This window comes from Streptomyces sp. SGAir0957, from assembly GCF_043523415.1.
This window is the reverse complement of the sequence record NZ_CP027293.1, coordinates 8,012,327-8,239,799: the sequence shown is the minus strand read 5'-3', so window position 1 is coordinate 8,239,799 and position 227,473 is coordinate 8,012,327. Positions and strand designations below refer to the sequence as shown.

The 227,473-nt window shown below is 72.2% G+C and carries 200 protein-coding genes and 8 pseudogenes (2 of these 208 cut by a window edge); 100 read left to right on the top strand and 108 right to left on the bottom strand.

The window, feature by feature from the left end:
* Positions 1-17 carry the beginning of a serine hydrolase gene (locus tag C1N81_RS42745; protein ID WP_394437075.1) on the bottom strand. It extends 862 nt beyond the left edge of the window, so only the first 17 of its 879 coding nucleotides appear in the window; the start codon lies at positions 15-17; its stop codon lies beyond the left edge, outside the window.
* Positions 14-943, bottom strand: coding sequence for a LysR family transcriptional regulator (locus tag C1N81_RS42740; RefSeq protein WP_394437073.1), 930 nt, complete (start codon positions 941-943; stop codon positions 14-16). Before C1N81_RS42740 ends, C1N81_RS42745 begins: the two co-directional genes overlap by 4 nt.
* Before the next feature lie 115 nt (positions 944-1,058).
* Here C1N81_RS42740 and C1N81_RS42735 point away from each other — a divergent pair, with 115 nt between their 5' ends.
* Entirely contained in the window at positions 1,059-2,693 is a 1,635-nt protein-coding gene (locus C1N81_RS42735; protein WP_394437071.1) for a penicillin-binding transpeptidase domain-containing protein, read from the top strand.
* A gap of 25 nt (positions 2,694-2,718) precedes the next feature.
* Here C1N81_RS42735 and C1N81_RS42730 read toward each other — a convergent pair whose 3' ends face one another.
* Complete coding sequence (locus C1N81_RS42730) at positions 2,719-3,315, bottom strand: NADPH-dependent F420 reductase (protein ID WP_394437069.1); 597 nt, start codon at positions 3,313-3,315, stop codon at positions 2,719-2,721.
* Positions 3,316-3,357: 42 nt separating this feature from the next.
* On the bottom strand, positions 3,358-4,128 hold the full coding sequence (locus C1N81_RS42725; protein WP_394437067.1) for an inositol monophosphatase family protein: 771 nt from the start codon (positions 4,126-4,128) through the stop codon (positions 3,358-3,360).
* Between the two features lie 244 nt (positions 4,129-4,372).
* Between C1N81_RS42725 and C1N81_RS42720 the strand changes: the two genes are divergently transcribed.
* On the top strand, positions 4,373-5,272 hold the full coding sequence (locus C1N81_RS42720) for a LysR family transcriptional regulator (RefSeq protein WP_394437066.1): 900 nt from the start codon (positions 4,373-4,375) through the stop codon (positions 5,270-5,272).
* A gap of 19 nt (positions 5,273-5,291) precedes the next feature.
* Here the strand turns inward: C1N81_RS42720 and C1N81_RS42715 are convergent, their stop codons facing one another.
* The 19 genes from C1N81_RS42715 to C1N81_RS42625 all read right to left on the bottom strand — a co-directional run bounded on the left by C1N81_RS42715 (position 5,292) and on the right by C1N81_RS42625 (position 34,189).
* Entirely contained in the window at positions 5,292-6,722 is a 1,431-nt protein-coding gene (locus C1N81_RS42715; RefSeq protein WP_394437064.1) for a DUF6519 domain-containing protein, read from the bottom strand.
* A 64-nt stretch (positions 6,723-6,786) separates the two neighbouring features.
* Positions 6,787-8,967 carry a hypothetical protein gene (locus tag C1N81_RS42710; RefSeq protein WP_394437062.1) on the bottom strand — a complete coding sequence of 727 codons (2,181 nt, stop codon included), beginning with the start codon at positions 8,965-8,967 and terminating at the stop codon, positions 6,787-6,789.
* A complete protein-coding gene (locus C1N81_RS42705) occupies positions 8,964-12,674 on the bottom strand; it encodes a putative baseplate assembly protein (RefSeq protein WP_394437060.1) in 3,711 nt (1,236 codons plus the stop codon). The genes C1N81_RS42710 and C1N81_RS42705 overlap by 4 nt, the downstream gene beginning before the upstream one ends.
* A complete protein-coding gene (locus tag C1N81_RS42700) occupies positions 12,671-15,871 on the bottom strand; it encodes a putative baseplate assembly protein (RefSeq protein ID WP_394437058.1) in 3,201 nt (1,066 codons plus the stop codon). The genes C1N81_RS42705 and C1N81_RS42700 overlap by 4 nt, the downstream gene beginning before the upstream one ends.
* Complete coding sequence (locus tag C1N81_RS42695) at positions 15,868-16,263, bottom strand: GPW/gp25 family protein (RefSeq protein ID WP_394437056.1); 396 nt, start codon at positions 16,261-16,263, stop codon at positions 15,868-15,870. The genes C1N81_RS42700 and C1N81_RS42695 overlap by 4 nt, the downstream gene beginning before the upstream one ends.
* Positions 16,260-16,592, bottom strand: a complete 333-nt coding sequence (locus C1N81_RS42690; protein ID WP_394437054.1) for a hypothetical protein — start codon at positions 16,590-16,592, stop codon at positions 16,260-16,262. Before C1N81_RS42690 ends, C1N81_RS42695 begins: the two co-directional genes overlap by 4 nt.
* A 14-nt stretch (positions 16,593-16,606) precedes the next feature.
* Positions 16,607-17,122 carry a phage baseplate assembly protein V gene (locus C1N81_RS42685; protein WP_394437052.1) on the bottom strand — a complete coding sequence of 172 codons (516 nt, stop codon included), beginning with the start codon at positions 17,120-17,122 and terminating at the stop codon, positions 16,607-16,609.
* Between the two features lie 109 nt (positions 17,123-17,231).
* Positions 17,232-18,368: a hypothetical protein gene (locus tag C1N81_RS42680; protein ID WP_394437050.1), complete on the bottom strand. Its 1,137-nt coding sequence runs from the start codon at positions 18,366-18,368 to the stop codon at positions 17,232-17,234.
* Positions 18,361-18,780 carry a hypothetical protein gene (locus C1N81_RS42675; RefSeq protein ID WP_394437048.1) on the bottom strand — a complete coding sequence of 140 codons (420 nt, stop codon included), beginning with the start codon at positions 18,778-18,780 and terminating at the stop codon, positions 18,361-18,363. Before C1N81_RS42675 ends, C1N81_RS42680 begins: the two co-directional genes overlap by 8 nt.
* A gap of 5 nt (positions 18,781-18,785) precedes the next feature.
* Positions 18,786-19,436, bottom strand: coding sequence for a hypothetical protein (locus tag C1N81_RS42670; RefSeq protein ID WP_394437046.1), 651 nt, complete (start codon positions 19,434-19,436; stop codon positions 18,786-18,788).
* Positions 19,433-19,966, bottom strand: coding sequence for a HEAT repeat domain-containing protein (locus C1N81_RS42665; protein ID WP_394437044.1), 534 nt, complete (start codon positions 19,964-19,966; stop codon positions 19,433-19,435). Before C1N81_RS42665 ends, C1N81_RS42670 begins: the two co-directional genes overlap by 4 nt.
* Before the next feature lie 108 nt (positions 19,967-20,074).
* Positions 20,075-26,269, bottom strand: coding sequence for an eCIS core domain-containing protein (locus C1N81_RS42660; protein ID WP_394437042.1), 6,195 nt, complete (start codon positions 26,267-26,269; stop codon positions 20,075-20,077).
* Positions 26,266-26,601, bottom strand: a complete 336-nt coding sequence (locus C1N81_RS42655) for a hypothetical protein (RefSeq protein ID WP_394437041.1) — start codon at positions 26,599-26,601, stop codon at positions 26,266-26,268. The genes C1N81_RS42660 and C1N81_RS42655 overlap by 4 nt, the downstream gene beginning before the upstream one ends.
* 224 nt (positions 26,602-26,825) lie before the next feature.
* Positions 26,826-28,784: an AAA family ATPase gene (locus C1N81_RS42650; RefSeq protein WP_394437039.1), complete on the bottom strand. Its 1,959-nt coding sequence runs from the start codon at positions 28,782-28,784 to the stop codon at positions 26,826-26,828.
* A 20-nt stretch (positions 28,785-28,804) separates the two neighbouring features.
* Positions 28,805-30,082 (bottom strand): DUF4255 domain-containing protein, encoded by a 1,278-nt coding sequence (locus C1N81_RS42645; protein ID WP_394437037.1) that lies wholly within the window; start codon positions 30,080-30,082, stop codon positions 28,805-28,807.
* On the bottom strand, positions 30,079-30,870 hold the full coding sequence (locus C1N81_RS42640) for a hypothetical protein (RefSeq protein WP_394437035.1): 792 nt from the start codon (positions 30,868-30,870) through the stop codon (positions 30,079-30,081). Before C1N81_RS42640 ends, C1N81_RS42645 begins: the two co-directional genes overlap by 4 nt.
* Positions 30,863-31,720, bottom strand: a complete 858-nt coding sequence (locus tag C1N81_RS42635) for a hypothetical protein (protein ID WP_394437033.1) — start codon at positions 31,718-31,720, stop codon at positions 30,863-30,865. Before C1N81_RS42635 ends, C1N81_RS42640 begins: the two co-directional genes overlap by 8 nt.
* Positions 31,721-31,739: 19 nt before the next feature.
* Positions 31,740-32,264: a phage tail protein gene (locus tag C1N81_RS42630; protein WP_394437031.1), complete on the bottom strand. Its 525-nt coding sequence runs from the start codon at positions 32,262-32,264 to the stop codon at positions 31,740-31,742.
* A 68-nt stretch (positions 32,265-32,332) separates the two neighbouring features.
* Positions 32,333-34,189, bottom strand: a complete 1,857-nt coding sequence (locus C1N81_RS42625) for a phage tail sheath family protein (RefSeq protein WP_394437029.1) — start codon at positions 34,187-34,189, stop codon at positions 32,333-32,335.
* 693 nt (positions 34,190-34,882) lie between these two features.
* Between C1N81_RS42625 and C1N81_RS42620 the strand changes: the two genes are divergently transcribed.
* Positions 34,883-35,818, top strand: coding sequence for a trypsin-like serine peptidase (locus C1N81_RS42620; protein WP_394437027.1), 936 nt, complete (start codon positions 34,883-34,885; stop codon positions 35,816-35,818).
* 10 nt (positions 35,819-35,828) lie between these two features.
* Positions 35,829-36,131 (top strand): carboxypeptidase-like regulatory domain-containing protein, encoded by a 303-nt coding sequence (locus C1N81_RS42615; RefSeq protein ID WP_394437026.1) that lies wholly within the window; start codon positions 35,829-35,831, stop codon positions 36,129-36,131.
* Positions 36,132-36,216: 85 nt separating this feature from the next.
* On the opposite strand, the gene C1N81_RS42610 is transcribed toward C1N81_RS42615, so the two are convergent.
* Genes C1N81_RS42610 through C1N81_RS42600 form a run of 3 tightly spaced genes read right to left on the bottom strand, consistent with a single transcriptional unit; the run spans position 36,217 to position 42,513 of the window.
* Positions 36,217-38,907, bottom strand: coding sequence for a bifunctional acetate--CoA ligase family protein/GNAT family N-acetyltransferase (locus tag C1N81_RS42610; protein WP_394437024.1), 2,691 nt, complete (start codon positions 38,905-38,907; stop codon positions 36,217-36,219).
* Complete coding sequence (gene ppdK, locus C1N81_RS42605) at positions 38,904-41,591, bottom strand: pyruvate, phosphate dikinase (protein WP_394437022.1); 2,688 nt, start codon at positions 41,589-41,591, stop codon at positions 38,904-38,906. The genes C1N81_RS42610 and ppdK overlap by 4 nt, the downstream gene beginning before the upstream one ends.
* A 55-nt stretch (positions 41,592-41,646) precedes the next feature.
* On the bottom strand, positions 41,647-42,513 hold the full coding sequence (locus C1N81_RS42600; protein ID WP_394437020.1) for a universal stress protein: 867 nt from the start codon (positions 42,511-42,513) through the stop codon (positions 41,647-41,649).
* Positions 42,514-42,697: 184 nt separating this feature from the next.
* On the opposite strand from C1N81_RS42600, the gene C1N81_RS42595 reads away from it, so the two are divergent.
* The 16 genes and pseudogenes from C1N81_RS42595 to C1N81_RS42520 all read left to right on the top strand — a co-directional run bounded on the left by C1N81_RS42595 (position 42,698) and on the right by C1N81_RS42520 (position 57,198).
* Positions 42,698-43,201: a hydrogenase maturation protease gene (locus C1N81_RS42595; protein ID WP_394437018.1), complete on the top strand. Its 504-nt coding sequence runs from the start codon at positions 42,698-42,700 to the stop codon at positions 43,199-43,201.
* The gene (gene hypF, locus C1N81_RS42590) at positions 43,182-45,500 is read left to right on the top strand and encodes a carbamoyltransferase HypF (protein WP_394437016.1); all 2,319 of its coding nucleotides are present in this window, start codon (positions 43,182-43,184) and stop codon (positions 45,498-45,500) included. The genes C1N81_RS42595 and hypF overlap by 20 nt, the downstream gene beginning before the upstream one ends.
* Before the next feature lie 5 nt (positions 45,501-45,505).
* Positions 45,506-45,790, top strand: coding sequence for a HypC/HybG/HupF family hydrogenase formation chaperone (locus C1N81_RS42585; RefSeq protein ID WP_394437014.1), 285 nt, complete (start codon positions 45,506-45,508; stop codon positions 45,788-45,790).
* Between the two features lie 56 nt (positions 45,791-45,846).
* Positions 45,847-46,377, top strand: a complete 531-nt coding sequence (locus C1N81_RS42580; protein ID WP_394437012.1) for a flavodoxin domain-containing protein — start codon at positions 45,847-45,849, stop codon at positions 46,375-46,377.
* A gap of 105 nt (positions 46,378-46,482) precedes the next feature.
* Positions 46,483-47,610, top strand: coding sequence for a 4Fe-4S dicluster domain-containing protein (locus tag C1N81_RS42575; protein ID WP_394437010.1), 1,128 nt, complete (start codon positions 46,483-46,485; stop codon positions 47,608-47,610).
* Positions 47,607-48,068 carry a Crp/Fnr family transcriptional regulator gene (locus C1N81_RS42570; protein ID WP_394437008.1) on the top strand — a complete coding sequence of 154 codons (462 nt, stop codon included), beginning with the start codon at positions 47,607-47,609 and terminating at the stop codon, positions 48,066-48,068. Before C1N81_RS42575 ends, C1N81_RS42570 begins: the two co-directional genes overlap by 4 nt.
* Positions 48,065-48,874: an FAD/NAD(P)-binding protein gene (locus tag C1N81_RS42565; RefSeq protein ID WP_394437006.1), complete on the top strand. Its 810-nt coding sequence runs from the start codon at positions 48,065-48,067 to the stop codon at positions 48,872-48,874. The genes C1N81_RS42570 and C1N81_RS42565 overlap by 4 nt, the downstream gene beginning before the upstream one ends.
* 4 nt (positions 48,875-48,878) lie before the next feature.
* Entirely contained in the window at positions 48,879-49,652 is a 774-nt protein-coding gene (locus tag C1N81_RS42560) for an NADH-quinone oxidoreductase subunit B family protein (RefSeq protein ID WP_394437004.1), read from the top strand.
* A complete protein-coding gene (locus tag C1N81_RS42555) occupies positions 49,649-50,992 on the top strand; it encodes a Ni/Fe hydrogenase subunit alpha (RefSeq protein WP_394437002.1) in 1,344 nt (447 codons plus the stop codon). The genes C1N81_RS42560 and C1N81_RS42555 overlap by 4 nt, the downstream gene beginning before the upstream one ends.
* A complete protein-coding gene (locus C1N81_RS42550) occupies positions 50,989-51,636 on the top strand; it encodes a CBS domain-containing protein (protein ID WP_394437000.1) in 648 nt (215 codons plus the stop codon). Before C1N81_RS42555 ends, C1N81_RS42550 begins: the two co-directional genes overlap by 4 nt.
* Positions 51,633-52,760: a hydrogenase formation protein HypD gene (gene hypD, locus C1N81_RS42545; protein ID WP_394436998.1), complete on the top strand. Its 1,128-nt coding sequence runs from the start codon at positions 51,633-51,635 to the stop codon at positions 52,758-52,760. Before C1N81_RS42550 ends, hypD begins: the two co-directional genes overlap by 4 nt.
* The gene (hypE, locus tag C1N81_RS42540) at positions 52,757-53,791 is read left to right on the top strand and encodes a hydrogenase expression/formation protein HypE (protein WP_394436996.1); all 1,035 of its coding nucleotides are present in this window, start codon (positions 52,757-52,759) and stop codon (positions 53,789-53,791) included. The genes hypD and hypE overlap by 4 nt, the downstream gene beginning before the upstream one ends.
* 138 nt (positions 53,792-53,929) lie before the next feature.
* Entirely contained in the window at positions 53,930-54,508 is a 579-nt protein-coding gene (locus C1N81_RS42535; protein WP_394436994.1) for a dienelactone hydrolase family protein, read from the top strand.
* A gap of 132 nt (positions 54,509-54,640) precedes the next feature.
* A complete protein-coding gene (locus tag C1N81_RS42530; protein WP_394436992.1) occupies positions 54,641-55,555 on the top strand; it encodes an NADP-dependent oxidoreductase in 915 nt (304 codons plus the stop codon).
* Between the two features lie 70 nt (positions 55,556-55,625).
* Positions 55,626-56,722: pseudogene (locus C1N81_RS42525) on the top strand (alkene reductase).
* Complete coding sequence (locus C1N81_RS42520; protein ID WP_394436991.1) at positions 56,719-57,198, top strand: MarR family winged helix-turn-helix transcriptional regulator; 480 nt, start codon at positions 56,719-56,721, stop codon at positions 57,196-57,198. Before C1N81_RS42525 ends, C1N81_RS42520 begins: the two are co-directional and overlap by 4 nt.
* A gap of 23 nt (positions 57,199-57,221) precedes the next feature.
* On the opposite strand, the gene C1N81_RS42515 is transcribed toward C1N81_RS42520, so the two are convergent.
* From C1N81_RS42515 to C1N81_RS42495, 5 genes are all read right to left on the bottom strand, one after another.
* A complete protein-coding gene (locus tag C1N81_RS42515) occupies positions 57,222-60,434 on the bottom strand; it encodes a glycoside hydrolase family 38 N-terminal domain-containing protein (protein ID WP_394436989.1) in 3,213 nt (1,070 codons plus the stop codon).
* 81 nt (positions 60,435-60,515) lie between these two features.
* Complete coding sequence (locus C1N81_RS42510) at positions 60,516-61,763, bottom strand: glycoside hydrolase family 76 protein (RefSeq protein WP_394436987.1); 1,248 nt, start codon at positions 61,761-61,763, stop codon at positions 60,516-60,518.
* A gap of 48 nt (positions 61,764-61,811) precedes the next feature.
* Positions 61,812-62,633 (bottom strand): carbohydrate ABC transporter permease, encoded by an 822-nt coding sequence (locus C1N81_RS42505; RefSeq protein WP_394436985.1) that lies wholly within the window; start codon positions 62,631-62,633, stop codon positions 61,812-61,814.
* On the bottom strand, positions 62,630-63,589 hold the full coding sequence (locus C1N81_RS42500) for a carbohydrate ABC transporter permease (RefSeq protein WP_394436983.1): 960 nt from the start codon (positions 63,587-63,589) through the stop codon (positions 62,630-62,632). The genes C1N81_RS42505 and C1N81_RS42500 overlap by 4 nt, the downstream gene beginning before the upstream one ends.
* Positions 63,586-64,899, bottom strand: coding sequence for an ABC transporter substrate-binding protein (locus tag C1N81_RS42495; RefSeq protein WP_394436981.1), 1,314 nt, complete (start codon positions 64,897-64,899; stop codon positions 63,586-63,588). Before C1N81_RS42495 ends, C1N81_RS42500 begins: the two co-directional genes overlap by 4 nt.
* A 296-nt stretch (positions 64,900-65,195) precedes the next feature.
* Between C1N81_RS42495 and C1N81_RS42490 the strand changes: the two genes are divergently transcribed.
* From C1N81_RS42490 to C1N81_RS42475, 4 genes are all read left to right on the top strand, one after another.
* On the top strand, positions 65,196-66,914 hold the full coding sequence (locus C1N81_RS42490) for a class I mannose-6-phosphate isomerase (protein ID WP_394436979.1): 1,719 nt from the start codon (positions 65,196-65,198) through the stop codon (positions 66,912-66,914).
* The gene (locus C1N81_RS42485) at positions 66,911-67,837 is read left to right on the top strand and encodes an ROK family protein (protein ID WP_394436977.1); all 927 of its coding nucleotides are present in this window, start codon (positions 66,911-66,913) and stop codon (positions 67,835-67,837) included. Before C1N81_RS42490 ends, C1N81_RS42485 begins: the two co-directional genes overlap by 4 nt.
* Before the next feature lie 44 nt (positions 67,838-67,881).
* Complete coding sequence (locus C1N81_RS42480) at positions 67,882-68,922, top strand: LacI family DNA-binding transcriptional regulator (RefSeq protein ID WP_394436975.1); 1,041 nt, start codon at positions 67,882-67,884, stop codon at positions 68,920-68,922.
* A 267-nt stretch (positions 68,923-69,189) separates the two neighbouring features.
* Positions 69,190-70,491: a glycoside hydrolase family 125 protein gene (locus tag C1N81_RS42475; protein WP_394436973.1), complete on the top strand. Its 1,302-nt coding sequence runs from the start codon at positions 69,190-69,192 to the stop codon at positions 70,489-70,491.
* A 15-nt stretch (positions 70,492-70,506) separates the two neighbouring features.
* Here the strand turns inward: C1N81_RS42475 and C1N81_RS42470 are convergent, their stop codons facing one another.
* A complete protein-coding gene (locus C1N81_RS42470; protein WP_394436971.1) occupies positions 70,507-70,908 on the bottom strand; it encodes a VOC family protein in 402 nt (133 codons plus the stop codon).
* A gap of 167 nt (positions 70,909-71,075) precedes the next feature.
* On the opposite strand from C1N81_RS42470, the gene C1N81_RS42465 reads away from it, so the two are divergent.
* Together C1N81_RS42465 and C1N81_RS42460 are read left to right on the top strand one after the other, a co-directional pair.
* Positions 71,076-72,074: a helix-turn-helix transcriptional regulator gene (locus tag C1N81_RS42465; protein WP_394436970.1), complete on the top strand. Its 999-nt coding sequence runs from the start codon at positions 71,076-71,078 to the stop codon at positions 72,072-72,074.
* Positions 72,075-72,196: 122 nt separating this feature from the next.
* Positions 72,197-72,781 (top strand): hypothetical protein, encoded by a 585-nt coding sequence (locus C1N81_RS42460; RefSeq protein ID WP_394436968.1) that lies wholly within the window; start codon positions 72,197-72,199, stop codon positions 72,779-72,781.
* An 82-nt stretch (positions 72,782-72,863) separates the two neighbouring features.
* Here C1N81_RS42460 and C1N81_RS42455 read toward each other — a convergent pair whose 3' ends face one another.
* From C1N81_RS42455 to C1N81_RS42430, 6 genes are all read right to left on the bottom strand, one after another.
* Positions 72,864-73,781, bottom strand: a complete 918-nt coding sequence (locus tag C1N81_RS42455) for a hypothetical protein (RefSeq protein WP_394436966.1) — start codon at positions 73,779-73,781, stop codon at positions 72,864-72,866.
* A 250-nt stretch (positions 73,782-74,031) separates the two neighbouring features.
* Entirely contained in the window at positions 74,032-75,231 is a 1,200-nt protein-coding gene (locus C1N81_RS42450) for a S1 family peptidase (protein WP_394436964.1), read from the bottom strand.
* A gap of 253 nt (positions 75,232-75,484) precedes the next feature.
* Positions 75,485-75,838: a cyclic-phosphate processing receiver domain-containing protein gene (locus C1N81_RS42445; protein ID WP_394436962.1), complete on the bottom strand. Its 354-nt coding sequence runs from the start codon at positions 75,836-75,838 to the stop codon at positions 75,485-75,487.
* A gap of 113 nt (positions 75,839-75,951) precedes the next feature.
* Entirely contained in the window at positions 75,952-76,503 is a 552-nt protein-coding gene (locus C1N81_RS42440) for an HAD domain-containing protein (RefSeq protein WP_394436961.1), read from the bottom strand.
* Positions 76,504-76,559: 56 nt separating this feature from the next.
* Positions 76,560-77,795 (bottom strand): hypothetical protein, encoded by a 1,236-nt coding sequence (locus tag C1N81_RS42435; RefSeq protein WP_394436959.1) that lies wholly within the window; start codon positions 77,793-77,795, stop codon positions 76,560-76,562.
* 106 nt (positions 77,796-77,901) lie between these two features.
* Complete coding sequence (locus C1N81_RS42430; protein ID WP_394436957.1) at positions 77,902-78,402, bottom strand: hypothetical protein; 501 nt, start codon at positions 78,400-78,402, stop codon at positions 77,902-77,904.
* 81 nt (positions 78,403-78,483) lie between these two features.
* Here C1N81_RS42430 and C1N81_RS42425 point away from each other — a divergent pair, with 81 nt between their 5' ends.
* Positions 78,484-78,885, top strand: a complete 402-nt coding sequence (locus C1N81_RS42425) for a squamosa promoter-binding protein 15 (protein WP_394436955.1) — start codon at positions 78,484-78,486, stop codon at positions 78,883-78,885.
* A 58-nt stretch (positions 78,886-78,943) separates the two neighbouring features.
* Here C1N81_RS42425 and C1N81_RS42420 read toward each other — a convergent pair whose 3' ends face one another.
* Complete coding sequence (locus C1N81_RS42420) at positions 78,944-79,411, bottom strand: MarR family winged helix-turn-helix transcriptional regulator (protein ID WP_394436953.1); 468 nt, start codon at positions 79,409-79,411, stop codon at positions 78,944-78,946.
* A 98-nt stretch (positions 79,412-79,509) separates the two neighbouring features.
* On the opposite strand from C1N81_RS42420, the gene C1N81_RS42415 reads away from it, so the two are divergent.
* Positions 79,510-79,878 carry a VOC family protein gene (locus C1N81_RS42415; RefSeq protein ID WP_394436951.1) on the top strand — a complete coding sequence of 123 codons (369 nt, stop codon included), beginning with the start codon at positions 79,510-79,512 and terminating at the stop codon, positions 79,876-79,878.
* 147 nt (positions 79,879-80,025) lie between these two features.
* Here the strand turns inward: C1N81_RS42415 and C1N81_RS42410 are convergent, their stop codons facing one another.
* The 3 genes and pseudogenes from C1N81_RS42410 to C1N81_RS42400 all read right to left on the bottom strand — a co-directional run bounded on the left by C1N81_RS42410 (position 80,026) and on the right by C1N81_RS42400 (position 82,109).
* A complete protein-coding gene (locus tag C1N81_RS42410; protein ID WP_394436949.1) occupies positions 80,026-80,631 on the bottom strand; it encodes a hypothetical protein in 606 nt (201 codons plus the stop codon).
* A gap of 127 nt (positions 80,632-80,758) precedes the next feature.
* Positions 80,759-81,085: a hypothetical protein gene (locus tag C1N81_RS42405; RefSeq protein WP_394436947.1), complete on the bottom strand. Its 327-nt coding sequence runs from the start codon at positions 81,083-81,085 to the stop codon at positions 80,759-80,761.
* Positions 81,086-81,207: 122 nt separating this feature from the next.
* Positions 81,208-82,109 (bottom strand): annotated as a pseudogene (locus tag C1N81_RS42400) (NADP-dependent oxidoreductase).
* A 214-nt stretch (positions 82,110-82,323) separates the two neighbouring features.
* Here C1N81_RS42400 and C1N81_RS42395 point away from each other — a divergent pair.
* Positions 82,324-82,494, top strand: a complete 171-nt coding sequence (locus C1N81_RS42395) for a hypothetical protein (RefSeq protein ID WP_394436945.1) — start codon at positions 82,324-82,326, stop codon at positions 82,492-82,494.
* Between the two features lie 6 nt (positions 82,495-82,500).
* On the opposite strand, the gene C1N81_RS42390 is transcribed toward C1N81_RS42395, so the two are convergent.
* The gene (locus tag C1N81_RS42390) at positions 82,501-84,030 is read right to left on the bottom strand and encodes a class I adenylate-forming enzyme family protein (protein ID WP_394436943.1); all 1,530 of its coding nucleotides are present in this window, start codon (positions 84,028-84,030) and stop codon (positions 82,501-82,503) included.
* Positions 84,031-84,279: 249 nt separating this feature from the next.
* On the opposite strand from C1N81_RS42390, the gene C1N81_RS42385 reads away from it, so the two are divergent.
* The 7 genes and pseudogenes from C1N81_RS42385 (at position 84,280) to C1N81_RS42355 (ending at position 93,432) form a co-directional block, all read left to right on the top strand.
* Positions 84,280-85,905, top strand: coding sequence for an NAD(P)-binding domain-containing protein (locus C1N81_RS42385; RefSeq protein ID WP_394436942.1), 1,626 nt, complete (start codon positions 84,280-84,282; stop codon positions 85,903-85,905).
* Entirely contained in the window at positions 85,902-87,014 is a 1,113-nt protein-coding gene (locus C1N81_RS42380; protein WP_394436940.1) for an alpha-hydroxy acid oxidase, read from the top strand. Before C1N81_RS42385 ends, C1N81_RS42380 begins: the two co-directional genes overlap by 4 nt.
* Positions 87,008-88,443, top strand: a pseudogene (locus C1N81_RS42375) (cytochrome P450). Before C1N81_RS42380 ends, C1N81_RS42375 begins: the two are co-directional and overlap by 7 nt.
* Positions 88,444-88,457: 14 nt before the next feature.
* Complete coding sequence (locus C1N81_RS42370; protein WP_394436938.1) at positions 88,458-89,753, top strand: cation:proton antiporter; 1,296 nt, start codon at positions 88,458-88,460, stop codon at positions 89,751-89,753.
* Between the two features lie 38 nt (positions 89,754-89,791).
* Positions 89,792-90,538: an SAM-dependent methyltransferase gene (locus C1N81_RS42365; RefSeq protein ID WP_394436936.1), complete on the top strand. Its 747-nt coding sequence runs from the start codon at positions 89,792-89,794 to the stop codon at positions 90,536-90,538.
* Positions 90,539-90,716: 178 nt separating this feature from the next.
* Positions 90,717-91,784 carry a LysR family transcriptional regulator gene (locus tag C1N81_RS42360; RefSeq protein ID WP_394436935.1) on the top strand — a complete coding sequence of 356 codons (1,068 nt, stop codon included), beginning with the start codon at positions 90,717-90,719 and terminating at the stop codon, positions 91,782-91,784.
* A 10-nt stretch (positions 91,785-91,794) separates the two neighbouring features.
* Entirely contained in the window at positions 91,795-93,432 is a 1,638-nt protein-coding gene (locus tag C1N81_RS42355) for an NAD-dependent malic enzyme (RefSeq protein WP_394436933.1), read from the top strand.
* Between the two features lie 108 nt (positions 93,433-93,540).
* On the opposite strand, the gene C1N81_RS42350 is transcribed toward C1N81_RS42355, so the two are convergent.
* From C1N81_RS42350 to C1N81_RS42340, 3 genes are read right to left on the bottom strand one after another with little or no spacing between them, the layout of a single operon-like run.
* On the bottom strand, positions 93,541-94,089 hold the full coding sequence (locus C1N81_RS42350) for a TetR/AcrR family transcriptional regulator (RefSeq protein ID WP_394436931.1): 549 nt from the start codon (positions 94,087-94,089) through the stop codon (positions 93,541-93,543).
* A 15-nt stretch (positions 94,090-94,104) separates the two neighbouring features.
* On the bottom strand, positions 94,105-94,686 hold the full coding sequence (locus C1N81_RS42345; RefSeq protein ID WP_394436929.1) for a sugar O-acetyltransferase: 582 nt from the start codon (positions 94,684-94,686) through the stop codon (positions 94,105-94,107).
* Positions 94,687-94,724: 38 nt separating this feature from the next.
* Positions 94,725-95,306, bottom strand: coding sequence for a TetR/AcrR family transcriptional regulator (locus C1N81_RS42340; protein WP_394436927.1), 582 nt, complete (start codon positions 95,304-95,306; stop codon positions 94,725-94,727).
* 139 nt (positions 95,307-95,445) lie between these two features.
* On the opposite strand from C1N81_RS42340, the gene C1N81_RS42335 reads away from it, so the two are divergent.
* A complete protein-coding gene (locus C1N81_RS42335; protein ID WP_394436925.1) occupies positions 95,446-96,459 on the top strand; it encodes a zinc-binding dehydrogenase in 1,014 nt (337 codons plus the stop codon).
* 42 nt (positions 96,460-96,501) lie between these two features.
* Here the strand turns inward: C1N81_RS42335 and C1N81_RS42330 are convergent, their stop codons facing one another.
* Together C1N81_RS42330 and C1N81_RS42325 are read right to left on the bottom strand one after the other, a co-directional pair.
* Positions 96,502-97,461 carry an alpha/beta hydrolase family esterase gene (locus C1N81_RS42330; protein WP_394436923.1) on the bottom strand — a complete coding sequence of 320 codons (960 nt, stop codon included), beginning with the start codon at positions 97,459-97,461 and terminating at the stop codon, positions 96,502-96,504.
* A 308-nt stretch (positions 97,462-97,769) separates the two neighbouring features.
* Positions 97,770-98,750 carry a polyprenyl synthetase family protein gene (locus C1N81_RS42325; RefSeq protein ID WP_394436921.1) on the bottom strand — a complete coding sequence of 327 codons (981 nt, stop codon included), beginning with the start codon at positions 98,748-98,750 and terminating at the stop codon, positions 97,770-97,772.
* Positions 98,751-98,973: 223 nt separating this feature from the next.
* On the opposite strand from C1N81_RS42325, the gene C1N81_RS42320 reads away from it, so the two are divergent.
* From C1N81_RS42320 to C1N81_RS42310, 3 genes are all read left to right on the top strand, one after another.
* A complete protein-coding gene (locus tag C1N81_RS42320; RefSeq protein ID WP_394436919.1) occupies positions 98,974-99,885 on the top strand; it encodes an SMP-30/gluconolactonase/LRE family protein in 912 nt (303 codons plus the stop codon).
* 83 nt (positions 99,886-99,968) lie between these two features.
* The gene (locus C1N81_RS42315) at positions 99,969-101,723 is read left to right on the top strand and encodes a CotH kinase family protein (RefSeq protein ID WP_394436917.1); all 1,755 of its coding nucleotides are present in this window, start codon (positions 99,969-99,971) and stop codon (positions 101,721-101,723) included.
* The gene (locus C1N81_RS42310) at positions 101,720-102,649 is read left to right on the top strand and encodes a hypothetical protein (protein ID WP_394436915.1); all 930 of its coding nucleotides are present in this window, start codon (positions 101,720-101,722) and stop codon (positions 102,647-102,649) included. The genes C1N81_RS42315 and C1N81_RS42310 overlap by 4 nt, the downstream gene beginning before the upstream one ends.
* A 36-nt stretch (positions 102,650-102,685) precedes the next feature.
* Here C1N81_RS42310 and C1N81_RS42305 read toward each other — a convergent pair whose 3' ends face one another.
* Complete coding sequence (locus C1N81_RS42305) at positions 102,686-103,447, bottom strand: hypothetical protein (protein WP_394436913.1); 762 nt, start codon at positions 103,445-103,447, stop codon at positions 102,686-102,688.
* A 334-nt stretch (positions 103,448-103,781) separates the two neighbouring features.
* On the opposite strand from C1N81_RS42305, the gene C1N81_RS42300 reads away from it, so the two are divergent.
* From C1N81_RS42300 to C1N81_RS42285, 4 genes are all read left to right on the top strand, one after another.
* Positions 103,782-104,720 (top strand): LAETG motif-containing sortase-dependent surface protein, encoded by a 939-nt coding sequence (locus tag C1N81_RS42300; protein ID WP_394436911.1) that lies wholly within the window; start codon positions 103,782-103,784, stop codon positions 104,718-104,720.
* Positions 104,721-104,817: 97 nt separating this feature from the next.
* Positions 104,818-105,333 carry a hypothetical protein gene (locus C1N81_RS42295; RefSeq protein WP_394436909.1) on the top strand — a complete coding sequence of 172 codons (516 nt, stop codon included), beginning with the start codon at positions 104,818-104,820 and terminating at the stop codon, positions 105,331-105,333.
* 88 nt (positions 105,334-105,421) lie between these two features.
* On the top strand, positions 105,422-106,009 hold the full coding sequence (locus tag C1N81_RS42290; RefSeq protein ID WP_394436907.1) for an exonuclease domain-containing protein: 588 nt from the start codon (positions 105,422-105,424) through the stop codon (positions 106,007-106,009).
* A 99-nt stretch (positions 106,010-106,108) separates the two neighbouring features.
* Positions 106,109-106,468 (top strand): hypothetical protein, encoded by a 360-nt coding sequence (locus C1N81_RS42285; protein ID WP_394436906.1) that lies wholly within the window; start codon positions 106,109-106,111, stop codon positions 106,466-106,468.
* Positions 106,469-106,560: 92 nt separating this feature from the next.
* On the opposite strand, the gene C1N81_RS42280 is transcribed toward C1N81_RS42285, so the two are convergent.
* The 5 genes from C1N81_RS42280 to C1N81_RS42260 all read right to left on the bottom strand — a co-directional run bounded on the left by C1N81_RS42280 (position 106,561) and on the right by C1N81_RS42260 (position 109,427).
* Positions 106,561-106,815 (bottom strand): hypothetical protein, encoded by a 255-nt coding sequence (locus C1N81_RS42280; protein ID WP_394436904.1) that lies wholly within the window; start codon positions 106,813-106,815, stop codon positions 106,561-106,563.
* A 218-nt stretch (positions 106,816-107,033) separates the two neighbouring features.
* Positions 107,034-107,654 (bottom strand): Rv1733c family protein, encoded by a 621-nt coding sequence (locus C1N81_RS42275; protein WP_394436903.1) that lies wholly within the window; start codon positions 107,652-107,654, stop codon positions 107,034-107,036.
* A gap of 82 nt (positions 107,655-107,736) precedes the next feature.
* Complete coding sequence (locus tag C1N81_RS42270) at positions 107,737-108,459, bottom strand: rod shape-determining protein (protein WP_394436901.1); 723 nt, start codon at positions 108,457-108,459, stop codon at positions 107,737-107,739.
* A gap of 185 nt (positions 108,460-108,644) precedes the next feature.
* Positions 108,645-109,037 carry a TraR/DksA family transcriptional regulator gene (locus tag C1N81_RS42265; RefSeq protein WP_394438571.1) on the bottom strand — a complete coding sequence of 131 codons (393 nt, stop codon included), beginning with the start codon at positions 109,035-109,037 and terminating at the stop codon, positions 108,645-108,647.
* A 60-nt stretch (positions 109,038-109,097) separates the two neighbouring features.
* Complete coding sequence (locus C1N81_RS42260) at positions 109,098-109,427, bottom strand: TraR/DksA family transcriptional regulator (RefSeq protein WP_394436899.1); 330 nt, start codon at positions 109,425-109,427, stop codon at positions 109,098-109,100.
* Between the two features lie 344 nt (positions 109,428-109,771).
* Here C1N81_RS42260 and C1N81_RS42255 point away from each other — a divergent pair, with 344 nt between their 5' ends.
* The 3 genes from C1N81_RS42255 to secD all read left to right on the top strand — a co-directional run bounded on the left by C1N81_RS42255 (position 109,772) and on the right by secD (position 114,219).
* Positions 109,772-110,794, top strand: coding sequence for a HAMP domain-containing sensor histidine kinase (locus C1N81_RS42255; protein ID WP_394436897.1), 1,023 nt, complete (start codon positions 109,772-109,774; stop codon positions 110,792-110,794).
* On the top strand, positions 110,791-111,456 hold the full coding sequence (locus C1N81_RS42250; protein ID WP_394436895.1) for a response regulator: 666 nt from the start codon (positions 110,791-110,793) through the stop codon (positions 111,454-111,456). Before C1N81_RS42255 ends, C1N81_RS42250 begins: the two co-directional genes overlap by 4 nt.
* Positions 111,457-111,879: 423 nt before the next feature.
* The gene (gene secD, locus C1N81_RS42245; protein ID WP_394436893.1) at positions 111,880-114,219 is read left to right on the top strand and encodes a protein translocase subunit SecD; all 2,340 of its coding nucleotides are present in this window, start codon (positions 111,880-111,882) and stop codon (positions 114,217-114,219) included.
* Positions 114,220-114,301: 82 nt separating this feature from the next.
* Here secD and C1N81_RS42240 read toward each other — a convergent pair whose 3' ends face one another.
* Positions 114,302-115,231 (bottom strand): aldo/keto reductase, encoded by a 930-nt coding sequence (locus C1N81_RS42240; protein ID WP_394436891.1) that lies wholly within the window; start codon positions 115,229-115,231, stop codon positions 114,302-114,304.
* Positions 115,232-115,590: 359 nt separating this feature from the next.
* On the opposite strand from C1N81_RS42240, the gene C1N81_RS42235 reads away from it, so the two are divergent.
* The 5 genes and pseudogenes from C1N81_RS42235 to C1N81_RS42215 all read left to right on the top strand — a co-directional run bounded on the left by C1N81_RS42235 (position 115,591) and on the right by C1N81_RS42215 (position 119,497).
* Positions 115,591-115,956 carry an STAS domain-containing protein gene (locus C1N81_RS42235; RefSeq protein WP_394436889.1) on the top strand — a complete coding sequence of 122 codons (366 nt, stop codon included), beginning with the start codon at positions 115,591-115,593 and terminating at the stop codon, positions 115,954-115,956.
* Positions 115,957-116,027: 71 nt separating this feature from the next.
* A complete protein-coding gene (locus C1N81_RS42230) occupies positions 116,028-116,411 on the top strand; it encodes an SRPBCC family protein (RefSeq protein ID WP_394436887.1) in 384 nt (127 codons plus the stop codon).
* A 123-nt stretch (positions 116,412-116,534) separates the two neighbouring features.
* Positions 116,535-117,761, top strand: coding sequence for a metallophosphoesterase (locus C1N81_RS42225; RefSeq protein ID WP_394436885.1), 1,227 nt, complete (start codon positions 116,535-116,537; stop codon positions 117,759-117,761).
* A 108-nt stretch (positions 117,762-117,869) separates the two neighbouring features.
* Positions 117,870-118,703, top strand: a pseudogene (locus C1N81_RS42220) (metalloregulator ArsR/SmtB family transcription factor); the annotation flags it as partial.
* Between the two features lie 188 nt (positions 118,704-118,891).
* Positions 118,892-119,497 (top strand): dihydrofolate reductase family protein, encoded by a 606-nt coding sequence (locus C1N81_RS42215; protein WP_394436884.1) that lies wholly within the window; start codon positions 118,892-118,894, stop codon positions 119,495-119,497.
* A gap of 33 nt (positions 119,498-119,530) precedes the next feature.
* On the opposite strand, the gene C1N81_RS42210 is transcribed toward C1N81_RS42215, so the two are convergent.
* Positions 119,531-120,097: a TetR/AcrR family transcriptional regulator gene (locus tag C1N81_RS42210; RefSeq protein WP_394436882.1), complete on the bottom strand. Its 567-nt coding sequence runs from the start codon at positions 120,095-120,097 to the stop codon at positions 119,531-119,533.
* 302 nt (positions 120,098-120,399) lie between these two features.
* On the opposite strand from C1N81_RS42210, the gene C1N81_RS42205 reads away from it, so the two are divergent.
* On the top strand, positions 120,400-121,602 hold the full coding sequence (locus C1N81_RS42205) for an oxygenase MpaB family protein (protein WP_394436880.1): 1,203 nt from the start codon (positions 120,400-120,402) through the stop codon (positions 121,600-121,602).
* Between the two features lie 400 nt (positions 121,603-122,002).
* On the opposite strand, the gene C1N81_RS42200 is transcribed toward C1N81_RS42205, so the two are convergent.
* Together C1N81_RS42200 and C1N81_RS42195 are read right to left on the bottom strand one after the other, a co-directional pair.
* A complete protein-coding gene (locus C1N81_RS42200; protein WP_394436878.1) occupies positions 122,003-122,131 on the bottom strand; it encodes a hypothetical protein in 129 nt (42 codons plus the stop codon).
* A 73-nt stretch (positions 122,132-122,204) separates the two neighbouring features.
* A complete protein-coding gene (locus C1N81_RS42195; protein ID WP_394436877.1) occupies positions 122,205-122,783 on the bottom strand; it encodes a dihydrofolate reductase family protein in 579 nt (192 codons plus the stop codon).
* Positions 122,784-122,991: 208 nt separating this feature from the next.
* Here C1N81_RS42195 and C1N81_RS42190 point away from each other — a divergent pair, with 208 nt between their 5' ends.
* Together C1N81_RS42190 and C1N81_RS42185 are read left to right on the top strand one after the other, a co-directional pair.
* Complete coding sequence (locus C1N81_RS42190) at positions 122,992-123,951, top strand: DUF1152 domain-containing protein (RefSeq protein ID WP_394436875.1); 960 nt, start codon at positions 122,992-122,994, stop codon at positions 123,949-123,951.
* Positions 123,952-124,078: 127 nt separating this feature from the next.
* Entirely contained in the window at positions 124,079-124,534 is a 456-nt protein-coding gene (locus C1N81_RS42185; RefSeq protein WP_394438569.1) for a VOC family protein, read from the top strand.
* A 63-nt stretch (positions 124,535-124,597) separates the two neighbouring features.
* Here the strand turns inward: C1N81_RS42185 and C1N81_RS42180 are convergent, their stop codons facing one another.
* Positions 124,598-125,104, bottom strand: a complete 507-nt coding sequence (locus C1N81_RS42180) for a metallophosphoesterase family protein (RefSeq protein WP_394436873.1) — start codon at positions 125,102-125,104, stop codon at positions 124,598-124,600.
* A gap of 95 nt (positions 125,105-125,199) precedes the next feature.
* Here C1N81_RS42180 and C1N81_RS42175 point away from each other — a divergent pair, with 95 nt between their 5' ends.
* Together C1N81_RS42175 and C1N81_RS42170 are read left to right on the top strand one after the other, a co-directional pair.
* On the top strand, positions 125,200-126,423 hold the full coding sequence (locus tag C1N81_RS42175; RefSeq protein ID WP_394436871.1) for an FUSC family protein: 1,224 nt from the start codon (positions 125,200-125,202) through the stop codon (positions 126,421-126,423).
* 124 nt (positions 126,424-126,547) lie between these two features.
* Positions 126,548-126,643, top strand: a pseudogene (locus tag C1N81_RS42170) (VOC family protein); the annotation flags it as partial.
* A 29-nt stretch (positions 126,644-126,672) separates the two neighbouring features.
* On the opposite strand, the gene C1N81_RS42165 reads toward C1N81_RS42170, so the two are convergent.
* Together C1N81_RS42165 and C1N81_RS42160 are read right to left on the bottom strand one after the other, a co-directional pair.
* Positions 126,673-127,083 carry a YbaK/EbsC family protein gene (locus C1N81_RS42165; protein ID WP_394438567.1) on the bottom strand — a complete coding sequence of 137 codons (411 nt, stop codon included), beginning with the start codon at positions 127,081-127,083 and terminating at the stop codon, positions 126,673-126,675.
* 90 nt (positions 127,084-127,173) lie between these two features.
* Positions 127,174-127,710: pseudogene (locus C1N81_RS42160) on the bottom strand (GNAT family N-acetyltransferase); the annotation flags it as partial.
* Positions 127,711-127,766: 56 nt separating this feature from the next.
* Here C1N81_RS42160 and C1N81_RS42155 point away from each other — a divergent pair.
* On the top strand, positions 127,767-128,390 hold the full coding sequence (locus C1N81_RS42155; RefSeq protein ID WP_394436869.1) for a TetR/AcrR family transcriptional regulator: 624 nt from the start codon (positions 127,767-127,769) through the stop codon (positions 128,388-128,390).
* Here C1N81_RS42155 and C1N81_RS42150 read toward each other — a convergent pair.
* Positions 128,365-128,598 carry a hypothetical protein gene (locus tag C1N81_RS42150; RefSeq protein WP_394436867.1) on the bottom strand — a complete coding sequence of 78 codons (234 nt, stop codon included), beginning with the start codon at positions 128,596-128,598 and terminating at the stop codon, positions 128,365-128,367. The two genes, C1N81_RS42155 and C1N81_RS42150, sit on opposite strands and share 26 nt — an antisense overlap.
* A 167-nt stretch (positions 128,599-128,765) precedes the next feature.
* Here C1N81_RS42150 and C1N81_RS42145 point away from each other — a divergent pair, with 167 nt between their 5' ends.
* Positions 128,766-128,984 carry a pentapeptide repeat-containing protein gene (locus C1N81_RS42145; RefSeq protein ID WP_394436865.1) on the top strand — a complete coding sequence of 73 codons (219 nt, stop codon included), beginning with the start codon at positions 128,766-128,768 and terminating at the stop codon, positions 128,982-128,984.
* Positions 128,985-128,995: 11 nt separating this feature from the next.
* A complete protein-coding gene (locus C1N81_RS42140; RefSeq protein ID WP_394436863.1) occupies positions 128,996-129,202 on the top strand; it encodes a hypothetical protein in 207 nt (68 codons plus the stop codon).
* Positions 129,203-129,232: 30 nt separating this feature from the next.
* On the opposite strand, the gene C1N81_RS42135 is transcribed toward C1N81_RS42140, so the two are convergent.
* Positions 129,233-130,858, bottom strand: a complete 1,626-nt coding sequence (locus tag C1N81_RS42135; protein ID WP_394436861.1) for a DHA2 family efflux MFS transporter permease subunit — start codon at positions 130,856-130,858, stop codon at positions 129,233-129,235.
* A 204-nt stretch (positions 130,859-131,062) separates the two neighbouring features.
* On the opposite strand from C1N81_RS42135, the gene C1N81_RS42130 reads away from it, so the two are divergent.
* Positions 131,063-131,923, top strand: a complete 861-nt coding sequence (locus tag C1N81_RS42130; RefSeq protein ID WP_394436859.1) for a DUF72 domain-containing protein — start codon at positions 131,063-131,065, stop codon at positions 131,921-131,923.
* 15 nt (positions 131,924-131,938) lie between these two features.
* On the opposite strand, the gene C1N81_RS42125 is transcribed toward C1N81_RS42130, so the two are convergent.
* From C1N81_RS42125 to C1N81_RS42095, 7 genes and pseudogenes are all read right to left on the bottom strand, one after another.
* On the bottom strand, positions 131,939-132,970 hold the full coding sequence (locus C1N81_RS42125) for a C40 family peptidase (protein ID WP_394436857.1): 1,032 nt from the start codon (positions 132,968-132,970) through the stop codon (positions 131,939-131,941).
* A 250-nt stretch (positions 132,971-133,220) separates the two neighbouring features.
* Positions 133,221-134,493, bottom strand: a pseudogene (locus C1N81_RS42120) (PP2C family protein-serine/threonine phosphatase).
* Between the two features lie 342 nt (positions 134,494-134,835).
* A complete protein-coding gene (locus tag C1N81_RS42115; protein WP_394436855.1) occupies positions 134,836-136,392 on the bottom strand; it encodes an MDR family MFS transporter in 1,557 nt (518 codons plus the stop codon).
* A 203-nt stretch (positions 136,393-136,595) separates the two neighbouring features.
* Positions 136,596-137,330 carry a TetR family transcriptional regulator gene (locus tag C1N81_RS42110; RefSeq protein ID WP_394436853.1) on the bottom strand — a complete coding sequence of 245 codons (735 nt, stop codon included), beginning with the start codon at positions 137,328-137,330 and terminating at the stop codon, positions 136,596-136,598.
* A gap of 173 nt (positions 137,331-137,503) precedes the next feature.
* Positions 137,504-138,397, bottom strand: coding sequence for a class I SAM-dependent methyltransferase (locus tag C1N81_RS42105; protein ID WP_394436851.1), 894 nt, complete (start codon positions 138,395-138,397; stop codon positions 137,504-137,506).
* Positions 138,398-138,506: 109 nt separating this feature from the next.
* Entirely contained in the window at positions 138,507-139,616 is a 1,110-nt protein-coding gene (locus C1N81_RS42100) for an NAD(P)-dependent alcohol dehydrogenase (protein ID WP_394436849.1), read from the bottom strand.
* 8 nt (positions 139,617-139,624) lie between these two features.
* Entirely contained in the window at positions 139,625-140,380 is a 756-nt protein-coding gene (locus tag C1N81_RS42095; RefSeq protein ID WP_394436847.1) for a (5-formylfuran-3-yl)methyl phosphate synthase, read from the bottom strand.
* A 355-nt stretch (positions 140,381-140,735) separates the two neighbouring features.
* Here C1N81_RS42095 and C1N81_RS42090 point away from each other — a divergent pair, with 355 nt between their 5' ends.
* Together C1N81_RS42090 and C1N81_RS42085 are read left to right on the top strand one after the other, a co-directional pair.
* A complete protein-coding gene (locus tag C1N81_RS42090; protein WP_394436845.1) occupies positions 140,736-141,269 on the top strand; it encodes an EF-hand domain-containing protein in 534 nt (177 codons plus the stop codon).
* Positions 141,270-141,372: 103 nt separating this feature from the next.
* The gene (locus C1N81_RS42085) at positions 141,373-142,320 is read left to right on the top strand and encodes a threonine/serine dehydratase (protein WP_394436843.1); all 948 of its coding nucleotides are present in this window, start codon (positions 141,373-141,375) and stop codon (positions 142,318-142,320) included.
* A gap of 65 nt (positions 142,321-142,385) precedes the next feature.
* Here the strand turns inward: C1N81_RS42085 and C1N81_RS42080 are convergent, their stop codons facing one another.
* The 5 genes from C1N81_RS42080 to C1N81_RS42060 form a co-directional block, all read right to left on the bottom strand.
* Positions 142,386-142,595, bottom strand: coding sequence for a hypothetical protein (locus C1N81_RS42080; RefSeq protein WP_394436841.1), 210 nt, complete (start codon positions 142,593-142,595; stop codon positions 142,386-142,388).
* Between the two features lie 171 nt (positions 142,596-142,766).
* Positions 142,767-144,209 carry a YVTN family beta-propeller repeat protein gene (locus C1N81_RS42075; protein ID WP_394436839.1) on the bottom strand — a complete coding sequence of 481 codons (1,443 nt, stop codon included), beginning with the start codon at positions 144,207-144,209 and terminating at the stop codon, positions 142,767-142,769.
* 207 nt (positions 144,210-144,416) lie between these two features.
* Positions 144,417-145,256, bottom strand: a complete 840-nt coding sequence (locus tag C1N81_RS42070) for a TauD/TfdA dioxygenase family protein (protein WP_394436837.1) — start codon at positions 145,254-145,256, stop codon at positions 144,417-144,419.
* Positions 145,257-145,467: 211 nt separating this feature from the next.
* Positions 145,468-147,915, bottom strand: a complete 2,448-nt coding sequence (locus C1N81_RS42065; protein ID WP_394436835.1) for an ATP-binding protein — start codon at positions 147,913-147,915, stop codon at positions 145,468-145,470.
* Entirely contained in the window at positions 147,873-148,718 is an 846-nt protein-coding gene (locus C1N81_RS42060; protein ID WP_394436833.1) for an AfsR/SARP family transcriptional regulator, read from the bottom strand. Before C1N81_RS42060 ends, C1N81_RS42065 begins: the two co-directional genes overlap by 43 nt.
* Positions 148,719-148,883: 165 nt before the next feature.
* Between C1N81_RS42060 and C1N81_RS42055 the strand changes: the two genes are divergently transcribed.
* From C1N81_RS42055 to C1N81_RS42040, 4 genes are all read left to right on the top strand, one after another.
* Positions 148,884-149,537: an SDR family oxidoreductase gene (locus C1N81_RS42055; RefSeq protein ID WP_394436831.1), complete on the top strand. Its 654-nt coding sequence runs from the start codon at positions 148,884-148,886 to the stop codon at positions 149,535-149,537.
* On the top strand, positions 149,534-150,766 hold the full coding sequence (locus C1N81_RS42050; RefSeq protein ID WP_394436829.1) for an MFS transporter: 1,233 nt from the start codon (positions 149,534-149,536) through the stop codon (positions 150,764-150,766). The genes C1N81_RS42055 and C1N81_RS42050 overlap by 4 nt, the downstream gene beginning before the upstream one ends.
* 438 nt (positions 150,767-151,204) lie before the next feature.
* Positions 151,205-152,317, top strand: coding sequence for an IS701 family transposase (locus C1N81_RS42045; protein WP_394436827.1), 1,113 nt, complete (start codon positions 151,205-151,207; stop codon positions 152,315-152,317).
* A 58-nt stretch (positions 152,318-152,375) separates the two neighbouring features.
* The gene (locus tag C1N81_RS42040) at positions 152,376-153,050 is read left to right on the top strand and encodes a response regulator transcription factor (RefSeq protein WP_394436825.1); all 675 of its coding nucleotides are present in this window, start codon (positions 152,376-152,378) and stop codon (positions 153,048-153,050) included.
* Here the strand turns inward: C1N81_RS42040 and C1N81_RS42035 are convergent.
* On the bottom strand, positions 152,998-153,774 hold the full coding sequence (locus C1N81_RS42035) for a maleate cis-trans isomerase family protein (RefSeq protein WP_394436823.1): 777 nt from the start codon (positions 153,772-153,774) through the stop codon (positions 152,998-153,000). The genes C1N81_RS42040 and C1N81_RS42035 overlap by 53 nt on opposite strands.
* A gap of 282 nt (positions 153,775-154,056) precedes the next feature.
* Between C1N81_RS42035 and C1N81_RS42030 the strand changes: the two genes are divergently transcribed.
* From C1N81_RS42030 to C1N81_RS41975, 12 genes are all read left to right on the top strand, one after another.
* Positions 154,057-155,208: an isopropylmalate synthase gene (locus tag C1N81_RS42030; RefSeq protein ID WP_394436821.1), complete on the top strand. Its 1,152-nt coding sequence runs from the start codon at positions 154,057-154,059 to the stop codon at positions 155,206-155,208.
* Between the two features lie 79 nt (positions 155,209-155,287).
* Positions 155,288-155,473, top strand: a complete 186-nt coding sequence (locus tag C1N81_RS42025; RefSeq protein ID WP_394436819.1) for a lysine biosynthesis protein LysW — start codon at positions 155,288-155,290, stop codon at positions 155,471-155,473.
* Between the two features lies 1 nt (position 155,474).
* A complete protein-coding gene (locus C1N81_RS42020; protein ID WP_394436818.1) occupies positions 155,475-156,335 on the top strand; it encodes an ATP-grasp domain-containing protein in 861 nt (286 codons plus the stop codon).
* On the top strand, positions 156,332-157,438 hold the full coding sequence (gene argC, locus C1N81_RS42015; protein ID WP_394436816.1) for an N-acetyl-gamma-glutamyl-phosphate reductase: 1,107 nt from the start codon (positions 156,332-156,334) through the stop codon (positions 157,436-157,438). Before C1N81_RS42020 ends, argC begins: the two co-directional genes overlap by 4 nt.
* Positions 157,435-158,241, top strand: a complete 807-nt coding sequence (locus C1N81_RS42010) for an amino acid kinase family protein (protein WP_394436814.1) — start codon at positions 157,435-157,437, stop codon at positions 158,239-158,241. The genes argC and C1N81_RS42010 overlap by 4 nt, the downstream gene beginning before the upstream one ends.
* A gap of 52 nt (positions 158,242-158,293) precedes the next feature.
* Entirely contained in the window at positions 158,294-158,863 is a 570-nt protein-coding gene (locus tag C1N81_RS42005) for a type 1 glutamine amidotransferase (RefSeq protein WP_394436812.1), read from the top strand.
* Between the two features lie 95 nt (positions 158,864-158,958).
* Positions 158,959-160,158, top strand: a complete 1,200-nt coding sequence (locus tag C1N81_RS42000; RefSeq protein ID WP_394436810.1) for a Glu/Leu/Phe/Val dehydrogenase dimerization domain-containing protein — start codon at positions 158,959-158,961, stop codon at positions 160,156-160,158.
* Positions 160,155-161,801: an AMP-binding protein gene (locus C1N81_RS41995; RefSeq protein ID WP_394436808.1), complete on the top strand. Its 1,647-nt coding sequence runs from the start codon at positions 160,155-160,157 to the stop codon at positions 161,799-161,801. The genes C1N81_RS42000 and C1N81_RS41995 overlap by 4 nt, the downstream gene beginning before the upstream one ends.
* Before the next feature lie 137 nt (positions 161,802-161,938).
* Positions 161,939-163,204, top strand: coding sequence for a pyridoxal phosphate-dependent aminotransferase (locus tag C1N81_RS41990; RefSeq protein WP_394436806.1), 1,266 nt, complete (start codon positions 161,939-161,941; stop codon positions 163,202-163,204).
* Positions 163,205-163,350: 146 nt separating this feature from the next.
* Complete coding sequence (locus C1N81_RS41985) at positions 163,351-164,283, top strand: fumarylacetoacetate (FAA) hydrolase (protein WP_394436804.1); 933 nt, start codon at positions 163,351-163,353, stop codon at positions 164,281-164,283.
* 165 nt (positions 164,284-164,448) lie between these two features.
* The gene (locus tag C1N81_RS41980; RefSeq protein WP_394436803.1) at positions 164,449-165,837 is read left to right on the top strand and encodes an NtaA/DmoA family FMN-dependent monooxygenase; all 1,389 of its coding nucleotides are present in this window, start codon (positions 164,449-164,451) and stop codon (positions 165,835-165,837) included.
* Positions 165,834-167,045 carry an LLM class flavin-dependent oxidoreductase gene (locus C1N81_RS41975; RefSeq protein ID WP_394436801.1) on the top strand — a complete coding sequence of 404 codons (1,212 nt, stop codon included), beginning with the start codon at positions 165,834-165,836 and terminating at the stop codon, positions 167,043-167,045. The genes C1N81_RS41980 and C1N81_RS41975 overlap by 4 nt, the downstream gene beginning before the upstream one ends.
* Before the next feature lie 2 nt (positions 167,046-167,047).
* Here C1N81_RS41975 and C1N81_RS41970 read toward each other — a convergent pair whose 3' ends face one another.
* Complete coding sequence (locus tag C1N81_RS41970) at positions 167,048-168,625, bottom strand: sodium/solute symporter (RefSeq protein ID WP_394436799.1); 1,578 nt, start codon at positions 168,623-168,625, stop codon at positions 167,048-167,050.
* Positions 168,626-168,970: 345 nt separating this feature from the next.
* Between C1N81_RS41970 and C1N81_RS41965 the strand changes: the two genes are divergently transcribed.
* A complete protein-coding gene (locus tag C1N81_RS41965) occupies positions 168,971-170,227 on the top strand; it encodes a cytochrome P450 family protein (RefSeq protein ID WP_394436797.1) in 1,257 nt (418 codons plus the stop codon).
* 142 nt (positions 170,228-170,369) lie between these two features.
* Here C1N81_RS41965 and C1N81_RS41960 read toward each other — a convergent pair whose 3' ends face one another.
* On the bottom strand, positions 170,370-175,283 hold the full coding sequence (locus tag C1N81_RS41960) for a DUF5979 domain-containing protein (protein WP_394436795.1): 4,914 nt from the start codon (positions 175,281-175,283) through the stop codon (positions 170,370-170,372).
* Between the two features lie 194 nt (positions 175,284-175,477).
* The gene (locus tag C1N81_RS41955; RefSeq protein WP_394436793.1) at positions 175,478-175,984 is read right to left on the bottom strand and encodes a DinB family protein; all 507 of its coding nucleotides are present in this window, start codon (positions 175,982-175,984) and stop codon (positions 175,478-175,480) included.
* 209 nt (positions 175,985-176,193) lie between these two features.
* On the opposite strand from C1N81_RS41955, the gene C1N81_RS41950 reads away from it, so the two are divergent.
* Positions 176,194-178,665, top strand: coding sequence for an ATP-binding protein (locus C1N81_RS41950; RefSeq protein WP_394436791.1), 2,472 nt, complete (start codon positions 176,194-176,196; stop codon positions 178,663-178,665).
* A gap of 19 nt (positions 178,666-178,684) precedes the next feature.
* Here C1N81_RS41950 and C1N81_RS41945 read toward each other — a convergent pair whose 3' ends face one another.
* Entirely contained in the window at positions 178,685-179,407 is a 723-nt protein-coding gene (locus C1N81_RS41945) for an alpha/beta fold hydrolase (RefSeq protein WP_394436789.1), read from the bottom strand.
* Positions 179,408-179,470: 63 nt separating this feature from the next.
* On the bottom strand, positions 179,471-180,451 hold the full coding sequence (locus C1N81_RS41940; protein WP_394436787.1) for an alpha/beta hydrolase: 981 nt from the start codon (positions 180,449-180,451) through the stop codon (positions 179,471-179,473).
* Positions 180,452-180,744: 293 nt separating this feature from the next.
* On the opposite strand from C1N81_RS41940, the gene C1N81_RS41935 reads away from it, so the two are divergent.
* The 4 genes from C1N81_RS41935 (at position 180,745) to C1N81_RS41920 (ending at position 183,396) form a co-directional block, all read left to right on the top strand.
* Complete coding sequence (locus tag C1N81_RS41935) at positions 180,745-181,323, top strand: Dps family protein (RefSeq protein ID WP_394436785.1); 579 nt, start codon at positions 180,745-180,747, stop codon at positions 181,321-181,323.
* Between the two features lie 257 nt (positions 181,324-181,580).
* Positions 181,581-182,048, top strand: coding sequence for a DUF6461 domain-containing protein (locus tag C1N81_RS41930; protein WP_394436783.1), 468 nt, complete (start codon positions 181,581-181,583; stop codon positions 182,046-182,048).
* 206 nt (positions 182,049-182,254) lie between these two features.
* Positions 182,255-182,977, top strand: a complete 723-nt coding sequence (locus C1N81_RS41925) for a heparin lyase I family protein (RefSeq protein WP_394436781.1) — start codon at positions 182,255-182,257, stop codon at positions 182,975-182,977.
* A gap of 86 nt (positions 182,978-183,063) precedes the next feature.
* Positions 183,064-183,396, top strand: coding sequence for a lysine transporter LysE (locus tag C1N81_RS41920; RefSeq protein WP_394436780.1), 333 nt, complete (start codon positions 183,064-183,066; stop codon positions 183,394-183,396).
* A 225-nt stretch (positions 183,397-183,621) separates the two neighbouring features.
* Here the strand turns inward: C1N81_RS41920 and C1N81_RS41915 are convergent, their stop codons facing one another.
* Entirely contained in the window at positions 183,622-184,842 is a 1,221-nt protein-coding gene (locus C1N81_RS41915; protein ID WP_394436778.1) for a S8 family peptidase, read from the bottom strand.
* Between the two features lie 307 nt (positions 184,843-185,149).
* Between C1N81_RS41915 and C1N81_RS41910 the strand changes: the two genes are divergently transcribed.
* From C1N81_RS41910 to C1N81_RS41900, 3 genes are read left to right on the top strand one after another with little or no spacing between them, the layout of a single operon-like run.
* A complete protein-coding gene (locus C1N81_RS41910) occupies positions 185,150-186,031 on the top strand; it encodes an ABC transporter substrate-binding protein (protein ID WP_394436776.1) in 882 nt (293 codons plus the stop codon).
* Positions 186,028-186,918 carry an amino acid ABC transporter permease gene (locus tag C1N81_RS41905; RefSeq protein WP_394436774.1) on the top strand — a complete coding sequence of 297 codons (891 nt, stop codon included), beginning with the start codon at positions 186,028-186,030 and terminating at the stop codon, positions 186,916-186,918. Before C1N81_RS41910 ends, C1N81_RS41905 begins: the two co-directional genes overlap by 4 nt.
* Complete coding sequence (locus tag C1N81_RS41900; protein WP_394436772.1) at positions 186,915-187,664, top strand: amino acid ABC transporter ATP-binding protein; 750 nt, start codon at positions 186,915-186,917, stop codon at positions 187,662-187,664. The genes C1N81_RS41905 and C1N81_RS41900 overlap by 4 nt, the downstream gene beginning before the upstream one ends.
* 98 nt (positions 187,665-187,762) lie before the next feature.
* Here the strand turns inward: C1N81_RS41900 and C1N81_RS41895 are convergent, their stop codons facing one another.
* Positions 187,763-188,551, bottom strand: coding sequence for an SDR family oxidoreductase (locus tag C1N81_RS41895; RefSeq protein ID WP_394436770.1), 789 nt, complete (start codon positions 188,549-188,551; stop codon positions 187,763-187,765).
* A 321-nt stretch (positions 188,552-188,872) separates the two neighbouring features.
* Between C1N81_RS41895 and C1N81_RS41890 the strand changes: the two genes are divergently transcribed.
* Together C1N81_RS41890 and C1N81_RS41885 are read left to right on the top strand one after the other, a co-directional pair.
* On the top strand, positions 188,873-189,571 hold the full coding sequence (locus tag C1N81_RS41890; RefSeq protein WP_394436768.1) for a DUF7507 domain-containing protein: 699 nt from the start codon (positions 188,873-188,875) through the stop codon (positions 189,569-189,571).
* A gap of 26 nt (positions 189,572-189,597) precedes the next feature.
* Positions 189,598-190,065 carry a hypothetical protein gene (locus tag C1N81_RS41885; RefSeq protein WP_394436766.1) on the top strand — a complete coding sequence of 156 codons (468 nt, stop codon included), beginning with the start codon at positions 189,598-189,600 and terminating at the stop codon, positions 190,063-190,065.
* 41 nt (positions 190,066-190,106) lie between these two features.
* On the opposite strand, the gene C1N81_RS41880 is transcribed toward C1N81_RS41885, so the two are convergent.
* From C1N81_RS41880 to C1N81_RS41835, 10 genes are all read right to left on the bottom strand, one after another.
* Entirely contained in the window at positions 190,107-190,853 is a 747-nt protein-coding gene (locus tag C1N81_RS41880) for a gamma-glutamyl-gamma-aminobutyrate hydrolase family protein (protein ID WP_394436764.1), read from the bottom strand.
* Positions 190,850-192,343, bottom strand: coding sequence for an aldehyde dehydrogenase (locus C1N81_RS41875; RefSeq protein ID WP_394436762.1), 1,494 nt, complete (start codon positions 192,341-192,343; stop codon positions 190,850-190,852). The genes C1N81_RS41880 and C1N81_RS41875 overlap by 4 nt, the downstream gene beginning before the upstream one ends.
* Positions 192,344-192,451: 108 nt before the next feature.
* A complete protein-coding gene (locus tag C1N81_RS41870) occupies positions 192,452-193,297 on the bottom strand; it encodes a fumarylacetoacetate hydrolase family protein (protein ID WP_394436760.1) in 846 nt (281 codons plus the stop codon).
* A 12-nt stretch (positions 193,298-193,309) separates the two neighbouring features.
* Positions 193,310-194,239 carry a 3,4-dihydroxyphenylacetate 2,3-dioxygenase gene (locus C1N81_RS41865; RefSeq protein ID WP_394436758.1) on the bottom strand — a complete coding sequence of 310 codons (930 nt, stop codon included), beginning with the start codon at positions 194,237-194,239 and terminating at the stop codon, positions 193,310-193,312.
* Positions 194,232-195,713, bottom strand: coding sequence for an aldehyde dehydrogenase (locus tag C1N81_RS41860; protein WP_394436756.1), 1,482 nt, complete (start codon positions 195,711-195,713; stop codon positions 194,232-194,234). The genes C1N81_RS41865 and C1N81_RS41860 overlap by 8 nt, the downstream gene beginning before the upstream one ends.
* 35 nt (positions 195,714-195,748) lie before the next feature.
* Positions 195,749-196,597 carry an acetoacetate decarboxylase family protein gene (locus tag C1N81_RS41855; protein ID WP_394436754.1) on the bottom strand — a complete coding sequence of 283 codons (849 nt, stop codon included), beginning with the start codon at positions 196,595-196,597 and terminating at the stop codon, positions 195,749-195,751.
* A 10-nt stretch (positions 196,598-196,607) separates the two neighbouring features.
* Entirely contained in the window at positions 196,608-197,816 is a 1,209-nt protein-coding gene (locus tag C1N81_RS41850; protein WP_394436752.1) for an NAD(P)/FAD-dependent oxidoreductase, read from the bottom strand.
* A gap of 3 nt (positions 197,817-197,819) precedes the next feature.
* A complete protein-coding gene (locus C1N81_RS41845; RefSeq protein ID WP_394436751.1) occupies positions 197,820-198,008 on the bottom strand; it encodes a ferredoxin in 189 nt (62 codons plus the stop codon).
* 127 nt (positions 198,009-198,135) lie between these two features.
* The gene (locus C1N81_RS41840) at positions 198,136-199,419 is read right to left on the bottom strand and encodes an FAD-dependent monooxygenase (RefSeq protein ID WP_394436749.1); all 1,284 of its coding nucleotides are present in this window, start codon (positions 199,417-199,419) and stop codon (positions 198,136-198,138) included.
* Positions 199,416-200,849, bottom strand: coding sequence for an MFS transporter (locus tag C1N81_RS41835; protein WP_394436747.1), 1,434 nt, complete (start codon positions 200,847-200,849; stop codon positions 199,416-199,418). The genes C1N81_RS41840 and C1N81_RS41835 overlap by 4 nt, the downstream gene beginning before the upstream one ends.
* A gap of 353 nt (positions 200,850-201,202) precedes the next feature.
* Here C1N81_RS41835 and C1N81_RS41830 point away from each other — a divergent pair, with 353 nt between their 5' ends.
* On the top strand, positions 201,203-202,117 hold the full coding sequence (locus C1N81_RS41830; RefSeq protein ID WP_394436745.1) for an MBL fold metallo-hydrolase: 915 nt from the start codon (positions 201,203-201,205) through the stop codon (positions 202,115-202,117).
* Positions 202,118-202,355: 238 nt separating this feature from the next.
* Entirely contained in the window at positions 202,356-202,724 is a 369-nt protein-coding gene (locus C1N81_RS41825) for a hypothetical protein (RefSeq protein WP_394436743.1), read from the top strand.
* Positions 202,725-202,838: 114 nt separating this feature from the next.
* Here the strand turns inward: C1N81_RS41825 and C1N81_RS41820 are convergent, their stop codons facing one another.
* The gene (locus C1N81_RS41820; RefSeq protein ID WP_394436741.1) at positions 202,839-203,300 is read right to left on the bottom strand and encodes a nuclear transport factor 2 family protein; all 462 of its coding nucleotides are present in this window, start codon (positions 203,298-203,300) and stop codon (positions 202,839-202,841) included.
* Between the two features lie 95 nt (positions 203,301-203,395).
* Between C1N81_RS41820 and C1N81_RS41815 the strand changes: the two genes are divergently transcribed.
* On the top strand, positions 203,396-203,962 hold the full coding sequence (locus C1N81_RS41815; RefSeq protein ID WP_394436739.1) for a TetR/AcrR family transcriptional regulator: 567 nt from the start codon (positions 203,396-203,398) through the stop codon (positions 203,960-203,962).
* A gap of 225 nt (positions 203,963-204,187) precedes the next feature.
* Here C1N81_RS41815 and C1N81_RS41810 read toward each other — a convergent pair whose 3' ends face one another.
* Complete coding sequence (locus C1N81_RS41810; protein ID WP_394436737.1) at positions 204,188-204,538, bottom strand: hypothetical protein; 351 nt, start codon at positions 204,536-204,538, stop codon at positions 204,188-204,190.
* 327 nt (positions 204,539-204,865) lie between these two features.
* Here C1N81_RS41810 and C1N81_RS41805 point away from each other — a divergent pair, with 327 nt between their 5' ends.
* Positions 204,866-206,110 carry a carbohydrate-binding protein gene (locus C1N81_RS41805; RefSeq protein ID WP_394436735.1) on the top strand — a complete coding sequence of 415 codons (1,245 nt, stop codon included), beginning with the start codon at positions 204,866-204,868 and terminating at the stop codon, positions 206,108-206,110.
* A gap of 191 nt (positions 206,111-206,301) precedes the next feature.
* On the top strand, positions 206,302-207,840 hold the full coding sequence (locus tag C1N81_RS41800; protein ID WP_394438565.1) for an APC family permease: 1,539 nt from the start codon (positions 206,302-206,304) through the stop codon (positions 207,838-207,840).
* A gap of 1 nt (position 207,841) precedes the next feature.
* On the opposite strand, the gene C1N81_RS41795 is transcribed toward C1N81_RS41800, so the two are convergent.
* From C1N81_RS41795 to C1N81_RS41780, 4 genes are all read right to left on the bottom strand, one after another.
* On the bottom strand, positions 207,842-208,348 hold the full coding sequence (locus tag C1N81_RS41795; RefSeq protein WP_394436733.1) for a GNAT family N-acetyltransferase: 507 nt from the start codon (positions 208,346-208,348) through the stop codon (positions 207,842-207,844).
* Positions 208,349-208,440: 92 nt separating this feature from the next.
* Positions 208,441-210,264 carry a cellulase family glycosylhydrolase gene (locus C1N81_RS41790; RefSeq protein WP_394436731.1) on the bottom strand — a complete coding sequence of 608 codons (1,824 nt, stop codon included), beginning with the start codon at positions 210,262-210,264 and terminating at the stop codon, positions 208,441-208,443.
* Between the two features lie 333 nt (positions 210,265-210,597).
* Positions 210,598-211,761 carry an MFS transporter gene (locus tag C1N81_RS41785; RefSeq protein ID WP_394438563.1) on the bottom strand — a complete coding sequence of 388 codons (1,164 nt, stop codon included), beginning with the start codon at positions 211,759-211,761 and terminating at the stop codon, positions 210,598-210,600.
* 189 nt (positions 211,762-211,950) lie between these two features.
* A complete protein-coding gene (locus C1N81_RS41780) occupies positions 211,951-213,408 on the bottom strand; it encodes an MFS transporter (RefSeq protein WP_394436729.1) in 1,458 nt (485 codons plus the stop codon).
* 174 nt (positions 213,409-213,582) lie between these two features.
* Here C1N81_RS41780 and C1N81_RS41775 point away from each other — a divergent pair, with 174 nt between their 5' ends.
* Together C1N81_RS41775 and C1N81_RS41770 are read left to right on the top strand one after the other, a co-directional pair.
* Entirely contained in the window at positions 213,583-214,035 is a 453-nt protein-coding gene (locus tag C1N81_RS41775; RefSeq protein ID WP_394436727.1) for a MarR family winged helix-turn-helix transcriptional regulator, read from the top strand.
* A 30-nt stretch (positions 214,036-214,065) separates the two neighbouring features.
* A complete protein-coding gene (locus C1N81_RS41770) occupies positions 214,066-214,668 on the top strand; it encodes a hypothetical protein (protein WP_394436725.1) in 603 nt (200 codons plus the stop codon).
* Here C1N81_RS41770 and C1N81_RS41765 read toward each other — a convergent pair.
* From C1N81_RS41765 to C1N81_RS41755, 3 genes are all read right to left on the bottom strand, one after another.
* The gene (locus C1N81_RS41765) at positions 214,665-216,932 is read right to left on the bottom strand and encodes an ATP-binding SpoIIE family protein phosphatase (RefSeq protein WP_394436723.1); all 2,268 of its coding nucleotides are present in this window, start codon (positions 216,930-216,932) and stop codon (positions 214,665-214,667) included. The two genes, C1N81_RS41770 and C1N81_RS41765, sit on opposite strands and share 4 nt — an antisense overlap.
* A 173-nt stretch (positions 216,933-217,105) precedes the next feature.
* Positions 217,106-217,861, bottom strand: coding sequence for an ANTAR domain-containing protein (locus C1N81_RS41760; protein WP_394436721.1), 756 nt, complete (start codon positions 217,859-217,861; stop codon positions 217,106-217,108).
* A gap of 53 nt (positions 217,862-217,914) precedes the next feature.
* Positions 217,915-218,598 carry an ANTAR domain-containing protein gene (locus tag C1N81_RS41755; RefSeq protein ID WP_394436719.1) on the bottom strand — a complete coding sequence of 228 codons (684 nt, stop codon included), beginning with the start codon at positions 218,596-218,598 and terminating at the stop codon, positions 217,915-217,917.
* A gap of 205 nt (positions 218,599-218,803) precedes the next feature.
* Between C1N81_RS41755 and C1N81_RS41750 the strand changes: the two genes are divergently transcribed.
* Entirely contained in the window at positions 218,804-219,232 is a 429-nt protein-coding gene (locus C1N81_RS41750) for a VOC family protein (protein ID WP_394436717.1), read from the top strand.
* Between the two features lie 121 nt (positions 219,233-219,353).
* Here the strand turns inward: C1N81_RS41750 and C1N81_RS41745 are convergent.
* Positions 219,354-219,905: pseudogene (locus tag C1N81_RS41745) on the bottom strand (GAF domain-containing protein); the annotation flags it as partial.
* Positions 219,906-220,155: 250 nt separating this feature from the next.
* On the bottom strand, positions 220,156-221,109 hold the full coding sequence (gene cynR, locus C1N81_RS41740; RefSeq protein ID WP_394436715.1) for a transcriptional regulator CynR: 954 nt from the start codon (positions 221,107-221,109) through the stop codon (positions 220,156-220,158).
* A 201-nt stretch (positions 221,110-221,310) separates the two neighbouring features.
* Here cynR and C1N81_RS41735 point away from each other — a divergent pair, with 201 nt between their 5' ends.
* Positions 221,311-221,820: a nucleoside deaminase gene (locus tag C1N81_RS41735; RefSeq protein ID WP_394436713.1), complete on the top strand. Its 510-nt coding sequence runs from the start codon at positions 221,311-221,313 to the stop codon at positions 221,818-221,820.
* Here the strand turns inward: C1N81_RS41735 and C1N81_RS41730 are convergent.
* The 3 genes from C1N81_RS41730 to C1N81_RS41720 form a co-directional block, all read right to left on the bottom strand.
* Positions 221,745-223,034, bottom strand: coding sequence for a Cmx/CmrA family chloramphenicol efflux MFS transporter (locus C1N81_RS41730; RefSeq protein ID WP_394436711.1), 1,290 nt, complete (start codon positions 223,032-223,034; stop codon positions 221,745-221,747). The genes C1N81_RS41735 and C1N81_RS41730 overlap by 76 nt on opposite strands.
* Positions 223,035-223,269: 235 nt before the next feature.
* Positions 223,270-224,400 (bottom strand): GH12 family glycosyl hydrolase domain-containing protein, encoded by a 1,131-nt coding sequence (locus C1N81_RS41725; RefSeq protein WP_394436710.1) that lies wholly within the window; start codon positions 224,398-224,400, stop codon positions 223,270-223,272.
* Between the two features lie 218 nt (positions 224,401-224,618).
* Positions 224,619-225,641, bottom strand: coding sequence for a LacI family DNA-binding transcriptional regulator (locus C1N81_RS41720; protein WP_394436707.1), 1,023 nt, complete (start codon positions 225,639-225,641; stop codon positions 224,619-224,621).
* A 247-nt stretch (positions 225,642-225,888) separates the two neighbouring features.
* Between C1N81_RS41720 and C1N81_RS41715 the strand changes: the two genes are divergently transcribed.
* Positions 225,889-227,418, top strand: coding sequence for a carotenoid oxygenase family protein (locus C1N81_RS41715; protein ID WP_394436704.1), 1,530 nt, complete (start codon positions 225,889-225,891; stop codon positions 227,416-227,418).
* A 36-nt stretch (positions 227,419-227,454) separates the two neighbouring features.
* On the opposite strand, the gene C1N81_RS41710 is transcribed toward C1N81_RS41715, so the two are convergent.
* A protein-coding gene (locus C1N81_RS41710; protein WP_394436701.1) for an MBL fold metallo-hydrolase crosses the window boundary here: on the bottom strand, positions 227,455-227,473 show its end. 911 nt of this gene lie beyond the right edge of the window; only the last 19 of its 930 coding nucleotides appear in the window; its start codon lies beyond the right edge, outside the window — the gene reads right to left on this strand; its stop codon occupies positions 227,455-227,457.

The following is a 227,473-nucleotide window of genomic DNA, read 5'->3' as shown; positions in this document are numbered from 1 at the left end:
GTGGTCGTGTCGGTCATAGCCAGTACTCCGCTGCGGGGCGCAGATGCATGGGGCGTGTGGGGGTGTCGGGGCGGGCGCCGGCCGTGGTGCGCAGGGCGTGCTCGGCGGCCTCGGTGAAGGCGCGGACGGTGGCGTCGCCGTGGCCGCGGGGCCAGGCGACGGAGTGCCGCCAGGCCAGCGGCGCCCCGGCGAGCGGGCGCCACACGAGTTCGGGTCCCGTGCTGTCGCCCTGGGTGTCGCATGGAGCGAACGCGACGGCAGCGGCGGACAGGACGAGGCCGCGGACGAAGCTGGCTCCCCGGCCGTGCCGGATCGCGGGCGGCGTGTAGCCGCCGCGGGCGCAGGTGGTCAGCAGGTCGTCGTAGAGCGCGGGGGAGCCGGCGCGGGGAAAGAGGACCAGGTCGTGGCCGGTGAGCGCGGCGAGGGGTACTTCGCTGTGCTCGGCGGCGGGCGCGCCGGGCGGCAGGAGGACGCCGAGGTCGCGGCGGAGCACCGGCCCGAGTTCGAGGCCGGTGACGTCGCAGGGGTGGTGCACGAGGCCGACGTCGAGCTCATGCGCTCCGAGCCGGTCGAGCTGCTCGGCGGTCGACAGCTCGTGCAGTTCCAGTTCGGCCTCGGAGCACCGGCGGCCGAACTCCGTGAGCAGGGCGGCGACGGTGGCGCCCGCGATGTCGGGCGGCAGCGCCGCGCGGAGCAGTCCGCTCTCCCCGTCGCGGATGCGGCGTGCGGCGGCGCGCAGGGTCGCGGCGCGGGCGAGCAGTTCGCGGGCCTCGGGCAGCAGCAGTGTGCCGGCTTTGGTGAGGGTGACCTGGCGGCTGGTGCGGTCGAAGAGCCGTACCTCCAGCTCCCGTTCCAGGCGCTGGATGCGCTGGGACAGGGGTGGCTGGGCCATGCCCAGGGCGGCTGCGGCACGGCCGAAGTGTGACTCTTCTGCAACAGCCACGAAGCATTCCAGATGTCGGATCAGGTCCACGACCAGCGATCATATCCATTTTTGATTGATTGCTGATCGATATCGGACTTGGACATGGGTCGGTTTCCTTTGTTGTCCTCCGGACATGACACACCTTTCCACCACCACCCGCGGGAGAGCCGCCCGCCCCGCGCTCAGAGCCGTCACCGCTGTCGTCGTGGTCTGCGGCGTCGCCGCGGGCGGCGCGTACGCCACCGGGTTCGGTCCGTTCGACCGGGGCTCAGATGCTCCCGATCCGGCCGCCGCCGCGCAGGCGCGCGCCTTCCTCGCCGACTGGTCCGGCGGGCGCTACGACGGGGCCGCCGCCCGCACCACCAACCCGGCACGGGCCGAGGAGGTACTGCAGAGCTTCACCTCGGGTCTCGACATCGAGAAGCCGCGGCTGACCGCGTCGGGTGCCGAGCGGGCCGACGACGACACCGTGCGCGTGGCGTTCACCGCGAAGATGCCGGTCACGGGGCTCGGCACCTGGACGTACTCCTCCCATGTCCCGCTGCGGGAGCAGGACGGCGCCTGGAAGGTCGACTGGTCGCTCGGGCTCGTCCATCCGCACCTGAGTGATCAGGCGAAGTTCCGCCTGGAGCGCGAGGACACCACCGTGCCGGAGGTCGAGGACCGGCACGGCGCGTCCCTCGCGGGTGACGCCTATCCCTCGCTGCAACCGCTCCTCGCCCAGTTCGCGGGCGGCGACGGCGGGCCGCGCGGCGCGATCCGGCTCATCGACCGCGTCACCGGGGAGGTCGAGGGCACCGAGACCACGTTCGGGCAGCGGAAGGAGAAGGGCGAGGACGCGGAGCCGGGTGACGGCCCGGTGACGACCACACTGGACGCCGCCTGGCAGTCGGCCGCCGACCGGGCGCTCACCGGCGAGGCCGACGGCAAGAACGCGTCGCTGGTCGCCCTCCGCGTCGACAACGGCGAGATCCTCGCGATGGCGAACTCCCCCGCCACGGGCTTCAACCGGGCCGTCTCCGGCACGTACGCGCCCGGCTCCACCTGGAAGATCGTCACCAGTGGCGCGCTGCTGCTGAAGAACGCCGTCACCCCGGACACCGTCGTGGACTGCCCCAAGTACCTCACGGTGGGCAAGGAGTTCCACAACGTGGAGACCTCCGAGCACCCCGGCGCCACCTTCCAGAAGGACTTCATGGAGTCCTGCAACACGGCGTTCATCAGCCTGCGCGGCAAGCTCGGTGACGCCGAGACGGGCGACGTCGCCGCCAAGTACTTCGGCGTCGGCCAGGAGTGGCATGTCGGCATCCCCTCCTACGACGGCTCGGTGCCGGTGCCGAAGGACGCGACGGAGAAGGCCGCGGCGATGATCGGGCAGGGCCGCATCCAGGCCAACCCGCTGATCATGGCCTCGGTCACCGCGACCGCCGCGTCCGGCCGCTTCCACCAGCCGACGATCGTGCCGGGCACCGAGGACACCACCTCCACCACGCCCCTCCCCGACCCGGTCGTCGCTCAGCTCCGGACGATGATGCGGGCCACCGTCACCGACGGGACCGCGCACGTCCTCGCCGATCTGCCCGGCGAGATCGGGGCGAAGACCGGCACCGCGGAGGTCGCCGAGGGCGAGCCGAACAACGGCTGGCTGGTGGCGCGGCGCGGAAACGTCGCCGTGGCCTGCGTGGTCGAACAGGGTGTCACCGGCGGCGGTTCGGCGGGCCCGATCCTGCACCGGCTCCTGTCCGCCGTGCCCGACGACCCGTCCTGAGGCCCTCGGAGCACCGCCCCGGCGGTCAGCGCGCGAGCGAGATCGCGAAGGGCGCGAATCCACTCGCCCGGATCACGTGGGGCACGAACAGGACGGCGGCCTCGGTGGCCCGCGCGGTCTCGGTCCCGCCGAGGTCCGTGATCCACTCCTGGTGCCAGCCGAGGTCGGCGAGCAGCCCGCGCACCGTCTCCTTGGCCTCCGCGTCCGCGCCGGAGAGGAAGGCGGTCGGCGGCTGGGCGAGCGCGGCGGGATCGGTCATCACCGTGTAGAGCATGGTGTTGAGCGTCTTGACGACACGGGTGTCGGGGAGCGCCTCCTGCACCTGCTCGGCCAGGCTCGATCCGGGGTGGAGCAATGCCGCCGGGAGTCCGTCGGGACCGTCGACGGTGGCATTGGAGACGTCCACGAGGATCTTGCCGCGCAGCTCTTCGCGCAGCGCGCTGAGCCGCTCCAGCGAACCGGCGCCCGGGGTGGCGTTGATGACGATGCGCGCGGCACGAGCGGCGTCGGAGGCGGAGCCCGGTGAGCGGTCCGCCACGGTCACCTCGTGCCCGGCCCGGGTCAGGGCGCGGGCGAGGCCGCCGCCGACGCGGCCGCTTCCGAGAACAGCGATCTGGGTCATGGTGCGTAGTCCTTTGCTGCGTGTTCGCGAGGGGTGAGGGGGTCAGCGGGAGAGTGTGGTGACGGCTTGGGCGTGCACGCCGGGCGCCGAGGCCAGGAAGCTGTCGCTCTCCGGCGTCCAGGGGCGGCCCTCGGCGTCGGAGATCCGCCCGCCGGCCTCGGTGACGAGCAGCGCCCCGGGGAGCAGGTCCGCGCGGGCCCCGGCGAACTGCCAGAAGGCGTCGACGCGGCCGGCGGCCACGTTGAGGAGGTGCAGGGTGGCGGGCACGGAGGTGCGGACCACGAGCGCGTCGAGCAGCATCGCGGTGATCGAGGCGCCGACGCGCCGCACGACCTTCTCGTCCTCGTCCGGCCGCGCCTGGCTGGTGGCCACGAGGCTCAGGCCGAGGTCCGTGGTCCCGGACACGTGCAGCGGGCGGCCGTCGAGCCGGGCGCCGGCACCGGCGAGGGCGGTGTAGGTCTCACCGGTCAGCGGCAGGTGGACGGCGGTCAGCACCGGCTGGTTGTCGCGTACGAGCGTCGCGGTCACCGCCCACTCGGGCAGTGCGTGCAGGTGGTTGACGTTGCCCTCGGCCGGGTCGAGGACCCACCATTCGCCCGGCGGCAGGGCCCCGCCGGCGAGTTCGTCCTCCACGAAGCGGGCGTCCGGACGCAGGAGGGCGAGGCGGGGGCGCAGGACGTCCAGGGCCGCGTCGTCGTTGGCGGCGAGCGCGGCCATCAGCTCCTCGCGGGTCTCGTAGCGGACCACGTCGCCGAACCGCTCCAGCAGCACCGCGGCCGCCGCGCGGACGGCGCTTGTGGTGTGCGTCAGCAACTCCTCGTCGGAGGCGGTCCCGGTGACGGCCTGCGGCGATTCAGGCGATCCAAGCGATCCAAGCGATCCAGGCGATCCAGGCGATTCAGGCATGGCGGAACTCCCGTGCGAGGAAGGGGTGATGGGGCGGGCCGGGCGGCGGAGACCGTGTCGCTTGCCGTGGCTCTTCCGTGCCCGCATCTCGAAGGTAGGAGAGCTCTGCATTAACTACAAGTGCATGTAAAGCACGCCTAACATGACTCCCATGCAACTGGATCTGAACCTGCTCGCCGCGCTCGACGCGCTCCTGGAGGAAGGCAGCGTGGCCGGGGCAGCCGCGCGCCTGCACGTCACCGCGCCCGCGATGAGCCGCAGCCTCGGCCGGATCCGGCGCACGACCGGGGATCAGATCCTGGTGCGCACCGGCCGCACGATGACCCCGACCCCGTACGCGATCGCCGTCCGCGAGCAGGTGCACGAACTGCTGCAACAGGTCCAGGGTGTCCTTGCCCCGAGCCGCGCGCTCGATCTCACGACGCTGGAGCGCACCTTCACGCTGCGCTGGCACGACGCGCTCGTCGCCCTCGGCGGGCCCCCGCTCCTCGCGGCCGTCCGCGCGCACGCGCCGGGCGTGCGGCTGCGTTTCGTCGCGGAGTCGAGCGTCGACACACCCGGTCTGCGGCGCGGCGAGGTCGACCTGGAGGCGAACGCGAACCGCCCGACCGCGCCCGACCTCCGCGCCGAGCGGGTCGCGCAGACGCGGCACGTCGTCGTCGTACGGCAGGGGCACCCGCTCACCCGGGTCAAGGCCGTCACCGCCGCGCGGTACGCCGCGGCCGAGCACCTCACCGTCTCGCGGCGCGGACGGCTCACCAGCGCCCTCGACGACGCGCTCGCGCGGCTCGGCCTCACCCGGCAGGTGGTGGCGACGGCGCCCACCGAGGCGAGCGCGTTCGCGTTCGTGCGCGGCTCCGACCTCGTGGTCACAGCGCCGGAGTCGACGACGCGTGCGACGGCCGGGGCGCTCGGACTCGCCCTCCTCCCCCTGCCCTTCGAACTGCCCATGGCCGCGGTGTATCTGTCATGGCATCAGCGCTACGACACCGATCCCGCGCACGCCTGGCTCCGCGATCTGGCGCGGACCGCGCTGGCGCCGCCGACGTGACATGCGTTCCCCGGGCGCGCTACCTGGTCGACTCGACCGGCACGGCCAGCGGGCCGAAGACGTGGCGCAGGTCGGTCACCCCGTCCTGTGCCTTGCCGCGGACCCAGGCGAGCGGGGCGTAGTGCACCTCGATGCCGGCGGGCGGTTGCAGCAGGGGCCGCCGGGCGGTGTCGCGCGGCCATTCCACGGTTCCGGTGGCCGTGCGCGCGGGGACGATCCAGTGGTCGCCGGGCCGGTAGGTGCCCTCGGCGGCGAAGGAGACCTGGACGCCGTCCTCCAGGTCGAGCCAGGTGCCCTCGCGGCCCTTCAGGGCGAGGGCGCCGTCGACGAGGCGCGGGGCGCCGCGGCCGGTGCCGCCCCGGTGGTCCCAGCGGCGCAGGAACGGACGGCGGGCGGCCACCCGGCCGGTGCCCGGGGCGGGCTCCCCCGACAGGCGCACGCGGCGGCCCGGCAGGTCGACCTCCTCCACCCGCAGCAGCGGTGTCCGCTCGTCGCGGCTCTCGTGGGCGGCGTCGGACACCTCGACCCAGTCGCCCGCGCCGAGGTCGAGTTTGTCGTCGGCGCCCAGGGTCGCGAGGGTGACCCAGGCGCCGTCCAGGGACGCGACCGGCACCGTGACCGAGCCGTTCTCCCGGGACCATTTGAAGGTGGCCCGCTCGGCGGTGCCGCCCTGGTGGATCTCGACGCGGTACAGCTGGTTCTCGGGGCCCCGGTAGCGGGCCTCGGGGTGGGTGACGCAGGGGTCCTCGTCGGCGCGGGAGGGGCGTTCGGCGCGGGCGGCAAGCCAGGCGCCCGACGTAGCGCGCTGCTGCGCCCACTTGTCGAACGCCTCGCGGATCTCGGGCGCCGCCCCCTTGCGTACGGGGACGTCGAGTTCCGCCGCGGGCAGGGCGAGGACCTGCCACACCACTTTGCGGCGGGCCGCGGTGTCGGGCATGGCCGCGCCGAGGGCGACCTCGCGGATCTCGGGGTCCTCCACCGCCGTGACGGACCGTTCCCAGACCTTGAGGTAGACCAGGTAGGGGAACTTGTCCGGCAGCCGGTCCGACTCGCGTTCCGGGTCGCGGTAGCCGTCGGGCTGGGTCCAGTACCGCCAGAGCGTGTCGTCGTCCGCGCCCGGCGCCTGGTCTCCCTCCCCGCTCTCGGCGGGAACGCCGGGCCGCGGCCGGGTGGCGTCGAGGGGGATGCCGTCGACGTAGTAGCGTCCGGCGCCGATGGTCAGGTCGTCCGGCACCCGGTTGCCCGCCTTGTAGGTGATGGCGAAGCCCGGAGCGCCCGCCGGGCCGCCGTACCGCCCGACGAGGTCGGCGACGGCGGTGCGTTCGCGGTGCAGGGCGATCGCCGTCTGTTCGTTGGCGTCGGCGTCGAGCTGGACGCGGCCCTGCTGCGCAAGCACCGCCGCGTAGTGCTTGTCCGGCCGGAAGGTCACGCGGGAGAGGTCTGCGTGCATGGGTCTGGTCCCCCTGGGAGGTCGCGCGGGAAGAGGCGGAAGATGGCGTGCGGGAGCGGGGCGCTCAGGTGACGTGGATGATCCCGGCGTCGGTGCCCGCCGGTACGAACTCGTCGAGCCGTGCGCGCAGACCGTCCTCGCGCTGCGGCTGGAACAGGTCGTGGAAGACGCCGAGTTCGCTGCCGTCCTCGGCGCCACGGGTGATCTCGGGTGCGCAGCGCCCGGCGAGCCGGGCGTAGTCGGGTGTGCCGTACCGCTCACTGAGGAACAGCGGTCGTACGCGCTGGGCCTCGGCGCCCTGGCGGGCGGGGAGGTCCGCGGGGTCGGTGCCGTCGCGCCGCGCCCGCTCGCGTGCGGCGGCGCGGACCTCGTCGGGCTGGCAGTGGTAGCGGCGCGGGGTGCGGGAGCCGGGCGGGACGTAGCAGAACCGCATGCAGCCGACGGAGCGGCGGGCCACGTGCAGGCGGCCGGTGAAGATGCTGTCCTCGGCGCGCTCGACGGCGTGGACGTGGACCTCGCCGAGGACGGTCGACCGGTGCGCGTGCAGCACCGCGTGGGCGTGCCGGCACTCGGGCGCGGACAGCGCCTCGCGGTCCGGGCCCGTGGCGTCCAGGATGCTGTCGGTGAGGTGGAGGTGGACCGGGTCCGTGCCCACCTCGTCCCCGGCGACCAGGATCGTGCCGAGGATCGACCGCTCGATCTGGACGCAGGCCGTGGTGCACTCCAGGACGAGGCTGGGTTCCTGCGGGGAGTGCGGCTCGCAGTGGGGCTCCAGGGACCAGCCGGGCACCAGGGTGCAGTGCCGGATGACGACGGCGCCGACGGGCCCGGTGACGTTGACGCCCCGGCCGGTGATCAGCAGGCCGTCGAGGACCATGCGCGGCGGGGGTCCGTCACCGGGGTTGCCGCGGATGTTGAGCGCGTCGGGGCGGTTGCTGTACCAGTCCAGGAGGCGGATGACGGGCCTGGTGCCCTCGGCGGCGCGCAGTTCCAGGCGGTCGCCGGGTTCCAGGTCGAAGTCGAGCTGTTCCTGGTAGGTGCCGCTGTGGGTGATCTCGATGACCGCTTCGGCGCCGCCGTCCGCCCGCCATCGTTCGAAGGCGTCGGTGATCCGGTCGTCGGGCTGGCCCGGACCGACCCGGTAGACGGGTGCGCCGCGCGGGGTGACCCGCTCGCGCGGGTACTCCCCTCCCCCGGTGTCGTCGGCGAACGCGTAGTGGTAGGTGACCCAGACACCGCGGCGCGGGGCGGAGCGGCTGCCGAAGGCGATCCGGCCGAGCACCGGGTCCACCGCGACCTGGCCGCGCCGGGGCCGGTACGTCCAGTCGGTCAGGTCCGCCACGACGATGTCGGCGGGGGCGACGGGCTCCTCGTGTCCGTCGCGCCAGATGGTGAAGCTCTTGCCGGGCCCGTAGTGGTCGGTGAGTCCGTCGGCGAGGGCACGGCGCCGCAGGTAGGCGGGCACGTGGTCGGCGCCCGCGAGGTGGGACGGCGACGGTTCGGGCTCCGGGCGGGCCACCAGCGGGGTGTCGTTGCCGAGGAGGGAGAAGGTGTAGAGGTTCCTTGCGCGGTCGACGCAGTAGGCCGGTGCGCGGGTGACCGAGTACGGCTTGAGGCGCCAGACGAACAGACCGACGCCCGCGGGGTTGTATCCGCCCTGGCGTCGCGCGGACCCGGCCCGGCGCACATCGGCGGTGTGCGCGGACGGGTCGAACGGGCCGCCGAGCAGGTCGAGTCCGGCGCCGTCGCGCACGTCGGCGAGGCGGCCCCGGGTCAGCCGGCGCGCGCCGGCCGCCTCCTCGCCCGCCCCGTAGAGGCGGACCGGCTGGGCGGCCGAGAGGAGCCGGGAGAACTCCACGGCGCGCGCGGGCCATTCGGCGACCGACGCGGACAGCTCCTCAAGGAGCGCGAGGGTGCCCTTGCGGCGGCGGTTGGCGACGGTCGCGGCCACGTCCCGGCGCGGGGCGAGCCGCTGGGCCAGCGGGCCGCCGGGCCGCAGCGCGAGCGCTTCCTCGTAGCCGGGCGGGAGCTTGTGGCCGACGAGGTCGCCGAGGTAGGGCACGGCCCAGTCGGCGCAGGTCTCGATGAACCAGTCGTCGTAGGCGGCCTCGATGCCGGTGCGGACGAGATCGGCCTGTTCGGCGATGACGGCGAGCAGGGCCCGCAGTGTCTCCCCGGTCTCGGCGTCGCGCAGCCGGTGCCACTGCGGCAGCAGCCCGTACAGCCCGTCGGGCTCCCTGGTCATGCGCGGACCTCCTTGAGGATCAGCGTGTCCGGCACGTCCGGGGACAGCAGCGCGAACTGTGCCGGGCGGACACCGCGGAACACGCACACCGAACGGCCCTTGTCGAGCGGTGCGGTGTCGGTGATGTCGGGGTTGAGCCGCAGGAGTTCGGCCACGGTGATGCCGTGCCGGGCGGCCACATAGGTCAGGGTCTCCCCGTCCCGCACCACCCGGTGGAACTCCTCGTCGTAGCGGGCGAGGTGGGCCTCCACCACCGCCTGCGGCGCGGACAGCCGCTCGCCCAGTGCTTCCAGACCGGCCGGGGTGATGCCGCCCGGCACGCCGGTGAACGCGTCCACGTCCACGAAATCGACGCCCGGCACGGCCTGCGCGGCGGCCAGCACCTCCGACAGGTGGGCGCTCTGGCCGAGTTCACGTCCGGCGTAGCCGAGCCGGGCCAGGAGCGCGCGCCGTACCTGCGGCTCCACAAGGTCCCACCGGTGGTCGGGGTGGACCTTGATCCCGGCGACGACCACCAGCAGGACCGGCTCCCGGACGGCGACGACGACCGGCAGCCCCGGGTCGCCCTGCGCCGTGAGCGCGGAGTGCAGGGTGCGGACGACGTCGGAGTCGCCGGTGAGCGGGGTGTCGTCGGCGCCCGCCACCGTGACGTGCACGATCTGCCCTGCCCCGTCGGAGAGTTGGCGCGCGCTCGCCCTGCCGATCCCGGCGCGGGAGCGGGCGAAGTCCTCGAAGTCGGGCACCGAGACGAGCCGGTCGAGGGCGGTGACGGCGAGCGGGATGGTGCGGCGCGCGGCTCCCGGTCCGTCCGGGTCGGCGCCGCCGGTCGCGGGCAGCGGGTTGACGACCGAGCTGACGCCGAGCGGGCGGGTGGTGAGCTGGGTGACGCGACCCGCCTTCACGTTGGCGGCGCGGCCGACGCCGACCCGGTAGCGGGCCCGGACGTTCTCGTGCCCGGTGGGCAGCCGCGCCCCGTGCACACCGTCGCCGAAGGTGACCGTGGTCCGGCCGTCCTCGGTGACACCGGTGACGTACACCCGCGCGTCGGGGGCGCGGCCGGCGAGGCTGTCCGTCTCGTGCCAGAGCACCCCGTCGACCCGCACCTCCAGGGTGCTGCTCGCGCCGAGCGGGGTGTCGGCCGCGAGCCAGGTGAGCGGGGCCTGCCACAGGGCGAACGTCTGGCCCGTGCGCGAGGCGTCGCCGCTGCCGATCGGTTCGTCGCGGGTGGCGCCGTGGGTGGCGTGCACGACGTTGCCGAGGATCTTGACGGTGTCGCGCCGGTAGCTGTGGGCCAGGGCGCCGCTCAGGGTGATGGTGGTGTGCACGGCGTCGCCGGGGAGCTGCGGGTCCACGGACTGCTCCACACCGGCGATCATCGTCAGCTCCGTGCCCTTCACGCCCGGAGTGTCGGGGATGTCGGTGCGCTCGCCGGTGACGACGATACAGCGGCCGAGGTCGAGGCCGTCGTACAGCTCTGCCAGCTCGATCCGGTTGCCGCGCACGTCGTCGGTGACGTCCTCGTCGGCGACCGTGAGGGGCTCCCCGCGCGCGTACACGGTGGTGTCCCTGATGTGCGAGAGCAGGACGTCGTGCTCGTCCAGCCAGCGGTCCTCCAGGGTGAGTTCGGTGACCTTGCCGGTGATGCCGAAGTCCGCGCGGGACAGCACCCGGATCCCGGTGACGCGGGTGATGACGAGCGACAGCTTCGGGTCCCCGGGGATCTGCCCGGCGGCGCCCTTGCGGGGGCGGTGGACGGCCACCCAGCTGCCGGGGGCGATGCCCTCGTACACGGCGTCGAGCGCGATGACCTTGCGGGAGGTCTGTGCCAGCTGGGAGGTCAGGGTGATCTCCACGCTCGGGTCGGGCCCGGCCGCGGACCGGCCCATGGTCACCCGGAGGCCGCCGTGGTCCGCGGGCGGCGCCTGCTCCCCGGGGGCGAGGCGGTGCTCCAGGGTGGTGCCGTTGGCGACGGTGACGTGGACGAAGTCGTCCTCCATGCCTCCGCGCTGGGAGACGAAGAGGGTGCGTACGGGCAACTCGGCCTGCAGCTCCGCCTTGACGCCGGGTTCGGGAGGCTCTGCGGCTCCGGGGCCCGGCTCGGGCTCCGGCCGGATCGTCGTCAGCCTGATCCGGCCGGGGCCGAAGTCGACCGTGCCGGTGAACGGCAGCGCGTACCCCGCCTGCACCGATCCGCCGCCCTCGACATAGGTGAAGTCGACCCGGTCGGGCACGCCCGTGTCGTCGTAGCCGACCTTCATGCCGATGAACTTGGACCCCGTCAGCGGCCAGTCCTCGTAGCGGACGACCTGATTGCCCTGGTAGACGGGTTTCAGGGGCGCGGTCGCGCCGAACGGGGTGGCGGTCACCCGCATCGCCCGCAGCTCGCGCAGCGCGGACGGCGCCGTCGCGTCGGTCCGCCGCCATGCCTCGAAGAGGCCCTCGCGCAGCCGCGGGTCGAGCCCGGCCAGGAGGTGCGGGGCGAGGTCGGCGCCGGGCGCGAAGATCTGCGCGGGGTCGCGGGCCAGGTGGCGGGCGGTGAGCGGCGGCCGTACGGGGGCCATGCGCAGGGCCGGCAGCAGGGCGCCGAGGGCCGCGAGCGCGGGGTGGGACGGGGCGGGACCGCCCGGGTCCTCGTCGGGCTGCGGCGGTTCGAGGGCGCGTGCCTGCTCGCTCAGCCGGTCGAGCCCCTCCGCGAGCCGCGCGAACCAGTCCGCCACCTCGTCGTGGTCCCGCGCCAACTCCTGCGCCTCATGGGCGCGTTCGACGGTGGCGTCCAGGCGTGCGGCGAACGCGGTCGGCGTCGTCAGCTCGTCCAGGTCCGCGCGGAGCGGGGTGAGCACCTGGTCGTCGAAGTCCACGACGAGCCGGCTCCCGGCGGGCCAGGGGCTGTTGGGCCCGCTCTCCGCGTCGGTCACCCACTGCCGGGCCTCCGCGACCAGATCCTCCAGGGACGGCAGGGCGGGCCCCGGCAGTCCGACGACCGTCACGGCGTCCTCGCGCTCGACGCGCACGTCCGACACCGTGAGCAGCGTGCGCAGGGAACGGTCCGCGGTCTTCTCCGCGCTGAAGACCAGCAGCAACTGGTCACCGGCCTTCAGGTTGTTGGCGGTGCCCGCGACGACGAGCCGCTGCCGCTCCTGGAGCGAGCGCGCCGTGATCCGGTACGGGCGGCGGCGCAGGACCCGCAGCTCGTTCCACGACCAGCGGGCGGCGAGCTCCTCCGACGTCTCGAAGGGCTGCGGCTCCTCGCCCGGCCCCGGGACGCTCTGGCTGCGCGCGCCGCGCGGAATGGTCACCGTGGGGTCCTCGCCCGCGCGCGGATCACGGTCGAGGCCGTACGCGAGATATGTGTCGGCCGCGACGCCGGGCCTGGCCTTGTGGCCGACGAGCCTGCCGAGCAGGGCGAGGGAGTGCTCCTCGGTGGCGGTGCGCAGGTATCCCTCGTTGGCGATCCGCTCCGAGTAGAACGTCAGCAGGTCGCCGAGGACCGCCCAGGCGTCGAGGAGCGCGACGGCCGGGTCGTCGGGCGTCCGGGCGGTCAGCGCGCGCAGCGCCGGATAGGCCGGGCTCGACAGGCGGGCGAGCATGGCGGACAGGAAGTCGGCGTGGGTGCCGGTCCGCAGCGCCAGGGTGTCGGCGCCGGGCGGCGGGACCGCTCCGGCGCCGTCCCGGGCGTCCGCGCAGCCGCAGGAGCAGATGCCGGTCATCGGCCGCCTCCGATCACAAGGGCGAGCCGGCCGTTCTCCGGCCGGTCGGGGTCGTTGTCGCACTGGGCGATCTCCAGGGGGCCCAGGGGCAGTACCCCGGCCTCCAGTTCTCCGTCGTCGTCGCGGAACAGCCGGCGAAGCCGGGTCACTTGGGCGCTGAGCACGCCGGGCACCGCCGCGGCGGCGGCCACCAGACGGCTGACGCGCACCGGGTCGCCGAACGTCAGGGCATCCGGGTGGAAGAGGCCGGTCCTGCCGCCGGTGAGGCGTGCGGTGCCGAGGACCCGGCGCAGTTCGGCGAGGACGTGCCCGCGCAGGCGGCCCGGGGCGAGGCACACCGTCAGCTCGATGTCGAGCGGGACCGTGCGGGCCGGGTGGACCACCACGTCGTGCCCGATGCGCCGGTAGCGCTCCAGGGTGTCGGCCACGGCGTCGAGGAGCACCGGGCCGGCGCTCGCCGCCGCGTCGCCGAGCGGGTCGACGGCGACGTGGACCTCCACGCCGCTGCCGGTCCAGCGCAGGTCGGCGGCGGCGCGCTGCACCCCGGGCACCGCCGTGGCCAGCTCCGCGTAGTCCGCGGCGGTCACCGCGCGCAGCCGGGTGCGGCGCAGGGCGAGCGGCGCGAACTGCCGGACGTCCGCGAGCGACTCGGGGGCCGTGCCGCCGACGGCGGGCAGCGGATTGCGCACCCGTACGAGGCCGTCGGGGCGCTCGCAGTGCTCCGCGCAGAGGACGAGGTGGTTGACGGACTCCGCGCCGACGTTGCCGTCGGGGCCGTTGCCGACCCGGTAGGACACGTCGAGGTCCGCGCCGGGCGGGGGCGGCGCCCCGTGGCGGCCGTCGCCGAAGCGCAGGGCGAGGCGGCCGTCGTCCTCCAGCTCGCCCACGAAGTGCCGCTCACGGCGCCCGTCGGACAGCAGGTCGCGGCGGGGCGTCCACACGGCGTCGCCGACGGCCGCGGTCACGGCCGGGAGCGCCGTACGGGGGTCGGGCGCGGTCAGCGCAGCGGCGGGGCCGGTCAGCGCGGGCTCGGCCGGGTCGAGGCCGCGGGCGTAGGCGCGGCCCCAGCTGTGGCGGACCTCCCAGACCGTCCTGGCGCCGAGGACGGTGCCGGCCCTGGCCCGCGCGACGAGCACCGCGAGCCGCCGCAGCTTGCCCGCGAGCAGCCGTTCGCGGCGGGAGAGCAGGTCCCGCAGCGCGCGGACGGGATGCTCCGTCAGCCGGACCTCGTCGAGGACGCGGGCGCCGAACAGGAGGGTCAGTTCGGCGATCTCGGCGCGGGACGGCTCGTGGTGCTCGCGCGCCCGGCGCCACAGCTCCTCCAGGCGCACGCGGACCCGCTCGGGCACGGCGGCGAGCAGCCGCGCCTGCGCCGCCGCGATCTGCCGGGGATCCGGGTAGGGCACAGCCTGGGTGACCGGCGTCAGCCGCAGCACGGGACGGAAGCGCACCGGCACACCCGGATACGTCACCTGGGCGAGCAGCGTCCGCAGGGCGTCGGCCTGGGCGTCCGCGGTGGGCGGTGCGACGCGCTCCTCGGGCTCGGAACCGGCGGCGAGGTGCAGGTGCGTCTCGATCCCGGCGCGGGTGACCGCCTCCTCGCCGACCAGGGCGTGCAACTCCCTGACCCGGTCAGGCGTCAGCTGGTGCCCCGCCTCGGCCAGGGCCAGCAGCCGGTGCAGGTCCTGGGCGGTGGCGCTGCCCCCGTCCCGCTCGCCGCAGCCGGACTCCGGCGGCCCGCACGGCGGGAGGACCACCGGCTCGGGTGGCACCCGGAAGCGTTCGGGGGCGCTGCCGCAGAACGTCAGGGAGCGCCCGTGGTCGGCCGGCACCACGTTCCCCCGTACGAGACTGATGTCGTCGATCAGGCGGCAGTCGGGGCCGCCGCGCGCGGACAGGCACACCGGGAAGGTCAGGGCGTCGGCGGCGTCCCAGGCGACCTCGACGACCGGCCGGTCGTACAGCTCGTCCACGAGCGGGATGACGGAGGTGAGCCGGACGGCCTGCCGGTGCGCGGGGTCGGCGTCGGCGGGCGCGCCGGTACGGGGGCCGAGCACTTCCTCGATGAGAAGCAGGTCGCCGGGTGCGAGCGCGAGCAGCCGCGCACGCCTCTCCCCCTTCCCGAGGTCCTCAGCCTCCTCGTCCGCCCACGCGTCGCGCAGGGTCGCCGAGGTCGCGCCGACGGGCAGGGAGCACTCCTCGTCGCCCCAGGTCCAGAACCGGATCGCGTTGTGCTGCGGCCGTACGGTGAGGTCGCGGGTGCCCAGCGGCTCGAAGACCTCGCACACGGCGGCGCGGGCCGCGAGCGCGTCCAGGTCCTCGTCGGCGACGACCGTCCCCAGCTCCGGGCGTTCCCTGGGGTCGAGGCCGCTGACGTCGATGGCCGCGAACCGGTAGGTGCCCGCGCGCAGTGCGACCTCGCGCTCGGCCTCCAGGGCCACGAACGCGCGGGCGTTGCACCCGTCGTGCATCGCGTAGTCGACGAGCCGGACGTGGCGGCGTACCGACACCCGGCGTCTGGCCGTGTCGAGGTAGGCCTCCGTGGCCACCGCGTCCTGCTCGTAGCCGAGCCGGTCGGCGGTGTGGGCGAGCAGTTCGACGAGGGTGACGCCCAGGTCGGGGACGTGGCGTTCGGTCCAGCCGGGCGTGGTCAGGCTCATCCGGTCGAGCAGCAGGCGGCGCAGGCTGTCGTAGTCGCGGGCCGTGTAGTCGATCACCGGGCGGTCGGCACTCACGGGCTCGCACACGCGGGGCGCCGGTACACAGTCGAGGGCGGTGGGGCAGGACGGGCCGAACGTGAAGTCGGCGCCGTCGTAGCGGGGATCGAAGCCGTGGTACGGCAGCGTGCCGGGCCGCCCGTAGGCGTCGCTCTCGATCACGCTCAGCCGGTACGTGGACGTGTCGCCCGCCCGGTCGAGCCCGACGTGCATCAGGTCGTCGTACTCCGGGTCCTCCGCCCGCTCCACGCCGACGTCGACGGCGCGGATGCCGGTGACGCGGCGTCCGCCGTCGACGCGGATGTTCTCCGGGCCGAGGTGGCGCGGCGCCCTGCCGAGGAAGGTGACGGTGAGGGTGCGGCCGTCGTCGCTCACCTCGACGCCGTCGACACCGTTGAGCCGGGCCGCGCGGACATCCGCCCTGCGACGCTCCGTCCCCCGGCACTCGGTGGCACCGCCGGGGCCGTTGTCCCTGTTCACGCGGCTCCCCTCCCCTCGGGCCCCTCGAAGGTGTCGTCGCGGCGGGTGCCGGTCCGCAGGACCTCGTAGACGAGGCGCACCCGCACCGCGTTGTCCTCGCTCTCCACGTCGAGCGCCTCGACGGTGATCACGTCGCCGAGCCAGCGCTGGAGGGCGGCCTGCACGGAGAGGTGGAGGGTGGCGGCGAGTTCGGGGCTGTTGGGCGCGAAGACCAGGTCGAGCAGGCCGCAGCCGAAGTCGGGGCGCATCACCCGCTCTCCCGGGCTGGTGAAGAGGAGCTGCTCGATCATGTCGCGGACGTGGTCGTCGTAGCCGGCCTCGGCAGTACGTCCCCTGCGGTCGATCCGTAAGGGGAAGGCGATGTCGGTGCGCCGCGCGCGGGAGAGGTTCACCGGCCCACCGCCCGCTGCTGGACCAGGGAGACCGTCGCGTCGCCCTGCGGCACCTGCTCCGCGCTGTGCCCGGTCCCGGTGGAGGACTGGAGCAGGACCGGCGAGCCACCCGCCCGGATCCGGGAGGACGGGCCCTGCCACCGGATCGTGGTGCACGGCTGGGGCTTGTTGCCGACGGTGAACGGGCATCCCGTGACCGTGTACAGGTCGGCGGTGACAGAGGCGAACCGCCCGTCCACCACGACGCGGGACTGCGCCGACTGGGCGGTGGCGGGAGCGCCGTGCGGACAGGTGACGGTCGCGTTCGCGTGCAGCACGTTTCCGGGCATGGGCGTCTCCCCCGTCAGGTGACGCTGAACGCGTCGTCGTTGATGGTCACTTTGTTGCCGGACAGCGAGACCTTCGCCCCGTTGCCGTTGTCGATGTGGATGCCGGAGTCGTTGACGACGATCGAGGCGCCGTTCGGGGCCTTGAGCGTCAGCCCGGTCTCGGGGTCGTCGGAGAGGACGATCCGGCACTGGAGGCCGGTCTGCAGGACGGCGTTCCTGCGGCCGGTCGCGCCCGCGTCAGCGGCCTGCGGGACCTCGGCGGCCGTACCGAACCAACACCCGGTCCAGATCGGGTAGTTGATGTCTCCCTGCTCGAACTCGATCCAGACCCCGGCGCCGGACGGCGGCACCGCGTAGTGGCCCATGCCGGGCCCCGCGACCGGGAAGCTGGGCATGGCCCAGGTCGACGGTTCGTCGCCGAGGATGTCGGGCACCTTCGCCGTGATACGGCCGATGCCCTGCGGATCGGCGGTGCTCTCGACAGTGCCCCGGTACTTGCCGAGGTAGCGGCGGGACGGATCAGCGGCCATACGGGGGCTCCTGGACGGTCGTACGGGTCGGTCGGGTCGGTCGGATCGGTCGGGTCTTGTCGGGGGCTAGGTCGGCTGGCGGGGTCGGGGCGGGTTAGGTCAGGTCAGGTCAGGGGACGACGGCCGGGGTGAGCGGGATGAGTCCCTCGCGGGCGAGGGTGAAGTTCTGGGTGTAGGCGCCGCGTTGCAGGTTGTGGGTGACGCTCTTGACGAAGTACAGGCCGTCGTACGTGATCCCCGCCCCGCGGACGCCGACGAGCTCCCGCGGCCTGAGCACATGCCCGTAGCGGACGACGTCGAGCTGGCCCGAGCCGGTGACGGCGTCCGCCGACTCCGCCGCCTTGGCGAGGGTCTCCGCGAGCGCCTGCCCCGCGTCCTTCTTGGCGGTGTCGGCGATGACCTTCTTCTTCAGCGCGGGCGCCGGTTTGAGGGCCAACGGCGGCCGCAGCACGCTCACTTCCGGGACCGGCAGGATGGCGGAGACCCGGGTCGCCGGGATCTGGACGCGGGCCTGCGGTTCCTCGCGGGCCGTGCCGTCGAAGGCGAAGGTGAGCTGGTCGACGTTGGAGAGCGCGTCCATGTTGACGTTGAGCGCGTGCTGCGGGACGCCGAGCCGCACCTCAGGACCCCAGTAGGCGCGGCTCATCCCGGGCAGGGGGCCGGGGTCGAGATAGAAGACGTAGCCGTTCGCCTTGGCGAGGTCGGTGACGTACGCCAGGTCGGTGCCCTTCTGGAACTCGATGCGCTGGGTCGGCATGGGGGTCTGCGGCACCAGTTCGGGGACGACGAGCGGGGTGATCCCGTACTGCGCGTACTGGGAGATGATCGCGGCGACACGGGCGGCGGGCCCCATCGCGGGGTACGGCACCGCGGCCCGCTCCTCCAGGTCCATCAGGACGGTCAGATCCTCGCCGGTGACGGTGAGCGTGGACTGGCCGGGCTGGTTGCTGACGCCGACCTCCTGGCGGATCAGCACCCCGTCCATCAGGACGGTCACCGCGCCCTGGACGGTCGCCGCGAGAACCACCCTGATCTTGGGGTCGAAGAACCCGGCGGGCAGCAGGGTGGTGTTGATCAGCCCGTTCTTCGACAGGTCGAAGGAGAGCTGGAAGCCGCTGCGCTGCCCCGAGGCGACGGTGACCTGCGCGGAGAGCAGCGCGTCCGTGACCGGCGCGGGGACCGGGACCGGGATCTGCGGCCCCATGAGGAGGGTGAGGCGGACGGGCCCGCCGCCGACATCAACCATGGAGACCCCCGTCCCCCGTCGCCCCGGGCACGCCGGCGGGCAGGGCGATCCGGATCACCCGGCCCGGGGTACGGGTCAGCTCCGCGGGGTCGAGGGCCGGGTTGGCGTCGGCTATCTGCCACCACTGGTCGGCGCTGCCCAGGTAGCGGTGTGCGAGGAGGTCGAGGCGGTCGCCGGTGCTGACGGTGTGCTCGGCGACGACACCGAGTGTGCCCGGGTCGGGCAGTAACCGACGCCGTAAGTACGGGACTTCGCGCCCGTCGGGCTCGGTGTGCACGGCGACGGGGTTGTTGTAGTAGCGGCTGGTGCGGGGGTAGGTGGTGACGGTGGGGACGGTGCCGACACCGCCTGTACCGGTGGTCGAGGTCGCGGTCGTAGTCATGGTGGTGGTCATGGCGGTGGTCATGGTCATGATCGTCAGAACGCTCCTCTGTTCCCGAGACCGAGGGCGCTGGTGCGCCCCGGCGCCACACGCCCGGCCAGTCGCTCCTTCTGCGCGAGGTGCGCGAGATACAGCTCGGCTCCCCGATGCCCGGTCGGCAGGTCATTGACGTTGAGCACCCGCAGCCCGATGCCGACCGTCGCCCGTAAGGGGTTCAGCTCCACGTCGAACGCCTCCTCGGTGACGGTCAGTTCGGTCAGGCGAACGGGCAGGACGCGTTTGCTCCCCCACGTGAACAGCGTCAACGGGGACTCGACCGGGGTGATCTCCAGCGTGCCGAGGGCGGCCAGGGCCTGGTTCTGCCGCACCTGCGCGGAGGGCGGATGCACCAGCATCTCCAGCGCGGCCAGCTCCGGCTGGATCCCGTCGGGCGCGGCGACCTCCATCTGGTCGGTCGCGTCGATCTCCGCGGTGAACTTCCAGGACTCGACCGCGGGCCCCTTGATCCGCAACGCCTCGGTCCGATCCCCGGCCCCCTCGGCCCCGGCCCCCTGCGGAGCGAGCGACCGCTCCAGGGAGTCGGGGTTGAACTGCAGGACGATGACGCGCTGCGGCGTGCCGCGCAGGGGGTCGATGAGGACGAGGCCGGAACGGATGGGTTTGGGGAGGTCGGCGTAGCGGGTCATGCCTCCTCGCTCTCCGACGTGAAAGCGGTCACGATGGTCGCAGCCCTGGACCGTACATACTCCTCCGGATCGTTCTGCGCGATCTCCCTCAGCACATCGACGAACTGCTGGTATCCGGTGTACGTGGCGGCCCAGAGTCCCGCGTAACGCACCCTGGGGTCGGTTTCCGAGTAGGTCTCACAAATCCGCAGGAAAGCGCCGGCATGGAATTCCTCAGGCGCGGCAAGTCCCATGCGCACGACTCCCCGCGCACGGTCACGGTCATCGTCGGCGGCATCGAAGTCACGGATCACGGCGTCCAGTGTCAGCGGGCGCAGATGGGCGATGAACCTCTCCTCCACCGGCCGCACTTCCTCCTCTTCAGCGCCGGTCAGAACCACGTACGGAACCCCGGAAGTGGCGTCGACGATGAAGTGAAGAGCGACATCGAGTTGCCCCTGCCAGATCAGCTGCCCGTCGACACCCCCTTCCCTGTCCCGCTCGATCTCGGTGACAAGCTCCCAGCCCAGGCCGGTGGCGAAGTTGTCCACCTCGTCAGCTGTTGTCTCCGGACGCAGCACATGCCGTCTTGACCGATGACCTTCACTAACCACGGTATGCACCTCGGACTTCCCGTCAGCCAACGATTTGCACTGCTCTTAATGCGAGGAGGTGTACATCTCGATCACCGCCGCCCTGATCTGCGCGAACACCAGATCCTTCGCCCTTTCGACGCTTTGCTGGTCAGTAAGGGTCTCCCCCTTCTCGATCGCGGCCTTCACCTTGTCCTCCACGTTGAAGTCCTTGATCCAGGCCGCTACCGACTGGACATGCCGGTCCCCGAGCTTCTCGGCATTGCGAATGGGACGCATCTTCCGCTCGTACGACTTCTGGGATCTCTTCCGCGAATCCTCGATCTCCTCCCGGTTTATCCCCGGCTTGGCCGCCACTTCTTTGATCCGTTCCAGTTCACGCGTTCGTTGCGTCTGCACCTCGCTCCGCCGCTCGTCTATGGAACGGCCACCGGCGAGGTCTTCCGTCAACATCTCACCCGCCACCTCGGACCCTGCGAAGGCCGCGGGCATCGACTTGAATATGGTCTCCAGCTCACCACTGCCCCGCTTCTGCTCATTGGCCCTGACGAGACGTTGCACCGTGAGGGCGTTCGTCACCATCGCCTGGGGGTCTCGCTCCACTTCCTGCCCACCCATAAGCCAGGCCGCCTTCAACATGTCGGTCCGCTCCTTCTTCGGCATGTCCTTTGGCTGTGGCTTACCTCGGAAGAAATTGTCCGCGTAGGTGACGAACCCCTCCCATTGGTTTTTTCGCGTCAACTCGTCGGCCATTCCGATCTTCTCTTGCCCCTTCACGACCTTGGTGAGGTAGGTGTGGCTCAGTTGCTCGTCCGAGAGCACGCCTTCGCCCACCACTACCTTCTTCGGTGTCGCGGCGCCCTTCTGCGTACGCCGCAGGGACGTGACCCCGCCCGCCTCCACGAAGTCGAGGGCGTCCTGCTCACGCCGTTTGAGCGGATCGAGCGCCCGCGTCTTGCGGGTCACAGCGGGAGGCGGCACAGGCTGACGCACGGTGTGCCTCGGAACGGTGCCCGGAACCTTCTTCACGACGTCCACGTGCTCGCTCGCCCTGACTATGGCGGGATGGTTCTCGATCTCCGTCGCCAGAGTCCGGAGGAACTGCAGCACTTCGCGCTGCGGAATGCGGAGTTTCAGTCCCTCCAGCACCAGATCCTCAGGGTTGAGGAGCGCCCTGATGCCGAACCGGTCGTCGCCACGCAGGAAGAGGCCGGACAGCCGATACCACACGCGCATGCCCGCCAGGACAGAACGCAGCACGACCCTCGGTACGCCCCGGCCCAGCAATCTCTTGATCTTGGGCCGAATGCGGGCGAGGATCAGCGCGAGACGCCTCTCCTTCGCCTCTGGGGAGTTCTCGCGCTGTCTGCGCTCCTCCCGCCGTTGTTTCCGCTGCGCCTTGCGCCTGTTCCACCGCTCGCGCAACCGGTCCCGCTGCCTCTTGACCGCGTCCCGGACCTTGCGCGCGCTGTTCGTCAGGGCGCGGCCGACCTTGCTGTTCTTGAGCTTCTGGCCCAAGCGGCGCGTTGCGTCGCCGACCCTCTTCAGGGCGTTCTTCGCCGCGTTCCGGGTGGAGTCGAGGGCGCGGCCCGCCGCTGAGGTGGGGCGCTTGGCGGCCGTGCGGCGGGAGGGCCGGGTGCGGCTCGTTGCCGGACGTGGGGTGCGCCGGCGTGGGGACGTGAAGGACTGGCGGGCTCGGCGGAGGGCGTCGCGGGCCCGGTTCACCGCCGCGCCCGCCGCCGCCCGCGGCCCCTTCGTCGCCTTCTTCAGGCCCGCCATGATCTTCTGGGCCATCGCCTTGAGCCGGCCGCCGACCCCTTTCGCCGCCATCTTCAGGCGGGAGAGGAGGAAGTTGGTGATGAATTCGAGGAGGGCGACGACCCCCGCCGCCACGGCCTCGGCGAACAGGCACGCCGCCGGGCCCGCCTTGACCGCCTTCAGATAGGTGAAGAACTTTCCGAACGCCGCGATGATCCGGCTGATCGTCCCCCAGGCCGCCATCAGGCCCTGCACGATCGTCAGGATCGCCCCGGCCGCGGGGACGATCATCGAGATGACCTTCTCGACGACGATCGAGATGATGATCATCGGCAGGGACTGCACCAGCGCCTGCCACGCCATCCGCCCGATCTGGGCCATCGACACGCAGCCCTTGACCAGCACGTCGATGACCATCCGGCCGAGGCCGAGCACGGACTCGACCTTCTCGTTGAACCACTGCTTGACCGCTGTCTTGACGGCGCTCCAGAGGTGGTTCTGAACGCCTTCCTTCGCCGAACTGCCGAGCTTCGCGAGCCAGCCGCCCGGGTCGGGCGCGATGTCGGCCACGAGCGCCGCGAACTGTCCGAGCGCCGCGATCGCCTTCTGCGCGAACTCGATCGCCGCGACGACCGCGTCCCGCACGATGTTGACGGCGGCCTTAAGACCCGCCTCAAGGAGGTTCAGCAGCTTGTTCAGCCCTGCCGCGAGCAGGTCGAGGAGTTTGTTGACCGCAGCCTTGAGCTTGTCCGCCCACTCGTTGACCTTGGCGATCGCCTGGTCGCGCCATTGCTGGATCTTCTTGCGGAACTTGTCCCGCAACTCCGGGAACGCCGCGAGGAGTACGTCACCGATCGCGATCAGCGCGTCCGCCAGCTTGTTGATCAGCTCGACGGCGAACTTCCTGGCCTGGTCGATGGCCCAGTTCGCGAACTCACGGAACTTGTCGATGATCCCGTTGATGATCCCGCGGAAGAAGTCGAAGATCCCGGTGATCACGCTGAGCAGCGCGTCGAACGCCGCCTTCACCTTCGACTTGACCCAGCCCCACCAGCTGTCGGACTCCTTCTCCTTGTCCTCCTTCTCCTTGCGGGCCTTCTCCTCGGCCTCCGCCCTCTTGTCCTGGATCTTCTGGTTGTCCTCGTCCTGGCGCTTGCCGACCTCCTTGTCGGTGTCGGTGCGCTTGGTGTCGATCTCCTTGTTTCTGTCCGTGTGTTCGCGGGCGGCGTCGGTGTCCGCCTGGTCCGTCCGCTGGTCCTGCTCGGTCCGCCACTGGGCGCGTTCCGCCTTGACCTGCCGGGCGGCCTCCCCGCGTTCGCCGCTCTGCGCCTCGGCGTTCTCGGCGACGGCCTTGTCCTGCTCCTCCTGGCTGCGCCTGCGCTCCTCGGTCTCCGCCTGCTGCTGGTTCGTCTGCTCGGTGGTCATCCGGCCCTGCGCCTGGCCGACCGAGGCCTGGATCTGCGGACCGCGCTCCTGCTGCGCGACGATCGCGGCACCGGACTCGGCCCCGCCTCCGGCCGCTCCCGTCGGGCCCCGGCGACGGCCGCCCGCACCGCCCCTGCCGGGCACGTTCCCGGTCAGGGTCTCCGCGGGGACGTCCGGGTAGATCTGGTCCTCGCCCATCGGCTTGGCGGTGTCCTCGCGGCCGACGGCGAGGATGCGGCCCGAGGTCTTCCTCAGGTTGTCGGCCTGCTGGTCGGTCCGCTGGGGGTCGCTCTCACCGGTGAGCTGTACTTTGGGCGCCTCGACCCTGGCGTTGAGGGCGGGGTCGGTCGTCGGCACCTCGCCGACCGCGTTCTGCATGTTCCGTACGTCGTCGGCGGTGACCTTGTTGGCGGCGTCGTCCGCCACGTTCGGGCGGCTGACGTCGGCGGCCGGGTTCTGGCCCCGGGCCTTCTCGCCCTCCGCCTTCTGCTGCTCCTTGCCGCCCTCGGCACCTTCGCGCTCCACCCGCTCCCGGACCTGTTCGGCGGGCGCCGCCTCCTGCGGCGTACCGGACAGGGTGCGCGGGGCGCCTGAGGGCCGCTGCGCCGACGGCGCGTCCGCCTCGAGCGCGGCGTGCTGCTCGCCCACGGAACGGTCGACGGCGCCGTCCACCCCGTCGAGCGTCGACCGCATCTGGTCGGGCGGCAGCGTCCCTGCCGTGGCGAGCGCGCTCTGCGGATCCTGGCCGGTTACGTCCGGCGGCTCGGGCTTCTCCTTCTGCTCGGCCTCCCCGCCGCCCTGGCCCGCCCCGCAGCCGCCCCCGCCGCCCTCGGCCTTCTCGCCCTCGGTGGTCGGCTGCTGCTGCCCGGCGCAGCCACCGCCTCCCGGCTCCAACGAGGCATCGGGGGACGGGGGTTGGGACCCGGGAGCGTCCAGGGCGGCGGGCGAGCCACCCGCCCGTTCCCCGGCAGCACCGGGCTCCTTCGGTTCCGGCCCGCCCGGCCCTGCGCCAGTCCTCGTCCCCGTCGCCGTCCCTGCCCCGAAGGTCGGGGCTCCGGCCGACGGCCGCCCCGTAGCCGCCCCGGACTCGGCGCCCGCTTCATCGGCCTGGTCCGCCGTACCGGGCGCGCGGCCGTCGGCGGCGACGGGCTCCGCCGCTCCCGGGTCGGGGCCGACCTCGTGCTCGACGGGCCCCGCAGGTTGCAGATCCCTGGCGGTCCGGTTGTCCGCTTCCGCCTCGGTCGTCCGTACGGATGCCGGGTTCGGCGCCCGTTCCGGGGCGGCGGGCGTGGGGGGCCCGCCCTCGGCCTCAGGCCGCCCGGCGGGCGGTTCGGGGCGCGGCGCCGTTGATTGCGGGGCCGCGTCCTCCGGCTCGCCCTCCGCCTCGTCCTCCGTCTCGTCCTGCGGCGCGTTCCTTCGTTCCTCCTCGACCTGCTCGGCCTTGGTCGGCGGCGGTTCGGGGAAGTTCGGCGCCTCCTCGGGAGCGGGCGGCGATCCGCTGGACGGCAGCCGTAAACGGTCGGCGGTGGGGACCGCGGAGATGTCCGGGTCGCCGCCGGGCAGGAAGTCCTCGGGCTTGAGCTCCGGTTGCGCGGGGGGCGCCGGAGCGGCTTCCTCGTCATCCTTGACCGGCTCGACCTCGTCGCCCGCCCCGGGTTCGAGGTCGAGCGGCTGTTCCTCTTCGCGCGGGTCGGCCTTGTCGTCGTCGAGGAGGCCGTGCCGTTTGAGGGGGCTGTCCTCGGCCTCCGCGAGCCGGTCCACCTGCTCGGGGCGCGCGGGGCCCGGTTCCGCGTCGCGGCGCCGGTCGGGTTCCGTCGGTCTGGCGCCCTGCGCGGGCTGGTGCTGCGGGGCGGCCAGGAGCGATTCCCCGGCGGGTGCGGCGGCGGGCGCCCCGGCCGGTTCCGCTCCCACGACACCGGTGGCGGCCCGCGCATCTGCGGCTGCTGTGCCTTGACGCGCCTCCCGGGCGGCCTGCCGAGACTTCTCCCGCGCGTCGGCACGCTTCTCGTCGACACGCTTCTCGTCGACGCCCTTTTCGTCGGCGGCCTCCTCGTCGGCGTCCTTCCCCTCCGAGCCCTTCCCCTCCGAGCCCCTCCCCTCCGCCCGCTTCTCCTCGCCCGGCCGCTCCTGATCCCCCTTCTTGCCGTCCTCCGCCTTGCCCGGCCCCTCTTGCTCCCCGGCCCGCGTCCGACCGCCCTTCGCCTCCGCCTCCCCCCGTTCCGGCTCGGCGGCCTTGTCCCCCGTCTCAGCCGCGGGGCCCGTACGTCCGGCCGGGTCCGGGACCGGCTCCGGGGCGCGCCCTGTGTCCGTCGCGGCCGGCCCGTACGCGCTCTCCTCGACGAGCCCGAGCACCCGGTGATAGTCGGCGGACGGCAACCGGCGCTCAAGACGGTCCACGACCGCCCCGCGCAACTCGTCGGCGAAGCTGGACAGTTGCAGCCGTACCCGGCCCGTCGCGTCTGCCGGGTCGCCGCGCAGCGAGCGCAGAATGCCGGCCGTCAGGCGGTCGACGAGCGTGGCGGGGTCCAGCTGCTCGGTGCGGAACCGGTCGGCCCTGACCGTCGCGTAGCGCAGCCAGCCGGGAGTGTGGTCGTGGCCCACCTCGGGGTGCGGCTCGTCCGAGCGGGCGCCGCGCTCCGCCTCCCGTTCGGCGGCGTCGCGGGGCGAGCTGACCGCCCCCAGGTCCCGTCCGGCCCGCAGGGCGCCCGGCTGGTGCGGGGACTGCACGGTGTGGAGGAGTTCGTGGGCGAGGAGGCGGCGGCCGTCCTCCGAGCCGGGACGGAACATGCCGGGGGCGAAGAAGATGTCCTGGCCGACGGTCACCGCGTCCGCGCCCACCAGTTCGGCGAGTGCGGCGGAGTCGCGGTCGGTGTGGACGCGGACCTGGCTGAAGTCGTGGCCGAGGCGGGCTTCGAGCTCCCGGCGCACCCCCGGGTCCAGCGGATGGCCCGCAGCGGTGATGATCTCTTTCGGCTCCGGGACGCGGCTACGAGGCTTGCGCGTACGGGACTTGGCCTGACGGCGCTGCCCCGCTTCGTGCGCGGCGGAGCCCGGGGCGTAGGTGGGGGTGCCGCTCATGGGCGCCCCGGTTCCGGACGCGGGCCGCGCCCTGTCGTGAGTCCGGCGTGCACGGAGCGGGCGAGTGCGACGCCCAGCCGCGACGAGGAGACCGTGTGCGGCAGCAGGGGCAGCCCGGACACCTCGTCGAGGGCGAGTGCGGTGTCCGGGCCCCGCCCCTCGTCCTGGTCGGCGGTGTCGGCGAGCGGCACGCCGTGTTCCCGCACCAGCCTGGCCAGCTCGCGCCGGAACGCCTCCGCCATCCGGTCGCGGTCGATGTGCGCGAATCCGTCGAGGACCAGTTCGCCGATCTCCACGTCGATGCGTCCCGCGCGCGCGTTCGTCAGGTCCATCCGCTGACCTCCGACGGGGTCAGGGAGCGCTCCAGTTTCAGGTACTCGGTGCGGGTGGCGGCCAGCATGTGGCGCATCTGCAGCGGGCAGCCCTCGTCGGCGGCGAGGAAGGCCCCGGCGAGCGCGATGTTGCGGATGGAGCCGCCGGTGACCGTGAGCTGGGCGAGCCGGTCGACGTCGATCCCCTTGCGCGGGGTGCGTTCGGGGATGACGCGGCGCCAGATCTAGGCGCGTTCGGGGACGGCGGGGAACGGGAAGTCGATGACGAAGCGGATGCGCCGCAGGAAGGCCGTGTCCAGCGCCTTCTTCATGTTCGTCGTGAGCACGGCGAGACCCCGGTAGGCCTCCATCCGCATCAGCAGGTAGCTGACCTCGAGGTTGGCGTAGCGGTCGTGGCTGTCCTTGATCTCACTGCGTTTGCCGAACAGCGCGTCGGCCTCGTCGAAGAGCAGCAGCGCGCCGCCCCGTTCGGCCGCGTCGAAGACCCGGCGGAGGTTCTTCTCGGTCTCGCCGATGTACTTGCTGACGACCTGGGAGAGGTCGATGACGAACAGGTCGACGCCGAGTTCGTTGGCGATGACCTCGGCGGCGAGCGTCTTGCCCGTACCGGAGCCGCCCGCGAACAGGGCGGTCACCCCGAGGCCGCGCCGCAGCAGCGACTCGAAGCCCCACTCCTGGTAGACGGTGGCGCGCTGCCGTACGTGGGCGACGACCTCCCGTAACGTCTCGCGCTGCCGTTCGGCCAGGACCAGGTCCTCCCAGCCGGCCCGCGGTTCGATGCGGCGGCCCAACTCGTCGAGGGCGATCCGGGCCTCGGTGAGCCCGGCCAGCCAGGCCAGCCGGGCGGCGCCGCCCGCACCGGAGTCCGCGTCGGCCTTGGCGGCCTCGTCCGCCTCGTCCGCCTCGTCCGCCTCGTCCGCCTCGTCCGCCTCGTCTGCCTCGGCGGCGGAACGTCCGGCATCCTCGACGGCGCGCCGTACGGAGACCCCCGCGCCCCGGATCACATGGGCGGGCAGCGAGAACTGGGCGACCAGATCGCGCAGGTCGCGTTCGCCCAGGTCCGCCACTCCGTCGAGTGCGTCGGCCCACAGCCGCAACTGCTCCTCGGGGCCGAGGGGTTCGACGGTGACGCGGTCGCGGCCGGTGACCGCGGAGTGCGCGGGCTGCGGCTCGGTGCTGGAGACGGCGAGCGGTACGGCCAGTTCCGCGAAGAACGCCTCGGCGGCGGCGGTCGTGCGTTCCGCGCCGCCCGCGCGTTCGCCACCCATCTCCACGAGGAGTCCGGCCGGCAGGAGGATGGCCTCGCGCTGCCAGAGGCGGGCGAGCCGGTCCCGGTCGGCGGGTTCGGTGGGGAGGTCGTCGGCGGCGGCCGCGTAGAGGTCGAGCCCGCAGTCGTGGGCGGCCCGCGCGGCGACCTCACGCCGTGTCACCCGGTCGGCGCCGACCAGTTCCACGTGCGGAAGTCCGTCGAACGCGGCCCGTGACCAGGTCAGGGCCACCGACTCGGCGGCCCGCAGGTGCGCCGCGGGCAGCCGGCCCGGCCCGTGCGCGTCGGGTGCGGGGACGCGGCGGCCGAGCAGCCCGTGCAGCCGGGTGTCCAGGTAGGGGACGCCGACGAGGAAGTGCAGGATGCGTTCGTCGATCCGTAGGCGCGCGGTGGTGAGCGGGGCGTCGTCTGCCGGTTCGACCAGCTGCCAGCGGCGCAGGGGGCTGACCGGGGCGAGCGCGCTCCAGTGCGGGGCGTCGAGCGCGGCGAGCGCCAGGGAGAACGTCGGGTAGGGGCGGGCCGGGTCGCCGCAGGCCGCCGCGCAGCGGGCGGCGGTGCTCGTGTCGACCTCGGCGGCCGCGGTGAGCACGAGGATGTCGCGTTCGAAGGGGGTGAGCGCGAAGCAGGAGCACAGGGTGTCGAGGGCGCTCGGGGTGCCGGTGTCCGCCGGGGCGGGCGCGTCGCCAGCAGCGGGCGCGTCGGCCGGGGCGGGCGCGTCGGCCCGGGCGGGCGCGTCGGCCGGGGCGGTCGCCTCACCCGGGACGGGCGCGTCACCCGGGACGGTCGCGTCGGCCGGGCGCGCGGGAACGTTCGGGAGGCCGTCCGAAGCATGGGCGTCGAGGCGTGCCAGTACAGCCGTCACCGCGGCGGACAATGCCCGGTGGTCCGCGTCGTGCACCTCGCCCCGTTCCCCCATGACCGCCCCTCCCCGCCCTGTCAGCCCGCTGCCGTGAGGTCGACCACGGGGCCGGTGAAGGTCCCTTGCGCGGACTGCTCCAGCGCGCTCGGCACGCCGTCGACCTGCACGCGGACCAGGTACGCGGCCGGGCGCACCCCCGTGATCCGTACCTGGACCGTGCGGGGGTCGGGCCGGTCGCCGGGCGGGAACGGCGCCCGGAACTGGTAGCTGTGACCGGTCCGGCCCGTGGGCGGCGCCAGCTCGTCGAGGAGGAGCAGGACCCGCTGGTCGTCGCGGACCGGCATGTCGAGGCCCAGCACGAGCCGGGCGGCGACCCGTCCGTCGTCGTCGGTCCGTTCCGTCACGTCGACGGGGGCGGCGAGGCCCGGCCGGCGGGCGAAGGTCCGCACGTTGGACTCGATGCCGTGATGCGGGGTCGCGGGGTCGCCGAGGTCGAGGCCGTGCAGGAGCTGGAGGGGGTGGACGCCGGGCTCCAGGTCGCCGGGGACGGTCAGGACCACCCGGTCCGCGCGCACCCGGTCGGCGGGGACGGCCACGTCGCGGCTGCCGAGGCGGGCCGTCACATGGTCGGCGCGCAACCCCGTCCCGGTGACGACCAGTTCGTGGTCGCCGGGTACCGGGCCCTCCGCGGGCGGGGCCTGTTCGTCCGAGCCCGCCGGGCGGGACAGCACCCGGTCGATGAGGGGGCCCCGGGCCGGGACGGCGCGCACCGTGCGGCGCAGCACCGGCTTTCCGGCGGCGGGGTCCCGGCTGCTCTCGACGAGGACGGCGGCGGCCTGGTAGACGACGGAGAGCGCGTACGGCGTCTGGAACATCGTCGACCACAGTTTGGACATGTCGTCGACGTCCATCTGCGTCGGGGTGAACCGGACCCGCTGGGGCGACGCGGCCAGGTCCGTGCCCACCAGATGCGGCAATGTGGCGGCCTGCGCGATCAGCTCCCGGGGCAGGACCGGGGTCTCGTGCAGCCGGCGTACGACGCAGCCGAGCAGCCGTTGGGCGACGAGTTCCTGGTCCTCCCCGTAGAAGCTGATCAGGTAGTGCAGGTCGAGCGCGGCGGCGGGTTTCGTGAGCAGGGTGCCGTCCGGGCCGCGGGTGGGCGCGTCGAGGTTGCGCAGCGCCGGGTCGGGGGTGACCTGGTAGAGGAAGACGGTGATGGTGGGGATGGCCGGGGGCTCGGTCAGCGGCTTGCGGGGTTCGATCTGGACGGCGAACTCGATGTCGGGCGTCAGGGACTCGCCGACGAGCAGGCACAGGGCCCTGGTCACCGTCGCCACGGCCAGGAAGTTGCTCAACGCCCCTCCCCCGCGCGCCCGTTGGGTGAACCGCCGGACCGGGACAGATAGGTGTCCAGGCTCATGGCGGGTGTGGGCCGCGCGGACGGGCCGCGGCCTGCCGTGCGGTCGCGGCCGGGGTCGCGCGCGGGCCGCCCCGCGGCCTTGACCTCCAGGCGGCCGATGGTGACGTGGACGGTCCGCTGCGGGGGCGGACCGCCGCGGCTCTCCCGCGCGGCCCGTCGCGCGGTACGGCCACCGCCCGCGCCGGTCGGCGTGGCGGGGCGGGTCTGCGCGGAGGCGGGCCGGGCCTGCGCCGCGGCCGGGCGGGGAGCCGGGGCGCCGCCCTCGCCGCGCTCGCGGGACACCTCCCGCCCGGTGGCGCCGGGACGGCTCGCGACCGGTCCGCGCAGGCGAACGGGTTCCGGCCCGGCGGCACGTGCAGGTGCGGCGGGCGACAGGGGCGGCGGAACGAGCAGCGGCGCCGGTGCGGCGGGCGGGCCGGGACGGACGGCCGCCGCACGCGCGCCGGTCGGCGTCTCGGCTGCCGGACGGGCCGACGGCCGTACGGGCGTCGGGTCCTGCGGCCGGATGCGTTCCGGCACGGCGGGGCCCGCGGACACCGGCGGACGGCGGTCGTCGGCACCCTCGTCGCCGGGCGGGAAGGGCCTACGGGAGCCCAGTGCCTCGATGCGTTCGAAGGGTCCGGGCAGGCGTGGGCGCACGCTCACCACGTCCGGGGCGCCGTCACCGGACGTGGGCGGCCTGGGGGCGCCACGGGCCAGGAGCCGGTCGAAGTAGTCAGCCATCAGCGCACAGCTCCAGGTAGTAGCGGCGCCGCAGCGGGCTGAGCGCCAGGATCTCCGGCTCGCTCCAGCCGTACGCGGTGGCGAGCAGATGGACGTCGAGGAGGGTGTCGCGGGCCCAGGCGTCCAGTTCGGTCCACAGGTAGGAGGCGATGTCCAGCTCGGCCCTGGTGTGGTGGCCGCAGTCGGGACAGGCGACGTTGAGCAGCACGTCGGCGCCGGGGTCGGCCTGCGCGGCGGCCTCGGCCACGCGGTGCCGCACCCGTTCGGGCAGCAGTGCGGGCAGTTCGCCGACGGCGACCGGCGAACCGTCCCGTTCGGCGGCGACGGCGCACCGCGTGATCAGCAGGGACCGGGCGCGTGCCGGGTCGTCCGGCTCGGCGGCCTCGACCGCGGCCAGGTCACCGGCGGTGGGCAGGCGGAAGGTGACGCTCCAGCCGTCCTCGTCCACCCGCAGCTGCCCTCCCCTGTCCGCCCGAAGCGGGCCTCCTCCGTCCTCCCGAAGTGGTCCTCCCCCGGACGCCTGAGGCTGTCCTCCCCCGTCCGCCCGAGGCTGTCCAGCCCCGTCCGTCCGGTCCTGGGCCGGTCCGGTGAGGGTGGCGGGGTCGAAGTCGAACTCCATCTCCTCCGCGCACTCCCCGCATTCGACGCGTACCGCGAGGCGGTCGCCGAAGAGGGTCCTGCGCAGGGCGAACAGGTCGGCGTCGCGCTGTCCCACCGGCACCGAGAGCAGCTCCCCGGTGTCCGACGCGGGCCGTGCCACGGCGTGCAGCAGCAGGGCCCGGCCGCCGTGCCCGGCCGTGAGGCCCTCCTCCCATGCGGCGAGAAGGGCCGCTGGTCCCGTGCGCTCCATGCCGGCCGCCTCGTGTTCCTCACGCCGGCTGGGTGAAGACCGGCTCTTCCGGCTCCGGGACCTCGTAGTCCCGTTCCCAGCCCTCGCACTCCAGCTTCAGGCTCTGGATGGCGACCGCGTTGGCGTTCGCGTCCAGTTCGCCGAGCACCTGGTACTCGCTCGGCCAGGCCCGGTACAGCTTGTGCGCGACGGCGACCTGGCCGGCCTCGTTCAGGACCTGCACGACGATGTCCTTGCGGAAGTCGCGCAGGGACACCTCGGCCCCGAGACCCGCGCCGACCTGCCACACCTTGTTGGCCCAGCGGTCGAACTCCGGGTCGTGGGTGACCCCGCGCTCCAGCGTCACCGCCTCGAACTCGGTGCGCCCGGGGGACTTGCGCGGCGAGCTGGGGTCGCCGCCGTGCCGGTGCTTGACGACCTCGGTGGTCCGCTTGAGGGGACTGATCTTGCTGACGCCCGCGACGACGCGCCCGTCCCACAGGACGAGGAACTTGAAGTTCTTGTACGGGTCGAACCGCTGCGCGTTGACCGTGAACTCGGCCATGGAGCTCCTATGCCTCTCGTGCCTGTGCGCCGGGGCGCCGGGGAACCGCTGCGGGTGCCGGTCTCGGGCTACGTCTGGATCTGTCCGGCCATCTGCTCGATCTTCACGATCACGAACTCGGCGGGCTTGAGCGGCGCGAAGCCGACCACGATGTTGACCATGCCCCGGTTGATGTCGTCCTGGGTCGTGGTGTCCTTGTCCGCCTTGACGAAGTACGCCTCCCGGGCGGAGGTGCCCTGGAAGGCGCCCTGCCGGAACAGCGTGTGCAGGAACGCCCCGACGTTGAGCCGGATCTGCGCCCACAGCCGCTCGTCGTTGGGCTCGAAGACCACCCACTGGGTGCCCCGGTACAGGCTCTCCTCCAGCATCAGCGCGAGCCGCCGTACGGGGACGTACTTCCACTGGGATCCCAGGGCATCGGCACCGTCCAGGGTGCGGGCGCCCCAGACGACCGGACCGACCACGGGGAAGGACCGCAGGCAGTTGACGGCCACGGGGTTGAGCAGGCCGTTCTCCCGGTCGGTCATCGGGACGGTGAGGGCACGGACCCCGTTGAGGAGGGCCTCGGTACCGGCCGGTGCCTTCCACACGCCGCGCTCGCTGTCCGTGCGCGCCATGATCCCGGCGACCGCGCCGGAGGGCGGGAAGCCGCGCAGCCGTCCGGTGAGCGGGTCGACCGCCTCCAACTGGGGGAAGTAGAGGGCCGCATGGTCGCTGCGGACCACGTCGAAGGCGGCGCGGCCGACGCGGGCGGAGTCGATGTCCGTCCAGGCGGCAGGGGCGTCGACGAGCAGGAACATCCTCTTCTCGCGGCACAGCGCCTCGGCGGCCGAGATCACGGCGAGCGTGTCGTCGAGGTTGTCGTGCGCGGCGAGTTCGGGCAGGGAGAGGAGGTTGACGTCCTGGACGGCGCGCAGCGCGTGGATGCCCGTCTTGCCCGCCTCGCTGCCGATGAGATCGGAGAGGCCGGGGGCGCCGCCGTCGACGCCGCCCGCGAGCAGGAAGACGGGCGGGTTCACCGACCCTTCGAGGCCGAGGTCGTTGGCGTTCTCCCCGGTGAAGCGGACGGTGTCGGCGGGGTCCTCGGAGCCCGCGACCACTTGCAGCCGCTGGTCGAAGGAGGTGACCCTGGCGCCCGCGAAGACCCGCTTGCCGGGCAGGTCGGGAAGGGACCGCAGCTTGCGTTCCAGGAGCAGCGCGAGCGCGGTCATGGTGGTCGGCGGGGTTTCCCCGTCCTTGTCCGCGTCGTAGATCTTGAATGTGTGCGCCTTTTCGCCGATCTTCACATCGACGGCTTTGGAAAGGGCTTCCGCGGAGGGCACATGGTCGAACTTCTTGGAGACCGTACCCACCGGATCGGGCCGCCCGTCACCGTTCAGCACTTTCACGCTGATCACCGCGGAACCGGAATTGACCTTGGAATCCGCGGAGTCGGGCCGGCCCTGGCCCGTACCGAGTCCGGTGAATGTCTCCCGGACGCCGCCCGTGGCGTCGAATACTTGCAGGTTGTACGTCTCTCCCGGCGCGGGTGTGTCGTGGTCGACGGAGATCCGCAGGCCCGATGCCCAGGCGCCGGGCTCCTTCGCACTGATCCGCAGCACTTCAGTGGCCGGGGTGATCTCGGCGGAGGACAGGGTCGTCGAGGCCGCCTTCCCACTGCCCGAGTCGACCCGTACGACGACGGCGACGGACCCTCCGTTGAGGAAGAACTGCTGCACAGCGTGGCCGACCGCGCTCTCGGGGTCGAGCCCGCCGAAGCGCCGCTCGTAGTCGGCGAAGCTGGTGATCGTGACGGCGCTGTTCAGCGGGCCGCGCCGGGTCCGGCCGACGAAGGCGCACACCGAGGTCGTGACGGCGGTGATGGTGCGGACACTGCTGGGAAGCTCTTCGACGTACACGCCCGGATAAGTCGGAAGCGTCGGCATTCCCCCTCCATTCCCGGTCAACGGCAGGAGACATGCCTGGGCCGCAGGGCAGCACAGCACCCTGCGGCTTATTGATCTCCTGGAAAATCAGGCGCACAAAGCCAGGGACATATTCTCCGGAATAAGTGAATCAAGCTCCCACGAAACACAACATGGCTGGATCGAGCCGTAACCACCTGCGCCTCAACCGACACTTGACTGAAACCACAGGCCTCACACAAAGGAGCGGAATTGATCCTTCAGCAAGGAATGCGGGACACGGAATACGGAACGCGGAACTCGCTCATGTGAATTAATGGGGAAGATCCGCAGCGGGAGAAGTTCGCCGAGATGGCCAGCAAGATCTCCGCCGCCACCCATGGTCAGGTCCGCGCTTGAGCCACGTCCGTCGTGCGGAGTACGGGGCGCGGGGGCCGTGGCGGGGCTGCTGGGGCCCGGACCGTGCGTGCCCGGTGAGGCGGTGCGGGTGGCCGTTGGCGGGAGCGTCGGCTGAGCCCGCGGAGTGCGCGGCCGGGCAGGCGACGCGCCCGTGCGAGGGGGCGGCCCCGGCCCGGACCCGTCGGCGCAAAAGGTTCATTGCGGGGTCTGTCCGACGGCAGTAGAAGGGGCATTACGTCCACACGTTGCGGCCGCGGCGTCCAGCAAGGCATCACATCGCAGCTCTCAGAGACCAGAGAAGCAAGGTGATCACGCATGCCGCAGGACCCGCACAGCGCAGTGAGCAACGAACCCGAGGACGGCGCCACCTCCATCGCCGCCGAGCAGGAAGCGGTGCTCCAGCCCGCCTCCCAGGGAACGGCGGGCACCCCCCAGCACGCGACGGACGAGGGCCTGGAGCACATCGAGGGCTATCGCCGCCCGGAGCACTTCGCACCGGAGGCGTGGTCGGCCCCGACCGCGACGCTGCCCGACATCGGGGAGGCGTCGTTCGGTCCTCCGCCCCCGGCCGCGGAGACCGTGCACGGCCCCGACGACCGCGTCCAGATCTCCAACACCAGCGTGTACCCGTGGCGGGTGCACTGCTATCTGCTGATCACGGCCCGCGACAACACCCTCTACCAGGGCACCGGCTGGCTGCTCGGTCCGCACACGCTCGCCACCGCGGGCCACTGCGTCTACATCAAGGGCAGCGGCGTGGCGGGCAGGGACGGCTGGGTCAAGAGCATCCAGGTCATGCCCGGACGCAGCGGCGGCTCGCTGCCGTACGGCAGCATCACCTGCACCAGCTTCCGTTCCGTGGTCGGCTGGACGGACAACGGCGACGAGAACTTCGACTACGGGGCCATCGTCACGCCGAACAACATCGGCGACACCGTGGGCTGGTTCGGCTTCGGCGTGTACTCGGACTCCGATCTGCTGAAGACGACCGGCAACATCGCCGGCTACCCGGGCGACAAGCCCTCGGGCACCCTCTGGTACGCGGCGCGCGGGGTCGACTCCGTCGCCGCGCGCAAGGTGTACTACGACATCGACACCGCCGGTGGACAGAGCGGCAGCTCCGTCTACCGCATCGACAGCAACAACAACCGCTACGGCTTCGCCATCCACGCCTACGGCGGTTCCCGGGTGAACTCCGGCACACGGTTCACCACCCCGGTCTTCAACAACTACGTGTCCTGGAAGGCGTGAGCCGGACCCGATGAGCGGCAGCAGCTCCGCGGTGGAGATCACCGGTGTCGTCCGCGACGCCTCGGGCGCACCGGTGGCCGGCGCGCGCGTCCTGTTCACCGACGGCCCGGGGCCGCTGCCGGACATCGCTGCCCTGACGGACGCCGGGGGACGCTTCTCCCTCGGCGCTCCGTCCCCGGGCACGTACACCCTCATGTGCCGGGCGGACCCGGTCCTCGGCGCGTCCGGCACGGCCGAGGCCACCGTCTCCGTACGCCCGGGCGACCGGGCCGCGCCGGCGGGCCCGGTCCGGGTGGACCTGACGTTGGGTTAGCGCGGTCCCGCCGCACCGTTCAGGACAGCGAGGCCGGCCGGCACGCGGCCACCGCGGTGACGGCGGCCGCGTCGGGAAGCAGCCGTCAGCGCAGGCGACGCAGGTACGGGTCCTCCGCGCGGACCGGTGCCAGTTTGATCCGGGCGTCGAGCGCGGTGATCTCGCCGGCGCGGGCGAGTACCGGGTTCAGGTCCGCCTCGACGAGTTGCGGCACGTCGCTCGCGAGCCGTGAGAGGCGCAGTAGGAGCTGTTCCAGGCCTTCGAGGTCGACGGGGCCCTCGCCGCCGTGTCCGAAGAGCAGCGGGGCGCAGCGCGGCGCGGTGATCAGGTCGTGCACGTCGTGGTCGGTGAGCGGGGCGAGGCGGGCCGCGTGGTCGGCGAGGACCTCGGTGGCGGTTCCGCCGAGCCCGAAGAGGACCAGCGGGCCGAACACCTCGTCCTGGACGACGCCCGCGACGAGTTCGATGCCGCGCCGGGCGAGCGGCTGGACGACCACGCCGGTCATGAGTCCGGCGAACCGCGTCTCCAGGTCGCGGTAGGCGGCGCGGACCTGGGAGTCGCCGCGCAGGTCGAGGTGGAGGGCGTGCTGGCGGCTCTTGTGCAGGAGGCCCGGCCAGTACGCCTTGAGGACGACGAGGCCGTCGGGGCCGCGCAGCCGGTCGGCGGCGAGGACCGCGTCGTCCTCGGTCTCGGCCCAGGCCCAGGGGAGTTGGGGGATGCGGTAGCAGTCGAGGAGCGCGGCGCAGGTCCGTGGGTCGAGCCAGCCTCCCTCGGCGTGTGCGGCGAGGTAGGCGTCGACGACGTCTCCGGCCCGGCCGGGGTCGGTGCCGGTCGGTTCGGGGAGCGTGCCGGGCGGGCGGGCCAGCCACCGGCCGCGGGCGACGGCGTGGGCGAGGGAGCGCGCGGCCGCCTGGGGGTCGGCGTAGGCGGGGACGCGCCCGTCGTCGGCGGGCAGCAGGCGGACGGGGGCCGCCTGGTCGAGCAGGACGGCGGTGAGCGTCCTGGGGCGGCGGCGGCCGTAGGCGCGGGTGAGGGACCGGACGAGGTCGTCGCCGGTCGCCGTGGAGACGGCGGTCGGCACCAGGGCGACGAGGATCGCGTCGACGGTGTCGGCCGCGGCGAGGGTATCAAGGCAGGCCCGCAGTGCGTCCTCGGAGACGGCGGCGGTGGCGTCGACCGGGTTGGTGGCGGTGGCGCCCGGGGGCAGGACGGCGAGGAGCCGGTCGACGAGGGCGCCGCTCAGCGCGGGGACGGTGAGCCCGGCCTCGGCGCAGGCGTCGGCGGCGAGGACTCCGGCGCCGCCCGCGTTGGTGACGACGGCGACCCGGCCGCCGGACGGCAGGGGCTGGGCGTGCAGCAGGGCGGCGGTGGAGAGGAGTTCGGGGATCGTGCGGGTGGCGGTGATACCGGCCTGCGCGAAGAGCGCCTGACGGGTCATGGTGCGGGTGGCCGCGGCGGCGGTGTGCGAGGCGGCCGCCCGGCGGCCGGCCTCGGTGCGGCCCGCGTCGACGGTGAGGACGGGCATGCGCCGGGTGACGCGGCGGGCGGTGCGCGAGAACGCGCGCGGGTTACCGAAGGACTCCAGGTGCAGCAGCGCCAGATCGGTGCGCTTGTCGCTCTCCCACCATTGGAGCAGGTCGTTGCCGCTGACGTCGTACTTGTCACCGAGCGAGACGAAGGTGGAGACGCCGATGCCGAGGCGTGCCAGGCCGCCGAGGAGGGCGATGCCGACGCCGCCGGACTGCGCGGCGACCCCGGCCGTTCCGGGCTGTGGGTGGGTGGCCGCGAACGTGGCGTCGAGGCGCAGGTCCTTCTCCGTGTTGGCCAGGCCGAGGCAGTTGGGCCCCACCAGGCGCATTCCATGGGTGCGGCAGGTGTCGAGGAGCGTCGCCGCCTGTGCCGCGTCGAGCCCTGCGGTGATGACGACCAGGGCGCGCACGCCCGCCTTGCCGCAGTCCGCGGCGACGGCGCCGACCTCGGCGGCGGGCACCGCGACGACCACGAGGTCGGGGACGCGCGGCAGGGCGCTCACGGTCGGGGCGGCGCGCACGCCGAGGATGGCCGCCGCCTGCGGGTGGACGGCGTACAGGCTGCCCGTGTAGGTGCCGGTGCGCAGGTTGTGCAGGAGGGCGCGGCCCACGGAGCCGGGTGTGCGGCCCGCGCCCGCCACGGCCACCGAGCGCGGCCGGAGCAGCGGGAGGAGGCTCGCGACGTCGGCCGCGCGACCGCGCTCCTCCACGACCGCCAAGTAGTCCTTGTCGGCGGCGAGTTGTACGGTGCAGTGCACTTCCGGTCCGTCGAACCGGCGGGCCGTGCGCAGCCCGAGGTCGGCGAAGACCTTGAGCATCTCGTGGTTCTCCGCCAGGGCGTCGGCGGTGAACGCGCTGATGTCGTCCTGGCGTGCGGCGGACACGAGGTGTTCGAGGAGCAGGGTGCCGACGCCGCGGTGGTGCCAGGCGTCCGACACGGCGAGGGCGATCTCCGCGAGGTCCTTGTCCGCCGTCCGTTCGTACTCGGCGACACCGATCAGCCGCTCCTCGGCCTCCGCGAGCAGCCCGTGGTAACCGGAGCGGGTGGCCCCGCACATGCGGTCCGCGGCCATCCTTGCGGAGGACCGGCTCAGGCCGAAGAAGCGCAGTCGCAGGTTCTCGGCGGACATCTCCTCGTAGAAGGACCGCACCGCGTCGTGGTCGGTGCCGGTCGCCGGTCGGATGCGTACGGTCGTGCCGTCCGTGAGCAACGCGTGCCGTACCCTGCTCGCTGCCTTGTCACTCATGTCCTCGCCCTCCGAGATGTCGCCGGGCCGAGCGCCGCCCGCCCCGCTTCGAGTCGTGCCGCCGGGATCCCGAACGGGGAACAGGAGACGTGGTCGAGACCGGCCCGGTGGAAGAAGCGCACCGAGGCGGGGTCACCGCCGTGTTCACCGCACACACCGGCCGGCAGGCCGGGCCTGGCACGGCGTCCGGCCTCGACCGCCCGCTGCACGAGTTCGCCCACGCCTTCCTCGTCGATGCTCTCGAAGGGCGAGACGGTGAAGATGCCGCGGTCCAGGTAGAGCGGGAAGAACGCCGCTTCGGCGTCGTCGCGCGACATGCCCCAGACCGTCTGCGTGAGGTCGTTGGTGCCGAAGGAGAAGAAGTCGGCGCAGGCGGCAAGGCGGCCTGCCGTCAGGGCCGCGCGTGGCAGCTCGATCATCGTGCCGATCGGGCAGTCGAGGCGGCGGCCCGTCTCGCGGCCGACCTCCGCGAGCACCCGCTCCACCTCGTGGCGGGCCGTCCGCAGTTCGTTCTCCGTCGCCACCAGCGGGATCATGATCTCGGCCCGCGGGTCTCCGCCGTCGCGCAGCCGCCGGTCCACGGCCTCCGCGACGGCCCGGGTCTGCAGGGCCATCAGGCCGGGTACGGCCAGGCCCAGGCGTACGCCGCGCAGGCCGAGCATGGGGTTCCGCTCGTGCAGCCTGCGTACGGCGGTGAGGAGTCGGCGCGCCCGGGGGTCCGGGTCCGGCTCCGTCGCCACCCGGACGGACAGCTCCGTGAGGTCCGGCAGGAACTCGTGCAGCGGCGGGTCGAGGAGCCGGATGGTCACCGGCAGGCCGTCCATCGCCCGCAGGATGCCGGTGAAGTCGTCGCGTTGCAGGGGCAGCAGCGCCGCCATGGCCTTCGTCCGCGCCTCGTCGTCGGCCGCGAGGATCATGTCCTCCACCAGGACGCGGCGCTCCCCCAGGAACATGTGCTCCGTGCGGCACAGCCCGATGCCCCGGGCGCCGAGGCGCCGTGCGAGCGCGGCGTCCGCGGGGGTGTCCGCGTTGGCCCGGACCTCCAGGCGCGCGACCTGGTCCGCGTGGCGCAGTGCGCGCCGCACCGCCCCGCTCAGCGCGCCGGTGCCCTCTCCGCTCTCCAGTGCCTCGCGGACCTCGGAGTCGGCGAGGGGCAGCGCCCCGATGTGCACCGTTCCCGCCGTGCCGTCGACGGACAGGGTGTCGCCCTCCCGCACCACCGCGCCGGAGGGCGTGGTGAGCCGGCGGGCCGCCGTGTCGACCGTGAGCGTGTCGGCACCGCAGACGCACACCTTGCCCATGCCCCGCGCCACGACGGCCGCGTGGCTGGTCTTCCCGCCCCGGCTGGTGACGACCGCCTCGGCGACGACCATGCCGGGCAGGTCGTCGGGGGTGGTCTCCGGGCGTACGAGGACGACGCGACGGCCCTCCCGGTGCCCGCGCACGGCACTGGCGGAGTCGAAGGCCACCGCGCCCACGGCCGCGCCGGGTGACGCGGGCACGCCGTGCGAGAGGGGCAGGTCGTGGGGCCGGTGGGCGAAGCGCGGGAACATCAGCCGGTTCAGGGACGCGCCGTCGACGCGGGTCAGCGCCTCGTCCTCGCTGATGCGGCGCTCGTCGACGAGGTCGTGGGCGATGCGGAAGGCGGCCTCCGCCGTGCGCTTGCCGATCCGCGTCTGCAGGATCCAGAGGGTGCCCCGCTCGACGGTGAACTCGACGTCGCACAGGTCGCGGTAGTGCCGCTCCAGGGCGCGCAGATGACCGGCGAGTTCGGCGTACACGCCCGGCCCTGCCGTCTTCAGTGCTTCGAGGGGCATCGTGTCCCGTGCCCCCGAGACGATGTCCTCGCCCTGCGCGTCGGCCAGGTAGTCGCCGTACAGCCCGTGCGCGCCGGTCGCGGGGTCCCGGGTGAAGGCCACACCGGTCCCGGAGCCCTCGCCGAGGTTGCCGAACACCATGGCCTGGACGTTGACCGCCGTGCCGAGGTCGTCCGGGATGTGTTCGCGCGAGCGGTAGAGCCGGGCCCGTTCGCTGTTCCACGACGTGAAGACGGAGCGGATGGCGAGGTGCAGTTGCACCACCGGGTCCTGCGGGAAGTCGGCGCCGCTCTCCTTGCGGATCAGGGTCTTGAAGTCGGCGACGAGGGACCGTAGTTGTGCGCTGTCCAGTGCGCGGTCGTCCTTGATGCCGTGCGCCGCCTTGCGGTCCTCGATGAGGCCCTCGAACAGCTCGGCCCCGACGCCCAGGACGGTGTGCCCGAACATCTGCACAAGGCGGCGGTAGGAGTCCCAGGCGAACCTCTCGTCCCCGGTGGCCCGCGCAAGGCCCGCCACGCTCGCGTCGCCCAGACCGATGTCGAGGATCGTCTCCATCATCCCGGGCATCGAGAACCTGCCCCCGGAGCGGACCGACACCAGCAACGGGTCGTCCGCGGCGCCCAGGGTGCGGCCGACCGCCCCTTCGAGGGCCGCGAGATGCTGTGCGACCTCGAAGCCGAGCTCCGGCGGCTCCTCACCGGTGGCCAGGAACGTGCGGCACGCGGCGGTGGTGACGGTGAAGCCCGGCGGCACGGGCAGCCCGAGACGGCTCATCTCGGCGAGCCCCGCGCCCTTGCCGCCGAGCAGGTCGGCCATGTCCCGGTTGCCGTCGGCGAACGCGTACACGTACTGCGCGGGCGTGCTCATCGCGGACCTTCCTTCCCTCACGCGGGGGCGGCGGCGCGGGCCCTCGCCCGTGCTCTCAGTCGTGCGGCACCACGGCGACCGGGCACGCGGAGTGGTGCAGCACCGCGTGACCGACGGGGCCGAGCTGCAGCCCCACCCCGCTGCGACGGCGTCGCGCGCCCACGACCAGCAGGTCGCCGAGCGCGGAGGCCTCCACGAGGAGATCGCGCGCGTTCCCTTCCCTGGGCGCCTCCCGCAGGGGGACGCCCGCGTGCGCCGCGTGCGCCTTGTGCAGCGCGGCGGTCAGTTCGTTCTCGGCCCGGACCCGATGCGCCCCGATGTCGTCCGTCGGATAGTCCGGGACCTCGTGCGCGGGACAGCGCCAGGCCCGGAGCGCGAGGAGCCCGGCCCCGCGCTGCTCCGCCTCCCGCAGGGCGAACTCGACCGGTGCCGAGGCCCGTTCGGGGTCGCCGAGTCCGAGAACGATCTCGTCGAAGCCGCCTTGTACGTTCTTGTCGTGGCCGCGCACGACGACGGTGGGCGCCTCCGCGCGGGCCGCGACCGGCAGGCTCACCGAGCCGAGCAGCAGACCGGCGAACGTGCCGTGACCCCGGCTTCCGACGACGATCAGGGCTGCGTCGCGGCTCGCCTCGACCAGCGCGCCGACCGGGTCGGACGGCGTCACCTGCGCGCTCGTCCCGACCCCGGGCGCACGCTTGCGGGCACGTTCGGCGGCCTGCGCGACGATGTGCTCGGCGAGCTGCCTGCCTCCCTCGCGTCCGAGCCCCAGAGACGGCGCGTGTCCTTCGTAGCGCTCCCAGCGCGAGGCGTGCAGGATCCGCAGCCGCGCTCCCCTGCGCGCGGCCTCGTCGGCCGCCCAGTCCAGGGCCTGCATGCCGGGCTCCGAGCCGTCGACCCCCACGATCAGCGGGCGTTCCTCCATGGTGCTCGCCTCCTCTCGGGTGTGTTTCCACGCTGGCAGCCGCACCGGCGGTACTGCAGAGGCGAACCGGCCCCGCCGCAGGGACGTTCGGCCCCCTGCCGGAAACCGCGTACGGGTGCACGGTCGTGGCGGAGGCCCGAGACGGGCCGCGAAGGAGCCACGCAGGCATGGAGGGGAGACGGCCATGGCCGCACGGACCCGCGTCGCGGTCATCGGCGTGGGCAACGCGTTCCGCCGTGACGACGGTGTGGGCTGTGCCGTCGTGGCGCTGCTGCGCGAGCGCGCCCGCGCCCGTCCGCTGCCACCGGGTACGGCGCTGCGCACCTGCGACGGCGACCCCGGCCGGCTGATCGGCCTGTGGGAGGGCGCCGACGTGGCGATCGTCGTGGACGCCGCTCACGCGCACCCCCCGTGCCCGGGGCGGGTGCACCGCATCGATCTCGGCGCGGACGCCCTGGGCGGCGCGGAGCGTCACGCCAGCTCGCACGGTCTCGGTCTCGGTGAGGCCGTGGAACTGGCGCGGGTGCTCGGCCGGTTGCCGGGGCGCCTGATCGTCTACGCGGTGGAGGGCGCCGACCATTCGCTGGGTGTCGGGATGTCGGACGCGGTCCGCCGGGCGGTGACGCCGCTCGCCGTGTCGGTGGAGGACGAGATGGCGGTGCAGCGCGATGCCGCGGCACACGAGTGAGCAACAGGGCGTCTGTGTGCGGGACTTCACCGTGTCGGGCATCGTGCAGGGTGTCGGGTTCCGGCCGTTCGTCCATCGCACCGCCACCGCGCTGCACCTCACCGGGTGGGTGGCGAACGTCGACGGTCACGTGGAGGGCAGTGTGCGCGGGGCACCGGACGCGCTCGCCCGCTTCGTCCACCGGCTGCGCACCGGCGCCCCGCCGCTCGCCCGGGTCGACGCCGTCCGCTTCCGCGATCACGACGCGCTCCCCGTGTCCCCCCGCGCGTTCGTCATACGGGGCAGCGACGCCTCCCCCGCGGACGCGAGCCCGGTCCGTGAGGTCCCGCCGGACGCCGCCCTGTGCGACGCCTGCCTCGCCGAACTGTCCGACCCGCGCGACCGCCGCTACCGCCACCCCTTCATCAGCTGCACCGACTGCGGGCCCCGCGCCTCCCTCATCGAGGCGCTGCCCTACGACCGCGCCCGTACCACCATGCGCCGCTTCGCCATGTGCCCCGCCTGCGCTGCCGAGTACGCCGACCCGCGCGACCGGCGCTTCCACGCCGAACCGATCGCCTGCCCCGCCTGTGGGCCGCGCCTGTCCTGGAACGGGCTGCGGGGCGAGGACGCCTTGCGGGCGGCGGTGCGGACCGTCGGGGACGGCGGCATCATCGCCGTCAAAGGGCTCGGCGGCTATCAGCTGGTGTGCGACGCGACGGACGCGGGCGCCGTCGCCGAGCTGCGCCGCCGCAAGCACCGGCCGGGCAAGCCGTTCGCGGTGATGGTGCGGGACGTCGAGGCGGCCCGCCGCCTGGCCCGCGTCGGCGGCACGGCCCGCGCCCAACTCGTCGGCGCCGTACGGCCCGTGGTGCTTCTGCCCCTCGGCCCCGACCTGCTGCCCGCCGCGGTCCACCCGGGCACGCACCGCGTCGGCCTGTTCCTGCCCACCACCGGCCTGCACCACCTCCTGCTGGGCGACCTCGCCCGGCCGCTCGTCGTCACCAGCGGCAACCGCGCCGACCAGCCCCTCGCCATCGACGACACCGACGCCGCCCGCACGCTCGCCCCGATCACGGACGGCATCCTCGGCCACGACCGGCCCGTCCACGCCCGCTACGACGACTCGGTCACCGCGGTCACCGGCCGCACCGTCCTCACCATCCGGCGGGCCCGCGGACTCGCCCCGGCCACACTGCCCCTGCCGCACCCCTCGCCCGTGCCGCTGGTCGGCGCGGGCGCCCAGCTGAAGCACACGTTCTGCCTCGCCGAGGGCGACCGGGCGCATCTCGCGGCCCACATCGGCGACTTGGGCGACGCCGCCGGCCATGAGGCGTTCCTGACCTCGTACGCCACTCTGCGGCGGCTCACCACCATCCGGCCCCGCGCCGTGGCGCACGACCTGCACCCCGGCTACCTCTCCACCCAGTGGGCGCGGGCCGGTGCGCTGCCCCGGATCGCCGTGCAGCACCATCACGCGCACCTGGCCGCCTGCGCCGCGGAGCACGGGTGGACCCGGCCCTTCACCGGCGTCGCCTACGACGGGCTCGGGCTCGGCGACGACGGCACCCTGTGGGGCGGCGAGGTGCTGGTGGCCGACCTGGCCGCGTACCGCCGTGTCGGCCGTCTCGCCACGGCCCCGCTGCCCGGCGGGGAGGCGGCGGTCCGCAACCCGTGGCGCACCGCCCTCGGCCACCTGTACGGAGCCGAACACTTCGAGCGGCCGGGTCCCGTACCGCGGCCGCCGCGCGACTTCACCGACCGCCTCGACCCGCGCGCCGTCACGACCGTGCGCACCATGATCGAGCGTGGCCTCAACTCCCCTGTCGCGTCGAGCGCGGGGCGGCTCTTCGACGCCGTGGCGAGCCTGCTCGGACTGGTCGACACCGTGTCCTACGAGGGTGAGGCGGCCGTCGCCCTGGAGAGCGCTGCGGGCCGTCTGCGGGCCGTGCCGCTCGCCCACCGCCTGGTCCGCGCCGACGGGCTGTGGGTCTACGACACCACGACCACCCTCGCCGATCTCCTCGGCCGGCGCGCCGACGGCGAGAGCGTGCCGCTGCTCGCCGCCGCCTTCCACCGCGCGCTCGCCGGGGCCACCGCCGCACTCGTCGGGCGCGCCGTGGAGGCCGGCGCCCCGCGCACGGTCTGTCTGGCCGGCGGCTGCTTCGTCAATCAGCGGCTGCTCACCGAGGTGCGGCGGCTGTTGCGGGCGCAAGGACTGCGCGTGCTGGTCGGCCGTGCCGTGCCGGTCGGTGACGGCGGCATCTCCTACGGGCAGGCCGCGGTCGCCGCCGCCCGCCTCTCGCGGGCGAAGGGGTGACACGTATGTGCCTGGGCATTCCCGGACGGATCACCGAGGTGCGCGACGACGCGGGGCTGCGGATGGGCACCGTCGACTTCGGCGGTGTGTGCCGCGAGGTGTGCCTCGCCTACACCCCCGACGCCACGTCGGGCACGTACGTCATCGTCCATGTCGGGTTCGCGATCACCGAGGTCGACGAGGCGGAGGCGCACCGCACGCTCGACGTGCTGCGCGCCATGTCCGACGCCGTCGAGGGCGAGCTGGGCGAGGCCCTGCCCGGCACCCGCGCGGCGCCGGACGCCGGATGAGAGCTGTGCAGGCTGAGAGCTGTACAGGCTGTGAGAGTCGAGGGAGGTCGACCGGAATGGATCGCACAGAGCCCCGCGTACTCGTCGCGTACGGCACGAAGTACGGTGCCACCGGCGAGATCGCGCACCACATCGGGGACACCCTGCGCAAGGCGGGGTGCATCGTCGACGTCACGGCGGCGGGTGAGGCGGGCCCCGATCTGTCCGCCTACGATGCCCTGGTCATCGGCGGCGCGCTCTACGCCGGCCGCTGGCACCGTGACGCCCGTCGCCTGGCCCGCCGCGCCCGTACCCGGATCGGCGCCCGCCCGGTGTGGCTGTTCAGCAGCGGCCCGCTCGACGACTCGGCGGCGCGCCGCACCATCGCCCCCGTGCCGGGCGTACGCCGCCTCGTCGCGCGGCTCGACGCACGCGATCACATCACGTTCGGCGGCCGCCTCGACGAGCACGCGCGCGGCCGGATGGCCCGGATGATCGTCAAGTCGGGGAAGGGCGGCGACTTCCGGGACTTTGACCAGATCACCGCGTGGGCGCAGACCATCGCCCGGCAGTTGCCGGCCGGGACGGGCACCGCACGACCGGGGTGAACCACCGCCCGAGGTCCCCGGGCGTGGGGCCGGTCGGCCCCTGCCGCGTCCGCCGTCGCCGCACGACGCTGGACGTGACGGGAACACCTGCGTGAGGAGGGCACCATGCCGGCCACCGACACCACCGCGGTCCTCGACCGTGCCGGGATCGACGCCCTTGTGGCGGCCCTGATCGCCGACGGCCGCACCGTCGTGGGCCCGACGGTCCGCGACGGCGCGATCGTCCTCGCACCGCTGGACGGTGCCGACGCCCTGCCCTGGGGCTGGGGCAGCGAACTTGAGGCGGGCCGCTACCGGCTCGTGCGCCGCGCGGACGGCGCCGCCTTCGCCCACACCTCGGGCCCGCAGTCGTGGAAGACCTTCCTCCACCCCGAGCGCGAGAAGCTGTGGGAGGCCGAGCGGAGCCCCGAGGGCGAGCTGACCGTACGCCCGGCCGAGGCGGAGCAGCCGTCGTACGCCTTCTTCGGCGTACGCCCCTGTGACCTGCGGGCCATCGCCGTCCAGGACCGGGTCCTCACCGGCGGGCACTACGCGGACGACGGGTACGCCCGGCGCAGGAGCGGGGCGTTCCTCGTGGCCGCCGAGTGCACCGAACCCGGCGCCACCTGCTTCTGCGTGTCGATGGGCGGCGGCCCCGCCGCAGACGCGGGGTTCGATCTGGCCCTGACCGAGATCACCGACGGCGACCGGCACACCTTCCTCGTACGCGTCGGCAGCGCGGCGGGGGCCCGCGTCCTCGAACGGGTCCCGTCCCGGCCGGCCGACGAGCCCACGCGAAAGAGCGCGCGGGGAGCCGTCGACGCCGCCCGTGACCGGATGGGCCGCGCCATGCCGCCCGTGGACCTGCGGGCCCTGCTCGGCGCGAGCATGGCCGCGGACCGCTGGGACGACGTCGCTTCCCGCTGTCTGACCTGCGGCAACTGCACCATGGTCTGCCCCACCTGCTTCTGCACCACCACCGAGGAGGTCACCGATCTCACCGGCGGGCACGCCGAGCGGTGGCAGCGCTGGGACTCCTGCTTCGACCTCGACTTCTCCCAGCTGCACGGCGGGCCGGTCCGCGCCTCGTCCCGCAGCCGCTACCGGCAGTGGCTGACCCACAAACTCTCCACCTGGTACGACCAGTTCGGCTCCACCGGCTGCGTCGGCTGCGGCCGCTGCATCACCTGGTGCCCCGTCGGCATCGACCTCACCGAAGAGGTCTCGGCACTCGCACAGGAGGCCCGGTCATGATCGCCACATCCACCCCTCGCATGGCACAGGCCCTGCCCGACACCCACCGCGTCCAGCTGATGGCACTGGCCCGGGAGGTCTCCTTCCCCGCCGGGGTGCGGCTCTTCGAGGAGGGCGGGCACGCCGACCGCTTCTGGATCATCCGCACCGGCAGCGTCCTGCTCGACCTGCACGTACCGGGCCGCCGCGCCGCCGTCATCGAAAGCATCGGCTTCGGCGAACTCGTCGGCTGGTCCTGGCTGTTCACCCCGTACGTGTGGCAGCTGGGCGCCGAGACGATGAGCCCCGTGCGCGCCTACGAGTTCGACGCGGAACAGGTACGCGACCTCTGCGCCCGCGACCAGGAGTTCGGCCGTGAGATCGCCGTGTGGGTGGGCACCGTCCTCGCCCACCGTCTGCTCGCGGCCCGCATCCGGCTGCTCGACCTGTACGCCCCGCACGGAAGCGGGGTCCGATGACGCCGTCGGTCCCCGTCCCCTACCGGGTCGTCGACCGCCGGGAGGAGACCCGCGACACGGTCACGCTGTCCCTCGCCCCCGTCCGGTCGCCCCTCGCGCCGTTCGCAGCCGGGCAGTTCGCCATGGTGTACGCCTTCGGAGTGGGCGAGATCCCGCTGTCGGTCAGCGCCATCGAGCCCGACGGCCGGCTCTCCCACACCGTGCGCGCCGTCGGAGCGGTCTCCCGGGCCCTGTGCGGCGCCCGCGTCCGTGACGTGGTCGGTCTGCGCGGTCCCTTCGGCACGGGCTGGGAGCCGGAGGCGGCGCGCGGGCAGGACCTCGTCGTGGTGGCCGGCGGCATCGGCCTCGCGCCGCTGGCCCCGCTGATCCGGCACGCCGTCGGCACCCCGCGGGCGTTCGGCCGCGTCAACGTCCTCATCGGGGCCCGGTCACCGGACGACCTCGTCTTCCCGTCCGAGATCAGCGGCTGGGCCACCACCTGCACCGGCGTGACCGTCGACCACCCCACCCCGTCCTGGCGCGGCGAGATCGGCCTGGTGACCCGGCTCCTGGACAACGCCTCCTTCGACCCGGCCCGCACGACCGCCTGCGTCTGCGGCCCCGAACCGATGATCCGCGCCACCGCGCGCGATCTGGCCCACCGGGGTGTGCCGCCCCACCGCGTCCGGGTCTCGCTGGAACGCAACATGCGCTGCGCCACCGCCCACTGCGGCCACTGCCAGCTCGGCCCCGTGCTGCTGTGCAGGGACGGCCCGGTGATCGGCTTCGACCGTGCCGAACCCCTCATGTCCGTCCGGGAGTTGTGACGCCATGACGACCGCCGACGCCCCCACCCTCGCCGTGTACAAGCTGGCCTCCTGCGACGGCTGCCAGCTCACCCTCCTCGACTGCGAGGACGAACTGCTCGCCCTCGCCGGACGCGTGCGCATCGCCCACTTCCTGGAGGCGTCGAGCAAGGTCGAGTCCGGGCCGTACGATCTCGCGCTGGTCGAGGGCTCGGTCACGACCCCGGCCGACGCGCTGCGCATCCGCGACATCCGGGCCGCCGCCCGGCATCTGGTCACGATCGGCGCCTGCGCGACAGCGGGCGGCATCCAGGCGCTGCGCGACGCGGCCGACGTCGAGGAGTTCCGCCGCATCGTCTACGCCCGCCCCGAGTACATCGACACCCTCGCCACCTCCACCCCCGTCTCCGCGCACGTGGACGTCGACTTCGAGCTGCGCGGCTGCCCCGTCGACCGCCGACAGCTCCTCGAAGTGATCACCGCCTTCCTTGCGGGCCGCAAGCCCGACATCCCGGACCACAGCGTCTGCTTCGAGTGCAAGCGGCGCGGCACCGTCTGCGTCACCGTCGCCCACGGCACGCCCTGTCTTGGCCCCGTCACCCACGCGGGGTGCGGCGCCCTGTGCCCCGCGTACGGACGCGGCTGCTACGGCTGCTTCGGCCCCTCGGGGTCGGTCAACCTGCCCGCGCTCATCCCCGTACTGCGCCGCGACGGACTCGACGACCGGGACCGGGACCGTCTGCTGCACACCTTCAACACCGCCGCCTTCGCCCAGGTCGAGGAGGAGAGCGGGCCGTGACCCATCGCGGACGGCGCGTCGTGCACGTCGGCTCCCTGGCCCGCGTGGAGGGCGAGGGCGCGCTGCACCTGACGGTCGAGGGCACCACCGTCACCGGCAGCAGGCTCCAGATCTACGAACCCCCGCGCTTCTTCGAGGCGTTCCTGCGCGGCCGCGCCCACACCGAGCCGCCCGACATCACCGCGCGGATCTGCGGGATCTGCCCGGTGGCGTACCAGATGAGCGCGTGCGCCGCGATCGAGGACGCGTGCGGCGTCGACGTACCGCACGGCATACGACAGCTGCGCCGGCTGCTGTACTGCGGTGAGTGGATCGAGAGCCAGACGCTCCACATCCACCTGCTGCACGCCCCCGACTTCCTGGGCTGCGACGGGGCGGTGGAGCTCGCCCGCACCCATCGGACCGAGGTGGAGCGCGGGCTGCGCCTGAAACAGACCGGCAACGCCGTGATGGAGCTTATCGGCGGGCGCGCCGTCCACCCCGTCAACGTACGCGTCGGAGGTTTCTACCGGACGCCGACGAAGGCGGAACTCCGGCCGCTCGCGGACCGGTTGCGGTCGGCCCTCGACGACGCCCTGGCGACCGTGCGCTGGGTCGCCTCCTTCCCCTTCCCCGACGCCGACTGCGACCACGACCTCCTGGCCCTGTCCGAGCCGGACCACTACGCCGTCGCCTCGGGGACGCCGGCCGTCCTGCGGCGAGGAGACGCGACACCACGCCGGTTCGCGCTGTCCACGTTCACCGACGAGGTGGTCGAGGAGCAGGTCCCGTACTCCACCGCGCTGCACGCCACCCTGCGCGGCCGCCGCCACCTCACCGGCTCCCTCGCCCGGTACGCGATCAGCGGGCACCTGCTCTCCCCGGTGGCGCGCGAGGCGGCGCGGGAGGCCGGGCTCGAACGGCCGTGCCGCAACCCGTTCCGTTCCATCGTGGTCCGCGCCGTGGAGGTCGTGCACGCCGTCGACGAGGCGCTGCGCGTCATCGACGGCTACGAACCGCCCCGCACCCCCGCCGTGCCCGTGCCCCCGCGCGCCGGGACCGGGCACGGCGCGACCGAGGCACCGCGCGGACTGCTCTACCACCGCTACACCCTGGACGCCGACGGCACGGTCACCGACGCCCGGCTCGTCCCGCCGACCGCGCAGAACCAGGGCGCCATCGAGGAGGACCTGCGCCGCCTCGCCGAGGCGGCGCTGCGTCGGGAGCACGTCGACGACGACGCCCTGACGCGGCTGTGCGAACGCGCCATCCGCAACCACGACCCCTGCATCTCCTGCTCCACCCACTTCCTCGACCTCACCGTCGAGCGCGCCCCTCACCCGTCAGGGAGGCAGCCGTGAGGACCGGCCCGCACATCGTCAGTGACGTGATGACGCACACCGTCGTCGCCGTGGGCCGCGAGGCCCCGTTCAAGGAGGTCGTCGCCCTCATGAAGCAGTGGCGGATCAGCGCCCTGCCCGTCGTGGAGGGCGAGAGCCGGGTCGTCGGCGTCGTCTCCGAGGCCGACCTGCTGCCCAAGGAGGAGTTCCGCGACGCCGACCCCGACCGGCGCGAACAGGCGCGGCGCCGCGCCGACCTGGCCAAGGCGGGGGCCGTCACGGCGGGCGAGCTGATGACGAGCCCCGCCGTCTGCGTCCGCCCCGACGCCACCCTCGCCGAGGCCGCCCGCACCATGGCCCACCGGCAGATCAAACGCCTGCCCGTCGTCAACGCCGAGAACATGCTGGAGGGGGTCGTCTCGCGTTCGGACCTCCTCAAGGTGTTCCTGCGCGCCGACGAGGACATCGCCGAGGAGGTCAGCCGCACCGTGGTCGCCTACCTCTTCCCCGGCCAGCACGTGACCGTCACCGTACGCGAGGGCGTCGTCACCTTCGGAGGCACCCTGCGCAACCGCAACCTCGTCCCCGTCGCCGCGCGCCTCGCCCGCGCCGTCGAGGGCGTCGTCGACATCCGCATGGACTTCCCCTCCCCCGACGGCCCATGAAGTACCTCGACGAGTACCGCGACCCGGACCTGGCCCGCCGCCTCCTCCACGAACTGACCGCGACGGCCACCCGCCCCTGGCGGATCATGGAGGTGTGCGGCGGCCAGACCCACACCCTGGTCCGGCAGGGCATCGACGAACTGCTCCCGGCCGGCATCCGCATGATCCACGGCCCCGGCTGCCCGGTCTGCGTCACCCCGCTCGAGACCCTCGACCGGGCCATGGCGATCGCCGCCCGCCCCGACGTGGTCCTGACCTCCTTCGGGGACATGCTCCGCGTCCCCGGCACCTCGACCGACCTGCTCTCCCTGCGCGCCCGGGGAGCGGAGGTACGGGTCGTCTACACCCCCATGGACGCGGTGCGCCTCGCCGCACAACTCCCGGACCGGCAGGTGGTGTTCCTCGCCGTCGGCTTCGAGACGACGGCCCCCGCCAACGCCATGGCCGTCCTTCACGCGGCCCGGCTCGGCCTGGCCAACTTCTCCGTCCTGGTCAGCCACGTCCTCGTGCCGCCCGCGATGACCGCGCTCCTGGAGGACCCGCACTGCGAGGTGCAGGCGTTCCTCGCCGCGGGTCATGTCTGCGCGGTGATGGGCTGGCACGCCTACGAACCCCTCGCGCGGCGGTACCGCGTCCCCGTCGTGGTCACGGGCTTCGAACCGCTCGACCTCCTCGAAGGCGTCCTGATGGCCGTACGCCAACTGGAGCACGGCACCCACACCGTCGAGAACCAGTACGTCCGCGCCGTACGGCGCGAGGGCAACCCCGCCGCCCAGGACGCCATCGCGCGTGTCTTCCGCACCACCGACCGGGCCTGGCGCGGCATCGGCACCCTGCCCGCGAGCGGTCTCGAACTCGCGCCCGCCTACGCCGCGTTCGACGCCGCCCGCAGGTTCGAGGTCACCGGCCTCAGGCCGGCCGAGGACCCGGCCTGCATCGCCGGAGCGGTCCTGACCGGCGCGGCGCTGCCCACCGACTGCACCGCCTACGGCACCCGCTGCACCCCCCGCACCCCGCTGGGCGCACCGATGGTCTCCGCGGAGGGCACCTGCGCCGCCTTCCATTCGGCGGGCCGCAGGCGCGCCGTGGGCCGGACCGGGAGTGCGTCCGGGAGCACACCATGACGTCCGCCTGCCCCACCCCGCGCCACGACCGCGAAGCCCTCCTGCTCGGGCACGGAGCGGGTGGCCGCCTCACCGGTGAACTCCTCCACGACCTCGTTCTGCCCGCCCTGGGCACCGCGCCGGACGCGGTCCTGGAGGACGCCGCCCTCCTGCCGGGCGAGAGCGAACTGGTCGTCTCGACGGACTCGTTCGTCGTCGACCCCCTCGTCTTTCCCGGCGGCGACATCGGGGCGCTCGCCGTGCACGGCACGGTCAACGATCTCGCCATGCGGGGCGCGCTGCCCGTCGCCCTCACGCTCGCGGTCATCGCCGAGGAGGGCCTGCCCATGGCCGACCTGCGCACCGTCCTGACCTCGGCGGGCAAGGCCGCCAGGGAGGCCGGGGTGCGAGTGGTCACGGGCGACACGAAGGTCGTCGGCCGGGGCGCCGCCGACCGCCTCTTCCTCACCACGACCGGCATCGGCCGCCGCGTCCCCGGCCTCACCCCCTCCGCCGCACACGCCCGCCCCGGGGACGTGCTCCTGCTGTCCGGTTCCCTCGGACGCCACGGCACCGCCGTCCTCTCCACGCGGGAAGGGCTCGGGTTCGAGGCCACGATCACCTCCGACTCCCGTCCGCTGCACCGCCTGGTCCGCGCCCTCGCCCCCTGCGGCGCGGACCTGCACACGCTCCGCGACCCCACCCGGGGCGGCCTGGCCGCGGCCCTCAACGAGATCGCGCGGGACGCACAGGTCGGCATGGAGATCGAGGAGGCGGCCCTGCCGGTCCCCGGCCCGGTGTCGGCCGCCTGCGACCTGCTCGGCCTCGATCCGCTCGAAGTCGCCAACGAAGGATGCTTCGTCGCGTTCCTCCACCCGCGGGCGGCCGACGCCGCCTTGCGGGCCTTGCGGGCGCTGCCGGAAGGAGCCGAGGCCGTCCGCATCGGCGAGGTCGCGCCAGGCCGTCCTGGGCGCGTTCACCTGCGGACCGTGGTCGGTGGGCGCCGCGTCATCGACATGCCGCTCGGCGAGCAGTTGCCACGTATCTGCTGAGAGCGGGACGTGTGCGGAGCTGGGAGCGACAAGTGTGCGGAGCTGGGACCGACACGTGTGCGGACCCGCCGATGTCAGCGCCGCGGTCCATACTCGTGCCGCGGTGCCACCCGGCTGCCGCACGACGAGGGGAGCGACATGGCCGAGGTGCTGGTTTTCCACCACGGGCACGGACTGACCGCGGGCGTCCGCGCGTTCGCCGGGGAGCTGCGACGGGCCGGACACACCGTGCACGTCCCGGACCTGTACGAGGGCCGGGTGTTCGACACCCTTGAGGAAGGCATGGCCCACGCCGAGAGCGTCGGGTTCGCGACCCTCGTCGAGCGCGGAACCGCCGCCGCCGGGAAACTGCCCGCGGACCTCGTGCACGTGGGGTTCTCCCTGGGTGTCCTGCCCGCGCAGAAACTGGCCCAGACCCGTCCCGGCGCGAAGGGCGCTGTGCTGATCGAGGCGTGTGTCCCCGTCTCCGAGTTCGGCGGTGTCTGGCCGGAGGACGTGCCGGTGCAGATCCACGGCATGGACGCGGACCCGTTCTTCTCCGGCGAGGGGGACGTGGACGCGGCCCGCGCCCTGGTCGACAAGGCGCCGGACGCCGAGCTGTTCCTCTACCCCGGCGACCGGCACCTGTTCACCGACAGCAGCCTTCCCTCGTACGACGAGCGGGCCGCGACGCGGGCCGTCCAGCGGGTGCTCGCCTTCCTCGACCGCGTCAGGTAGGCCGGGCGCCGCCCACCCAGAAACTTGGCTAGCCACAAGAAAACACTTGGCTAGCCACGCAATGGCTGCTACGTTTTATGTGTCCGGCCACATATTCGGGTCGGGCGCCCGGCTCACAAGGAGACAGCAGCCATGAAGGCCATCGTTTTCGACACGTTCGGCGGCACCGAGGTCCTGCACGAGGCGGACCTGGAGATCCCGCAGCCCGGGCCCGGCCAGGTCCGGGTCAGGGTCCACGCGGTAGGCGTCAACCCGGTGGACGGCAAGATCCGCTCCGGCGCCATGGAAGCGATCTTCCCCACCACGCTGCCCGCGATCCCCGGCGGCGAGATCGCCGGTGTCGTCGACGCCGTCGGGGCCGGCGTCGACCACCTCAAGGCCGGTGACGCCGTCCTCGGCTGGTCCGACACCGGCTCCTACGCCCAGTACGCCCTGGCCGACGCGACCGTCCTCGCGCTCAAGCCCGCCGGCCTCGACTGGACGCACGCCGCCGCCCTGCCCGTGGCGAGCGACGGCGCCGACCGCGCCCTGGACATCCTCGACGTCAAGGCCGGCGAGACCCTGCTCGTCCACGGCGCCTCCGGCGCCCTCGGCACCGTCGCCGTGCAGCTCGCCGTCGCCCGCGGCGCCCGCGTCATCGGCACCGCGGGACCGGCCAACCAGGAGTACGTCACCTCCCTCGGCGCCACCGCGCTCGTCTACGGCGACCACCTCGTCGAGCGGGTCCGTGACCTCGCCCCCGACGGTGTCGACGCCGTCCTCGACGCCGCGGGCAAGGGCGCCCTGGAGGACTCCATCACCCTGCGCGGCACCACCGACCGGATCGTCACCACCGCCGACTTCCGCGCCCGCGAACTGGGCGTCGTCTTCTCCGAGGGACCCCAGCGCCGCTCGGCCGCCCGCCTCGCCGAACTGGCCCAGCAGGCCGCCGACGGCACCCTCGTCATCACCGTCGGCGCGACCCACCCGCTCTCCGACGCGGCCAGGGCCCAGCAGGCCAGCGACGCCGGACACAGCCGCGGAAAGCTCGTCCTCACCGTCGACTGACCCCTTCACGCCCCACACCCCCACACCCCCGCACCGCACACCGCACACCGCCTTCTGCAGAGGAGAACCCATGCCCGAGAACGTCGACCCCGCCCTGGACGCCCTGTGGGAGCCCGCCCGCGCCGGAAGCCTCCGGCTGCCGCACCGGCTGGCCATGGCACCGATGACCCGCAGCCGCTCCACCCCCGAAGGTGTGCCGACCGAACTGAACGCCGAGTACTACGCGCAGCGTGCCTCGACCGCGCTGATCATCACCGAGGGCACCCAGCCCTCCGCCGACGGACAGGGATACCTGCTCACCCCCGGCATCCACTCCCCCGAGCAGGTCGCCGGCTGGCGCAAGGTCACGGACGCCGTACACGCCGCGGGGGGCCGGATCGTCGTCCAGTTGATGCACACCGGGCGGATCGCCCACCCGACAACACCCCGCACGGCCGGCAGCCGGTGGCGCCCTCCGCGATCCGGCCCGCGGGCCTCATGTTCACCGCGGCCGGGATGCGGGAGATGCCCGAGCCCCGCGCCCTGACCACCGATGAAGTCGCCGCCACCGTCGACGACTTCCGCCGCGCCGCCGCCCACGCCGTCGAGGCGGGCGCGGACGGCGTGGAGATCCACGGCGCCAACGGCTACCTCGTCCACCAGTTCCTGTCCGGCAACGCCAACGAACGCACCGACCGCTACGGCGGCTCCGTCGCCCACCGCATCCGGTTCGCCGTCGACGTGGCCACCGCGATCGCCGACGAGATCGGCGCCGACCGCACCGGCATCCGCCTGTCCCCCGGCAACCCGTACAACGACATCCGCGAGGACGACACCCACGAGGTGTACCCGGCCCTCGTCCGCGCCCTCGCCCCGCTGGACCTCGCCTACCTGCACCTGATGCACGTCGGCGACGAGGAACTGCTGCGCACCCTGCGGTCGCTGTGGCCGGGGACGCTGCTCCTCAACCGGGCCGGTGCCGAACTCGGCGCGCGGGCCCGGGACGTGTCGGACGGCCTCGCCGACGTCGTCACCGTCGGCGCGCCGGCCCTCGCCAACCCGGACCTCGTCGAGCGGCTACGCTCAGGGGCGCCGCTGAACACCCCCGACCAGGCCACCTTCTACGGCGGCGGCGCGAGCGGCTACACCGACTACCCCGCCCTGAGCAGCGCAGAAGGAACACGATGACAGACCCGGCGTCCAGGCTCCCCGGCACGGCGCGCGACGGCCGCCTCAGCTACGCGATCTTCCAGCTGGCCCGCGCCCACCGTGCCCACGCCTCCGCCATGCTCCGCGAGATGAACCTGCACCCGGGGCAGGAGCTGCTCCTCATGCAGCTCTTCGACCGCGACGGCCAGACCCAGTCCGAGCTCCTGGACAGCGTGGGCCTGGACCACTCCACGGTCTCGAAGTCGCTGCGCCGTATGCAGGAGGCCGGGTTGCTGGTGCGCGAGCCGGCCGCGTACGACCGGCGGGTGATGATCGTCCATCTCACCGACAAGGGCCGCGCCATGCGGGAGCCGATCGAGGCCATGTGGCGCAGCCTGGAGGAGATCTCGGTCCGGGACCTGACGCCCGAGCAGGTCGAGGCGTTCACCGAGGCGGCGTTCGCCATCGAGCGGTCGGTCAGGGACCGCGGCCGCGCGGCCCTGCCGCACCCGTAGGCCCGGCAGGGCGCCCGCCTCCCTCAGGAGCGCAGGGTGAGGAGCACGGCCGCCGTCCCGAGCGGCTCCACCTCGACCGGGACCGCCCGGTCCTCGTCCAGGTCGAGGTCGCTCGGGGTCAGCCCCAGGTAGGTGGTGCGGGCGGCGTGCGCCACGGGAAACGGGGTGCGCAGGCGACAGGTGACCGGGGTGTCCGCAAGGGACTGCAACCGCACCAGGAGTGTGCCGTCGCCGGGGACGGTGACCCCGACCAGGCGCACCCGGGGATCGTCCAGGTCCAGGAAGTGGGTCCGCGCCGGACTGTCGGTCCCGGCACCGCCCCGGGCCCGTACCGGCACCAGCGGATGGCTGGTGACCGCGGCGATCCGTGCGGCGAATCCGTCGGCGTCGGTGTTCTCCTCGGCCGTGGTCGCGTCTGTGGCCGTGGCCGTGGCCGTGTCTGTGGCTGTTGCTGTCGCTGTAGCCATGGCTGTGGCTGTGGCTGTGGCTGTGTCTTGGGTGAAGCCGACGCTGTACCGGAAGACATGGTCGAACCCCTGCTGGGAGGGGAAGTTGGTGTCCCAGATGTTGTTGTGCACCCAGGAGAAGACGGTGCCGGGCTCCTCCTGCGGCAGCGACTGCGGGTAGGGGACGTACGGGATCGCGATGCCGCCGAGCTGGACGAGCGGTGCGTCGGCCGTCGCCAGGGCCGCGTGGTGGGTGCCGTCGCTCAGGCTGATCCAGCGCCGGATCGCCCGCATGTGGGCGGCCGAACCCGGCACGGTCTCGCGGTCGGTGCCGAGCACACCGCCCGTGGCCTCCGTGTGCACGACGGGGCGGTCGAGGGCGAAAGGGAACGCGAAGAAGGCGCTCTCCTTGGTCAGGGTCGCGTTCTTGTCGATGCGGTTCTCGATGTCGACGCGGGCCGCGTCGTGCGGGAGGTGCACGCGCACGCGCAGGCGCCGGGTGCCCGCCGGGGCGCATTCGTAGACGAGGGTCTGGCCGGTGGCGTCGGCGGTGCGGTCCACGAGCGCGGCGGGCGGGGCGGTGCTGCGGGAGGCGAGCAGGTGCATCGAGTCGTCCGCGACGGTCTTGCTGGACTGGTGGTTGAACCCGCCCGCGGTGGCGTACTCGTCGTACACGTACCCGTTGAAGCCGACGACGGCGTCCTGGCGCACCATCTCGCGGCCGGTCCGTTTGTCGACGATGGAGGCGATGCACGCCTCGCGCAGGTCGACGGTCACGCGCAGGTGGTCGTTCTCCAGGACGCCCGCCTCGGTGGGCGCGTCGTGCTGTACGGGGGACGCGGCGCCGCTGACGACGATGTCCAGGCGGACGGCCCCGCAGGCGGGCACGTCCGCGACGGGCACGTGCAGGAAGCGGCCGGCCGCGCGGTGGCGCTCGTTGCTCTGCGCCTCCTCGGCGCAGGGCAGCGGGCTGCCGGCGCGTGCGTCGAGGACCTGGACCGGCGCGTCGAGGGCGACGGTGCTCTCCGGCAGGAAGAGGCGGGCGGTCTCGGTCCGTGGCCAGCTGCACGTGTTGACGACGTAGAAGGAGGCCGACGCGTCGTCCGCCGCGGCGAAGGCTTCGCCGAGGAGGGCGGAGGCGGCGTCCAGGAGCGTCTCGGCGTCGTCGTGGGCGCGCAGGGCCTGGGAGTACTTCCAGTGCCACTGCGTCTCGCCCGAGCCGTGGCCGTGGTCGCCGTGGGTCCAGGGGTCGCCGGCGCCCCAGGTGTGTTCGTTGAAGAGGGAGGCGGAGCGGTAGATGCCCGGTGCTTCGCCGGTCACTTCCGCGCCGCCGCGCACGCCCATGAGGGAGGCGTAACCGGCCACGGTCTGTGCCTCGGCGAGGGCCGCCTGGCCGCGTCGCATGGCGGCGAGCGGGACGGCGCCCGCGCCCACGCCGTCGACCCACCAGTCCGTCCAGTCGCCCCGGTAGGTCTCCAGGCGGTCGCCGACGCGCTTCTCGGCGTCCTCGAAGAAGTCCTGGTTGCGGGAGGCGCGCAGCCGTGGGTACGCCCACTGTTCGTTCCAGCGGCGCACCGTGTCGGAGATGACGCGGCGCGGCGGGCCGTTGTCCGCGAACTTGCCGAGCACGCGCAGGTGCAGCACGTCCCACGGGTACGGGTCCGCCGTGTCGGGCAGGTCGAGCGCGGAGAAGCCGGGGATGCCGCGGCCCTGGTGGGGATAGGGGAAGCGGGCCAGGGCGCTGAGGTAGGCGGGCAGCAGGTCGTCGACGTGGTCGTAGGACTCGTCGAAGCCGAGGATGGAGCCCTCCATGTAGGCGAGGCCGTGCGGGGTGTCCGTGCGCCAGACCAGGACGCTGTTGCCGCTCGGCGTCTGCCAGCGGAAGAGGCGCGGGAGGTGTTCGCCGCCGACGAGGTGGGGGACGGCGCGGCCCGCCCAGTTGTGGGCGACGGACAGGTAGCGGATGCCGTTGTCCGCGAGGACGTCGGGCAGGCCGACCACCTGGCCGGGCACGTCCGTCTGCATGGCCGTGGTGATGTCGATGCCGTGCCGGTCGCACAACTCGGTGACCGGGCGCAGGAGTTCGTGGAGTTCGTCGGTGGAGCAGGTCTCGGTGTGGAGGTTGAAGGGCATGGCGGTGAGTTCGACGCGGCCCTCGCGCACCCGGTCGAGGAAGTCCTCCACCTGGCGGCGGGGCCGGTTGGCCCGCCAGTCCTGGAACGAGTGGAAGCCCTCGACGGCCCAGCGGAACCGGGCCGGGTCGGGCCAGTCGTCGGTGTCCCGGCAGAGTTCGAGGAGCGAGTCGAGGTAGGCGCGGCTCTCGGCCATCACCCGGCCCTGCGGATCGGTGTAGCCGATGTCCAGGTGGGAGTGCTGGACGAGGTGCAGGGTCCAGTGGCGCTGCGGGGTCACCTGGAAGGCGATCCGCGTGCCTTCTTCGAGGTCGGGGAGTTCGACCAGCAAGGAGGTGGGCGCTGTCACCTCCGGGACCAGGAGGCGGAGGTCGTCGCCAGGGCCCGGCGCGATCTCGCAGGGGACGGGGGTGCCACCGGTGGTGGTGACATGGGCCCGGGTGACGCGCGGCAGCGGGGCCGTGCTGCCGGGGCGGAGCACCGCGAGCCGAACGGACTGCAGCAGCCCTCCCCTTCCGTCGTGGCGCAGCAGTGGCTCCCCCGAGAGCCGCACCTGGAGGCCGGCGAGGCCGGTGGTGGTGGCGACGCGCTCCTTCAAGAGGTCGCGCGCGATGTCGGAGTCCCACCAGGATTGCCTGGTCAGCGGCGGCTTGGGCATGGTGCGTGAGGGTCCTTTGCGTCGGGGCGGGAGCGGTGGGGCGGATGCGGTGGGGCGGGTGCGGTGGGGCAGGTCGCTGCGTCAGGAGGTGGCGCGGGGGTCGGCTGCTTCGGGGCGGGCCGCTTCGGGACCGGTCGCTTCAGGACCGGTCGCTTCGGCGAGGGTGGCGAAGATCTGGACCATCGCCGACTGGTTGAGGGTCGCGGCCGGCGCCGCCGGGTCGTAGTCGCCGCCGTTGGACGGCTGGAAGCGGAACAGGCCGGTGGTGGCGTCGCGGTTGGACTTGTACGTGCTGTCCGCGTACGCGCTCATCGCCTTCAGGTAGGCGGGGTCGGGGCGTACGGAGTCCAGGTCGAGCAGGTCCTTGAAGTAGAAGGCGTTGAACACGGCCGGCTGGTCATGGAGGCGGCTGCCCTCGGTCCAGTGGGCGAGGGAGCCGCGGGCGTCCTCCACGGCCTTCTTCAGGTACCGGGTGTCTCCGGTGCCGCGGTAGAGGGCGGTGGCGGTGCCGATCATCGCGCCCGAGTTGTAGGTCCACAGGGTCTCGTTGACACTGCCGTCGTCGCCGCGGTCGTTGACGTACAGGCCGGGCGCCTTGCGCATGCAGGAGTACACCCAGCCGTACCACTGCCGCGCCTTGTCGAGATACGTGTGGTCGTGGGTGTGTGCGTAGAGCCGGGCGGCGAGCTGGGCGGACAGGGCGGTGACGTTGGTGGCGCGGATGGTGTTGGCGGGCGAGTCGTACCAGTCCATGCCGCCCGCGCAGCTCTTGCCGGTGTCGCCGTCCCAGGCGCGGGAGACGACGGGTATGACCTGCTCGGCCCGGTCCAGGAAACGTGTGTCGCCGGTGGCCTCGTACTGGTCGAGCTGGGTCAGGGCCACGACGGCGTTGTCGTCGTAGTACACGTCGCCGCCGGTGCCGAGCGGGGCCGGGAGGTACGACGCGTAGCCCGGCCGCTCGCCGGAGGTGTGGTAGAGCTCGGCGGTGTCGAAGCGGTCGGCCGCGTCCTGCCGGTAGGCGGCGCCGGTACGCGGCAGTTGCTGCATGTCGACGGCTGCCTGCGCGGCCTCGCGGAACGGCCATAGGAAGGAGTGGGCGGGGTCGCCGTCCTGGCGGGGTGTGTGCTCCAGGTAGAGGCCGTGCTGGTCGTCACCCTCGTACAGGTGTGTCTGCAGGGCTCGATAGGTGTCGGTGGCGCGGGCGGCCCAGGTGTCGGAGGGGACGGGGCGGGCCCGGTCGGGGCTCTGGGCGTGGGCGGGGGCAGCGGTCCAGAGCAGCCCCGCGCAGAGGACGGGGGCGGCGGCACGGGTGAGCAGCGAGCGCAGCATGAGGGGTGCCCTTCGCGAGGGTGGAGGAGTGGGAGACGGCGTGCGGGCTCAGCGATGGATCTTCAGGCTGCTGACGAAGAAGCGCTGGGCGCAGAAGAACAGCACCACGGTGGGGAGTGAGACCAGGAGGGCGCCGGCGAGGACGATGGGCGGTCCGACGTTGGAGTAGTTGCCCTGGAGGTCGGCGAGGGCGGCCATGACGGGCCGGATGTTGCGGCTCGTGACCATGGTGATGCCGAACATGAGGTCGTTCCAGACGGCCACGAACTGGAACACGAACACGGCGATCATGGCGGACCGGGTCAGCGGGACGTGGATCTGCCAGAACACCCGCCACCAGGACGCGCCGTCCATGCGTGCGGCCTCGACGACCTCCCGGGGCAGGGTCAGCGCGTAGTTGCGCAGGACGAAGAACGCGAACGGGACCGCGATCGCCGTGTAGATCAGCACCAGGCCGAGCTGGGTGTCGTAGAGCGAGGTGTGCGCGTAGGACAGGAACAGGGGCCGGATGAAGACCTGGAGGGGCAGCAGGGTGCCGGAGTAGATCACCCAGAACCACCACGCCTGGCGTTTGACCGGCATGATGACCGTGGCGAAGGCGGCGAATCCGGCGAGTACCGCGGCGGCCAGGGCGCTGACCACGGAGTACAGGAGGCTGTTGCCGAAGGCCGGGCCCAGGTTGGCCTTCTCCCAGGCCTGCGCCATGTTGTCGAAGAGCCCGAAGTCCTGGGGCAGCCAGTGCGGACTGCCGGAGTAACTCGCGGCGGGCACCAGGGCGTTGACGACCAGGAGCCAGGTGGGGATGAGCCACAGCAGGGCGAGGACCACGAGAGTGGTGTTGCGCAGAACGCGGCCGAGTGACATCGTCATCCGCCTTTCACGTCGAGCTGGCGGCGCAGGTAGAGCCAGGAGGCGGCCAGGACGATCACGGTGAGGACGACCGCGATCGCCGCTCCCGCGCCGGGCCGCAGTTCGAGGAAGGTCTCGTTGTACATGGACACGGCGAGCGTCTCGGTGGCCCGTCCGGGACCGCCCTGGGTGAGCACCCAGATCAGGTCGAACGACTTGAGGCCGTTGACCAGGCTCATGCCGATCACGATGATCGACACCGGCCGGAGCTGCGGCAGGACGATGTGGCGGAACTGCTGCCAGCCGCCCGCGCCGTCCAGCGCACCGGCCTCCAGCGTCTCGGGCGGGATGGACTGCAGTCCGACGAGGAAGAGGATGACGGCGACGCCGGTGGCCTGCCAGGCGTTGGCAAGGATCATCACGAGGGTGTTGCCGGGCCAGGTGACCAGCCAGCCCTGGGCGAGCGAGTCGAGCCCGACACCGTTGAGGACCTGGTTGACGGCGCCGTCGGTGGTGAGCATGAAGTTCCACACCACGGCCACGGCGGACCCCGAGAGCGCGTACGGCAGGACGACGCAGAGCCGGGCCAGCCGGGAGAGGCGGCTCGCGTTGGTCATGCAGGCGATGGCGAGCCCGAGCACGAACGGGAGCGCGACCGTCCCCACCACCCACATCAGGGTGTTCTGGATGGAGCGGGACAGGGCTGGGTCGGAGGCGAACAGTGTGTAGTTGTCGAACCAGCTGAACGGCGCGGTCCGGGTGTCGCTGAAGAAGCTGCGGTAGAGGGTCCACACGAACGGGGCCAGCAGGAACAGCGTGACCAGGAGGACGGCCGGGGCCATGAACCCGCCGGCCGCGAGGCGTTCTCGCGCGCCCGCCCAGGTGTGCGCCCGGGGAGGGCGGCCGGTCGTGCGCCGGGGTGCGGCAGGTCCGCCGGGCGGGCTCGGCGGGCGGTGCTCGGTCAGAGAAGTGCTCATGCTTCGTCTCGCTTCCAGGCCGCCCATTCGCTCTGCGCGCGCTCTTCCATCCGGCGCAGTGTGGTGGCGGGAGAGGTCTGCCCGGCCATGAAGCCGCCGAGGTCGTTGGTGTTGCCCTGAATGAGGCTCGGCGGGCTGGCCTCCCAGTAACGGACGAGGGCCGTACGGCGGTTGCGGGCGATGTCCCGCTGGAGCCCGGCCACCACCGGGTTGCCGGCGCGCACGGTCGGGTTGGCGGAGCTGTCCTCCAGGAAGTCGCTCCACACCCGCTGCACGGACGGGTCGAGCCAGGCCCCCACGTTCGCCATCGCGGCGTCGTGCGACGAGGCGCGGCTGGGCACCGCGAAGACACCCGACTCGGCGATGACACTCTTCGGGGTCGAGGCACGCACCGTCGGGAGGATGAAGGCGCCGTACCCGGTGCCAGGCTTCAGCCCCGCCGCCGACATGCCGGACGCCTGCCAGGTGCCGTGCAGGAACATGCCGACCGTGCCCTCCTTCAGCGCGCCGGGGCCGCGCGCCTGGTCGAAGTCGGGCGGTGTCATCCAGCCCTTGCGCATGAAGTCCTGCCAGAGGTCCATCGCCCGGCGGGCCGGCTCGTCGGTGTAGGACGCCTCACCGGCCACAAGGCGCCGGTAGAAGTCCGGGTCGACCTTGCTGACCAGCTCCTGGAACCACTCGATCGCGGGCCAGCCGCCCGCCTGGCTGGCGAGGAACGGCGTGACCTTGTTGCGTTTCAGAACCTCGGCGCAGTGCAGCAGCCCGTCCCAGTCGGTGGGGGCGGAGAGGCCGAGCCTGGCGAACACCGGCTTGCTGTAGAAGAGCACGTAGTACGACTCGTACAGCGGGATGCCGTACGCGGCGCCCCGGTAGGAGACGGCGTCGCGCGCGGTGCGGCGCACCCACCCCTTGGCCGCGTACCGCTCGAAGACACGCGACAGGTCGGTGAGCCCTCCGGCCCGGGCCAGCCGCTTGAGCTGGTACCCGGAGGCCCACTTGACGAGGTCGGAGGATTTCGAGGTCTGCAGGGTCATCTGCACGACCTGCTGGTACGAGGTGACCGACGGGTTCGACAGCGGCCTGAGCGCGTAGCCGGTGATCTTCTCCAGCTCACGGCCCGCCGAGCGGTAGCCCTCGTCCCAGGTGGCGTTGTCGTTGGAAATGCTCGTGGTTCCCGGCTGCGCGGACGTGCTCGCACCCCGGGCGCAGCCTCCCGCGGCCAGAACGGCCGCGCCGGCGGCCGCCCCTGCGAGGAAGCGGCGCCGTGCGAGCGGTACGGCCGCACTGCTGGTCCTGCCCGATGCTGACATGGATCACCTTCACGGAAGCGGGCCACCTGTATGGCCGGATGTGCGTCACGGGGCACCCACGACGCCGACGGAACAGGGGAGCTGCCCGGTGTGTGTTGCGTGGAGGTTAACGACACCATTCCTGCGGTAGCAAGGCTTCACGCCGAAAAGAATGCAGCTCAAGAGGCTGGCCGCAGAAGAGTCGCAGGTCATAGCTGTTTTATTCAGGCGGAGGATCGACGGAACGACCATGGACACCTTCGGCCAGCCATTGTTATCGTTAACTCGCTCGCCTCGCAGCCCATGAAGGAGCATCTGTGCCCGCGCCCCGCACGTACGACCCCCTCCCCACCTACCCGCCGGCCGCCGGAGAGGTGGTCGGCGGCTGGCCCGCCGCTGTCTCGTCGCTACCGGCAGGCCCCTTCGTCCTGGCCGTCGACGGACCGGCCGCGCTCGACTGGGCCGCGCTGGCCGAGGGCCTCGCGGCGGCCGGGCGCTCCGCGGGCCGCGAGGTGCGGCTGCTCGACGTCCGCGACCACTACGCACCGGCGGCCCACGAGCGGATAGCGGCCGAGCCCGTCCCCGCCGACGACCCGTTCTTCACGCCGTTGTCGCGCGGGCAGGTCGCCGACCTCTTCGACGCGGTGCCGCGACCCGAGCGGCCGACGGGCACCGCGGTGACGGTGGTCTTCGGGCCGGGCGCCGCGCTGTGCGGTCCGGACCTGCTCTGGTACGCGGACCTGCCGAAGCGGTACGCCGAAGCGGCGGTGGCCGGGCGCGCGCTGCCGGTCGGCGCCAACCTGGGGCGTCCGGGCAAACCCGGCGACCTGGTCCGCCTCTTCTACACCGACTGGCCCGTGCTCGACCGCCACCGGGACGCGATCGCCGCACGCGTCGACCGCTGGATCGACGTGCAGGACCCGGCCGGCCCCGCCTCGCTGGACGGTACGGCGCTGCGCGGCACGCTCGCGCGGCTGGCCCGCGGGCCCGTGCGCACGCGCCCGTACTTCAACTCCACGCCGTGGGGCGGCCAGTGGGCGGCGAGCGAACTCGGCTTCACCCCGCAGGCGGGCAACACCGCCCTCGGCTACGAGCTGATCGCGCCCGAGGCCGGTGTCGTCGTCGGCGAGAAGGACGGCCCCCAGGTCGAGATCCCCTTCCAGTTGCTGTGCGCCGGACACCCCGATGACATGCTCGGTGAGGACGTGCACCGCCGGTTCGGCACCTCCTTCCCCATCCGGTTCGACTACCTGGACACCATGGGCGGCGGCAACCTGTCCCTGCACCTGCATCCGCAGGAGCGGTACATGCGGGAGGTGTTCGGCTGGCCCTACACCCAGCACGAGACGTACTACGTCACGGCCTGCGAGGAGGGCGCCCGCGTGCTGCTCGGCCTGACCGCGGAGGCGGACCTCGACACCATGCGGCGCCAGGTGGAGGAGGCCATCGCCGACGCCACCCCGATGCCCGTCGAGGAACACGTCCAGTCACACCTGTCGACACCCGGGCAGCTGTTCATGATCCCTGCGGGCACCCCGCACGCGTCCGGCGCGGGCAACCTCGTCCTGGAGGTCAGCGCCACCCCGTACCTGTACTCCCTGCGGCTGTACGACTGGCTCCGCAAGGACGCCACCGGAGCGTCCCGGCCCCTGCCCTACGAACACGGGTTCGCCAACCTGGACACCGCGCGGCGCGGCGAGGACGTCACCAAGGACCTCGTGCAGGAGCCGCGTACCCTGCGCGCGGGTGAGGGCTGGCGCGAGGAGGTCATCGGCGCGCTCCCCGAGATGTTCTACGCGGTGCACCGCCATGTCGTGGCTCCGGGCGCGGCCCTGCCCGACGACACCGCGGGCCGCTTCCACATCCTCAACGTGGCCGCGGGAGCCGGTGCCGTCATCGAGTTCGGCGACGGCGCCACCCATTCCCTCGCCTTCGCGGAGACCCTCACGATCCCCGCCGCCGTCGGCCCCTACCGGGTCCGCGCGCTGGGCGACGCCGAGGTGCGCGTCGTCAAGGCCCTGGTGGTCGACGCGTGACGACGGTTCCCGCGGGGCGGCCCCCGGCGCCCGTCCCGGTCCTCGACGTGGGCGGCACCCATGTCACGGCCGCGCTCGTCGACGTCGGCGCGGGCCGCCCAGCGCCCTCCACCGTGATCCGGCTGCCCCTGGGCGCGCAGGGCGGGGCCGACGCCGTCCTCGACACCATCGCCAAGGCGGCATCCGCCCTGCCCTCCGGGCACGACCCCTGTTGGGGTGTGGCGATGCCCGGCCCCTTCGACTACGCCACCGGCATCGGCCGCTTCACCGGCGTGGGCAAGTTCGAATCCCTCAACGGCGTGGACGTCGGCCGCGGCCTGCGCGAGCGACTGGGCGGACGCGCGCGGCGGCTGCGCTTCCTCAACGACGCCGACGCGTTCGCCATCGGCGAGCACAGGGCGGGCGCCGCGGCGGGCCACGACCGCGTCGTCTGCCTGACCCTCGGCACGGGCGTGGGCTCCTCGTTCCTGTCCCACGGCCGCCCCGTCCACACCGGCCCGACGGTCCCGCCGAGCGGACACGTGCACCATCTGCGCGTCCACGGCGGCCCTTTGGAGGACACCGTGTCGCGCCGGGGCATCCGCGCCCACTACGCACGCCTCTCCCCCGCGCCGGACGGGCCAGGGACCCCCGACGTCCACGAGTTGGCCGTGCGCGCCGAGAAGGGCGACGCCGCCGCTGCCCTGACCTTCCGCTACGCTTTCGACGCACTCGGCCAGGCGCTGGCGCCGTGGATCGACCGCTTCGAGGCCACCGCGGTCGTCGTCGGCGGCTCCATGGCCCGGTCGTGGCAGCTGATCCACCCCGCGTTCACCGCAGGGCTCGCCTCGGCCGGCGGACCGGACGTACCGGTGTCGCCGGCGCGGCAGCCCGAGGCCGCCCCGCTGATCGGGGCCGCCCACTGGGCGCGGGACGCGACATGACGACCAGCGTGCCGGACCAGGCAGGCAGCGAAAGGGGCAGGGGCATGACCGCTCGCCGGGGCAGCGGGCCGACCATGCAGGACGTCGGCAAGCTCGCACAGGTCAGCGCCATGACCGTGTCACGCGTGCTCAAGGACGACCCCGGCGTGTCGCAGGCGACCCGGGAACGGGTCTTCGCCGCCGTCGACCGCCTCGGCTACCGCCGCAACCAGACCGCGCGGAGCCTGCGCCTCGGCGGCAGCGGAATGATCGGCCTGGTCGTCACCAACCTCGCCAACCCCTTCTACTCGCGCCTCGCCCTCGGCGTCCAGGAAGTCGCGACGCAGTACGGCTTCCGCATGCTCCTCAGCAACTCGGGCGAACAGGCCGACCGGGAGCCCGAACTCATCGACGGGCTCGTCGACCACCAGGTCGAAGGGCTGATCGTGGTCCCGGCGGGCAGCCGCCAGCACCACCTGGCAGCCGCCATGCGCCACGTCCCCGTCGTCCTGGCCGCAAGGCCGCCCGCCGGGATCGACACGGACTGCGTCCTCGTCGAGGACTTCCACGGCGCGCGTGAAGCGACCGCCTGCCTCCTGACCGAGGGACACACCCGCGTCGCCTTCCTCGGCAACCCGCCGGCGCTCTACACCGGCGCCGAACGCCTGCGCGGGTTCTGGGCCGCGCACGAGGAGGTCGGCGCCGACCCGGACAACGCCCTCATCCGCCAGGGCCTCGTCGACTCCGCGACAGCCGAACGGGCCACCCTCGAACTCCTCGACCTGCCCACCCCGCCCACCGCCCTGTTCTGCACCAATAACCGCATCAGCCAAGGCGCCATCCGCGCCCTGTACAAGACGGGCCGCACCTTGCCCGTCGCCGGCTTCGACGACTTCGACCTGTCCGACGTCCTCGGCCTGCCGCTCACGCTCGTCTCCTACGACGCCGACGAGGTGGGCCGCCAGGCCGCGCGTCTGCTCATCGACCGCCTCGAACAACGCGATACGGCTCCGCCGGCTTCTCGGCGCGTCACCGTTCCCACCCGGGTCGTCCGCCATGGGGTGACTGGTGGGGGCGGGCCGGGGCGTTCGCGCGAGGGCTCCTGACAGCTTCGAGGCCGGGTCCGGGTCCAGGTCCGGTTCTGGACCGGTCGGGCTCCGGATCCCGGTCCGGCTCCGACTCCGGCTCCGGCTCCGGCTCCGGCTCCGGCGGGGCGACGGCCACACGTATGCCGCGCCACACGTACGTATGCCTTGCCATGCCATGCCATGCCACATGTACGTGTGCCGGGCCCGTGCACGTATGCCGCGCCCCGTGCACGCCTTACGTACACGGGGCACGACCACTCCGCCCGACCGCCGAAAGGCCCACTCATGCGCTTCCCCACCAGCGTCAAGGACCACCCGATCGTCCAGCAGGCGGTACGACGGCTCGACGACCTCGGCGACCCGCGCCTCGGCCTGACCCTGACGCGCTGCCTCGACGACACCCTCGCCCGCACCATCCGGCCGATGCCCGACGGCACCGCCTTCGTCGTCACCGGCGACATCCCCGCCATGTGGCTGCGCGACTCCTCGACACAGCTGATGCCCTACCTCGCGCTCCTCGAGGACAACGCGGCCTTGCAGGACCTCGTACTCGCCGTGCTGCGCCGCCAATTCCAGCAGATCGCCCGCAACCCCTACGCCAACGCCTTCAACGCAGAACCGTCCGGGCGCGCCCACGACCCCGACGACCTGTGCGAGGACCCGTGGGTGTGGGAGGCGAAGTACGAGGTCGACTCCCTCGCCTTCCCGCTCCTCCTCGCCCGTCGCTTCTGGGCGGCGACCGGACGCACCGACCACGTCGCCGCCACACTCCGGACGGCCCGCACCGCCATCGAGGTGTGGCGCACGGAGCAGGATCACGAACACCGCTCCACGTACCGCTTCCTCCGCCGGAACTGCCCGCCGAGCGACACCCTGCCGGACGCGGGACGCGGTACGCCCGTCGCCCGGACCGGGATGACCTGGAGTGGGTTCCGGCCCAGCGACGACGCGTGCGCCTACGGCTACAACATCCCCGCGAACCTGTGTGCCGCCGCCGCCCTCGACGGAACCGCCGAACTGGCCCGCCTCACCGGCGACACGCAACTCGCTGGTGACGCCGATCAGTTGGCGTCGGAACTGCGTACCGCCGTCCTGCGACACGGCACCGTCCACCACCCCGAGCACGGCGTGATCTACGCCTACGAGGTGGACGGCCACGGCAGCACACTCCTCATGGACGACGCCAACATGCCCGGCCTGCTCTCCCTGCCCCTCGTCGCGAACATCCCGGCCACGGACCCCGTCTACCTCGCCACCCGCGGGTTCGTCCTCTCGTCCGCGAACCCCACCTGGCACCGGGGAACAGCCGCCGAAGGCATCGGCAGCCCGCACACCCCCGACGGGCACATCTGGCCCATCGCGATCGCCGTACAGGGCCTGACCAGCACCGACCGTACGGAGCGACACTCAGCCCTGCACACCCTCCTCGCCACCGACGCGGGGACGGGCCAGATGCACGAGTCGTTCCACAAGGACGACCCCCAGCGCTTCACCCGCCCCTGGTTCTCCTGGGCGAACGCCATGTACGCCGAACTCGCCCTCGACGTCGCCGGACTCGGCACCCGGCACCTGTGGTCCCCCGCGTGACAGCGGTGCCGGGCGTCAGCGTGCCGCGAACTTCGCGACAGCCGCCTCGGTGACCGGGGTGAAGAAATTGACCAGGTTGCCGTCGGGGTCGCGGAGCAGCAGCGACCGGTTGCCCCAGGGCATCGTGGTCGGCCCGGCGACGAAGTCGGTGACGTAGCCCGTCAGATCCTCGTGGACGCGGTCCACGTCCTCGACGAGGAACTCGGTGATCACGCTGTGGTTGTCCGCCGGGCGGGCCGATCCCGGGGCGAACAGCGGAACCGTGCCGGTGCCGGCGATGGCGAGGGTGGCGCCCTTCGTCCTGAGTTCGGCGAACTCCGGCGTGGCCCATGCCGCCCGCGCTCCGGTGGCCCGCTCGTAGAACGCGACGAGGCGTGCGACGTCGCCGGTGATGATGCGGATCGAGACGAACTCCATGGGGATCTCCTTCGGCTGTGCGGTCATACAGCGGTGCAGTGGCTGTACTGATGTCGTGCACTGCGCAGGCTAGGAGAGAATGTGGACAGAATCGGTCCTGTATCGGCCGCGTATAGGTCTGTCCTTACCGGTCCTGACTCGACTCCGTCCTCGCGTTAGGTTGTGCCATGCCGCGCCCCACCGCCCGTGTGCTGACCCTCCTGGAGCTGTTGCAGTCGGGCGGCACCCGTACGGTCGCCGAGCTTGCTGACCGGCTCGGCGTCGAGGGGCGCACCGTGCGGCGGTACGTGGACCAGCTGCTCGAACTCGACGTGCCCGTGGAGTCGGTGCGGGGCCGCTACGGCGGGTACCGGCTCGCTCCCGGTTACCGGCTGCCCCCGCTCATGCTCAGCGACGACGAGGCGCTGGCCGTGTTGCTCGGCCTGGTCGCCGGGCGCCGGGCCGGGCTGACGACGGCGCAGCGCACGGCGAACGAGACAGCCTCGGCGAAGATCCGGCGCGTGCTGCCCGCGCACAGCGCGCGCCGCCTCGACACACTCCTGGACTCGCTCGCCTTCACCGAACAGCGGCCCGAAGAGTTCGACGCCCCGGACAGCGGCGTCCTGCTCGCCCTCGCCGACGCGGTGAGCCACCGCCGTCCGGTCGCGCTCCGCTACACCGACCGCGAAGGACGGCGCAGCGAACGCACCCTGCACGCGTACGGCATCGTCGCTCATGGCGGCCGGTGGTACGTCACCGGCAACGACCCCGACATCGGCGAGGACCGCACCTTCCGGCTCGACCGGATCACGGACGCGCGGGCGCTGCCCGGCACGTTCGAAGCGCCCGAGGATCCCGACCCGGCGCAGCGCCTGCTGTCGGCGTTCGCCAGGGCCGAGTACCGGCACGAGGTGACCCTGCGCATCTACGGGACGGTCGCGCAGATCCGCGCCCACCTGCCCGCCACCCTCGCGCGCCTGGCGGAACCCGAGCCCGCCCACGAACAGGACGGGACGGCCGAGTGCTGGCGCCGCGTCGAGCTGCGCGCGGAGCGCCTCGACTGGCTGCCGCCCCTGCTCGCCGCGCTCGACCGGCCGTTCGTCATCGAGCGCCCTGACGCACTGCGTGACCTCGTCGCCGCGCTCGCCGACCGCCTCGCGTCATCGGCTCGCCGAACGGCGGACTGAAATCGATCACCGGGCTTCCGCTGTCAGCCGGCGAGCGGCACGGCGGCGTGCAGCCACCTCACTCCGCGGCACTGATCGCCCGCCGGACGGCCCGAACCCGCGTGAGCTCTACGATTTCCGCCATGACTTCCTCGCTGCCCTCCCCCACCCTGCTCGAACTGCTCCGCGGCGATCCGCGAGCCGCACACCTCGCAGCCGTGCTCGTCGACCTCGACGCCGACGTCGCACGCTACGGGCCTATCACCCATGTGGAGCCGGTGCATCTGGCCTCGGGCGAGCCGTTGGAGGCGATCGCCCACAACGGCGCGGGCGGCACATACTTCCTCTGCGGCACCGGCGACGGGGAGGACCGCCCGGTCCTGTTCGCCGACTCCGAGGGCTCCGCGGGCATCATCGGCACCACCCTGCGGGACGCGCTGCTGCTGATGGCGGCACTGCCCTGCGCCGACCGCGCGCTGCGTCTGGAGAAGCAGGGGCGTGAAGTGGACGAGGAGCTGCTGCTGGCGCTGCGGGCTGAGGAGGACGAGGAGCTGAGGGAGGCAGCCGACTTGGACGACCTGCCCGAGCGGCGGGCCGAACTCCTCGACCGGCTAGGACTGCCGGTGGGCCCGCTCACCGAGTTGCTGCCCCGGGCTCGCGCCGCCGAGGCGCTGGATCCTTCGTACGTCCTCCTCAACGAGTACGGGGACGCGTACGAACAAGGCTGATGCCCGGTGAACCACCACTCATGCCCTGGGCCACCCCCTGGACCACAGCAGAACTACTCCCGCTCACCTCCACCGAAACACCTCACTCCCACTCCCACTCGAGCCCGTACACCCCCGGCGGGCACTTGGCCGGGAGGAGGTGGGCGGTGTGGGAGGTGTCCAGCTCCACCCGGTGGCGCCGGCGGGGTTCGGCGCCGAGTCGCTCCCGGTAGGAGTAGTGACAGCGCGTCGGCAGCGCGAGCGGATGGAACCGTACGTGCAGGAGGTAGGTCCTGAGCGGATCCCGGATACGGCGTTCATGCGCGTACGAGACCGCGGAGGTGGGCCCGACCCGCAGGGTGTACTGGACCACCGCCGTCTCGTTGCGGGCCAGGGGCCGCCCGAAGGAGATGTCGGCCACGACACTGCGCAGGTCCGGCAGGAGTTTGCGGCCGGTCATCTCCCCGTTGTGCACGTCGATGTCCACGTCGTCGGTCGGCAGCGCGTCCAGGAAATGGACGACGGTGAGGTGCCGCGCCCCGTCCGCGACGGCCCGTACGACGCTGGTCACGGCGGTCTCACGGATCGCGCGATGCGCGTCCAGGGTCACGGTCTCGTGGCTCATCAGCAGGTGCGTATCGGTGTTGAAGTGCGCGAACGCCTCCCCGAGGGCCTGCTCGACATCCGATGCGTCACCGTAGACGCAGCGCGCGGCGGCAGGGTCGACGGGCTGCGATCGACCCCGCGGCCGGTGCGGTCCGAGCAGCGAACGCAGAGTGCCGGAGCGAAGGCCGAGCAACGGCTCCAGAGCGTCGACGGCCTGCAGCGACTTCATGCGCTCGGGTTGGCTGCGCCCCCGCTGCCAATGGCTGAGCGTGGCCACGCTCACGGTGATCCCCTGCTCCTGAAGGCGCCCGCATATCCGCTCAAGGGGCAGTCCGCGACGGCGCAGGGCGTCCCGGAGCGTCAGGGCGAAGTTCGTCTCGGGCGCGCTGTGTGCGTGGTTCAGGTCGCTCGGCATGATGTCTTTCTACGGGGACGCGGGGCCGTGCCGGTTGACAGGTATCGGTGTCAGGTGTCAGGTGCGGGTGTCAGGTGTCAGGTGTCAGGTGTCAGGTGTCAGGTGTCGAGTATGAGGTGTCAGGCATCAGGTGTCAGGTGTCAGGTGTCAGGTATGGGGGCCTCGGGCATCGGGCGTGGTACGAGGGCCGGGCCCCATGACGGAGGGACCGCTCACCGCAGCCGGTGAACGGTCCCTGGGTCGGCCGGGGTCAGTTGGTGTTCAGCGTCAGCCCGTAGTAGCTGAGCGCGTCGTCCAGCGGCTGGAAGTAGGAGGAGCCGCGGGAGTTCACGCCTCCGGTGCAGCTCTGTCCCGTGGGCCCGCCGGAGGTCATGCCCTGGGCCTGGTTGCCGGAGATGTAGGCGCCGCCGCTGTCACCGCCCTCGGTGCAGACGGTGGAGCTGCCGAGTCCGGTGACGACGGTGTCGGGGCCGCCGTTCTGGTCGGTGTACGTCACGCTGACGTTGTAGGAGCTGACCTTTCCGCAGGTCCAGCCGGTGGTCTGGCCGGACTTGCACAGCGCGGCCCCCGACGCGGCGCGCTGGCTGCCGCGGACGGCGACCGGGCTGCTGTTGCCCCATGTGCCCACACTGGTGGCGATGGAGTTGCCGGCGTCGATGGCGGCGACGCCCATGTCCACACTGCGGGAGCCCAGCGCGAACCGCGTGTGGGTGGCCTTGGCGAAGCGCACGTTGTCGTACGAGAGCACGGGAAGGTCCTCGACGCAGTGGCCTGCGGTGACCAGGTACTGCTTGCCGCTCCTGTCGTGGGCGCCGTATCCGACGGAACAGATGTATCCGTTGAACGTCATCCGGCTGCCCGGGTAAATCACCGCCTGCGGAACGAGTTCCTCGTGGCCGCGTACGACCTTGACCGCGGACCCGTACTTTCCGGCCTCTGCCAGGAATGCCTTGGCGGCGGCCCTGTTCCCGTTCGCGACCTCGACCGTGACGGTGTCGGACGCCAGGTCGACACCCCACGCATTCACCCCGGCCGGCACGCGCTTGGCGGCGAAGGCATCCAGTTTCGCCTTGATGTCGTCCAGCTCGGCCTGGCCGCGGTCGGGAACACGCGCGCCCAGACCCGCCTTCTCGACCTTCTCGGCAGCCGCCGCATTGTGCGTGTTGACGGTCAGCTTGCCGGCGGAGGTGAAGAACGCGCCGTCGGTGGATATCCCGCTCCCGGCCAGGCCCGCCAGTCTGTCCTGCTGCTCCGCCTGCTGGTCGAGACGCCGGACCGCGGCCGCCTCACTGACACCGAGCGAGTCGGCCAGCGCCTGCACCATCGCCGGCTGGTAACGCGGGGAGGCGCCGCCGTCCTTGCCGTCCTGGGCCTGGGCCCCGCTCACAGCGGAGACCGAGAGAAGAATTCCGGCGGTCGCCACAAGGGCGTACTTACGCGAAATGCGCACACTGATTCCTTCCAGTAGCAGGCAAGCGCAACACCACAGAAAAGGGGGCCACTTGCCCGGCGGCGAAAAGTATGGGGGGTGTTCGCCACGCCCCGACTCTGACCGAGGTGCTACTGGGGCATCAAGGCCCATGGCATCGGGAGTTTTTTACAGAGAGGCTGCGGAACTGTATAGGCGGCGGGGATTGGCACCCGTACTGTTCGCCACTCCACAGCACTGTTGCTCCTTTTTCCACTGATGCTCCTGTTGCTCCTCAGGAGGCAACGGCGCGGCGCACGCGGTACCCCCAGTGCGTCAGTGAACGGACCACCGTCTCGGCTCCGATGGGGTTCGCGCTGTGCACGAAGACGGTTCCGATCCGGAACGGGCTCCCCTGGAACGCGGCCTCCTCCAGCACTGTCACCACCGGCATGATGCTGTCGTCCCCGCCGAGATCATGGTCGAGCCAGAGTTCGTCGATGACGACATCACGGTGCTCCCGAAGGAGCCGAACTCCCTCCCGGCTCGTGCGGGCGATCCGGGTCGCCTGGGGCAGCGCCCTGAGATCGTCGACGGCAAGGATGACGGGGGCGGGGCCGGGTGCGGAAGCCGAGGCGATGTGCTGCATCCACCTATCATGCGGGCACCGCCGAACCACACTTCACCTGGGCATTCGCACTCCGTCGCCGACGCGGCGATGCCCTGGGCGAACCGTAGAGGTGCGGTCTCACAGCCGACGCCTCACGAGCGTCGGCTCGACCCCGTGTCCATGAGCCCGGCGAACTCGGCGAGCTTGCGGAAGTCGTCCTCGCGCAGGCCGACTCGCGGGTTGACGTGGTGGAGAAGCGCGGGCCCCCGGTGATGAGCGGTCACATACCGCTCGTCGAGCTCGCTCTGCTCATCGTCCACCCAGGCGAAGGGACGGCCGCCCGCGTGCTCCACGAGAGCGCGGGTCTTCCAGTGGACCCCGTCGGAACGTTCCTGGAGCAGGGCGGCGCCGAAGTCGACGAAGGGCAACTCGGGGAGGCCCAGCACCGGAGCGATCCAGCGGTTGGCGTCGCCCATCCATGTGGTGGCCCAGCACAGTTCGTAGTCGAGGCGGAGCAGGGCTGGTCCGTGCTCGGGGTTGAGCCAGACCCGTAGGAACCGTCGCCGGACCAAGAGGTCTTCGTCGTCCTTCGAACTCTCGCGAGGCACTCGGAGCGTGGTGTATCCGTCGGGCCGCCTTTGCGGCTTGGCCGCGTAAGGGTTGAGCGGCCCGTCCACATCGAGAAACAGCAGCGGTCTCTCCATGGCTCCCCCTTGCCCGACACCGGCGACGCCGTGGAAGCGTATCCGCGGCGATCACCTCAACGTAGCTGTTGGTCAACCCCGCTCGAACCTCGCCCCAGCAGCGCCGCGACCCCTTCCCGCTCCTCGGGCAACCCCACCTCGCGGAACCACAACAGGTTCCCATGGATGCTGCCCGTCGCCTCATCAGTGTCCACGAAGGCCCGCAGCACGTCTCGTTGGGCGGGAGTGAGCGGGCGGCCAGGGACATAACCGCCAGGGAAGGCGCTGAACAGGATCGGCCCGCTTTCGAAGTCGACAACGGGCGTGCTGCCTGCGGCGACTATGGCGACGGCGACCGGTGCCACCTCCTCGAACGACTCGGCCAGGTCGAGCGCGGAACGCAGCACGGTGAACCGGAACCATCCATCGAGCCCGGCCAGCGGTTCCGGGAACCAGCCGTCGGTCGTACGGGGGTCCCGCAGCGCGTCGAGAAGGACGGCGAGGGCGCGCTGCCGGTCGGCACGGACGGGATTGAGTGCGGCGCAGACCCGCACGGCCGGGTCCGCGTCGGCGAGCAGCTCGGAGGTGCTCATCCCCCAGACGCCGAGCGCCCGCGCCACAGCGGCTCGCTCCCGACGCTCTGTCTTCTGGTCCAGTCGGGCCCGCAGCCGCGCGGCTGCGCGTGGTATCCGGTCCGCGAGCACCGGAGCGGAGAGGAGCGGCAGGACGGCCCCGATCGCGGCCTCGAAGACAGAGGGATCGGGATCGGAGAGGAGCGGCTCGACGGCCTCGAACAGGGTCGGGCGTATCTGGAGACATGCCTGTAGTGCGGCGACGTCATCCGGATCATGTTCGCCTCGTACACCGTCCTGCCATGGTTCCCAGTCCCAGCGGGACCGGGCCCGTGCTGGATCCTCACCGTAGGCCGCCGACTCGGCCACCTGCCCGAGCCAGCCCAGCAGGGCGAACCGCAGGCTGCGGGGCGGCCCGCTGTCCCACGGGAGGTGGCCTTCGTGTTCGGCGAGGCCCACGGGGTGGTCGAGAAGCGCGGCCACGAACAGCGCCGCGGGCGCGGTGACGCTGTACAACGAGCCTTCGTGCAGCACGTCCGTGTCCAGCACCGCCAGCGCCTCGGACCGCACCTCGGGATCCTCGTCCACGAGCAGGCACAGCGAAGCCGTTATGTCCTCGGCGGGGCCGTAGGCGTGTCGAAGCGAACCCCAGTCCGTCCCCGACAGCAGGGATCCAGCCGCGGGCGGCAACCCGCTCACGATGTGTGCCAGGCGCGCGTCGACAGGGCCACTGGTCGTCATGGTGTGGAGACTAGCGACGGGCACTGACAACGTCCCGGACGGGAAACTGACCACGCGGATCCGGGGACGATGCGCCGGACGCCGCGACGTCCGCCTTGGAGTGTGCTCAGGTGTCGCCGCCTGCCTCCGCGTAGCCGTATACGCGGACCGGATCGAGGTGCAGTTCGTGGGGGCCGAGGCAGTCCGCGGCGAGCGTGGCCACGAGGGTGCCACAGGCGCAGGTCATGTTGCGGCCTCCGGTACCCAGCGGGCCGCAACATCCCTGGCGAATGCCCAGATTGTTGGAGAGGCGGAGGGACGGCACGTCGTCCGGGTGGACGATCGCAGAGTTCTTCGGTCCCGCAGACTCGAAGTCACTCATTCCGGGGGGCATGAGCAGCGCACGGCTGTTTTCCGGGCGGCGCCGCCGCTGTGGCGGTACTGCGGTGAAAGGGGCACCCCACGGTTCCGGGTCGATGGCGAAATGCCCCCGGGGGACAGTCGACGGAGCCAGTCGTGTCCGGGATTCGCGGGACATGACCTGCACGGCTGCTTCGGGGATGGCTGCCAGTTGCCGCAGGTTCGGCGTCAGCTCAGCGCCGCATTTCGTGCAGGAGAAGACCGTCATAGAGGCCGTTGTAGCCGAGCGCCGGGCACGTCACCAGAGCAGGGATGCCGCGCAACCTCCCGCGGGTGTACAACCATCGCTATGAGCTGGGTCGCGAACGTGATGGTCTCGGTGGACATGGCTGACAGCGCGACGGTCGAGGCCTTGAGTCATTGGCTGCGGACGGACGCCCCTCAGCAGGGGCGGTCGCAGACCCGCGGCGTCGGCTACTTGCAGCCGCTCACCCGGCCGGAGAGCAGCCAGTGGGGCGGCTGGAAGCACCCTGAGTGCGAGGTGTGGGCAGGCACCTTGAACCATGCCGACCTCGATGCCCTCAGGCAGCGGATGTTCGCGACACCCTGGCGCGAGCCGAACGCGGTGCAGCTCCTGGTGATGGATCAGCAGGAGCTGTTCTTCCGACTGTGGATGATCCGGGACGGCGAACTGCGCCAGTTCGCCCCGGCGCACCCGCGCGAGGAGGACGAGGACTTCTACCAGGAGTGACGGCCTCGGGGGCCGGGCCCACGGCGCACGGCGTGTCCGGACGCGGGCCGGCGGTCGGCTACGCCTCGGCGTTCTCGGCGTTCTCTGCGCGCAGAGATCGAATCATGCTCCGTAGGACGCGGAGCGCGCCCGCCCGTTCGTCCTCCGTCATGCCTGCCAGCATCCTGACCTCGACGGACCGGACCGCCACGGTCGCCTTCTCCAGGCTCCGCCGGCCGCTCGGTGTGAGCCGCGCGGGAAGGGCCTTTCCGACGGGTGCCTGTGCGGGCCTGGTCACGTAGCCGTCCCGTTCAAGGGTCTGGAGCAGCACGTTCATCGTCTGCCGGGTCACGAACGCGCCGCGTGCCAGCTCGGAGTTGGACAATCCCGGCCGTTGCGCGAGGAGTTCGAGGCAGGAGTAGTGCGTGACGCTCATCCCGAGCGGCCGAAGCACCTCTTCCATGGCAGCGCGCAAGGCACTGGACGCCTCCTTGAGCAGGTAGCCCAGTGACGTGTCCAGGTCGATGCCGTCTCCGCTTTGACTCATGTCAGTATTCTGACATACCGTGGTGCGTGTCAGAAAGCTGACACGCATGGCCGACGCCACACACCCGGCTGACACGCGCAGAGCGAAGGAGCATCACCATGCCCGCCACCGGCCCCGACTTCATCTCCCTCCAAGCTCGCGACCTCGACGCCTCGCAGGCGTTCTACGAGCAGTACCTCGGCCTCGTCCGCTCGCAGGCCGGCCCTCCGCACGCCGTCGTCTTCGAGACGAAGCCGATCACGTTCGCACTCCGCGAGATCGTTCCCGGCACCGACCTCGCCTCCGTCGCCCGGCCCGGCATCGGTGCTGCGATCTGGCTCCACGCCACGGACGTCCAGGCCATTCATGACGCCCTCGTCGCCGACGGTCACACCATCGTCTCCGCACCGATCGACGGCCCCTTCGGCCGGACTTTCACGTTCGCGGACCCCGACGGTTACCACGTCACGCTCCACGACCGCACCTGATAGGCCCGACGTGCGCCCGACGCACGCACGCCCGACGCCCGCCCGACGTACGCCCGGCAGCCCCGAACGGGGCCCGCTCCCCGCGCCAAAGGGCGCGGCCCGGCGCTCACCGCACCGCGCCGCGCCCCCGGGCTCGACGGCGAATCGTCAGCCCAGCTTGTTCACCGCTGTGACCGTCGTCTTCTTGAAGGCGGCGACCGGCGCGTTCGTGAAGTCACCCATCTCGCCCCACTTCACGACGGTGACGACGTTGCCCTTGCGGCCGACGGAGAAGAGGTTGATGTCGGTGGCGCCCCACGTGGTCGTGGTGTTGATGCCGTAGACGTCGGCGCCGTCCCCGACGGCCAGCTTGCCGTAGAACCGCTCGGTCGCGGTCACCTCCGGGTCCTGCTCGACCAGCTCGTGCGGGCAGTCGGACATGTGCGTGCGCAGCAGCGCCGCGAAGTCCTTGGCGCGCTGGACGCTGCGCTCGACCACGGTCACCTGCAGCGCCGACGTGTCGTAGTCGGTGTAGTAGGCGCGGTGCACGGAGGTCGACGGCAGGGCGTCGCCGACGCACATCGGCAGCGGGTCGGGCTGCCCGGCGGTGACGGGGCCCGCCACCCACGCGGACCGCGGGTGCGGCGGCAGTTCGGACGGTGCGAGGAATCGCGGCTCGGCGGCGGCCGCCGCCGGAGTCGTCGCGGCGACGGCGCCCGCCACGGCCGCCATCGCGGCCAGCGCCATCGTTCCCTTGCGGAGCTGTGCGTTCATCGTGGTACTCCCCCGTGTAGGTCCCGTATAGGTTCGTTCGGTCTCACCCCATACGACCCGCGTCACCGCGCGCCCGTTGCCCTCATTTGTGTCACAGGCCTGTCACCGTGCGCCCTCGGCAGTCCGTTCAGCCGCTCGGCGCGATGCCGGAGGGCGGCGCCCCAGGCACCCCGCACGCGGACCGGACCCCGCCTCGCGCGCCCGGCTCCCTCACGGTGACCGCGGGCTGCCTTGGCCCGCCCAGCCTGACGTCGAAGGCGAAACACCCCTTCACCAGCGTCCGGTCCGCCATGAAGCCGGCCCCCGGCCCGACACCCACCACCTCCGCCGTCACGGTGACCTCACGACCGTCACGGTCGACGACGCAGACGAGGAGCAGCACCAGCACGGCGAGACAGCCGTCGTAGAGGCATCCCCCGTTCGTCCCGTTGCGCTCCCCGTCCGATCTCTCCATGACGCGAGCATGTCGGTTTCCGGGCGGCCTGAAGGGTTGTGATCCCGAGCCGTTACCGACCCGGACCCTGCGCGACATCACGTGGGCGAAGCTCGACGCTCACGCAGGGCCACTACGGCCGATCAGCCCACGAGCAGCACGAGTTTGCCGCGCACGCCCCCGGCCTCGCCCACCCGGTGCGCCAGGGCCACCTCGGTCAGGGGGAACGTCCGGCCGACCTGGAGGGAGAAGCGTCCCGCTCCGGCCATCCGGGCGGCCTCGGTCAGCGCGTAGGTGGCGCGGCCGGTGTCGCCCCGGCTGAAGCGGACGCCCGTCCGTCGCGCGCCGGGCCAATCAGCGACCGTGATCACGTGCTCCGCTGCGCCCGCAAGCTCCACAAGTACGGGGAGGACACCGCTCCCGGCGACGTCCAGGGCGAGATCGACGCCCCGCGGCGACAGGCGCCGCACCCGTTCCGCCATCCCGGCGCCGTAGGCCACCGGCTCGGCACCGAGCGAGCGAAGGGCGTCGTGCGTGCCCGGACTGCCCGTGCCGATGACGCGCGCGCCGCGCTCCACGGCGAATTGGACAGCCGCGCTTCCGACGCTGCCGGACGCGCCGTTGATGAGCAGAGTGCTGCCCGCTGTGACGTCGAGCTGGTCGAGCGAGCGGGCAGCGGTCTCGGCCGCGGCGGGGATCGCCGCGGAGCTCGCGTAGTCGAGCGAGCACGGTATGGCGCCCAGAAGGACAACACGGCCAGCTCCGCCTGCGCGGCTCCGTAGGGAGTGGCTCCGAATACCCGGTCGCCGATCGCGACGCCCGGGACGCCGTCTCCGATCTCGTCGACGATGCCCGCGGCCTCGTATCCCAGCGTCTGCGGCAGTTCCTGGTCCAGCAGCCCTTGACGCTTCTTCCAGTCGCCGGCGCTGATCCCCGCCGCACGTACCTTGACACGTATCTCGCCGGGGCCGGGGTGGGGATCGGGGAGGTCGACGATCTCGAGTACCTCGGGGCCGCCGAACCGGCTGAACTGTGCTGCCCTCACGACACACTCCTTGCGTGGAAGAAGTGGCGGATCGCTCGATGCCGCGTATACGCGTACCCACGGTCCCGGCATCCGGTCGGCCGCGGAGCACGTTTCTACTCCGATACATCGATGCTATGTCATGTCCGTTCGCGCATCGGTGCTCCGCGTGGTCCACATGCGCCACGTACGCCCGCCCACCCAGCTGATCAGCGGGCTGTTAATGGTGTCCGCCGTGCTGTACAACGCCTGGCTGATGATCGCGGTGATCCATCTGATGACGCGGTCCGTCAATCTGTGGGCGGGTCTGGCGGAGCGGTTCCAGGAGCTGCTGCTTGCGGCCTGGACACTGCTGTTCGCGACCAGCCCGGCCCGCACCGGGCAACGGCGGCCCCGGACCCCCTGATCTCGCTCAACCCGACGTCACCATCGCCCGCAACGCCGCCTTGTCCGGCTTCCCGCTGGCGGCCACCGGTACCTCGGTGAGGTGGACGACGCCGACCGGCACGCTGGCCGCCCCGAGCTCCCGGGCCACCAGCTTGCGCAGCGTCTCCTCCTCGGGAGCGATGGCCCCGGGGCGTGGTACGACGAAGGCGTGGATCGCCTCGCCGGTGTGCTCGTCGGGGGCGCTCACGACATAGGCCTGGTCGATGTCGGGGTGGGAGGCGAGGGCCCGTTCGATGGGCCCGGCGTAGTGGATGATGGCGTTGACGATGATGATGTCGCGGATGCGTCCGGCCAGCCGCAGACGACCGTCGGCGCCGAGGCTGCCGAGGTCGCGGGTGCGGACCCAGCCGTCCCGCAGCACATCGGCGGTCTCCTCGGCGTCGTCCCAGTAGCCGTGGAAGAAGTCCGGCCTGCGCACCCACACTTCGCCCGTGTCGCCGGCCGGGAGGTCGCGCCCCTCGCCGTCCCGCACTGTCACCTCGACGCTCTCCAGCGGGCGCCCCACACTGTCCGCCAGGGCGGGCTCAGCCGCCAGTTCCTCGGGTTCGAGGACGGCGAGCATGCCCGTCTCGGTCTGGCCGTAGCCGTGGTGGACGACCGGGCCGAGCAGTGCGGCGGCCTCGGTGAGCCGGTGCGGGGGAAGGGGGGAACCGGCCACGAGGAGGTTGCGCAGAGAGGAGAGGTCCGCGCCACTCTCGCGTACGGCGTCGAGGATGGCGTACAGCCTCGGGACCGTCAGCAGGCAGGCGGTGGCGCGGTGTTGCCCGAACACCCCGGGGAAGCTCAGCGGCTGCGCGGGGATGACGGCCGTGCCGCCACCCATCAGACACAGGCCCAGATGTTCGAAGACCACGGCGCTGTTCAACGTGCCGAACAGCAGGAACCGCTCGTAGCGTGCGGCAAGTCTGCGGACGCGGTCGTTCCAAAGGGCGGGTGTGTAAGCCCAGTTGACCGACAGTGCGGCGTAGGTCAGCAATGTTCCCTTGGGGCGGCCCGTGCTGCCGCTGGTGAGATGGATGACGGCCACGTCGTCGGGGGCGCCCCGCGCGACGAGACCACCGACGTCCGCTCCCGATTCGCCTCCCGCCCTCAGCACAGCCACATCCAGCACCGGTACACCCAGCTCAGCCGCCTCGCCCCGAAGCTCCCCACCGCTCGACGTCTCATCGACGATCACGGCGGAGACGTCGCGCGCCAGGATGGCCCGTACGTGCTCCCGGGTCAGCCCGGACCGCAGCCCGATCACCGTGCACCCCACCGCATGGGCGGCGATGCGGACGGCGAACGCCTCCGGTGAGACCCCGGTGTCGAGCGCCACGGTCGCACCGGCGGTCAGGCCCGCCTCGCGCAGTCCGCGTGCGTACCCGGCGACCGCGTCGAGCACCGCTCCCCTGGTGACCGTGTGCCCTTCGTACTCGAAGGCGGGCCGGTCGGGGGCGGCGCGGAACGCGTCGATGAGTGTCTGGGGAAACGTGCCTCCGGACTGTTCGTCCACTTCATCTCCACTCTTGGCCGAAAACTGCCGACGTAAAGGCTGCGTGTATGGACGGAAAGCGATCGTAATGACCGGTGTAAAGGTCGGCGCAAAGAGTTCCATGGGCCGCCGATCGCCCCCACACGTTATCCGAGACGCGTAATTCACCTATTCCCAAAGCCTGTGACCTAGGTCACAGACAGGCGGGGTGGCAGCGTGCTTTAACCATCAAGTACTGTCTGCGGCACCCCCACGGAAGGCAGGACCGGAATGTCTGATTCAGTCCGTGTCGACTATCTCGTCATTGGCGCAGGACCCGCAGGTCTGCAAGCCGGGTATTTACTCAAGAAATCCGGACGCGACTATCTCGTCGTGGAGGGGAGCGACGCCCCGGGCGCCTTCTTCACCCGTTTCCCGAGACATCGGACCCTGATTTCCAGCAACAAGGTGCACACCGGCTGGAGCGACCCGGAACTGCGCCTGCGCGTCGACTGGAACTCGCTGCTCTCGGACGAGGGCCCCCTGTTCACCGGTTACACCCCGCGCTACTTCCCGCCGGCCGACGAGATCGTCCGCTACCTGGCCGACTTTGCCCACGAGCACGGCCTGAACATCCGGTACAACACCCGCATCAGCCGCGTAACCCGTCCGGACGGCGGCGAGTTCGTGGCCACGGACGAACATGGCAACGTTGTCCGCGCGCGGCGCGTCATCGTCGCCACCGGTGTCTCCCGGCCCTATCTGCCGCCCATCGAGGGCGCCGCCGAGGCGGAGCGCTACGACGAAGTGACGGTCGATCCGCAGGACTTCGTGGACCAGCGGGTTCTCATCATCGGCCGGGGAAATTCAGCGTTCGAAACTGCGGACAACCTCATCGAGACCGCCGCCGTGATCCATGTGGCCGGGCCCGGTTCACTGAAGCTGGCCTGGCGCACGCATTTCGTCGGCCATCTTCGGGCCGTGAACAACAACTTCCTCGACACCTACCAGCTGAAATCGCAGAACGCGATCCTGGACGGCAATATTCTCCGCATCAAGCGGAATGACGACGGAAAATTTGTGGTGAGCGTCAGCTTCTCGCGCGTCGACGAGGTGGTGAAAGACATCCCGTACGACCGTGTCATTCTGGCCACAGGTTTCCGGTTCGACGCGTCGATATTCGCCGAGGAATGCCGACCGGATCTGATCATCAAGGAACGTTTCCCGCACCTCACGGACGCCTGGGAATCGGTCAACGTACCCGATCTCTACTTCGCCGGGACCATCACCCAGTCCCTCGACTTCAAGAAGTCCACCAGCGGATTCATCCACGGTTTCCGGTACGGCGTGAAGGCTTTGTCCCGCATCCTGGAGCGCCGCTACCACGACGCGCCCTGGCCGCACGCCGATGTGCCCGCCACCGGCACCGCCGTGGCCGACGCCGTCATCGCGCGCGTCAACCGCACCTCGGCCCTGTGGCAGATGTTCGGGTTCCTCGGCGACGCCGTCCTGGTCGACGCCGACGGCCAGGTCCGTTACTGCGAGGAGGTGCCGGTGCAGCACCTGCACGCTGCGGCCGCGCGGGGCGACTTCGGGCCACTGTCCGCCTATTTCAGCGTCACCCTGGAGTACGGCGCCGACCACGACCAGGTCGACCCCTTCGACATCCGCGTCAACCGGATGAACCAGCAGGACACGAGCGGTCTCGACGCCCGCTATCTGCACCCCGTCGTCCGGCAGTTCCTGCCCGACGGCAGCGGCAAGCCGGTCGCCGAGCACCACATCACGGAGAACCTGGAGAACGAGTGGGACAACCCCGACGTGCACGTCGGCCCGCTGCGCTCCTTCCTCACCGCCCGCCTCGCGGCCGGTGACGGTTCCCCGGCCGGTGACGCGCTCGCCGCACCCCGGCCATGAGCGGCCAGGAGACCGCTCCGAGCCACCATCCTGCCGACCTGGCGCGCGAACGACTCCCGCCGGAGCACTACGACTTCTTCGCGGGCGGCGCCGGTGAGGAGACCGCGCTGCGGGAGAACGAGCACGCCTTCGGCCGGCTGGCCCTCGTCCCCCGGGTGCTGCGCGGCGGCACGGACCGCGGCACCCGGGTCGACGTCCTCGGCCGGGAGTGGCCGGCCCCGCTGTTCGTCTCGCCCACCGCGTTCCACCGGCTCGCCCACCCCGACGGCGAAGCGGCCACCGCCCGCGCGGCCGCCTCGGCGGGCGTCCCGCTGGTGACCGGGGTGGCGGCGACCACCGCCGTGACGGACGTCGTCGCGGCGGCCCGCGAGCGGGACGCCGACCCCGTCGTCTGGTTCCAGCTCTACCTCCACCCGGAGTTCGAGGTCACCGCGGAGCTGGTCCGCCGGGCGGAACGGGCGGGCTGCTCCGCGCTCGTCGTCACCGTCGACTCCCCCGTGTTCGGCCGCCGCACCCGGGATCTGCGCAACGGCTTCCACGACCTCCCCGCCGGGCTGACCACGGAGAACATGCGGGACCTGCCCGGCGGCGAACCGGGCGGAACCCTGCCCATCCCCATGTGGCCGGCCGGCTGGGACGACCTGCGCCGCCTGCGCGAGACCACGAGCCTGCCGCTCGTCGTCAAGGGCGTCCTGCACCCCGGGGACGCCCGCACCGCCGTCGAGGAGGGCATGGACGCCCTGCTCGTCTCCAACCACGGAGGACGCCAGCTCGACACCGCCCCCGCGTCGGTGGAGGCCCTGCCCGCCGTGGCCGGGGCCGTCGCCGGGAGGGTGCCGGTCCTGATGGACGGCGGGGTCCGCCGGGGCGGTGACATCGCCACGGCCCTCGCTCTCGGCGCCCGTGCCGTCGGCGTCGGGCGGCCCGTGCTGTGGGCGCTCGCCGCCCGCGGCGAGGACGGCGTCCGGGAGTACCTGACCGCGCTGCGCACGGACTTCGACCAGGTGCTCGCGCTGTGCGGTGGACACCGTCCCGGCGACCTCACGGCCGACCAGGTGGTCGAACGCGGCACGCTCCGGCGGGCGACGACAGGAGAACGGACATGCTGAGGAAGTCCACGGTGGCGGCCCTGGCCGCGGGGAGCGCCCTGCTGCTCTCCTCCCCCGCCTGGCTGCCCCGCCGGGTCGTCACCGTACGGATGAAGCTCTTCGCCCGGATCAACGGCGACGAGGGCCTGCCCTTCCCGCACGACGAGTACGGCGGCGCCGAGCGCTTCGAGGAGATCTACGGCCAGGCCGCCGCGAACGGCCGCAGCAAGGGCGCGGCACTGTCCGACCTGTTCTGGTACTGGCTCGCGCCCGGCGCCGACATCCACCAGGAACACCTGGAGCCGGGCCCCCGCTACGACGAGGTGTCGCGGCGCACCCTCGCCCTCCTCTCCGGCACCTCGGCCGAGCTGTACGAGGCGGCCGCGCGCAGCACCCGGCGCGTTCTGGACGCCCTGCCCGCCGACGGCGTACGGGCGGTGCGGCTACGGACCTGATGATGCCGGTGTGGGCGGACTTCTTCTACACGCTGGTGTTCAGGGAGGAGTGCCCGCCCGAGGCACGCAAGCTCATCGTCGACAACGCCGAGGACGTGGTCAATGCCCTCAAGTGCACCAGGCTGCGGCACCCGCGCCGCCGCGACCGGCTCACCCGCTATCTGCTGCGCAGGCTGGCCGCCGGCGACGTACCGCACGACCTTCCGGCCGGGCTGACACGCCGTCAGCACGCGTACTACCTGCAAGGCACCTTCTTCAACACCGCCGTCGTCCAGATGTCGGAGGCGATGGCGCACCTGCTGCTCGTCCTCGCCCAGCACCCGGGCGTGCAGGAGCGCGTGGCGGCGGGCGACGACGACCGCTACCTGTCGCACGTCATGAACGAGACGTTCCGGCTGTTCCCCCTGTTCGGCGTCGCCCACCGCATCACCACCGCCGACATCGACCTGGAGGGCATGCCCCGTATTCCGTCGGGCTCCGTGCTGACCTTCAGCTACCCCGACTACCACGCCACGGGCCACCCCGAACCCGAGCGCTTCGACCCGGGCCGCTGGGAGACGCTCTCCGCCAAGGAGGCCCACCACATCCCGTTCGGCATCGCCGCCAACCGGCCCTGTCCCGCCTGGCGGCTCTCGCCGATCGCCATGCGCGCCGCCACCCGCGAGGTCCTGGCCCGCTTCGCGCTGGACTCGCCCGTCAGCCATACCCGTTCCATCCCGCACCGCGCGCCGTGTCTGCTCCTCCCCCGCGACCGGCCCGTGGACGCACCGAGGCACCGCGTCCTGCGCACAGCGCTGGCTGTGCGGGACCGGGCAGAGGACGTCGGCCGCAGCCTGACGCAGCTCGTCCTCGGCACGTACATGGTCCTCGACGCCCGTCGCACCAGGCCCGCTACGCGCTTCTTCGCCGAGCACGACACCGAAGGCCGCCCGCTGCAAGGCGCGCACGCCGCTACCGGCGCCGCCGACGTCTGCCCGTACACGGGCCGGACCTGACCGAGGAGTCACCGTTGTCGACCACCGAGCTGGGTCCGGCGTTCTTCCTCGCCGTGGCCGTCATCCTCGTCACCTGCCGCCTCGTCGGCTGGCTGCTGCGCTACCTGGGACAACCGCCGGTGGTGGGCGAGATGGTCGCGGGCGTGGCCCTCGGCCCGTCCGTGCTCGGCCTCGTCTCGCCCGGCGCCGAGGAGTACCTCTTCCCGCAGGAACTCCGGCCGATCCTCTACGTCGCCGGTCAGATCGGCCTCGCCGCCTTCATGTTCCTGGCAGGCTACGAGTTCCGCACCGACAAGCTGGCGTCGGTGGGCCGCACGGCGGTCTCGGTGTCCGCAGCCGGGATCGCCGTACCGCTGGTCCTCGGCGTCGGCCTCGCCACCGTCGCGCACCACTGGGTCGACATCTACCCGGACGGTGTCTCGCCGCTGGTCGGGGCGCTGTTCATCGGGGTCACCCTGGCCATCACCGCCTTCCCGATGCTGGCACGCATCATCAACGAACGCGGCCTTACCCACACGCGGTTCGGCTCCGTCTCGCTGGCCGCCGGGGCGCTGGACGACGCCGTGGCGTGGATTCTCCTCGCGGCGGTGCTGAGCCTGGCGGGCGGCGGGGCGAGCACCTTCGTCCTGGCGGCGGCCGGCACGGTCGGCCTCGGCGTGCTCCTCGCCGTGTTCGTGCGCCTGCGGCCCAAGGCGCTCGACTGGGCGCGGCGGCTGACCGAGGAACACACCCTGCTGGTCGTCGTCCTCGTGCTGTTCCTCGCCGCCTGGTACACCGACCGCATCGGTCTGTACGCGGTGTTCGGCGCGTTCAGCCTCGGTGTCGTCTTCCCTCGCGACCCGGTGGTGACCCGCGCGGTGCAGGCCATCGAGCCGGTCAGCCGCATCGTGTTCCTGCCGCTGTTCTTCACCTACTCCGGCCTGAACACCGACTTCACTCTGCTGTCCGGCGGCACGATGCTGCTGTTCACCGCCGCATGTGTCCTGGTGGCCGTCGTCAGCAAGTTCGGCGCCTGCTGGGCCACCGCACGCCTCCTCGGCGAGCCGCGGGACGTCGCCGTCCGGGTCGGCACACTGATGAACGCGCGCGGCCTGATGCAGCTCATCGCCATCAGCGTGGGCCTGGCCGCGGGCATCACCTCTCCGGCGCTCTTCGGCGTGCTCGTGATCGTCGCCCTGGTGACGACGGTGATGACGTCGCCGCTGCTGTCCCTCTGGGACCGGCTCGACCGCGGCCCGGCCCGGAAGACGACCCCGGTGGCCGAGGCTGCCGCCGACCGGGGCGGTGAACCGAGCGCGGCGACGAAATGAAGGTGCGCGCCGACCGGGGGCGGTGGCAGGCTGCATGCGTGAACCGTGACCAAATGTCCACTATCGCGCATACCCGGCACCCGATCAGGTCTCCCCTCGACGACGACGCGGTGCGCGAACTGCTGGAGCACGGGATCTCCCGACCGGACGCGCGCGTGCTCGACCTCGGCTGCGGCGGCGGAGAGTGGCTGCTTCGCGCGCTGTCCGCCGCCCCTCGGCTGCGGGCCGAGGGCGTCGACACCTCCGCGGACGCACTGGCGCGGGCCCGCGAGGCCGCGGACCGTCTCGGCGTCCGGGAACGCCTGGCGCTCCACCACATGCCCGCCGCCGACTTCGTCGCCCCGCACCGCTTCGACCTGGTGCTCAACGTCGGCGCCAGCCACGCCTTCGGTGGCCTGCTCCCCACACTCGCGGCGGCACGCGCCCATCTGGCTCCGGGCGGACGTGTCCTCATCGGCGACGGCTACTGGGAGCAGGAGCCCTCCGCGGACGCGGTCGAGATCTTCGGCGACCTCACCGACCTGGCGACCACCGTTGACGAGGTGGCAGCGGACGGATGGGTGCCCCTCCATGGCCACATCAGCAGCCGCCGGGAGCTGGACGCCTACGAATGGGCGTGCTGGGGGTCGCTCGCCGCGTGGGCCCTGGACCATCCTGACGATCCGGACAGCTCCGGGCTTCTCGCGACGGCCGCCGAACGACGCTCCGAGTGGCTGCGCACCTACCGGGACAGCTTCGGCTTCGTCAGCCTGGTGCTGCGCAGTACCCATGGCGCCGATGAGTGACGACCGGCCCCCCGTGCCGCCCCGCGCGTGGCAAGGCAGCGTTCCGGCCGTCAATTCCCCCGTCCGCAGGGCGGTCGCGTCGTCGGACCGCCCCTGCCGATTCATTCTTCATCAGCCCCGCGTGGGAGTGGAACAGTGATTCGATCAACCTCTGCGGCTCTTCCATACACTTGAATGCATGGATCATGAGCACAGCGGGGAGCGTGCGGTGCCGCTGCCGGACGTTCCGGGTCGACCCGACGGCGGTGACGGTGGCGGCGGTGGCGGTGGCGGTGGCGGTGGCGAACCGAGCGTGCATCAGCTGCGCCTGTTCCTCACCGTGGCCCAGGAACTGCACTTCGGCCGCGCCGCCACCCGCCTGTTCATGACGCAGCCCGCGCTCAGCCGCCAGATCCGCGTCCTGGAGACCAAGCTCGGGGGACAGCTCCTGGACCGCACCAGCCGCAGGGTCGCCCTGACGCCGATGGGGCGAGCGCTGGTGCCCGAGGCGCGCGAGGTCGTGCACGCCATGGCGCAGTTGCGGCGTCGCGCCACCGCGTACAGCAGAGAACTGCGCGACCACCTCGTCCTGGGCTTCATCGCCGGGGACGCCGCGATGCCGACCACCCACGCGATCCTCGACGAGCTGCGCGCCCGTCACCCCCGTATCACCACCGAACTGCGCTCCTTGCCGTTCGACGAGCAGTTCGACGCCCTGGCCGACAACGACGTCCAGGCGGCGTTCCTGCGTCCGCCACTCCCCCACGGCTTCCGCTCGCTGCCACTGTCGACGGAGCCGCGCGTGGCCTGCCTGTCCGCCGCGGATCCGCTGGCCGCGCTCGCCGCCGACCGACCGGTCACGCTCGCCGACCTCACCGATCACCTCGTGGTGGACGTCCCCGCGTCGTCGTCGCGGACGTGGTGGGACAACTGGGCGATCAACCCCCGCCCGGACGGCACACCGGTGCGCTTCGGTCCCGTCGCCTCGGACATCGAGGCACTGCTGAACACGGTGGCCCGCGGCGCCGCCATGAGCTTCCTGCCGGCCGCCGCCCGCCACTTCTACGCCCGCCCCGGCCTCGCCTACGTCGACGTGGCCGACGCCCCCGACACCTCCTCGGTGCTGGTGTGGATGCCCGGCAACCGCGAACGCCCGGCCGTGGCGGGCCTGTTGGAGGCGGCACGAGCCGTCCTCGCGCGGAACGAGGCCACGAACGAGGCCACCCCGGGGCGTGTCGACGGCGCGGCGGACCGCGTGCGCCCATGACCATGGGGCCATGAACGATCTCACCGGCCCCGCCCTGCTCTCCGACCCGCTCCGCACGAAGGGCACCGCGTTCACCGAACGCGAGCGCGCCGAGCACGGGCTGCGGGGGTTGCTCCCCCATGCGGTGACCAGCCTGGACGAGCAGGTCCGCCGGTGCTGGCAGCAGATCGCCCGGCAACCCGACGACCTGCGGCGCTACGTGTACCTGCGCGCCTTGCAGGACCGCAACGAGGCCCTCTTCTACGCCGTGCTCGCTCATGACGTACCGACGGCGCTGCCGCTCGTCTACACCCCGACCGTCGCCGAGGGGTGCAAGCACTTCTCGGAGCTGTGGCAGCGCCCGCGCGGCCTCTATCTCTCCTGGCCGCACCGGGAGCACCTGGTGGAGATGGTGCGCAACCGCCCGCACGACGACGTCGACGTCATCGTCGTCACCGACGGGCAGCGCATCCTCGGCATCGGCGACCAGGGCGTCGGCGGCATGGGCATCCCGATCGGCAAGCTCTCGCTGTACACATTGATCGGGGGGATCAACCCGGCCCGTACGCTGCCGGTCCTGCTCGATGTCGGCACCGACAACGCCGATCTGCTCGACGACCCGTTCTACCTGGGGTGGCGGCACCGCCGGATCGGCGACGACGAGTACGCCGCCTTCGTCGACGCGTTCGTGGAGGCAGTGCGCTCGGAGCTGCCGGAGGTGCTGCTGCAGTGGGAGGACTTCGCCAGTCCGCACGCGGCACCGATCCTGGACCGGTACCGGGACCGGCTGCTCACCTTCAACGACGACATCCAGGGCACGGCAGCCGTCGCGCTCGGCGCGTTGCGGGGCGCGACCAAGGTGGTCGGCACCCCTCTGAAAGAGCAGCACGTGGTGATGGTCGGCGCGGGGTCCGCGGGCATCGGTGTGATGGACATGGTGCGCCAGGAGATGGTCGACGAGGGCCTTTCGGACGCGCAGGCCCGTGCCCGCTGCTGGATCGTCGACGTCCAGGGTCTGCTCACCACGGACCGCGACGACCTCGCCCAGGACCAGCGTGCCTTCGCGCACGATCCTGCCGACGTCGAGAGCTGGGGAACCGGCGGGACCCCCGAACTGGCCGATGTCGTCGAGAACCTACGGGTGGGGGTCCTGCTCGGGCTGTCCACGGCACAGGGCGCGTTCACCGAGGACGTCGTACGGACCATGGCCGCCAAGGTGGACCGGCCGATCATCTTCCCCCTGTCCAACCCCACGGCGAACGCCGAGGCCCGGCCGGCCGACCTGGACGCCTGGACCGACGGGAAGGTACTGGTCGCGACGGGTTCGCCCTTCCCGCCGCTGCGACGGGACGGCGCCGACGTTCCCGTCTCCCAGTGCAACAACGTCTACGTCTTCCCGGCCGTGGGGCTCGCGGTGACCGCGGCGCGGGCGAGCCGGGTGACCGACGCGATGATGCGGGCCGGTGCCCGCGCCCTCGGGGACGCCTCCCCCGCACTGGCGGACGCCGAGGCGCCGCTGCTCCCGGCGTGGGCGGACGTCCGGGACGTCGCCGATGACATCGCACTGGCCGTGGCGCGGCAGGCCGTCACCGACGGTGTCGCCCCGCACGCCTCCGACGACGCACTGCGCGCCGCGATCCGGAAGACCCGGTGGACGCCGGGCTATTGAGACGCCCGGCTATTGAGCTGCAAGACTCCGGCTGGGCGAAAGGGGTGCGGGCGCCTGCGGGGGCCCGGGGTCAGGGTCGGGCCCCCGCAGGCAGTTCGCGGGCCGCCTTCAGGCGGTCGTGGTGGTGATGCGCCGGACGGCCTCACGGGTGAGCCGCCGGTCGTGCGGTGCGGTGTCGAGGGCGCGATGGAGGGCCAGGCCCTCGATGAGCGCGTCGAGTTGGCGGGCCGTCGCGGCGTCGAAGTGGCGCTCGAGAAGGTGTCGGCTGCGCAGCATCCACCGGTGGGTCAGCTCCCGGTACTCGGGGCGCCGGGCCGCGAGGGTGTACAGCTCGTGGGTGAGGATCAGGTCGCGCTGCGGTCCGCCGGAGAGTTCGTGGATGAGGTCGGTGACCGCTTCCCTGGCTTGCTCCGGGTTGTCGGCCGCGTCGAGGCGCAGCTCGAACAGGGCGGCGACGTGGTCGGCGAAGCGGCTGAACGCCTCGTGGAGCAGTTCGTCGATGCCCTTGAAGTGATAGGTCATCGAGCCGAGCGGCACCCCGGCGCGCGCGGCGACCTTGCGGTGCGAGACGCCGGCGACCCCTTCGTCGGCGATGTGGTCGAGAGCGGCGGCGAGGATGCGCTCGCGCCGCTGGGGGTCGGTGTGTCCGGTGGCCATGACGCGGTCGCCGGTTCAGAGGGCGCGGACGGGCCGCGCGGGGCTGCCGACGGCGACGACGTTCGCGGGGATGTCCCGGGTGACGACCGAACCGGCCCCGATGACGCTGTTGTCGCCGATGCTCACGCCGGGGCAGACGATGACGCCGCCCCCGAGCCACACGTTGTCCCCGACCGTGATGGGCCGGGCTGCCTCCAGCTTGTCGCGCCGGGGCTGCGGCTCCAACGGGTGCGTGGGCGTGAGGAGTTGGACGTTGGGGCCGATCTGGCAGTCCTCGCCGATGGTGATCGCGGCGACGTCCAGCGCGGTCAGGTGGTAGTTCACGAAGGTCCGGGCCCCGATGGAGATGTTGCTGCCGTAGTCCACGTACAGCGGCGGCCGCACCTCGACCCCCTCCCCCGCGAAGCCCAGCAGCTCGCCGAGGAGCGGCCGGGCGGCTGCGGGGTCGTCGAGGAACGCGGTCTGGTAGCGCGCGGCGAGCCGCATGGCGCGCTGCTGCCGCGCGGCGATGTCCGGGTCGTCGGCGATGTAGAGGTCACCGGCGAGCATGCGTTGCAGGTTGGTGCGCGGATCGTCCGCGAAGTGGTCCACGGTCATGCGTACGATCGTACGCTCTAGAGCGTACGTCCGTACACTCAGGGACGCGCCCCGGCGAGGACGAGAGCGACGAGGCGCTCGGCGAAGTCCTCGTCGAGGGATGCGCCGCTGATGAGGGCGCGGGTGAACAGGGCTCCACTGATCGCCTCGACGACGAGCCCGGGGTCCGTGCCCGCCTTGAGTTCACCGCGCTCGATCCCCCGGCGGACCATGACGGCGCCGCGCTCCAGACGCTCGCTCCAGTAGGACAGCCGGTGGTCCGGCAGGGTCTCGTCGCGCTCGGCGCTGAGCCGGAGCAGCGCTTCGCCCTGCGTCGTCGCGAGGAGCCGCGCCAGCGTGCCGAAGTAGGCGACGAGGTCGTCGTGGACGCGTCCGGTGTCCGGCACCGGCATGGCCGCGTCGAGCTGGTCGGTCAGCGCCTCCAGGATCAGGTTCTCGCGCGTCCCCCAGCCCCGGTAGACGGAGGTCTCGTGGACGCCGGCGGCACGGGCGACCGCGCCGACGGTGGTTCCGGCGAGCCCGCGCTCCACCAGGACGTCCACGGTGGCGGCGAGGACGGCGGAGCGCATACGGACCCCTCTGCGGCGCAGGGGCGGTGCGGTCTGATCGGACGAGGCCATGGCCTCAGCCTAGAACAGGACGACCGGCTAACGCAGGACCACTTGCTTTGCGAGGAGGCCGGGCGTACGTTTCATTGCAAGGCGACTTGCGTTAAGGGTTCACGCTCCCGGGTCGCCGTGGTGTCAAGGAGGACATGTCATGGAGCAGATGCTCGCCGCCCGGCTGCACATCCCCAGCCGCACCCTGCGGATCGAGGAAGTGGCCAAGCCCGTACCCGGTCCCGGCCAGGTCCTGGTGGCGGTGGAGGCCGCGGGTGTCTGCCTGTCGGACGTCCACCTGATCGACGGCACGCTCACGCCGCTGCTGCTCGACGGCGACACGGTCACCCTGGGCCACGAGGTGTCCGGCACGATCGCGCGGACCGGGCCGGGGGTCACCCGCTGGAAGCCGGGGCAGCGGGTCGTGCTGTACGCGGGTGAGGTCCGCGAGGGCGTCACCTATACGCGCGGCGTCGACTACGACGGCGGCTGGGCCGAGTTCGCGCTCTCCTCCGAGGACGCGCTCACCGAACTGCCGGACGGCATCCCCTTCGACCAGGGCGCGATCATCCCCGACGCGGTCTCCACCCCGTGGGGCGCGATCACCGTCACCGGCGCCGTGAAGCCCGCCGAGGCCGTCGGTGTCTGGGGCGTCGGCGGGCTCGGCGTCCACGCCGTCCAGCTGCTGCGGGCCGTCGGCGCGTGCCCCGTCATCGCGGTGGACCCGAACCCCACCGCCCGCGAGCGCGCCCTCGCCCAGGGCGCCGACCTGGCGCTCGACCCCGCCGACCCCGCGCTGCGCGACCGGATCGGCGCAGCGACCGGCGGCGCCGGTCTCACCGCCGCCTTCGACTTCGCCGGTGTACCGGCGGTCCGGGAGCAGGCCCTCTCGGTGCTCGCGCCCAAGGGCAGGCTGGTCCTCGTGGGCCTGACCGACAAGCCGCTGGCCGTCACCGACGGCACCCGGTTCAGCTACCTCCAGCAGCAGATTCTCGGCCACTACGGCTCGGACATGCCCGTCGCGCTGCCGCAGCTGCTGCGCCTGATCGAGGGTGGCCGCCTCGACTTCTCCGCGTCGATCAGCGGGGAACTGCCGCTGTCCGCGGCCGCCGAGGCGGTCGAGCGGCTGGAGCACAAGACCGACGACCCGATCCGCCTGATCCTGCGTCCGTGACCCGCGCTCACCGCGCGGGCCGGTATCTCATCGCTCGTCGTCTCAGCGCTTCGGCAACGCATGGCCGTTGAAGAACGTCCAGATCAGCGGGGTCGCGTCGATGGTCGTGGGGGTGGCCGAGTCCTCGTTGGGGGTCGTGGCGGGCCAGAAGTGGCCGCCGTCCTCGATGCGGTAGTGCTCCACCGCGGCCTTGCCCGCGCAGCCGGTCCACCGCTGCCGGACGACGTTGGCCTCGACGCGGGTGGTCCGAGGTGTGGCGCGGCAGCCGTCGCGCCGCGCCCAGTCGGCGAGCCAGTCCGGCAGGGCGGGCAGCCCCTTGGCCTCGTTCCCCGTGTACGGGATCGTGGTGTCGGCCTGGCCGTGGAAGTCGAGGACGGGCACGGGACGCGCGGGCCGGCACGCGCCGCCCTGCGGGTAGAACGCGCCGGACACCATCGCGGCGGCGGCGACCCGGTCGGCGAGGCGGCACGCGACGAGGGCCGCGAAGCCGCCGCCGTTGGACTTGCCGGACGCGAAGACGCGGCGCCCGTCCACACACAGTTCGTCCGCGACCTGGTCGATCAGGGCCCGGGTGAAGGCGATGTCGTCGACGTCCGCCGAGTACGGGGCGCCCTGCCAGGCCGTCTTGCCGTCCGTGCCCACGACGCCCTGCGGATAGGCGACAAGGGCGTCCAGGCCCGACATGCCGGTGAGGCTCTCCTGGTAGGCGGCGGTACGGCCGTGCCCGTGGAAGGAGAGGACCAGAGGGGTCGGGGTGGCCGGGTCGTAACCGGCCGGGACGTGCAGCACATAGGTCCGCGGTTGTCCGTCGACGGTGACCGTACGGTCGACGCTCCGCCCGGCCGGTGGCTGCGGCCGCGGGCGTTCGGCGGCGCAGCCCGCGGACCCGGCGGCGGACGCGGTCCGTTCGGGCGGGGCCGACGCGGCGGCGGGCCCGGTGAGGGCGATCGCGGCCAGGGCCGCCGTGAGCGCGGCGACGAGCGGGGAAGTGCGCAGGCGCATGAGGACTCCGATCGGGACGTCGGACCAGGGCTCGGCCGGCGGGAATCCGGAGCAGCGGCTTCCTCCTGACCGGCCGTCGGGACCTTAACGCCGCGGAGCCTCGCCGCAGCATCCCCCGGCACCAGATTTGTTGGCCCGTCCTTTCACCTTCTGGCGGCGCGAAGTGGGCGAAACGGGCGACACGTTGTGCCGTACGAGGGCATGAACCCGCATGTCAGACGCGTAGGGAGGGGCGGAGCCCAGCGCAGGACTCCCCTTGCCCACGCACTGCATCTTCTTTATGAACGCAATGCGGTGGGGCGAGTTCATCAACGCAATGCGATGGGGCGGGGCGGCAGGTGGCGGGTCTCCGCCGCGACGCAGGCGCGCAGCGCGGCGGCGAAAGGGCCTGCCGGGGCAAGTCGGCCGAGGAGTGCGTACGCCTCCTCGCGCAGCCGCGTCACGTCATCGTGGTAGCCGCTCAGGGTGGCAGGGTCGAGCATCATGGCGCGCAGCCGGTGGCGGCTGGCCGCCGAGGCCGGGGCCCGCGCCAGCAGCGAACGCGCCTGGCCGCGCCGGGGCTCCGGGGTGCGGTGCAGCAGGTGGACGAGGAGGTAGGTGGCCGTCCTGTTGCGCAGGTCCTCGCAGTCCTCGGTGCGCAGGTCGTCCTCGTCGTTGCGGAACTGGGCCAGCATCCCGAGAAGGTGACCGAACCGGCCCCAGTCGGCGATCGCCGCCCGCACCGCGGAGCTCTCGTCCTGCCCGGCGGCGAGGCGGGCCGCCATGGTGCAGGCCATGGCGTAGACGGCCCCGCTCTTGTCCCGGTAGACGGCGAGGACCGCGTCCGGCGTCAGGGCGTGCGGGTCGCCGAGGAGGTCGCCCAGTTGGCCGTTGCTCGCCGTGGTCCATGCGGCGAGGTAGTCCTGCCGGAGACCTCGACGCAGCCATGCGGGCGCGTTCATCGCCGACAAGGCGCGCAACGGCAGCGCCCAGCCGCACTCCAGGGCCGCCGTGAGTGCGACGCCGCTGGGCAACCCGTACATGCGCGGACCCGCGTCCGTGTCCGTGACGTCGTCGAAGGTGTTGGCGGCGCGCCACCACAGCGCGTGCACCGCGGCGACCGGTACGGCGGGCTCGGCGCTCCCCGTGACCGCCGCGTGCACCAGGAGGGGCAGCGACAGTTCGTGGGGGGACGGCCTGCCCCGGGTGACTAGGTGTCTCAAGGCCTTGCCCAGGGGTGCGTGGCGTGGGCGGTAACCGTCGATGAGGTCGTCCAGATACGCGTGGACCCGCTCACACGTGTGAGCCACCGGTGTTTGCACTGGTTCCGCTGTTTCCGCTGTTTCCGCCTCCGCCGAAAGCTGTGGGCTTGGCTGCACGCTGCGTCTCCGGGGTACGGGGTCGGTCTCGGGGGGTACCTGCCCAGGGTGCGGCCGTACGTACTGTTCCGCACGCCCATGTCCGCACGCCCAACTCTTCAGCGCGCCGCGACCGCCTCGACTTCGATCCGAACGTGCGACCAAGAGGAGCAGCATGTCCCAGCCCACCACCGTGCTCGCAGGATTCGCCTTCACCGAGTCGCCGCGCTGGCGTGCCGGCCGTCTGTGGTTCTCGGACTTCTATCAGGAGCGGGTCTTCTCGGCGGCCGAGGACGGCTCGGACGTACGCGTGGAGGCCGTCGTCCCCGGGCAGCCGTCGGGCCTCGGCTGGCTCCCCGACGGCCGCATGGTGGTGGTCTCGATGCGGGACGCCAAGATCCTGCGGCGGGAGCCCGACGGCGAACTGGTGGTGCACGCCGACCTCGGCGGCCGGGCGCGCGGGTACGCCAACGACATGGTGGTCGACGCGCGCGGCCGGGCCTGGGTCGGGAGTTTCGGCTTCGACCTGATGGGCGGCGCGCCGCTCGCCCCCGCCGCCCTCCACCGCGTGGATCCCGACGGCCGCGTCACCGAGGCCGCGACGGACCTGTGGTTCCCCAACGGCATGGCGCTCACCCCGGACGGGACGCTCCTCGTGAACGAGACGTTCGGCAACCGGGTCACCGCCTTCAGTGTCGACGCGGACGGGAATTTGGGCGACCGGCGCGTGTGGGCGCGGTTCGGTGAGGTCCCGGCCGGCCGTGAGTTCGGCGAGGTGCTGTCGCAGCTCGTGGTCAGCCCCGACGGGGCGTGCCTGGACGCCGAGGGCGGCCTGTGGATCGCGGACGCCACCGGGGCGCGGCTGCTGCGGGTCACCGAGGGCGGCACGATCACCCAGGAGATCGGGCCGGGCAGCAACGTGTACGCGTGCGCGCTGGGCGGCGCGGACGGCAGGACCCTGTTCGCGTGCACGGCGCCCGACTTCTTCGAGGAGGCCCGGCGCCCCGTCCGGGAGGCCGCGATCGTGGCGCTGCCGGTCACCGTGCCAGGACTCGCCCCCGCGTCCGGATCCCGCGCCGGAACCTGACCTCGGCGCCGCCCGGCCGATTCTCGGTCTGGCGGTCATGTGGCCCCGGGCGTAGAGAGAAAGGCGTACCCCAGGGAGGCCTCGTGGACACGACCATGACCAAGGGCACGTTCCGGGACGCGTTCAAGAACCGGAGCATCGCGCTGTCCGCGCTGGCGCGCGGCGCGGGCCGGGACCTCGCGCGGCGGGCCAACGCGACGGCCGGTCCGTCGGACGCCGCGCTGCGCACCAAGGCCGAGTTCAACGCGTTGTACGACCTGCTGCTCGCCGAGCAGCGGGCCGCGGCGGGCGCCCCGGCCGACGACAGCCTCGTATGTCTCGGTCCGGACGGGCGGCCCACTGCGGTCGGGCGGATCGTCGGGGAGCTGCTCGACGCGGCGGAGGACAAAACGGAGTTCTTCGCTCAGGACATGTATCAGGTCAAGGTCACCGGATGGCCGTCCGGCGTGTTCACGGCGGACGAGGTGATGGAGGCTCCGCCCGGCGCGCGCCTGACGCTGGCCAGGAGCGGCGCGGCGGCGGACGACACGCTGCTCTCGACCCCGTCGTTCTCCATGGTCAACAGCGGCAACATGACGGCGCACGCGCCCAAGCGCTCCTGGAAGATCAACTTCGAGGTGGGCGACAGCGAGGACCGGCTCTACGGCATGGAGCGGATCAACCTCAAGTCCATGTACAACGACCCCTCCCAGATGCGCGAGGCCGTCGCCTGGCGGCTCCTGGAGCGCGCGGGCATACCGGCGGCGCAGCACACGTACGCGACGTTCTCGCTCAACGACCGCTACATGGGGCTGTACTCGGTCATCGAGCAGGTCGACAAGAAGTTCCTGAAGGACCACTTCGGCAAGAACGCCGAGGGCAACCTCTACAAGGCCTACTGCGGCGACGTCGGCTGCGCGACCCTTGAGCACCGGTCCGGCACGGACGGCACCGACGGCGGTCGGCAGTACTTCACGGCGGGCTCCCTACCGGACGACCGTACGTACCGCCTCAAGACGAACGAGGACGATCCGGCCGCCGCCACCTACGACGACCTCGCCACGCTCGTCCGGGCGATCAACGGCGTACGACTGGAGGGCGACGAGAAGCGGTTCACGACCGACGCCTTCCGCGCGTCGGTCGAGGAGGTCCTGAACGTCCGGGCGTTCCTGCGCTGGGCGGGCGCCAACGTCCTCCTGGGCAGCTGGGACAACTACTTCGCGACGCCGTCCAACTACTACCTCTACAACGCGGGGCGGCTCGGCGACCCGACGGGGTTCATGGCCCGCCCGTACTTCACGTTCATCCCCTGGGACTACGACAACAGCTCGGGCATCGACTTCTTCTCGACTCCCTGGCAATACACGGACCTGCTCGACTGGCCCGCGATGAGCCGCGACTACTGCCGGATCACGCACGCCCCGCACGAGGTGTCACAGCTGCCGCTCTTCACCAACCTCCTGCGCCACCACGACTTCGCCCAGTACTACCTCGACCACCTGGAATTCCTCCTCGACACGGAGTTCGGGCCCGAACAGATCGCCGCGCTCCTCGGCGCGGAGGGCTCTGGGCGCACCGACGGACTGTGGCAGCTCGTCGCGCCCGCCGCGTACGGCGAGTCCGTCAGCCCGCACGGACAGCCTTACACGGGGCGGCAGTTCACCAATGACGAGGTGTACCGCGCCGGGTACCGCCAGTGGGAGCTAAGCCGCGGCTCGCAGTTCACGTACGGGATCTACCACTACACCCGGATGCGCTACGACCGGGCGCGCGAGCAGCTCGCCGAGTTGCGCAAGACCTACCCCGAAGGCGCCGCCGGCGCTCTCTTCCCGACCGCGATGGAGGCACTGCCCTCATGACCGCGAACAAGAAGACGACGCACGAGCTGCGCCTGGTCAAAGAGGCCAAGATCCGGGACCTGATCGGCGACACCGCAGGTGACCGGCTGGAGGCCAGCGGTGTGCTCTACCGCGACGGGGTCTTCCTGATCGTCTGCGACAACCTTCCCTTCCTCATCCGGGTCAGCAGCGAACTGTCGCCGAAGGCACCGGAGAACGGCCTCGTCAACGCCCGCAGGAAGCGGACGCGCACCACGAAGAAGTCCGCCGCGTCGGCGGCGAACCAGGGCTACGAGGACATCGCCCACGACACCCGCCACGACCACCTCTACACGCTGAGCGAGGCCGAACCGGTCAAGCCCAAGAAGTTCCGCGCCCGCGTCCAGGAGTACGACGCGAAGCTGCGCCCCGTCGGCTCCGCACCCCTCGACTTCGACCTGGCGGACGCCAACAAGGGCATGGAGGGCCTGGAGTGGGTCGAACGCTCGGGCCGGGGGTACCTCCTAGGCCTCTGCGAGGGGAACCTGTGCGCGGGCGGCGCGAAGGGCAGGAAGCCGGGCGGCGGCCGCATCCAGGTGTTCCGGCAAGGGGGCAAACGCTGGATCAACACCGCCACCATCCGGCTGCCCAAGTCACTCCCCTTCGAGGACTACAGCAGCGTGTCCGTGCGCGACGGACGGATCGCCGTCCTCTCCCAGGCGTCGTCGGCGCTGTGGGTGGGCCGCGTCTCCACCCGCAAATGGCAGGTCGACGAAGGCACCGTCTACCGTCTCCCGACCGACAGCAAGGGACGTACTCTCTACGGCAATCCGGAGGGCGTCTCCTGGGTCTCCGCCGACCATGTGGTGATCGTCTCCGACCGGGCGAAGAAGGGGCCCCAGAACGAGCGGTTCCGCGCGAAGGACCAGTCGGTGCACCTGTTCCTGATCCCGGGGAACAACGTCTGAACCGCCCGTCCGCCCATGTGCTGTCGGTGGTGGCCGTCAGTAACGGTGGCCGGGCCAGTGCGGGTCCTGCCAGCGCTCCTCACCGGTGAGCCCCAACAACCGTACGCGGTGCAGTAGTTCGTCGCAGCGGCCGATGGCGCGCAACCTGGCCAGGGCGTGGCGGCACAGCCAGCGACTCAGCTCGACGCGCATCTCCTCCCCGTTCTCCCACGCGAACCAGGGAAGTTGATCGCCGAGCAGCTCGTACTCGAACTCGGTCACCGTCTCGACCAGGTGCTGATCGGCCGCGGGCCCGGCGAGCACCTCCCAGGTGCGCAGCCACGGGCGCACCGTGCCCGATGCCTCGGCGAGCACTTTGAGGACCTCGTACGCGGGGACGAAGGGCTCGGGGTCGGTCAGCGTGTGGGTCCACCACGCGTGCAGGAACTCGCCGACCTCCCCGGCCTGCTCGGCGGGCCACCGCTGCCAATGACCGAGCGCGAACGAACGTCCCACCGTCTCCATGCCGAAGAGAGCCTCGACGCGGCCGCCGACGAGCGCCCGGGCGAACTGCGGCAGGATCCTGCGCAGCACCGACGCGTGATCGCTCCAGTCGATCGCCTCCCATGTGCGCTCCAACAGGTCGGGATCCAGCTCCGTGTCCGCGACCTTGAGCTGGGCGAGCTCCTCCGCGCTGCCCCAATGGCACTCACAGTTGTGCTCGTCGGGGTGGGCGGTCATGCCTTGGAAGGTGACCGCGAGGCCGTCCAGCGCGGCGTCGAGCCGGCGCCTGGCACGGGACCGGTCGGAGTGCGTCATGGTCGTCCGCCTTGCGGGACTCCGGGAGGGCCTGCCGCCCGAAGATCGTCACCTTACCGGCGTGGTGTCGGCACGGCGAGCGCATTGTGTGCCGTAGCGCACCGTGTGCCATAGCGCGTCGTGAGCCGTAGCGCATCGCGTGCCGTCACGAGATGAGGAGATCTTGTGATGCTTTTGTTAAGCACCTGGCGTTGACGGACATGTCTGGCTGCCTGACGATCAATGCGGCCATCAGCGATCTTGTGGCCATTTCCTTTCTCACCTCACCTCACCTCAGGTCGACGCGCGCGGGGAACGGCGCGCGGCCCGGGCAGCTCGAAAGCGAAGAACACCTATGTCAGCAGCAGTAGTGGCGCGATGCGCCGTCGTCGGCGGTGCGGCCGCCGTGTGCCTGGTGGTCGCCGGGGGTGCCGGCGCGTTCGCGCACGGCACGCCGGGCGGTGAGGGCTGGGAGCGGCAGGACGCCCGCGCGTACACGGCGAAGGGCTCGACTCCGGCCCAGGACACCAGCGGGGACTGCGAGTTCTCCCTGGACGGCAAGGTGTGGGCGGCCGCCGTGAAGGTCGACGACCTGTCCCTCAAGCCGGGCACCGACGGCAAGGTGCACGTGCAGGTGCGGCCCGCCGGGGGCAGCGACGGCTGCACCGTCTCCCTCGCCTCGTACCGCACCCACGGCGCGACGTGGAACACCTCCGGGCTGCAGGTCTTCCACGACTTCGACACCGTGACCGTCAAGGCGGGCGAGAGCGGGACCCTGGACATCTCCGTTCCTGACGCCGGCTGCTACGCGCAGGTCGACCTCTACCGCGGCAGCGTGAAGTACGACGGGCTCACCGACGCGAACGACGGTCTGGTCCACGGCGACCTGCCGCAGGGTCCCGACCGGGCCGTCATCAAGGAGAAGAACGTCGCCTGGTGGAACGGCGGCACCCGCGACTGCACGACGGAGACGGCATCGCCGACCCCGACCCCGTCCGCCTCGACCCCGGCCGAGGAAGAGCCCGCCCCGGCCACCTCGACCCCGGCGGCGCCCGCCACGGAGTCCACCGTCCCGAGCGCGTCCGCGACCCCCGCCACCTCGACGAGCGCCCCGGCCGCCGCCGACACCCCGGCCGCGTCGCCCTCCACCTCGGCACCGGCCGCCGACGGCGACCTCGCCCAGACCGGTGGCGGCAACACCACCGCGATCGCCGCAACCGCCGCGGCTCTGCTGGCCATAGGCGGCGGCGTGCTGGTCGTCCTGCGCCGGAGGAACGCGAACGGCCGCGCCTAGTCGTCCCCGGGCGGGTCAGGCGCCGCGGCTCGCGGTGCCCGACCCGCTCATGCGGCGGGGCGGCGGACGCCTGCCGTCCCGCCATCGAAAGGACCCCATGTACCGCTCCACCCGTCACACCCTCGAAGCCCTGACCGCCGTCGTGCTGCTGACGGGCGTGGCCTCCGGCTGCTCGGACGCACCCGATACGCCGACGGCCCCGGAAGCGCGGAAGACAGCGAGCCGTACGACCGCGTCGTCGCCCTCGGCCGAGGACAAGACCCGCGCAAGGCTGGACGAGCAAGCCCGCACCCGACTCGGCGCCCCGGACGAACTGGACGAGCGCGGCGCGGACTTCGTCTCCTCCGGCTCACTGGCGATACCCGGGGAGAACCTGGACGAGCGCGTCGGCCGCGGCACCGAGCTGCAGGTACAAGTGACGTGCGCGGGACGCGGTTCGGTCACCTTCACCGCGGTCTCGGGCTCCGCCAAGAAGGCCGTACGCGTCGACTGCGCCCGGTCGATGACCAACACGTTCGACCTCACCACGGCGGCACCGCGCTTCGCGATCCAGGCGGACTCCGCCGAGGCGGCGCAGGTGGGCACGGCGTATCTGGTGCGCCAGGTCACCTGACCCGGCAGTGACGCGGCAATGACCCGGCAGTGCCCCGGCAGCTTAATCAGGGTGCGGAGAGCAGTCGCGTATCCCTACGCTCGGCCCCATGCCCCGCGACACCACCCTCCTGAACGTCATCGACGTGGAAGCCACCTGCTGGGACGGGGCCCCGCCGCCCGGCTCCGTGCACGAGATCATCGAGATCGGCCTCACGGTCATCGACCTGTCGGCGCGGCGCCGGCTGTCCCGGCACGGCATCGTGGTCCGCCCCGTACGGTCGACAGTGAGCGACTTCTGCACCGAACTGACCGGGCTGACGCAGGACGAGGTCGGACGGGGCGTCACCTTCGCCGAGGCGTGCCGGACGCTCACCGACGAGTTCGAGGCGGCGCAGCGTCCCTGGGCCAGCTGGGGCGACTACGACCGCCGGCAGTTCGTGCGGCAGTGCCGGGCGGACCAGGTGCCCTACCCGTTCGGCACCCCACCCGAGCGCACCCACACCAACGCCAAGGCCGTCTTCGCCGAGGCCTACGGCCTGCGCAGGCGCCCCGGCATGGACGGCGCCCTCAAGATCGCCGGCCTGCCACTAGAAGGACGCCATCACCGGGGTGAGGACGACGCGTTCAACATCGCCGCGCTCGTCCTGGAGTTGCTGAATCGCGGGGCGTGGCCGAACCCGCTATCAGCCGACTGACCGGCCCGGCAGGGCACGACGGCCCTCCCTGGCGCGGAGGGCGAGGAAAGGGACGGGCTCCCCATCGGTACTTCGGGTTCTTCGCTTCGCCTGCGCCTTGTGCGCGAAGCGCTGACGGTCGTCGCGGCGTCAGCACCCGACCAGACGGCCTGGCTGAAGAAATACGGTGTCGCGACGGACGAGATCGCCCTCGACCTCGAGCACGCGTGCCTCATCGCCGGCCGACTCGTGGACGAGGGCTTCCTCGCTCGTGACGTGCTTGCCGACCTGCGAGCGATCGAGGCCATCTTCGACGAGATGACAAGCGAGCAGGGCGCGGACGGGGCCCGATGGGCGACAGCGGCTCTCGGTGACGACCCAGGGTGGTGCCGCGCCCGTGAGCTGGCGCAGCGCGTGCTTGCCGGTTGGGGTGCGGACATCATCGGGCTGCCGGAAATCTGTGTCGTCCGGTTTCCATGACGCGGGCAACGCGTCATGACGCACGCAGTGCCGCGCCCGTCAGGCGTCCGTGTCGTGTCTGGGCCACATGCCCCGGCGCGGCTGCTGGCAGGTCAGGAGTGCGAGGTCGTGACGCTGGTCGTGTGGCTCGTGGTGCTGGGGATCGTCTTCGACACCTTCACGAAGTAGGCCTCGCCCGCATCGGTGAAGCCGCTCTTCGTCTTCGACCACGTCCCGCCGTGCACGGTCGCGGAGTTGTCCGCCCCTCCGTACGCGGGCCCCGTGTCGGCCGACGCGAGACCCGCGCCGCCGATCACGAACGGAGTGACCAGGGCGCCGACGGCAAGGTACGTGGCAATGCTGCGCATGAGATGCGGTCCTTTCGGAGGGTTCACCGGCCCGGACGGACCCCGGCGGGCTGTGCGCCGCGGGGCCGGTGGAGGCGGCCGGAACTCCACACGCCCATGAGCCTGGCCCCGCACGGCTCCCCGCGCATGCTCAGCGCCGCCCTGGGGTGACAGGGCGGCGCGCTCGGGTGACGCACGCGCACCGCGGCGTGGCATTCGCCTGACACCACGTCAACTGTTCAGCGGGGCGCGGTCCATCCGGGGGCGACGCGTGCCCAGGACGCCCCCCAACGGGCGAGGTGGTACCGCTCGATCCTGCGGTCGACGTAGGCGTACACGCCCAGGGCGAAGAGCGGAACGGCGATGGCGGTGATGACCACACGCCCCATGGCACGGTCACGGATCTGTTGGGTCGTCAGGGGCGCGTCGGTGATCCTTCCTTCGGCGTCGACCCATACGCGGACGGTGCTGCCCGCGCTGGACGCGGGCTCGACGTCCGTACGCGCCGTACGAACGGCTCCCCGGGGATCGATGAAACGGACGGTGACCGGATACCGGGCCTCCTTCGCCTCGTCCGATCCCGGTTCGGGGTGGCGGGGAGCGTCGTGCAGCAGCTCCGCGGAGGTGGCGTGCCCGGTGGCGGTCTGCTGCCGGGCCGCTTCCGTCAGCCGGCGATGCACCGTGTCGCCGACCAGCGACATGGCGGCCGGGGTCGCGGCCAGCACAGCCAGGAAGAGGCCGACGGCGATCCACGCCTGGGCGAGGTCCGTCGGGCGGCGCAACGGGTTGTGCCGCCACCGCCACAGCACCACGCGCGGAAGTTCTTCGGGCGGGTGGGCCGGGGGTATCTCGCGGTCCACTGTGTTTCTCCTTTCGAGTCAGCTGTCAGCCGCCCTGCCGTCTGTCAACCGCCCTGCCGTCCGTCAACCGCCCTGTCAGTTGTCAGCACCGCGTTTCTTTCGGGCCGTGGACGGGTCCGGGCCAGCGGTGGTGCGCCGCGTCCGCCGTCCCGGGGGTCGCGGAAGGGTGGCCGTGCGCCGCCCGCAGCAGTTTCGCGGCGCCGCGCACCGCTGCCGTGTGCGGGGACGGGACGAGCCGTACGGGCACCTGCAACCGCCCGGTGAGATGCCAGGTGACGTCGGGACGCAGAGCACCTCCGCCCGCGAGAAGCGCCCCGCGTCGCAGGGCGTCGGACATCTGGGAGGTGCTGTCCTGGTCCAGCATCCCGGTCACCATGGCGGCGACCGCGTCCGTGAGCTGCGCGGGCGGGGCGAGGCAGTCCAGGTCGCTGGTGCCGAGGGCGGTGCGGCGGGCGTCGGTCACCGCGCCGTCGGTCAGGAGCGTGACCTCGGTGACGTGGGCGCCGAGGTCCACGACGAGGACCGGGTGGGCGAGATCGGCGTCAGCGGCCTCGGCCACGGCGCGCGCGGCGGGGACGGTCAGCACGGTGCGGGGCCGCAGGACCTCGACGGCGGCGCGGGCCTCGGCCCGGTAGGCGACGCCGCCCAGTACGGGCGTGGTCAGGATGAGCAGGGGCCTGCCGAACCGGGGCAGCCGGGGCCGGAGCAGCCGGTCGAGCATCCGGGCGGTTCCGGCGGTGTCGACGATGGTGCCCCGCTGGATGGGGTAAGTGGCGCCGTCGCCGGGGAAGGTGACCGTGGGCACGTCGAGGATCATGCGCCGCCCGGAGACCCACGCGCGCGTACGGGCGCTGCCCAGGTCGAGGGCGATGCCGGAACACCGTCGGCACCAGGGCCACGCGCGGTGGCGTACACCAGCGGTCCCAGGCCCGGTCCCGGGACCGGGCTCGCAACCGGGGCCGGGGCCAGGGCCGGGGCCGGGGCCGCCAGTCATCGGCCGGCCTCCCTGACCTGCTGGCAGCGGGCGCAGTAGCGGGCCTGCGGCACGATCGTCAGACGCTCGCGGGCGATGGCCCCGCGGCACAGGTGGCAGACGCCGTAGAGGCCCTTGTCCATGCGCGCGAGAGCCGCCTCGACGTCGGCGAGGACCATCCGGGCGGACGCGGCGAGCTTGACCCGCACCTCCGTCTGGGAGGGCGTCTGACGGGCCCTCAGCGCGTCCGCACGGGACGAGGCCATGAGCTGTTGGAGCTGCTCACGGCGGAAGAGGCGTTGCTCGTGCAGGTTCTCGCGCAGCGCGGCGAGGTCCTCGGCCGACAGGGTCGTGATGCGGTCCTCGTCGATGGACTGTCGGGTGGGTTGGCTCAGTTGGGTCAGGTGCATCAGGTGGGTCACCGGGTCACCCCTCGGGCAGGGCGGAAGGAGGTCGCGGAGAGGCGGGGGTCAGACGGCTTTGCGCTGGCAGGGCACGCAGAACGGCGTGTAGGGCAGGATCTCCAGTCGCTCGACGGGAATGGGCTTGGCGCAGGTGGGGCAGACGCCGTACGTCCCGTCCTGGAGGCGGAGGAAGGCCGCGTCGATCTCGGTGAGGACCCGCCGCACGGTGTCCCTCTGCGCGGACAGCACCCCCTCCTCCGAGTCGGCCCCGGCCTCGTCGATCGCCCGGAGCTGAGTGAGGCGCGTGGTCCGTTCGTGCGCCAGGCGCTCACGGGTTTCGTGCGGTGTCAGCCGCGCAAGGCGGGGTGCGGGCTGGGAGGACGTATCGAGGGACATGGTCGGTCCTCTTTCGGTCACGGTTGGCAGCGATTGCTCCCACCCTGGCCGGGATGGCACGCGAAGCCCATCGGGCGCGATACCCATCTCTGCCCCTGCCTCTGCCTCTGCCGGGCCGGGCCCCGCCTGCTCCGCCAGGCCGGGGCTCCGGAAATGGGCATTGGTGCCCATCGACTGCGGTACGGGGACCAGGCAGCCTGGGCGGCAGGCCCTCCGAGCTGGGCGGCAGGCCCGTCGAGCTGGTCGGCAGGCCCGTCGAGACCGGGGGACGCGGTGCACGTGCCGGGTGCGCGGTGACCGAAAGTAGAGACAAAGCCCCGTTTCCTAGGAAAGGCGTCACCCCGGTGTCCTTGTTCTGGCGGATCTTCGCGCTCAACGCGGTCGTGCTGGGAAGCGCCACCGCGCTGCTGCTGTGGGCTCCGGTGACCGTCTCCGTGCCGGTGGTGCTGACCGAGGCGGTCATCCTCGTGGGAGGACTCGCCGTCATGCTCGTCGCGAACGCGGCGTTGCTCCGGATCGGCCTGTCCCCGCTGGACCGGCTCACCCGGCTGATGGCCACCGTCGATCTGCTGCACCCCGGGCAACGGCTGCCGGAAGGGGGCCGCGGTGAGACCGCCGAGCTGATCCGCACCTTCAACGCCATGCTCGAACGCCTTGAGCACGAGCGGGCCTCCAGTAGCGCCCGCGCCCTGTTCGCGCAGGAGGCGGAGCGGCGCCGTATCGCCCAGGAGCTGCACGACGAGGTGGGCCAGAGCATGACCGCGATCCTCCTCGCGCTCAAACGGGCCGCCGACGACGCGGACGAACCGCTGCGCGGCGAGCTGCGTCAGGCGCAGGAGATCACCCGGGAGAGCCTGGACGAGGTGCGGCGTCTGGTGCGCAGGTTGCGTCCGGGCGTCCTGGACGACCTCGGTCTCGTCAGCGCTCTGACCTCGTTGACCAGCGAGTTCTCCACCCATGTGGGGCTGCGTGTGGTGCGCCGCTTCGAGACCGGCCTGCCTGCCCTCGACGAGCAGACGGAACTGGTGCTGTACCGCGTCGCGCAGGAAGCGCTGACCAATGCGGCCCGGCACGCCGGGGCGAGCCAGGTCGAGGTGGGCCTGCGGCGGACCGGGGACGCGGTGGAGCTGGCCGTCGTCGACGACGGCCGCGGCACCGGAGCCGCTCGCGAAGGGGCGGGCATGCGCGGGATGCGCGAGCGAGCACTGCTGATCGGGGCCGGTCTGGACGTCACCTCACAGCCGGGGGCCGGTACGACGGTCCGGCTGACCGTGCCCCTCGTCAGGAACGTCAGGAAACAGCCCAGCCAGGAAACAGCCGTGACAACAGCCGTGCCCACCCCCCAGGTTTCCAGGAAGCAGCCATGACCACGCCCCGCACCTCCGCGATCCGTATCCTCCTCGCCGACGACCACGCGCTGGTACGTCGCGGAGTGCGGCTCATTCTCGACCAGGAGCCGGACCTCGAGGTCGTGGCCGAGGCCGGGGACGGCGCGGAGGCCGTCGAAGTGGCCCGCGCCCATGACGTCGACCTGGCCGTGATGGACATCGCCATGCCGCGCATGACGGGCCTGCAGGCCACCCGTGAACTGCTCGCGCTCAAACCGTCCCTGCGCGTCCTGATGCTGACGATGCACGACAACGAGCAGTACTTCTTCCAGGCGCTGAAGTCCGGCGCCAGCGGCTACGTGCTGAAGTCCGTGGCCGACCGCGATCTGGTGGCGGCCTGCCGGGCCGCCATGCGCGACGAGCCGTTCCTCTACCCCGGCGCGGTCACCGCCCTCATCCGCAACTACCTCGACCGTGTCCGCAACGGCGAGGAGCCTCCCGAGCAGGTGCTGACCGCGCGCGAGGAGGAGGTCCTCAAGCTCGTGGCCGAGGGCCACTCCTCCAAGGAGATCGCCGAGTTGCTCTTCATCAGCATCAAGACCGTCCACCGGCACCGGGAGAACCTGCTGCACAAGCTCGGTCTGCGCGACCGCCTCGAACTCACCCGGTACGCGATCCGCGTCGGCCTGATCGAAGCCTGAACGAGGGCTCCGCCGCCGTGTGGACGATCCTCCTCGCCCTCCTCCTCACTCTCCTCGGCCCGTCCGTTCCGGGGGCCGAGCACCCCCGTCCGTCGGTCGGCGAGTCCTGTACGGCCACCGTGGACGCCGCGCATCCGGCCGACTCCGCCGCGGCCGCCCTGCGCAACCAGCGGGACGCCACGGGCGAGCGTCATGCCCCGCCGCTTCCCGCCCCTGGCACGTCACTTGACGCGGAAACCGGGCCGCTCCACCCCGCGCGGCCCCCGGTCGCGGCGGAAGACCGGCCCGCGCCCGTCCGACCGGCACACCGTCACGGGGTCAGGGCGCCGCCCGCGCTCTCCGGCACGTCGTACGCCCCTCCTTCCTCCCTCCCTTCTTGACCGCGGTCACGGCCTGGCCGCGGTGTGCCCGCCGGAGGCTCCCGTGACCCGTTCCCGAACCCGACCCCGAACCCGATCGCACCGCCTCAGAGGGCTGATCGCCCTCGCCGCCGTCGCCCTGTCCCTGTATGTCGCACTCACCGTCCCCGTCCATCTGGGCCTCGATCTCCGGGGCGGCACCCAGATCGTGCTGGAGACCCGCCCCACCGCCGCCGACGACGGTGAGGCGACGGACCGCACCGTGGAGGTGTTGCGCGGCCGTGTCGACGCGCTCGGTGTCGCCGAGCCCACCATCGCCCGTTCCGGCAGCGACCGGATCGTCGTCGAACTGCCCGGCGTGCAGGATCCCCGTGAAGCGGCGGAGGTGCTCGGACGCACCGCCCAACTCTCCTTCCACCAGGTGCTCGGCGCCGCTTCCGGCGACCGAGGCGCATTGCCCGAGCGGCAGGACGGCCAGGTGAACAACCAAGAGAACCAGCAGGAGAACGAGCAGGCGAGTAAGCAGGCGAACGAGCAGGCGAACGAGCAGAGGAACGAGCACGTGATGGCCGACGAGTCCGGCCATCCCCTGCGCCTCAAGACGGCCGCGCTGACCGGAAGACACGTCGACAAGGCGGCCGCCCGCTTCGACCAGGAAAGCGGCGCCGGATGGCACGTCACCGTCGACTTCGCGGGAGCGGGCAAGGCGGGGTGGGCCCGGCTGACCGGCGAGGCCGCCTGTCACGCGGCCGGGGATCCGGCCCGCCGGGTCGCCATCGCCCTGGACGGCAAGATCATCTCTTCGCCGCAGGTCGACCCGTCCGTCTCCTGCCGCTCCGGCATCAGCGGCGGCTCCACGCAGATCACCGGCTCCTTCGACGACCGCGAGGCCAAGGAGCTGGCCCTGCTCATCAACGGCGGCGCGCTGCCCGTGCCGGTCGAGACCGTCGAGCAGCGGACCGTCGGACCCACCCTGGGCGCGGAAGCCATCAGGGCCAGCGCCTGGGCCGCCGCCCTCGGCACCGCGCTGACCTCGCTGTTCATCATCGTCGTCTACCGGATTCTGGGGCTACTCGCCACCGTCGCCCTGGCCTGCTACGGCCTCGTCGCCTATGCCGCTCTCGCCGCGCTCGGTGCCACTCTCACCCTGCCCGGCCTCGCCGGTTTCGTCCTGGCCATCGGCATGGCGGTCGACGCCAATGTGCTCGTCTTCGAACGCGCCCGCGAGGAGTACGTCGCCGGTCACCGCTCCACGCCACGCTCGGCCCTGGCCACGGGGTTCAAGAAGGCGTTGAGCGCGGTGGCCGACTCCAACATCACCACGCTCATCGCCGCGGGGCTGCTGTTCTTCCTCGCCTCCGGGCCCGTACGGGGGTTCGGCGTCACCCTGGGCATCGGTGTCCTGGCCTCCATGCTCAGCGCGCTCGTCATCACCCGCGCCCTCGCCGACCTCGCCTTCGCGCGGCCCGGTCTGCGCCGCCGCCCCCGCCTCACGGGCATCGCCCACACGGGCTCCGTCCGCGCCCGGCTGGCCCGGACGAACCCGAACCTGTTGCGTCATCCGCGCCGCTGGCTGGCCGTCTCCGCCGTGGTCCTCGCCCTTGCCGCTTCCGGCATCGCCGTGCGCGGGCTCGATTACGGGGTCGAGTTCACCGGTGGCCGCCTCATCGAGTACTCCACCAACTCCGCCGTCGACCCGGACCGGGTCCGCTCGGCGCTCGCCGACGCCGGATTCCCGCAGGCCGTCGTGCAGACCTCGGGCGAGCACCACCTCACCGTCCGCACCCAGCGGCTGACCGACGCCCAGGCCGCGGCCGTCACCGACGCCGTCACCGGCCTGACCGACGGGGCCGACAAGGCCCACGGGGCCGACAAGGTGCGCGACGAGGCCATCGGCCCGAGCCTCGGCAAGGAGCTGCGCGACGGTGCTCTCATCGCCCTGGCCGTCGCCCTGGGCGCGCAACTGATCTACCTCGCGGCCCGTTTCCGCTGGCTCCTCGGCACCTCGGCGGTCGCCGCGCTCGCCCACGACGCCGTCATCCTCATCGGGGTCTTCGCCTGGCTCGGCAAACCGATCGACGGTGTCTTCCTCGCCGCCCTGCTGACCGTCATCGGCTACTCGGTCAACGACTCCGTCGTCGTCTTCGACCGGGTCAGGGAGCTGGCCCGGCGCGAGAGCAAGGCGCCCTTCGACCGCATCGCCAACCAGGCGCTGTTGCAGACCTTGCCCCGCACCGTGAACACCGGCATGGGCGCCGCGTTCATCCTGACCGCGCTGGCCGTCCTCGGCGGCGACACCCTGACCGACTTCGCGCTCGCCCTGCTCATCGGCCTGGCGGTGGGCACGTACTCCTCGATGTTCACCGCCACGCCGCTGGCCGTCGCGCTGCGGCGCCGCGGCTGACCGGCGCCGCCGGGCGCCCCGTCACGGAGTACGTGGCGGGGCGCCGGAGGGACCGGCGCCCCGGGGTGCCGTGCCGCCCGCGTCAAGGCAGCACGTGCCCGCCGGCCCGGAAGAGCCGGTACCACTCCTCCCGGGTGAGCGGGATGTCCGAGCCCGCGGCGGACTCCGCTACCCGGCCCGGGTTGGTCGTGCCGAGCACCACCTGCATGTTCGCCGGGTGGCGGGTGATCCAGGCGACGGCGACACCGGTCGGCGTCACCTCGTACTTCTCGGCCAACTCGTCGAGCGCGTCGTTCAGTTCGGCGTAGTTCTCACGGTCCCCGAGGAAGACCCCGTCGAAGAAGCCCTTCTGGAACGGCGACCACGCCTGCAGCGTGATGCCGTTCACGCGCGCGTAGTCGAGCAGGCCGTTGTCGCGGTCCACCGACTGGTCGAGGCCGCCCATGTTCGCGGCGATCCCCGAAGCGATCATCGGGCAGTGGGTGATGCTCAGCTGCACCTGGTTGGCTACCAGCGGCCTGCGGACCGCCGTCTTGAGCAGTTCGATCTGTCCGGGGGTGTGGTTGGAGACCCCGAAGTTCACGACCTTGCCGGCCGCGTGGAGTGCGTCGAAGGCGGCGGCCACTTCCTCCGGCTCGACGAGGGTGTCGGGGCGGTGCAGCAGGAGGACGTCGAGGTAGTCGGTGCGCAGAGCCGCGAGCGACTCCTCGACCGTGCGGACGATGTGCTCCTTGGAGAAGTCGAAGAAGCCGGGCCTGATGCCGACCTTGCTCTGGATCAGGATCGACTCGCGCTCCGCACCCGTCAGTTTGACGGCCTGGCCGAAGCGCTCCTCGCACGCGTGGCGCGAGGGGCCGTAGATGTCGGCGTGGTCGAACGTGTTGATCCCGGCCTCCCGCGCACTGTGGTACAGCCCGCGGACGGCGTCGTCGTCGAGATCGGCGATGCGCATCAGGCCAAGGACGACGTTCGAGGCCCGCAGTTCGGTCTGGGGGAAGGAGATCGTTTTCACCCCGCCATCCTGACGAACGGGGCGGTGCGGCGCCAGTGGCGTCCACCGCGCGAGCACCCGGCCGACGGGTGCCACCCGGCCGACGGGGCGGGGGCCGAGCGCGCCCGAGGCCGTCCCCCGTCCTTGCCCGGCGCGGCGGGCGGCTTCCGGACTCCACCTGAGAAGCCGCCCGCCCGGGGTAAGAGCGGGCCCGGTGACGGGGGATGCACCGGCCCGCTCCCTCTCCGAGTGCCCCCGTATCGGCCGTGCACACCTCTGTGCCGCCGAACAGGAATGCGGGCCGAACGGCCCCGATCATGACGGCAATCGGGGCCTGATGTCCCTGCCAGGACGGTGCCCCCGCAGGGTTGGGTGGAGCCATGACGCTCACCCACGGCGGCACCGCCTCCGTCCTCACCGAGCACTCCGTCGGCGACACCCACGTGGTCGCCCTGCACGGGGAGATCGATGTGGCGGCGGTGCCCCGCATCACGGCGCACCTCGACGCGCTGACCACGACCCCTTTCCCCGATGTCGTGGTCGACCTCCGCGAGGTGACCTTCGTCGACTGCGCGGGCCTGGGCGCCCTGTGCCGGGCGCAGACGCGGACGGTCGCCGGCAGCGGACGCCTGCGCCTGGTGACCGCCGAGGAGAATGTGCTGCGCGTCCTGCGCATGACGGATCTGAGCGCGTGCTTCGAGATCGCCCCTGCCCTGCCGTGGGAGACAGCCCCCTGCGCGCCGTGAACGCGGGCCGGCCCGCCTCCCCCGAAGCCGCACGGGTGGCGCGGGCGACGCCGCGCGCCCACGCTGGCCGAGTGAAACTCACCTTACGCGCGCGTGGCGCGGCGGACGCGGACACGGCCTGGCAGCGCTATCTGCACCCCGCACTCTGGCCGACCTGGGCGCCGCAGATCCGCTCCGTGGAGACCGGTGACACCTTGCGCGCCGGAATGCGGGGGCGCGTGCGGCCCGTGGTGGGGCCGGCCGTCGCCTTCGTCATCGCCTCCGTCGACCCCGAGGCCCGCACATGGAGCTGGCGCGTACAGGCGGGCCCGGTCCGCATGCGGCTGTCGCACGCCGTACGACCGTACGGAACCACGGGCTGCGCGACACGGCTGACGGTCGAGGGGCCCCTGCCTGTCGTCCTGGCCTACGCACCGTTGGCGCAAGTCGCACTGCGCCGCCTCGTACGTCCCTGAAGGCCCCGCACCCTCGTCCACCCGGCTCGTCCGGCTCGTCCGGCTCGTCCGGCAGGAGGGTGAGCGGCCCGGCGACCGCGGGATACAGTGCGCGCGAGACCCGGTTGTACCAGGAGGGGCAGCGTGACCGACGCGAGCAGGACCCAACCCGCCGACCCCGCCGACGAGACGCCACCGAGCGCCTTGCGCCGGCTGATGCGCTACATACCCCTCATCGCCCCGGTCCTGCTGTGGAGCGTGCCGTGCGGGGTCCTGCTGTACGCGGGCCAGGACTGGCCGCTGCCCGTCACGCTGGGCGGCACCGCGCTGTTCGTCCTCGGACTGGTCACCATGCCGCTCGCGATGGTGCGCGGCCACGGGCGACGGCAGCGCGACCGGGCGGCGATCGTCGGGGACACGCTGCTGGGGGCGAGCTGGACGCTGTTCACCTGGTCCGTCATCCTCGGCGTTCTGCTGCGGCTCGCTCTGGTCGCGGCCGGGGTCGGCGACGGCCAGGACCGCGCCCGCATCGTCACCTGGGCGGTCCTCGGCGTCGCCGCCGCGCTGCTCGTCTGGGGGTACGCCGAGACACGCCGGGTGCCGCGGGTGCGCAGCCTCGACGTTCAACTGCCGCGCCTTGGCGCCGGGTTGGACGGCGTCCGTGTCGCCCTCATCACCGACACCCACTACGGCCCGCTCGACCGCGCCCGCTGGTCGGCACGGGTGTGCGAGACGGTGAACGCCCTGGAGGCCGACATCGTCTGCCACACCGGCGACATCGCGGACGGCACGGCCGAGCGCCGCCACGACCAGGCCGCTCCGCTCGGCACCGTCCGAGCCACTTGGGCGCGCGTCTACGTCACCGGCAACCACGAGTACTACAGCGAGGCCCAGGGCTGGGTCGACCTGATGGACCAACTGGGCTGGGAACCGCTGCGCAACCGCCACCTGCTCCTCGAACGCGGCGGCGACACCCTCGTGGTGGCGGGCGTCGACGACGTCACGGCGGAGTCCTCCGGCCTGGCGGGTCACCGCGCCGACCTCGCCGAAGCCCTCCACTGCGCCGACCCGGAGCTGCCGGTGCTGCTCCTGGCCCACCAGCCCAAGTTCATCGACCGGGCGGCCGCGGGCGGCGTCGACCTCCAGCTCTCAGGACACACCCACGGCGGCCAGATCTGGCCCTTCCACCACCTGGTCCGCCTCGACCAGCCCGCCCTCGCGGGCCTCAGCCGCCACGGCACGCGCACCCTCCTCTACACCAGCCGCGGCACCGGCTTCTGGGGCCCGCCGTTCCGCGTCTTCGCCCCGAGCGAGATCACGCTGCTCGTGCTGCGCTCACCGCAGGGCGGTCCCGAGCACCGGCGCGCCTGAACGACGCGCCTCCGACCACGCAAGAATCGCCTGCGCCTTTCACGGCTCCCGATTTTCGCCGGAGCTTATTCCTTGACAGGAATATTCGCCGCGGAGAATACTGGAGCCATGGACGCACTCCTCTCGGCGCTGGCCGACCCGACGCGCTGGCGGCTCGTGAACCTTCTGGCCGAGCGGCCCCGCCCGGTCGGCGTCCTCGCCGAGCTGGTGGAGGCGCGTCAGCCGCAGACGACCAAGCACCTGCAGACCCTTGAGCGGGCCGGTGTGGTCACCTCACAGCGGACCGGCCAGCGCCGCGTCTACGCGCTGCGCCCCGATCCCCTGCGGGACCTGGCGGCCGCGCTGAGCCTGCTCGCCGACCGCGCGGACGCCGAGGACGGGCCGCGTGGGACCTTCGACCGGTACGGGCTCGCCCTGCACGCGGAGCGGCTCGCCGCGCAGGACCCGGGGTGGGCCGACGGCCGTTCCTTCACCTTCCGGCGACCGCTCCCCGTCCGCCCCGAACTGCTGTGGCACCATCTGACCGACCCCGAACTGCTGGCCCTGTGGTGGACGCCGGACGACCTCCGCGTCTCCGAGCTGATCTTCGAGGCGCACCCCGGCGGGCGGATCGTGCAGGAGTACCGCGACGCCGAGGACGTCGACGGCTCGGAACCGGCCGCCGGGCGCGCGGAAGGCGTCGTCGACGGTGTCCGCCCGGGCGAGCACCTCACCTACCGGCTCTCCCCGCAACTGCCCGACGGCAGCCCCGCCTTCACCGCCCACGTCGACCTGGGGCTTCACCCGAGCGACAGCGGCACGGAGCTGGACGTCCACTACCGGGTCACGGACAGCACGGTCGACTCGGCCGACTTCGTCGCGGGCATCGAGATCGGCTTCGGCCAGAGCCTCGACAAGCTCGCCGCGGCCTTCGCGCGCACAGACCGGCGCACCGAGGACAGCGGCACGGGCGAGCGCCCCATCGACACCACCAGCGACACCAACACCGACACAGGCACGGGCACAGGCACAGGCACGGGCACGGGCACGGGCACGGGCACGGGCACGGGCACGGGCACGGGCACGGGCACGGGCACGGGCACGGGCACAGACAGCGACACCAACACCAACACCGACCCAAGGAGCACCTCATGACTCAGCGGACCGGCGGCGGCCGCCGCGTCGTCACCAACATCGCCCTGTCCCTGGACGGCCGCTACGCCAAGCCCGACGACCCGTCGGACATGAGCTGGGTGATGCCGTACGCCGTCACCGACATCGCCCGCGACCACCTGACCGGCCTATGGGAGTCCGCGTCGACGGCCCTGCTCGGGCGGGTCAACGCCGAGGGTTTCCTGGGCTTCTGGCCCACCGTCATCGGCATGGAGGGCGCCGACCCGCGCGACGAGGGCTTCGCCAAGTGGCTCGTCGAGAGCGACAAGGTCGTCCTCTCCTCCACCCTCCGCGAGGCACCGTGGGAGCGGACGACACTCGCCGACGGGCCCACCGCCGAAGTGGTCGCCCGACTCAAGGGGACCGAGGGCGCGGACATCCTCGTCCTGTCCAGCGCGAGCGTCATCAAAGCGCTGCTCGCCGCCGACCAGGTCGACAGACTGGCACTCACGGTCTTCCCCGTCACGCTCGGAGGCGGCCCCCGTCTCTTCGACGACGGCCTGCCCGCCGGGCAGTGGGCCCTCGCCCACCAAAACGCGGGCGAGCACGGCACCCTGTCCCTCGTCTACGACCGGATCCGCTGACCCGGACACCCACCCTCGCTCCCCCCTTGGGCCTCACTCCGGCGGTGACGTACGGATGTAGTTCAAGGCCAGTTGGGTCAGCTCGGCCAGGAAGCGGTCCCGCGGGATGGGCGGCCGGTCGAGGAGGTAGCGGACCGTCAGATGCTCGACCGTGCGGACCAGCATCCACGCGGCCTCGTGCAGCGGAACGTCCGGGCGGAGTTCGTCGCGGCGGGTGGTGAGGTAGGCGAGGACCAGTTCGCCGATGCGGTCCTCGAAGACGCGCAGGGCCCGGCCGTCGTCGAGACGGGGGCCGTGCTCGACCGCGGCGCGGAGGAACGGCTGCTCCACGTCGAGGCCGTCGAGCAGCGTGGCGAGCGTGGCCCGGACGAGCACGGGCGCGGGCTGCTCGAACTGGCCCGTCATCCGGGCCGTGATCCCGGCGACCAACTGGTCGCTGTAGCGCTCGAGGACGGCGGAGACGATCGCGTCCTTGTGCGGGAAGTACTGGTACAGCGAGCCGGGGCTGAGACCGGCCGCCGTCGCTATGCGGCTGGTCGAGGCGCCTTCGTACCCGTGCTCGGCGAGGACCTGCTCGCCGGCCTCCAGGATGCGCCGCACCGTCGCCCGCGACCGGTCCTGACGCGGGGTCCTGCGCGGGGCAACGCGAGCGCGGGGTGCGCGAGGGGCGCCCGGTCCGGGCGATGACCTGGGCATCAGAAGGCGAGTTGAACGCGAATATGAGAGGCCGTCAGCATCGACTCATGGTCGCACACGAGCACCTGTCGCGAGAGCCCTCGGCCGAGCCGAATCCGACGCGGACGCCTTCACCGCACCGGTCCGCCCTTACGCCCCCGACGAGCCCGTCGCCCTCCCCCGTATACCCCAGGCGTTTCCGCGAGACCGAGCGCCGCAACCGTCGTGTGGGACGGCCGCTGCGGCTGTTGCGCCTCAGCCGTGGCCCCGTCGACGACCGGCTTCTCGCCACGATCGGCGAGCGGCTGACAGCACGCGACGAGGTAGCCGCCGCCCTGGCGCGCGCCATGCGCCCCGTCGACGCCGCCGGCCCCGGCCGGGTCACGATGCGGGAGTTCCGGCACGCGCTCGCCGACGGCATCGACGCCGTGCCCGAACCACCCGCCGCGTTGCGGGACTTCTTCGCCGCGGTCGACCCGGTGCCGGACTGGGTGGACTTCGACCTGGTCGACGAGGGGGGACGGGTGGCGCGCAGGTTCGGTCGCAGCGCCGCCGATGTGCTGTTGCAGCTCGCGCTGATCGGCTCGTACCGCTTCGACGGGCCGCCGCGGCTGCTGGTCGAGACGGGCGGGCTGCTCGGGGACTCCGCCTTGCGCAGGATCGCCGAGACACAGAAGTGGGCGACCGCGGTGACCGCTCCGGGCGCCCTGCGCCGCCCGGGCGAGGGGTTCCGCCTGACGGTGCAGGTCCGCGTCATGCACGCCCTGGTCAATCAGGCGTACGAGCGCGACGGCCGCTGGGACACCGAGCGTTGGGGGCTGCCGGTCAACCAGTCCGATCTCGCCTCGACGCTCGGCCTGTTCAACGCGGTCCAGTTGTTCGGGGTCCGTCTCCTCGGTGTGCGGGTGAGTCGCGCGGAGTCGCGCGCCTTCATGCACCTGTGGAAGTACGTCGGTCATCTCATGGGCGTCGACGCGGACTGGCTGTGCGACCGCGAGTCGGAGCAACACCGGCTCAATTACCACCTGTTGCTCACCCAGAGCTATGGCGGTCCGGCCGGTCCGCCCCTGGCCGGCGCGCTCGTCGAAGCGCAGCGCCACCTGCACTGCGACCACTTCGCCCGCGCGCGACACGCCTACGCGCGGGCCCGGCTGCTCAGCATGCTGCGCTACTTCCTCGGCCGCCAGGGCATGCGCGACCTGCACCTGCCGCTCACGCTCCCCTGGGCCGTGCCGCCCGTCATCGCCGCCAACCTCGTGCGCCACCATCTGCTCGGCCGCACCGAAAGGGGCCGCGCCCACCTGGAGCGCCGCGGCGACCGCTTCATCGAGCAGCATCTGCGCCGCCACTTCCACGAGCAGGCGCCCGCCATAGCGGAGCTCGACCGACCAGCGCCGCCCGGCGCGGTGCTCAAGGCGCGAAATCCGTGAGCGTCGAGGGGGCGGGCGTGAAAGGGTGCGGTTCGGTCAGGGCAGGGGGACACATGGGGCTCATTCACGGCTACGACATCTATCTGCGCCCTCGGAACGTCGCCAGGGCGCTGGCCAACCTGGCGGAGCTGGCGGCTCCGGGGCGCGCGGTGCCGCCCCTCGAAGTGACCCTGCCCGGCGGCGAACGGATCGTCCTGCCCTTCACCTCCCGCTTCGAGAGCGATCCGGTCGACTGCTGGACGGGCGGCACCCTCGAACTCGACATGTCCCTGACGTTCGCGGTCGATGACGCGCTGCGCGAGTACGAGCGGGAAGGTGGCCCCGCTTGCCGGACCGGCGGACATATGCGGATCGGGTACATCTACGCGACGATCCGGTTCGAGTCCTTCCTGTACCCCGACTACGCGTCGGTGGAGTGCTGGGCGGCTACGTCGAGGATGAGGCGATTGTTCGGGCGGTCGGGCAGCGTCCGGGAAGCGTTCACCGGGCTCGCCGCCGCCAGCGGCGCGGTGTGCTGTCTGTTCGACACTGGCGACGGCGCCCCCGAGCGGGTGTGCTGGCTCAGCGGCGAACCCGTGCGGGGCGGTGCCACGACCCCCGCTCTAGACATCCCCGCCCGGTGGTCCTTCGAGGATGGTCGGGGTGTATTCGAGAAGCTGGAGGCGGCCGTCGAAGGTGCGGCTCTCGACGAGGTCGAGGCGGATGTCGGGGTACGCGTCGAAGATCCGTTCCTGGCCGGTGGCGCCGGTGATGACCGGGAAGAGCACGACGCGGAAGCGGTCCACGAGACCGGCCGTGAGCAGTGACCGGCACAGCGAGAGACTGCCGAGGGTGCGCAGGGGGCGCGCGGAGTTCTTCTTCAGGTCACGTACCGCCTCCACCGCGTCGCCCCTGACCAGCTCTGTGTTCTGCCAGCTCAGCGGCGTCTCCAGGGTCGAGGAGAAGACCACCTTGGGCATGGTGTTCAACTCGGCGAAGCCGGGGTCGTCGGGCATCTGCGCGGCGAACCCGGACATCAGCCGATAGGTCGTGGCACCCATCAGGCTGGTGTGCTGTTTCTCGCCGTCACTGTCGAGCCAGCCGAGGTATTCGGGGCCCTCCATGCCCCAGAACCCCGGCCAGCCCTCTCCGGACGCGTAGCCGTCGAGCGAGATGATGAAGTCCACCATGAGGTCTGCCATCGGAACTCTCCCTCCGTACGTGGGCGCGTGTCATGGTGGTGACCGGCACCGACCCGGAAACTCATCGTCCGCGGGCCGGGCGAATCGCGTCTGGCCGGGCCCTGCCCCGCCGACACCGAGCACGGTGGTGCGCCTGATACATACCTGGTGCCACACATGTGCGGATGCGGGGCGCGCACCGGGAACCTCCCCCCGCACAATGATCGCCATGACCTCCCTCCACCTCAACCCGCTCTTCACCCGGCTCGCCGACGCGAGACACGTCCTCGTCGCGGGCGCGGGCGGCGGCTTCGACATCTACTCCGGCCTGCCACTGGCTCTCTCCCTCCTGCACCAGGGCAAGGAGGTCTCGCTCGCCAACCTCTCCTTCAGCGCGCTCGATGGTCTCCCTGCCGATGAGTGGGCGGCCCCGGACCTGGCCGCCGTCACCCCCGACTCCGCCCCGCACCAGCGCTACTTCCCGGAGCGGACGCTCGCCCAGTGGCTGGAGGGGCACGGCTATCCGTCCACCGTGTACGCCTTCCCGCAGACCGGGGTACGTCCTCTGCGCGCCGCCTACCAGGCGCTGGTCGAACTGCGGGGCATCGACGCCGTCGTCCTCGTCGACGGCGGTACGGACATCCTCATGCGCGGTGACGAAGCCGGTCTCGGCACTCCGGAGGAGGACCTGACCAGCGTGGCGGCGCTGGCAGCGCTGGACGACATAGCGATCCGGCTCGTCGTGTCCGTCGGGTTCGGGGTGGACGCATACCACGGTGTCAACCATGTGCAGGTGCTGGAGAACATCGCCGCACTGGAGCGCGACAGCGCGTATCTCGGCGCCTTCTCACTCCCCCGCTCCACCCGCGAGGGCGCCCTCTATCTCGACGCGGTGGCCCACGCGCAGCAGCGCACCGCCGAGCACCCCAGCATCGTCAATGGTTCCGTCGCGGCAGCGGTGCGCGGCGAGTTCGGCGACGTCCGGTTCACCGAACGCACCCGGGGCAGCGAGCTCTTCGTCAACCCGCTGATGTCCCTGTACTTCGCCTTCGAACTGCCGGCCCTTGCCGCCCGCTGCCTCTACTTGGACCGCATCGAGGACACGTATCTGATGCGCCAGGTGCAGACACGTATCGCCGACTACCGCGACACCGTCGTGACGCGCCCGCCGCGCGGCTTCCCGCATTAGGGCTAGCGGCTACGAGGCGTTCCCTCGGGGCCGATCGACTGTCAGACCCGTCTGGGATGCTCCGGGAATGGAGACGATCGCGGAGACGGGGACAGGGACGGGGACGGAGACGGACATGGAGACGGGCATGGAGATGGCCGTGCAGCTGACGATCGACTGCTCCGATCCTCAGCGGATGGTGGCCTTCTGGGCCGAGGCCCTCGGATACGTTCCCGAACCCCCGCCGGCCGGGCACGCCACATGGCGTGCCTACTGGGCGGCGACGGGGGTGCCCGAGGCGGAGCTGCCGACGGGGGCCGGGGACGTCCCCGAGTCGATCGTCGACCCCGCCGGGTACGGGCCGAGGGTGTGGTTCCAGCAGGTCCCGGAGGCGAAGACCGCCAAGAACCGCTGGCATTTCGACCTGAAGGTCGGCGGCGGCCGCGACGTCCCCCTGGACGTGCGCGCACAGCGGGTCAAGGACACGGTGGAACGACTGGTCGCGGCGGGTGCCACCGTGCTGCGGATCAAGGACGATCCCGGCACGGGGTTCTACGCCACGGCGATGCAGGACCCCGAGGGCAACGAGTTCGATGTCGTCTGAGAGCGGACCCGGCTTCCCCTGAGACCCGGGCCCGGCTTCCTCTGCGACCCGGGCCCGGATCCCTCACCCCGCGCGGGGCGGCAGTCTGTGCAGCGTCACCTCGGTCAGCTCCCCCTGGTCCGCCATGGCCGTCATGTATGTACAGAACGGCTGGCGGCGCCGGTCCGTCGGCGATCCCGGGTTCAGCAGGCGCAGCCCGCCCGGGGCCGTCGTGTCCCAGGGGATGTGGCTGTGCCCGAAGACCAGGACGTCGAGGTCGGGGAAGCGGTCGGCGCAGCGGCGTTCTCTTCCCTGGGCCGCGCCCGTCTCGTGGACGACGCCGAAGCGCAGCCCGCCGAGCTCCGCCCGGGCCACCTCCGGCAGACGCGCCCGCAGCTCGGGGCCGTCGTTGTTGCCGTAGACGCCGATCAGGCGCCGGGAGCGGGACTCCAGCAGATCGAGCGTCGCGGTGTCCACCCAGTCACCGGCGTGGACGACGACGTCGGCGCGCGCGATCTGCTCGAGCAGCTCCGCGGGCAGCTCCTTCGCTCGCTTCGGCAGATGGGTGTCCGACATCAGCAGCAGACGCATGCGGCCCACTATCGCGCATCGTCCGGCGCCTCTTCCGCACGTCAGCACCGTGCGCCCCGGGTGTCTGTGATCGTTTCGGGGGGAAGGGGCACCCCGTGCGCGAAGCAACTGACCCACTTCTCAACCTCGTCAAGCGTGGCAAGGAACCCGCCGTGGTGCAGACGGTGCGCTCCACCGCCGCGGCCGTGATCTCCTATGTCGTCGCCCTCCACCTCAGCAGCGAACCCGTCCCGCTCACCGCTCCGCTGACCGCCCTCCTCGTCGTCCAGGTCACCCTCTACGCGACCATCCGCACCGGCATCAGCCGGGTGAACGCCGTCGTGGCGGGCGTGCTCATCGCCATCGGTTTCAGCGCGCTCGTCGGGCTCACCTGGTGGAGCCTCGGCCTGATCATCCTGGCGGCGCTCACCATCGGACGGTTCGTCAAAGCGGGTGATTTCCTCGTCGAGGTCGCGATCAGCGCGATGCTGGTCCTCGGCGTCACCCAGGCGGCGGGCGCGGCCTGGGACCGCGTCCTGGAAACGCTGATCGGCGCGGTCGTCGGCCTTCTCTTCAACACCCTCTTCGTCCCTCCGGTGTGGGTGTCGACGGCCGGAGAGTCGCTGCTCGACCTGTCCGGCAGGATGTGCCGGCTGGCGAGCAGCATGCAGGAACAGCTCGCCCGGCCCGTGTCGGTCGCGGAGGCGGCGACGAAACTGCACGAGGCGCGCCGCCTCGACAACGACATCGCCGACGTCGACGCCGCGCTGCGGCAGGCCGAGGACAGTCTGCGGCTCAACCCGCGGGTCAAGGAGGGGCTCCTCTCCCGGGTCGTCCTGCGCACCGGCCTCGACACGCTCGAGATCTGCTCGGTGGTCCTGCGGGTGTCGTCCCGGACCCTCACCGATCTGGCCAAGGCCCGCGCGGGCGAACCGCTCTTCCCGGCGCACATCGCTGCCGCGTTCCAGGAGATGTACACCCACATCGGCGGCGCGTTCCAGGCGTTCGCCGTGCTCATCACCTCGCAGGTCAGCGCGAACGCGGAGGACGCCGAGTCCCGCCTCACCGAGGAACTCGCCGCCGGACGCAAGAGCCGTGACCAGGTCGCCGACATGCTCCTCGACCTCGTCCAGGCCCACCCCGGGCAGTGGCAGCTGCACGGTGCCCTGCTGGCCGAGGCCGACCGCATCCTGGACGAGATGGACGTCGAGAAGCGCTCCGCACGCCTGGTGGAGGAACTCGACCTGCGCTCCCGCGAGATGCAGGACAAATACCCCCGCCTGACCGAACTGAGGCGCCGCCTCCGCAACACGTCCCGCCGCTTGCGCCGCCGTCGCTGAGGGCCACCGCCGCACCGGCGAGCAGTACCCCCCGCCCCGGTCCTCGGCTCGCAGGACCAGGAGCAGCGCCCCTACGTATCGCTCGGCCCTCGCTCGACCTCCGGGCGGCGGGAGCGCTTCTGGGTGCCACAACCCGGACTGGGACACATGGGGTGTGACAGTGCGGGACCCGGACGGGTATCTGCTGGTGCTGTCCGCCCGCGGCTGGTCCACCTCGTAGGCCGAGCCTCGGCCGCTCGGAGTCAGCCGCTACGCGACCACCGCCGCCTCTCCCCCGGTCAGGCTCAGCAGTTGCTCGAACGTCGTCGGGAAGAGGGTGTGGGGCATGCCTCCGCCCGCCCAGATCTGCCCGTGCTCCTCGAGGGCCGTGTCGACCAGTGTGCGCACCGGGCGCGGGTGGCCCACGGGTGCCACGCCTCCGACCTCCTGGCCGGTCGCGGCGAGTACGAAGGCGGGGTCGGCGCGGCGGATTCTGTTGCGTGCCACGCCCAGCAGGCGGGCGACGAGGCGGGTGTCCACGCGGTGGGCCCCGCTGGTGACGACGAGCAGGGGTTCGCCGTCGACGGAGAAGATCAGGCTGTTGGCGATCGCCCCGACCGGGCAGCCGACTTGCTCCGCGGCCGCGGCGGCGGTGCGCGCCTCCGCGGGGAGTTCGACCACTTCCTCGGTGGCGCCGCTGCGGCGCAGGGCGGCGCGGACTCTCTCCACGGGGTCGTGGCCCCGGGGCCGGCCGGGCGCGGGTTCGGCTCGCTGTCGTTCCGGGGCCAGGATCGCCCAGAGTTGCTTGTCGTGGCGTGCCCCGTCGTACTTCCACGCCTCGCGCCGTACGCCTTCGAGCGTCATGCCGAGCCGCTTCGCCACCGCCGAGCTGCGGTCGTTGTCGGCGCGGCAGTGCCATTCGGCGCGGTGCAGTCCCCGGGTGGTGAACGCCCAGTCCAGCAGCGCGTCGCACGCCCGCGTGATCAGCCCGTACCCTTCCGCGGCGGGTTCCAGCCAGCACCCGATCTCACACGTACCGGCGGCGGCGTCGAAGGCGACGAACATGACGCCGCCGACCAGGACGCCGTTCTGCCAGATGCCGTAGAGGCGGGCGCCGTCGTGGGCCCGGCGTTCGGCGTACCGCTGGAGCGTGGCCCGCGCCCCGGCCACGTCGCCGGTGACGAACGCGGGCCCGACCCACGGCCGGATGTGCTCGCGCGCCCGGTCCATGTGGGCGGCGAACTCCTCGGCGTGCCAGACCTCCAGTTCGCCGAGGCGGGCGTCGTCACGCAGGGGCAGCGAGAACATGGGCACCGGCACCTTCCATTTACATAACAGGCGTTACGGCAATGTACCGTGGCGGCATGGCACGCACCAAGGGAGATCACGAGGCCCGCCGACGCGACGTCTCCGCGGCGGTCTGGCAGGTGATGGCCACCCGCGGCTTCGCCGGTCTGACCCTGCGGGCGGTCGCCGCCGAACTCGGGGCGACGACCGGGCTGCTCACGCACTACTTCCCGACCAAGCGGGCCCTGGTGGAGTACGCGCTCGACCTGCTCGAACAGCGCACGCTCTCCCGTCCCCGGCGTGCGGCGGGCGAAGGTCTGGCCGCCTTCAGGGCCGCGCTTCTCGACATCCTGCCGCTGACTCCCGAGGCCACCGACAGCAACCGGATCTGGGTCTCGTCCTGGGACGCCTCGCTCTCCGACCCCGTACTGAGCGACGACTACGCCCGTAAGTACGCCGACAGCCGCGACAGGCTCGCCGAGCGGGTGGCCGCCGCTCAAGAACGCGGCGAACTGCCGGGCGGCGACCCCGCGCACATCGCGGCCACGGCGCAATCATTCGTACTCGGTTTGGTGGTGCAGGCATTGTTCGCGCCGGAGACGTTTCCGCCGGATCGCCAGATCGCTTTGCTGGACGATTTCCTGGCCGGCCTGGCCCGGCCTTTTCCTGAAGCGGTCAGTCCTCGGCGCGGTGCAGTTTGATCTCGCGGTTCACGAAGAGGTGCACGAAACCGCAGTGCCAGCAGATCAGTCCCGTAGCGGTTTCGTCCGCCCACGCCAGCTTGAACAACTCGCCGCCCGTGCTGTTGAGTTTCACTCCTCGTTCACGGAAGAGATCGCTCTTGCAGACCTGGCAGGAAATCCACATGTCCCCCAGTGACGCACGCACCGCTTTGGCCATCTTGCCCATCCCTTCCGAGCGGATTCCGGTTGATCATCGTAGGGGTGTCGCCGACGAAGTTCTTACTCAAGTCGCCGTGACGGCGGACATTGCGATGAGAGAGTGCGCTCACCGCAACCCCTTCCTGGAGGCGCCGTGAATCACCAGGCCGGGGAGACGTAGCCGGCTCGGCCGAATTGGTCGCTCCGAGGAGGTTAGCGGGACGGCCTGACAGGACATGCGTACGGAGGCTGCGGTGCGGCCCGGCCCGCGGGAAGTGGTCCGCGGGGGCCGCGTTCGCAGGTGTCCTGTTCACAGATGCTGGGTTCACAGGTGCCGGGTTCACACGTGCTGTGTGCACACGTGCTGTGTTCGTGGGTGCTGTGTTCGTAGGTGCGTGTTTCGTAGGTGAGTGAGGTGTGTGTGCATGCGTGAGGCAACGCAGGGTCGACGCGTCGAGACGGTGGCCCGGCCGGGGGCGGCCGAGGTCAAGCCGCAGTGGCAGAACCTGTTCCAGGCGCCGGTCTATCAGGGTGACTTCGCCGACCACATGGACGTGGAGGTGGAGGTGAGGATGGAGTCGGAGCAGGCTGGCGGCGCCCCTCGCCGACGCGGCCGTCGCCGTCCGTCCTGATCCTCGCCCCGGCCGCGCCGGTCCCGCGAGCTACTGACGCGGCTCGGCCGCCCGCGCCGTGACCCGCTCGTCGGCGTGCGCGTCGGCCACTGCGGTCTGCTCCTGCCCGACGCCGTTCCCCGGGCCCCGCAGCATTACGTACACCAGCAGCCCGGCCATGACCGCGGCACCCACCCACATGGCCTGTTGCCAGCCGTGCACGAAGGACTGCTGTGCCGCGGCGACCACGTCCTGCGCTCGGGCCCCTGCTCGCGGCGCGGCCTCGACCGCGTTGGCGACACCTTCGCGGGCGGGGGCCGCGGCGTCGTCCGGGATGCCGGCGAGGCGGCCGTCCATGGCGTCGCGGTAGCCCGCCGACAGAAGGGCTCCGAGCATGGCGACGCCGAGGGCGGTGCCGAACTCACGCGTGACGTCGTTGAGGGCGGAGGCCACGCCCTGCTGGGCGCGGGGCAGGGAACCGGTGATCGCCTCGGTGGACGGTGTCATCGACAGGCCCATGCCGATGCCCATGGCGATCATGCCGGCCAGGATGGACAGGTATCCGCCGCTCACGGAGACGAACAGGGCCATCAGTGCCAGGCCGAGCGCGGCCACGGCGACGCCCAGCCCCATGGTGGAGCGGGCTCCGATCCTGGCTGCCAGCTTCGGGGCCAGGCCCGACGTCAGCATCATCATGACCGCCATCGGCATCATCGCCACCGTGGACAGCAGACCCGTCCAGCCCAGAACGGCCTGGAAGAACGGGAAGAGGACCACGGCGATACCCGCCTGGACGCCGAAGACGACCAGCAGGGTGACCGATCCGCTCGCCAGGCCGCGCTCGCGGAACAGGCGCACATCGAGCAACGAGGCGTCGCGGCGGCGCAGTTCCCAGGCGACGAAGGCGACGGCGGCCAGGACGCCGACCGCGAGCCCCGCAAGAGTCGCCGGTGCGGTCCAGCCGCGTTCGGGGCCTTCTTGCAGCACGAAGATCAGGCCGATCACGGCGACCGCCGACAGGAGGGCGCCCGTCACGTCGAGGGGGTGGCGCGCGCTCTCGCGGGAGTTGGGCACCGCCTTCCAGGTCATCGCCAGTGCCACGACGACCAGGACGACGGGCAGGAAGAACAGCAGGCGCCAGTCGGCGACGTCGACGAGGAGCGCGGAGAGAAACATTCCGAGGATGCCGCCGCCTCCCGCGACGCCGGTCCACACACCTATCGCCTTGCCCCGCCGCTCCTCGGGGAAGGTGGAGGTGATGACGGCCAGCGTGATCGGCATGATCGTCGCGGCGCCGACCCCTGCGGCCACACGCGCGGCGATCATCACACCCGCCGAGGGGGCCAGACCCGCCACGACGCTGGCGGCGCCGAAGAGGGTCAGGCCCGCGAGCAGCATGGGTTTGCGGCCGATCCGGTCGCCGATCGCGCCCAGCGGCAGCAGCAGCGCGGCCAGGGCCAGGGTGTAGATGTTGATGATCCACAGAACGGTGTTCTGCGAGGCGCCGAATTCCACCGCCATGTGGGTCTGTGCGACGTTCAGTCCGGACACCGACGCGATGACGGCCATCAGCGCGATCGAGACGGCGATCAGAATCGTACGCAGTTGTCGCGCGTCCGGCGTTCTCGCGTCGCCGGGCGGGACGGTCGCCGCGCGGGACGGCTGCGGATCACTCATGGATTCTCCTCAGGTACACGGCACATGTGTTTCGTGTTCCGACGTTAGGTGTGCCTTGCCTGAAAGGTATACAAGGTTGCGCATGACGCAAGAAGACGGTGCCGTGGAGGGCCTCGTGCGCAAAGGGAAGTCGTGGGCGCGGCGCCCGCACCGGCGCACCGGCGCTCATGCACGGACGCGCGATCCCCGGGTACGGGAACCGCCATGGGCGAGATACTCGTGGGCACGTGTTCGTGGACAGACCCGGCGCTGGTACGCAGCGGCTGGTATCCGGCCGGGCACCGGGACGCCGAAGGGCGGCTGCGGTTCTATGCGGGGCGGTTCCCGGTCGTCGAGGCCGACGCGTCGTACTTCGCCCTGCCGCAGGAGCGGGTCAGCCGGATGTGGGCCGAGCGCACCCCGGACGGTTTCACCTTCGACGTGAAGGCGTTCTCCTTGCTGACCGGACATCCCACGCGTGCGGCGGTGATGCCGGACGGGCTGCCGCCCGACGCCGGGGACGACGGCGTGCTCGACGCGGTGTGGGCGCGGTTCGCCGAGGCCGTGACGCCGTTGCGGCAGTCCGGCCGGCTCGGCAGCGTGCTGTTCCAGTTCCCGCCGTGGCTGCGGCCCGGCGAACGGGCCGACCGGGTCCTCGCGCGGACCGCGCGGCGCACCGCGGGCTGGCCGGTCGCCGTGGAGTTCCGGCATCCGGACTGGTGGCGTGCGGGGCGGGCCGAGGACACGTGTGCGCGCCTCGCGAATCTGGGCATGGCCGCGGTCGCCGTCGACATGGCCCAGGGTCTGCCGTCCTCCATCCCCCCGGTCACCCCGGTCGGCGACCCGCGCCTCACCGTCGTACGGTTCCACGGGCGCAGCGCGTCCTGGGGTCGGGGCAGCAAGGAGGACCGCTTCCGGCACACGTATGACGACGCCGAACTGTCCGGGTGGCTGCCGCGGTTGCGGGAACTCGCCGGACAGGTCGAGCGGATGCACGTGCTGTTCAACAACTGCTGCGGCGACGCCTCCGTGCGGGCCGCCGAGCGGATGCGTGAACTGTTGCGGGAGGCCCGGTCGTCCGTGTGACCTCGCGGAGCGCGGTCAGCCGTTGACGCGGACGCCGAACTGGAAGCTGCCGATCGTGCTCATCGACTCGTAGCGCACGGAGGTGCCCGGGTACGGCGCGTGCAGCACCTGACCGTTGCCCGCGTAGAGGCCCACGTGCTCGGTGTTGTTGAAGAAGACCAGGTCGCCGGGCTTGAGTGCGCTCATGCCGATGTGCGGGCCCTCGTTGACCTGCGTGTACGTGACCCGGGATATGTGGGCCCCGGCCTGCGCGTACGCCCACTGGGTGAGCCCCGAGCAGTCGTAGGAGTTGGGGCCCGTGCCGCCGCGGACGTACGGCTTGCCGATCTGGGACGCGGCGGCGTTGAGGGCGGCGGCGCCGATCCCGGAGGCGGCCACCTCCTTGCCGAGCTCGACCCGGGTCGTGGCGGAGCGGCTGGCGCGCTCGTCCTCCTCGGCCATCTGCCGGCGCTCGGCGGCGGTGAGGGTGTTGAGGAGCTTCTGCGCCTTGCTGAGCTTGCCCTGGATCTCGGTCTTCTTCTTGCCGAGTTCGGTGCGGGTCCCGGCGAGGTCCTTGAGCTTCTCGGCGGCCTCCGCGCGCTCCTGCGCCAGCTCGCGCTGCTTGGCCTGCACCTGCTTCAGCGACTCCAGCTGCTGCGCGGAGAGCGAGTCGATCGTCGACGCCTTGTCGAGGTAGTCGTCCGGGTCGGCGGAGAGAAAGAGCTGGACCGAGGGGTCGATGCCGCCGGAGCGGTACTGCTCGCTGGCCATCACGCCGAGGCCCGTGCGCAGTTCGTTGAGTTCACCCTGCTCACGGGCGACCTTGTCCTGGAGCAGGCTGATCTCCTTCTCCAGCTTCTCCTGCTTCTCCTTGGCCCCGTCGTACTGGTTGGTGGCCCGCTCCGCCTCCGCGTACAACCTGTCGACCTGCGCCTTGACCTCGGTCTTGGTGGGCTTGGGGGCCGCGTTCGCACCCTGTGCGGACAGGGCCACGGCGGCGGTGGCGGTCGCGGTGAGCACGGTCACACGTGTGCGGCCGGGCTGCTTGGGTCGACGGTGGGACGACACGGAGGCGAGCTCCTTCTTTCCTGCCGCCCACGGCACGGTCCACGGGCGGTGCCCTCCCCCGTCACCCACCTCGTGTGCGTGATCTTGGAGAGGCCCGAGCCCGACCTTAGTGACCTTACTGTGACTGTTTCAAAGTTTGAGCTGAAAATTATCGGCCATTTCTCCACACGGGCCGCACAACCCACGTACGGCAACGGTCACTTGACGCTGCGTCGCGATCAGGTCGCGTCGGCGTCGCACCGCTCCGGCCTCATGTGTCGGCCCCCGCGTCGGTGTGACGACGTCCGGAGCGGCTGCCCTGCCAGTCGAGGACCATGACCGTGGCGTCGTCCGGCAGCCCCTCCCGGCACACGTCGTGCACCGCGTCGATCAGCGCCCGTACCGCCTCCCGCGGATGCTCGTCCGCCGTGGCCAGCAGAATGCCGGGCATGTCGATGTCGGCGCTCTCCCGCTCGCGCATCCCGTCCGTGAGCAGGACGAGCCGGTCACCAGGTGCGAAGTGGAAGCGCTGCACGTCGTAGCGGACCGGGGCGGGGACGCCGAACGGCAGGTTGACCGCGAGCCGCACCTCCTCGACCCGGCCGTCCCGCAGCAGCAGCGGCCAGGGATGACCGGCGTTGACGAGCTGGCACTCGCCCGTCTCCAGCGCCACGCAGAACAACTGGCCCGTCGTCATGCCGCGGGCGTGTTGGGCGAGCGCCTCGTGCGCGGCGTACGCCTGTTCCCGCACGCCACCCTCCGCGCGCCGGGACTGCCGCAGGGCGTTGACGGTGAGCGTCGCGAGGAGCGCGGAGGCGGTGTCGTGGCCCATCGCGTCGGTGATGGACAGGTGCAGGCTGCCTTGGTCGAGGCTGTAGTCGAAGGTGTCGCCGCCCACGTCGTTGGCCGGGGCCAGACCGCAGGCCAGCGTGAACTGCGCCGCCTCGCAGGTCGACGCCGACGGCAACAGCTGATGCTGGATCTCCGCGGCCAGGCTCATACCCGACGTGCGACCGCCCCAGTGGTAGAGGTCGGTGAAGCGCCGGTCGGTCACCACGATGTACGCGAGCGCGTGCGCGGCCTGCGCCACCGCGTCCCGCACGACGTCGTCCGCGCGCGGCACGACCAGCTCCAGGACGCCGATGCAGTCGCCGCGGTTCGTCACCGGCGCGACGAGCCGGTACCGCCGCCCGGCCCCCGTCCCGCTCACCCTCCTCGCCCTCCTCGTCCTCCTTGCCCTCCTCGCCCTCCTCGTCCTCCTCGTCCTCCTCGTCCTCCTGCAGCAATTCCTGGGTGCGCAGCACCCGCTCGTACCGGCTGCCCGGCAACCGCATCCGCTCCGCCACGCCGCGCGCCTGCCTCGCCGTACCGGCCCGGGGCAGCCGCACCACCTCCTGCCCGACCACGTCCAGGAACAGGAACGACACGCCGTCCGCGCCGAAACGCCGCTCCAGGGCGCGGGCCACCACGTCCACCGACTCGACGGGCGCGGCATCCTCCGCGGCCTTCAGCAGCGCGTCCAGCCCTGCCAGCTCACCAGGCACAGTCCTGTTCACTCCCGTCGGGGCCCTCGAACGCCCGCACTTCATCCGGCGGACACCCTTCCCCCGCAGTCCACCGCACCACCGCCCCGCCCGCATCCCCGCGGACGTATCCGGGTGGCGGGGCGACATGTGTGTACGGCCGCCCCGCAGACGCTCACCGCCGAGACCGGCGGCTTCAGCGACCTCTCGGAGCCGTTGCCCGGCCCCGTCGAGTCCGGCGCGTTCCTCGTCCGTTCTCTGACGGAGTCGGCACGGCCGGCAAACCTCACCCGCGTACGAGAAAGCCCTGGGGGCGGGCGGTGAACCGGCCGCCCCCAGGGCTTCGCCGAGGCGCTGTCGCGATCAGGCGACCGGAGCCACCGGCACGTCGGTGGCGGCCTCGGTCTCCTTCGCCAGGCGCTCCATGCCGCTCGTGTCCTTCAGCGGCTTCTCCTTGATGAAGACCACGGCGACCAGCGCGAGCAGCGCGAACGGCGTGGCCACCAGGAAGAGGTCACCGGTGGCGACCCCGTACGCGTGCTCCACGATCTCCCGCATCGGGGCAGGCAGCTTCGTCATGTCCGGAACGCTGTGGCCCCCGCCCTGCGAGGCGCCGGCCGGAACCCCGGAGGCGGCGAGCCCCTTGGTCATCTCGGTGGCGACACGGTTGGCGAGGATCGCGCCGAGGACGCTGGTGCCGATGGTGCCGCCCATGCTGCGGAAGAATGACAACACCGACGTGACGGCGCCGAGTTCGGTCGCGGGAACGTCGTTCTGCGCGGCCAGGACGAGGTTCTGCATCATCATGCCGACGCCGATCCCCAGGATCGCCATGTAGAGGCTGAGCAGCCCGAAGGGGGTCTCGGCGTCGATGGTCGACAGCAAGGCGAGACCCACGGCCATGGCGGTCGCGCCGGTGACGAGGTACCGCTTCCAGCGGCCGGTGGCGCTGATGATCTGCCCGGCGACCGTGGAGGAGACGAGCAGGCCGAGGATCATGGGCAGGCTCATGAGGCCCGCGACGGTCGGGGACTTGCCCAGGGCCACCTGGAAGTACTGCGACAGGAAGACCGTTCCGCCGAACATGGCCAGACCGACGAAGAGGCCGGCCAGCGTCGTGAGCGACACCGTGCGGTTGCGGAAGATACGGAGCGGGATGACCGGCTCGGGCACCCGTGACTCGACGAAGACGGCGACAGCGAGCAGCAGCACTCCCCCACCGGTCAGCGCGGCGGTCTGCCACGACGCCCAGTCGAACTGGTTGCCCGCGAGCGACACCCAGATCAGGAGCGCGCAGACACCGGCGACGATGAGGAAGGCGCCCAGGAAGTCGATCTTCACCTCGCGACGGACGGTGGGCAGCTTCAGGGTCAGCTGCAGTAGCACGATGGCGAGCAGCGCGAACGGTACGCCGATGAAGAAGCACCAGCGCCAGCCCAGCCAGTCCGTGTCGACCAGGACACCGCCGATGAGCGGGCCGGCGACGGTGCCGACGGCGAACACGGCGCCGAAGATCCCCGCGTACTTGCCGAGGCGGCGCGGCGGAATGATCGCGGCCATGACGACCTGCGCCAGGGCCGTGAGCCCGCCCGCGCCGATGCCCTGCGCGACACGGCTGAAGATGAGCAGCCCCACGTCGTGCGAGAAACCGGCGAGCAGCGAGCCGACCACGAACATGCAGAGCGACAGCTGGAGCAGCAGCTTCTTGTTGAAGAGGTCGGAGAGCTTGCCCCACAGCGGCACGGTCGCCGTCATGGCGAGCAGCTCCGCGGTGACGACCCAGGTGTAGGAGGACTGGCTCGCGCCGAGGTCGGCGATGATCCTGGGCAGCGCGTTGGAGACCACGGTTCCGGCCAGGATGGCCACGAACATGCCCGCCATCAGCCCGGACATCGCCTGGAGTATCTGCCGGTTGGTCATGGAGGTCGGTGGCGCCTCTTCAGGCACCGCTGATGCAGTCACTGCTTCTCTTTCGGAATCTGACGGCGGGCGTGGGACACGTCCGCGCGTGCGGGGGGCACCCGGCGGGGCGCGGCGAAGGCGCGCGCCGCCGGGCGGCATGGTGGAACGTCTTGGTCGGCCGTAGCGCTCGGTCGGTCTTCGCCCTTCGGCCTTCGGCCTTGTCAGTCGTCGGACGCGTCGGATGTGTCGGACGTGTCGTATGTGTCGGACGTGGCAGGGGGCGTCGGCAGCCCGGCGGCCAGGTGCTCGAACACCTCACGGAACACGTCGCTGAACGTGGTCGCGTCCTGCCGTACGCACCAGTGCTCGACGGCGACGCGGCACGCCGTCGCGCCGACCGCGGCCAGCAGCCGGGGGTACAGACCGAGGGCCCGGCGCCGCTGCTCGTCCTCGGCGGGCGTACGGGTCCGCCGCTCGTCGGTGAACAGCGGGGAACCCGCGCCGATCCGTACGGCGATGACCTCGGCCAGCCCGACCTCGTCGGCCAGGTGTGCGCCGAGGCTGCGCGAGAGGAGCTCCGGGGAGCGGCGCAGTACGTCTGCGTGGAGCTGCCACAACTCCTGCTGCTGCTCGACCTCGGCCAGTTCGAGCGCCAAGGCGTCGCGCAGCGCTTGGAGCGCGGTGTGTTCGGGCGGTGCGTCGAGCACGGCACGGCGCACGCGGGCGCTCGACTCCGCGCCGATCATGACGAAGACCTCGTCGCGGGAGTCGAAGTAGTTGAAGAAGGTGCGCGGGGAGACACCCGCCGCCTCGCTGATCGCGTCGACGGTCACATGTTCCACCCCGTGCTCGGCGGCGAGCCGCACCGCCGCCTCGACGAGCGCGGCACGCGTCGCCCGCTTCTTCCGCTCCCGCCAACCGCCCTCCTGGGCACCCTTCGCTTCCACATCTTGCATGGTACGCAAAAATGCAGGATCTGCAATCTCGGCCGGGACGTGCCCCGAAGCGCAGCTAGGAACCATCGACGTAACTGAGGTGGACCGCACACACCCGACACCGGAACAGATAAGTGGTCACGTCCCCGGTCCCGTCCCCGTAATGGAAGAACCACGACGGCCCCTGCCATTGGTCAGGGTTTGTGTGCGAAGACCCAGCGGTTGCCTGCCAAGGCGTCGTTCGTCTCGGGGAGTGGGCCGCGGCCGTGGTGGTGGGTGTATTCGAAGGGGGTGTGGACCGATGTGGACCAGCCCTGGCCGGCCAGGGCGCCCGCGGAGTCCGGGCGGGGCTCCTTCGCGAACAGGGCGAGGAGGTCGATGCCGATCTGCGCGGTCGTGGAGATGTAGAGGGGGCTGTCGCGGTAGGTCAGCAGGTCAGGTTCGAGCTTGACCTCGTAGGCGAGGGCGCTGCCGCGCGCGCTCAGCCGGTCCACCGTGGCGACGAGGGTCCTCTCGGCGTCGGCGGGGAGGTAGAACAGCAGGCCCTCGGCCAGCCAGACGGTCGGGGCGCCCGGGTCGAAGCCGGAGTCGGTGAGGGCCGCGACCCAGTCGGCGCGGAGATCGGCCGGGACCGTTACGCGCTTCGCCTGCGGCGTGGCCGACAGGCTGTCGAGCACCTTGTGCTTGAAGGCAAGCACCTCCGCCCTGTCGATCTCGAAGACGACGCTGCCGGGGGGCCAGTCGAGCCGGAAGGCACGGGTGTCGAGGCCCGCCCCGAGGAGGACGATCTGGCGGGCGCCCCCCGCGGTCGCCGATTCGAGGAGGTAGTCGTCGAGGACGCGTGTCCGCAGCCCGAAGTAGCGCGCGAAACGCCCCCAGAGCGGATTCGCGTCCCCGTCGGGCACGTGCTTCGGGTGGGTCGGCCATCCGGCGGACGCCGGTGCGGCGAGCACGAAGTGTTCGGCGAACACGTCCTGGGCGAGGCTGTCGTGCCGGTGGGTCTCGATGGCTCGTGCGGCGGCGACCAGGAGCGCGGTGGTCCCGACTCCGCTTCGGACGCCGGTGTCGTACTGCGTTGTCCCGACCACGTTTCCTCCGTCGACATGAATGTGGCATGGGTGCGGCGTGGGTGTGACTTGGGTGCGGCGTGGGTGTGACTTGGGGTGCGTTAAGGGTGGCCTCGGGGTGACTTCGGGCTCAGCGGCTCCGCTCCCGCGGCAGCAGGACGGGTTTGACGACGCGGCCGGCGGCACAGTCGCGTTCGGCCTCGTTGATGTCGGCGAGCGGATACGTCCGGATCAGGTCGTCGAACGGGAAGCGGCCCGCCTGCCACAGGTCGATCAGGCGCGGGATCAGCAGTCCGGGCACCGCGTCCCCCTCGCAGATGTGGGAGAGGCGCCTGCCGCGGTCCAGTGCCCCCACGTCGATGGGCAAGGGCGTGCGAAGGCGTGCCACCAGGCCGAGATGGCCGGTCGGGCGCAGGGACTTGAGCGCGTCGTTGATGAGCGCGGGGTCGGCGGTGGTGTCGAGGGCGTGGTGGGCGCCGCCGCCGGTCAGCCGCCGGATGCGGGCGGGCAGGTCGGGGGTGGCGGCGGGCAGGGGTGTCGCGCCGTACCGTTCCGCGAGGACGAGGCGTTCGGGGTACTGGTCGACGGCGACGGTCGCCGCTCCGGATGCGGTGGCGGCCATGACCGCCGCCAGGCCGACCGCGCCCGCGCCGAGAACGACGACGGTCTCACCGGGCCCGGCGCCGAAGGAGTTGAGGACCGCTCCGGCGCCGGTGAGGAACCCGCAGCCGAGGGGGCCGAGCAGTTCGAGGGGCAGGGAGGGGTCGACCCGGACGGCGTTGCGGGCCGGGACGAGCGCGTACTCGGCGAACGAGGACTGCCCGAACCAGCGCGGGGCAAGTGTCTCCCCCGCCGCGTCGGTGAACCTGGCGGAGTTCTCTTTGCGCCCTCCGAACAGGTTGAGCGCGGCGAAGGAGTCGCAGTAGGCGGGGGCCGCGTTCAGGCAGCTGGGGCAGTGGCCGCACGAGTCGAAGCTCAGGACGACGTGGTCGCCGGTGCGCAGGCCGGTGTCTGGCCCGCCGACCTCCGCCACGATGCCCGCCCCTTCATGGCCGAGGACCGCGGGCAGCGGCGAGCGGCCCGCGGAACACCGGACCGCGAGATCGGTACGGCACATGCCGCAGCCCGCGATCCGCACCAGGATCTCGTCCTCGGAAGGACCCGAGTGCAGCAGCACCTTCTCGAGCGTGAACCGGCTCTCGGGTGAGCGCAGGACCGCCGCGTCGAACCTTCTCGACATGCCGGCGGTCAGCCCGCGGCGACGGCCGCGGCCGCGTGTTCCTGGGCGTGCCGGTCCATCTCCGCCCGGAAGGCGGCGATCAACTCGGGTGTGATCCGGCCGGTGTTGCGGTCCCCGCCCTCGCAGACCGCGCCCCGCACCCCGACGATGTCGGTACCGATGCCGGTCAGCGCGGCGAGGTCGGCCGCCCGCACGCTGCCGGCGAGGGCGGCGAGGAGTTCGGCCTCGTGGGACCGGCGTACGAACTCGGCGCAGATCTCCGTCGGCACGTGGTCGAAGAGCCGGGTGCCGTCCTTGATGGCGGTGTCGAGCATGGCCGCGTCCGCGCCCGACCGCACGGCGATGTCGGGCAGGGCGAGCGGGTTGACGCAGCCGATCCGGTGGGCGTCGGCGTACCCGGAGGCGACGACGAAGGCGTCCGGCCGGTACTCCTTCACGGCCCGCACGACGCCCCGCATGACCTCGATGGCCTGGTCGGGTGTCGTGCATCCGTAGAGCCCCACCTTGATGTAGGTGGCTCCGGAGACGGCCGCGCCGAGCGCGGCCTGGGCCACGGTACCGGGCTTGTACGGTACGTCTCCCACGGTGGCGGAGACGGGCGTGCCGGCGGGGACCACTTCCCGGATCTCCCTGATGACCCACGGGAAGTTCGCGCCGAGCGAGCCCTCGGCGGGTCTCTTCACATCCACGATGTCGAGGTGCTCCGCCGCCTTCGCGCACTCGACGGCTTCCTCGACGCTGTCCGGGGAGATCAGAAGTAACAACGTGTGCCCCTTACCGCGCCCTCGCACGAGCCACCCGGCACAGCAGAGCAGGCAGGGGTGTGCGAACGCGCTGTCGTCCGTTGCGGTCGTCCTTCGCGGTCCGTTCATCATCAGCGGCCGCCCATGAGCACCGGTAGGGCGCGTGAAATCAGAGGGAGGTGCCGCCCGTGGGACGAGTGCGCCGTGCGCGCCGGTGCAATCGCCTCCACTTCCCGTTCATGCTGCCGCGACACCATCTTCACTCTTTATGTTGACCAGCCGGCCTTCCCGGGACGCCGGGGTCGGCTGGTCAACATAGTTACTGCTCGGCCGGCCCACATGGCCGTCTCTGGACGCGAGAAAGGTAGAAACACACATGCGGACCGAAGCAGTCACACGTGTGAAGCTGGTCTTCACCCTGTTCGACGCCGACGGCAACGGGGTCCTGGAAGCCGACGACTTCACGCTCATGGCCGACCGCGTCGCCGCGGCGGTGCCCGACGCCGACGAGGCACGCACCCGGGCCATGCGCGCCGGCTTCCAGCGCTACTGGGAGACGCTGGTCCGGGAGCTCGACACCAACCGCGACGGCCGGATCACCTACGACGAGTTCCAGGCGTGCGTCCTGTCACCGGAACGCTTCGACGGGGCCGTCGACGCCTTCGCGGCGGGCTTCTCGCACTTCGGCGACGTGGACGGCAGCGGCACCGTCGCCCGGCCCGTCTTCATCGGCATGATGCGCGGCGTCGGCTTCGAACTGCCCAACATCGAGGCCCTGTTCAACGCGTTCGGGCCCGATGCCGACGACCGCGTCCGGGTGGACGTGTGGGAGGCCGAGATCAAGAACTACTACGCCCCCGACAAGGGCGGCGTCCCCGCGGACCTGCTGGCGGCCGTCCCGACGCCCTGATCCCGGCCCCCTCGCACCGCACTGGCGCTCACCGGGAGGCTGTCGCCGCCACGTATCGTGCAGGGCGACGGCACGACACACACGACACACCTGGGGGCACATCATGATCGGTGTCGAGGAGCTGGAGACCACCGCGGCGCTGATCGCGGAGCATGTGGTGCGCACACCCACCCTGCCCAGCCCGGGGCTGACCGCCCTGCTCGGGGTGCCGGTCACGCTCAAGCTCGAACTGCTGCAGCGCAGCGGCTCGTTCAAGGCGCGGGGCGCGGCCGCGAAGCTGCTGACGCTCACGGACGAGCAGCGTGCGGCCGGGGTGGTCGCCGTGTCGGGCGGCAACCATGGTGTCGCGGTGGCCGAGATGGCGGCCGCGCTGGGGGTGCGGGCCACGGTGGTCATGCCGCGTACGGCACCGGCGCGCTCGGTGGCGATCGCGCGGGCCGCCGGCGCGGACGTACGGTTGGCCCCCACGATGGCGGAGGCGTTCGCGCTCATGGAGCGCCTGGAGGCCGACGGGCTGACGCTGCTGCATCCGTTCGCCGACCCGGTGGTGATCGCGGGGCAGGGCACGGTGGGCCTCGAACTCGGCGCCGATTCCGGCCCGTTGACGGACGTCCTCGTGTCCATCGGCGGGGGCGGCCTGATCGCCGGTGTGGCGGCGGCGCTGCGGGCGCTGCGGCCGGAGGTGCGCGTGTGGGGTGTGGAGACGACCGGCGCCGACGCGATGACGCAGGCGCTGGCGCACGGCGGCCCGGTGGCGGTGGACGTCGATTCCCGCATCACGACGCTCGGCGCGCCCACCGTGTCCCCGCTGACGTACGAGATGGTGCGCGATCTGGTCGACGAGGTGCTCGTGGTGCCGGAGGAGGAGGCGTTCGCCGCCGTCCGCGAGATGGCGGAGCACGCCAAGGTGTGGACGGAACCCGCCGCCGCCTGCCTCCTTCCGGCCGCCCGCCGCGTCCTCGCGAAGACGGGCACGCAGACCCGGCTCGGCCTGGTGGTCTGCGGCGGCAACGCCACGGTCGACGACGTCACGTCGTACGCGGGGCCGTAAGGCGACCGCCGAACGGGGCGTGGGAGCCGCCGCGCGCTCGCGGGTGCACGGCGGCCTGCCGCGCCTCAGTCCATCTTCAGTGAGTCCTCCAGCACCTTCGCGTTCTTGATCATCTCGATGGGCTTGGCGTGCGTGACGGACTGCAACGGGGATTTGCCGGTGTTGAGGTCGAGTCCTGACGGTGAGACGTCCGCGACGGCGGGCGCGGCGGCCATGAGGGCGGCGGTTCCGGCGAAGGCCGCCGTGCTGAGTGCTCGGCTGATGATGTTGTCCATATCCGGACAACGAGACATGTGTCGCGGGGGCACGTCTCCGTACCGGATCAGGGGGGTACGGGCCCGTAGTGAGGTGGGGGCCGCAGATGTCACAGCGCTGAGCCAGCTATGGCAGCGCTGCTGTCGCAGCGCTGCCATAGGTGCCGAGACGCGGCGTCCGGAGCGGTGGTGTCAGCAGGTGACGAGGACCACCGACACGGCGGTGCAGGAGACGGACGCGCTGTCGTTGGCCGCATTGAAGTCGGTCGGTGCCGACGCGGTGCGCTGCGCCGTGAGCTTCACCTGGCCGAGCGTCAGCAGGTGCAGCGGGACGCGGAACGTCTTCTGCGCGCTCGCCTTGTCGGCGATGGCGCCGAAGGCACAGGTCACCGTGGTACCGGCGGCGCTGCAGCCGGGGGCCAGACCGGTGGCGGAGGTGCCGCGCGGGAGCTTCACGGTGAGCGTCGCGGAGGTCACCGCCTCGGGGCCCGTGTTGCGGGCGCTGAGTGTGTAGCTCAGATAGGGCACGAGCAGCCCGAGATGCGGCTGGGCGGTGAGCTTGACGTCGATGTCCGCCGACGACGCCGTTGACGGCTCGGGGACGAACCCGATGCCGTAGGGACCGTCCAGACCGGTGATGGTGGTGCTGACCGTATGGGTCGCGGTGTCGATCACCGAGACGGTGCCGTCGTCCACGTTGGTGGCGTAGGCGGCCGTACCGGCGGGGTTCACCTCGACCTTGGCGGGGCCCGAGCCGACCGGGACGGTCGCGGTCACCGTGTGGGTCGAGGTGTCGATCACCTTGACGTCGTCACTGCCCCGGTCGGTGACGTAGGCCGTCTCTCCGGTGGCGTCGAACGAGACGCCGTGCGGGCCGGATCCGACCCCGATGTCCTTCGTCACGGTGTTGGTCGCCGTGTCGATGACGGAGACGGTGTCGTCGCTGCTGTTGTTGGCGACGTAGGCGACGTCCCCGGAGGGGCTGACCGCCACGCCGGAGGGGGCGTTGCCGACGGCGACGGTGGCGGTCACCGTGTTGGTCGCGGTGTCGATGACCGAGACCGTGTTGCTGGCGTTGTTCGACACGTATGCGGTGGCGCCCGACGGGGTCACCGCCACCCCGTTCGGGGAGCCGCCGACGGGGACGGTCGCGGTGACCGCGTGTGTCGCCGTGTCGATGACGGACACCGTCTCGTCGCCGCTGTTGGCCACGTAGGCGCGGGTCCCGGACGGGGTGAACGCGACGCTGAGGGGGTTGCTGCCGACCGGGACGGTCGCGGTGACCGCGTCGGTCCTGGTGTCGATCACCGAGACGGTCTTGTCGTCGTAGTTGGTGACGTAGGCACGGGTCGCGGCGGGGTCGACCGCCACGCCGACGGGGCTGTTGCCGACGCCGACGGTGCGGGTGACCGTGTTAGTGCCGGTGTCGATCACCGACAGGGAATCGCCGTGAAAGTTGGCCACGTACGCCGAGGGGCCCTCGGCGGCGTGGGCGGGCGTCGTGAGCGCCGCGAGCCCGGACAGCGTCAGGGCGCCGGCCGCGGCGAAGGGCGTCAGACGCCGCCCCCACCCGGACAGCGGCCGTCGTGGTCGTGCGGGTCCAGCGGCCAGTGGTCTTTCGGGCACAGCAGCCACGTGTACTCCCCCTCCGTCGGGCGCACGCCGCGACGGAGGGCCGGAAGGACCCGAGGACCGGCGGCGGCGCGGTAGCGCACCTCCCGTCGTCGGCGGTCGACGACGACGGCGACGCCCGTCCCTACGGCGTCACCAGCATCATCACGCACTCTCCCCCAACTGGGAACAAGACCTTTACAGTTGCTCGCACTCGGTCAAAAACTGGCCCTACTTGATCTCCCGGCCGTCCCCGGCCCCCGCCGCCGCCCGCTCCACGCCGATGACCTTGCGGTAGACGCGCGCGCCGTCGCCGTAGTCGTCGATGGCGTAGTGCCAGGTGGCGCGGTTGTCCCAGAGGACGAAGTCGCCGGGCCGCCAGCCGAAGCGGATCGTGTAGTCGGGCGAGGACGCGTGGCGCAGGAGGTGGTCGAGCAGGACCTTGCCCTCGGCGGGGGTCACCCCGGTGAGGCCGGTCGCCGACGTGCTGATGAAGAGGCCCTTGCGGCCGGTGTCCGGGTGCGTGAGGACGACCGGGTGCTCGGTCGTCGGCCCGCTCGCGGTCTTCTTGCTGCCCTGCGCGTAGTTCTCCGCGTTCCCGTCGTACACGGCGCCGACTGACTCCAGGAGTACCTTGAACGGTTCCGACAGGTCGTCGTACGCCGCCTGCAGGTCCGCCCACAGGGTGTGCCCGCCGATCTCGGGCACCACCTCGTAGGTCAGCGACTCGATCGCGAAGACCGGGTCGCGCCACAGGCCGCCGATGTGCCAGGTGCTGGCCTTCCCGGTCTGGCTCACGTTGTACGGGTAGACGAGCGGGTTCGCCGGGTCCTTGGCGGCGGTCGGGTGGTCGAACGGCTCGGCGAAGACGCGTACGGCGGCCACGTGCTGGTCGGGGGTCAGGTGCTGGTCGCGGAAGACCAGCACCTTGTGGTCGAGGAAGGCCTGGCGCAGGGCGTCGGCGGTGCTGTCGTCGACGGGGACGGTCAGGTCGATGCCGGTGATCTCCGCGCCGAAGCGCGGTCCGGTCCGGAGGATCTCGAAGGGGGCGACGGTCGTGGTGATCGACATGCGGCCGAAGCTAGTCAGGCCCGCAACTGCCGGTCAACTGACGGCAGTTGGAATGCACGAGACTGCAATGCCCGGTCATGACGCCGCCATGCGCGTGTCACAACCGGGGCGGCGGCGGCGAGCACTTCGGTGCGCCGTCTCAGACCCGGGCGGCGGCGAGCGCTTCGGAAGCTCTCCCACCGCGGGGCGGCGGCGAGCGCTTCGGAGACTGTCAGACCGGGGCGAGCTGTTCGTCGAGGCGGTCCAGCGTGCGTTCGCCACCGTCCCGGGCGCCGTCGTCGAAGGCCCGCCGGTACTCCTGCGCCCCCAGGGCCGCGCACAGTGCCGCGGCGATCCGGTCCACGTCCCCGCGCTCGGCGGGCGGCAACGGGGCGTCGGCGCCGAGCCGTTCGGCCTCCGCGGCGCCCAGGAGCGCGGCCGCGGCAACCGGGGCCCGGGAGGCCAAGGCGCCCGCCAGTCCTTCGAGGGACAGGGCGAGGGCACGGGGTTCGCCGAGCGCGCGGGCGACGGCGAGGCCCCGCAGATGAAGGGCGAGCGCCTCGTCGGGGCGGGACCGCTGCTCGGCGAGGAAGCCGAGTTCGGCCAGGCGCAGATGCTCGCCCGCGGGCGACGACGCCTGGGCGAACCGGTCGCGCAGCCGCTCCAGATGGCCTTCCGCCGCGTCGTGGTCCCCCGACCGGCGCGCGCCGAGCGCCAGGCCCATCTCGGCGTGGATCTCGACGTACGTGTACCCCTGCTCTGCGGCGATCCGGCGGGCCTGCTGGTGCAGGGTGCGGGCGCGGTCCCAGTCCCGGGCCAGCAGGGCGAGCCGTCCGAGCCCGGAGAGGCGGGCGGGGATCTCGGCGGCGAGGCCCAGGTCGCGGGCGATGCGCAGCCCGTCCCGCTGCAACCGTTCGGCGTCGTCGTACGCGCCCTTGATCTCGGCGAGCGTGGCGAGCGGCGGGACGGTCTGCACCTCGCCCCACTGGTCGCCGAGTTCGCGGAAGAGCCGGGCGCTGCGCCGGCCGTCGCGGCCGAGGCCCACGAGGTCGCCCCGGTCCAGGGCGAGGCGGGCCCGCAGACCGAGCGCGGCGGCCGTCCCCCAGGTGTCGTCGAGGGTTTCGAAGAGGTGCAGGGCGCGGGTGTTGAGCGCGTCGGCGTCGTCGGCCGCGCCCGCGCTGAAGAGCCCGTACGCGCACAGCCACAGCGCGCGGGCGCGGCGGGACGGGTCGGGGGCGTCGGGCACGCAGCCGTCGGTCGCGGTGACGGAGGGGGCGGTGCCGCGTCCTTCGGTGAGGAGCGCGAACGCCCGCCGCAGGAGCAGGAGTTCGGGGGGCCCGCCGGAGGCGGTGGGCGGGACGTGGGCCAGAACGGCGCCCAGCGCGCGGCGGGCTTCGGTGGGACGGCCGCGCAGCAGCCACCACCAGGCGAGGGCGCCGGTGAGGCGTTCGGCGCGGGCGCTGTCGCCGTCGGCGGCAAGGTGGGTGGCGGTGTCGAGGGCGGCGCGCAGGTTGCCCGCCTCCGCGTCCAGGGCGTCGAGGCGGTGGCGCTGGTCGGGGCCGCGCAGGCCGGGCTCGGCGCGTTCGGCAAGCTCCAGGTAGTACGTCAGGTGCCTCTCGCGGGTCGCGGCGAGGTCCGCCATCTCGTGCATCCGCTCGACGGCGTACACGGCCACGGACTCCAGGAGCTGGTAGCGGGGTCCGGCCGGGCCGGGGGCCACGACCACCAGGGAGCGGTCGACGAGCCGGGTGATCAGGTCCAGGACCTCTGGTCCGGTCACGCCGTCGCCCGCGGTGACGGCTTCCGCCGCGGCCAGGTCGCAGCCGTCGCTGAACACGGCGAGGCGGCGCAGCACGATGCGCTCGGGGGCGCTGAGCAACTCCCAGCTCCAGTCGATGACGGCGCGCAGGGTCTGCTGGCGGGCGGGGGCGTCACGGCGCCCGGTGGTGAGGACCTGGAAGCGGTCCTCCAGGCGGGCGGCGAGCGCCTGGACGCCGAGGGCGCGGACGCGGGTCGCGGCCAGTTCCAGGGCGAGCGGGATGCCGTCGAGGCGGCGGCAGATCTCGGCGACGGCGGCGCGTTCGGCGGGTGCGGCGGCGGCCGGGTCGGCGGGGAAGCCGGGGGCGGAGGCGGCGGCCCGTTCGGTGAAGAGGCGGATCGCGTCCTCCGAGTTCAGCGGTTCGACCAGCAGGACGGCCTCGCCGGTGAGGCCGAGCGGTTCCTGACTGGTGGTGAGCACGCGGAGGCCGGGGGCGGCCGACAGCAGACGCCCGGCCAGCTCGGCGGCGGCGTCCACGACGTGCTCGCAGTTGTCCAGGACGAGGAGGGCGTGGCGGTCGCGGAGCGCGGTGACGAGGAACTGCGCGGGGAAGGAACCGCTGTCGGTGTCCGCGCCGCGTGCGGTCCGGGTGTCGTCGCGTACGCCGAGGACGGTCGCGACGACGTTGGCGAGATCGGCGGCCGAACCGGAGCGCACCCCCGACAGTTCGACGAGCCAGCTGTCCTGTGCGGCCGTGGCGGCGGCGACCGCGAGCCGGGTCTTGCCGACGCCGCCGGGCCCGGTGAGCGTCACCAGGCGTGCGCTGTCCACGAGTTGGCGTACCTGGGCGAGCAGCTCGTCGCGGCCGATGAGCGCGGTCAGCGGGGTGGGGAGGTTCCCGGACGGGGCGGGTGGCCGCACGTCAGCGGCCGGCCGGGCCGGTCCCCGGCCCGGGGCGGCGGCGGGGGCCAGGCCCGCCCGCCGGCCGGCGGGGACAGACGGGGGTCCTGGCGGAGGAGCGCGGTGTGCAGTGCGGCCAGTTCGGGCCCCGGGTCCACGCCCAGGTCATCGGCGAGCCGGGCGCGCAGTTCCTCGTAGGCGGCGAGGGCCTCGCTCTGGCGCCCGGCGGCGTACAGGGCGCGCAGGTGCAGCGCGCGGAGGCGTTCGCGCAGGGAGTGCGCGGCGGTCAGTTCGGCCAACTCGCCGACGAGGGAAACGTGGTCGCCGAGGTCGAGGCGGGCGGCGGCCCGCTCCTCCAGGGCGGTGAGCCGCTCCTCGGCGAGGCGGGCGGCGGCGGGGCGGGCGAACCCGGCGTCGGCGAAGTCCGCGTACGCGGGCCCGCGCCACAGGTCGAGCGCCTGGGTGAGCAGGGCGCTGCGCTCCGCGGGGGCCGGTTCGGTGGCGGCGCGGGCCGTCAGCTCCCTGAACCTTGCCGCGTCGATGGCGTCCGCGCGGAGGTCGAGGTGGTAGCCGGGAGGGCGGTGCACGACGCGGTTCTTGCCGAGGACGCGGCGCAGTTGTGAGACACGTGCCTGGAGGGCGCCGGCCGGGTTGGCGGGCGGTCGGGTCTCCCACAGGGCGTCGATGAGCCGGTCCGCGGGGACGGTGCCCCCGTCCTGGCTGAGCAGCATCGCGAGCAGGGCCCGGACTTTGGCCTCGGGGACCGTGACCTCATCCCCGTCGTCATTGCGGACCACGAGTGGCCCGAGCACCCCGAACTGCATGCCGGTCACCTTATCCGCCTGCCCGGATGCCGGTGCGGGCGCGCGGGGCGGGGCGGGGCGCGGGGCGGGGGGCGGGGCGGCCCCGAAGCGGATCCGAAGGATTTCCGAAGCGCGGGCGCGCACAGTTCGGTTCACCGGGACCGGCACACGGAAGGCGGCGGACGCATGACCAGGTACGGAGGCCGCAGGGCCGTGGTCGTGGGCGGCCCGCCCGCGACCGGTCTGGCCATCGCGAAGCGCCTCGTCGAGGGCGGGGCCCTCGTCCTGGTCGTCGCGCCGGTCGCCGAGCGGGACCGGCTCGGCGCCGAACTGGGCTCCGCCGCGCAGGTCGTGGCCCCGGACGCCCTCGATGCCTTCCTCGACGCGGAAGGCTCCGAGCCCCCGGTCGACTGGCTGTTCGCCGCGACGGCCGCGCTCGCCCGGCCGCTCCTGCCCCGGCTGGGGCCCGGCGCCGCCGTGGTGCTCACCGCTCCGGACCCGTCCGGCACCGAGCCGCACACCCTCGCGGGGAGCCTCGCGGCCCGGGGCATCCGGGTCAACGCCGTCGTCCCCGCCTGTATCGAAGCGCCGCACGGGCCCCCGGCACCGCTGCCGCCGCTCGGCCGGCTCGGCGCCGCGGAGGAGGTGGCGCGGGCCGCGCTGTTCCTCGCCACGGACGCGACGTTCACCACCGGGGCGCGACTCCCGGTGGACGGCGGCCTCGGCCCGACACCAGAACCGGCACCAGCACCAGCACCGCCACCAGAACCGGTGCCGGCACCCGAACCCCCGATCACGCCCGATCACCCCCGACCAACCAACCTGGAGCACACACCATGAGCACCGCACCGGACACCGCGGCCGACGCGCTCGCGCAGCCGGACGCGCAGCGGACCGGCGATCCACAGAAGCTGCCGCTGTTCGCGCTGCTTGCGCTGGCGACCGCCGTCTTCATCACCAGCCTCACCGAGACGCTCCCCGCGGGCCTGCTGCCCGCGATGAGCGGTGACCTGAACGTCAGCGAATCGGCCACCGGCCAGACCGTCACCATCTACGCGCTCGGCACCGCCCTGACGGCGATCCCGCTGACCGCTGCGACCTCCGGCTGGCGCCGCAAGCGGCTGCTGCTCGCGGCGATGGCCGGGTTCGCCGTCGCCAACAGCGTCACCGCGGTCTCGTCGGCGTACGGCCTGACGATGGTCGCGCGCTTCGTGGCGGGCGTCGCGGCCGGTCTCGCCTGGGCCCTCCTCGCGGGGTACGCGCGCCGGATGGCTCCGGCGCATCTGCAGGGCCGTGCGATCGCGATCGCCATGGCCGGTATCCCGGTCGCGCTGTCCCTCGGCGTGCCCGCCGGGACGTTCCTGGGCAAGGTGACCGACTGGCGGGTCGCGTTCCTGGCGATGACGGGCCTGACCCTCGTGCTGCTGCTGTGGATCGTCGCCGCCGTGCCGGACTACCCCGGCCAGCGCGACGGCGAACGCCCGGGTATGTTGCGGGCGTTGAAGGTGCCCGGCGTGCCGCCCGTCCTCTTCGTGACGCTGGTCTTCGTCCTGGCGCACACCATCCTGTACGCGTACGTGGCCACGTTCCTCGACGACCTCGGCCTGGGCGACGACACCGACCTGGTGCTCCTCGTCTTCGGTGTGGCCTCGCTGGCGAGCATCTGGGTCGTCGGCGCCCGGATCCACCGGCATCTGCGTCAACTGACCGTCGCCAGCACGCTCTTGGTGGCGGTCGCGGCCGCCGTCCTCGGGGTCCTCGCCGACCACACGGCCTTCGTCTACCTGGCGGCGGTGCTGTGGGGTCTTGGGTGGGGCGGCGTGCCGACGCTGCTGCAGACGGCCGCGGGCGAGGCGGGCGGCGAGCACGCCGACGGCGCCCAGGCGATGCTGGTGACCTTGTGGAACGTGGCCATGGCGGTGGGCGGCGTGATCGGCGGTGTGCTGCTCGACACCGTCGGCAGCGAGTCCTTCCCGTGGACGCTGCTCGGGCTGCTCGCCCCGGTCCTCGTAGTCGTGCTGTACGCCCGCTCGGCCGGTTTCCCCGCGCGTCACGCAGACGCTTCCTGAAACCGCTTCCCGCCTTTACGGAAGCCTTCTGTCAAGCCCTCCTCAAGCCCTACTCGGAGCCCTCCTCAAACTCTCCTCGGAGCCCTCCTCAAACCCTACTCGGAGCCCTCGGCGAAGCTTCGGCGCCGCCAGGGCTCCGAGGAGTGTCCAGGGCAAGGAAATGACGGCGACAGATACTTGCCACACAGCGATAGCGTTTGCCACACCCCGTTCACACGGTTTTGACATGTGGCTCAACAAGCAGGTCAGAAGGGCACCCGAACAGGTTTCATAAAGGGTCACCCACCTCCTCGGGAACGCTCGCCCGGACCGGCTCGCCCCCCATTCACGCTGCTCAGGGCCGCACATGGGAAAGTCCACGAACATGTGGCCGAAATGCCGTCGCCAGACGGTACTTTTTGCGTCCGGTCCGGAGATCACGAGGGGGGCGCGCGTCACATGGCGTCGAGCGAGGCCGGCACCCGCGAGGAAGACGACGCGGCGCTGCGGGGATTCACGGCGGAGGTGTTCGGCTCGCTGCGCCGTGCCGAACAGCGCCGGTGGGCGCAGGCCCATCTGCGCGCCCTCGCCCGCACGCCGGGCCGCAAGACCCCGCTCCGCCTGGTGCGGACGCTGAACCTGCCGCCCTCGGCGGCCAAGGGACTGCACCAGTTCGTCAACGCGAGCCCTTGGGACTGGCGCCCGGTGCGGCCCCGGCTCACCGGCCTCGTGACCGCGCACGGGCGACCGTACGCATGGACGGTCGCCGATCTCGTGGTGCCCAAGACCGGGGCACACACGGTGGGCGTACGCGTCAGGACGGACCCGGACGACGGGCGCACCGGACGCACCGGACGCACCGTCAACGCCCAGCGCGCGCTCGGCCTGTTCTTGGCCGCGCCCGGCGCCGCCTTCGCCGTCGACTGGCACCTGGTCCTCGACGGCCCCTGGGCGGCGGACCGCACCCTGCGCGCCCGCGCGCGCGTGCCGCTCACCGAACTGCCGCGCCCCGCGGGCCTGCACATCCTCGACCTGGCCACCGGCGCCCCCGCCCGCACCGGACCGGCCGGGCTGCCCTGGGTCCTGGATCTCTCGCGTTACGCCGAGGCGGGAGCGATCCTCGCGGCGCTGGCCCGCCTGGACCGCGCGGTCGTCGCCGAGGTGCCGCCGGACCTGGAGCTGCGCCACACCCGGCCGCGCACCGGCACCGGCACCGCGGGCGCCCTGCTCGACCCCTTGCTGCTGCGCCGCCCGTACCCCGCGGTCCACGTCCACCAGGGCCCGGTCCGGCTGCCCGGCTCCGCACCCGAACGCGCCTACCGCCTCCTCGGCTGCGCGCCGCCCGGCGGGGACGGGCCCGCCCGGCACTGGCTCACCGATGTGGCCGCCGCGGGCGTCGAGCAGGTCCTCGCGCTGGTGCGGGCCCGCCTCCGTACCGCCGAGGCGCTGGCGGTGCTGCGCGCGCGGTACGGCCTCGCCGACTTCGCGGGCCGCTCCTTCCCCGGCTGGCACCACCACATGACGCTGCTCTCGGCCGCGTACGCGTACCCGCGCCTGAGCATCCACGAATGAGCGGGCCCCGGCACCGACCGGGCCCGTACGACGACAACGGGGAAGGACGAACACGGTCATGAGGAGCGTGCTGGTGGTGGAGCGGGATCCGGACACCGCCGAGGAGACCATGCGCAACCTGCGGCGCCAGGGATACGCGGCGCGCAGCGTCGGCACGGGCGCGATGGCGCTGCGCGCCCACCGCGCGGCCGACCTGGTGCTGCTCTCCCTCGAACTGCCCGACCTGGACGGGTTACGGGTCTGCCGCACGCTGCGCGACGACGGTGACGTGCCGCTGATCGCCATCGCCGACAGCGAGGATGAGCTGGGCCGGGTCCTCGCCCTGCAGGCGGGCGCCGACGACTGCGTGGTGCGCGCCTGGGGGTTCCGCGAACTGGCCGCGCGCGCGGAGGCGGTGCTGCGCCGGGCCCGGCCCGCTCCGCGCGGCGCCGAGCCCATCTCCCTCGATCCGCTCCACCTCGATCCGCGCACGCACGAGGTCCGGGTGTCCGACCGGCTGGTTCCGGTCACCGCGAAGGAGTTCGAGTTGCTCTACCTGCTCGCGGAGACCCCGGCGACGGTGGTCTCCCGCAAGGAACTCATGGCCCGGGTCTGGGACAGCGAATGGGGTCACGCGAGCCGCACGATCGACACCCATGTCAGCAGTCTGCGCGCGAAACTCGGGGCGAGCAGCTGGATCATCACGGTGCGGGGTGTCGGCTACCGGATGGGACACGTGCGTCCGGCACTGTGACGGGGCGGGCGCCTGCCACGTCCGGCGTCGTGACGGAGGGGGCGCCGGCCACGTCCAGCGCCCATCGGGCCGACGCCTGGTTGGAGGTGAGCGCGATCCGTCCGGGCCGGCGCCGTTCCAGTTCGGCGAGGACCGCGAGGGTGCCCATGCCCGTCCCCGTGAAGAGCAGCGGCCGGTCGTCGTCGGGCAGTGCGGTGTCCAGCCGGTCGAGGAGGCCCTGGGCCGTCACCCGGTACGGGTCGTGCCCGCCGTCGGGCAGCGCCACCCGCACCACCGCGTCCACCGTGAGACCGGCCCGCTCCCAGAAGGCGCGTGAGGTGTCCGTCAGCCACGGCTCGTACGGGGACACCAGCGTCACCCGGCGCAGGCCGAGGCGTGCGGCGACCGCGAGGACCGCCTGCGTGGAGGAGGCCACCGGAAAGCCGGAGCGTGCCGAAAGGCGTGCGCAGAACTCCCGGTCGCCGTCCGCGCCGAGGAGGTAGTGCGAGGCGCTGCACGCCACCACCGCGGCGTCGAGGCGCAACGCCCCGAAGGCGCCGAGCGTGTCCGGCAGGACGTCGTTGTAGGTCTCCAGCATCCGGCGCAGTCCGAGGCCGGGGGTGAGCGGGAAACGCGCGGTGTAGACGTTGACGCGGCCGCCGAGGAACCGGTGGAACTCGGGTTCCGCCGTGGGGTTCTCCGGCGGCACGACTATGCCCAGTCGGGGCAGCGGGAAGAGGTCCATGCGCGCACATTAGGGCACGCGGAAAGGCCGGAGGAGGAATCCGCCGACTATTTGTCGCGGCCGCACCCTTCTTTCGTCGCATCTTGCGCCCCTGACATTCCTTGACACTTCTTCTCAAGGCTTCACCCGGCCTCTCTTGTTTTCCGCGGCGGTGAAATCGGAGGCTGTTTGCGGTGCGGCGCCGAAGTGCGGCGCCGGAGTACCGCGTCGAAGTACCGCGCGGAAGTGCCGCGTCGAAGTACCGCGTCGAAGTGCCGCGCGGAACGAAAAGGAGTGAGTGACATGACAGGAGTGGAAGGCGCCGGAGAACCGGCGGTGCCGCCCCGGATATCCGACGCGACGCTGCGCGACTCCGCGCACATGGCGGGTGTCGAGTTCGGCCCGCGCGACGCCGCCGCCATCGCCCGCCTCCTCGTGGCCACCGGCGTCGAGCTGGTCGAGGTCGGCATGGTCTCGGGACCCGGCGCCAAGGACGCGGACCTGGTCCTCGCCACGCACGAGGCCGTGGGCCCCGAACGCAGCATGACCCTGCTCGTCGTACGGGACCGGCGGCAGGTCGCCACCGCGCTCGACGAGGCCGAACGGCTCGGCGTACGGCACGTGATGTACTCCATCCCCACCTCCGAGCAGCACGCCGCCCTGAAGCTCGGCACGCCCAGCGCCAAGCTGTTGACCGCTCTGGTCCGCTCGGCCGTCGGTCAGGCGAAGGAGCGCGGCTTCCACGTCACGTTCAGCGGCGAGGACGGGGCACGCACTCCGGCGGAGCGGCTCGTGCCGTACGTGCGTGCCGGGTTCGAGGCCGGGGCCGACCGCTTCCGCCTCGCCGAGACTGTCGCCTATCTGTCGCCCTGGCAGATGGAGAAGGTCATCGGCGACCTGACGGAGATCGACGGCGCCGAGATCGAGATCCACTCGCACAACATGCTCGGCCTGGCCGTCGCCAACTCGCTCGCCGCCGTCCGCGCCGGAGCGCGCTGGGTCTCCGCCACCGTCGGCGGCATCGGCGAGCGCGGCGGCAACGCACCCCTGGCCGAACTCCTCACCGCGCTCCGCGTCCTTTACGGCGACACCCGCTTCGACCTGAGCCACCTCACCGAACTCTCCCGTCTCGCGCTGCGCGGAGCACAGCTCGGCGAGGCGTTCCAGCCGGGCCCCACCACCCCGCACGCCTTCGCCTACGAACTCCCGGGCCAGCTCACCCACCCGGAGGCGTACGAGACGCTGCCCGCCGAACTCGTCGGCAACACACGCGAGTTGAAGGTACGCACCCGGCTCACGCCGGCCCTGGTCGGCTGGGCCCTGGCCGACTCGGGGATCGACGTCGACGTCACCGCCTTCACGCCCTGGCTGGCCGCGCGCCAGGAGGAGAACGGGCGCCCGCTGCTCGACCGCGACGCCATCCGCAAGGCGGCCGTGGACTTCACCGCCGCCTGACCGGCCGCCCCGCCTTCTCACCCCGCCCCACCCCCTCTCCGTCCCATCCCCCACCTCTTCCTCATCATCGGAGTCCTTCATGACCACCGCCACCCTCTCCGGCGTCTGCCCCGAGTGCGAGACGGAGCTGACCGTGCCGCCGATCGGCCCGGGCGAGACCCTGTCCTGCCCCGAGTGCCTGCTGACGCTGCGCGTCGAGGGCGTCGTCGACGGTGTGCTGACCCTGGAGACCGTCGAGGTCCAGCTGCGCGACTGGGGCCAGTGAGATGACCCTGAGAACCCCGAAGGTAGGCGTCGTCGCCGACCGGATCGCCTGGGAGGAGCGCCGCCTCATCGAGGCAGGCCCCGTCCTCGGCCTCTCCGTCACCTGGGTCAACGACGAGTCCCTGTGCCTCGGTTCGACGGACGCGCCCTCGATCGCCGACTTCGACCTGCTCCTCGTCCGCAGCCGCAGCTACACCCGCGGCGGACTCGTCGCCACCCTCGCCGAGGCCGCCGGGGTCCCCACCCTCAACACCGCGGCGGCCATCCACGCCTGCGAGAACAAGGCCGCCCTGCGGGCCGCGCTGCGTACCGCCGACGTGCCCGTCCCCGAACACCGGCTCGTCCTGTCCCGCAAGGATTTCACCCGCGCCCTCGCCGAACTGCCCCCGCCGGTCGTCCTGAAGCCGGTCTTCGGCGGCATGGGCAAACGCGTCACCCTGCTGCGCGACGCCGACACCGCCCAGTCCGTCTACGACTACGTGGAGGACCTCGGCCACGCCTTCGAACAGGCCGCGCTGGTCGAACCGTTCCTCGGCGGCGGCTCGGTCCGCTGCCTGGTCGTGGGCCGGGAGCTGGTCGCGGTCGCCGAGTTCGAGCCCGGCGGCGCCGACTGGCGCAACAACGCCGCGCTCGGCGACCACCACCGCGCGGCCCTGGACCACGAGCCCGAGATCGCCAAGACCGTGGACGCGGTGATCGACGTCCTCGGCCCCGGGATCTACGGCGTCGACCTGTTCCGCACCCCCGGAGGACTCGTCGTCAACGAGGTCAACCACGCCCCCGGCTTCCGGGCCGTGACCACCGCCACCGGCGCCGACGTCTCCTCCGCCGTCGGCCGCTACGTACAGGAGCTGCTCGCATGATCCGCGCAGGGATCGTCGGCGCCTCCGGGCTCGCCGGCGGCGACCTCATCCGGCTGATCACCCAGCACCCGGAGTTCGACCTCACCTTCCTGGGCGGCTCCTCGCACATCGGCAGGCGCCCCGCCGAACTGCACCCGAACCTGCGCCAGGACCTCGGGCTCGCCGTGGAGCCGGTCACCGAGGACGTGGCCGACCGCGTCGACGTCCTCTTCCTCGCCACCCCCGCACCCGTCTCCGCCGACCTGGCCGCGCTGCTCGCCGACCGCGTCCCCGCGCTCGTCGACCTCAGCGGCGCCTTCCGCATCCGCACCCCCGAGCTGCACGACCGCTGGTACCCGAAGGTCCAGCGCCGCCCCGACCTCGCCGAACGCTTCGTCTACGGGGTCCCCGAACTCGTCCGCGACCGGCTGCCGGACGCCGCGCTCATCTCCCTGCCCGGCTGCTACGCGACCGCCCTCACCCTGGGCCTCGCCCCGCTCACGCTCGGCCTGGGCCTGGACCTCACGACGGTCGTCGTCGACGGCAAGAGCGGCTCCAGCGGCGGCGGCCTCCAGCTGCGCGCGACCGACCTGCACGCCCTGCGCAACGGCGCCATCGCCCCGTACGCGCCGACCGGCCACCGGCACGCCGCCGAGGTCGGCGACTTCCTCGCCCGCGAGACCCGCGAGAGCCACGAGACCCGCGAGACCCACGAGGCGAAGGCCGGCGGGCGGAGCGGCAGGATCGGCTCCCTCAGCATGTCCGCCTACGGCGTCTCACACGTCCGCGGCCTGCTGACCAGCACGTACGCCTTCCCTGCCGGGCCGGTCGACCAGCGCGAACTGCACCGCGCGTACCTGCGCTTCTACAAGGGGCAGCCGTTCGTACGGGTGCGACGGCACACCGAGACGCTCGTCCCGGTGCCCGATCCGCAGGCCGTCCTCGGCTCCAACTACTGCGACGTGACCGCCCTGCACGACCCCGACGCCGACCGGATCGTGGTGCTCGCCGCGCTCGACAACCTCGTCAAGGGCGCCGCGGGCCAGGCCGTGCAGGCCGCCAACCTCCGCTTCGGCCTGCCCGAGGAGACAGGACTGACCATGCAGCCGGTGATGCCCGCGTGAGCACCGCACCCCTCGTCGTGAAGCTGGGCGGCAGCGCCCTCGACGACCTGTCGGGACCCTGGTGGGACGATCTCGCCGAGCACGCCCGCCACCGCCCGCTGCTCCTGGTCCACGGCTGGTCCAAGCCGCTCAAGCGGCTCGGCGGGCGGCACGCGGACCCGGCCGCCGTCCTGCGCGACCGCTACGGCAACCAGAGCCGGTGGACCACCCCCGAGGTGATCGCCGACATCAAGGCCGTCAGCGCGCGGCTCGGCGCGGACGTCCTCGACCGCCTGGAGCGGCGCGGCATCACCGCGCGGCGGCTGCTCGGCAGCGACGGGATCGTCGCGGCGGGCGCCGGTGAACGCTGGTGGTGGCGCGAGAAGCAGCTCGTCGAGCTGGACAACCTGGTCGGCCCGATCACCGGCGTCGATCCCCGGCCGCTCGGTGAACTGCGCCCCGGACAAGCCCACTTGATCACCCCGCTGGCCCGCAACGCGGCGGGCCAAGAGGTCAACACCGACGGCGACCGGGCCGCCGCCGCGCTGGCCGGGGCGGTGGGCGCCGCCACCCTGGTCCTCGTCACGGACGTGCCGCACCTGCTGGTCGACGACGCGCCCGTGACCCGGATCGGCGCCGATGACGCGGCCCGGTTCCGCGACCGCAAGGCCACCGGCGGCATGCGCAAGAAACTGCGCGCGGCCGGTGAGGCGCTTGAGCGCGGGGTGCCCTCCGTGGTGCTCGGCAGCGGCAGCGTCAGCGACCTCCTCGCGGCCCGCACCGGCACGGTCGTCGTCCCCGAGGCGGGCAGGCCCGCGGCCTGACACCCGGCGGGTCCCCCTTTCCCCTTCGCCCTTGGCCCCTGGAGCGCTCCCCGTGCCCTTGTCACCACCCCGCGTCCTCCTCGTCAACAACGGCACCCTGTCCCTGCCCCCACTGCGCGCCCGCTTCGAGGAGCTGGGCTCGCGGACCGAGACGACCGATGTGACCTCGCTGCCGGACCGGCTCGACGGCCGCTATCAGGCGGTCGTCCTCAGCGGCACCAAGGTCCGCGCCTACGACCTCGACCATTACAAGCCGCTCGTCGACCTCGTCCTCGGCTCCCGCCTCCCGGTCTTCGGGATCTGCGGCGGCATGCAGCTCCTCGCCACCCAGGCCGGCGGACGGCTCGTCCCGGGCCCACAACGGGTCGGCGGCCACGAGGCCGAGGTCGACAAGGACGAGCCGCTCTTCACCTACGTGAAGCCGAAGGTCACCGTCTTCCACCGGCACACCCTCTATCTGGAGGCCGCCCCGCCCGGCTTCCGCTCCATCGGCCGCTCCGCGCAGGCACCCGTCGAGTTCCTGCGCTCCGACGACGGCCGTATTCACGGCTCGCAGGCACACCTGGAGTTCCGCAAGGACGGCCTGGAGATCCTGCGCGGCTTCACCGATCTGTACCGCTGAGACCACTGCTGAGTCCACACATGCGCACACCTGCTATTTCACACGTGCGCACATCTGACACCTCGAAGACCCCGACCCCGCGAAGGACCCCGCCCATGAGCTTCACGGCAGACACCGCACCACCCGCCTTCACCGTCCACCTCAACGGCAGCGGCGGCCCGCTGCGCGGCTGGGTCGTGGTGGACACCCTCGTCGACGGACTGGCCATGGGCGGCACCCGGATGACGGGCACCGTCACCGAGGAGGAAGTCGCGGGCCTCGCCCGGGACATGACGCACAAGTTCACGCTCGCCAAGCTGCCCATCGGCGGCGCGAAGGCGGGCATCGTCTCCGACGGCGGCACCGTCTCGGACGGCGGCAACAGCGACGGCGCCGCCCGCGAGGAGACCTTCCGTACCTTCGGCCGTACGGTCAAGCCCCTGCTGCACGGCGGCATCCACCTCGGCATCGACATGGGCGTCACCCCCGCCGACCGGGCCGTGTTCTTCGCCGAGGCCGGGTACGACCCGCGCTTCCGGCTTGGCGCCCCGGACATGCCGGTGGACTGGCGCACCTACTACGAGCCGCTGATCGACGCCACCGGGCACGGTGTCGGGACCGCCGCGCTCACCGCTCTGGAGGCGGGGGGCGGCACCGGGTCCGCCCGCGTCGTCATCCAGGGGTTCGGCGCCGTAGGCCGCGCCGTCGCCCGCTTCCTGGAGACACGCGGCCACACGATCGTCGCCGTCGCCGACGTCGCGGGGACCGTCAGCGCCGACCGGCTCCCCGTGGACGACCTGATCGCCGTCACCGACACCTACGGCCGCATCGACCGCACCAGGCTGCCCCAGCACGTCACCGTCTCCACCGAGCCCGAGGCATGGCTGGACGTCGATGCCGACCTGCTGGTCCTCGCCGCGCAGAAGCACGCGCTCACCGAGGCCAACGCACACCGGCTGCGGGCCGGGCTCGTCGTCGAGGGCGCCAACCTCGCCTCCACCGACGCCGCCCGCCAGAAAGTCACCGCTTCCGGCGCCCACCTCGTGCCCGGGGTGATCGCCAACATCGGCGGCGCCGCCTCCGCCGCACTGGCCGTCACCCGTGTCGTCCCCTTCGACCTGTCGGCCGACGCCCGTAAGGAGTGGGTCTTCGACTGGGTCGCGGAGCGGGTGCGCGCCAACACCCGGGATCTGCTGGAGATCGCCGCGGGGCAGGCCGGCGACCCGCTGGCCGAGCTGCTCTCCGTCCGCCGCGCGGAGCGGGACTCCGCCCCCCGCACGGAGCACACCTCACTCCACCGCGCGGAGCGCCGATGAGCACCCTCACGGCGGAGGCCACCCGCCCCGGCACACCGCGACACACGTATCTGGAACGTGGCTGGTGGCGCACCGACACCTTCCTCGACGACCTGCGCCGCCAGGCCCGCGAGCGGCCCCACAAGCTCGCGATCGCGGCGCGCCGACTCGAGGAGTCGCGCACCGACACCCTCGACTACGCCGAACTGGCCAAGCTCACCGACCGGTTCGCCGGGGCCCTGCTCGACCTGGGGGTGCGCCGCGGCGACGCCGTCGCGGTGCAGCTGCCCAACCGCTGGGAGCTGGTGGCCCTGATGTTCGCCACCATCCGGGTCGGCGCGGTGATCGTCCCGATCTCCCCCGTCTGCCCGGAGGACGAGCTGCGCCACCGGCTCGCTCTCACCCGGGCCCGGGTGTGCGTGACCCTGCCGGACTGGGGAGGGACTCCGCTCGCCGCCACCGTCACCGGGCTGCGGGCCGAACTGCCGGACCTCGCGCACGTCTTCGTGGTCGACGACCGGGCGGCGCACGAGGTCGCCCGCTCCTTCCACGGCCACTTCGTGGCGACCCCGTGGGAGGAGGTGCGCGGGCAGGAGCTCGACGGCCGCGAACTCACCGCCGACGAACCCTTCGTAGTCCTCTTCACCTCCGGCACGACCGGCGAGTCCAAGGGCGTCCTGCACAGCCAGAACACCGTCCACTCGGCGGTGCGCGGCTACGTCGACGCGTTCGGGCTCGGCCCCGACTGGGTCGTCGCCGTCTCCACCCCTCTCGTCCACTACTCCGGCTTCGCGCAAGGTGTGCTCGCGGGTGTGCTGCTCGGCGGCACCGTCGCCTTCCAGGACCTGCGCGACAATGCGGCCCTGCTCGACCTCGTCGAACGCTACGGCGCCACCCTGCTCTACGGGCCGCCCGCCACCCTCACCGACGTGGCGCGGGCCCAGCGGGACGCTCCGCGCGACACGAGCAGCCTGCGCCATGTCGTGATCGGCTCCGCCCCGGTCCTGGACTCCCTCGCCGAGGAGGTGCACGCCGCGCTCGGCGCCCGCGCCCACTCGCTGTGGGGCATGTCGGAGAACGGGCCGGTGACCACCACCCGCCCCGACGACCCCGACGGCTGGGCGGCCCACAGCAACGGCCGGCCCATCGACGCCATGGAGACACGTATCGACCCGCTGCCGCACGGCGGCTCGGGCGGCGTCGGCCGGCTCCGGGTGCGCGGCGCCTCCCTGGCGCTCGGCTACCACCGGCGCCCGGAGGCGTTCGCCGCCGAGCTCGACAAGGACGGCTGGTTCGACACCGGCGATCTCGCCCGCCCCGACGGCCGCGGCGGCATCCGGGTCCTCGGCCGCGCCCGGGACGCCATCGTCCGCGACGGGGACGTGGCCCCGGCGGCTCAGCTGGAGGGGGCCGTCGGCACGCATCCGGCGGCCGTCGAGGCCGCGCTGGTCGGCCTGGACGACGGGACGATCCTCGCCGTCGTCGTGCCCCGCGACCGCACCGGCCCCGCCCTCGACGCCGTCCGCGACCACCTGCGCGCCCTCGGCCACGACGAACGGTTCCTGCCCGACCGGATCGAGGTGGTGGACGCCCTGCCCAAGACCCTCACCGGAAAGGTCCGCAAAGCCGTGCTCCGCACCCGCTTCACACCCGCCACGAGCTGACACGGCCACCCGGCCGCCTGGTCACGCGGCCACCTGGTCACCCGGTCGGCTGGTCGCCAGGCCGGCTGGTCACCCCGCCACCTGGTCACCCGGCCGTAAGGCCATACGGCCACTTCGACAGGGAGCACTGAGCACTGATGCCCACCCCGGTCCCCATGTCCGCGACGCTCGCGGCCGACGCCGTCCTGGCCCGCAGACAGCAAGCCGGACAACGGATCCTGCCCATGGCCAGCGGCGAGATCGGCCTGCCCGTCCTGCCCGAACTCGCCGCCCGCCTGGCCCGCGCCGCACACCGCACCGCGTACGGGCCGGTCACCGGCAGTCCGGAACTCCGTACCGCCGCCGCCGGGTACTGGACGCGGCGCGGCCTGGCCACCGCGCCGGAACAGGTGGTGGCGGGACCGGGCAGCAAAGCGCTGCTGTTCGCGCTGCAACTGGCGGTCGGCGGGGACGTGGTGGTGCCGGTTCCGGGCTGGGTCAGCTACGGCGCCCAGACCCGGCTCGCGGGCGGCTCGCCGCTGCCGGTACCGGTCGCGCCGGGGCGGGGCGGAGTGCCCGACCCGGAGCTGCTGCGCGAGGCGGTCACCCGCGCCCGCGCGGCCGGCCGCGACCCGCGCGCGGTGGTGGTGACGGTCCCCGACAACCCCACGGGGACCGTGGCACCGGCCGGGACAGTACGGCAACTGGCTTGTGCGGCAGAAGACTTGAACCTCGTCATCATCGCCGACGAGATCTATCACGACCTGGTGCACGACCCCGCCGCTCCCCCGGTCTCCCCGGCCCGGTACGCGCCGGAGCGCACCGTCGTCACCTCCGGTCTCACCAAGAACCTCGCCGTCGGGGGCTGGCGCACCGGGGTCGCCCGGCTGCCCGACGGCGAGCCCGGACGGGCCCTGCACACGGTGCTCGCCTCGGTGGCCAGCCAGATCTGGTCGAGCCCGCCCGCCCCGGTGCAGGAGGCCGCCGCCTACGCGCTGGCCGAACCGCCCGAGGTCGTGGCCCGCGTCGAGGCGAGCAGGCGGCTGCACGCCACGGTGGCGCGCGCCGTCGCCGCCCGGCTCACGGAGGCCGGCGCCGCGCTGGCCCCCGTCGTCGCCACCTGCTACCTCTACCCGGACCTCGAAGCGCGGCGGGAGCGGCTGACCGCGCTCGGTGTGACCGGTGGTGAGTCCGCCGCCCGTTGGCTGCTCGACCAGCACGGTGTCGGTGTACTGCCCGCCCGCGCGTTCGGCGAGCCCGGTGATCCGCTGCGGCTGCGCGTCGCCACCAGCCGCCTCTACGGCACCACCGACGAGGAGCGGCAGGCCGCGCTCGACGCCCCGGACCCGCTGCGGCTGCCGTGGATCGCCGACGCCCTCGACCACGTCGGGGCGGCGTTCGCCCATCTCACCGCACCCGTCTGACACACATCGCTTCACTCACTTCCCACTTCCCGCTTCCCGCTCCCCGCTTCCCGCTCCCCGCTTCCCGCTTCCCGCTTCCCGCTTCCCGCTTCCCGCTTCCCGCTTCCCGCTTCCCGCTTCCCGCTTCCCACGAATCGAGGATCCCCATGCCCGAGCCCACGGCCCCCGTCCCCCTGCCCGCCGTGCTATTCGAAGCCGCGTACCAGGGCCGCCGCCACGTCGGTTTCGGCCTGCCCGAACCGGGCGCCGCGCTCACCCTCCACCCCGTCGAGACACACACCCTCACTCACACGTTCCTCACGACCGACGGCTCACCCGAAGCGGTGACGGCCGCGCTCACGACGGCCGAGCCCGTCACCGTGCCCGCCGACGACCCGGAGCTGCGGCTTCGCCCGCCCCTGCTGCCGGAGGCCGCGGGCCATGCGCTGCTGAGCGGATTCATGGGCACCCACACCAAGAAGTGGGGCGGCGAGAAGGCGCCCGAGGGCGGTGAGTTCACCCCGCCGAAGTGGTTCTTCAAGGGGTTCGGCCACTGGGCACGGCTGCCCGGCGAGGACCTTGTCGTGCCCGCCTCTCCCGTGGCGCTCATCGAGGAGCCCGAGGTCACCCTCGTCTACGTCAACGACGCCGACGGCACCCCGCACTACGCCGGCTACACCTTCGGCAACGACCTGTGCGACATCGGCCTGCACCGCAAGGACCCGGGCTACAACCCGTACTGCAAACTGTGCGACACGGCGCTCGCTCCCTGGCTCTTCCTCGGCCCGCCGCCCGCCTCCGTGACCGGCCGGACCACCGTCGTCCGGGACGGCGCCACCGCGTGGGAGGGCTCCTTCGACTGCGGCGGCGACGCCCTGTACTTCCGCATCCCCGACATGGCCGCGCACTTCTTCACCTTCCCGGCCGTGCGCAGGCCGGGGCTGGTCAACTATCTGCTGCTCGGCGCCGACGAGGCGAGTTTCCACGACGGTTTCCGGATCGCGGACGGCGACCGCATCGCCATCGACGTCAAGAGCCACGGCGTCACCCTCGACAACACGGTGCGCTTCACCGCGCCTACGCCGTTCCCCCCGTCATGAACACCGCGTGAAATGAGGGGCGTTGGCCTGTGCGGCGCCCTCGGCGTTCGTGCAGGCTCGGGGCACACACGGACACACCCTTCACCACTCGGGGCACACACCCCACCACTCGGGGCACACACCCCACCACTCGGGACACCCCCACTCCAGGAGGTATGAACAGCCGTGACCGCCCCGGCCGGGAAACAGGTGATCCTCGCCGCGCAACTGCCCGGCATCCACAACGTGACCGTATGGTCCGACCCGAGGTCGCGCAGCCAGATCGCCTTCGAGTCGTTCGCCGCGCTGGCCCGCACCGCGGAGCGCGGACTGTTCGACTTCTTCTTCCTCGCCGAGGGCCTGCGGCTGCGCGAGCACAAGGACGCGTTCTACGAGTTCGACGTCGCGGGCCGCCCCGAGAACCTCACCGTGCTGGCCGCGCTGGCGGCCGTCACCCGGCGTCTCGGGCTCGCCGCGACGGTCAACGCGACCTTCAACGAGCCCTACGAAGTGGCCCGCAGGCTGGCCACCCTCGACCACCTGAGCGGCGGTCGCGCCGCCTGGAACGTGGTGACCAGTTTCGACGCCTTCACCGGCGAGAACTTCCGCAGGGGCGGCTTCCTGAAGGAGGCCGACCGCTACACACGCGCCGCCGAATTCCTGTCCGTCACCCGGACGTTGTGGGACAGCTGGGCCGACGACGCCCTCCATGACGACCCGGCACAGGGCCACTTCCTGCGCCGCCCCGGCACCGGCCGGTTCGCGCACCGGGGCGAGCACTTCGACATCGGCGGCCGCTTCACCTCGCCCCGCGCCCCGCAGGGCCACCCCGTCGTCATCCAGGCCGGGGAGTCCGACGCGGGGCGCGAGTTCGCCGCGTCCGACGCCGACGTCATCTTCAGCAAGTACAACCGGCTCGACGAGGCGCGCGCCTTCTACCGCGACGTCAAGGGCCGCCTCGCCCGCCACGGACGCGCCCAGGACGACCTGAAGGTGCTGCCCACGGCCACCGCCGTGGTCGCCGACACCGACGCCGAGGCTGCCGCCCACGCCGACGAGATCACCCGCGCCCAGGTCGGCCCGGAGACCGCCCTCGCCCACCTGGAGGGGGTCTGGGGCCGCGACCTGTCGGCCTATGACCCCGACGGCCCCCTCCCGGACATCGACCCCGACCCCGAGGCGCTCCTCCTGCGCGGCCACTCCGTCTTCCGCACCGGCCGTCTGGAGACCGCGCGCCGCTGGCGGGCGCTGGCCGAGGAGCGCGGGCTCAGCATCCGCGAACTCGTCACCGAGGTGCACGGCGGGCAGACCTTCGTCGGCAGCCCGCGCACCGTCGCCGACGCGATCGAGCACTTCGTGCGGAGCGGTGGCGCCGACGGCTTCGTCCTGGTCCCGCACCTGACCCCCGACGGTCTGGACGACGTCGTCGACCGCGTCGTCCCGCTGCTCCAGGAGCGCGGCGTCTTCCGCACGGAGTACACCGGCACCACCCTCCGCGACCATCTGGGCCTGGGCCCGGCGCGCCCCCGCGCTCAGGCCCGTACCTCCCCGCAGGAAGGCAGCACGCCACGATGACCGGTTCCCCCTTCCACCTGGCCGTCGCCCTCGACGGGGCGGGCTGGCACCCGGCGGCCTGGCGCGCGAGCGGGGTCCGGCCCGCCGAGCTGTTCACCGCCGAGTACTGGGCCGCCCTGGTGGCGGAGGCCGAGCGCGGCCTGCTCGACCTCGTCACCCTGGAGGACTCCCTCGGCCTCCAGTCCGCCGCCTTTCACCGCCCCGACGACCGTACCGACCAGGTACGCGGCAACCTCGACGCGGTGCTGCTCGCCGCCCGGCTCGCCCCGCTGACCCGGCACATCGGACTCGTCCCGACCGCGAACGTCACCCACACCGAGCCGTTCCACCTCTCCCTGGCCGTCGCCACCCTCGACTTCGCCGCCACGGGACGTGCGGGCTGGCGGCCCCAGATCGCGTCGCGGGCCGCGGACGCCGCCCACTTCGGCCGCCGCACCACTCCGCAGCTCACTGACGAGGAGGCGCGCGAACCGGAACGCATAGCCGCCCGCCTCCGCCCCCTGTTCGACGAGGCCGGCGACGCGGTGGAGGTCGTGCGGCGGCTCTGGGACAGCTGGGAGGACGACGCGGAGATCCGCGACGTCGCCACCGGCCGCTTCATCGACCGCGCGAAGATCCACCACATCGACTTCGAGGGACCGCACTTCAGCGTCCGCGGCCCCTCCATCACCCCCCGCCCGCCACAGGGCCAGCCGCCGGTGGCCAGCCTCGCGCACGCCTCCGTGCCCTACGAGTTCGCGGCCCGCGCCTCCGACCTCGTCTTCGTCACCCCGCACGACAGGGCCGGCACCAAGGCGGTGCTCGGCGATGTCGACGCGGCGGTCACCGCGGTCGGCCGCGACCGTGCGGCCCGGCCGCTCCTCGTCCTCGCCGACCTGCTCGTCCTCCTCGACGACGCACCCGGCGAGGCCGCGCGCCGCCTCGCCCGCCTCGACGACCTCGCGGGCGCGCCCCTCACCTCCGACGCCGAGATCTTCACCGGCACCCCCGACGAACTCGCCGACCTCCTCCTGGACCGGCGCTCCGCGGGGCTCGACGGCTTCCGGCTGCGCCCCGCCGTCCTTCCGCACGACCTGACGGCCATCACGCGCGCAGTGGTCCCGGCACTTCAGCGCCAGGGCGCGTTCCGCACCGCCTACACGAGTGACACCCTGCGCGGGCATCTGGGCCTCGCGCGCCCGCGCAGCAGGTATGCCGGTGTGCGGTGAGGTCAGCGCCCCGCACGCACACCAGGAGGACGGACGTGTGGGCGCGCCCCGTTCACACGTGTGCGGCCGACGAGTCCCAGGAGGAAACCGGCCGGGATGGTGAGGAGCCCCGGCGTCTGCAACGGAAACCAGTGCAGGTCGTGATCGGGGAAGACCGCGACGGGCGAACCCGTCATGGCCGGGGAGCCGGTCAGGAGCACCACGACCAGCGGCAGGGTTCCGTAGACGGTCCAGCGCACACCTGTCGCCGAGAACCCCGGCAGGAACAGCGCGTACAGCAGGACCGGGGCGAGCACCGACGCCGCCACCGTGAACGACAGCGCGATCAGCGTCATCGTCCCGCGGTCCGCGAGCACGGCCGCGAGCACGACGGCTACGGCGCCCACGACGACGATGCTCACGCGCGCCTGCCGGATCTCGCGCGCCGCCGACCGCTCGCCCGTGCCGTGCGCGGGCGGCGCCCGGAAATCGCGCGCGATGCTGGAGGCGGCGGCGAGCGTGATCCCGGCGACGGCCGCGAGGGTCGTCGCGAAGACGGCGCACGCGACGATCGCGAAGAGCATGCTGTGCCGCGCCCCGCCCTCGACGGGATCGAGCGCGCCGGTGACCATGAGCAGGGCGGTAGCGCCCCCGGGGTCCGCGGCCCGTACGGCGTCCCGGCCGACCAGCGCGCAGGCGCCGAGCCCCGCCACCACCACCCCGGCGCACACCGCCGCGACCGGTCCGACGGCCCAGCCGACGGCGCGGCGGGCGGTGCGGGCGTCCCGGAGCGGGTGCAGGCGCATGGTGACGTGCGGCAGGCAGGCGGCGCCGATGAGCAGGGTCGCCTCGAAGCCGATGAGGTCGAGGCGGCCGGTCAGCGAGTGCCCGAAGTGCAGGCCGGGCCGCGCGTAGTCGGCGCCGGCCCCGGACCGCTCGCGGGCGGCGTCGAACAGGCCCAGGGGTGACCAGCCGAACCGGGCGAGGACGATGCCGGCGAGCAGCAGCAGGGCGGCCAGGGCCACACCCACCTTGAGGATCTGCACGTAGCCGACGCCGCGCATCCCGCCGACCGCCGCGTAGCAGATCATGAGGGCGCCACCGGTGACCGTGCACCAGGTGAGCGCGCCGTCGGGCAGGCCGAACATCGCGGCCATGACGCGACCGGCGGTGGTGAGCTGCACCAGGAGCAGCGGGGCGAGGACGACGAGCCCCGCGACGCCCAGTGCGCGCCGTACGGACGGGTCGGCAAGCCGGTCGGTGAGAAAGTCCCCCAGCGTGAACACACCGTTGCGGCGCAGAGGTTCGCCCAAAAACCTCATGAGCAGGTAGAGCGAGAGGACGGTGGCGGCGGCGAACAGCATCCCGTCGACGCCGTCGAGGGCGACCGCGCCCGTGGTGCTGAGCAAGGTGGCCGCGGAAATGTAGTCCCCGGCGATGGCGAGCCCGCCCCCGACCGGCCCGAAGGCCGCGCTGCCGCCCGCGTAGAAGTGCTCGGGATCGTCCACGTCCGCCGCCGCGAGCCCGCACAGCAGCAGCGACACGGCGACGAACCCGAGAAACACCACCAGCGCGAACGCCTGCCCATCACCCCCGCTCACGACCGCCCCACCCCACGACGAACGGGGCTGTGCCGCCCCCGAGTTGATTGAATCGCGCAAGACATGCGCGGCATGGCACCAGCCCGCCGACCGCCGCGTAAGGGGACGCAGACGTTCCGGAGGCGCATGCACAGCGAGGACTCGGCGGGATTGTGCTGGGGCACAGCGCCGCACGCGCGCACCGACGACAAGGTGTACCACCGGCATGCGCGAGCCGGCCTGGCGAGGATCTGGCAGCCAGCCCTGACACCCAACAAGCGGGGACTACTCCCCGCTTCATGTTACGGTCGCCCCGACAAGTAAACGGGGATCGCTCCCCGCTTCTGCTCTCCGCCGGGAGTCGCCATGGCAACGCAGCAGCACCCCACCGTCCAACTCGCCGACCTGACCGACGACTTCGCGACCGACCCCTACTCCGCGTTCACCGCGCTGCGGTCCCGCGGCCCCGTCCACCACGTCCGCTTCCCCACCGGGGACGAGTCGTGGCTCGTGATCGGGCACGCGGAAGTGCGGGCCGCGTTCGCCGATCCCCGGCTGCGCAACGACGTACGGCACTCCGCCGACTTCGAGGGCGACGGGCTGTATGCCGTGGGCCGCAACATGCTTCAGGTCGACCCGCCCGACCACACCCGGCTGCGGTCCCTGGTCGCCCGGGAGTTCACCGCCCGCCGCGTTAGGGCGCTGCGCCCGCGCGTGGAGGAGGCGGCCGGCGCTCTCCTGGACGCCGTGGCCGCCGACGGCCGGGCCGACCTCGTGGCCGCGTACGCGTATCCGCTGCCGCTCACCATCATCTGCGAACTGCTCGGCGTGCCGGAGGCGGACCGCGCGGCCTTCCGGACGTGGTCCACGCGGGTCGTCGCCCTCGACGACCCCGAGCGGTCCGCCAAGGCCTCACAGGAGATGGCCGTCTACCTCGCCGGGCTCGCGGAGGAGAAGCGGCGGCAGCGGGACGCCGCGGAGAGCGACCTGCTGCACGCGCTCGTCCGCACCCACCACAGCGATGGCGACAGCGATAGCGATGGCGACAGCGACAGCGGTGATCGGCTGGCGCCTGAGGAACTTCTCGGTATGGCCTTCCTGTTGCTGGTCGCGGGGCACGAGACCACCGTCAACCTCATCGCCAACTCCGTACAGCTGCTGCTCGGCGCCCCCGAGCAGCTCGCCGCCCTGCGCGCCGCACCTGATCTCCTCGAAGGTGCCGTGGAGGAGACGCTGCGTCTGGAGTCCCCGGCGCCCGCGGGCACCTACCGCTACCCCGTCGAACCGGTCGACCTCGGCGGCGTTCGCATACCGGCGGGTGCGCGGGTCGTCCTGTCGATCGCCGCCGCCAACCGTGACCCCGCGCTTTTCCCCGCGCCCGAACGCTTCGACATCCGCCGTGACCCGGCCACCACCCGCGCCCATCTCGCCTTCGGGCACGGTCTGCACCACTGTCTGGGCGCCCCGCTGGCCCGCCTGGAGGCGACGCTCGCCCTGCGCCTCCTCCTCGACCGCTTCCCGCACCTGGCCTTCGACGGGGACGCCACACCCAGGTGGCGGCCGAGTCTCATGCGCGGCCCGAGCGAGTTGCGGGTGCGCTGGCAGCCGCCGGTGGTGACATGACCTGAGGGACAAGCCGCACCGGCCGATCCCGTCGGGGCGGCTGACCCCGGCCGCAGTTGCTGAGCGGTTGGCCCGGCAGTGCATCCGCCTCGGCCCCGCCACCCGGGAGCGGGCGGCGGGGCCGAGGCGGGAACGGGCGGGGTCAGGCGTGGGCGCCCGGTCGGCGCGCTCCTCTCTTGCGGCGGATCAGCAGGGTGACGGTTCCGGCGAGGAGCAGGGCCGCCGCGATGGCGAGCAGGGCCCAGGGCAGTGAGTCACCGGTGTCGGGCAGCTCCCCGTGGTCGCCGGGGTGGCTCTCGCTCGGGGACGGCGTCGGGCCGTGGTCGTAGTGGTTGACGATGGTGACCTCGGCTTCGCCGTCCGCGCCGACGCTCACCGAGGCGGTGGGGTCTTCGGGGCTCGCGCCGTCCGGGATGTCGGCCTTCGGCTTGGCGGTGATCGTGACCTCGTCGGCGCCCGCGCTGCCCGGTTCGCCGACCGTGCACACCGCGCCGACGGGCAGCCCGGCGATCACCCGGCGGCCGGGGCCGTCGAGGGTGACGGTGCGCGGATAACCGTCGAGGTGCTGGTCGCGGTAGAAGCAGTCGACCTCGAACCGGAACGGGCCGTGCTCGCCGCCGGACGGGTCGTCGACCTTCTTGACGAGCGTCAACTGGGCCTGCGGGTAGCGGTTGTCGACCACGACGACGGTCGGGTCGGAGGAGGTCGTCTCGGGCTTGATGACGACTTCGGCGGCGTTCTGCTCACCGGTGTGGTTGCCCTCGGCGCCGCCCGTCTCGGTCTCCCACACCCGGCAGACGGCCCCGGCGGGCACGTCGTTCAGGGTGACGGGGTCACCGGCGACGATGGTCCGGTTTCCGCGGCGTACGTGCACGGGGTCGCCGCTGTCCGGGGTCACGACACAGTCGTACGCGACCTCGAACATTCCCGGGGTGATCCCGTCGGGCAGGCCGGTCACCGTCTTCTCGACCCGCAGGCTGCCGAAGACCATGCCGACACCCGACTTGGGCGGCTCCGCGACCGGCAGGACCTGGATGTTGTTGCCGACGGTGACCCTCTCGCTGTGGGCGAAGGAGTTCCAGGCGAGCGACGGGTCGTCGCGGCTGCCCGGGTCCTTCAGGTCGGCGGGCGAGGACATCTCGAAGCCGATGCCGAAGGAGCCGCCGGGGGCCAGGCCGGGGTCGTCGAAGGTGACGTCGCCGTGGAAGGCGGTGTCGCCCTTCTGCCAGTCCGGCGTCCAGTCGCCGTCCTCGCAGTCACGCGCGGGGGTGGGGACGTCGTCCACGCAGGGGCTGGCGACGGTGCTGTACTCGGCGTCGAGCGTGCCGTCGCCGTCGAGGGTGATCGGGCCCGCCAGGTGCGGGCGCGGGGACCATGCGGTGTCGCGGTCGTCGTCGCCCAGCAGGACGCCGGTGTCACCGACGTGCGGCAGGACGTCGAGGAGGTCGACGGAGGCGGCCGGGTTGGTGCCGATGTTCTCGACCGTGATCAGGTGCTTGTAGTTCTGGCCGGGCAGGACGAGCGCCGTGCACGGGTAGCGGGTGTAGGTGACGCCGCCGGAGACCTTGGTCGGGCAGCGCGGGTCGCCGATCGGGACGTAGGTGTGGGTGACGGAGTTGTAGAAGCCGAGGTCCGGGTTGCCCGCGACCCACTTGGCGGTGTCGAACGCGGTGCCCGCCTCGGTGGTGAGGGTGGCGGTGGAGGTGCAGTACCTGCCGTCGCCGTAGGACGGATCGTCGGTGACGGTGCCGAGGCGGGGCGAGTCCGGGTCGCAGGCGATGTCCGGGTAGGACGGGGAGCCCGCGCCGAACACGTTGGGGATCTTCGTCCCGGCGGGGACGCCGCCCTTCAGCTTCACCCGGAAGGTGATGGTGACTTCGGCGCTCGGGTACATCGTCCAGTCGGGGAAGTCCCAGTGCAGGCCGGTGACGTTGCCGTCGGCGTCCTTGTCCGTGGTGAACTTGACGTTCTTCGGCTTCGCGGTGCCGTCGGGGGTGGTGACGGTGACCGTGTACGGCATGCCGCCGTCACCGGCGAAGGTGTCGTCGAAGGTGACGCCGTCGGGGATGGGGTCGCTGACCGAGAGCGGCTTGAGCGGGGCGTCCCCGGTGTTCTTGACCCTCAGGGTGAAGGGCTGTGAGACACCCGGGCTGACCACGGCGTTCTGCGTCTTCTCCACGCGCAGGCGCGGATCGCCGTCGTCGACCTTCAGGGTGGCATCGGCGGGCGGGATGGTGAACGTGCCGTGCTTGTCGCTGGATCCGCTGCCCTTGACCGTGTCCTCCAGGGAGGCGGGGATCTTCTTGTCCGGGTTCGAGCGCAAGGTCTCGCGCGGCTTGACGGTGAAGCAGACGGAGGCGTTGGAGCAGGCGCCGTTGAAGCTGGGCTTGCCCTCGACCGGCACGATCTTGTCGCCGTCGCTGGAGCGGAAGACGACGCGGATGCCCCGGACCTCGCCGGCGCTGACACCGTCGGGCAGGCCCGGCTTGGTGGAGCCGGTCCACTCGCCCTGGACGATCTCGGGGTCGCTCGTCGCGCAGCGGGCGGTGCAGACGTCGACGCGGACCTGGTCGGCGCCCTTGGGGAAGCTCACGCCGTCGAGCGAGACGAAGTCGACCGCGTCGAAGAAGTCGCCGTCGAAGTCGGTGGCGGTGAGCCGGCCGAGGTTGACGTTGCCGGTGTTGACGACGGTCAGCGTGGCGTGCACGTTGGCGGCCGGGCTGCCCGGGTAGGGGCGCGAGACCGTGCTCGGGCTGAGCGTCTTGTTGAGCGAGGCGGCCGAGGAGGCCGGGCCGATCTCGGCGGTGTCGGAGCAGAACTCGTTGCCGAGCGGGTCGCCGTCGGTGGTGGCGACGGCGCAGTTGGTGATGGTGCCGTCGGTGACGCCGTCCCGCAGCACCACGGTGACGTCGGCGTGCACGGAACCGCCGACGGGGATGCCGTCGGGGACGACGATGCGTACGCCGCGGGCGCGGGCGAGCAGCGCCTTGTCGTCGGCGTCGTAGGCGACCCACTTGCCCGCGTCGGGGTCGTAGACCTGGAGCTTGTAGTCGAGGTCCGAGGGGCTGACCTTGGGGGTGATGGAGGTGATGCGGACCTGGTCGAAGGCGTTCGGCTCGGCGGTGGGGTCGGCCGGGTCGCTGACGATGACGTTGTCGAGCGGGACGTTGCCGCGGTTGGTCAGGCCGATGCCGAAGGTGAAGGGCTGGCCGGGCGGGACCGAGGTCTGCGAGGCGTCCTTGGTGCCGTTGCCCTCCTGGCGCGGGTTCTCGACCTTCAGCGTGGCGCAGACGTTGCCCGCGGCGCTGCCGGAGCCGTTGGCCGGGTTGGTCGCGGAGGCGTCGGCGCAGTTGCGGACGCCGTCCTCCGCGTCGCCCTCGTCGGCGGTGTCGTTGAGGGTGCCGTGCAGGTCGAGACCGGCGACGGAGTTCTGCTTGATGGCGCCCTTGCCGTCGCTGGTGGTGCCGCGGTAGGTGACGGTGACCGAGGCGGCGGGACCGCCGTCGGGGCAGCCGAGCGCGGTGGTCTGCTGGGCGGGCGGGTTGGTGAACTTCTTCGCGGGCAGCGTCGTGCCGTCGCGGCACACCACCGTCATCTCCGCGCTGGTCGCGCCCGCGGGGAAGGTGAGGCGGGCCTGCGTCATGTCCGTCTTGTCGAACTCGCTCGGCGCGGACTCCGACGGCTCGGTGATGGTGATCTCGCTGACGTCGAACGGCGAGGTGTTGGTGGCGGTCACCGAGGACGTGATGCCGGGCTTGGTGCCGATGACGGCGGTGCCGTCCTGCTTCCAGTCACCGTTGGTGTCGGAGAAGAACTTCTTGTCCATGGCGACACTCGCCGTGTTGGGCAGGATGTTGTGGCTTGCGCAGGCGTCGGTGCCGTCGACGGAGGCGCGGGCGCGGAACGTCACGGACGGCGTGGCGCAGTTCTCCACCTGCCGGCGCTCGTCGGGGTTGATGGGCGCGCCGCTGTCGCGCTCCTCGTCCCGCAGCACCACGGTCGTCTGGACCTTGGCGCCGTTCGGGTCGTACGGGAGCGGGGTCCCCTTGGAGTTGCCGAAGGTGTAGACGACGCCGGTGACGTCCCCGGGGTCCACCCCCGCGGGCAGGCTGAGGTCGGGGCCCGGGCCGGGCGGCCCGCTGATCAGCTCGTCCGGCGCGCAGTCGCCGCCGGGCTTCGTGCACACGGAGACCGTGACCTGGTCGGCGCCCTTCGGCATCTGCGTCACCGGCCCGACCTGGGCCAGGTCGAAGTTGTTCCACAGGTCGGGGTCGGTGTCGGTGATGGTGACCGAGCCGACGTCGGTGGAGGTCGACGAGGTGTTCGCCGCGCCGAGCGTGATCGTCGACTTGTCGCCGCTGGTGGCCACGGTGCCGCTGGGGCTCCACGACTTCGAGCCGCTCACGGACGGCTTCTTCGGCACCTCGACCGTGTTGGTCGCGGAGTCCTTCACCGTCTCGGCGTTGTCGGCGGTGACGACCGCCGTGTTGACGAGCTTGTCCCCGTCCTGGAACTGGTCCCCTTCGGGCACCCGCACGCTGATGAGGATGTCCTGGCTGCCGCCCGCGGCGAGCCCGACCGAGCCCTCCGGGTTGGGCGGCGAGGGCAGCGGGTCGGTGAAGTCGACCGTCACCTTGCCGGTGCTCTCGTCGTACGCGACCTGGTATCCGGCGGTGTCCGAGGGGAGCTGCTCGATCTCGAGCCCCTCGGGCAGTACGTCACCGAGCTGGGTGCTGACGCAGGACTCCGCGAGGGAGGAACAGGAGACGGTGATGCGGTACGTGAACACCGAGCCCGGCACCAGCGGGTCGGGGACGTCCACCGCCTCCTTGTTCACGGTCAGGTGCGGCACCGCGGCAGCGGCCGCGACCGGCGGGGTCGCGCTGCTCGACGCCGAGGGCCTGGGGGTGCGGGTGGGGGTGGGACCGGGGGTGGGCGCCGCGCGCACGCCGGTCGCCGCCTCCCCCTCCCCCTCACCCGGGACCGCACTGGCGGCGCCTCCCACGGCCATCGCGAACGCCAGCATCAGGGCGCTCGCGCTCCAGCGCCTTCTCATCCATCTGCGGCCCACAGTTCTCCCGCTTCACCGTATGCGGCGGGCGATTCCACCGCATGACACGCAAAGAACCGTAGAAGCGCGCGTAAACATTTACCTGTGACACACCATCACATACCGGGTGATATCACTGGTTTGCCCCGCTCCTCATCCGGGGGGCCGGGAGTCCGGGGGCCGGGAGTCCGGGGCCGGGGCTAGTCGCCGGTCGTGCCGTCGAGCATCTCCCGCAGGATGTCGAGATGACCGTTGTGGCGGGCCGTCTCCTCGGTCAGGTGCAGCAGGATCCAGCGCAGGTCGACGTGGATGCCGTCGCGCACGGGGCGCTCGGCCCGCCGGTCCAGGTCGGTCGCGGCCACCAGCTCCCGGTGGCGCGCGCTCTGCTCCGCGTACTCCGCCAGCACCTGTGCGAGCGGGAAGTCGACGGCGATCCGCATCTCCCGGTCGGGGTCCTCGTCGGTCCAGGGGCCTTGGTCCTCCTCGCCGAGGAAGACCACCCGGAACCAGTGGTACTCGACCCAGCGGAGATGGTTGATCACTCCGCACATGGTCATCAGCGGTGAGCCCGGCAGGAGCGCCTTGCGGGCGTTCTCGGCGGAGACGCCTTCGCACTTGGCGCGCGCGGTGTCCCGCGCGTAGTCGAGGAAGGTGGTGAGCTGCGTGCGCTCGTCCCACGCGGGCGGGGTGTCATCGGTTCTGGTCATCGCGCGAAGGGTCCACGATCACCGCGGCCGGTGTCCATCTCTTTGTCGGCCGCGTCGGCCGCGTCGGCCGCGTCGGCGTCCGCGCGGCCCCCGCACCGCCGCGGTACGCCCCCGACCTCGGCATTTGCGTAAGATCTCCCCAGATCTACGGTGAGCTACGAGGTCACGCCGGGGGAACGGCAAGGGCGTGCGGAAAAGGAGCGGGTGGGGTGAGCGGGGAGCGCGGGGCGTTCGGGGCCGCGCTGCGGGAGCTGCGGCTCGCGGCGTCGTTGACCATCGAGGGGCTCGCGGAGGCGTCGGGCGTCAGCGTCCGCGGCATCGGGGACCTGGAGCGGGGCCGCCGTGCCGCCCCGCAGCGGCGCACGGTGGCCGCCCTCGCGGACGGGCTCGGCCTGGGCGAGGCGGAGCGGGAGCGCCTCCTCGCCGTGGCGCGCAGCGGACGCGCCGGTGGCTACAGCCCCTCCGGGGTGCGGGCCTTCCCCCGTGGCATCGACGACTTCGTGGGCCGGGAGCGCGAGACCGCGGAACTCGTCGCACTCGCGACGCCGTCGGATTCTGCCGGCGGGGTCGTGACGGCAGGCGGGGTCGTGACGGCAGGCGGGGTCGTGACGGCAGGCGGGGTCGTTGCGGCCGGCGGGCCCGTGACAGCCGGCGGGGGCGTTGCGGCCGGCGGGGGCGTTGCGGCCGGCGGGCCCGTGACAGCCGGCGGGGGCGTTGCGGCCGGCGGGCCCGTGACAGCCGGCGGGGGCGTTGCGGCCGGCGGGCCCGTGACGGTCGCCGTCTCCGGGCCGCCCGGCACCGGCAAGACCACGCTCGCGCTGCACGCCGCCCGCACCCTCGCGGACCGTTTCCCCGACGGGCAGCTGGTCCTCGACCTGCGCGGCATGGACGACGAGCCGCCCACGCCCGCCGAGCTGATGCTCAGTGTGCTCAAGGCGTTCCAGGTGCCCGACCGGGACCTCGCGAAGGCCGGACCGCAGGGGCATCCCGGCCTGTACCGGCAGATGCTGGCCGACCGCCGCACGCTCCTGGTCCTGGACAACGCCCGCGACGAGGCCCAGGTCCGTCCGCTCCTGCCGGGCGCGGGCGCCGGGATGGTCCTCGTGACGAGCCGGCGCATGCTCACCGGCCTCGAAAGCGTGCACCGGCTGCCCCTCGGCGTCCTGAGCCCGGAGGAAGCCGCCACGTTTCTGACCAGCCTGGTCGGGGCGGAGCGCGCCGAGGCCGACCCGGCGGCGCTCGCCGAGGTCGCCGACCGCTGCGGCCATCTGCCGCTGGCGCTGCGCGTGGCGGGCAACTGGCTGGCCACCCGCACCGGCTGGTCCCTGCGCCGCCTCGCCGACCGCCTCGCCCTCGACGAGCGGCGCCTGGACGTCCTGGCCGCCGGTGACCTCCGCGTCTCCGCCGCCTTCGACCTCTCCTACCGCCAGCTCACGCCGACCGCGGCGCGCCTCTTCCGGCGCCTCTCCCTCGTCCCCGGGGCGGACACAGGGGCCCCCGCCGCCGCCCGCCTCACCGGCCAGCGCCTGTACGACGCGGAGGACACCCTGGAGGAGCTGGTCGAGGTCGGCCTGCTCGGCGGCGACCGGGACCGCTACCGCCTGCACGACCTGGTGTGCCTCTTCGCCCGGACGCGGCTGACCGCCGAGGAGGACCCGGCGGACGTCGAGCGGGCCCGCACCGGTCTGCACCACTGGCTCCTGGAGACGACCGTCGTGGCGGGCCGCTGGTTCGAGCCCGGCCACGGCGCGCCGCCGGCCGACTGGCAGGACACGGTCGACCTGTCCTCGGCGGACAAAGCGATGGAGTGGCTGAAGGCCGAGGGCGCCAACTGGCTGGCGGCCCTGCGCGCCGTCGCCGCGGACGGTGAGCACGCCCGGGTCGTGGAGGTCGCCGAGGCGCTGCACTGGTTCTCCGACCAGTGGATCTTCTGGGGGCACTGGCCCGAGGTCTTCGACACCGCCGTACGCGCCGCCCGCGCCCTGGACGACCCGCTCGCCGAGGCGACGCAGCTCAACTACCACGCCTGGGCCCTGCTCCTGTGCGAGGGCCGCTTCCGCGAGAGCCTCGACCGGTCCACGGAGGCACTGGCCGCCGCCGAGCGCGCGGGCGACACCGTCCAGGAGGCGTGGGCCCACTTCTACAGCTCCTGGGCGCAGCGCAAGCTGGCGGAGTACGCGTCGTCCGTCGAGCACATGGAGCGGTCCATCCTCCTCTTCGACACCGCCGGCGACCTGCACGGCAGCCTCAACGCCCGGCACGGGCACGGGCTGACGCTGGCCGAGGCCGACCGGACCGGCGCCGCGCTCGCGTCCTTCCGGTCCACGCTCGCCTTCCTCGACGACGCGGGCGACCGCGTCGCCTCCCACATCGGGAACTTCGTCCGGGCCGGACTGCACTCCGGGATGGCGCACAGCCTCGCAGGGCTTGAGAAGTGGGAGGAGGCGGTCGCCGAGCGGCGGATCGCGGCGGACCTCTGGCACGACGCCGACAACTTCACGCAGGAGAGCAGCGAACTCGTTCGTCTCGGACTGCTGCTGCTCTCCGCCGGGCGCCCGGAACAAGCCCGCGAGGCGTTCACCCGCTGTCTCGCGCTCGGCCCGGACGCCGCCCCGCAGGCGCTCACCGACGCGCGGGAGCACCTGCGGGAGATGGAGCACCTGCGGGAGACGGGGGCATAGGCCCCGGGGGCCCGGGGCGTCAGCCGGTGGCGCGGACGGCGTCGAGGACGAGGGCCGCGACGTCCTTCGGGCGGGAGACGGCGACGGCGTGCGAGGCACCCTCCAGCTCGACGACGGTGGCCCCGGCGCGCTCGGCGCCGAACCGCTCGACCTCGGGGTTGATGGCCTGGTCGCCCCCGGCGACCAGCGCCCAGGCGGGCTTGGTGTGCCAGGCGGCGGCGGTGGCCTTCTCCGCGAACGCGGCGGCGGCGAGCGGCCGCTGGACCACCGCGAGCACCTTGGTGACCTCGGCGGGCACGTCCGCCGCGAAGATGGCCGGGAACGCGTCGGCGGCGATGGTCACCTCGGTCCCGGTCGCCCCGTCGCCGACCGGGTACGTCGCCTCCTTCAGGTTGCTGACCAGCGGCGACAGCGGGAAGCGGCCCTGCAGCTCGCCGAGGCTCTCGCCTTCTTCGAGGACGTAGGCGGCGACGTAGACGAGGCCGACGACGTTCTCCACGGTACCGGCGACCGTGATCAGCGCGCCGCCGTAGGAGTGGCCCACGAGGACGACGGGGCCGTCGATCTGGGCGGCCACGGAGGCGATGTACGCGGCGTCCGCGGCGAGACCGCGCAGCGGGTTGGGCGGAGCGACGACGGGAACGCCCTGGCTCTGCAGTTCCTCGATGACGCCGGACCAGCTGGCGGCGTCGGCGAAGGCGCCGTGGACGAGGACGACGGTGGGGCTGGCTTCAGGGGCCATGATGTGTATGTCTCCTGGGAGGTGGAGGGGTGGGGCGGTGCGGTGCGTCAGCGGGGTGGCGCGTCAGCGGGCGTCGAGGGTGGTGCGCAGGGTGCGGACGGCCATGGTGATGGCGGCCTCGGCGGCGTGCGTGTCCCGCAGCGCGTTCAGCATCACGAAGTCGTGGATGACGCCCTGGAAACGGACCGCGGTGACCGGCACACCGGCCTGGCGCAGCTTGTTCGCGTACGCCTCGCCCTCGTCCCGCAGCACGTCGGCCTCGCCCGTGATGACGAGGGCCGGCGGCAGCCCGGCGAGCTGCTCGGTGGTGGCCCGCAGCGGGGAGGCGGTGATCTGCGCGCGCTCGCCCTCGTCGGTCGTGTACTGGTCCCAGAACCACTGCATGCCGTCGCGGCGCAGGAAGTAGCCCTCGGCGAACTGGTGGTAGGAACCGGTGTCGAAGCTCGCGTCGGTGACCGGGTAGAACAGCACCTGGCCCAGCAGGGAGACGTCGCCGCGCTCCTTGGCCATCAGCGTGAGGGCGGCGCTCATGTTGCCGCCGACCGAGTCACCGGCCACCGCGAGGCGCTGCCCGTCGAGGCCGTGCGAGGCGCCCTCGGTGACGACCCAGCGGGCCACCGCGTAGTTCTGCTCGATCGCCACCGGGTAACGGGCCTCGGGCGACAGGTCGTACTCGGGGAAGACCACGGCCGCGCCGACGCCCACGGCGAGTTCGCGCACCAGGCGGTCGTGGGTGTGCGCGTTGCCGAACACCCAGCCCGCGCCGTGGATGTAGAAGATCACCGGAAGGGTTCCGGAGACCCCGGCGGGCCGCACGATCCGCGCCCGCACACTGCCGGTGGGGCCGCCCTGGACGGTCACCCACTCCTCGTCCACCTCGGGCAGCTCGACCGGCCCCGACTGCACCTCGTCCACCGCCTTGCGCCCCTCTTCGGGCGCCAGCTCGAACAGGAACGGCGGACGGGAGGTGGCCTCCGCGAAAGCGGCCGCGGCCGGCTCGAGGACAGGAACGACCGGCGGGACCGGCTCGACGACATCCGACATGAGAACTCCTCAGCACTTCACTCACCCGGACCGGACGCTCCGGTGGGCGATGCCGAAAAGCTACGAGGGGAAACCGGGGCCGACTTGCCCGCGGGCGCACGACGTATGCCCCACCGGCGCACGACGTCTGACCTGGTCGGCCCCAGCGGCCCAAGACGCCTCACGCCTCACACCCGTGCGCTGGCGGACATCACCGCATGCGCTCGCCGACAACTCGCCCCTGTCCCCGCCGCCTAACGTCACGGTCGTACCACCGCACGACGACACCACGCAGCACCACAGGAGACCGACACATGACCAGCAACTCCAAGCCCGCGCACGGCAGTCAGCCCTGGCTGCACCAGAAGGGCGAGGTGATCCAGGAGTTCGGCACCGTCAAGCAGTTCCCCGTCGGCCTGTCCTACGAGGCCCGGATGTATGCGTGCCAGCGCCTCAACAAGGTCCTCGCCGACACGCAGATCCTGCACGGCCTCTACAAGAAGCACCACTGGCTGATGCGCGGGGCGACCTTCTACCAGCTGCACATCGTCCTGGACAAGCACGCAGGGGAACAGCTCGAACTCGTCGACACGCTCGCCGAACGCGTCCAGTCCCTGGGCGGCGTCGCGATCGGTGACGCCCGGCACGTCGCCGAGATCACCTCGATCCCGCGGCCCCCGGACGGCGTGGAGGAGGTCCCGGCGATGCTCTCGCGCCTCCTGGAGGCCCACGAGACCATCCTGATCGACGCCCATGACGCCGCCGCACGCGCCGCCGAACTCGGCGACGACGGCACCAACGACGTCCTCGTCTCCCAGATCATCAGAACCGGCGAACGCCAGGCGTGGTTCCTCGCGGAACACTTGGTCGACACCCCGCTCGTACGCGCCTGACCGCACCCCCTGCGTAGGCCCCGCCCCGCGAGGTGACTACTGTGCACTGGCATCTCGACGGGGCGTACAGGGGGCAGGCGGCCATGGCGGACGGACTCGCGTGGATAGCGGATGCGTGGGGTGGCGGGACGACGAACGCCGGTGATCTGTACGTCACTTGTGCCCGCGGGCTGTCGCCCGAGCTATTGGCCGAGCGGCTCTCCGACCACGGGCCTGTGGATGTTGGACCGCCACTGACGGTCCAGGAGGCGTCCCGGATGGTCGACCTCCGGCGGGTCTATTGCGTCGGCCGCATCGGGAGAAGCGGTGACTGGTCGTTCGTCGTCGAGTCCGGGGGCAGCGAAGGCTGGGCGCTGGATCCGGCGCTGTCCCGCGGCGCCGAGATCGTCGTGCTGGACCCGCGCCCGGACGACCCGCCGTCCTTCTTCGGTTACCACGCCGACGGCGAGGTCCAGCTGCACTTCGAGCTGGGCTTCGGCTACGACCCCGCGGGGGCCCGGCCCGACCTGTTGCGTCCCGCGCTGGAAGCGGCCGGGGTCATTCCGCCGGAGGACTCCCCCGACGACCTGATCGGCCCGGACGAAGAGATGCCGACCCGCGAGGAACAACGCCGGGTGCTCCAGGTCGTCCACGAGCACTTCGGCCTCTCCCTGCCCCGGGAACTCATCGAGCGGGGCCGGTTGCCTCACGTCGTCACGCGGAGCTCCCCTCCCGCCTCCTGGTGACCGTCGAGGAGCGCGGAGGTGAGCAGCGGGCGTTGCGCTGTCGATGAGCGCGGCGGCCCGGCCGCAACCGCGCGCATAGGCCTACGCGGAATCCAGGGCTCCGCAAAACGATCTAAACGATCAACTCGGTAGGAACTATTGAGCGTTTCGACCAACCCGGTTACAACAGGGCGCGCAACGACCCCACCGATCGAAGAGGTGAACCCATGTACCGCACCCCACTGCGTGCCTGGTTCTGCGCAGCCGCCGCCACCGCCTGCGCCACCGTCCTGGCAGCCTCCCCCGCGCAGGCGTCCGTGATCTGGAACGCCGACGCCACGCAGGGCACCGGCGTCTTCGTCACCACGCTCTGCGACAGCCCGGGGTCCGTCACCACGGGCGACTGGGGCGACGGCCACGGCGCCTTCTTCAAGTTCAACAAGCCCATCGGGACGCCCCGTTGCGAGGCGCACAGTGTCCGCACCTCCGCGGGCGAGTACACCTTCAAGGACGACAGCACGTACTGGTTCGGCTGGGACTCCATGACCAAAACGGGCGACGCGCAGACCGTATTCCAGTGGAAGTCCAACGGCACCAACGACCAGAACAGCCAGAACTACCCCGTCCTGATGAAGGTCGAGGACGATCAGCTCAAGGCCTGGTACGTGGCGCCCGGCGAAACCTGGATCTCCATCGGGACCACCCCCTGGACAGCCGGGGAATGGCACTCCATCCAGCTCGGCATTTCCACGGACGCGGGCGGCGCGGGGACTCTGTCCGTCTACAAGGACGGCACGCGGTTCGCCTCCCGGACGGGCGCGCGCACCTGGGACGACCTGGGCAACAAGCCCCGCTGGGGCACCTACTTCGGCACCGACACGAGCACCGCGTCCATCAACTGGGTGGCCGGCCTCTCCATGGGGACGACGCGCTCGGACGTCGGGGGCTGAGCGCGCGGGCAACCATTCCCGGCCGGGGCGAGTCCTCTTTGCCGACTCCGCGTGATCCACGTCGGGGATGAGGGCGAAGGAGTGCGGTGACAGTCGGCAGGGCGGCGAAACGCGTCGGCGAGTTTGTGGTGGATACGGTCGGCGAGGTCGTGGGCGAGGCGATCCTCACGCTTCTGGCCTGCGCCGTCCTCGCCGGCCTGACCTTCCTGGCCTATCTGAGCTGGTCCTCCAGCCCGCGCCTGACCGTCGCGGGGGCCGGCCTGATCTGCCTCGTCCTGGCCCACGGCGCCTGGCAGATCTTCCGCAAGCCGCGAAAGGGCCGTCGCGGCCTGGCCGCCGTGACGGCGACCGCCTTCACCCTGGCGGCCGGGACGGCCGTCTTCCTGTTCTTCTACGCCGGCAACTGCGGCTGCCTCTGACCCACGCCCGCCAACTCCCCGGCCGCCTCAGGCGTCAGCCGGTAAAAACCTCGCAGGCTGACCGAGTTCCGCCAGCCCGCGTGGCCCGCCTTGCGCAGGGCGCGGCAGCTGTCACGAGTCCACAGGACTGTGTAGGCATGGGCAAGCGAAGTGCCGCGCCCCCACACAGGGCGCGGCACCCGTCGCCGGCGGCTCGTACCGGAACTGCCGGCGCTCACGCCAGGGTTACGGCACGAGCCTCAGCAGCTTGTTGGGCGAGCCTGTGCCGATTCCGGTGAGTACGTTGCTGGTGGCCCCGTTGACCAGGGCGGACGAGACCGTCGCGGGGGACGCCCCGGGGTGTGCCGTCAGGTAGAGCGCGGCCGCGCCCGAGACGTGCGGCGCGGCGAACGACGTGCCGTTGCCGGTGTAGGTCGCCGTGTCGGAGCTGTTCCAGCCGGCGGTGATGGCGGATCCGGGGGCGAAGAGGTCCACGGTGGAACCGTAGTTGGAGTAGCTCGCGCGGGCGTCCGTGTTCGTGGTCGCCCCGACGGTGAGCGCCTCCGGGACCCGTGCGGGCGAGTAGTTGGCGGCGGGCGCGCCGGAGTTGCCTGCGGCTATGGAGTAGGTGACGCCCGAGGCGATGGAGTTCTTCACCGCGGTGTCCAGGGCGGCGCTGGCCCCGCCGCCGAGGGAGACGTTGGCGACGGAGTTGGCGCCGTGGTGGGCGGTGATCCAGTCGACGCCCGCGATGACTCCGGCCGTCGTGCCGGAGCCGTCGTTGCCGAGGACCCGGACGGCGACGACCTTCGCCTTCTTGGCGACGCCGTAGGTGCTGCCCGCGGCGACGGTGGCGACGAAGGTGCCGTGCCCGTAACCGTCCTGCGCGGTGGCGTCGTTGTCGACGAAGTCGTAGCCGTACGAGGCCCGGCCCGCGAGGTCCTTGTGCGTGATGCGGACCCCGGTGTCGAGGACGTAGACGGTCGAACCGCTGCCCGCGCTGTCGGGGTAGGTGTAGGTGCCGTTCAGCGGGAGGTTCGCCTGGTCGATGCGGTCCAGGCCCCAGGGCGCGCCGGTCTGGGTCCCCGTGGTGTGGACGCGCTGGTCCTGCTCGACCGACGCGACGCCGGGGTCGGCCGCGAGTCTGCGGGCCTCGGCGGCGGTGAGCGCGGCCGCGTACCCGTTGAGCGCGGAGCTGAACGTCCGCTTGACCGTGCCGCCGTACTCGGAGACGAGGTTCTTGCCCCGCGCGGTGTTCGCCCTGAGACCGGCGTCCGCCTTGAGGGTGACGAGGTAACTGCCGGGGACGGCCTCGGCGGAGTTCGCGCCGAGGACGGTGCCGGTGCGCCCGGGCGGCGCGGCCGCCTGGGCGGGAGGCACGGCGAGGGCTCCGACCACCGCCGCCACCGCGGCCGTCGAGGCAAGGGACGCGGCGATCCGCCGCTTCGTCGTACGCACTGCTGCCATGCGAAAGGTCCTTTTCGATGAGGTGCGGGGCGCGGCACCCGGGTCGGTGTGCCGCAGAGCGACCTTCCGCCGCCGGACCGGTGCGAGTGAAGGGATTCCATGGACATGACACACGTATGTCATGCGTGCACACAGAGGTGTCGCACACGTGGCACGCCCGACACGACACGTCACCCCCGCGACATGAAAACAGGGACCCCGGGCGCGCCGGCCCCGACTTCACACGCCCGCAACACCCGTTCCCACATACCGGACTTCATCCCCTCCGACCTCGACAGAAGGGGCCTCGCGCTGACAGTCTCCCGCCATGCATTCCGTCCACCGCACCGCGCGGCTCGCCGTCTGCTCCGCCCTCCTCCTCACCGCCGTCACCACCGTCGCGGCCTGCGCCCCCGAGCCCGACAAGAAGGCCGGTGACACCGCCACGACCGCCGCCTCGTGCACGTCCGGCAAGCTCGCTACGGTGGCCACGGGCAAGCTGACCGTCGGCACGGACAAGCCCGCCTACGCCCCCTGGTTCGAGGACGACGACCCGGCCAACGGGAAGGGTTTCGAGTCCGCCGTCGCCTACGCCGTCGCGGACCGCCTCGGCTACCCGAAAAACCGCGTGGTGTGGCAGACCGTCCCGTTCAACAGTTCCTTCGCCCCCGGCGCCAAGAAGTTCGACTTCGACATCAACCAGGTGTCGATCAGTGCCGCCCGCGAGAAGGCCGTCGCGTTCTCGTCGGGCTACTACGACGTCCGGCAGGCCGTCGTCGCCCTCAAGTCGTCCAATGCCGCGGGCGCCAGGACCGTCGCCGATCTGAAGGGTGTGAAGCTGGGCGCCCAGGTGGGCACGACCAGCCTCGACTACATCAACGACGTGGTGAAGCCGGACGAGAAGCCCGCCGTCTACCAGAAGAACGACTTCGCCAAGTCGGCGCTGAAGAACGGCCAGGTGGACGCCATCGTCGTCGACCTGCCCACCGCCTTCTACATCACCGGGGCGGAGGTCACCGACGCCGAGGTGGTGGGCCAGTTCGAGAACGGTGCCGGTACGCCGGAGCAGTTCGGCCTCGTCCTCGACAAGCAGTCCACCCTCACGTCGTGCGTGACGCGCGCGGTGGACGCGCTCCGCGAGGACGGCACGCTCGCCGCCCTGGAGAAGAAGTGGCTCTCCGACGCCGTAGACGCCCCGGTGCTCAAGTGAACGTCGAGAACGCCGAGAAAGAGCCGCAAGCGGTCGAGGACACCTACGTCCCGTCCGACCGCCGGCTCGCGCGGGAGCGCTACAAGAAGTCCCGCGCCCGGCGCTCGGCCGGCCTCGCGGTGGCCAGCACCGTGCTGACGGTCGTCGCGCTCACCCTGATCGTGGTCAACTCCCCCGGCTGGGACCGCACCAAGGAGACGTTCTTCAGCGCGCACTACGCGCGCGTGGCGCTCCCCGACGTCCTGGAGGGGCTCTGGCTGAACCTGCGTCTCCTTGTGGTGTGCGGAGCGTGTGTGCTCGTCCTCGGACTGCTGCTCGCCCTCGCCCGCACCCTGCGCGGCCCCGTCTTCTTCCCGCTGCGGGCGCTCGCGACGGCGTACACCGACTTCTTCCGCGGACTGCCGCTCATCATCTGCCTGCTGATGGTCATCTTCGGCGTTCCCGCGCTCCGCCTCCAGGGGGTGACGACGGACCCGGTCCTCCTCGGCGGGGCCGCGCTCGTCCTCACGTACTCGGCCTACGTGGCGGAGGTGTTCCGCGCCGGGATCGAGGCGATCCACCCCTCGCAGCGGGCCGCGGCCCGCTCCCTCGGGCTCAGCAACCGCCAGGCGCTGCGGTACGTCGTCCTCCCCCAGGCGCTGCGCCGCGTGGTCCCTCCCCTCCTCAACGACCTGGTGTCGCTGCAGAAGGACACGGGGCTCGTCTCGATCGGCGGCGCCGTGGACGCCGTGTACGCGGCGCAGATCATCGCCGGCAAGGACTTCAACTACACGCCCTACGTGATCGCCGGGCTCGCCTTCATCGCGCTGACCATCCCGATGACACGGTTCACGGACTGGGTGACGGCCCGGATGGACCGGCGCCGCGCACAAGGAGGACTCGTATGACCGGGCCGGTGCTGCGGATGGAGTCCGTGCGCAAGTCGTTCGGCTCGACGGTGGTGCTGCGCGGCGTGGACCTGGAGGTCGCCCCGCACACCGTGACCGCCCTGATCGGCGCCTCGGGCTCGGGCAAATCGACCCTGCTGCGCTGCGCCAACCTCCTGGAGGAGATCGACGACGGGGCCATCTGGCTGGACGGCGAGGAGATCACCGACCCGCGCGCCGACGCCGACGCCGTGCGCCGCAGGATCGGCGTCGTCTTCCAGGCGTACAACCTCTTCCCGCACCTGACCGTCCTGCAGAACGTGACCCTCGCACCGCGCCGCGTGCACGGGCTCACCCGCGAGGAGGCGGAGGAGCGCGGCATGGCGCTCCTCGAACGCCTCGGCCTCGGCGCGAAGGCCCGGGAGTACCCCGACCGGCTCAGCGGCGGCCAGCAACAGCGCACCGCGATCGTGCGGGCGCTCGCCGTCCGCCCCCGCCTTCTGCTCCTCGACGAGATCACGGCCGCGCTCGATCCGGAGCTGGTGGGCGAGGTCCTCGACGTCGTGCGCGACGTGAAGGAGCAGGGCATGACGATGGTCCTCGCCACCCACGAGATGGCTTTCGCCCGCGAGATCGCCGATCAGGTGTGCTTCCTGGAGGGCGGGGTCGTGCTCGAACGGGGCACCCCGCAGGCGGTGTTCGAGGACGCGCGCCACGATCGCACCCGCCAGTTCCTGCGGCGCATCGTGGAGGCGGGCCGCCTCTGAGCCGTCGCTCGTGGAGGTGGTCCGCCTCTGAGCCGTCGCTCGTGTAGGTGGGCCGCCTCCGAGCCACCCGTGGGCCCGCCCGGCGTTCCAGGGCCGGCCTAGGCGAGGCCGCCATTGCTCATCAGCAACTGACCGTTGATCCAGCCGCCCTCCGGGGAACACAGGAAGTCCACGAGGTGCGCGGTGTCCCGCGGGGTGCCGAGCCGGCCGAGCGGGGTGCCGCGCACACAGTGCTCCCGCACCTCCTCGGGCATCCAGCCCGTGTCGACCGGCCCCGGATTGATCACGTTGGCGGTCACTCCGAGAGCCGCCAGTTCGTGGGCGGCGGCCAGCGTGATGCGGTCCAGGGCGCCCTTGCTCGCACCGTAGGGCAGATTGCCGACCGTATGATCGCTGGTCAGGGCGATGATCCGGCCGGTACCCCCGTCCCCGGCGAAACGGCGGCCGAACTCCCGGATCAGCAGCCAGGTGGCGCGCGCGTTGACGGCGAAGTGCCGGTCGAAGCTCTCCACGGTCGTGTCGAGGAGCCCGGAGTCCACGGACTCGCAGTGACACATCACCAGCGCGGAGACGCGGCCCGTCCGGCGTTCGACCTCGTCGAAGACGCGGGCCGGGGCGTCCGGGTCGGCGAGATCCGCCTCGATCGCGGCGCTGTTCGCGCCGTGCTCGGCCAGCTCCCGGCCGATCGCGTCACTCGCCCCCGCCTCCCGGCCCCAGCTCATCCGGTCGTCGTACGGCGTCCAGCAGGTGAAGGCGATGTCCCAGCCCGACGCGGCCAGCCGACGGGCGACACCGGCGCCGATCCCGACCGTGCGGCCCACCCCGGTGATCAGGGCGACGGGACGGGCGGGCTGCTCCTGCTCGGTGCCGGTCGTCGTCGTGGTCACGGACGGGAATGGTCCAGGAACGGCACGCCCGGGTCAATCGGATTCTTTCCCCATACCTACGCGCCCGCCGCACATGCCGCTGGAGCGGACCGAGTGTTCCGCTGCCCGCGTCCACCCACACGTGTGTGTCACCGGCCCGACCGTCCCTTCCTCCGCACCGCGCTCTGCCATCAGGGTGTGTTTTACGACCTAAGTATGTAAATCGGTTCTTACCGGTGCACCATCGCCTTAACTTCTGCCATGTCATACAGAGGTGAAGCTCGTACACCTTCCGTGGGAAGCCCGCGACTCCCCCGCCGGACGGTCAGGACGCTGTCGGCAGTGGCCCTGCTGGGCGCGGCGGCACTGCCCCACGCGGTCTCCGTCGCCGCACCCCCCGCCGCTCCGGAAAGGGCCGCCGCCGCGGGCTCTCCGGGGCATCGCGCGCCCGCTCTGCGGGCCGCCGGGCCGCTCCAGTTGGAGAAGAGCGTCTCCCCCGACCCGCTCACCGTGGGCGACACCGCCGTCTACACCCTCGTGGTGACCAACACCGGGGACCGGACCGCCCACGACGTGACCGTCTCCGACACCCTGGACACACACCTCGCCCTCGACGGGCGGGCACCGGACGGCTGCACCGCCGACGGCTCGGCCGTCAGGTGCGGCGGCGACGGCAGCGACCTCGCGCCCGGCGCCTCCGTCACATACCGCATCCCGGTACGTGTCCTGTCGGACACCACGGACGGCACGAACATCGTCAACGAGGCCACCGCCACCAGCAGCGACGCGCAGAGCGCACAGGCCCGCACCATCACGATCGCCCAGACCCTCAGCAATGTCGTGCTGAAGAAGACCGCCCCGGCACGGGTGAACGCGGACGGCACCTACACCTACACGTTCACCGTCACCAACGAGGGGCCCTCGGACGCGGTCGACGTCACCGTCGAGGACAACACCGACTCCGTCCACCTCGACATCGAGAAACTCCCCTCCGAGTGCCCGCCCAGCGGCACCACCCTCACCTGCCCCTGCACACCCTGAAGCCGGGCGAGACACGCACCTTCAGCGTGACGATGCACGCCCACGCCGACGTCGAGGACGGCACCGAGATCGAGAACTGCGCGGACGTCTACACCGGCAGCCGCGAGACCGAGACCGCGGACAACCACTCCTGTGTCACGACGGAGATCGACACGGACCCCACACCTACGCCGACGCCTACACCCACCGACACGAGCACGCCCACACCGACGCCCACCACCACGCCCACGAAGACACCCGATACGGGCACACCCACCCCCACCCCCACTGATGCGGGCACGCCGACCCCGAGCGGGACGGGTTCACCGACTCCCCTCCCCACCGGCGGTGCCACCTCCTCAGGCTCGCCCGCTCCCGGCACACCGGACGACGAAGAGCTGGCCGGCACCGGCGCGCTCCGCGCGAGTCTGCTGGGCGGTGCCGCGCTGATCCTCACTGTGATCGGCGTATGGCTCCTCCGTCTCGGCAGGGCGACGGGCCGACGCCGGCACTGAGGCGGTGTTCCGCCATGCCATGAACGTACGTCCCGGGACCGTCAGAGTCTTCGCCTCGCGGCCCGGACCAGCGCGTCGAAGAGGCGCTGCTGGGCCGGGTCCTCGTGGGCGGTGTCCTCCGGGTGCCACTGCACGGCCACGAACAGGGCGCGGGCCTCGGCCGGTTCGACGCCCTCGATCGTGTCGTCGGCGGCACGGGCCGTCACCCGTAGCCCCTCGCCCAGCCGGTCCACGTGCTGGTGGTGGTAGCAGGACGCCTCGATCTTGTCCGTCCCGGTGATCCGCGCCACCACCGTATCGGGGGCGAGGGAGACGGACTGGCGGATGTGGCGGTGCTCGCGCCGGGGGCCTCCCATGTCCTGGTGCAGGGTGCCGCCCAGGGCGGTGTTGACGACCTGGAGTCCACGGCAGATGGCGAGCAGCGGGAGCCCGAGCGCCAGGGACTGCCGGGCGACTTCGAGGTCGAACGCGTCCTGCACCTCGTCCACGTCGTAGACCGCCTCGTGGGCGTCGGGCGCACCGTAGCGGTGCGGGGCGAGGTCGCCGCCGCCGGGGAGCAGGATGCCGTCGAAGCGGGTGATGCGCGCGGTGACGTCGTGCTCGGCCGGGTCGACGGGGTGGACGCCGACGGGTTCGCCGCCCGCCCGCCAGACGGCGTCGATCAGCGCGCGGGCATTGACCTCGGCGGCGTAGCGCAGGGCGGAGGTGGTGGCGGCGAAGCGGGCGGGGACGGCGATGAGGGGGCGGGCGGTCGCGGGCGCGGCCGGTCGCGGGGCGTCTGTCGTCACAGCTGAATCCAGGTGGTCTTCAGTTCCGTGTACTTGTCCAGGGCGTGGGCGGACTTGTCGCGGCCGTTGCCGGACCGCTTGACACCGCCGAAGGGCACGGTCAGGTCGCCTTCCTCGTAGCAGTTGACCCACACCGTGCCCGCCTTCAGCGCGCGCGAGATCCGGTGGGCCGTCGACAGATCGGAGGTCCACAGGCCGGCGGCGAGGCCGTACTCGGTCCCGTTGGCGAGGGCGACGGCCTCGTCGAGGTCGTCGAAGGTGAGCACGGACAGGACGGGGCCGAAGATCTCCTCGCGGGCGAGGCGGCTGTCCGGGGCGACATGGTCGAGGACGGTGGGTTCGAGGTAGGCGCCGCCGGTCTGGGTGAGGGTGCGCGCGCCGCCGGTGCGCAGGCGGGCTCCGTCGTCGGCGCCCGCGCGGACGTGGTCGAGCACGCGGGCGAGGTGCTGTTCGCCGACGAGGGCGCCCATCTCGGTGGCCGGGTCGAGGGGGTCGCCGACGCGCAGGGCGCGGGCGCGCTCCACGACGGCCTCGGTGACCTGTTCGGCGACGGAGGTGTGGACGAGCAGGCGGGAGGGCGCGGTGCACATCTCGCCCTGGTTGAAGAAGATGCCCCAGGCGGCGGTGGCGGCGGCCTTCTCCAGGTCGGGGGCGTCGGGAAGGATGATGTTCGGTGATTTACCGCCCAGTTCGAGCCAGACCCTCTTGAGGTTGGAGTCGGCCGCATAGCGCAGGAAGTGACGGCCCACGGCGGTGGAGCCGGTGAAGGCGAGCACGTCAACGTCGGAGTGCAGGCCGAGCGCGCGTCCGGCTATCGGTCCTGTGCCGTTGACGACGTTGAGCACGCCGGGCGGCAGTCCGGCCTCCAGGGCGACGCGGCCGAGGAGCAGGGCCGACAGGGGTGCGTTCTCCGACGGTTTGAGGACCACCGTGCAGCCCGCGGCGAGCGCGGGGGCGATCTTCCAGCCGGCCAGCGTCAGCGGGAAGTTCCAGGGCACGACCGCGCCGACGACACCGGTGGGTTCGCGGGTGACAAGGGCGAGGGCGTCGGGCGCGGTGTGCGGGGAGGTGTCGGTGAGTTTGTCGGCGAGCTGTCCGTACCAGCGGAAGGTGCTGATGACCGCCCGGAGTTCGATGTCGTGAGCGTCCGCTATCGGTTTGCCCATCTCCAGGCTGACGGCGAGTGCCAGCTCCGCCCGGTGCGCGTCGAGGAGTTCGGCGACACGAAGGAGGAGGCGGCCTCGTTCGACGGGGGCCAGGCGGGGCCAGGGGCCCTGGTCGAAGGCGCGGCGGGCGGCGGCGACGGCGGCGTTCACCTCGGCCTCGCCGCCGTCGGCGACGGGCCCGAGGACCTGGCCGTCACGCGGTGAGACCACGGCGAACTCCCCGCTGTCGCCGGGCTCCTCCGCGCCGTCGATCAGGTGCGCGCCGGGCGGGCGGAACGCCTTCGCCTGTTCGAGCCACGTGCTGTGCGTCGGAATGGTGCTCATGCGGACCTCCGGGGGCGGATGGCGGTGGCGTACCCGCCGGAGCGGATGGTGGCGGCGTAGCGCCAGGAGCGGGTGGTGGCGGCGGGCCGGGCGCCGCCGGGCGCGGGGTCAGCGCTTCGGTGGCCGGACACCGCGGAGCTCCCAGTCGCCGCCGAGCGCGGTGGACCGCACTTCCTCGGATTCGGTCGGCTGGGCGCCGACGTCGGTGCGGATCGGGGTGGGGCCGGTGACGATGTGGTTGGTGAGCCGTCCCAGGCCCTCGACCTCGACCTCGACGACGTCCCCGGGGCGCACCGGCCGGGAGTTCGCCGGGGTTCCGGAGAGCAGCACGTCACCGGGGTACAGGGTGATAGTGCGGGCGATGTCGGCGACGAGGTAGTGCATGTCCCACTTCATCTCGTCCGTCGAACCGTCCTGCACGACCTCGCCGTTCACGTAGGTCCGCAGCCACTTGCCCCGGAAGTCCCAGTCGGTGACGAGGCCCGGTCCGAGCGGGCACAGGGTGTCCGAGCCCTTGACGCGGAGCATGGACCCGGCGTCGGTGTCGCGGAAGTCGTGCAGCCCGAAGTCGTTGGCGACGGTGTACCCCGCGATGTGCCCGCCCGCGTCCTCCGGTGCGACGTTGCGCGCGGTCCTGCCGATGACCAGGGCGACCTCGCCCTCGTAGTTCAGCCACTTGCAGCCCTCGGGGCGGACGACGGCGCCCCGGTGGCTGTTGAGCGCGGAGGTCGGCTTGTGGAAATAGGTCGGGGTGTCGGGCAGGGCGATCCGGAACTCGTCGACGCGGCTGCGGTGGTTGAGGTGGACGGCGATGACCTTGGAGGGGACGACGGGCGGCAGATGCCGCGCCTCCCCTGCCTTCACGCGGCGGCCGTCACCGGCGACGAGTTCGTCCCCGTCGACCGTGACCTGCACGGCGGCGCCGTCGAGGAGGATGCGGCGGTACTCGGTCATGGCGGGGCCCTTCTAGGCGCGGCGGTGAGAGGGCGTGGCGGAGGCGTGGTCCCCGGTCCCGGTCCAGCCGCCCGCGGGACGGTCGAACCAGAGATGGGCCTGGCCGGTGCCGATCGAGTTCTCGTACTGCCCGTACTGGCGGCCCGTGGCCGTGCAGGCGCGGCCGCCGAGTGCGCCCGCCATCATCAGGTAGTGGAAGAACTTCGCCTCGGGCCTGTACCTCCAGAAGGCCTCCATGGTGTCGAGCACCTTGTCGTGGCGGCCCTCCTTGAACCAGGCGATGCGCTCGAGGTCGGCCTCGCGCGCCTCGGGCGTGAAGATGTGCGACGGGTCGCCGGCCTCGTGGTCCCGCAGTTCACGCAAGGGCCAGAAGGTGTGGGACAGCGCGCCCGAGGCGATCAGCAGGACGCGGCGACCGGGTGTGGCGGCGATGCCGTCGGCGAGCGCACGGCCCAGACGCAGGTGGTCCTCCATGTCACCGGTCTGACAGACACCGATGCTCACCCAGCGCTTGTCCGGGAGGCCCTCGCCGAGGTACTTCCACAGGTTGACGGTGGCGTAGTAGATCGGCAGGTACGGGTCGTCGATCGCGGTGATCCAGGTGCCGTGCCGGTCGGCGAACCCCGCTGTCCGCGCGGCGAGTTCGGGGTCACCGGGAAAGTCGTAGGGCATACGGCACATGCCGCGCGGCAGCTCCTCCGAGGTGAAGAGGCCCGCGCGGCGGCTCTGCGCGGTGACGACGAACTCGACGGTCGTCGCCCAGTGGGAGTCCAGGACGACCACGGTGTCGTAGTCGTCGCGCCCGAAGACGTCCGCGCGCAGTTCCCGCAGCCCGGTGACGAGGGTGATCTCCTTGCCCTCGTTCAGCTCCAGGCGGGTCTCCTTCGGCAGTACGACGGTGGGGACGTGGGCGAGCAGCCCCGCCCCGACGATCTCACCCATGGTCCTGCCATCCCTTCGGGGCGGTGACGGTGTTCTTGAGGTCGCAGAAGAAGTCGAAGCTCCAGGTACCGCCCTCGCGTCCGACCCCGGAGCGGCGCGAGCCGCCGAAGGGTGCCCGGAGGTCGCGGACGAAGAAGCAGTTGACCCAGACGGTGCCCGCGACGAGTCGTGCCGTGACGCGTTCGGCGCGCGCGGGATCGCCGGTGGCGAGGGTGGCGGCAAGACCGAACCGGGTGTCGTTGGCCAGGCGGACGGCCTCCTCCTCCGTGGTGAAGGTCTGCAGCGTGAGGACCGGGCCGAAGACCTCCTCCTGCACGATCTCCGCGTCCTGCTCCACGTCGGTGAGGAGGGTCGGGGCGTAGTACCGCTCCCCGACCCGGTGGCCGCCGACGACCGGCCGGGCCCCGGCGGCGAGCGCCCGCCGCACGAAGCCGTCGATCCTCTCCAGCTGGCGGGGGTGGATGTTCGGCCCGATGTCCGTGGTGTCGTCGCGCGGGTCGCCCTGCCGGAGCCGCCGGGCCTTCGCGGTGAAGCGGCGGACGAACTCTCCGGCGACGCGCTCCTCCACGAGGAGGCGGGTCGCGGCGAGACAGACCTGTCCCGCGTTGTCGTACTGCTCCACCGCGAGGTCGACGGCCAGGCCGAGGTCGGCGTCGGCGAACACGAGGAGCGGGGACTTGCCGCCCAGTTCGAAGCTGGTCGGGGTCAGGTGCGGCGCGGCCGACGCGGCGATGCGGCGGGCCGTGGGCACCGACCCGGTGAAGCTGATGCGGCGCACGCCCGGGTGGGCGGTCAGCGCGTCGCCGATCTCGGAGCCGTAGCCCTGTACGACGTTGAGGACACCGGCGGGCAGCCCTGCATGGGCCGCGATGTCGGCGAGCAGCGAAGCGGTCAGCGGGGTCCACTCGGCGGGCTTGAGGACGACGGTGTTGCCCGCGGCGAGCGCCGGGGCGACCTTCCAGGACTCCAGCATCAGCGGCGCGTTCCACGGCGTGATCAGCACGCTGGGGCCCGCCGGGTCCCAGCTCACGTGGTTGCGGTGGCCCCGGGTCTCGAAGTCCTCGTGGTCGAGGGCGAGCAGCCGGTCGGCGAAGAAGCGGAAGTTGTGCGCGACGCGCGGCATGACGCCGCGGCGGTGCGCCCGCAACAGCGCGCCGTTGTCGGCGGTCTCGACGACGGCGAGTTCTTCCAGCCGTTTGTCGACGCCGTCGGCGATGGCGCGCAGGACACGGGCGCGCTCGGCGCGCGGGGTGGCGGCCCAGCCGGCGAAGGCGGCTTCGGCGGCGGCGACGGCCGCGTCGGCCTCGACGGGGGTACCGCGCGCGATCTCGCCCAAGGCGGTGCCGTCGATGGGCGACACGTCGGTGAAGGTGCCGGCGGAGGCGACGCGCTCGCCGCCGATCCAGTGCCGTGTGTCGACGGCGGCCCCGGCGACGGTGACGGTGTGCTCGGACTCGGCCTCGGACTCGGTCATCCGTCGGGCCTCCTGACCGTGTCGGCGGGCGGGCATCATGCGGCCCCTGACGTGTTCGACTCCAGCAGCCGGCCGCCGTCCCAGACGACGCCGACCTGGCGGTAGTAGGCGGCGATGGGTTCGCGGATCTCCAGGCGGGCGAGCTCCTCGGTGGGAGCCTCGAAGAGCCGCAACTCCGCATCTCCGGTCCAGGGTTGGCCTCCCTCGGAGGAGGCGGCGCCGGTCTCGATGAGCTCGTCGAGGGCCAGGCCCTTGCCCGTCTCGATCGACGGCAGCCAGCGGTGGTGGGCCATCGGGTGCGCGTTCACGAACCCGTTGGTCGCGCACGGCTCGCGCAGCGTGACGACGGCCTCGGCCAGACGCCGGTCGGCGGCGGCGAGCGTGGCGCCGAAACGGGCACCCGCCTGGATGCGCGGGGCGGGTCCGTACGGGTGCGGACGGGTCTGGTGGATGGAGCCGAGCTTCTTCGGATAGCCCTGGTGCAGGCCGCGGGCGATGGCGAAGTCCTTATTGACCCAGATGAACACGCACCGGGTGAACGTCCGCCCCCGGTACCGGCAGCGCACGACCGCGAAGGCCTCCTTGTACTGGGCGCGCACCGGATCGAGCAGTTCACGGCCGTCGGCGGAGCAGGACTGCCAGTCGGCCCAGATGAGCGCGACCGCGCCGGGATCCTGGTCCTCGTCCACCAACTCCAGTGGCGCGGGAAGCAGCTCGCGCACGCGCGCGGGGTCCGTGCGGTACTCGACGGTGAGCAGATCGCCGGAGTAGCGCCAAGGCGGCGACGGAATCAGGGACGCCGCCCCCGTGGCCGTCTTGGGGTGGAAGTACCCGCGCACAGCGGGGGTATCAGGAACGTCAGGGAGGCCGGGGTCGTCTGTCATCGCGTGTTCCTCAGGCTGTCGGGACGGGTGGCTTGAGGAGTTCGGCGCGATAGCGGGCGGCCGCCGCCGTCGCACCCTTTCCCCCGAGAGCGACGACGCCTACGAGGCGGTCCGCCCGGTGATAGCCGACCACCGGCTCCCCGTCGAGGTCGCCGTCCAGGACCCGCATGTCGTCCTTGCCGAGGACCGGAGCACCGAAGGACTGGATCCTGAAGTCGTGCTGGTCGCTCCAGAACGTGGGCAGCGGAGCGAACGGTGCGAGGTCCGGCTCCACGCCGGACAGGTGTGCCGCGAGCACCTTGGCGGCGTGCTTGGCGGTGTCGGTGGGGATGGACCAGTGCTCGACGCGGCGGGGCACCCCGTCGTAGCGGGCGTTGGGGAACCGAGCGACATCGCCGACGGCGACCACGTCCGGACGGCCGCCCACGCGCAGGTGTTCGTCGGTGAGCACGCCGTCGCCGAGATCCAGGCCGTTGCCTTCGAGCCATTCGGTGTTCGCGACGGAGCCGACCGATTCGACCACCACGTCCGCCGCGAGGGCGGTCCGGTCCGCCAGGAGTACGCCGGTGACCCGGCCGTCCCCGTCGAACCCGGCCACCCCGGTGCCGAGGACGAATCGCACGCCGCGCCGCTCGTGGCGCGCCCGCAGGGACCGGGCGAGCGGTTCACCGAGCGGCCCGACCATCGGCAGCGGCAGCGGGTCGACGACGGTGACCTCGGCGGCCCCGAGCCTCACGGCCGTGGCGGCGACCTCGCAGCCGATGAACCCGGCACCGACCACGACGACCCGTACCCCCGGGCGGGTCAGGGCGGTGCGCAACCGCCGGGCGTCGTCCAGGGTGCGCACGGTGTGACGCCCGGCGGCGGGGCCGGGACAGCGCAGCCGGCGCGGCCGCATCCCGGTGGCCACGACGAGACCGCTGTACGGGAGTGTCGTGCCGTCGGACAGCTCGACGGCACGGCGATCCAGGTCCGCCCGTACGGCCCGGATGCCCAGACGCCACTCGACGTCGGCCACGCTGGCACGGGGCCGGAAGACGAGGGAGTCGAAGGACGCCGTCCCCGCGAGGACCTCTTTGGAGAGGGGCGGCCGGTTGTAGGGCATGTGGAGCTCGTCGCCGACGAGGGTGATCGGCCCGCGCCGGCGCGCGGCGCGCAGCTGCTCGGCGACGCGCAGTCCGGCCATGGAGGCGCCGACGACCACGATGGGTTCGCTCACGGGTCAGTCCTCGATCCGGATGGCCTGGAGCGGGCACATGTCGGCGGCTTCCTCGACCTCGTCGCGCAGCGCGTCGTCCGCGTCCGCGACGTAGGCCAGGTGCCCGGCGTCGTCGAACCGGAAGACGTCCGGTGCGGCGAAGACACACTGGCCGTGGTCCTGGCACTTGTTCATGTCGACGACGACCTTCATGGGACTGTCCTCCTGGGACTACGAGGTACGCGGTGCGCGGTTGTCGCGGGGTGCGCGGGTGGGTGGGGTGGCGCCGGCCTCCCAACTCGTTTGATTCCAAACAACATAGGAAGCAATCGGGTGCCGGTCAATGGCTGTCCGGCTCCTCGATGCGGCGGGCCGGGCCCCCGAACTCGGGCAATCTGAGGGCCGAATGGGCCGCTTTCGGGCGCGGGGGCGGCAAGGCGCTAAGTGCGCGCAGCCGGGCATTGCGCCGCTCCAGTGCCTGCGGGGTGACCGGGAACAGGCTGGCCCCGCCCTCACCGACCAGCGCTTGATTGCTGGTCACGAACGCGCGCGTGTCCCGCTCATAGGCGGCGAGGCCCGCCGGGTGGTCCTGCTCCGCCACGGAGCCCGCCAGCATGTACGCGCCCACGAGCGCGAGGCTGGTGCCCTGCCCAGTCAGGAACGAGGGCGCGTACGCCGCGTCCCCCACGAGCGCGACCCTGCCGCTCGACCAGGCGGGCAGGCGGATCTGGCTCACCGCGTCGAAGAACACGTCGTCCGTGTCCCGCATGGCGGCCAGCATGCCGGGCACCTCCCACCCCGCGTCGGCGAAGACCCGGTCCAGCAGGTCCCGTTGCGCCTCCGGGTCCCGGAGAACGTCGAACGGCGGTTCCTGCTGGGCGAAGGTCAGGAAGGCGTGCACTGCGTCGTCGTCCCCCGCGGCATAGAGGGCCGCGGCCCTGCCCGGCGTGTTCCACATGACCGTCTCGTGGGAGAGGCCGAGGGTGTTGCGCAGGGTGAACACGGCGAAGCAGTGACCGAGATACCGGTGGAACCGCTCCTCGGGCCCGAAGAGGGCTTGCCTGGTCCGCGAGTGCGTGCCGTCCGCGCCGAAGACCAGGTCGAACGTGCGGCTGCCGCCGCCGCGAAAGGTCACGTCGACCCCGTGGCCGGACTGATCGAGGGTGTCGATGGAGTCGCCGAACAAGAACTCCACGTCGTCCCGGACCGCCCGGTGGAGCGCGTCGGTCAGATCGCCGCGCCGCACCTCCAGATCGCGCCCGGTCGCACCGCCGCTGACGCTGTGCGGGTGGACGGCAGCCACGCGGTTGCCGTCCCCGTCGAGGAAGGTCAGGCGGCGCAAGTCGATGTGTGCGTCCCGCAGGTGCGGCAGGAGCCCCATTCTGCGGACGACCTCGAGTGCGGTGCCGCGTACGTCGACGGGATAGCCGCCGCTGCGCGGTGTGCCCGCCTTCTCCACCACCGTGACGGCGAATCCGTGGCGGTTCAGCCAGAAGGCGAGGGCCGGGCCCGCGACACTGGCCCCGGAGATCAGTGCCGTGCGGCGCGGGCGGGAGCGGGCACGGGATCGCGTGGGGGCGGTTTCCGGTGCGGGCGTGGGCGTCGTCGGTGCGGGGCGGCTCATTGCTCGGCTCCTTTGCTGATGGGTTCGGTCGGGGTTCTGCTCAGGGTTCGTGTGACGAGCAGGGAGAGTGCCGTGACGGCACCTGCCATGAGGAATCCGGTGGCGAAGGCGGACTCCGCCGGGACGTCCGAACCGGCCGGGGTCCGGGCGGTGAGCAGCGCGCCGCCGAACTGGGCCCCCACGGCGAACCCAACAACACGGGTCACCAGGACCAGGCTGGTGGCGATGCCGGTGTCGCCCTGGTCGACGGAGGTGGCGGTGCTCGTCACCATCGCCGTCACACACAGCCCGTTGGCGAGCGCGATGAAGACCTTGCCGGCGACGACGTGCCAGATCTCGGTATGCACGGCCGACAGGGCGACCAGGGCCGCGGCCATCATGACGACGCCGACCGTGACCACCGCCCGTGAGCCGAACCGTCGCGCCCCGAGGCCACCCACCGGACCGGCCAGCGACGCGGCCACGGCGCCAGGCAGGAGGAAGAGACCGATCTGGGTGGCGCTCGCGCCGAATCCGTACGCGTCGGCGGGCGCGGCGAGCAGTTGCGGTACGAGGTACACGGCGACGGAGGTGCCCGCGCAGATCATGAACGTCAGCACGCAGGACTTCCACACCGCGGGCCGTGCCAGCAGCCGTGGATCCACCATCGGCGAGACCGCCCGCCGCTCGACGGCCGTCCACCCGGCCGCGCACGCGACCAGGACCACGACGAGGACGCCGGGCACGATCGGCCGCGAGCCGGTGTCCGGTGCCGTCGCCAGCAGGAGCATCAGCGCGACCAGCGTCCCGCTCAGGAGCAGGAGGCCTGGCAGGTCCATCCCGGACTCGTCCGGCCGGCCCGGCGCGTCGCCCGGCATGAGCCGGCGCACCAACAGGGTCGCCGCGACGACCGCGATCGTCGGCAACGCGAACATCCAGTGCCTGGACAGCCCTTCGGCCACCGGCCCCGCCGCCAGCGTCCCCGCCATCCCTCCCCCGACGAACATGCCGCTGACCACGCCTATCGCCACCTTCGACGCACCGGCCGGAAGGTGTTTGCGCACCACGATGAACGACAGCGGCAGCGCGCCCACCATGGCTCCCTGCAGCACCTGGCCGAGCAGCAGCACCGGCAGGCTGGGCGCGAGGGCGGAGACCAGGCCGCCGGTCGCGACCACGGCCATCAGGCGGATCAGGACCCGCTTCCCGCCGTAGCGGTCGCCGAGCTTGCCCGCGAGGGGCGTGACGAGCGCGCCGGTGATCAACAGCACGATGCTGAGCAGTGCCCCTTCGGCCGGGCTCATGCGCAACTCGCGCTGCAGAAGCGGAAGCGTCGGCGTCACCACCGACTCCAGAGCGCCGGTGGCCACGGCGAGCGCGCCGAGGGCACCGACAGCGGCCTTCCCCAGGGGCCCGTCGGGGGCCGGTGGTGCGACCAGGCTTGTGGCCATGAGGCGTCCCCTCTCTGCGTCTTGGACGGGAACACAGTGCGGGGACGGCCACGCGCCACGCGTCATACCCCGGAGCCAAATCGCTGGTGCTACCGCAGTAGGGGGTGCGCCGTTTCAGTGCTGCGGCGCCGCCACGGACCGGGCCGCTGTCACGGACCGGGCCGCTGTCACGGACCGGGAGGCTGTCACGGACCGGGCCGCTGTCACACACCGGGCCGCTGTCACGGACCGGGAGGCTGTCACGGACCGAGAGGCTGTCCGGTCAAGGGGAGTGATTGCACGGTGCACGCGACGAAACTCGCGACACCGTCGCAGCCAAGATCTCGACCGAACGCACCCCAGAGGAGATTCACATGAGCCAGATCGACCTCGCCCACCCCGACGGCCTAGGCCGCGACGAACTGGTCCCCTCGCGCTACGCCCTGAAAGTCGGCGACATCGACGTGCTGATCATCAGTGACGGGGTGCTGCCCATCACCGCCTCGACGATGGCCACCAATGTCGCCCAGGCCGACTTGGCGGCCTGGCTCAAGGACATGTTCCTGCCGCCGGACATGCTCGACTGGCCGCTGAACGTGGCCGTCGTGCGCAGCGGCGACCGGACCGTCCTCGTCGACTCCGGCCTCGGCACGGAATTCCCGGGCTTTCCGCGCGCCGGGCAGCTGGCCATGCGGCTCGGCGCCGCCAGTATCGACCCCGCGTCCGTGACCGACGTGGTCCTCACCCACCTGCACATGGACCACATCGGCGGGCTGCTCGTCGAGGGACTGAGGGGGCGGCTCCGCCCGGACCTGCGGGTCCATCTGGCCTCCGCCGAGGCCGAGTTCTGGGCGGCCCCCGACTTCTCCCGCACCCAGATGCCGGAGGCCGTCCCGCCCGTGCTGCGGACGACCGCCGCGCGGTTCCTGGACATGTACCGCGGCCAGTTGCGGCCGTTCGAGACGGAGTACGAGGTGGCGCCGGGGGTGCGGATCTGCCGCACCGGCGGTCACACCCCGGGCCACAGCATCATCCGCCTCGAGTCCGGCGGGGACCGGCTGACGTTCGCGGGCGACGCCGTATTTCAGCCAGGCTTCGACCACCCCGACTGGCACAACGGCTTCGAGCACGACCCCGAACTGTCGGCCCGCGTCCGCATCCGCCTCCTGACGGAGCTGGCGGCGAGCGGGGAGCAACTGGTGGCGACACACCTGCCGTTCCCCTCCGTCTGCCGAGTGGCGGCGGTCGGCAACGCCTTCCGTCTCGTACCGACCGTCTGGGACTACTGAGCGTCGGCGGACAACGTGTGAGGGGCGGGCCGGTCAAGGTCGGGCGGTGCCCCGTGTTTCTCAAGGTGCCCGCCGTTGCCTCCGGCGACGGTGGGCACCTGTTTTCCCGTGGTGGGCACCTGTCTTCTCGCGGTGGGCATCTGCTTGCTCGCGGTGGGCGCCCCACGGGTCACACGTGTTCGGTGAGTGCCTCCCGCACGGCCGTGACCAAGTCAGGGCCCGAGGGGTTGAACAGGCGATGTCCCGACCTTCTCACCCCTGGGAGACCCCCATGCGCTTCCGCGCCGCTGTCGCCACCGGCACCCTCGCCCTGGCCGCGTCCGGCCTCTGGCCCGCCTCCGCCATGGCCGACACCCCGCCCCCCGGCCCCGCCACCAGCGCCAGTACCGGCACCGACACGGGCACGGGCACCGGCACGGCCGTCCTCTCCGACGAGTCGTACAACCGCCTCCTCCGCGGCGACATCGACGAACGCCTGCTCATCGCGACGGACCCGTCCTACCGCGAGGCCTGGCTCTTCTGCCTGCGCTCCGCGGAGAACGACCACGTCGAACGGAACGCGTGGGGCAAGGGATACGTGTGCATCCCCGACGGCGCCGTGCAGTGAGCAAGAGTCACCGGCTCCCGCGGTGACGAGCCGCTGACCGGTGACGAGCCACTGACCGGTGACGAGCCACTGACCGGTGACGAGCCGCTGACCGGTGACGGAGACCGGCCGGACCTACCGCAGCGGAAAGTCGGCCCCATGCTCCTCCGCGGGCCGGGGCCCGTGGATGCGACGGTCGGATTCATTGATCGATACGTCGTTGATGGCGGCCTCGCGGCGCCGCATCAGGCCGTGCTCGTCGAACTCCCACAATTCGTTGCCGTAACTGCGCCACCAGTCGCCGTCCGCGTCATGCCATTCGTACTGGAAGCGGACGGCGATACGGTTCCCGTCGAACGACCAGAGGCTCTTGCGGAGCGCGTAGTCGAGTTCGCGCTCCCACTTCCGCGTCAGGAAGTCGACGATCTCCGCTCGGCCGCTGAGAAACGTGGACCGGTTGCGCCACTGCGAGTCAGGTGTGTACGCGAGTGCCACACGTTGCGGGTCACACGTGTTCCACGCGTCCTCGGCCGCCTGGACCTTCCGCAGGGCGGTCTCCCGCGTGAACGGCGGGTAGGGAGGTCGGTCTTCCGGCACGGTCGCCCCTCACGTCGGGTCGATGACTGGCTCTCCGGGTGGAGAGGGGACTAACGTAGAGAACGCCCGTTCTCAACGTCAAGGAGGCAGTGCCGATGCCGGCCCCGATTACCGCCGAGCAGAGTCGTCTGGACCGAGAAGTACTGCTCGACGCCGCGGAAAGGCTGTTCTACGAGCGTGGGATCCAGGCGGTCGGCATGGACGCGGTGCGCGCGGCGTCGGGCCTCCCCCTGAAGCGGATCTACGGGTTCTTCGCGACGAAGGAAGAGCTCGTCGTGGCCGTCCTCCACCGGCGCGACCAGCGATGGAGGGGTGACCTCGCCGCCCACGTGGAGCGGGTCGCGGACCCGCGCGGGCGCGTACTCGCGGTCTTCGACTGGCTGGCCGAATGGTGCGCCGAACCCGGGTTCAGGGGCTGCGCCTGGATCAACGCGTTCGGTGAACTCGGCCCGGCGTCCGCTGCGGTACTGGCCGAAGTCCGCTCTCACAAGCGGGCGTTCCATGACCAGATCGCGGAGTGGGCCCGCGCCGCCGGGCTGCCGGTCGCGGACCCGCTCGTCCTCCTCGCCGAGGGGGCCATCGTGACGGCCGCCATCACCGGCGAACCGGGCCCGGCCCGGCAGGCCCGCGCGGCCGCCGCGACCTTGCTGGACGCGGCCTGACCCCGATCATCCTCGTCCCGCCGTGGCCGACCCGGCGGAACTCGCGCGAATGGATTTGCCGGGCCCGGGTGACGGTTGCGAGAGGGAGGAACCGAGAGTCGCCAGCCACCCGCGTGCCACACCGCCCCCGCACCTGGGCGCGGCCCGCGACCTCGGTGGCCCCGATCGTGACGAACCGTGACGACCGTGCCGGCCCACCACCCCCCGCCCTCCGCTCAGCGCAGCTCAGCGAAACTCGTGCACCACCTCAATCTCGCCCACAATGTGCCGGTTGAACTCCTCCAGCTCCTCCGCGGGCACCCACAGTTCGAGGATGGTCCGTCCGCCCGCCTGCTGAACCGGATATCTGCGCAGGAACTCCGACTCGACCTCGAACCGGGTCACGAAGCCGGCCCCGTCGTGCTTCACGTTCCAGTCCCGGGCGATCGCGATGGCGTAGTCCTCGTTGAGGACCGGGTAGAAGATCGGCTGCTCGGGCAGGCGGGGTGGCCACGCACGCCACTCCGCCTCGCGCAGCAGCTCCAACTCCACGGGGCCGGTAGGTCGCCACAGGGTGGTCGTTCGCTGAGTGGTCACGGCAAGGCTCTCTGCGTGTGGGGACCGCCGGTGCGGCCGGCCCGGAAGCCCGACAGTAACCATCCCACCCGTGCAGCGGCCACGCAGTTATGACACTCGCCGAGATACGGGATGCGGGATGCGGGATAGGGGTGCGAACTGCGGGACGCGGGACGCGTGCCCCACGAACCGGAGGGGCAAAGATTTGGCATGGTCTAGTCCAAAGCCTTCTGTGGTCCAGTCCAATCCATTGACGTGTCCCTCTCACACTCCCCAAGCTGTGCCTCCTCCCCTTCGGACCCACACTCCCCCGGACAGGGACCCCCTGGCCAGGACTGGAGGCACAAAGTGAGACGTCTGCGCGCATGTCTGGGCGCGGCCACCGCCGTCACCACCACCGCGCTCGCCGCCACGGCGTTCGTCGCGTCGAGCGCGGCGGACGCGGCCGGCGCCGCCACCGCGCTGAGCAACCGGTGGTACGCGGCCGCCCCGTATCTGATGCCGCTGGACAACGACCCGCCGGACGCGGGCGCCATCATGGACGCCACCGGACTGAAGGCGTTCCAGCTCGCCTTCGTCCTCGCCCCCAACGGCGGCGGTTGCAGCCCCACGTGGGACGGTACGGCCCCGGTCTCCTCCGACACCAAGGTCGGCGCGGTCATCGACAAGATCCGCGCCAAGGGCGGCGACGTGTCGATCTCCATCGGCGGCTACGGCGGCACCAAGCTCGGCCAGGCGTGCGCGGACGCCGCGTCCACCGCCGCCGCGTACCAGCAGGTCATCACCAAGTACGGGCTGCACGCGATCGACTTCGACTTGGAGGAGCCGGAGTACGAGAACACCGCCGCCATCAAGAACGAACTCGGCGCGGCCAAGATCCTGCAGAAGAACAACCCCGGGCTCTACGTCTCCGTGACCACGGCCGGAACGGCGGACGGCACCGGCTGGTTCGGCAAGCAGATGCTGCTCGAGGCCAAGGCACAGGGGTTCACGCCGAACAACTTCTCCATCATGCCGTTCGACGGCGGCTTCAACGGCGCGGCCTCGCAGACCAGCGCCCTCACGAAGTTCAACCAGGTCCTCCAGTCCACCTTCGGCTGGGACGAGGCCACCGCCTACGCCCACGAAGGCTTCTCCGGGATGAACGGCCGCAGCGACACCGGCGAGATGTTCCCCCAGGCCGACTTCCAGACGGTGCTCGACTTCGCGACGAGCCACAACATGGACCGGTTCACCTTCTGGTCCCTCAACCGCGACCGCCAGTGCTCTCCGGCGGACAACGGCGGCCGCACCTCCGGCACCTGCTCCAGCGTCCCGCAGAACGCGTGGGACTTCGCCAAGTACTCGGTGAAGTTCGCCGGCGCCACGCCTCCCACCAACCCTCCCACCAACCCGCCCACCACACCGCCCACCGACCCTCCGACGACGCCGCCCGCCGGTGACTGCAAGACCGCCTGGAGCGCGACCGCCGTCTACACCGCGGGCAACGAGGTCGGCTACGACGGGCACAACTGGAAAGCCAAATGGTGGACCCAGAACGAGAAGCCCGGCGCCACCGAGTGGGGCCCCTGGACCGACGAGGGCGCCTGCTGAGCGAGCAGCCCGCCACATGAACTGCCGGGCCCGCCCCGACAGGGCGGTACGAGCCACGGTTCGGCATACGTGGAGCCATGCGTGGCACGCTGACCACGTACGTCCGTGATCGTCCAGGAGGTCTCCCCGTGGCGCAGCAACAGCCGGCGGAAGTCGCGCGGTCCGGCGACTTCCGGACCGAGGAGGGCCGGCTGCGCAAGGACCTCGGATTCTGGGGTCTGACCGCGATCGGCTTCTCCAACATCCTCGGCTCGGGCTGGCTGTTCGCCGCCATGTACGCCGCGCAGACCGCCGGGCCCGCCGCGCTCCTCTCCTGGATCGCGGCGGGCCTGCTCTGCGCCCTGGTCGCCCTGGTCATGGTGGAGCTCGGCGCGACCAGGCCGGAGGGCGGCGGCACGGTCCGCTGGCCGCTGTACGCGAACGGGCGTCTCGTCGGCACGGTCGTCGGCTGGTCCGTCCTGCTCTCGGTGGGCGGCACCGCCGCCGAGATCAGCGCGATCATGCAGTACGCCGCCCACTACGTCCCCGGGCTCTACCACGACGGCAGCATCACCGCTTCGGGGCTCGGCGTCGCCACCGCGCTGAGCGTGCTGCTCACCGCGCTGAACTGGTTCGCGGTCCGGCTGTTCGCCCGGATGAACAACCTGGTGTCGGTGTTCAAGGTGGTGGTGCCGGTCCTTACCATCGCCGCCCTGTTCCTGTCGGGCACGCACGCGGGGCGCCTCACCGATCACGGCGGATTCGCTCCGTACGGGTACGCGGCCTGCCTCACCGCGCTCGCGGGCGGCGGCATCGTCTACTCCGTGAACGGGTTCCAGGCCCCGCTCGACTTCTCCGGCGAGGCCCGCAATCCGCGCCGCACGGTCCCCGCCGCCGTCCTCACCGGCATCGGCCTCGCGGTCCTCGTCTACCTCGGACTGCAACTCGCCTTCCTCTACACGGTCCCGGACTCGCTGCTCGCGCACGGCTGGCAGGGCGTCAACTTCGAGTCACCGTTCGGGCAGCTCGCCCTCGTCCTCAACCTGCACTGGCTCGCCACCCTGCTCTACGCCGACGCGGTGGTCTCGCCCGGCGGCTCGGCATACGTGGGTGTGGCGATCGACGCCCGGCACACCTACGCCCTCTCCAAGAACGGCCTGCTGCCCCGCTTCTTCATGCGCATCGACCCGCGCTCCGGAATCGCGCGGCGCGCCCTGGTGCTCAACCTCGCGGTCATCATCGTCTTCATGCTGCCGTTCGGTGGCTGGCAGGACATCGTCAGCGTGATGGGCGACATGTATCTCATCATCTACGCCGCGTCGGCGGTGGCCGTGGCCTCCTTCCGGGCCCACGACCGTGCGCGTGGGCTGCCCCTCGCGGATGGGCACATGCCGGGGGTGCGCTGGATCGCGCCGGTCAGCTTCGCCGTGGCCACCGAGTTCGTCTACTGGTCCGGCTGGGACGACCTGCGTCTCGCCCTGCCGCTCGTCCTCGTCGGCGTCCCCCTGTTCCTGCTGCAACGCAACAGGGCCGCGGGCAGCTCTCCGGCCCAGGAGTTGCGCCACGGCGCCTGGCTCGTCGTCCACCTCGCCGCGCTGACTCTGCTGTCCTGGCTCGGCACCTTCGGCGGCTCCGGACACCTGCCCGCGCCGTACGACTCGCTCACGGTCGCCGTCGTCGCCTTCGCCGTCTTCACCTGGGCCGTCCGCTCGGGCACCGCCCACCTGCGCACGAACCCCGAACTGTCCTGAGTCAGGAGGCGGCAGGCGCGACCGACTTGGCGTACCAGTGATCGGCCCGCCCATGCCCTTCGTACGGCTCCGTCTCCTGGTACCCGTACCGGGTGTAGAGCGCCCGTGCCTCGGTGAGCTGCGTGTTGGTCTCGCACACGATCCGCTCGGCCCCGAGCCGCCTGGCAGCCTCCTCGCCGGCGAGCAGCAGTCCGCGGCCCAGGCCCGCGCCGCGTCCGGCGGGGTGCACGTACATCCGCTTGAGTTCCGCGGTTCCCGGGGCGGTGCCGAGCAGACGCAGGCCCACACAGCCCAGGAACTCCCGGTCGGCGCCGCGTGCGACGAGGAACTGTCCGTTCGGCGGAGCGAGGTCGTGGTGCGGGTCCTCGGTGAGCACTGCCCGGAGTTCGGCGTCCGTCGCGGTCCGTCCGAAGACGCGTTGCCCAATCTCCGTGAAGTACTGCCGCATGACGTCGTCGACGGTCGCGTCGTCGACCGGTTCGGGGCTGATCGTCCAGGAGGTGGCCATGCGGGTCATGGTCGTCGAGGCGCCGCCCGTCGTCCAACGGGTCGGCGTCCGCGGCGCGCCGGATCGGGGCGCCGCGGACTCCGGGGTGTGGGTCAGCTCGCCTGGCAGACGAGTGTCGGTGTGCCCGCGCCGCCCGGTGTCGCGCCGAAGCCGAACGAGGTCGAGGCCCCGGCGGCGAGGGTGCCGTTGTGCGCGGCGTTGCGGGCCGTCACCGCCTTGCCGGTCTGGGTGTAGGCCGCGTTCCACATGCTGCCGATGGTCTGGCTGCCGGGCCAGTCCCAGCTGACCTGCCAGGACTTGGTCGCCGAGGTACCCGTGCCGGTCACGGTGACGTCGGCGTTGAAGCCGCTGCCCCAGTCGCTGCTCACCTTGTACGTGGCCGTGCAGCCGGACGATCCGCCGCCCGGCCCGGAGGTCGTCGCGGTGACCGACTGCGAGGCGGGTGAGGTGTTGCCCGCCGCGTCGCGCGCCCGGACCGTGTACTCGTAGCGGGTCGATGCCGTGAGTCCGGAGTCCGTGTACGTCGTGCCGGTCGCCGATCCCGCCTTCGCGGTGCCCCGGTAGACGTCGTAGGCGGTGACACCCGTGTCGTCGGTGGAGGCGGACCAGGACAGCGAGACGCTGGTGGAGGTCGTGCCGGTGACCTTCAGGCCCGCGGGGGCCGAGGGCGCCGTGGTGTCGTCGCCCCCGCCTCCACCCCCGCCGCCGAAGTCCGGCGCCTTGATGGAGGCGAGGTAGCCGTCCTTGACGGTGTCGACGGTCTGCCAGTCGTCCTTCAGGATGCCGCCCGTGTCACCGGAGTTGGGGTTCCACGACCAGAACGTCCAGCTCATGCTGTCCGCGCCGTAGGTGCTGGTGGGCCGGAGGTAGTCCACCAGGGCCGCCAGCCACTTCTGGTCGATGCCCGACTGCAAGGTGGTGCCGAACTCCCCCAGCCACACGGGAGCGATGTTCTGCTTGAAGAGGTAGCCCCAGTTCTTGTCCCAGATGCCGGGCATGTTGGCGGGGAACGACGGGTCGTTGAACCAGGGTTGCTGCGCGACGCTGGTCGCGTAGTCGTGGGCCGAGTAGACGAGCCGGTTCGCGACGTCGAGGCGTACGGGGGCGGTGGCCGCGCCCGCGAGGTTGCCGCCCCACCAGGTCGACTGGCCGTTCACCGTCTGCACGCCCTCGACGAAGATCAGGAGGTCGGGGTTGACGGACAGGACGGCGTTGCCCGCCCGCTCGGCGGCGAGCCGCCAGTCGGTGCTCGTGTCGCCGCATCCCCAGCAGGCGGGGTCGTGCGGCTCGTTGTGCAGGTCGATGCCGACCACGGCGGTGTTGCCCTGGTAGCGGGCGGCGAGCGCCTTGAGGTGGGTGATCCAGGTCGTCTCGGGCACCGACGCGGTGTACCAGAGGGCCGACTGGGCCGAGGAGTCGGGACGGTGCCGGTCGAGAACGATCTTGAGCCCGATGGAGCCCGCGTAGGCGACGAGCTTGTCCATCACCTGGAGGGAGTCGAGGCCCTCCAGATCGGTGTTGAGGCCGTTCGCGTAGCTGATCCCGGCGGGCGTCGTGCCCTTGAAGATGTCGTCGCTGTAGGGCATGCGGACGGTGTTGTACCCGAGCGACTTCATCTGGTCCAGCATCGACTTGTAGTCGCGGGACCAGAGGCCGTGCGGGACGTAGTTGGCGGTCTCGAACCCGAACCAGTTGATCCCCGCCATCCGCACCGGCCGGTCCTGCGCGTCGAGGATGCGGCGGCCGCTGGTGTGCCAGTACCCGGAGCCCGCGGCCGCGGGCGCCGCGTCCGGGGAGGCGCCGCGCGCGGGGGCCGCCTGGGCGGGCGCGGCGAGCAGGGGCACGAGGGTGATCGCCAGCGCGGCGAGGAAGGCGATCAGGAGGTTCCGGGAGCGGTGGACGGGCGGTGGTCTCATGGGGGGTCCTCTCGAACGGAACGTGGGCGCGCACCAACTCGACGGGCCTCGCCACCTGCCGGGCTCTGGCGGCGGTGACGGCTCTGGTGGCTGTTACGGCGGTGAAGGCCCTGGCGGCTGGGGCGACTGTGACGGCTCTGAGCTTGGGAGCGCTCCCACTTAAAGCGATCAGGTGCGGAGGTCATCTCTGACTACGAGGGTGGAGGCACCCGGCATGGCAGAGCCGCGGCCGTCCGGAGTGTCCCGCTCCGCATCGACCGCCCGGCAAAACCGGGGCCGCGCCCATGGAAGCCACTATGCGTGTACGCGTCAATACCCCGCGCAATGATCGGGTCAGGCGCGGCGCCGAGCCAGCGAACCCCACGCCGCCACGGCGAGGACCGCCGCCGCGACACAGAACCAGATCCCCGCCGACCGCAGCCCCCATGCCTGGGACGCCGCGCCGAGCCCCACCACCGGCAGCGAGATCGCCACGTACAGGACGAGGAAGTAGGCGGAGGAGACGGCGGCCCGGTCGGCGGAGTCGACCAGGTCGTTGACCGCGGCGAGGCCCTTGGCGAAGGACATGCCCTGCCCGCAGCCCGCGATCACGGCGCCGACGGCCAGCAACGGCAGGGACGCCTGGTGCACCGAGAGCGCGACCAGCAGGATGCCCGCCGCGAGCAGCAGGCACCCGGACAGGAGGAAGACACGCGTCCGCGCCGGGGGGAGGACCACTTGGGTGAGGGCCGACGCGCCGAGCAGCAGCAGGGGCATGGCCCCGGCCAGGGCGTGGTTCGGGTTGCCGACGATCTCGGAGACGATGCGCGGGGACACCGCGGTGAACAGGCCGGTGACGGCGAACCCCGCGAAGCCGACCGTGGCGGCGCTGACGAACACGGACCGCGCCGCCTCCGGCACCTTGATCTTCCGCGGGCGCAGCCGGGCCCCGGGGTCGCGCTCCACCGTCTCCGGAACGAACCGCAGCAGCACGACGAGGACGCAGGTCGCGGCGGCGTGCACGAGGAACGACAGCCGCAGGGGCGCCGGGAGGTACTGGACGAAGAGTCCGGCGACGGCCGATCCCAGGCCCAGGCCGCCGATGTTGGCGGCCGTCGCCGCGTTCGACGCCCGGCCGCGCCACGCCTCGGGGGCGCTCTCGATCACCGCGGCCGTGGCCGTCCCCGCGAAGATGCCCGCCGAGACACCCGAGAGCAGGCGCCCCACCAGCAGGATCCAGACCTCTTCCGCGCCGAGGAAGACGAGGCTGCTGACCATGGAGAAGAGGAGGCCGGCGAGGAGCAGGGGCCGGCGCCCGCGAAGGTCCGACCAGCCGCCGCACAGGAGGAGCGCCGCGAGCACCCCCACGGCATAGGCGGCGAAGATCACCGTCTGGACGACGGGTGAGAACCCCAACTTCTGCTGCCACAGGGGGTACATGGGCGTGGGGAGCGTTGCTCCGAGCATCACACACGCGAACGCGCTGACCAGGGTGGCGAATGCTCCACGGGAACGCATGGTGCGCGGTGCCAACGTGCGTGCTCCTCGTGTCGCTGCGGTCGACCGACCCACGTGCAGTTCCCCGCCCCTGCGTTCCTCATGCGGAAAACGGCTGTACGTGTGCACACACCCTCACACGTGCGCGGGTACAGCGCACACGTGGGAGGGTGCCGGCACACGTACGGGGTGCGGTCGCGCGGCGGAGCGTCAGGCCGCGGCGGGCGCCTGGTCGGCGTCGGCCGGCTGCCCCTTGGCGGCCGCGTCCCCGGCCGGCTCCCGCAGGCCCGGGATGAGGGTCGCGACGGCCGCCGAGAGGAGGGCCACACCGCAGCCGATCATCAGGCCGGTGCGGAATCCGTTCTCGGAAGCGAAGGTGAAGCCGCCCATGGAGATGGTCATCTGGGCCAGGACGACACCGATGACGGCCGAGCCGATCGTGGTGCCGAGCGAACGCATCAGGGTGTTGAAGCCGTTCGCGGCGGCCGTCTCGGAGAGCGGCACGGAGCTCATGATGAGGGCGGGCATGGAGCCGTAGGCGAGGGCGACACCGCTGTTGATGACGATGCCGGAGATCATGATGCCCCAGGCCGTGCCCATGAGCGGGAGGGCGACGCCGTAGCCGGCGGCGATCACGAGGGCGCCGAGGATCAGCGCGGTCTTCGGGCCGCGCGCGTTGATCAGCTTTCCGCCGAGCGGCGAGATCAGCATCATCATGATGCCGCCGGGGGCGATCCACAGACCGGCGGCGAGCATCGACTGGCCGAGGCCGTAACCCGTTGCCTTCGGGAACTGGAGCAGCTGCGGCGCGATCAGCATGAAGGAGTACATGCCGACGCCGATGAGGATCGAGGCGGCGTTGGTGAACAGCACGCGCGGGCGGGCGGTGGTGCGCAGGTCGACGAGCGGCTCGCGGGTGCGCAGCTCGTAGAAGCCCCAGATGCCCAGGGCGACGACGGCGACCGCGAAGAGGCCGAGCGTGGTGCCCGAGGTCCAGCCCCAGTCGGCGCCCTTGGAGATGGCGAGCAGCAGCGAGACCAGGCCGATGGCGAGGCCGACGGCGCCGGGCGCGTCGAACCGCTGCCCCTTCGCGCCCGCCGGTACGTCGGGGACGATCACGAAGATCATGGTGCTGACGATCAGGGCGAGCACGGCCGCGCCCCAGAACAGCACGCGCCAGTTCGCGTACTGGGCGACGGCGGCGGCGATCGGCAGGCCGATGGCGCCGCCGATGCCCATGGAGGCGCTGACCAGGGCGATGGAGCCGCTGAGCTTCTCGGTGGGCACGACGTCACGCAGGAGCGCGATACCGAGCGGCACCATGCCCATGCCCATGCCCTGCAGACCACGTCCGACGATCATCGGGACGAGCGAGGAGGACAGCGCGCACACCACGGAGCCCAGGACCAGCGGCACGGCGCATATGAGCATCATGCGGCGCTTGCCGATGAGGTCGCCGAGGCGGCCGGAGACCGGCACGCACACACCCGACACCAGCAGCGTCACCGTGATCACCCAGGCCGCGTTCGAGGACGACGTGTCCAGGATCCGCGGCAGCTCGGCGATGAGCGGCGTCACCAGCGTCTGCATGATCGCGGCGACGGTCCCGGCGAGCGCGAGTGTGGCGACGACAGCGCCTGAGCGGCTGGTCGTCTCGGGGGCATCCATGCGGACTCCTCAGTCTCTTCGACACGTGCGTCACTTCGTGCGTCACTTCGGCACGGCACGTGCAGCGATGTGCAGCATACACATGCAATGTATCGTGCACATCACATGCAGAGGGCACACCCGCGAGCGCGCAGACACCCTGCGATACCGTCGGACCTGGGAGGACGCACATATATGGACAAGCCCTCGCAGCTGGTCGAGTTCGAGCACATGGTGCTGGGCCGGCATCAGCTCGGCAATGACAAGCGCCGCCGGCAGGCGGACCGCCTCGAGCGCAGCACGTACATCATGCTCAGCCGGATCCGGGTGCAGGGCCCGATGTCGATCGGCCAGCTCAGCGAGGCGTTCGTGCTCGACGCCTCGACGGTCAACCGGCAGACGGCCCACGCGATGCGGGCCGGACTCCTCGAACGGATCCCGGACCCCGACGGCGGCATGGCCCGCAAGTTCCGGCTGACGGAGGAGGGCGCGCGACGCCTCGACGCGGAGCAGAAAGTGCACGTCCAGGAGTTGGACAAGGTCTTCGAGGACTGGCCGGCGGACGACGTGCGCACCTTCGCGCAGTATCTCCAGCGGTTCAACACCAGCATCGAGCGGCTCAGCGGCCAGCCGTGGCCCAGGTCGTGACGGGGGGCCGGACCGCCTAGGCTGGCCGGCGTGGACCGATTCGACGGCGCGATCGCGGGACTCGGCACCCGGGCCGGTGTCCGGCTTGTCGTCGGCATGTGGCGGGAGTCACCGTTCGGGCCGGTGACCGACCTCATGATGGAGCGGCCGGACGGACACCGCGTCCTCATCGCCCCGACGCCCGCCCTCGCCGACTACATCGCGGCCACGTACACCTTCGACGAGGTCCGGGTGGAGCCCGTCGCGCTCACCGTCGAAGGGCCCGGCCGCATCGCCGTACGGGCCACGTCGGTCGAGTGCACGCTCACCACCGGACGCCGTACGGGCGTCGGGTTCGCGCTCACTCTCGTGCCCCGGCCGCTCGCCAGGAGCCGCGCCTGGTGCCGTCTGATCAACCCCGTGGCCCGGCTCGCACGGGACGGCGTACGCACCGTCGGCACCGCGGGAGGCGGACGCCACGAGTACTACTGCGCCCTCGACGAACACGCGCTGGCCTCGGCGTCCGTGCGCGTGGACGGACACGACCAGGGGGCGCTCACCGACGTCACGCCGCCGGTCCGGTTCGGCTTCGGCTCCACTCCCCCGCGCCCCGCGCTGATTCGGGTGACCACGCTCATCGCCGAGCGCTCTTAAGGCGTGGGCATCTCGAACCAGACGATCTTCCCGGTCGAAAGGCGCGTCGCTCCCCACCGCTTGGCCAGCCGGTTCACCAGGAACAGGCCGCGGCCGCCCTCGTCGGTGGCGCGGGCCTGGCGCTGGCGCGGCAGTCGCGGCACGTCGTCGCCCACCTCGCAGCGCACGACATCGGTGCGGAGCAGACGCAGGGTCACCGGCCGGGAGGCATACCGCACCGCGTTCGTGACGACCTCGCTGACCAGGAGTTCGACGGAGTCCGACAGCTCCTCCAGACCCCAGCGCGTCAGCACGCTGCGGGCGAGGCGGCGGGCGCGGCCCGGCGCGGAGTCCTCCGGGTCGAGGAACCAGTACGCCACGTCGCTGGGCGCGATCCCGTCGAAGCGGGCGGCGAGCAGCGCGATGTCGTCGTCCCGCTCCCCGTGTCCTGTCATGTCGAGCACGTCGTCGCAGAGCGCTTCGAGGGGCGGCGGATGGTCGGGGCCGGTCAACTGGGCGGTGGCGGCGAGCCGTTCGCGCAACTGCTCGATGCCGCTGCCCACGTCGCGCAGGCGCGACTCGACCAGGCCGTCGGTGTAGAAGAGCAGCGTGGCGCCGGACGGGGCGTCCAGGTCGACCGTCTCGAAGTCGACGCCGCCCACCCCGACGGGCGCCCCCGGCGGGACGCGCAGGACCTCGGCGCGGCCGCCGAGGTGCAGCATGATCGGCGGCGGGTGCCCGGCGTTGGCGATCGTGATGCGGTGCGAGACCGGGTCGTAGACCGCGTAGACGCAGGTGGCCATGCAGTCCGCTTCCACCGCGTGCTCGTCCAGGTGCTCCAGGATCTCGTGCGGCGGCAGGTCGAGACCGGCCAGGACCCGTGCGGTGGTGCGGAGTTGACCCATGATCGCGGCGGAGGTCATGGAGTGGCCCATGACGTCGCCGACGACGAGGGCGACACGGCTGCCGGGCAGCGGGATCGCGTCGTACCAGTCGCCGCCGACCCGTGCGGTCTCCGCCGCGGGCAGATAGCGCGAGGCGAGCCGCGCGCCCGCGGGGTGCACGAGGGACGCGGGGAGCATCCGGCGCTGCAGCTCGTCCGCGATGTACGCCTCGCGCCCGTACAGGACCGCCTTGTCGATGCCGAGCGCGCCGTGCGTCACCAGCGCGCCCGCGACCAGCAGGTCCTCGGAGTCGAACGGCGGCCGGTCCGAGGAGCGCAGGAAGACCGCCGCGCCGATCACCCGGCGGCGCCCGCGCAGGGGGGCCAGGATCGCTCGGCGCCCCAGCGGCACCCGCGGATCGCCGCCGAAGAGTTCGGGCAGCGCGGACAGCGCCACGGGCGAGTCCGCGAAGACGGGGCGGACCCCGCGCAGCACCTCGGCGAGCGCGCCGCCCGCTCGTACCTCCACCAGCTCCACGGTGTTCGGCAGCAGTTCGGTCCGGGGCGGTGCGGACAGGAGGCCCAGGTCGGGGTCCCGGCCGTAGCCGCCGGGGACCCGGTCGGTGCGGCGGCGGCGCAGCACCATGGGGCCGGCCGGGCGCTCGTCGCCGACCGGGAGCGGTTCGCTCAGGTAGACCAGGATCGCGTCGGAGAACGTCGGGACGGTCGCGCGGCAGAGGCCGAGCACGATCTCGTCGAGGTCGAAGGCGCGGGCGATCCGCCGGGTCGCCGCTCCCACGAAACGCAGTCGGTCGCCGTCGCGGCGCATGGTCGGGGTGGACTGCTCAGCGGGCAGTGACCTGGCGTCCCGGACCACCTCTTCGGCCGTCGCCCGGGGCACTTCTCCGTTCGTGACCGTGGTCGTGGTGAGGGACAAGTGGGTGGACAACTGGTCGGCGGCTGTCACGTCGCCGGCGTCGAACGCGAGCCGGTCCGCGCGTCGCACCATGACGACCAGGCCGGAGGCCTGTTCCGGTCCCCGGAAGGGGGCGACGAGTACGCGTTCTCCGCCGGACGGCCACGCTCCCGCTCCCCACAGCTCGGCCAGGGCCGCCGCGACGTCCGGGTCCTCGCCGCTGAGCGGCGCCTTGGCCAGGAGGAGGTGGGAGAGCTTGCCGCCGGGGAGGACGCCGGTGCGTCCGGGCGGCAGCGGGTCGCACCCGGCGGACGCGACGAGGCGCAGCTCCCGGCGCCCGCCGTCGGCTGCCGTCCCCGCCAGGTGGACGAGTACCGCGTCGGCGAGGAGCGGCACCGCGGACGAGCACAGTTCGTGCGCCGCGGGTCCGAACCCCTCGGCGCGGGCGATGCGCCGGATCGCGGCAGCCAGACTGTGCTCCGTCACGGGCATCGGCTCTCCAGGGCGGGGCGCGGCACTCATGCGCCGTTGACATCGACCGGTCACAAGGACAGGACCATGCTCGGGCGCGGCCGACGGCCTTGTCCAGATGTCGACTGGCGTGTCCTGGAACCGCCGTCACGCGCGCGCCGCTGGTGTCGGCCGACGTCATGGCTCCGCTACTCGGCGGCGCCGGGCCCTTGGTGCGGGTCCGTGGCAGGGACGGCGGGCAGCAGGCCGGCGTCGATGACGTCCATGGCGATCGTGCTGATCCGGGCCTTGTGGTCGCGGGCGTGCGCGCGCATGGCCGCGAAGGCGTGGTTGAGGGAGATCTGCCGGCGTACGGCGACGATGCCCTTGGCCTGCTCGATGATGATGCGGTTGTGCAGGGCGGTGTGCAGCTGCCCGTTGATCGTCTCCTGGCGGCCGAGCGTTCGGGCGTGCAGCAGGCCGATCGTGGCGGCGTCCGCCAGCGCCTGGGCGAGGAGCAGGTCGTCCGGGGACAGGGCGCGCTCCCCGGTGTGCAGCAGGAGCAGGGCGCCCAGGCTCTCGCCGCGCAGCCGCATGGGCACCGCGGTCGGCAGGGCGTACCCCGCGTGGTCGAGCGCGGACCGCAGTTGCGGCCAGGCGACGGGCCGTTCGCCGGGGGCGGGGTAGTCCGGGATGACCGCGTGGGTCAGGCGGTAGGCCTCGACGCCCGGACCCTGCTCGCACGCGGCGTCGATGACGCGCTGCAGGGCGGGCTGGGGGTCGCACGGGGCGGGGCTGTACAGGCGCGGGGCGGGGTGGGCGAGGAGGACGACGGCGTCGGTGATGTCGAGGAGCTCCTGGCAGCGGACCGTCATCTGCTGCAGGAATTCGATGAGGTCGAAGTCCTCCACCAGTGTGTCCGCCAGCTCCAGGAACGTGCGGGCGATGTGTTCTTCCCTGCTCATGCGGCGACTTCTTCCTGCTCTCTCAGCACGTGGCTGGGGGGGGTGATGCCGTGCTACCGGGGCAGTTCACGTTCGAGGACGCTCTGGGCCGTCTCCATCAGGGACCGGCCGGAGGAGTAGGCCTCGGCGCGCAGCCGGACCAGCGCCTCGGGCAGCGGTATGTCGAGTTTCCCGCTGAGGACGCCGGTGGCCTGGTGGACCTGCGCACGGTGCAGATCCACCGCGCCCGCGTGCCCGGGACCGTCGCGAGCGTCGGTGTCGCCGGGCCAGCGGGCCAGCAGGTGCGCGGCGAGATGGTCCGCGATCAGCCATCCCTCGGCCCGCTGTTGTTCGCTCAGCGCGCCCTCGGCACGCCGGTAGCCGGTCAGGGTGCCGCTGTGCACGGCGCCGATGCGCACCGGCCACACGAACACCGCGGCCACGCCCAACTCCTGCGCCTCGGGCACGAACTGGGGCCAGAAGCGCATCACGAGCCGGTCCACGTCCGGCACTTCGCGCACGCCTTCGCCGGCCGGGAACCGCAGCCCGGGGCCCTGCCCGAGGACGGCCTGCACGTCCTCGAGACGGGCGCTCGTCTCGTCGCTGAACCAGACCAGTTCCCCCTGCACCGAGACGGCGACACCGTCCAGGCCCAGGGCGTGCGCGCAGTCGACCGCCCACGAACGGCGCTGTTCCTCGCTAGTCACCGTGTCCATCCGGTCGAGGAGTTCCTGGACCGTCGCGCCGCCGCTGCCCATCCGCGGCCCCCTTCCGGGGTGTCGGGCGGATCGCTTCCGAGGGCGGACCGCTGTCGCGCCGGCCGCCCTCCTCACCGTAGCGCGCCGACTCCTCGCGGGTCCCGTTCCGGTGGGTAGTCGTACGGCGTCCCGGGCACGCCCGCGCACCGGATCCCGCCGTCGTATTTCGGTGTCGCCGGTCGGGACGCGCTTCTATGGTGGCCCGATGACGTCGATCAAGAAGTTCCAGGTCACCTTCGACTGCGCGGAACCGGAGCGCCTGGCCCGGTTCTGGTGCGAGGTGCTCGGTTATGTCGTGCCCCCGCCGCCCGCGGGGTTCGCCACCTGGGACGCGTACAAGAGCGCACAGCCGCCGGAGCGGCGGGACGCCTGGTTCGCGTGCGTGGACCCCACGGGCGAAGGGCCGCGGCTGTACTTTCAGCGTGTCCCGGAGGGCAAGGTCGTCAAGAATCGCGTGCATCTCGACGTGCGGGTCGGCACCGGTCTCGTCGGCGAGGAGCGGCTGGCCGCCCTGGAGGCCGAACGCGCGCGGCTCGAACCCCTCGGAGCGGTCCATGTGCAGACGCTGTACGACGGCAATGACGCCTGCATCCCGATGCTGGACATCGAGGGCAACGAGTTCTGCATCGACTAGGACGTCGGCCGGGCGGCGCTTCTAGCGGGCCGCGTCGAGGTCGGCCGGGATGTCCCCCCCGGATCACCAGACGGGCCACGTCGGTGAGTTTCTGCCGGCGTGAACGGGCGTGTGCGCGCAGGCGGTGGAAGGCGTCCTCCACGTCCGTCCCGAGCCGGGCGGCCACTATGCCCTTGGCCTGCTCGATCACGATGCGGGAGTGGAGGGCGGCCTCCAGCTGGGCGATGACGTCACTGCGCGCGATCTGGGCCTGGCGCTGGTGCAGCCGGGCCCCGGCCGTGTCCGCCAGGACCTGGATCAGTTCCAGGTCCACGCCGCTCACCCGGCGGGGCCCGGTGTGCAGGAGGTTCACCGCGCCCACGGCGGCCCCGGCGACGCGCAGCGGCACGGAGGCGACGCTGGTGTATCCGGCGGCACGGGCCCGCGGCGTGAAGCGGGGCCAGCGCCCGCTGCCGGGCCCCTTGGTGCGCAGGTTCACCGGGTGCAGCACCTCGTCGCTGCGCGCACTGTCGAGGCAGGGCCCCTCGCCCAGCTCGACCTGGATCTCCTCCAGGCGTCTGCACGTCTCGTCGGAGGCGGTGAGGTAGTCGACCCTGCCCTCGCCGTCCATGACGGTCACCCCGGCCGAGCGCACCCCCACCAGGAACACCGTGTGCGTCGTCAGGTCGTGCATGAGTTCCAGGACGTCGAATCCGTCCGGGCGCGCGGCCAGGTCGAACACGGCCTGGGCGACCAGGACATCTCGCGGCAGGACAGACATCACACGGCCGCCCCCGATCCTCGTAGACCGTCCGAGCCACCCGCGGGCCGGTCCCACCCGGCCCGAGCGGTTCGCGGTACGCGTCCAAGCGTAGTCGCCGCTCCCGCTGCAAGAGCCCGCGCCGAGCGCCCCGTTCACGACGCGCACGGCAGCGCCCGGGCGTTCAGCCAGGAGTCGGCAACGGCGTCCGCGGCCGCTGCCCGGGTGGCAGCCCGCGCTCCGCCACCTGCGTCCGCAGCAGCGCCTCGAAAGCCCTCAGCGCGGCCGAGCGGTGGCCGCCGGACCGGGTGAGCAGCGCCGCCGTGCGGTGCGGCAGCGGGGGCGACAGGGGTACGTGGGTCAGCCCCGGCCCGTCCAGGGTCACCGCGTCCGGCAACACGGTGGCCAGTGTGCCGCCTCGTACGATCTCCAGGAGCGCCAGCGCCGAGTCGGCCTCGACGACCACCCGCGGCGTCACGCCCTGCTCGGCGAAGTAGGTGTCGATGCGGGCGCGGGTGGCGAAGTCGCCCGCGAGGAGGGCCAGGTCGCGGCCTGCCAGTTCGGTGACCGGCAGCGGCGCGGCGTCAATCCGGGTCTTGGTGCCGGAGCGGGTGCCGGTGGCCTCGACCAGGCCGAGCGTCTCCAGGAACAGCGGTTCGGCCGTGACACCCGGCACGGGGTCGCCTGCGAAGCCGATCCCGGCGTCCAGGTCGCCCGCGAGGAGCGCCTCGCCGATGTGCTCCTGCGTCGCTTCCCTGACGCCGAGGTCGAGCCCGGGGTGGCGGGCGTGCAGCGCGGCGACGAGCGGGCCGACGAGGTAGGCCGTGAAGGTGGGGGTGACCCCGAGCCGCAGCCGGCCCCGCGACAGATCCTCCACGTCCCGCACGGCCTGCTCCGCCGCGGCCAGTTCACGCAGCGCCCCGCGGGCATGGCCGACGTAGACCTCGCCCGCGTCGGTGGGGCGCACGGTGCGGCCCGTGCGGTCGAGCAACGGCACACCGACCGTCCGTTCGAGGGATCGGATCTGTTGAGACAGGGTCGGCTGGGACACGTGCAGCACCTCCGCCGCCTTGGTGAAGGTGCCGTGCTCGACGATGGCGAGCAGGTACTGCAGGTGCCGCAGCTGTACGGGAGCCATCCTTCGAGCCTAACGCCGCATATAGAACACATCTATAGCCGGCATCATCAGCGCGTCTTGGACGCTATAGCGCCAGCTCAGCCACACTGGAGCAGGTCCGGAACGCACGAACGGACCACCGTGTGACCCCCGAACCCCGAACTCCGAACCCCGAATCACGAACCACGAACCACGAACCCGACGAGACGCCGGAGGCATCCCATGGACTTCGTCCAGCGCACGATCGACCTGGCCCGCGCCAATGTCCTGGACGGCGGTCGCCCCTTCGCCACCGTCGTCGTCAAGGGCGGCGAGATCATCGCGGAGCGCGGCAACCAGGTCGCCCAGACCAACGACCCGACCGCGCACGCCGAGATCCTCGCCGTCCGGGACGCGTGCGTGAAGCTCGGCACCGAGCACCTCACCGGCACCACGATCTACGTCCTGGCGCAGCCGTGCCCGATGTGCCTGGGCGCGCTCTACTACTGCTCCCCCGACGAGGTCGTCTTCCTGACCACCCGCGACGCCTACGAACCGCACTACGTCGACGACCGCAAGTACTTCGAACTGTCCACGTTCTACGACGAGTTCGCCAAGCCGTGGCAGGAGCGCCGGCTGCCCATGCGGCACGAGCCGCGCGACGGCGCCGTGGACGTCTACCGCCTGTGGCAGGACCGCAACGGCGGCGACCGCCGCGTCCCGGGCGCCCCGGTCTCCGACGACGCCGGCTGACGCGTGCGCGCGCGGCCGCGCGGGGCGAACCTTGCGCCGACCAGCGCGATGAGCAGCGCTACGGCGATCAGGAACCCGCTCGCCCACAGCGGGCCGAGGGTCCCCGCCCCGGTTCCGAGGGTGGCCGCGGCGACGAGCGGACCCGCTGCGGCGCCGATGTTCAGCGCGGCTGTCGCATACGAACCGGCCATCACGGGGGCCGCCGACGCCTCGTACAGAACACGTGTGATCAAGGTGCTGCCCAGGGCGAACGACAGTGCTCCCTGGACGCAGACGAGGGCGAGCAGCGTGATCGGCGCGTCCGCGAGCACCGCCAGGGCGCACCAGCCGGTCAGCGCCAGCGGGCCGCCGACCGCGACGACCCGGCCCGGGTACCGGTCGGACAGCCGGCCCGCGACGGTGACCCCCGCGAAGGCGCCCGCGCCGAAGAGCGCCAGGGAGACGGGGACCCACGCGTCACTCAGCCCGGCGATGTCGGTGACGACGGGGGCCAGGAACGTGAAACCGGCGAAGGTCGCGGCGTTCACCAGCGTGCCGAGGAGCAGCACGTGCAGCAGCTTGGGCCTGGTCAGCTGCGCGAGTTCCGCCCGCAGGGCTGGGCCCCCGGTCGTCTGCTCCGTCGTGCGCCCCGTGGCGTGTTCCGCCGGGATGCCCCGCAGGATGCCGAGGGCCGCGGGCAGGCAGAGCGCGGCTACGGCCCAGAAGGTGGCCCGCCAGCCGAACAGCGCGCCGAGGAGGGAGCCGCCGGGGACGCCGACGACGGTGGCCAGCGTGGTGCCCGCGAGCAGCACGGCAAGGGCCCGCCCCTTCTTGTCCGGGGGGACCAGCGTGGCGGCCACGGTCAGCGCGACGGCGAGGAACCCCGCGTTCGCGAGGGCGGCGACCACGCGGGCGGCGAACAGCACCGGGAAACCGGTGGTGCAGGCGCCCATCCCGTGTGCCGCCGCGAACGTGACGACGCACCCGAAGAGCGTGGAGCGCCGGGGCCAGTCGCGGGACAGCGCGGCCGCGAGGGGCGCGCCGACGACCATGCCGATCGCGAAGGCGGAGGTGAGGGTGGAGGCGGTCCCTACCGAGACGTCGAGGTCCGAGGCGATGTCCGGCAGCAGGCCGGCGAGCATGAACTCGGACGTGCCCATGGCGAAGACCGCCACCGCGAGGAGATAGAGAGGGTAAGGGAGAGTCAGGGGTCGAGGCAGACGCAGAGGTGGCATCGAATCGCTCCGGGGTGAGGAGAAGCACGAGAGGTCATCTCGTCACCGCGGCCAGCCCGGCGCGCTTGCTGCGCGATCAGTGGTGCAGGGGGCTGACGGCGTGACCGAAAGCCCCCACCTCGTCCGACTCAGGACTCGACATGCCCCGCACGTTACCTGAGCGGTATCGGTCGGGGCATCTCGATTACGTACTGCTGGATTCCGTGCTGCTCGGTTTCGTGCCGCTTCTATGGCGTCACGCGACCGAGCAAGCGGTTCCGTTCAGGCTGAAGGCCGTCGGCTTCGCGAACGTGCCGCTGTAGGTGCCCTGGAAACCGAAGCTCTGGCTGCCACCGGCGCTGATGCTCGAATTGTGCGCCAGACCGCTCGCGGTCACCGCGCCCGACTGTGCGGACAGCGAGGCGTTCCAGGCGCCGGTGACACGTTGCGCCGAGGGCAGGGTGAAGGCGAGGTTCCAGCCGTCGACGGGCGTCGAGCCGGAGTTGGCGACGGTGACGTCGGCCGTGAAGCCGCCCTGCCAGACGTTGGTCCCGTAAGTGACCTTGCAGGCGGTGGAGGGGTTGGGGCCGCCCGGGTCGGTGCCGCCGCCCGTGTTGACGGAGGAGGAGAAGGAGGTGACGGCGAGCCCGGCGCCGTTCTGCCACGGTTCGAACCCTGCCTGGATGCTCGTCAGGTACCAGTTGTTTTGGGCCAGTCCGCGCGAGACGGCCTGCCGCACGAAGTCCATGACGTCGAAGCTCCAGCTGGAGATCGCCGAGGGGGCGACGAAGGACAGCACGTCGTTGCCGCCGTTGTTGCCGGACCAGACCTGCCAGGTGCGCCCGGCGACGGTCGCGGTGCCGACCTGCGACCCCACGGGCTGGACCTGCCCGACCTTGTTGAACCACACCATGATCTCGGTCCGGTTCACCCCGTCCTTCTTCGGCGTCGGGTCGAGCCAGATGTCGTACGCGGCGTCGTAGATGGCGTTGCTGACGTAGCTGTAGGAGATGCTGGTCGGCGCGGAGGAGATGGTGCTGAGCTGCGCGGGGAGGTTGGTTCCCGGCGAACAGTTGGTGTAGTGGCAGCCGTTGAAGATCGACGGGTACGACTTCGGGGCGCCGTTGGTGGGCACGGAGCCGTCGGCCTGGTCGATCCGGAAGCCCGAGTTCGTGGCGGTGATGCACTGGGTCGCGCTGGTGCCCCAGCGGTTGTTCTGGACCACGTAGCGGCCCTGGATCGTGGTCGATCCGAACTCTTCGCACAGGGTGGTGTCGGCGTGTGCCGGGGATGTGGTGGTGACGAGTGCCGCCAGCAGGGCGACGACGCTGAACAGCGCGCCGAACAGGGCGCGTGCGGCGCGGCGTGCGGGGGGTGACGATCGCATGTGGGGGGCCTCTCTGAGAAGGAGAAGGACAGCCGGAGACTTCGGGACGCGCTCCACCCGGGACAGTTGGGAGCGCTCCCAAACGCGATGCGAAAGGGACTGTAGGAGTCGCGCATGTCCCTGACAAGGGGGTGAGCGGGGTGGGTTGGGAGCGCAACCAGCCGCGCCGCGAGCCCCGCCGGAAAGCCGGCCCGGATCACGCGACCGGCCGCGCCCCCTCAGGCCGAGTCGCGCAGCACCAGTTCCGTGCGGAGGATCACGTGGCGCCAGGCCGTGGCGGGTTCCCGCATTTCCTCCTCCAGCAGGCGCACCATCGTTCGGCCGATCTCGTCCACGGGCTGGCGGACGGTGGTCAGTTTGGGGTTCGTTCGTTCGGCCAGCGGGAAGTCGTCGAAGCCGATCACTTTGACGTCGTCCGGCACCCGACGGCCCGCCGCGTGCAAAGCGGCCAGCGCGCCCGCCGCCGTGGTGTCGGACGCGGCGAACACCCCGTCCAGAGTCGGGTGTTGCTCGATGAGATCGGCCATGGCGAGGCGGCCTCTCTCCTCGGTGAAGTCGCCCTCCACGATCAGGGACGGCACGTCCGCGACGCCCGCCTGGCGCAGGGCCTCACGGTAGCCGCGCAGACGGCACTGGGCGACATACATGTCGAGCGGCCCGGTGATGGCCGCGATGGTGCGGCACCCGCTGTCCAGCAGGTGGGAGACGGCGGCGCGGGCGCCACCCACGTTGTCCGCATCGACGTAGGTCACACATTCCTCGCCGGTGCGGCGGCCGAGGAGCACGGTGGGCAGCCCCGCGTCCGCCAGCATGTCCGGCAACGGGTCCTGCGCGCGGACGGACATCAGCAGCACGCCGTCCACCCGGCCGCCGCGCGCGTACGCGACGAAGCGCTGCCGTTCGGTCTCGGAGCGGATCAGGGTGAGCAGCAGTTGCATCCCGCTGTCCGCCAGGGCGTTGCCGACGGCGCGGACGATCTCGCTGAAGAAGGGCTCGCCGAACAGCCGCCAGTCCGATTCCATCATCACGAGCGCCACGGCGTCGGCGCGCCGGACGGCCAGGGAGCGAGCCGCAAGGTTGGGCACGTAGCCCAGTTCGGCGATGGCACGGCGTACCGCGTCGCGGGTCGAACTCCGCACGCCCGGCGCGTCGTTGATGACCCGGGAGACGGTGCCGCGCCCCACGCCCGCACGGGCGGCCACCTCCTCCAGCGTCGGGACGTCAGGACGCTGCCGGCTCATATCCCACCCCCGTTGCCCGCCTGAGATCACCCGATACTACGGCCCGCCCCGGTCCCCCCGGGGTGGTGTCAGCACCACCCCCGAATCCGGGGCCTGGGACGACTGTGCCGCCGGACGCCGAGGAGGAGCGTGGTCCGTGGTGAGACCACCAAGAACCGCACCAAGGCCGCTCCAAGGCCGCCCAAGACGACACCAACGCCACACCAACGCCACACCAACGCCACCACTCAATGACGAACGGGGAGACATGATGGTCGGTCACACACGGCGAAACGTGCTCAAAGGTGTCGCGGCCGCCGCGGCGGGCGGTGCGCTCGGGGGCGGTGCGCTCGGGGGCGGTGCGCTGCCCGGCGCCCTCATGCCGACGGCGCGGGCGAGCGGCGCAGGTGCGCACCCCGGTGCGCGGGCAGGCGGGTTTCCCTTTCTGGAAGGGGCGTTCGCGCCGGTCACCGAGGAGCTGACCGCCTTCGACCTCGACGTCAGCTGCCGCATCCCGCGCGATCTGGACGGCCGTTATCTGCGCAACGGCCCGAACGCGCTGGGTCTGGAGGACGTCCGCGCCCATCACTGGATGCTCGGCGACGGCATGGTGCACGGCGTCCGGCTGCGCGGCGGACGGGCGGAGTGGTACCGCAACCGCTGGGTGCGCTCCTCCCAGGTGGCGAGGAAGCTCGGCGAAACATATCCGGGCCAGGTGCCGCCGGACGACTTCGCGTGCAACACACATGTCATCCCGTACAAGGGCCGCATCCTGGCGTTGCAGGAGAGCGGGCCGCTGCCGTACGAGCTGGACGGCGAACTCGGCACTGCGGGCCCGTACGACTTCCGCTCGTCCCTCTCTGGGGCGTTCACCGCGCACACCAAATACGACGCGCGGGCCGACGAACTGCACGCGATCGCGTACTACCCGACCTGGGACCATGTGCGCCACATCATGATCGACGGGACCGGCCGGGTGGCCCGGACGACGCGGGTCCCGGTGGCGGACGCGCCGATGATGCACGACTTCGCGCTGACCGGGAAGTATGTGGTGATCATCGATGTGCCGGTCACCTTCGACGCCGCCGCGGCGGAGGCGGGCGCGGCGGTCCCGTACGGGTGGAACGAGCGACACCCCATGCGCCTCGGCCTGTTGCCGCGCGCGGGTGGCTCCACGCGCTGGTTCGAGATCCCTGCGGTGTACTACTCGCACACCCTCAACGCCTACGACCAGGGTGACACCGTCGTCATGGAGTACACCGGGTTTCCCGCGCCGTTCCACGTCGCCGGCCGCTCGGGCGGCCCGTCCGCGACCGGTGCCCCGACGCTCGACCGCTGGACCGTCGACCTTCGTACGGGCCGGGTCGGCGGTGCGCGCCTGGACGACCGCCCGCAGGAGTTCCCCCGCGTCAACGAGTCCCTGGTCGGGCACCGGCACCGCTACGCATACACCGCGAGCACGGCCGAGATGTGGCGCGCGTACGAGACCGTCGACGGGGTGCCGCCGGACGAGAAGTTCTCCAACTACCTCGTGAAGCACGACATGCTGCGCGGCAGTCGGCAGCTGCACCGCTGCCCGAGGGGCGCGGCCGTCAGCGAGCCGGTATTCGTCCCGAGGCGCGGCGCGCGCGACGAGGACGACGGCTACGTCCTGTCGTACGTGAACGACCCCGACCGCGGCGCCACCGACCTGCTGATCCTGTCCGCCCAGGACTTCGGCGGCCGTCCGCTCGCCCGGATCAAGCTGCCCGGCCGGGTGCCGCTGGGCTTCCACGGGAGCTGGATCCCGGACGCGTAGAGCCGCGCGCGAGCCCCGGGCCGCTCGCCCCACCGGTCATCCCGCGTCGGGCGGC

Bases quoted from the DNA above. Each gene is read 5' to 3' on its own strand.
- C1N81_RS42735 (WP_394437071.1), top strand. From the start codon at position 1,059: ATGACACACCTTTCCACCACCACCCGCGGGAGAGCCGCCCGCCCCGCG.
- C1N81_RS42730 (WP_394437069.1), bottom strand. From the start codon at position 3,315: ATGACCCAGATCGCTGTTCTCGGAAGCGGCCGCGTCGGCGGCGGCCTC.
- C1N81_RS42720 (WP_394437066.1), top strand. From the start codon at position 4,373: ATGCAACTGGATCTGAACCTGCTCGCCGCGCTCGACGCGCTCCTGGAG.
- C1N81_RS42715 (WP_394437064.1), bottom strand. From the start codon at position 6,722: ATGCACGCAGACCTCTCCCGCGTGACCTTCCGGCCGGACAAGCACTAC.
- C1N81_RS42710 (WP_394437062.1), bottom strand. From the start codon at position 8,967: ATGACCAGGGAGCCCGACGGGCTGTACGGGCTGCTGCCGCAGTGGCAC.
- C1N81_RS42705 (WP_394437060.1), bottom strand. From the start codon at position 12,674: ATGACCGGCATCTGCTCCTGCGGCTGCGCGGACGCCCGGGACGGCGCC.
- C1N81_RS42690 (WP_394437054.1), bottom strand. From the start codon at position 16,592: ATGCCCGGAAACGTGCTGCACGCGAACGCGACCGTCACCTGTCCGCAC.
- C1N81_RS42685 (WP_394437052.1), bottom strand. From the start codon at position 17,122: ATGGCCGCTGATCCGTCCCGCCGCTACCTCGGCAAGTACCGGGGCACT.
- C1N81_RS42680 (WP_394437050.1), bottom strand. From the start codon at position 18,368: ATGGTTGATGTCGGCGGCGGGCCCGTCCGCCTCACCCTCCTCATGGGG.
- C1N81_RS42675 (WP_394437048.1), bottom strand. From the start codon at position 18,780: ATGACCATGACCACCGCCATGACCACCACCATGACTACGACCGCGACC.
- C1N81_RS42670 (WP_394437046.1), bottom strand. From the start codon at position 19,436: ATGACCCGCTACGCCGACCTCCCCAAACCCATCCGTTCCGGCCTCGTC.
- C1N81_RS42660 (WP_394437042.1), bottom strand. From the start codon at position 26,269: ATGAGCGGCACCCCCACCTACGCCCCGGGCTCCGCCGCGCACGAAGCG.
- C1N81_RS42655 (WP_394437041.1), bottom strand. From the start codon at position 26,601: ATGGACCTGACGAACGCGCGCGCGGGACGCATCGACGTGGAGATCGGC.
- C1N81_RS42650 (WP_394437039.1), bottom strand. From the start codon at position 28,784: ATGGGGGAACGGGGCGAGGTGCACGACGCGGACCACCGGGCATTGTCC.
- C1N81_RS42640 (WP_394437035.1), bottom strand. From the start codon at position 30,870: ATGGCTGACTACTTCGACCGGCTCCTGGCCCGTGGCGCCCCCAGGCCG.
- C1N81_RS42635 (WP_394437033.1), bottom strand. From the start codon at position 31,720: ATGGAGCGCACGGGACCAGCGGCCCTTCTCGCCGCATGGGAGGAGGGC.
- C1N81_RS42630 (WP_394437031.1), bottom strand. From the start codon at position 32,264: ATGGCCGAGTTCACGGTCAACGCGCAGCGGTTCGACCCGTACAAGAAC.
- C1N81_RS42625 (WP_394437029.1), bottom strand. From the start codon at position 34,189: ATGCCGACGCTTCCGACTTATCCGGGCGTGTACGTCGAAGAGCTTCCC.
- C1N81_RS42620 (WP_394437027.1), top strand. From the start codon at position 34,883: ATGCCGCAGGACCCGCACAGCGCAGTGAGCAACGAACCCGAGGACGGC.
- C1N81_RS42615 (WP_394437026.1), top strand. From the start codon at position 35,829: ATGAGCGGCAGCAGCTCCGCGGTGGAGATCACCGGTGTCGTCCGCGAC.
- C1N81_RS42610 (WP_394437024.1), bottom strand. From the start codon at position 38,907: ATGAGTGACAAGGCAGCGAGCAGGGTACGGCACGCGTTGCTCACGGAC.
- ppdK (WP_394437022.1), bottom strand. From the start codon at position 41,591: ATGAGCACGCCCGCGCAGTACGTGTACGCGTTCGCCGACGGCAACCGG.
- C1N81_RS42600 (WP_394437020.1), bottom strand. From the start codon at position 42,513: ATGGAGGAACGCCCGCTGATCGTGGGGGTCGACGGCTCGGAGCCCGGC.
- C1N81_RS42595 (WP_394437018.1), top strand. From the start codon at position 42,698: ATGGCCGCACGGACCCGCGTCGCGGTCATCGGCGTGGGCAACGCGTTC.
- hypF (WP_394437016.1), top strand. From the start codon at position 43,182: ATGCCGCGGCACACGAGTGAGCAACAGGGCGTCTGTGTGCGGGACTTC.
- C1N81_RS42585 (WP_394437014.1), top strand. From the start codon at position 45,506: ATGTGCCTGGGCATTCCCGGACGGATCACCGAGGTGCGCGACGACGCG.
- C1N81_RS42580 (WP_394437012.1), top strand. From the start codon at position 45,847: ATGGATCGCACAGAGCCCCGCGTACTCGTCGCGTACGGCACGAAGTAC.
- C1N81_RS42575 (WP_394437010.1), top strand. From the start codon at position 46,483: ATGCCGGCCACCGACACCACCGCGGTCCTCGACCGTGCCGGGATCGAC.
- C1N81_RS42570 (WP_394437008.1), top strand. From the start codon at position 47,607: ATGATCGCCACATCCACCCCTCGCATGGCACAGGCCCTGCCCGACACC.
- C1N81_RS42565 (WP_394437006.1), top strand. From the start codon at position 48,065: ATGACGCCGTCGGTCCCCGTCCCCTACCGGGTCGTCGACCGCCGGGAG.
- C1N81_RS42560 (WP_394437004.1), top strand. From the start codon at position 48,879: ATGACGACCGCCGACGCCCCCACCCTCGCCGTGTACAAGCTGGCCTCC.
- hypD (WP_394436998.1), top strand. From the start codon at position 51,633: ATGAAGTACCTCGACGAGTACCGCGACCCGGACCTGGCCCGCCGCCTC.
- hypE (WP_394436996.1), top strand. From the start codon at position 52,757: ATGACGTCCGCCTGCCCCACCCCGCGCCACGACCGCGAAGCCCTCCTG.
- C1N81_RS42535 (WP_394436994.1), top strand. From the start codon at position 53,930: ATGGCCGAGGTGCTGGTTTTCCACCACGGGCACGGACTGACCGCGGGC.
- C1N81_RS42530 (WP_394436992.1), top strand. From the start codon at position 54,641: ATGAAGGCCATCGTTTTCGACACGTTCGGCGGCACCGAGGTCCTGCAC.
- C1N81_RS42520 (WP_394436991.1), top strand. From the start codon at position 56,719: ATGACAGACCCGGCGTCCAGGCTCCCCGGCACGGCGCGCGACGGCCGC.
- C1N81_RS42515 (WP_394436989.1), bottom strand. From the start codon at position 60,434: ATGCCCAAGCCGCCGCTGACCAGGCAATCCTGGTGGGACTCCGACATC.
- C1N81_RS42510 (WP_394436987.1), bottom strand. From the start codon at position 61,763: ATGCTGCGCTCGCTGCTCACCCGTGCCGCCGCCCCCGTCCTCTGCGCG.
- C1N81_RS42505 (WP_394436985.1), bottom strand. From the start codon at position 62,633: ATGACGATGTCACTCGGCCGCGTTCTGCGCAACACCACTCTCGTGGTC.
- C1N81_RS42500 (WP_394436983.1), bottom strand. From the start codon at position 63,589: ATGAGCACTTCTCTGACCGAGCACCGCCCGCCGAGCCCGCCCGGCGGA.
- C1N81_RS42495 (WP_394436981.1), bottom strand. From the start codon at position 64,899: ATGTCAGCATCGGGCAGGACCAGCAGTGCGGCCGTACCGCTCGCACGG.
- C1N81_RS42480 (WP_394436975.1), top strand. From the start codon at position 67,882: ATGACCGCTCGCCGGGGCAGCGGGCCGACCATGCAGGACGTCGGCAAG.
- C1N81_RS42475 (WP_394436973.1), top strand. From the start codon at position 69,190: ATGCGCTTCCCCACCAGCGTCAAGGACCACCCGATCGTCCAGCAGGCG.
- C1N81_RS42470 (WP_394436971.1), bottom strand. From the start codon at position 70,908: ATGGAGTTCGTCTCGATCCGCATCATCACCGGCGACGTCGCACGCCTC.
- C1N81_RS42465 (WP_394436970.1), top strand. From the start codon at position 71,076: ATGCCGCGCCCCACCGCCCGTGTGCTGACCCTCCTGGAGCTGTTGCAG.
- C1N81_RS42460 (WP_394436968.1), top strand. From the start codon at position 72,197: ATGACTTCCTCGCTGCCCTCCCCCACCCTGCTCGAACTGCTCCGCGGC.
- C1N81_RS42455 (WP_394436966.1), bottom strand. From the start codon at position 73,781: ATGCCGAGCGACCTGAACCACGCACACAGCGCGCCCGAGACGAACTTC.
- C1N81_RS42445 (WP_394436962.1), bottom strand. From the start codon at position 75,838: ATGCAGCACATCGCCTCGGCTTCCGCACCCGGCCCCGCCCCCGTCATC.
- C1N81_RS42440 (WP_394436961.1), bottom strand. From the start codon at position 76,503: ATGGAGAGACCGCTGCTGTTTCTCGATGTGGACGGGCCGCTCAACCCT.
- C1N81_RS42435 (WP_394436959.1), bottom strand. From the start codon at position 77,795: ATGACGACCAGTGGCCCTGTCGACGCGCGCCTGGCACACATCGTGAGC.
- C1N81_RS42430 (WP_394436957.1), bottom strand. From the start codon at position 78,402: ATGACGGTCTTCTCCTGCACGAAATGCGGCGCTGAGCTGACGCCGAAC.
- C1N81_RS42425 (WP_394436955.1), top strand. From the start codon at position 78,484: ATGAGCTGGGTCGCGAACGTGATGGTCTCGGTGGACATGGCTGACAGC.
- C1N81_RS42420 (WP_394436953.1), bottom strand. From the start codon at position 79,411: ATGAGTCAAAGCGGAGACGGCATCGACCTGGACACGTCACTGGGCTAC.
- C1N81_RS42415 (WP_394436951.1), top strand. From the start codon at position 79,510: ATGCCCGCCACCGGCCCCGACTTCATCTCCCTCCAAGCTCGCGACCTC.
- C1N81_RS42410 (WP_394436949.1), bottom strand. From the start codon at position 80,631: ATGAACGCACAGCTCCGCAAGGGAACGATGGCGCTGGCCGCGATGGCG.
- C1N81_RS42405 (WP_394436947.1), bottom strand. From the start codon at position 81,085: ATGGAGAGATCGGACGGGGAGCGCAACGGGACGAACGGGGGATGCCTC.
- C1N81_RS42385 (WP_394436942.1), top strand. From the start codon at position 84,280: ATGTCTGATTCAGTCCGTGTCGACTATCTCGTCATTGGCGCAGGACCC.
- C1N81_RS42380 (WP_394436940.1), top strand. From the start codon at position 85,902: ATGAGCGGCCAGGAGACCGCTCCGAGCCACCATCCTGCCGACCTGGCG.
- C1N81_RS42360 (WP_394436935.1), top strand. From the start codon at position 90,717: ATGGATCATGAGCACAGCGGGGAGCGTGCGGTGCCGCTGCCGGACGTT.
- C1N81_RS42355 (WP_394436933.1), top strand. From the start codon at position 91,795: ATGAACGATCTCACCGGCCCCGCCCTGCTCTCCGACCCGCTCCGCACG.
- C1N81_RS42350 (WP_394436931.1), bottom strand. From the start codon at position 94,089: ATGGCCACCGGACACACCGACCCCCAGCGGCGCGAGCGCATCCTCGCC.
- C1N81_RS42345 (WP_394436929.1), bottom strand. From the start codon at position 94,686: ATGACCGTGGACCACTTCGCGGACGATCCGCGCACCAACCTGCAACGC.
- C1N81_RS42340 (WP_394436927.1), bottom strand. From the start codon at position 95,306: ATGGCCTCGTCCGATCAGACCGCACCGCCCCTGCGCCGCAGAGGGGTC.
- C1N81_RS42335 (WP_394436925.1), top strand. From the start codon at position 95,446: ATGGAGCAGATGCTCGCCGCCCGGCTGCACATCCCCAGCCGCACCCTG.
- C1N81_RS42330 (WP_394436923.1), bottom strand. From the start codon at position 97,461: ATGCGCCTGCGCACTTCCCCGCTCGTCGCCGCGCTCACGGCGGCCCTG.
- C1N81_RS42320 (WP_394436919.1), top strand. From the start codon at position 98,974: ATGTCCCAGCCCACCACCGTGCTCGCAGGATTCGCCTTCACCGAGTCG.
- C1N81_RS42310 (WP_394436915.1), top strand. From the start codon at position 101,720: ATGACCGCGAACAAGAAGACGACGCACGAGCTGCGCCTGGTCAAAGAG.
- C1N81_RS42305 (WP_394436913.1), bottom strand. From the start codon at position 103,447: ATGACGCACTCCGACCGGTCCCGTGCCAGGCGCCGGCTCGACGCCGCG.
- C1N81_RS42300 (WP_394436911.1), top strand. From the start codon at position 103,782: ATGTCAGCAGCAGTAGTGGCGCGATGCGCCGTCGTCGGCGGTGCGGCC.
- C1N81_RS42295 (WP_394436909.1), top strand. From the start codon at position 104,818: ATGTACCGCTCCACCCGTCACACCCTCGAAGCCCTGACCGCCGTCGTG.
- C1N81_RS42290 (WP_394436907.1), top strand. From the start codon at position 105,422: ATGCCCCGCGACACCACCCTCCTGAACGTCATCGACGTGGAAGCCACC.
- C1N81_RS42280 (WP_394436904.1), bottom strand. From the start codon at position 106,815: ATGCGCAGCATTGCCACGTACCTTGCCGTCGGCGCCCTGGTCACTCCG.
- C1N81_RS42265 (WP_394438571.1), bottom strand. From the start codon at position 109,037: ATGCACCTGACCCAACTGAGCCAACCCACCCGACAGTCCATCGACGAG.
- C1N81_RS42260 (WP_394436899.1), bottom strand. From the start codon at position 109,427: ATGTCCCTCGATACGTCCTCCCAGCCCGCACCCCGCCTTGCGCGGCTG.
- C1N81_RS42250 (WP_394436895.1), top strand. From the start codon at position 110,791: ATGACCACGCCCCGCACCTCCGCGATCCGTATCCTCCTCGCCGACGAC.
- C1N81_RS42235 (WP_394436889.1), top strand. From the start codon at position 115,591: ATGACGCTCACCCACGGCGGCACCGCCTCCGTCCTCACCGAGCACTCC.
- C1N81_RS42215 (WP_394436884.1), top strand. From the start codon at position 118,892: ATGACTCAGCGGACCGGCGGCGGCCGCCGCGTCGTCACCAACATCGCC.
- C1N81_RS42195 (WP_394436877.1), bottom strand. From the start codon at position 122,783: ATGGCAGACCTCATGGTGGACTTCATCATCTCGCTCGACGGCTACGCG.
- C1N81_RS42190 (WP_394436875.1), top strand. From the start codon at position 122,992: ATGACCTCCCTCCACCTCAACCCGCTCTTCACCCGGCTCGCCGACGCG.
- C1N81_RS42185 (WP_394438569.1), top strand. From the start codon at position 124,079: ATGGAGATGGCCGTGCAGCTGACGATCGACTGCTCCGATCCTCAGCGG.
- C1N81_RS42180 (WP_394436873.1), bottom strand. From the start codon at position 125,104: ATGCGTCTGCTGCTGATGTCGGACACCCATCTGCCGAAGCGAGCGAAG.
- C1N81_RS42155 (WP_394436869.1), top strand. From the start codon at position 127,767: ATGGCACGCACCAAGGGAGATCACGAGGCCCGCCGACGCGACGTCTCC.
- C1N81_RS42150 (WP_394436867.1), bottom strand. From the start codon at position 128,598: ATGGGCAAGATGGCCAAAGCGGTGCGTGCGTCACTGGGGGACATGTGG.
- C1N81_RS42140 (WP_394436863.1), top strand. From the start codon at position 128,996: ATGCGTGAGGCAACGCAGGGTCGACGCGTCGAGACGGTGGCCCGGCCG.
- C1N81_RS42135 (WP_394436861.1), bottom strand. From the start codon at position 130,858: ATGAGTGATCCGCAGCCGTCCCGCGCGGCGACCGTCCCGCCCGGCGAC.
- C1N81_RS42130 (WP_394436859.1), top strand. From the start codon at position 131,063: ATGGGCGAGATACTCGTGGGCACGTGTTCGTGGACAGACCCGGCGCTG.
- C1N81_RS42115 (WP_394436855.1), bottom strand. From the start codon at position 136,392: ATGACCAACCGGCAGATACTCCAGGCGATGTCCGGGCTGATGGCGGGC.
- C1N81_RS42110 (WP_394436853.1), bottom strand. From the start codon at position 137,330: ATGCAAGATGTGGAAGCGAAGGGTGCCCAGGAGGGCGGTTGGCGGGAG.
- C1N81_RS42100 (WP_394436849.1), bottom strand. From the start codon at position 139,616: ATGTCGAGAAGGTTCGACGCGGCGGTCCTGCGCTCACCCGAGAGCCGG.
- C1N81_RS42090 (WP_394436845.1), top strand. From the start codon at position 140,736: ATGCGGACCGAAGCAGTCACACGTGTGAAGCTGGTCTTCACCCTGTTC.
- C1N81_RS42085 (WP_394436843.1), top strand. From the start codon at position 141,373: ATGATCGGTGTCGAGGAGCTGGAGACCACCGCGGCGCTGATCGCGGAG.
- C1N81_RS42080 (WP_394436841.1), bottom strand. From the start codon at position 142,595: ATGGACAACATCATCAGCCGAGCACTCAGCACGGCGGCCTTCGCCGGA.
- C1N81_RS42070 (WP_394436837.1), bottom strand. From the start codon at position 145,256: ATGTCGATCACCACGACCGTCGCCCCCTTCGAGATCCTCCGGACCGGA.
- C1N81_RS42060 (WP_394436833.1), bottom strand. From the start codon at position 148,718: ATGCAGTTCGGGGTGCTCGGGCCACTCGTGGTCCGCAATGACGACGGG.
- C1N81_RS42055 (WP_394436831.1), top strand. From the start codon at position 148,884: ATGACCAGGTACGGAGGCCGCAGGGCCGTGGTCGTGGGCGGCCCGCCC.
- C1N81_RS42050 (WP_394436829.1), top strand. From the start codon at position 149,534: ATGAGCACCGCACCGGACACCGCGGCCGACGCGCTCGCGCAGCCGGAC.
- C1N81_RS42045 (WP_394436827.1), top strand. From the start codon at position 151,205: ATGGCGTCGAGCGAGGCCGGCACCCGCGAGGAAGACGACGCGGCGCTG.
- C1N81_RS42040 (WP_394436825.1), top strand. From the start codon at position 152,376: ATGAGGAGCGTGCTGGTGGTGGAGCGGGATCCGGACACCGCCGAGGAG.
- C1N81_RS42035 (WP_394436823.1), bottom strand. From the start codon at position 153,774: ATGGACCTCTTCCCGCTGCCCCGACTGGGCATAGTCGTGCCGCCGGAG.
- C1N81_RS42030 (WP_394436821.1), top strand. From the start codon at position 154,057: ATGACAGGAGTGGAAGGCGCCGGAGAACCGGCGGTGCCGCCCCGGATA.
- C1N81_RS42025 (WP_394436819.1), top strand. From the start codon at position 155,288: ATGACCACCGCCACCCTCTCCGGCGTCTGCCCCGAGTGCGAGACGGAG.
- C1N81_RS42020 (WP_394436818.1), top strand. From the start codon at position 155,475: ATGACCCTGAGAACCCCGAAGGTAGGCGTCGTCGCCGACCGGATCGCC.
- argC (WP_394436816.1), top strand. From the start codon at position 156,332: ATGATCCGCGCAGGGATCGTCGGCGCCTCCGGGCTCGCCGGCGGCGAC.
- C1N81_RS42000 (WP_394436810.1), top strand. From the start codon at position 158,959: ATGAGCTTCACGGCAGACACCGCACCACCCGCCTTCACCGTCCACCTC.
- C1N81_RS41995 (WP_394436808.1), top strand. From the start codon at position 160,155: ATGAGCACCCTCACGGCGGAGGCCACCCGCCCCGGCACACCGCGACAC.
- C1N81_RS41990 (WP_394436806.1), top strand. From the start codon at position 161,939: ATGCCCACCCCGGTCCCCATGTCCGCGACGCTCGCGGCCGACGCCGTC.
- C1N81_RS41985 (WP_394436804.1), top strand. From the start codon at position 163,351: ATGCCCGAGCCCACGGCCCCCGTCCCCCTGCCCGCCGTGCTATTCGAA.
- C1N81_RS41975 (WP_394436801.1), top strand. From the start codon at position 165,834: ATGACCGGTTCCCCCTTCCACCTGGCCGTCGCCCTCGACGGGGCGGGC.
- C1N81_RS41965 (WP_394436797.1), top strand. From the start codon at position 168,971: ATGGCAACGCAGCAGCACCCCACCGTCCAACTCGCCGACCTGACCGAC.
- C1N81_RS41960 (WP_394436795.1), bottom strand. From the start codon at position 175,283: ATGAGAAGGCGCTGGAGCGCGAGCGCCCTGATGCTGGCGTTCGCGATG.
- C1N81_RS41955 (WP_394436793.1), bottom strand. From the start codon at position 175,984: ATGACCAGAACCGATGACACCCCGCCCGCGTGGGACGAGCGCACGCAG.
- C1N81_RS41945 (WP_394436789.1), bottom strand. From the start codon at position 179,407: ATGGCCCCTGAAGCCAGCCCCACCGTCGTCCTCGTCCACGGCGCCTTC.
- C1N81_RS41940 (WP_394436787.1), bottom strand. From the start codon at position 180,451: ATGTCGGATGTCGTCGAGCCGGTCCCGCCGGTCGTTCCTGTCCTCGAG.
- C1N81_RS41935 (WP_394436785.1), top strand. From the start codon at position 180,745: ATGACCAGCAACTCCAAGCCCGCGCACGGCAGTCAGCCCTGGCTGCAC.
- C1N81_RS41930 (WP_394436783.1), top strand. From the start codon at position 181,581: ATGGTCGACCTCCGGCGGGTCTATTGCGTCGGCCGCATCGGGAGAAGC.
- C1N81_RS41925 (WP_394436781.1), top strand. From the start codon at position 182,255: ATGTACCGCACCCCACTGCGTGCCTGGTTCTGCGCAGCCGCCGCCACC.
- C1N81_RS41915 (WP_394436778.1), bottom strand. From the start codon at position 184,842: ATGGCAGCAGTGCGTACGACGAAGCGGCGGATCGCCGCGTCCCTTGCC.
- C1N81_RS41910 (WP_394436776.1), top strand. From the start codon at position 185,150: ATGCATTCCGTCCACCGCACCGCGCGGCTCGCCGTCTGCTCCGCCCTC.
- C1N81_RS41900 (WP_394436772.1), top strand. From the start codon at position 186,915: ATGACCGGGCCGGTGCTGCGGATGGAGTCCGTGCGCAAGTCGTTCGGC.
- C1N81_RS41875 (WP_394436762.1), bottom strand. From the start codon at position 192,343: ATGAGCACCATTCCGACGCACAGCACGTGGCTCGAACAGGCGAAGGCG.
- C1N81_RS41870 (WP_394436760.1), bottom strand. From the start codon at position 193,297: ATGACCGAGTACCGCCGCATCCTCCTCGACGGCGCCGCCGTGCAGGTC.
- C1N81_RS41865 (WP_394436758.1), bottom strand. From the start codon at position 194,239: ATGGGTGAGATCGTCGGGGCGGGGCTGCTCGCCCACGTCCCCACCGTC.
- C1N81_RS41860 (WP_394436756.1), bottom strand. From the start codon at position 195,713: ATGACCGAGTCCGAGGCCGAGTCCGAGCACACCGTCACCGTCGCCGGG.
- C1N81_RS41855 (WP_394436754.1), bottom strand. From the start codon at position 196,597: ATGACAGACGACCCCGGCCTCCCTGACGTTCCTGATACCCCCGCTGTG.
- C1N81_RS41845 (WP_394436751.1), bottom strand. From the start codon at position 198,008: ATGAAGGTCGTCGTCGACATGAACAAGTGCCAGGACCACGGCCAGTGT.
- C1N81_RS41840 (WP_394436749.1), bottom strand. From the start codon at position 199,419: ATGAGCCGCCCCGCACCGACGACGCCCACGCCCGCACCGGAAACCGCC.
- C1N81_RS41835 (WP_394436747.1), bottom strand. From the start codon at position 200,849: ATGGCCACAAGCCTGGTCGCACCACCGGCCCCCGACGGGCCCCTGGGG.
- C1N81_RS41830 (WP_394436745.1), top strand. From the start codon at position 201,203: ATGAGCCAGATCGACCTCGCCCACCCCGACGGCCTAGGCCGCGACGAA.
- C1N81_RS41825 (WP_394436743.1), top strand. From the start codon at position 202,356: ATGTCCCGACCTTCTCACCCCTGGGAGACCCCCATGCGCTTCCGCGCC.
- C1N81_RS41815 (WP_394436739.1), top strand. From the start codon at position 203,396: ATGCCGGCCCCGATTACCGCCGAGCAGAGTCGTCTGGACCGAGAAGTA.
- C1N81_RS41795 (WP_394436733.1), bottom strand. From the start codon at position 208,348: ATGGCCACCTCCTGGACGATCAGCCCCGAACCGGTCGACGACGCGACC.
- C1N81_RS41790 (WP_394436731.1), bottom strand. From the start codon at position 210,264: ATGAGACCACCGCCCGTCCACCGCTCCCGGAACCTCCTGATCGCCTTC.
- C1N81_RS41785 (WP_394438563.1), bottom strand. From the start codon at position 211,761: ATGCGTTCCCGTGGAGCATTCGCCACCCTGGTCAGCGCGTTCGCGTGT.
- C1N81_RS41780 (WP_394436729.1), bottom strand. From the start codon at position 213,408: ATGGATGCCCCCGAGACGACCAGCCGCTCAGGCGCTGTCGTCGCCACA.
- C1N81_RS41775 (WP_394436727.1), top strand. From the start codon at position 213,583: ATGGACAAGCCCTCGCAGCTGGTCGAGTTCGAGCACATGGTGCTGGGC.
- C1N81_RS41760 (WP_394436721.1), bottom strand. From the start codon at position 217,861: ATGAGCAGGGAAGAACACATCGCCCGCACGTTCCTGGAGCTGGCGGAC.
- C1N81_RS41755 (WP_394436719.1), bottom strand. From the start codon at position 218,598: ATGGGCAGCGGCGGCGCGACGGTCCAGGAACTCCTCGACCGGATGGAC.
- C1N81_RS41750 (WP_394436717.1), top strand. From the start codon at position 218,804: ATGACGTCGATCAAGAAGTTCCAGGTCACCTTCGACTGCGCGGAACCG.
- cynR (WP_394436715.1), bottom strand. From the start codon at position 221,109: ATGGCTCCCGTACAGCTGCGGCACCTGCAGTACCTGCTCGCCATCGTC.
- C1N81_RS41735 (WP_394436713.1), top strand. From the start codon at position 221,311: ATGGACTTCGTCCAGCGCACGATCGACCTGGCCCGCGCCAATGTCCTG.
- C1N81_RS41730 (WP_394436711.1), bottom strand. From the start codon at position 223,034: ATGCCACCTCTGCGTCTGCCTCGACCCCTGACTCTCCCTTACCCTCTC.
- C1N81_RS41725 (WP_394436710.1), bottom strand. From the start codon at position 224,400: ATGCGATCGTCACCCCCCGCACGCCGCGCCGCACGCGCCCTGTTCGGC.
- C1N81_RS41720 (WP_394436707.1), bottom strand. From the start codon at position 225,641: ATGAGCCGGCAGCGTCCTGACGTCCCGACGCTGGAGGAGGTGGCCGCC.
- C1N81_RS41715 (WP_394436704.1), top strand. From the start codon at position 225,889: ATGATGGTCGGTCACACACGGCGAAACGTGCTCAAAGGTGTCGCGGCC.